General features: G+C 55.7%; 153 protein-coding genes and 1 tRNA gene (1 of these 154 running past the window's edge). 103 read left to right on the top strand and 51 right to left on the bottom strand.

Translation table 11 applies throughout. The annotated features are described in order from the left end of the window. Positions 1-695: 695 nt before the first annotated feature. Genes OSO_RS0120145 through OSO_RS0120135 form a run of 3 tightly spaced genes read left to right on the top strand, consistent with a single transcriptional unit; the run spans position 696 to position 6,277 of the window. Positions 696-1,286 (top strand): RNA polymerase sigma factor, encoded by a 591-nt coding sequence (locus OSO_RS0120145; RefSeq protein ID WP_010584968.1) that lies wholly within the window; start codon positions 696-698, stop codon positions 1,284-1,286. Positions 1,287-1,293: 7 nt separating this feature from the next. Then, complete coding sequence (locus OSO_RS44355; protein ID WP_010584967.1) at positions 1,294-2,712, top strand: serine/threonine-protein kinase; 1,419 nt, start codon at positions 1,294-1,296, stop codon at positions 2,710-2,712. 52 nt (positions 2,713-2,764) lie between these two features. Continuing rightward, the gene (locus OSO_RS0120135) at positions 2,765-6,277 is read left to right on the top strand and encodes a hypothetical protein (protein ID WP_010584966.1); all 3,513 of its coding nucleotides are present in this window, start codon (positions 2,765-2,767) and stop codon (positions 6,275-6,277) included. Positions 6,278-6,721: 444 nt separating this feature from the next. Here the strand turns inward: OSO_RS0120135 and scpB are convergent, their stop codons facing one another. The 3 genes from scpB to OSO_RS0120120 all read right to left on the bottom strand — a co-directional run bounded on the left by scpB (position 6,722) and on the right by OSO_RS0120120 (position 9,917). After that, the gene (gene scpB, locus OSO_RS48305; RefSeq protein WP_010584965.1) at positions 6,722-7,666 is read right to left on the bottom strand and encodes an SMC-Scp complex subunit ScpB; all 945 of its coding nucleotides are present in this window, start codon (positions 7,664-7,666) and stop codon (positions 6,722-6,724) included. A gap of 123 nt (positions 7,667-7,789) precedes the next feature. Further along, the gene (locus tag OSO_RS0120125; protein ID WP_010584964.1) at positions 7,790-9,403 is read right to left on the bottom strand and encodes a tetratricopeptide repeat protein; all 1,614 of its coding nucleotides are present in this window, start codon (positions 9,401-9,403) and stop codon (positions 7,790-7,792) included. Then, positions 9,393-9,917, bottom strand: coding sequence for an RNA polymerase sigma factor (locus OSO_RS0120120; protein ID WP_010584963.1), 525 nt, complete (start codon positions 9,915-9,917; stop codon positions 9,393-9,395). The genes OSO_RS0120125 and OSO_RS0120120 overlap by 11 nt, the downstream gene beginning before the upstream one ends. Positions 9,918-10,374: 457 nt before the next feature. Here OSO_RS0120120 and OSO_RS44345 point away from each other — a divergent pair, with 457 nt between their 5' ends. Further along, on the top strand, positions 10,375-11,571 hold the full coding sequence (locus OSO_RS44345) for an efflux RND transporter periplasmic adaptor subunit (RefSeq protein WP_010584962.1): 1,197 nt from the start codon (positions 10,375-10,377) through the stop codon (positions 11,569-11,571). Positions 11,572-11,673: 102 nt separating this feature from the next. After that, positions 11,674-15,042 carry an efflux RND transporter permease subunit gene (locus OSO_RS0120105; RefSeq protein WP_010584961.1) on the top strand — a complete coding sequence of 1,123 codons (3,369 nt, stop codon included), beginning with the start codon at positions 11,674-11,676 and terminating at the stop codon, positions 15,040-15,042. A 377-nt stretch (positions 15,043-15,419) separates the two neighbouring features. Here the strand turns inward: OSO_RS0120105 and OSO_RS0120100 are convergent, their stop codons facing one another. After that, positions 15,420-16,055 carry an MIP/aquaporin family protein gene (locus OSO_RS0120100; protein WP_010584960.1) on the bottom strand — a complete coding sequence of 212 codons (636 nt, stop codon included), beginning with the start codon at positions 16,053-16,055 and terminating at the stop codon, positions 15,420-15,422. A 158-nt stretch (positions 16,056-16,213) separates the two neighbouring features. Then, positions 16,214-17,110, bottom strand: a complete 897-nt coding sequence (locus OSO_RS0120095) for a DUF58 domain-containing protein (protein ID WP_029247248.1) — start codon at positions 17,108-17,110, stop codon at positions 16,214-16,216. Between the two features lie 375 nt (positions 17,111-17,485). Here OSO_RS0120095 and OSO_RS0120090 point away from each other — a divergent pair, with 375 nt between their 5' ends. The 18 genes from OSO_RS0120090 to pdxA all read left to right on the top strand — a co-directional run bounded on the left by OSO_RS0120090 (position 17,486) and on the right by pdxA (position 47,441). Next, a complete protein-coding gene (locus tag OSO_RS0120090) occupies positions 17,486-19,681 on the top strand; it encodes a BamB-related PQQ repeat family beta-propellar protein (protein WP_010584958.1) in 2,196 nt (731 codons plus the stop codon). 157 nt (positions 19,682-19,838) lie between these two features. Beyond that, positions 19,839-20,855: an SIMPL domain-containing protein gene (locus OSO_RS0120080; protein WP_010584957.1), complete on the top strand. Its 1,017-nt coding sequence runs from the start codon at positions 19,839-19,841 to the stop codon at positions 20,853-20,855. Beyond that, on the top strand, positions 20,852-21,928 hold the full coding sequence (locus tag OSO_RS0120075) for a prenyltransferase/squalene oxidase repeat-containing protein (protein ID WP_010584956.1): 1,077 nt from the start codon (positions 20,852-20,854) through the stop codon (positions 21,926-21,928). Before OSO_RS0120080 ends, OSO_RS0120075 begins: the two co-directional genes overlap by 4 nt. Positions 21,929-21,968: 40 nt before the next feature. Next, the gene (locus OSO_RS0120070) at positions 21,969-23,024 is read left to right on the top strand and encodes an AAA family ATPase (protein ID WP_010584955.1); all 1,056 of its coding nucleotides are present in this window, start codon (positions 21,969-21,971) and stop codon (positions 23,022-23,024) included. Further along, positions 22,993-23,910, top strand: a complete 918-nt coding sequence (locus OSO_RS0120065; protein ID WP_010584954.1) for a DUF58 domain-containing protein — start codon at positions 22,993-22,995, stop codon at positions 23,908-23,910. The genes OSO_RS0120070 and OSO_RS0120065 overlap by 32 nt, the downstream gene beginning before the upstream one ends. A gap of 11 nt (positions 23,911-23,921) precedes the next feature. Continuing rightward, positions 23,922-26,087, top strand: coding sequence for an N-terminal double-transmembrane domain-containing protein (locus tag OSO_RS0120060; protein ID WP_237729319.1), 2,166 nt, complete (start codon positions 23,922-23,924; stop codon positions 26,085-26,087). A 2-nt stretch (positions 26,088-26,089) separates the two neighbouring features. Continuing rightward, entirely contained in the window at positions 26,090-28,534 is a 2,445-nt protein-coding gene (locus OSO_RS0120055; protein ID WP_010584952.1) for a vWA domain-containing protein, read from the top strand. A 119-nt stretch (positions 28,535-28,653) separates the two neighbouring features. Next, the gene (locus OSO_RS0120050) at positions 28,654-30,873 is read left to right on the top strand and encodes a hypothetical protein (RefSeq protein WP_010584951.1); all 2,220 of its coding nucleotides are present in this window, start codon (positions 28,654-28,656) and stop codon (positions 30,871-30,873) included. 127 nt (positions 30,874-31,000) lie between these two features. Next, on the top strand, positions 31,001-33,253 hold the full coding sequence (locus tag OSO_RS0120045; protein WP_010584950.1) for a hypothetical protein: 2,253 nt from the start codon (positions 31,001-31,003) through the stop codon (positions 33,251-33,253). Positions 33,254-33,355: 102 nt separating this feature from the next. Then, positions 33,356-33,958 carry a hypothetical protein gene (locus OSO_RS48300; protein WP_010584949.1) on the top strand — a complete coding sequence of 201 codons (603 nt, stop codon included), beginning with the start codon at positions 33,356-33,358 and terminating at the stop codon, positions 33,956-33,958. Next, the gene (locus tag OSO_RS0120035) at positions 33,955-35,739 is read left to right on the top strand and encodes an NPCBM/NEW2 domain-containing protein (RefSeq protein WP_010584948.1); all 1,785 of its coding nucleotides are present in this window, start codon (positions 33,955-33,957) and stop codon (positions 35,737-35,739) included. Before OSO_RS48300 ends, OSO_RS0120035 begins: the two co-directional genes overlap by 4 nt. A gap of 143 nt (positions 35,740-35,882) precedes the next feature. Continuing rightward, complete coding sequence (locus tag OSO_RS0120030) at positions 35,883-36,830, top strand: beta-propeller domain-containing protein (protein WP_029247245.1); 948 nt, start codon at positions 35,883-35,885, stop codon at positions 36,828-36,830. Between the two features lie 47 nt (positions 36,831-36,877). After that, positions 36,878-38,284, top strand: a complete 1,407-nt coding sequence (locus tag OSO_RS0120025) for a hypothetical protein (protein ID WP_010584946.1) — start codon at positions 36,878-36,880, stop codon at positions 38,282-38,284. Between the two features lie 432 nt (positions 38,285-38,716). Continuing rightward, the gene (locus tag OSO_RS50870) at positions 38,717-40,933 is read left to right on the top strand and encodes a PKD domain-containing protein (RefSeq protein ID WP_010584945.1); all 2,217 of its coding nucleotides are present in this window, start codon (positions 38,717-38,719) and stop codon (positions 40,931-40,933) included. 216 nt (positions 40,934-41,149) lie between these two features. Further along, positions 41,150-44,101, top strand: a complete 2,952-nt coding sequence (locus OSO_RS44335) for a PQQ-dependent sugar dehydrogenase (protein ID WP_010584944.1) — start codon at positions 41,150-41,152, stop codon at positions 44,099-44,101. A 132-nt stretch (positions 44,102-44,233) separates the two neighbouring features. After that, positions 44,234-45,484: a hypothetical protein gene (locus tag OSO_RS0120005; protein ID WP_237729318.1), complete on the top strand. Its 1,251-nt coding sequence runs from the start codon at positions 44,234-44,236 to the stop codon at positions 45,482-45,484. Between the two features lie 289 nt (positions 45,485-45,773). After that, positions 45,774-46,196: a nuclear transport factor 2 family protein gene (locus tag OSO_RS0120000; protein WP_010584942.1), complete on the top strand. Its 423-nt coding sequence runs from the start codon at positions 45,774-45,776 to the stop codon at positions 46,194-46,196. 204 nt (positions 46,197-46,400) lie between these two features. Further along, positions 46,401-47,441 (top strand): 4-hydroxythreonine-4-phosphate dehydrogenase PdxA, encoded by a 1,041-nt coding sequence (gene pdxA / locus OSO_RS0119990; RefSeq protein ID WP_010584941.1) that lies wholly within the window; start codon positions 46,401-46,403, stop codon positions 47,439-47,441. A gap of 26 nt (positions 47,442-47,467) precedes the next feature. Here the strand turns inward: pdxA and tadA are convergent, their stop codons facing one another. The 7 genes from tadA to OSO_RS0119950 form a co-directional block, all read right to left on the bottom strand. Continuing rightward, a complete protein-coding gene (tadA, locus tag OSO_RS0119985) occupies positions 47,468-47,956 on the bottom strand; it encodes a tRNA adenosine(34) deaminase TadA (protein WP_010584940.1) in 489 nt (162 codons plus the stop codon). Positions 47,957-48,372: 416 nt separating this feature from the next. Beyond that, positions 48,373-48,858, bottom strand: coding sequence for an Hsp20/alpha crystallin family protein (locus OSO_RS0119975; RefSeq protein WP_010584939.1), 486 nt, complete (start codon positions 48,856-48,858; stop codon positions 48,373-48,375). A 25-nt stretch (positions 48,859-48,883) separates the two neighbouring features. Next, on the bottom strand, positions 48,884-50,149 hold the full coding sequence (locus OSO_RS0119970; protein WP_010584938.1) for a prenyltransferase/squalene oxidase repeat-containing protein: 1,266 nt from the start codon (positions 50,147-50,149) through the stop codon (positions 48,884-48,886). Next, complete coding sequence (locus tag OSO_RS0119965) at positions 50,146-51,987, bottom strand: sulfatase-like hydrolase/transferase (protein WP_010584937.1); 1,842 nt, start codon at positions 51,985-51,987, stop codon at positions 50,146-50,148. Before OSO_RS0119965 ends, OSO_RS0119970 begins: the two co-directional genes overlap by 4 nt. 19 nt (positions 51,988-52,006) lie before the next feature. After that, entirely contained in the window at positions 52,007-53,392 is a 1,386-nt protein-coding gene (locus OSO_RS0119960) for a sigma-54-dependent transcriptional regulator (protein ID WP_010584936.1), read from the bottom strand. Further along, positions 53,389-54,765, bottom strand: a complete 1,377-nt coding sequence (locus tag OSO_RS0119955) for an ATP-binding protein (protein ID WP_010584935.1) — start codon at positions 54,763-54,765, stop codon at positions 53,389-53,391. The genes OSO_RS0119960 and OSO_RS0119955 overlap by 4 nt, the downstream gene beginning before the upstream one ends. A 96-nt stretch (positions 54,766-54,861) precedes the next feature. After that, positions 54,862-56,073, bottom strand: coding sequence for a TolB family protein (locus OSO_RS0119950; RefSeq protein WP_010584934.1), 1,212 nt, complete (start codon positions 56,071-56,073; stop codon positions 54,862-54,864). 215 nt (positions 56,074-56,288) lie between these two features. Between OSO_RS0119950 and OSO_RS0119945 the strand changes: the two genes are divergently transcribed. Further along, entirely contained in the window at positions 56,289-57,566 is a 1,278-nt protein-coding gene (locus OSO_RS0119945) for a hypothetical protein (protein ID WP_157605355.1), read from the top strand. A gap of 201 nt (positions 57,567-57,767) precedes the next feature. On the opposite strand, the gene OSO_RS44330 is transcribed toward OSO_RS0119945, so the two are convergent. Then, positions 57,768-60,041, bottom strand: a complete 2,274-nt coding sequence (locus OSO_RS44330) for a SulP family inorganic anion transporter (RefSeq protein WP_010584932.1) — start codon at positions 60,039-60,041, stop codon at positions 57,768-57,770. A 566-nt stretch (positions 60,042-60,607) separates the two neighbouring features. Here OSO_RS44330 and OSO_RS0119935 point away from each other — a divergent pair. After that, positions 60,608-61,972, top strand: a complete 1,365-nt coding sequence (locus tag OSO_RS0119935) for a DUF1501 domain-containing protein (RefSeq protein WP_010584931.1) — start codon at positions 60,608-60,610, stop codon at positions 61,970-61,972. A gap of 206 nt (positions 61,973-62,178) precedes the next feature. Here OSO_RS0119935 and OSO_RS0119930 read toward each other — a convergent pair whose 3' ends face one another. Next, a complete protein-coding gene (locus OSO_RS0119930) occupies positions 62,179-62,577 on the bottom strand; it encodes a hypothetical protein (protein ID WP_010584930.1) in 399 nt (132 codons plus the stop codon). A 560-nt stretch (positions 62,578-63,137) separates the two neighbouring features. On the opposite strand from OSO_RS0119930, the gene OSO_RS44325 reads away from it, so the two are divergent. Continuing rightward, positions 63,138-63,947 (top strand): hypothetical protein, encoded by an 810-nt coding sequence (locus OSO_RS44325; RefSeq protein WP_040592571.1) that lies wholly within the window; start codon positions 63,138-63,140, stop codon positions 63,945-63,947. A 380-nt stretch (positions 63,948-64,327) separates the two neighbouring features. On the opposite strand, the gene polA is transcribed toward OSO_RS44325, so the two are convergent. From polA to OSO_RS0119890, 3 genes are all read right to left on the bottom strand, one after another. Beyond that, positions 64,328-67,207, bottom strand: coding sequence for a DNA polymerase I (gene polA / locus OSO_RS0119905; protein ID WP_010584927.1), 2,880 nt, complete (start codon positions 67,205-67,207; stop codon positions 64,328-64,330). Between the two features lie 200 nt (positions 67,208-67,407). Further along, positions 67,408-69,435 (bottom strand): YjhG/YagF family D-xylonate dehydratase, encoded by a 2,028-nt coding sequence (locus tag OSO_RS0119900; RefSeq protein WP_010584926.1) that lies wholly within the window; start codon positions 69,433-69,435, stop codon positions 67,408-67,410. Between the two features lie 472 nt (positions 69,436-69,907). After that, positions 69,908-71,323, bottom strand: coding sequence for a HAMP domain-containing sensor histidine kinase (locus OSO_RS0119890; RefSeq protein ID WP_010584924.1), 1,416 nt, complete (start codon positions 71,321-71,323; stop codon positions 69,908-69,910). A 206-nt stretch (positions 71,324-71,529) separates the two neighbouring features. On the opposite strand from OSO_RS0119890, the gene OSO_RS0119885 reads away from it, so the two are divergent. Further along, positions 71,530-72,132: a peroxiredoxin gene (locus OSO_RS0119885; RefSeq protein WP_010584923.1), complete on the top strand. Its 603-nt coding sequence runs from the start codon at positions 71,530-71,532 to the stop codon at positions 72,130-72,132. Positions 72,133-72,251: 119 nt separating this feature from the next. On the opposite strand, the gene OSO_RS44320 is transcribed toward OSO_RS0119885, so the two are convergent. Further along, positions 72,252-73,274, bottom strand: a complete 1,023-nt coding sequence (locus tag OSO_RS44320; protein ID WP_010584922.1) for a ligase-associated DNA damage response exonuclease — start codon at positions 73,272-73,274, stop codon at positions 72,252-72,254. 567 nt (positions 73,275-73,841) lie between these two features. Here OSO_RS44320 and OSO_RS44315 point away from each other — a divergent pair. From OSO_RS44315 to OSO_RS0119810, 13 genes are all read left to right on the top strand, one after another. After that, entirely contained in the window at positions 73,842-74,117 is a 276-nt protein-coding gene (locus OSO_RS44315) for a DUF485 domain-containing protein (protein WP_050986166.1), read from the top strand. A gap of 66 nt (positions 74,118-74,183) precedes the next feature. Continuing rightward, on the top strand, positions 74,184-75,938 hold the full coding sequence (locus OSO_RS0119865) for a sodium/solute symporter (protein WP_010584919.1): 1,755 nt from the start codon (positions 74,184-74,186) through the stop codon (positions 75,936-75,938). Positions 75,939-76,001: 63 nt separating this feature from the next. Further along, positions 76,002-77,564, top strand: coding sequence for a sulfatase family protein (locus OSO_RS0119860; RefSeq protein ID WP_010584918.1), 1,563 nt, complete (start codon positions 76,002-76,004; stop codon positions 77,562-77,564). A 34-nt stretch (positions 77,565-77,598) separates the two neighbouring features. Further along, positions 77,599-79,221: a sulfatase gene (locus OSO_RS0119855; protein ID WP_237729317.1), complete on the top strand. Its 1,623-nt coding sequence runs from the start codon at positions 77,599-77,601 to the stop codon at positions 79,219-79,221. Positions 79,222-79,506: 285 nt separating this feature from the next. After that, entirely contained in the window at positions 79,507-80,370 is an 864-nt protein-coding gene (locus OSO_RS0119850; RefSeq protein ID WP_010584916.1) for an HAD family hydrolase, read from the top strand. 101 nt (positions 80,371-80,471) lie between these two features. Further along, complete coding sequence (locus OSO_RS0119845; RefSeq protein WP_010584915.1) at positions 80,472-80,849, top strand: cupin domain-containing protein; 378 nt, start codon at positions 80,472-80,474, stop codon at positions 80,847-80,849. A 228-nt stretch (positions 80,850-81,077) separates the two neighbouring features. Beyond that, on the top strand, positions 81,078-84,104 hold the full coding sequence (locus OSO_RS0119840) for a DUF1553 domain-containing protein (RefSeq protein ID WP_010584914.1): 3,027 nt from the start codon (positions 81,078-81,080) through the stop codon (positions 84,102-84,104). 19 nt (positions 84,105-84,123) lie between these two features. Beyond that, on the top strand, positions 84,124-85,566 hold the full coding sequence (locus tag OSO_RS0119835; protein ID WP_010584913.1) for a DUF1501 domain-containing protein: 1,443 nt from the start codon (positions 84,124-84,126) through the stop codon (positions 85,564-85,566). Between the two features lie 61 nt (positions 85,567-85,627). Beyond that, the gene (locus tag OSO_RS0119830; RefSeq protein WP_010584912.1) at positions 85,628-88,459 is read left to right on the top strand and encodes a PSD1 and planctomycete cytochrome C domain-containing protein; all 2,832 of its coding nucleotides are present in this window, start codon (positions 85,628-85,630) and stop codon (positions 88,457-88,459) included. Next, positions 88,456-89,889, top strand: a complete 1,434-nt coding sequence (locus OSO_RS0119825) for a DUF1501 domain-containing protein (protein ID WP_010584911.1) — start codon at positions 88,456-88,458, stop codon at positions 89,887-89,889. Before OSO_RS0119830 ends, OSO_RS0119825 begins: the two co-directional genes overlap by 4 nt. 111 nt (positions 89,890-90,000) lie before the next feature. Next, on the top strand, positions 90,001-91,419 hold the full coding sequence (locus tag OSO_RS0119820) for a DUF1501 domain-containing protein (protein ID WP_010584910.1): 1,419 nt from the start codon (positions 90,001-90,003) through the stop codon (positions 91,417-91,419). A 19-nt stretch (positions 91,420-91,438) separates the two neighbouring features. Beyond that, on the top strand, positions 91,439-93,799 hold the full coding sequence (locus OSO_RS0119815; RefSeq protein ID WP_010584909.1) for a PSD1 and planctomycete cytochrome C domain-containing protein: 2,361 nt from the start codon (positions 91,439-91,441) through the stop codon (positions 93,797-93,799). A 4-nt stretch (positions 93,800-93,803) separates the two neighbouring features. Further along, the gene (locus OSO_RS0119810; protein WP_010584908.1) at positions 93,804-95,252 is read left to right on the top strand and encodes a DUF1501 domain-containing protein; all 1,449 of its coding nucleotides are present in this window, start codon (positions 93,804-93,806) and stop codon (positions 95,250-95,252) included. Between the two features lie 282 nt (positions 95,253-95,534). Here OSO_RS0119810 and OSO_RS0119800 read toward each other — a convergent pair whose 3' ends face one another. From OSO_RS0119800 to gcvT, 3 genes are all read right to left on the bottom strand, one after another. Beyond that, the gene (locus OSO_RS0119800; protein WP_010584907.1) at positions 95,535-96,869 is read right to left on the bottom strand and encodes a dihydroorotase; all 1,335 of its coding nucleotides are present in this window, start codon (positions 96,867-96,869) and stop codon (positions 95,535-95,537) included. 82 nt (positions 96,870-96,951) lie between these two features. Next, on the bottom strand, positions 96,952-98,223 hold the full coding sequence (locus OSO_RS0119795; protein ID WP_010584906.1) for a 3-keto-disaccharide hydrolase: 1,272 nt from the start codon (positions 98,221-98,223) through the stop codon (positions 96,952-96,954). Positions 98,224-98,289: 66 nt separating this feature from the next. After that, positions 98,290-99,405, bottom strand: coding sequence for a glycine cleavage system aminomethyltransferase GcvT (gcvT, locus tag OSO_RS0119790; RefSeq protein ID WP_010584905.1), 1,116 nt, complete (start codon positions 99,403-99,405; stop codon positions 98,290-98,292). A gap of 408 nt (positions 99,406-99,813) precedes the next feature. On the opposite strand from gcvT, the gene OSO_RS49475 reads away from it, so the two are divergent. Together OSO_RS49475 and OSO_RS0119770 are read left to right on the top strand one after the other, a co-directional pair. After that, complete coding sequence (locus OSO_RS49475; protein WP_237729316.1) at positions 99,814-102,735, top strand: sulfatase-like hydrolase/transferase; 2,922 nt, start codon at positions 99,814-99,816, stop codon at positions 102,733-102,735. 461 nt (positions 102,736-103,196) lie between these two features. Continuing rightward, complete coding sequence (locus tag OSO_RS0119770) at positions 103,197-104,858, top strand: serine/threonine protein kinase (RefSeq protein ID WP_010584902.1); 1,662 nt, start codon at positions 103,197-103,199, stop codon at positions 104,856-104,858. A gap of 111 nt (positions 104,859-104,969) precedes the next feature. On the opposite strand, the gene OSO_RS0119765 is transcribed toward OSO_RS0119770, so the two are convergent. From OSO_RS0119765 to OSO_RS48295, 3 genes are all read right to left on the bottom strand, one after another. After that, entirely contained in the window at positions 104,970-105,935 is a 966-nt protein-coding gene (locus OSO_RS0119765) for a DUF1571 domain-containing protein (RefSeq protein WP_157605353.1), read from the bottom strand. A 566-nt stretch (positions 105,936-106,501) separates the two neighbouring features. After that, positions 106,502-107,173, bottom strand: coding sequence for a rhodanese-like domain-containing protein (locus OSO_RS0119760; RefSeq protein WP_010584900.1), 672 nt, complete (start codon positions 107,171-107,173; stop codon positions 106,502-106,504). 442 nt (positions 107,174-107,615) lie between these two features. Continuing rightward, positions 107,616-110,372, bottom strand: coding sequence for a serine/threonine-protein kinase (locus OSO_RS48295; RefSeq protein WP_010584898.1), 2,757 nt, complete (start codon positions 110,370-110,372; stop codon positions 107,616-107,618). Positions 110,373-110,725: 353 nt separating this feature from the next. On the opposite strand from OSO_RS48295, the gene OSO_RS48290 reads away from it, so the two are divergent. The 10 genes from OSO_RS48290 (at position 110,726) to fdhD (ending at position 125,861) form a co-directional block, all read left to right on the top strand. After that, positions 110,726-113,644: a PVC-type heme-binding CxxCH protein gene (locus OSO_RS48290; RefSeq protein WP_010584897.1), complete on the top strand. Its 2,919-nt coding sequence runs from the start codon at positions 110,726-110,728 to the stop codon at positions 113,642-113,644. A gap of 170 nt (positions 113,645-113,814) precedes the next feature. Then, complete coding sequence (locus tag OSO_RS0119730; RefSeq protein WP_010584896.1) at positions 113,815-115,458, top strand: SLC5 family protein; 1,644 nt, start codon at positions 113,815-113,817, stop codon at positions 115,456-115,458. Further along, a complete protein-coding gene (locus OSO_RS0119725; protein ID WP_010584895.1) occupies positions 115,455-115,688 on the top strand; it encodes a hypothetical protein in 234 nt (77 codons plus the stop codon). Before OSO_RS0119730 ends, OSO_RS0119725 begins: the two co-directional genes overlap by 4 nt. Before the next feature lie 185 nt (positions 115,689-115,873). Beyond that, positions 115,874-116,977, top strand: coding sequence for a phospho-N-acetylmuramoyl-pentapeptide-transferase (gene mraY, locus OSO_RS0119720; protein WP_010584894.1), 1,104 nt, complete (start codon positions 115,874-115,876; stop codon positions 116,975-116,977). A 174-nt stretch (positions 116,978-117,151) separates the two neighbouring features. Further along, complete coding sequence (gene htpG / locus OSO_RS0119715) at positions 117,152-119,089, top strand: molecular chaperone HtpG (RefSeq protein ID WP_010584893.1); 1,938 nt, start codon at positions 117,152-117,154, stop codon at positions 119,087-119,089. Positions 119,090-119,416: 327 nt separating this feature from the next. Beyond that, entirely contained in the window at positions 119,417-119,875 is a 459-nt protein-coding gene (locus OSO_RS0119710) for a hypothetical protein (RefSeq protein ID WP_010584892.1), read from the top strand. 573 nt (positions 119,876-120,448) lie between these two features. Beyond that, the gene (locus tag OSO_RS0119695; protein ID WP_010584890.1) at positions 120,449-121,321 is read left to right on the top strand and encodes a transglutaminase-like domain-containing protein; all 873 of its coding nucleotides are present in this window, start codon (positions 120,449-120,451) and stop codon (positions 121,319-121,321) included. Continuing rightward, positions 121,302-122,159 carry a transglutaminase family protein gene (locus OSO_RS0119690; RefSeq protein WP_010584889.1) on the top strand — a complete coding sequence of 286 codons (858 nt, stop codon included), beginning with the start codon at positions 121,302-121,304 and terminating at the stop codon, positions 122,157-122,159. Before OSO_RS0119695 ends, OSO_RS0119690 begins: the two co-directional genes overlap by 20 nt. Before the next feature lie 352 nt (positions 122,160-122,511). Then, positions 122,512-125,001: an FdhF/YdeP family oxidoreductase gene (locus OSO_RS0119680; protein WP_010584888.1), complete on the top strand. Its 2,490-nt coding sequence runs from the start codon at positions 122,512-122,514 to the stop codon at positions 124,999-125,001. Then, entirely contained in the window at positions 124,998-125,861 is an 864-nt protein-coding gene (fdhD, locus tag OSO_RS0119675; protein WP_010584887.1) for a formate dehydrogenase accessory sulfurtransferase FdhD, read from the top strand. The genes OSO_RS0119680 and fdhD overlap by 4 nt, the downstream gene beginning before the upstream one ends. 58 nt (positions 125,862-125,919) lie before the next feature. On the opposite strand, the gene argJ is transcribed toward fdhD, so the two are convergent. Continuing rightward, complete coding sequence (argJ, locus tag OSO_RS0119670; protein ID WP_010584886.1) at positions 125,920-127,119, bottom strand: bifunctional glutamate N-acetyltransferase/amino-acid acetyltransferase ArgJ; 1,200 nt, start codon at positions 127,117-127,119, stop codon at positions 125,920-125,922. A 234-nt stretch (positions 127,120-127,353) separates the two neighbouring features. After that, a complete protein-coding gene (gene rfaP / locus OSO_RS48285) occupies positions 127,354-128,196 on the bottom strand; it encodes a lipopolysaccharide core heptose(I) kinase RfaP (RefSeq protein WP_157605352.1) in 843 nt (280 codons plus the stop codon). 217 nt (positions 128,197-128,413) lie between these two features. Between rfaP and OSO_RS0119655 the strand changes: the two genes are divergently transcribed. After that, entirely contained in the window at positions 128,414-128,839 is a 426-nt protein-coding gene (locus tag OSO_RS0119655; protein ID WP_010584883.1) for a hypothetical protein, read from the top strand. Positions 128,840-128,914: 75 nt separating this feature from the next. Here OSO_RS0119655 and OSO_RS44285 read toward each other — a convergent pair whose 3' ends face one another. Beyond that, entirely contained in the window at positions 128,915-129,457 is a 543-nt protein-coding gene (locus OSO_RS44285) for a CinA family protein (RefSeq protein ID WP_010584882.1), read from the bottom strand. 288 nt (positions 129,458-129,745) lie between these two features. Here OSO_RS44285 and OSO_RS52280 point away from each other — a divergent pair, with 288 nt between their 5' ends. The 3 genes from OSO_RS52280 (at position 129,746) to OSO_RS52655 (ending at position 132,286) form a co-directional block, all read left to right on the top strand. Continuing rightward, positions 129,746-129,871, top strand: coding sequence for a hypothetical protein (locus OSO_RS52280; RefSeq protein ID WP_261340387.1), 126 nt, complete (start codon positions 129,746-129,748; stop codon positions 129,869-129,871). 72 nt (positions 129,872-129,943) lie between these two features. Beyond that, positions 129,944-130,984, top strand: a complete 1,041-nt coding sequence (locus tag OSO_RS0119640; RefSeq protein ID WP_010584881.1) for a hypothetical protein — start codon at positions 129,944-129,946, stop codon at positions 130,982-130,984. A gap of 1,083 nt (positions 130,985-132,067) precedes the next feature. Continuing rightward, complete coding sequence (locus OSO_RS52655; RefSeq protein ID WP_157605351.1) at positions 132,068-132,286, top strand: integrase core domain-containing protein; 219 nt, start codon at positions 132,068-132,070, stop codon at positions 132,284-132,286. A 275-nt stretch (positions 132,287-132,561) separates the two neighbouring features. Here the strand turns inward: OSO_RS52655 and OSO_RS0119625 are convergent, their stop codons facing one another. From OSO_RS0119625 to OSO_RS0119605, 4 genes are all read right to left on the bottom strand, one after another. Beyond that, positions 132,562-132,834 (bottom strand): hypothetical protein, encoded by a 273-nt coding sequence (locus tag OSO_RS0119625; protein ID WP_010584879.1) that lies wholly within the window; start codon positions 132,832-132,834, stop codon positions 132,562-132,564. 404 nt (positions 132,835-133,238) lie between these two features. Beyond that, positions 133,239-133,766, bottom strand: a complete 528-nt coding sequence (locus OSO_RS0119615; protein WP_050986237.1) for a DUF6398 domain-containing protein — start codon at positions 133,764-133,766, stop codon at positions 133,239-133,241. Between the two features lie 389 nt (positions 133,767-134,155). After that, positions 134,156-136,507, bottom strand: coding sequence for an Eco57I restriction-modification methylase domain-containing protein (locus OSO_RS0119610; RefSeq protein WP_010584876.1), 2,352 nt, complete (start codon positions 136,505-136,507; stop codon positions 134,156-134,158). Positions 136,508-136,637: 130 nt separating this feature from the next. Beyond that, positions 136,638-137,876 carry a protein-L-isoaspartate(D-aspartate) O-methyltransferase gene (locus OSO_RS0119605; protein WP_010584875.1) on the bottom strand — a complete coding sequence of 413 codons (1,239 nt, stop codon included), beginning with the start codon at positions 137,874-137,876 and terminating at the stop codon, positions 136,638-136,640. Positions 137,877-138,306: 430 nt separating this feature from the next. Here OSO_RS0119605 and OSO_RS0119595 point away from each other — a divergent pair, with 430 nt between their 5' ends. The 4 genes from OSO_RS0119595 to OSO_RS0119580 all read left to right on the top strand — a co-directional run bounded on the left by OSO_RS0119595 (position 138,307) and on the right by OSO_RS0119580 (position 148,598). Continuing rightward, complete coding sequence (locus OSO_RS0119595; RefSeq protein WP_010584874.1) at positions 138,307-138,528, top strand: CDGSH iron-sulfur domain-containing protein; 222 nt, start codon at positions 138,307-138,309, stop codon at positions 138,526-138,528. A gap of 495 nt (positions 138,529-139,023) precedes the next feature. After that, positions 139,024-140,820: a c-type cytochrome gene (locus tag OSO_RS44280; RefSeq protein ID WP_157605350.1), complete on the top strand. Its 1,797-nt coding sequence runs from the start codon at positions 139,024-139,026 to the stop codon at positions 140,818-140,820. Positions 140,821-141,295: 475 nt separating this feature from the next. Beyond that, positions 141,296-144,052, top strand: a complete 2,757-nt coding sequence (locus tag OSO_RS0119585; RefSeq protein ID WP_050986236.1) for a M16 family metallopeptidase — start codon at positions 141,296-141,298, stop codon at positions 144,050-144,052. 226 nt (positions 144,053-144,278) lie between these two features. Beyond that, positions 144,279-148,598, top strand: a complete 4,320-nt coding sequence (locus tag OSO_RS0119580) for a BamB-related PQQ repeat family beta-propellar protein (protein WP_157605349.1) — start codon at positions 144,279-144,281, stop codon at positions 148,596-148,598. A 26-nt stretch (positions 148,599-148,624) separates the two neighbouring features. Here the strand turns inward: OSO_RS0119580 and OSO_RS50860 are convergent, their stop codons facing one another. Further along, positions 148,625-154,510, bottom strand: coding sequence for a DUF6797 domain-containing protein (locus OSO_RS50860; RefSeq protein ID WP_010584870.1), 5,886 nt, complete (start codon positions 154,508-154,510; stop codon positions 148,625-148,627). A 464-nt stretch (positions 154,511-154,974) separates the two neighbouring features. Between OSO_RS50860 and OSO_RS0119570 the strand changes: the two genes are divergently transcribed. From OSO_RS0119570 to OSO_RS0119555, 4 genes are read left to right on the top strand one after another with little or no spacing between them, the layout of a single operon-like run. Beyond that, positions 154,975-158,445 carry a response regulator gene (locus tag OSO_RS0119570; protein ID WP_010584869.1) on the top strand — a complete coding sequence of 1,157 codons (3,471 nt, stop codon included), beginning with the start codon at positions 154,975-154,977 and terminating at the stop codon, positions 158,443-158,445. 14 nt (positions 158,446-158,459) lie between these two features. Beyond that, positions 158,460-159,287 carry a CheR family methyltransferase gene (locus OSO_RS0119565; RefSeq protein ID WP_010584868.1) on the top strand — a complete coding sequence of 276 codons (828 nt, stop codon included), beginning with the start codon at positions 158,460-158,462 and terminating at the stop codon, positions 159,285-159,287. Next, the gene (locus OSO_RS0119560) at positions 159,284-159,895 is read left to right on the top strand and encodes a chemotaxis protein CheB (RefSeq protein ID WP_010584867.1); all 612 of its coding nucleotides are present in this window, start codon (positions 159,284-159,286) and stop codon (positions 159,893-159,895) included. Before OSO_RS0119565 ends, OSO_RS0119560 begins: the two co-directional genes overlap by 4 nt. Then, positions 159,892-161,526, top strand: coding sequence for an ATP-binding response regulator (locus OSO_RS0119555; RefSeq protein WP_010584866.1), 1,635 nt, complete (start codon positions 159,892-159,894; stop codon positions 161,524-161,526). Before OSO_RS0119560 ends, OSO_RS0119555 begins: the two co-directional genes overlap by 4 nt. A 58-nt stretch (positions 161,527-161,584) precedes the next feature. Here the strand turns inward: OSO_RS0119555 and OSO_RS0119550 are convergent, their stop codons facing one another. The 4 genes from OSO_RS0119550 to OSO_RS0119525 form a co-directional block, all read right to left on the bottom strand. After that, entirely contained in the window at positions 161,585-162,250 is a 666-nt protein-coding gene (locus OSO_RS0119550; RefSeq protein WP_010584865.1) for an HAD family hydrolase, read from the bottom strand. A gap of 140 nt (positions 162,251-162,390) precedes the next feature. Next, positions 162,391-164,892, bottom strand: a complete 2,502-nt coding sequence (locus tag OSO_RS0119545) for a heavy metal translocating P-type ATPase (protein WP_010584864.1) — start codon at positions 164,890-164,892, stop codon at positions 162,391-162,393. A 228-nt stretch (positions 164,893-165,120) separates the two neighbouring features. After that, positions 165,121-165,639: an MOSC domain-containing protein gene (locus OSO_RS0119535; protein ID WP_010584862.1), complete on the bottom strand. Its 519-nt coding sequence runs from the start codon at positions 165,637-165,639 to the stop codon at positions 165,121-165,123. A 180-nt stretch (positions 165,640-165,819) separates the two neighbouring features. Beyond that, positions 165,820-166,131, bottom strand: a complete 312-nt coding sequence (locus OSO_RS0119525) for a hypothetical protein (protein WP_010584861.1) — start codon at positions 166,129-166,131, stop codon at positions 165,820-165,822. Between the two features lie 410 nt (positions 166,132-166,541). On the opposite strand from OSO_RS0119525, the gene OSO_RS48280 reads away from it, so the two are divergent. From OSO_RS48280 to OSO_RS0119500, 3 genes are all read left to right on the top strand, one after another. Next, positions 166,542-167,042 carry an FHA domain-containing protein gene (locus OSO_RS48280; protein WP_010584860.1) on the top strand — a complete coding sequence of 167 codons (501 nt, stop codon included), beginning with the start codon at positions 166,542-166,544 and terminating at the stop codon, positions 167,040-167,042. A 109-nt stretch (positions 167,043-167,151) separates the two neighbouring features. Continuing rightward, on the top strand, positions 167,152-168,093 hold the full coding sequence (gene hemC / locus OSO_RS0119510) for a hydroxymethylbilane synthase (protein WP_010584859.1): 942 nt from the start codon (positions 167,152-167,154) through the stop codon (positions 168,091-168,093). 454 nt (positions 168,094-168,547) lie between these two features. Further along, positions 168,548-169,126 carry a hypothetical protein gene (locus OSO_RS0119500; RefSeq protein ID WP_010584858.1) on the top strand — a complete coding sequence of 193 codons (579 nt, stop codon included), beginning with the start codon at positions 168,548-168,550 and terminating at the stop codon, positions 169,124-169,126. 241 nt (positions 169,127-169,367) lie between these two features. Here OSO_RS0119500 and OSO_RS0119490 read toward each other — a convergent pair whose 3' ends face one another. Both OSO_RS0119490 and OSO_RS44265 read right to left on the bottom strand, forming a co-directional pair. Beyond that, a complete protein-coding gene (locus OSO_RS0119490) occupies positions 169,368-170,579 on the bottom strand; it encodes a TFIIB-type zinc ribbon-containing protein (RefSeq protein WP_010584857.1) in 1,212 nt (403 codons plus the stop codon). A gap of 195 nt (positions 170,580-170,774) precedes the next feature. Next, positions 170,775-171,623, bottom strand: coding sequence for an alpha/beta hydrolase family protein (locus tag OSO_RS44265; RefSeq protein ID WP_010584856.1), 849 nt, complete (start codon positions 171,621-171,623; stop codon positions 170,775-170,777). 454 nt (positions 171,624-172,077) lie between these two features. Between OSO_RS44265 and OSO_RS0119475 the strand changes: the two genes are divergently transcribed. The 3 genes from OSO_RS0119475 (at position 172,078) to OSO_RS0119460 (ending at position 174,566) form a co-directional block, all read left to right on the top strand. Beyond that, on the top strand, positions 172,078-172,797 hold the full coding sequence (locus OSO_RS0119475) for an RNA polymerase sigma factor (RefSeq protein ID WP_157605347.1): 720 nt from the start codon (positions 172,078-172,080) through the stop codon (positions 172,795-172,797). Then, a complete protein-coding gene (locus tag OSO_RS0119470; protein WP_010584854.1) occupies positions 172,797-173,300 on the top strand; it encodes an anti-sigma factor family protein in 504 nt (167 codons plus the stop codon). The genes OSO_RS0119475 and OSO_RS0119470 overlap by 1 nt, the downstream gene beginning before the upstream one ends. Positions 173,301-173,624: 324 nt before the next feature. Next, positions 173,625-174,566, top strand: a complete 942-nt coding sequence (locus tag OSO_RS0119460) for a polysaccharide deacetylase family protein (RefSeq protein WP_010584853.1) — start codon at positions 173,625-173,627, stop codon at positions 174,564-174,566. Positions 174,567-174,679: 113 nt separating this feature from the next. On the opposite strand, the gene OSO_RS0119455 is transcribed toward OSO_RS0119460, so the two are convergent. Beyond that, on the bottom strand, positions 174,680-175,591 hold the full coding sequence (locus OSO_RS0119455) for an alpha/beta hydrolase (protein WP_010584852.1): 912 nt from the start codon (positions 175,589-175,591) through the stop codon (positions 174,680-174,682). 348 nt (positions 175,592-175,939) lie between these two features. Here OSO_RS0119455 and OSO_RS0119445 point away from each other — a divergent pair, with 348 nt between their 5' ends. The 3 genes from OSO_RS0119445 to OSO_RS0119435 all read left to right on the top strand — a co-directional run bounded on the left by OSO_RS0119445 (position 175,940) and on the right by OSO_RS0119435 (position 178,797). Then, complete coding sequence (locus tag OSO_RS0119445; RefSeq protein ID WP_010584851.1) at positions 175,940-176,269, top strand: ArsR/SmtB family transcription factor; 330 nt, start codon at positions 175,940-175,942, stop codon at positions 176,267-176,269. A gap of 68 nt (positions 176,270-176,337) precedes the next feature. Then, on the top strand, positions 176,338-176,898 hold the full coding sequence (locus tag OSO_RS0119440; RefSeq protein WP_010584850.1) for a rhodanese-like domain-containing protein: 561 nt from the start codon (positions 176,338-176,340) through the stop codon (positions 176,896-176,898). A gap of 249 nt (positions 176,899-177,147) precedes the next feature. After that, positions 177,148-178,797 carry an FAD-dependent oxidoreductase gene (locus OSO_RS0119435; protein WP_010584849.1) on the top strand — a complete coding sequence of 550 codons (1,650 nt, stop codon included), beginning with the start codon at positions 177,148-177,150 and terminating at the stop codon, positions 178,795-178,797. A gap of 127 nt (positions 178,798-178,924) precedes the next feature. On the opposite strand, the gene OSO_RS0119430 is transcribed toward OSO_RS0119435, so the two are convergent. The 5 genes from OSO_RS0119430 to OSO_RS0119410 form a co-directional block, all read right to left on the bottom strand. Beyond that, positions 178,925-182,017, bottom strand: a complete 3,093-nt coding sequence (locus OSO_RS0119430; RefSeq protein WP_010584848.1) for a DUF1592 domain-containing protein — start codon at positions 182,015-182,017, stop codon at positions 178,925-178,927. Between the two features lie 42 nt (positions 182,018-182,059). Beyond that, positions 182,060-183,055: a sugar phosphate isomerase/epimerase family protein gene (locus OSO_RS0119425; RefSeq protein WP_010584847.1), complete on the bottom strand. Its 996-nt coding sequence runs from the start codon at positions 183,053-183,055 to the stop codon at positions 182,060-182,062. Positions 183,056-183,194: 139 nt separating this feature from the next. Next, positions 183,195-183,545: an aspartate 1-decarboxylase gene (panD, locus tag OSO_RS0119420; RefSeq protein WP_010584846.1), complete on the bottom strand. Its 351-nt coding sequence runs from the start codon at positions 183,543-183,545 to the stop codon at positions 183,195-183,197. Between the two features lie 237 nt (positions 183,546-183,782). Further along, entirely contained in the window at positions 183,783-185,021 is a 1,239-nt protein-coding gene (locus OSO_RS0119415) for a lactate racemase domain-containing protein (RefSeq protein WP_010584845.1), read from the bottom strand. 88 nt (positions 185,022-185,109) lie between these two features. Further along, positions 185,110-185,628: an FHA domain-containing protein gene (locus OSO_RS0119410; RefSeq protein ID WP_010584844.1), complete on the bottom strand. Its 519-nt coding sequence runs from the start codon at positions 185,626-185,628 to the stop codon at positions 185,110-185,112. Between the two features lie 440 nt (positions 185,629-186,068). On the opposite strand from OSO_RS0119410, the gene OSO_RS0119395 reads away from it, so the two are divergent. The 4 genes from OSO_RS0119395 to lnt all read left to right on the top strand — a co-directional run bounded on the left by OSO_RS0119395 (position 186,069) and on the right by lnt (position 192,013). Then, positions 186,069-187,184: an SPFH domain-containing protein gene (locus tag OSO_RS0119395; protein WP_010584843.1), complete on the top strand. Its 1,116-nt coding sequence runs from the start codon at positions 186,069-186,071 to the stop codon at positions 187,182-187,184. A gap of 13 nt (positions 187,185-187,197) precedes the next feature. Further along, positions 187,198-188,511, top strand: coding sequence for an NAD(P)/FAD-dependent oxidoreductase (locus OSO_RS0119390; RefSeq protein ID WP_010584842.1), 1,314 nt, complete (start codon positions 187,198-187,200; stop codon positions 188,509-188,511). 236 nt (positions 188,512-188,747) lie between these two features. Then, positions 188,748-189,947, top strand: coding sequence for an SMP-30/gluconolactonase/LRE family protein (locus tag OSO_RS0119380; protein ID WP_010584840.1), 1,200 nt, complete (start codon positions 188,748-188,750; stop codon positions 189,945-189,947). A gap of 227 nt (positions 189,948-190,174) precedes the next feature. Next, the gene (lnt, locus tag OSO_RS0119375) at positions 190,175-192,013 is read left to right on the top strand and encodes an apolipoprotein N-acyltransferase (protein WP_010584839.1); all 1,839 of its coding nucleotides are present in this window, start codon (positions 190,175-190,177) and stop codon (positions 192,011-192,013) included. 106 nt (positions 192,014-192,119) lie between these two features. On the opposite strand, the gene OSO_RS0119370 is transcribed toward lnt, so the two are convergent. Next, positions 192,120-192,734, bottom strand: a complete 615-nt coding sequence (locus tag OSO_RS0119370) for a superoxide dismutase (RefSeq protein ID WP_010584838.1) — start codon at positions 192,732-192,734, stop codon at positions 192,120-192,122. 387 nt (positions 192,735-193,121) lie between these two features. Between OSO_RS0119370 and OSO_RS0119365 the strand changes: the two genes are divergently transcribed. Then, the gene (locus OSO_RS0119365) at positions 193,122-194,618 is read left to right on the top strand and encodes a hypothetical protein (RefSeq protein ID WP_010584837.1); all 1,497 of its coding nucleotides are present in this window, start codon (positions 193,122-193,124) and stop codon (positions 194,616-194,618) included. A gap of 50 nt (positions 194,619-194,668) precedes the next feature. On the opposite strand, the gene OSO_RS0119360 is transcribed toward OSO_RS0119365, so the two are convergent. Further along, positions 194,669-194,733 (bottom strand) — tRNA-Gly (locus OSO_RS0119360). A 213-nt stretch (positions 194,734-194,946) separates the two neighbouring features. Between OSO_RS0119360 and OSO_RS0119355 the strand changes: the two genes are divergently transcribed. Beyond that, positions 194,947-196,056: a pyridoxal phosphate-dependent aminotransferase gene (locus OSO_RS0119355; protein ID WP_010584836.1), complete on the top strand. Its 1,110-nt coding sequence runs from the start codon at positions 194,947-194,949 to the stop codon at positions 196,054-196,056. 210 nt (positions 196,057-196,266) lie between these two features. Next, the gene (locus OSO_RS0119350) at positions 196,267-198,084 is read left to right on the top strand and encodes an ArnT family glycosyltransferase (protein ID WP_157605346.1); all 1,818 of its coding nucleotides are present in this window, start codon (positions 196,267-196,269) and stop codon (positions 198,082-198,084) included. Positions 198,085-198,189: 105 nt separating this feature from the next. Here OSO_RS0119350 and OSO_RS44255 read toward each other — a convergent pair whose 3' ends face one another. Further along, on the bottom strand, positions 198,190-199,560 hold the full coding sequence (locus OSO_RS44255) for a YTV domain-containing protein (RefSeq protein ID WP_010584834.1): 1,371 nt from the start codon (positions 199,558-199,560) through the stop codon (positions 198,190-198,192). Positions 199,561-200,340: 780 nt separating this feature from the next. Between OSO_RS44255 and OSO_RS0119330 the strand changes: the two genes are divergently transcribed. The 8 genes from OSO_RS0119330 (at position 200,341) to OSO_RS0119300 (ending at position 206,980) form a co-directional block, all read left to right on the top strand. After that, the gene (locus OSO_RS0119330; RefSeq protein ID WP_010584833.1) at positions 200,341-200,973 is read left to right on the top strand and encodes a hypothetical protein; all 633 of its coding nucleotides are present in this window, start codon (positions 200,341-200,343) and stop codon (positions 200,971-200,973) included. Positions 200,974-201,129: 156 nt separating this feature from the next. Next, positions 201,130-202,083: a tetratricopeptide repeat protein gene (locus tag OSO_RS0119325; protein WP_010584832.1), complete on the top strand. Its 954-nt coding sequence runs from the start codon at positions 201,130-201,132 to the stop codon at positions 202,081-202,083. A gap of 4 nt (positions 202,084-202,087) precedes the next feature. Further along, positions 202,088-202,615 carry a molybdopterin adenylyltransferase gene (gene mog, locus OSO_RS0119320; RefSeq protein ID WP_010584831.1) on the top strand — a complete coding sequence of 176 codons (528 nt, stop codon included), beginning with the start codon at positions 202,088-202,090 and terminating at the stop codon, positions 202,613-202,615. A gap of 15 nt (positions 202,616-202,630) precedes the next feature. Next, positions 202,631-202,912: a biotin/lipoyl-containing protein gene (locus OSO_RS0119315; RefSeq protein ID WP_010584830.1), complete on the top strand. Its 282-nt coding sequence runs from the start codon at positions 202,631-202,633 to the stop codon at positions 202,910-202,912. A gap of 174 nt (positions 202,913-203,086) precedes the next feature. Continuing rightward, a complete protein-coding gene (locus tag OSO_RS48275; protein ID WP_157605345.1) occupies positions 203,087-203,233 on the top strand; it encodes a hypothetical protein in 147 nt (48 codons plus the stop codon). A 3-nt stretch (positions 203,234-203,236) separates the two neighbouring features. Further along, complete coding sequence (locus tag OSO_RS44250) at positions 203,237-203,599, top strand: GNAT family N-acetyltransferase (RefSeq protein ID WP_083842926.1); 363 nt, start codon at positions 203,237-203,239, stop codon at positions 203,597-203,599. A gap of 137 nt (positions 203,600-203,736) precedes the next feature. Then, on the top strand, positions 203,737-205,086 hold the full coding sequence (locus tag OSO_RS0119305) for a DUF3386 family protein (RefSeq protein ID WP_010584827.1): 1,350 nt from the start codon (positions 203,737-203,739) through the stop codon (positions 205,084-205,086). Positions 205,087-205,495: 409 nt separating this feature from the next. Beyond that, complete coding sequence (locus tag OSO_RS0119300; protein WP_010584826.1) at positions 205,496-206,980, top strand: high affinity choline transporter 1; 1,485 nt, start codon at positions 205,496-205,498, stop codon at positions 206,978-206,980. Positions 206,981-207,288: 308 nt separating this feature from the next. On the opposite strand, the gene OSO_RS0119295 is transcribed toward OSO_RS0119300, so the two are convergent. Both OSO_RS0119295 and OSO_RS0119290 read right to left on the bottom strand, forming a co-directional pair. Beyond that, entirely contained in the window at positions 207,289-208,047 is a 759-nt protein-coding gene (locus OSO_RS0119295) for a 3-keto-disaccharide hydrolase (protein ID WP_010584825.1), read from the bottom strand. Positions 208,048-208,051: 4 nt separating this feature from the next. Continuing rightward, positions 208,052-209,482, bottom strand: coding sequence for an arylsulfatase (locus tag OSO_RS0119290; protein WP_010584824.1), 1,431 nt, complete (start codon positions 209,480-209,482; stop codon positions 208,052-208,054). Positions 209,483-209,842: 360 nt separating this feature from the next. Between OSO_RS0119290 and OSO_RS0119280 the strand changes: the two genes are divergently transcribed. The 11 genes from OSO_RS0119280 to OSO_RS0119220 all read left to right on the top strand — a co-directional run bounded on the left by OSO_RS0119280 (position 209,843) and on the right by OSO_RS0119220 (position 224,526). Next, on the top strand, positions 209,843-211,195 hold the full coding sequence (locus OSO_RS0119280) for a Gfo/Idh/MocA family protein (protein ID WP_010584823.1): 1,353 nt from the start codon (positions 209,843-209,845) through the stop codon (positions 211,193-211,195). A gap of 437 nt (positions 211,196-211,632) precedes the next feature. Then, positions 211,633-212,922, top strand: a complete 1,290-nt coding sequence (locus tag OSO_RS48270; protein ID WP_157605344.1) for a DUF2156 domain-containing protein — start codon at positions 211,633-211,635, stop codon at positions 212,920-212,922. A 376-nt stretch (positions 212,923-213,298) separates the two neighbouring features. After that, positions 213,299-213,964 (top strand): hypothetical protein, encoded by a 666-nt coding sequence (locus tag OSO_RS48265; RefSeq protein WP_010584821.1) that lies wholly within the window; start codon positions 213,299-213,301, stop codon positions 213,962-213,964. Beyond that, positions 213,949-216,264: an ATP-binding protein gene (locus OSO_RS48260; protein WP_010584820.1), complete on the top strand. Its 2,316-nt coding sequence runs from the start codon at positions 213,949-213,951 to the stop codon at positions 216,262-216,264. The genes OSO_RS48265 and OSO_RS48260 overlap by 16 nt, the downstream gene beginning before the upstream one ends. Continuing rightward, the gene (locus tag OSO_RS44230; protein WP_010584819.1) at positions 216,261-218,066 is read left to right on the top strand and encodes a putative bifunctional diguanylate cyclase/phosphodiesterase; all 1,806 of its coding nucleotides are present in this window, start codon (positions 216,261-216,263) and stop codon (positions 218,064-218,066) included. Before OSO_RS48260 ends, OSO_RS44230 begins: the two co-directional genes overlap by 4 nt. Positions 218,067-218,081: 15 nt before the next feature. Beyond that, on the top strand, positions 218,082-218,984 hold the full coding sequence (locus OSO_RS0119245) for an HDOD domain-containing protein (protein ID WP_010584818.1): 903 nt from the start codon (positions 218,082-218,084) through the stop codon (positions 218,982-218,984). A 191-nt stretch (positions 218,985-219,175) separates the two neighbouring features. Then, on the top strand, positions 219,176-220,570 hold the full coding sequence (locus OSO_RS0119240; RefSeq protein ID WP_010584817.1) for a right-handed parallel beta-helix repeat-containing protein: 1,395 nt from the start codon (positions 219,176-219,178) through the stop codon (positions 220,568-220,570). A 134-nt stretch (positions 220,571-220,704) separates the two neighbouring features. Next, on the top strand, positions 220,705-221,358 hold the full coding sequence (locus tag OSO_RS48255) for a TetR/AcrR family transcriptional regulator (protein WP_010584816.1): 654 nt from the start codon (positions 220,705-220,707) through the stop codon (positions 221,356-221,358). After that, positions 221,355-222,515 (top strand): efflux RND transporter periplasmic adaptor subunit, encoded by a 1,161-nt coding sequence (locus tag OSO_RS44215; protein ID WP_010584815.1) that lies wholly within the window; start codon positions 221,355-221,357, stop codon positions 222,513-222,515. Before OSO_RS48255 ends, OSO_RS44215 begins: the two co-directional genes overlap by 4 nt. Positions 222,516-222,596: 81 nt before the next feature. Then, the gene (devC, locus tag OSO_RS0119225; RefSeq protein WP_010584814.1) at positions 222,597-223,751 is read left to right on the top strand and encodes an ABC transporter permease DevC; all 1,155 of its coding nucleotides are present in this window, start codon (positions 222,597-222,599) and stop codon (positions 223,749-223,751) included. 55 nt (positions 223,752-223,806) lie between these two features. Further along, complete coding sequence (locus tag OSO_RS0119220; RefSeq protein ID WP_010584813.1) at positions 223,807-224,526, top strand: ATP-binding cassette domain-containing protein; 720 nt, start codon at positions 223,807-223,809, stop codon at positions 224,524-224,526. Between the two features lie 112 nt (positions 224,527-224,638). On the opposite strand, the gene clpX is transcribed toward OSO_RS0119220, so the two are convergent. After that, entirely contained in the window at positions 224,639-225,934 is a 1,296-nt protein-coding gene (gene clpX, locus OSO_RS0119215) for an ATP-dependent Clp protease ATP-binding subunit ClpX (protein WP_010584812.1), read from the bottom strand. Positions 225,935-226,034: 100 nt separating this feature from the next. Next, positions 226,035-226,457 (bottom strand): hypothetical protein, encoded by a 423-nt coding sequence (locus OSO_RS0119210; protein ID WP_010584811.1) that lies wholly within the window; start codon positions 226,455-226,457, stop codon positions 226,035-226,037. A gap of 546 nt (positions 226,458-227,003) precedes the next feature. On the opposite strand from OSO_RS0119210, the gene OSO_RS0119200 reads away from it, so the two are divergent. The 4 genes from OSO_RS0119200 to thrC form a co-directional block, all read left to right on the top strand. Further along, entirely contained in the window at positions 227,004-227,537 is a 534-nt protein-coding gene (locus OSO_RS0119200; protein WP_010584809.1) for a hypothetical protein, read from the top strand. Positions 227,538-227,660: 123 nt separating this feature from the next. Next, positions 227,661-228,305 (top strand): bifunctional 4-hydroxy-2-oxoglutarate aldolase/2-dehydro-3-deoxy-phosphogluconate aldolase, encoded by a 645-nt coding sequence (locus tag OSO_RS0119195; protein WP_010584808.1) that lies wholly within the window; start codon positions 227,661-227,663, stop codon positions 228,303-228,305. Positions 228,306-228,474: 169 nt separating this feature from the next. Next, positions 228,475-229,599: a citrate/2-methylcitrate synthase gene (locus OSO_RS0119190; RefSeq protein ID WP_010584807.1), complete on the top strand. Its 1,125-nt coding sequence runs from the start codon at positions 228,475-228,477 to the stop codon at positions 229,597-229,599. 131 nt (positions 229,600-229,730) lie between these two features. Further along, positions 229,731-230,686: the 5' portion of a threonine synthase gene (gene thrC, locus OSO_RS0119185; RefSeq protein ID WP_010584806.1), read on the top strand. Its footprint extends 427 nt past the window's final position; 956 of the gene's 1,383 nt are visible here — the first part of the coding sequence; its start codon is at positions 229,731-229,733; its stop codon lies off the right edge, out of view.

The following is a 230,686-nucleotide window of genomic DNA, read 5'->3' as shown; positions in this document are numbered from 1 at the left end:
GTGATTCGTCATCCGAACGGCGTTATCTGGCGATCAGTGGCCTTTTTGAAATTTCCGTCGCGTATCGCGAGAGCATCCGTCCCTCAAGCACTCGTCCCGTAAAGCGATGCGGCTTCCGTTTGGCCTATTTCGCCCAGCTTATTGTCGTGGGAGTTGCTCGGAAAGTCGAGAGGATCATAAAAACGGCGCTGCACCGGGGTTTGGGGCCACAATTCCGCTGAAATTGAAAACAATGCCGACTTTTCGCGCAAGGGTTCCATTCCGGGCGTTGTGATATTTGTAGACGAGTCGTTTGGCAGTCACGAAACCACGGTTCCTGGGTCTGTTTTTCGTTCCCCTGCTCCTGCTTGGGGACGCTCTGGCTCGACAGAAATCGCAACTTTTCCCCTCGTTGCCAAGCTCCCGCTTGGCAACGCTTCCTACACATCAGAAATGTGTACGTCGGTTCGAGTCTACTTTCCTGCTCGAAGGAAAATTAAATCGCAAGAGGCGTTACCAAGCGGGAGCTTGGTAACGAGGAAGAGAAGGCGTTATTAAGTTGGAGCTTGGGAACGAGGAAGAGAGAGGAAGAAATGGTGTCACCAAGCAAAAGCTAGGTGACGAGGAAAAATTGACGAGTCAGGCCGGCGCAGGCTCATTGAGAATCCGTCGACTGCACAGCGCGCCCTCAGTTCAAATCACATCGAGAAGCTGACATGACACCGGTTCCAGAAACTCAAGCCAGCCTGCTGCTGAAATTGCGTGACCCGCGCGATCAAGCGGCGTGGGCCGTGTTTCTGCAGATTTATCAACCGCTCATCATGCGTTTGGTCCGCCGCCGAGGACTACAGGAGGCAGATGCACGCGAGGTCACACAAGAGGTCCTCATTGCCATCGCCGGCGCGATCGATCGCTGGGAACCGGGTTCGGCTCGCGGATCATTTCGAGGCTGGATTTACACCATCACTCGCAATCTCGTCGTCAATTTTCTGATTCGGCAATCCCGTCATCCGCAGGCGACCGGGCACAGTGATTTGAAACGCTGGCTGGACGAATTGCCCGATCCTGCCAGTGAAGAATCGGCGCTGTTTGACCGCGAAGAAGAAAGGCAAACGTTTCTTTGGGCCGCCAGTGAGATTCGCCATGAATTTCACGAGCCGACCTGGCAGGCGTTTTGGAGAACGGCCGTCGATGGGATTGACGCTGCGAAAGTGGCGGATGAACTGGGTGTCAACGTCGGTATGGTCTACGTCTCACGCAGCCGAGTGATGAAACGGCTTCGTGAGTGCGTTCAGAGCGTGAGGTAAAACAATCATGGCTCGTACCGCAAATTGTGATCGCGACAGCTTGAGACGACTACTCGATGGCAAGCTGTCTTCCGCACTCGAAACCGAAGTCGCGCTGCACTTGGAGACCTGTCACTCGTGCCGGCAGCAACTCGAATCCTTCGCCGCCGACGAAAGCTGGTGGAATTCGACACGCAGCAATCTTGCCGGGGTGCAGGCCGGGATCGAGCGAGCGGCGTTGGATGACGTTGGCGAGCCATTCGAGTCGACTCAACATCCCCTGCCCCTCGATTTTCTGTCCCCGTCCGACAACCCCGCCATGTTGGGACGACTCGGCGAATTTGAGATTCTGGAACGCATCGGCAGTGGAGGCATGGGCATCGTCCTGAAGGGCTATGACCATGAGCTCAATCGCTATGTCGCGGTGAAAGTTCTGCACCCGCACTGCGCGACGAGTGCCGCGGCTCGTCGCCGGTTCGCTCGTGAGGCGCAAGCGGCGGCAGCGGTCGTTCATCAGCATGTCGTTCCGATCTATGCCGTCGATGGCCAGCATCATCCCCCATATCTGGTGATGCCGTTCGTCCCAGGTGAATCGCTCCAGCAGCGTCTCACTCGCCAAGGGCCGCTCGACGTCGTGGATGTGCTGCGGATCGGTCAGCAAGTCGCGGAAGGTCTCGCCGCCGCCCATGCCCAGGGGCTCGTGCATCGAGACATCAAGCCCGCCAATATTCTGCTCGAACGAAACGTCGAACGCGTGCTTCTGACAGATTTCGGTTTGGCCCGCGCCGCGGACGACGCCAGTCTGACGCAAAGCGGCGTGATTGCGGGAACACCGCAATTCATGTCGCCCGAACAGACGCGCGGCGAACAGGTGGATCATTTGACGGATCTGTTCAGTCTGGGGACGGTGATGTATACGCTGCTCGCGGGGCATTCTCCGTTCCGCGCGGAAACGGCCATGGGCGTGCTGCGGCGCGTCTGCGATGACACGCCGCGATCACTTTGTGAAATTAGCGCCGGCGTTCCCAACTGGCTTGATGCGTTCATTGCCAAGCTTCAAGCGAAGCAGCCTTCGCAACGATTTTCGTCAGCCGCCGAGGTGGCCGATCTGCTGAAACAGTGCGTCGCTCATGTTCAACAACCGACGCAAGGGCGACTTCCCATTCAGGTTGTCGCCCTCACGTCGGACCATTCAATTCGGAGATTCACTGTTCCGGTGCGGATGATCGGTTCCGCTCTGACAATGGTGATTCTCGTAACATTGTTGTTTCTGATGGCCCGTTTTCTCGAACGACCACAGCCGTTCGAGAAAACGTCCGAACAATCTGTCGCCGCGGAACCGAACGCGAACGGTGAGTCCGTCTGGACTGACGGCCATGAACAGGAAGCGGACGAAATCCGCGCGGTGCTGCAGCGTCTCGAATCATTGCCGCTCGACCACTTCTAAAACAATCGCCGCGCCATAGGGGGATGCGTCCCTCATCAACTGAAGGAAAAGCATGTTCTTTTCAAATCGCCTTCACCGACCATTGATCTGGACGTTGAGTGCCACACTTTTGATCTGTGGTGCGCTCGTCTTCCATTTCACCAAACGCAGGCCGCCCCCGGGCTACGCTAGTTATTATCCGGATCCCGCAGAATCGCTGCAGTCCAGAGCGACAAAGCCGGCTCGCACAAAAACAGAATCTGCATTCGCGCGAACCGCCCCAGCGGACGAGCGACGATTGCTGGATCAATCTGTTCTGCCCGCCATTGGCGCGCCGCCGCCGCTCACGTCCCCGCGTTCGGATCAGCCAGACGAACGAGACGCCCAACTGGACCGCGATGCCAAAACGCTCGCGGCGAAACTTCTCGTGGCCACTCCCGAGGGAGCCGTCGAACTTCGTAAACAGCTCGAATCTGTGATCGAGCGGCACTTCGAATACCGCCAACAGCAGCGCAAGCAAGAAATCGAACAACTGAGCCAACGCGTCGATGCGCTCCGTCTGTCACAAGTCCGCCGTCAAGAAAATAAGGCCGAAGTCGTAAAGCGACGTGTGAATGATTTGATCGACCCCACTGCGAATCTGGACTGGGAGACGTCTCGTTCTACTGACGAAGCCGTTAAAGAAAAATTCGGAGTTGCAAGTCAGGGATCGGTGCTGGTTCCGAATGCGCAACCACTTGCAGATGAATTCATGAATACTGATATCAGCGTTCCCGCCGCCGCTGGCGATCCAGGCCTGCCAGCTCCTTCTGTCTCAATTTCCCCGTCGGTATCAAATCCAACGTTTCAGGGTAAGCCACTCTCGGCATGGTTGCAGAAACTGGAAACGGAACGAGATCCATCGGCCTTATCGGAGGCGATCAACGCGTTGAAGCACTTGTCTGCAGACGCGGAACCGCGCGTGCTCATTCGTGCCATCATTTTAATGGCCCAATCGATAGGGCTGCGTGTTCCATTCGACGGGAATCTCCGTCGTGGGGTTGAGAGGGTTCCGGAAATCTACATCTATTCACTCGTCGATAAATCGATTGAACTGTTACGAAACTTGCCACCTTCCATTCTGGTTGAAGAACTGATTCAACAGCCCACCAAAAATCCCTCTCGACAAGTCACAAACACATATCAAGCGATTTTTAACGGTCTCCTTGTTGCGGCCGATCAAGCCGATCAAATCAATCTTGTTGTCGATGCGCGCCAATCCAAATCGACACGCGTCAACAAAGGGCTGGCGCGTGAATTCAGTGAGCACGCTCAGGAGTTGATCAACGCCCTGGTGATCTTGGCGAAGCGCGACGACACACTTGAGGATTGGGTGGTCGACAGCTCCATCAGGATTCTTTCACTGAACGACGAGTCGCTGGCAGAGTACCCTGATTTAGTTCCGATGGTTCAGCGATTCTTTTTCAATGAATCCAACTCGTTTGAAACGCGAGGTCAAGCGGCGGTGATTCTGGGGCGTTCGGGGCTGTTCTCGGGACAGGTTCTCGCATTTCTCCAGATGGCATTGGAGCCGCAATCGGCAGGAGACGCCCGGCAGATTCGTCAAAGAAATGATCGTCGGGTTCGCGCGTGGGTGAAACGTCTGGTACCAGACATGCCCGAAGTGGCGACGCTATTCAAGATTCAGATTGCAGACCAAACCGGAAAGCTGCAAGTCGGCCATTCAGATGACGATGTGATTGAATCGATTCGTCTCTTGAAATGCCTGGTTGATCTGCGTGAATTTGCTGAAAGCGACCTTCCGTTTTTACGTCAACTGGCCGAAAAGACAATCGCCGAGACACCAACTGAATACGAACAAATCGTTGACTACGATGGCAACGTGATTCGCCCACGCTTCTCGACACTACGAGAGTATATCAAAGATGCCATCCATCATATTGAAGTCGCCGTAAGTGAATCGAAATCCAAACGAGCCGTCATCCATGTCGACTCACCCGAGCGAATATCCTTACATGTGGGTCCTCGGGCCGTAATGTCCGAGCAATCCGCTGCCGCATCGCCGCGCGAACCGACATTCGATGGCCGAGCCTACAGTTCGTGGCTGGAAATTCTGGAAACCGAGCGCAAGCCCGAAATGTTGGAAGCGGCAATCGATGCTTGCAGTCGTCTGGCGCAACCGAAAGATCAGACGCGCATCGTACGTGGAATTCTTCAGGCCGCATCGTTGTTTCAAGGGGGAGACGTGGCCGAGGAAGGTCGCGTTTGGAACGCCGCATTGACCGGACTGAATCGGCTTTCTGGCGCGGTTATTCTTGACAACTTGATTGCCGCAGCGAAGGACAATGATTCCCCCATGATCCATCGGGCCGTGCAATTTCGAACTTGGGATCAACTTCAATCGGCGACTTTTCGTGAGGCTGTGAAATCCCGGTCCAACACCATCATGACGGAGTTTGACGGCAGCCCTGCAGGTGACCGGGATAAGCAAGACGATCTCGTTGCGCTCGCGAGTTGTGTCTGGCGTCTTTCGGACCGTCCGCTCGACGACTTTCCAGGTTTGAAAAAACGAATGATTGATCTGGTCGACAGCGGTCGAGGCCTCCCAGCGGATGCCTCCTATTTAGCATACGCTTCACCTTGGCATGTGACCGCCGCCAATCTGGTGTCACTCGCTCCTGACACACCCGGACTGGGCGTGATGATTGTCAAGCTGGCGAGATCCAGAGCTGATGTTGTTCAAATTCTGGGGCGACTAGGTCCTGCAGCAGAAGCGGCCGTACCCGCACTCGTTGACCTCTTTCTTGAGGAACAGAGTTCGTTTCTGCGGCAACGCGAACCTGGAGATTTTTTGATCTACGCCAATCACAATCAATATTTGATGTCAATCATTTTAACGCTTCAGAACATTGGAGGTGATCCCAAAGGATACGCACTGCTCAGGGAACTCAACCTCGCGGTTGTTTCGTATTATGGGACCACCGCGGGAAGTCAGATCTCTCGAAGCGTTGTCGATGCGTTCGCCCAGTACAAAGCACCGAATTCTCCGGAAATCGAAAAGCAGCTACTGGATGACCGCGTGTTGATTAATGGCCTCTGGACCCATCGAGCCACGAAACGTCATCCGGGACTGTCGGCGAAGGTGTTGATCCAGAATCAAAATTGGAAATTTACCGACACGGGTTCAATGCCGAACCCGATCCCCTATGCGTTCGCAGCAGGTCAATGGAACTGCCAGCAGTTCGAAAGGATCACGGTCTTGCTGCAGCAACCTGCTCCGATTGATTTATCGTCGCCTCTCAAGGAAAGACCTCATCCATTCGAATACCGACTGCTGAACAACTTCAGGCTGGATCTGACGTCGACCCCGAGGCAGATTCATTTCCATGGAACGAATGATGACGGAGTAGAGGTAAGTCAACTCGGGATCTATGAGCTCACCGAGACCACATTGAGAGTTCAACTCGCACCAATCGGCGAACCGCGTCCCACCGAATTCATCGCGGATGAGGTGTCTTTGCCTCAAGGGCACGTGCTGCTAGAGCTTGAACGGAAGTTGGACAACAAAATTCGTCCAATCAGGTAGGCGCGATGGCTGGTCGCGTTGCGATGTTTTTCGGCGTAACCGTTCACAGCCCGAGGAGAGGGGGGCGGGCACATTTTCCCGGTTCAATTAGAATCTACTGTTCATCGCACGAGGGAAAGCCTTCCCTTTGACGCGGGAAAATGAGCCAGTCCCCGGTCTGTGAACGGTTATTTTTTCCACAGCCCCGGTTGGGTCTGAGAATATGTCTGCGATTCCGTGAACGATGAGTTCGTTGTTTTTCTGTCTCACTGGCTGTGCCATTGCCCGTCGATACTGGAATGAGGAACACCGTTGGTTGGGAATCGAACGGCAAACGTCGTTCAGAACAGCCGCACGTTGAATGGTCTCTCAGCGACCTTCATTGCCCTGCTACGGATCAATGCCGATCGGGAACTAGCATCGCCAGCGGCGCACATAAAACCTGCGTAATAGCACCCTGCCCGGCTACTTGTACGACACCTGCTCATGCCGTGGTAGGTCATCCAGGTTGCGTATTCCGAAGAGCGATAAGAATCGCGGGGTCGTTTTATAACTGACCTCGCGCGGTGCGGCGGGGTCACGTTCGACCGCCAGCAATTCACGCCGCAAGAGTTGCCGCAGGACGGAACCGCAGCCCGGTTTTCCCAACGCTTCGACCTGTGCTTGTTTGATCGGCTGGTGATATGCGACGACAGCCAAGACTTCGAGCGCTTCTTGCGACAGTCGCACTTCTTTTGGGCCCAGCCCGTAGACCTTATGACGGATGCGTTCGAACTCGTCGCGCAGCGCCATCCGGTATCCCCCTTCTCCCAGCCGAATTTCGTAGGGACGACCTTCGGCTGCATACTGGCGATTCAGGGAATCGATTTCCCGATCGGCGAATTCGCTATCGAATTCCCCTCGGAGAATCCCGACCAGCTTCTTGGAATTGAGTGCCGGACCGCCGACGAACAGACACGCTTCGATGATCTGACGTGGGGTCAACCGAACCTCGGGAGTCGGTGTCTGTGCCTGGCTCGAATGTGCCGCTGGTGGAGGTGGGATAAACTCGGCAATCGGCTCGACGAGCGTTTCGATTGTTTGCGCAGTCGTCGAAGCAATGTCGGCCGATTCGTTCGTTGCCGTCTCGGAGTTCGCGTCGGCTGGAACTTCGGTGGCATTCGGAATGCCCGACTCGCTGTCGCGTCGGGGTTCGCGAGCCGCTTTGACCGGCATCATGGGAGGAAGTTCAAGGTCCGAGGCATCCAGCGCCGACATCGCCTTCAAATAGGCCGCTTCCAGGTCATCACTGCCCCAATCGACCATTTCTTCAGACGTATCGCCCGCATCAGGATTCAGGCCGTCGCCCAGATCCAGCATCTCTTCGTCTGGCTCATCCTGCGGATTCGAGATGTCTTCAGTTTCGGACACGAACGCGCACTCCTTCACGCGATGGCGATACGACGAGAATATCCTCCTACCAGCCAAACCGGTCAAGATCGATCGGTCTGAGCGCGATCGGGGCAATCCGCAAGCAGGCGAATTTGAATCCCGTTATTCCTTCGGTGAAGCCGGCTTCGCCGCCCGCAGCGACTCGGCGGCCGCCCTGTATCGTTTATAGAAGGGCTTGTCAGCAATTGTCGGATCGAGCCGAATCGCTTCATCGAAGTCGGCGATCGCTTTGTCGGATTCTCGTTTCTCCGTCCATGCGGCACCGCGACTACAGTACGCCATGGCATTCTTCGAATCGAGCCTGATGGCTTCATCGTATTCGGAAAGGGCCTTCTCGTTGTCTCGCTTGTTCAACGAGGCATCTCCGCGATATCGGTGAGCTTTGGAATGATTCGGATCAATCCGGATCGCATCGTCCCAGGCGACGATCGCTCCATCGTAATCCCTTTTTTGAAACGCCTTCGATCCCCGTTGGATCGCTTCCGTAAACTTCGGGTCTTGTGGCTTGCGACGCAGCGACTCGGCGGCCGCCAAATAGCGTTTGTAGGTCCGTCCATCGGCAATCCTCGGATTGAGTCGACACGCTTCTTCGAAGGCGGCAATCGCTTTGTCGGCTTCTCCTTTCTCCGTCCAGATCATTCCTTTAGATAAGTAGGGCGATCCGTTTTGGGGATCGAGCCGGATGGCTTCATCGTATTCGGACAGCGCCTTGTCGAACTCGTACTTATTCATCCAGGCATCTCCACGATATCGGTGAGCCTCGGAATGATTTGGATCAATCCGGATCGCTTCGTCCCAGGCCACAATTGCCCTATCGTAATCCTTTTTCTCGAACGCGTCAGAACCACGTTGGATGGCTTCGGCAAAAGTCGAGCTTGGTGAGATTGGCGGCGCGCCAGTGAAGCGGCCCCTGAACATGTAGAGGATGCCAATATTGGCCGCCAGAAACACCACTACCAGCGAGATGTCGATCAGTCTCTTGTTGTTCATTGGTCGAGTGCCTTGTAGGTGAGGGGGCGTGGATTGCCTGGCAGACATGGGGACAGGCTCCGCCAGAGCCGAACCGGTCCCCATGTCTGCCGAAAACGGATGTTGTCCGTCGTCATTCCTTGTTTCGTCGTCGAGGCTTGTGAGGAGCGTCAGCAGTTCCTGACGTCGCGGCTCAAGCCGAAAACGGACGCCGAATTGACTGATGGAATACATGAGCACCGGCAATGTGATCACAATGCCTCTCAGGTCGAAGAGCGACAGAGGCGTGCTTTTTCGGGGCGATTCCGATCCAAAGAAGACCATGAATGCCAGGAAGGAGATGGACGCCGGCAGGACAACCCACCAGAAAACGAGGCGCGCCCCCGAGATTTCTCGTTCCACCTGATACAAGGACTCTTTCACAAATTGAAGTAACGGTTCACCAGATTCTTTGGGCTTTTGCGAGTGATACGAGAACCGATTTCGGCACTCCCAGATGAATACAACTTCTAGTACCGTCACCCAAACAATCACCGGCACCGCCATGTACCAAGCGGCGCAAAAATAAAACCAAACAGGGAGTGAAAGAAGGACCATTCCGACGGCCAAGGATTTTGCCCGGAAGCTCTTGACTTGATAGTTTCGCTGATCGCGCTGTACTTCTTTCAACAGCAAGTCGGCATAGACCTTGACGCGTGTCCGTGACGCCTGCGCCTGCCATGCCTCCTGAAAATGGTCAGGCGCCATGTGACTCTCCTTTCATCAGTTCGCTCAGCACTTTTTTCGCTCGATTCAGCTTCACGCCGACGTTACTTTCAGAGATGCCCAACACTTCGGCCATCTCTCCATAACTCAGTTCATCGAGATACAGCAGCACCAGCGCGGCATCGGTTTGCGGTAGTTGCTGGATGGCTTTGTAGAGCTGCTCAACGGTATCTCGATGCTGACACTGTTCGGCGCTGTTCGCGTCTTCCGCCGCGAGCGCTTGCACTTCCAGCAGCGGTTGCTGCCGTAAGCGTCGGCGTCGGTCTTTTCGATGCCAGTTCATCGCAGTATGCAATGCCACTCGATAGAACCACGTCACGGCGTTTGCTTTACCTTCAAAATTCGGCAGGGAGCGCCAAGCCTGCAGCAGAATCTCTTGTGCAAGATCCTGGCACTCCTCGCTGGTGAGAGTGTATGCACGCGCCACTTTCATGACCGATGAGCCATGCTCACCCAGCCAGGTCATAAAAAGCGACTTTTGTTCTTCGTCCAGCAATGCAACGCTCCCTTTCAGTGGTATTGGTCACCCGAACACGCGTCGACTTACAAAAAACTGCACTTTCTGCAAAAAGCGTTGGGATTCTGTGCAATGTCAAAGAAACCGTTTTAACCCATTTCGAGTCCGTACGTCTTATTCCGTGAAGACACCGTTCATGGGCGGAAGGATTGACGCGATTCTCATCGAACACGACGTCGGATGCCGCGCGAAACTTTAAGTGCGGTGATGAAAGTGGCACAAAGTCTCGGCGTCTGTGTCGGGCTTGCGTGTGCGGTCATCGCGGAGGAACGAATTGTGAATGGTAAATATGCATGAGACATGAGTGATCTCAACTCGGACTGCATGCATTTTTCGCCCCACATGCATTTTTCGCGAGGTGAAGTTATGCTGGCCTCGTAACTCGCACTTTCGTGTTCTCAGATAGATCATTTCACACCTTGATTCCGGGTACGTCATGTTGATTCATCCGTCTCGACGATTCTGTGGCCACGTTGTGGGACTCAGTTTGTTGGGATTGTTCAGTACTGGCTGTGGCGGCCAGGCGGTGGGCAATCCCAAAGCGGGTGCCGGTCCAGCGTCCGTCGTGGTGGTGAATCCTGTCGAGAAGGATCTGGCCGATTTTGTCGAATTTACAGGTCGAACCGATGCGGTCGAGTCGGTCGAAATTCGGGCTCGTGTGAGCGGGTACCTGAAAGAGATTCGCTACAAGCCCGGCAAAGAAGTCGAGGCCGGTGCAGTCATGTTCGAAATCGACTCGCGTCCGTACGACGCCGAACTGCTGCGAGCCGAGGGGACGCTGGCCACTGCAGAAGCCAGTCTGAAACAGGCGTCGGCAGAACTGGCGCGTGCGGAAGACCTGCACAAGAAGCAAATCAGCACGCAATCGGATTACGACAAGGCTGTTGCCGACAAAGCGCATGCCGATGCGTCGGTTCAATCGGCACAGGCGACTGTCGTCAACGCAAAATTGAATCAGGATTTCACGAAGGTGATCGCGCCGATTGCGGGGCTCACGAATCGCGAACTGATCACCGTCGGAAATCTGGTCACTGCCGACACGACGTCCCTGACAACGATTGTGTCGCTCGATCCGATCTATGCCTACTTCGACGTCGATGAACGCACGTTGCTGGATATCCAACGACGAATTCGCGAGAAGAAAATGGACTCGGCCCGCGAGCGAGACAACGTCGAGGTTCGGATGGAACTCGCGAATGAGACGGGCTTCCCGCATGTGGGTGTCGTCGACCTGGTGGACAACCGGATCGATGCCGGTACGGGAACGATCCAGGTTCGAGGCCGGTTTCCCAATGAAGACCGATACCTGACACCGGGATTGTTCGTTCGAGTTCAGTTCCAGATGGGGCCGCCTCGCAAACGTGTGCTCATTCCCGAGAACGCGTTGATGCAGCAGCAGGGGCAGCGTTTTGTGTACGTCGTCACCACCGAGAACAAGATTGAACGCCGGAACGTGACCGCCGGACGTCACGACGAATTGCTGCGGGTCATCGAAACGGGACTGGAACCCGGCGACCAAGTTGTCGTGAAGGGTCAGCAGCGGGTCCGCCCAGGTTCGGACGTCAAGATCGCGAGCGATCCGCCGCCGAACTCCGCGGTACCGGCGGAAAAGCCGGCCGCGAAATCGCACTAAACGCACGCGGTTCTCGATGGCCCTGTTCTTGAAAATCCCGCGGAATCTCGTGTTCCGTCGGTTCTGAAATTCACCGTCGATCTCATCACCAAAGGTCCTTGAATGCTGGCCCGCTTCTTCATCGATCGACCTGTGTTCGCCATCGTGATCTCGCTCGTGATCGTCTTCGCCGGACTCGCAGCGGGCTTTACACTGCCGATTGCCCAGTATCCCGAGATCACACCTCCCACGGTCGAAGTCTCGTGCAGCTATCCCGGTGCGAACGCGCGAGTCGTGCAGGAGACGATCGCCGCGCCGATTGAACAAGAAGTCAACGGCGTCGAGAAGATGCTGTACATGTCGTCGCAATGTACCAATGATGGCGGCTACCGCCTGAGCGTTACGTTCAAGCTGGGGACGAACCTGGATATGGCCCAGGTGCTGGTCCAGAACCGCGTCGCACTGGCTCTGCCCAAGCTGCCGGACGTGGTCAAAACGACCGGTGTCAGCACAAAAAAGAAATCGCCCAGCATCTTGCTGGTGGTCAACTTGTTCTCCGAGACGGACGAATCAACGGGCCGTCCCATGTTTAACCAGTTGTTTCTGAGTAACTACGCCACGATTCAGATGCGCGACGAACTGTTGCGGATCGATGGCGTGGGCGATGTGAGTTTCCTCGGTCAGCAAGACTATAGCATGCGCGTCTGGCTGGACCCCGAAAAGATGGCGTCGCGAAATCTGACGGCAAACGACGTCGTCAACGCGCTGCGGGAGCAGAACGTCCAGGTCGCGGCCGGAACCGTAGGTCAACCGCCCGTCCCGAACGGCCTCGATTTTCAGTACACGCTGACAACCTTGGGACGGTTGACAGAGCCGACCGAGTTCGGGCAGATCATCGTGAAGACCGGCAGCACCGGGCAACCAACGCGCCTGGATGAAATCGGGCGCCTCGAACTGGGCGCCAAGAATCAAGACACCGCCTGTTCGCTCGATGGCCGCCCGTCGGTCGGGATGGCGATCTACCAATTGCCCGGCTCCAACGCGCTCGAAACTGCGAAAAAGATTCGTGCGAAGGTCGCAGATCTGGAAACGCGATTCGACAAGGGGATGCGCTCGGCCATCGTCTACGACACGACTCCCTTCATCGAAGAGTCCGTCAATGAAGTCTTCAAGGCACTGCGCGACGCTGTGATTCTGGTCGCGATCGTGGTCTTACTGTTTCTGCAGGACTGGAAGTCGATGACCCTGCCGATGATCGACGTTCCGGTCTCGTTGATCGGTACGCTCGCTGTGATGTGGCTGATGGGTTTCACGCTGAATAACTTAACGCTGTTTGGTCTGGTCCTGGCGATTGGAATTGTGGTCGACGATGCGATTGTGGTGCTGGAAGGAATCGAGCGTTGGCTGGAGCGGGGGCAAGATGCGCGTACCGCGACAATCAGTGCGATGAACGAATTGACCGGTCCGATCATTACCATCACGCTGGTTCTGAGTTCTGTCTTTCTGCCGAGTGCAATGCTGAGCGGGATCAGCGGCCAGTTCTATAGCCAGTTCGCGCTGACGATTTCGGCATCCATGATTATTTCTGCGGTGAACGCATTGACGATGACACCATCGCGGGCCGTGCAAATTTTCAAAAATCGCCGACATGGTCATGACGATCGCGAGGCGTTTCCCTGGTGGGGTTACATGACAATGCTGGGCTGGTGGGGAGCCAGTTTGCTCGAGCCTGTGATCGGCTTGAAAGGCGAAGGGGCCGCGGCGTGGGCACTGTGGCTGGCGCTCTTTGTTCCCGGTGCCATTTTGGGCTGGTTCATCACGAAACCGATGAACCGCTTTTTGGCTGGAGTCTTCAAGATCTTCAATCGCGGCTTCGATGCCATCACGCGCGTTTACGGCAGTATTGTGGCCAGCATGCTGCGTATCAGCAGTTTGGTGATGCTGGTGTATGTCGGTTTGCTGGGATTGACGTATTTCGGAATCACGCGCACACCCATCGGCTTTATCCCTTCGCAAGACAAGGGATATCTGGTGGTCAATATGCAGCTGCCCGATTCGGCATCGCTCGAACGCTCGGTCGCGGTGGTGAAGAAGGTCGAGAAGATCGCTCAGGAAACCGAGGGCGTCGCACACACCGTCGGTATCGCCGGACAGTCGATTGTCTTGAACGCGGTAGGATCGAACTTCTGCTCGATGTTCATCATTCTCGATGAGTTTCATCATCGTCGTGGTCACAGCCTCAGTGCGAATGCCATCGCCGGCCTGTTGCAAAAACGGTTCTTCACGGAAGTTCTTGATGCCCAGATTGCCGTGTTCGGTGCACCTCCGGTCGATGGACTCGGGTCCGCGGGGGGATTCAAATTGATGGTGCAAGATCGCAGCGACCAGGGGCTGGGGGCATTGCAAGAGCGAGCCGACGAGGTCGCTGCAGGGGCGACGAAACAACCTGGAATCGCCTACACGTTCAACAGCTTCCGCTCGGATACGCCTCAGCTATATATCGACATCGATCGTACGAAGTGCAAGGCGTTGGGGGTACCGCTCAGCGATGCCTTTCAAACGCTGCAGGTGTTTCTCGGGGGGTACTACGTCAACGACTTCAATCAGTTCGGAAGGACCTGGCAGGTCAACCTGCAGGCCGATTCCCCGTTCCGTTTGCGTGCCGACGATGTTCGCAACCTCAAAGTGCGAAACGTGCAAGGCAAGATGGTGCCACTGGGAACGATTTCGAGGATTGATGATGTTGGCGGTCCGATCATGATCACGCGTTACAACATGTTCCCCGCGGCACCGTTGAACGGCGCATCCCTGCCGGGTGTCAGTACGGGTGACATGATTGCCTCAATGAAACGAGTCACCGATGCCGAACTGACCGCCGGAATGACATCCGAATGGACCGAGTTGACGTACCTGCAACTGCAGGAAGGAAGTGCTGCTTTGTACGCCTTCATTGGCGCCATCATTCTCGTCTTCCTGGTCCTCGCGGCGCAGTATGAAAGCTGGTCGATGCCGATGTCGGTCTTGCTCGTGGTGCCGATGTGTTTGCTGAGCGCCGTGTTCGGTCTTTGGATGACGCACTTGGACATCAACATCTTCGTTCAGGTTGGATTCATCGTGCTCGTCGGACTGGCGGCCAAGAATGCGATCCTTATTGTCGAAACCGCGCGTGAGCGTCGGCATGCTGGAAAATCAGTTCATGAAGCGGCACTCGAAGCCGCCAAAGAACGTTTGCGACCGATCGTGATGACCTCGCTCGCGTTCATTCTCGGCGTGGCACCGCTTGTCTTTTCGCACGGAGCAGGTGCGGAAATGCGCCAGACACTCGGGATCGCCGTCTTTTCGGGTATGTGCGGCGTCACGATCTTCGGAATTCTTTTGACTCCCGTGTTCTACAAGATCATCGATCGATTTGGAAAACAACCGGCCGCGAAACAGGAGCCCTCGGTGAATGCCAGGCCAAATGCCGGAACAGAACCCGCTCCTTCGCATTGAGCGACGATAAAGGCGAGCCGGAAGCGGTCGCTTGTCGGCTCGCCGGAAATGCGTTTGCCCGGTTCCCAAGTGATCGCTTGGGAATGTTTTGTCGGCCTTCGTGTGTACGGGACGGGTTCAGGTCGCGTTCTCGCTCGACAGGAGCCCAAAATTGGAAGAGGTGTCACCAATCGGGAACTTGGTAACGAGTGGAACAAGGGAAATTCTCGACCTCACCACACACGCTCGGTGATGAAATCGACATGCCGCGATGCTTCTCGGGGCTGAGCAGGCGTGTCGTGACAAAAAAACATCCCGCGTGATCATGGTGATCGCGCGGGACGTCGTCAGTCGAATTCCATCAAGTTTGCAGCAACATACCTTCGCGGGTACGAGGATTACTTGTCGCTTGGGTTAATGATCTTGAACGCAATCGCGGCCAAAGCACCCCCAGCAAGATCACCGATCAGATAGATCCAGATGTTGCTCCAAGAGGTGAATCCCAGCATCGAGATTCCCACGGCGACGGCGGGGTTGAAGGCACCACCCGAAATGCCTCCCACGGCGAAGGCTCCCGTCAGAACGGTGAAGCCAATTGCCAAGCCATAGAACGAATTGTTCGCATTGGCTTTCGCTGTGGCCGTGTTCAAGACGACATAGGCCAGGGCGAAGGTAAACAGCCCTTCCGCGAGTAACGCCTGCGGAACGGTTTTTGAAAGGTCGATGGCGGTGATTGCCGAAAGTTTATCTGCGGGGATCAGGAAGCCTACGGTAATTGCCGCGGCAATCGCAGCGAGCACCTGAGCCACGACGTAGGGGATCGCATCGGCCAGGGAGCAGCGTCCGCGCATCGTCACCGCGAGAGTGACCGCTGGATTGAAATGCGCCCCGGAAACATGTCCTCCAGCATAGATCATGACCATCAGTGCGGAGCCAATCGCAAGCGGCGCCATCGGCTCTTTGCTGGCGACAGTGCAGCCAATTGTCAGCACCAGGAAAAACGTGCCAATGAATTCCGCGAGATACTTTCCCATTTGCGAGGTCTCCAGAAGTCGGGATGTGGGGTGGGATGTGGCACCTTCGAGTGAAAGGTGCGAATCACAGTAACCAAACCGATTTCAGAGAGAAACAGTCACTTCTTTAGATCAATCAGATTTTCACAATCAAGAGAATGCCTCTAACGGTAATTCCGTCAGAATCTGGCTTTTCGCTGAGAAAGATATTCGACGAGCGCGCGATCAAAGGGCATGCTGGTATCGAGAGCAACATAGTCGGCCCCGACACTAAGACATTCTCGTTTGTAGCGGTCTCGCAGTTCTTGGACTGCGCGGACGTAATCACCACGAATTCCCGCCGCGTCAACAATCAGACGTTCGCCTGATTCCGGATCTTCGAAATCTGATAATCCACTAAATGGAAAGTTGACTTCCGCCTCGTCCAACACGTGAAACACAATGACGTCATGACCTCGATGACGTAGTAGTCGTAATGAATCGATGACAGGTTCGGGGTCACAAAGCAAATCCGAAAACAACATAAACAATCCGCGGTGCCGAATCATGGCCGCAATGCGACGAAGGTTTCCCGCGACATCCGTCTGTCCTGCCGGCCGTGCCTTGGCCAGCAGGCCAAGCATATTGCCAAGTTGGCTGCGTTTACTACGAGCCGGTAAACAGGCTCGTAGCTTCTGATCAAATGTCATCAGCCCAACCGGGTCCTGCTGGTGGATCATCAGATAGCCCAGTGCGGCAGCCAGGCAGATGCAGTAATCGAACTTGGTCAGTTCCTGCCGGTAGGTATAGGCCATGCTCTCGGACAGATCCATCAAGAGATAGCCCGAGATATTCGTTTCCGCCTGGTATTTCTTGACGTAAAAGCGATCGGTTTTGGCGAACACCAGCCAGTCGATGTCTTTGGGGTCATCGCCCTGGGAATAGCGACGGTGTTCGCTGAATTCGACGCTGAATCCCTGAAACGGGCTGGCGTGAAGGCCCGTCAAAAAGCCTTCTACGATGAAGCGCGCACGCAGGTCCAGGCGTGCCACGTTTCGAATCACGGACGGCTTAAGATATTGCTCGGCACCCGTCATTCGAGATTCTCTTGAACGGAAAGCGTCATAAGGAATTGGATCAAACGCTGTAGGAACAAATCTGATGGAGGCGAAAAGGAGCCGATAAACTTCGGTCTTCTCTGACGTCTTCAAACGCATTCGTTGCTGGACGATAGCACTTTTTTCACTCGGCAAGAATAGAGTCCGTATCTTCCGCGACAATACGTCAGATTCGCGGTGACTCCTGATCTCCGGATGTGGCGAAAGCGACGGGATATTTTCGTGCAACTGGTTGCAAACGGCTTCACTGCCTCGATAGTATGACACGACGTCTGACGAATGACTTCCCGTCATCGTCTTCGAGGCGTCATTGTCTGCATCGGTCGCACCTCGTGAGATGGATTTCAGTTCGTGATGACACTCGAGCTCGACAGACGAATCTGCGGATGGCGGACACTTCTTCTGATTGGTTGCGTCGTGGTGATCGCGCCACTGTCGCAGAGCACCCCGGTGCAGGCGCAGGTCCTCGTTGCGGGGGAAGACGATACCCCTGGCGAGAATAAACCCGCACAGCCACCGTTTTTGTTGCCCGCACAGCCCACCGAAATTGGTGAGGCGATGGAAGATTTCCGTCGGTTTGCCGGGCGAAAGCAGTGGGAAAAAGCGTTCAAGCATTTGGAAAAAGTATTCGCCGCCACAGCCGAGGGGCTGGTCCTCACGGCGGATGGCATCATGTTGCCAAGTCGGATGATCGCCCGCGAAGCCCTGCTCGAACTGCCGACCGCAGGCCAAGACGCGTATCGGCTGTTCTTCGATGCCGAGGCGAAAAAATTGCTCGAGCAGGCGGTCGGGAAAGAAGAACTCACCAAGTTGTCGCAGATTTTCTCTCGATTTGTCGTGACGTCCGTCGGAGATTCTGCGGCTGACAAATTGGGTGACCTGCACTTCGAGGCTGGTAATCTGGAACAAGCCGTGAACGCCTGGCGGACGATCCTCGAACAACGCCCCGATTCACAGATCTCTAAAGTGCGACTCAGGACCAAAATCGGTATTGCGCTTGCCCGACAGAAGCACTGGACCGAATTTCACGAACTGCTGAAAGTCGTCGAACAACAGCATGCAACGGAAAAAGTCACCATCGGTGGCAAAGAGATTCCGGCCGTGAGCCATCTGCGTTCGCTGGCGGAACGCCGCGCCCCGCAGGGGGCCGTAGCGGCGACGAATCCATCGACGACTGAAGCGGCCCAGAATCGCTCCGCACAGAATGGAATTGCTGGTGATATCCCCCTTCCCACGGACACCGAACCGCTTTGGCAGTTCCGTTTCTTCCCGGTGTCAGATTCCAAATCCGGCGCTCCCGTAGGACTGCAGCTCCAGAATCGCTGGGGAGGACAGCAGAACGCGTCAGACTGGATTCCTCCCGTTGCCGCCGATGGATCTCGCATTTATGTGAATTTCGCAGGGTACGATCTGGGCATCGATTTGGAAAACGGCAAATTGCTCTGGCGAAGCGGTCGTATTTTCGACGTCGTCCAAAAGGCACAACAGGGAACCATCACGCCGCTTGAACAGCACGGGTTGGTGGTCGGTGGGGGACGAGTTTGGACGGTAGCACGTGAGGCCAGTCAGCAACAACAACATGGTGAGGCGGCCAAGTTCGGAATTGTCTCGCGTGAACTCGACACCGGGAAGAAAGTTTTCAACAGTCAACAATCGAATGAGTTGAAAAACTGGAGTATTCGCGGAACGCCACTGATCTCGGGCGAGCGACTCTATCTTGCCGCGAACAAGCCGAACCAAGGGCGTGATCTTGAAGTGCTTGCTTTGAACTCCAGCGACGGCAGGCTGCTGTGGTCGACTAAGATTGGTAGCTATACAAGTGAGTCCAATCCCTATTCGATGGAACGAACCTACCAGCCATCATTGCTGCTGCACGGCGGACACCTGTATGTCGATACCCATTCGGGAAGTCTCGTGCAGCTCGACGCGGTTTCTGGTCAAGTCGAATGGGGGCTGAACTACGCGTCGGAGGTGAGTCAATCGCATCGCTTCTGGTGGAATGGAAATCAGTCAGAGCCGTTTACCGTTGGACCGCCGCAAATTATCAACGGAATTCTGTACCTGAAAGGCATGCGATCGAAAAAGTTGTACGCTGTCGACCCGCAACGACCGCGCGTCCTCTGGCATCGGTCCGTGCCGCGGATTGCGGATCTCATTGGCATCGACGAAACCCGATTCTATCTTGGTGGCGAGGACATCTCGGCCTTTGATCTGACCACACGGAAAATCATCTGGTCAGTCAAAGTCAATGCGGGCAGCACTTGGGCACATCCCGTTTTGACTCAGAATCGAATCTACTTCTTTTCATCACGCGGGATCTACGAAATTAACAAGGCGGATGGCAAAGTGGTCCGGGTCTTTCGAGGGGCTGATCTCGAGTCACTGGGCGGCAATATCATTGTCACGCCGAAAGCGCTGCTGACCGTGTCGAACTTAGCCATCACCGCCTATCCCCTGAATTCTGAGTCGACAAAAGCCAAAACCGATGCGGCAAGTCATTCCACGCTTTCCCCCGCAAGTGTCGCGGTGAACAGTTTGGATCAAGACTGAGCCCCCATGGAACGGGATGCCGAGCACCTTCAATCGCGGACAATTCAATGGACTGAATACGAGTCGTCACATCTGAATCACATCGCTGTCAGCACTGTTCAGCGAGACGTCGAACTGGATTCAACCAGCAGCCGCACGATAGATGAAAGTCACTGAAATGAGAGAGATTCGCGACGTTTCCTGGCGGGAAATTTCAAACCGTTGTGTCGACTGTGGAGGCTCGCAGACCATTGCGACATCGTATGGGCTCGACACGGGGCCCATACTCGACATGTGTCCGACGCCGGTGATTCGACGTGGCGTCCTGTTTGTTGCGTCGTTCGTTGCTCTCCTGAGTGCCGCGACGCTCCCGCTTTTCGCGCAAAACGATCCGCAAGGGATCGTCGTCGAAGGGACCGGCGAAGTTCGCTCTGTTCCGAACATCGTCGAAATCAATCTTCGCCTGTCCGCCAAGGGGGAGTTGACCGACGACGCCGTGGTGAAGCATCGCGATTCGAAGAAACGCGCCATCGAGACGTTCAAAGCACTCAATCTCGAGAACCTCGAACTTGAGGAAAAGAACTTGGGTTTGAAGGCGGGCGGCAATATGCAGGAAATGATGCAGATGATGTGGAACGGGATGACCCCGGCCGCGAATAAACGCACGCAAGTCGAAGTGGGAAGCACCTTGCGAGCGCGGCTTGTTGGAGTTGACAAGATGCCGACCGAAGAACTGATGTCAACTGTCGGCAAATTGCTCGATGCGGCACAAGACTCGGGGGCCGGCCTCGGGATGTCGGATGCTGACATGATGATGATGCGGTACTACGGTTGGGGCCGCCAACAGCAGACGTCGCTGGTGAAATTTATTGTGACCAACATCAAAGAGACCCGAGAAAAAGCGTACGATTTGGCTGTGAAAGATGCCCGTAAGCGAGCCGAGCGGCTGGCGCGGCTGTCCAGTGTCAAGCTTGGGCAAGTCCTGGCGATTGACGAAATGGGTGGCAACTCGAACCGCAATCCTTATTACTACAATCCTTTCGAATCGAATGACGATAAGGACGACAAAGACGAGATCGTTGCCGAGACGATGTCGGGGGGAAATCTGAAGATCAGTCTGCGAGTTCGGTTCGCAATTCTTCCTGGCACTGGTGAACCGATGCAGGAAGCGGCTGCCGTGGAGGTGAAGAAATGATCTTCCACTCCGTGAAGCATTCTCGCTGTTCCATTTTTGTACCGGTTTTTGCCTTCGCCTTGCAGGCAATGGTGTCGTCGAACATTGTCTCGGCCGCAGATGAAGTGTTGCCCAAGCATGTGACGCCCGAGGCATTGAAGGCTGTTCGGGCGGGGTTGGACTATCTGGCCAGGACGCAAGCTGATGATGGTTCTTGGCGCGAAGGACAAGGCGGTCAAGCGTATCCTGTTGCGATGACATCGCTGGCCTGTACGTCCTTGCTGGCACATGGCGATTCCCCAACCCGTGGCCGGTATGCGCCACAGTTGGATAAGGGAACCGAGTTTTTGATCAAGTGCCGGACGAATTCGGGCCTGATTACGTCACCGTCGCAAGAATCCGGCATGCCGATGCACGGCCATGGATTTGCGCTGATGTATTTGGCATCGGTGTATGGTGTGCTCACGAAGGAGTCGATGCGAACGGCCACGCATGAGGCGGTCGTGGCGGGAATTCAATTGACTTCCGGCGGACAGAGTGGCGCCGGGGGGTGGACATACATTCCGGGAAGTGGTGATGAAGGTTCCGTGACCGTCACTCAAGTGCAGGCGTTACGTGCCGCCCATAATTCCGGATTTCTGGTGCCACGAGGAACGATTGACGAGGCGGTTCGGTACATCGAACGGTGCAGCACGCCAGAGGGCGGCATTATGTATTCGCTGGGGTCTGGTGGGGGCCCACAATTGGCGATCTCGGCAGCGGCGGTCGCCACGCTCTACAACGCGGGCGAGTACGACGCGCCAGTTGCAAAGCGATGCCTCGATTATGTCTGGGGGCAGTTCCAAGGGAACGACAAATGGAATAAAGGCGGTCACGCCTACTACTGTCAGCTCTATGCGGCCCAGGCGTTCTATCTGTCCGGTGACGAATACTGGGATAAGTATTATCCCCACGTTCGCGATCAATTGCTCGCGATGCAGAACAAAAGCGACGGATCATGGGACGGCGACGGGATCGGTAAGACCTACGGCACATCCATCGCGCTGATCATCCTGCAGCTGCCCTATCGATTCCTGCCAGTCTATCAACGTTGACTTCGATTCTTCCTGCGGATCAAGCAAAGGTATACAACGAATGAGTGATTCCGAAGATGCCGATTTGGCCGGATTGTCCCGGCTGAAAGAGGCCCATCAGAGACTGCGACAGGAGATCTCACGAATCGTCGTGGGACAAGATCAGGTCGTCGAACAATTGATGATCGCAATTTTCGCTCGCGGTCACTGCATTCTCGAAGGTGTTCCCGGACTTGCCAAGACCTTGATGGTGAGTACGCTCGCCGAAAGCCTGTCGCTGCAGTTCCATCGCATCCAGTTCACGCCCGATTTGATGCCCAGCGACATCACCGGGACGGAAGTGTTGCACGAGGATCGGGGGACGGGCGAGCGGCAATTGAAATATATGCCCGGTCCGATCTTCGCTAACATCGTGCTCGCCGACGAAATCAACCGGACGCCACCCAAAACACAGGCGGCACTTTTGGAGGCGATGCAGGAACGTCAGGTGACCTCCGGCGGAAATCGGCATGCCTTGCCTGATCCGTTTTTTGTGCTGGCGACACAGAATCCGATCGAGCAGGAAGGAACGTATTCGCTGCCCGAGGCTCAATTGGACCGCTTCCTGTTCAAGGTGTTCGTCGGATATCCGACGCGCGAGGAAGAACGACAGATCTATCGGCTGACGACTGGCGTCAATAACTACAAGCCGACGAAGGTGCTTGAAGGCAGTGAGATCCCTGGGTTGCAGGCGCTCGTTCGCCGGGTTCCCGTCTCGGATCATTGTATTGATTATGCGATGGCGCTGGTGCGTTCGACACGAACGGTTGACCAGGATGAGTGGCAGCCAGGTTACGTCAAAAAGTGGATTGCTTATGGGGCAGGTCCTCGTGCTGGTCAATCGCTGATCATGGCGGCCAAGGCCCGCGCGGCGCTCGATGGCCGAACCTCTGTCACGACGGAAGATATCCGAGCGATCGCCCTTCCGGTGTTACGACATCGTCTCGTCACAACCTATGCCGCACAGGCAGACGGTCAAACCCCCGACACGATCATCGAAGCGTTGTTGCGCGACGTTGCCGCCCGCCCTGGAGTGAACCATCTCGATGGCCAAGTCGCCCAAGTATTCCGATCCTAAGGTCCTCGCGGCGATCTCGGGACTGATGTTCCGGGCGCGCCATGTGGTCGAAGGCACGATCTCAGGTCTGCATAAAAGTCCGTTTCACGGTCACAACGTGGAATTTGCCCAGTACCGCGAGTACTCGCCCGGGGATGACCTGCGGCGACTGGACTGGCGCGTCGTCGGACGAACCGATCGCTTCTACATCAAGCAGTATGAAGAAGAGAGCAATCTTCAGGCGACCATCGTCATGGATGCGAGCGCCTCGATGAAGTACGGCTCGGGACCGCTGACGAAATTCGAGTATGCCGCGACGCTCGCGGCATCACTCGCCTCGCTCTTGATCGAACAGGGTGATCCGGTTGGACTGGCATTGTTTGACAACCAGCAACGGCGAGTCCTTCCGCCCGCTGCGACGCAGTCACAACTGGCGCTTATTATTGGGCATCTCGAAGAAGCGCAACCAGATCGTGAAACGGACCTGGGCACCGTTCTGCAGACGCTGGGCGATCAACTCAAACGCCGAGGTCTAGTCGTTGTGATTTCGGATCTGCTGACGGAGCTTCCTAGCCTGTTCGACGGTCTGGATCGATTGCGTCATCGCGGAAACGAGGTGCTGATGATCCATGTCCTCGACAGTGACGAACTGGAACTGCCATTCAACGACTATGTGTTGTTCCGTGATATTGAAGGCACTGAAGAATTCATGGCCGAACCGTGGGCGTTCCGTAAGGCCTACTGTGCCGCGATGCAAGACTTCATCGCCGAGATCAAAGAGGGGTGCGGTCGGCGTGGCATCGACAATTTGTTGCTGCGAACCGATCAGGAATTGGCCGAGGGGCTGAGCCACTATCTGCACGCACGGGAACGACTCCAGCACATTCATCGTAAAGGCCGCCGCTAATGAGCAGCCTGGTGTTTCTGAATTCGCCGCTGCTGTGGGGCTTGGGGCTGGTCTCCATCCCGCTCATCATCCACCTTTTGTTCCGGCGAAGTTTTCGACGGATCGAATGGGCGCCGATGAAGTATTTGAAGCTCACGATTCAGCGCAATCGCCGTCGAATCCAGATTGAGCAGTTTCTCTTGCTGCTCTTGCGGATGGCGCTGATCGCCCTGCTCGTCTGCATGGTGGCACGCCCGGTTCTCAACGCCTCTGGAATTGGCCGCTGGTTCGGTGGAGACAGTCGCACCAGTCATATCCTGGTGCTGGATGATTCGCTCAGTATGGGGCTGACGTCCAATGGTCGGACGGCATTTGATCGGGCGCTCGAACTTGCGAATCAAGCGATCGAAGATGTCGGCGGAAAAGACCGATTCACGCTGGTGCTCTCGTCGCGGCCCAAGACGCCACTACTTCGCGAGGTGGATCTTGCTGATCGCAACATCGCCACAAGTGCCCTCCAGAACCTGCATCCTTCGGAATCAATGACGTCGTGGGCGTCGGCATTGCGAACGATTGATGAATTGATCGAATCCAGCACCTATCCTACGCGGGCCGTGACGATCATTACCGATCTGCGACGCGTTGGCTGGGAAGATGAAGTCGCGGCACCGTCGACTTGGGGCGGCGATCGAGTTCGGGTTCGAATCATCGACATCGGTGCTGCGTCGACACGGCAAGTTTCACTCGAACGGTTGGTTCAGGCGGATCGCCTGGCACTGGTGGGTGCGCCCGTACGATTCGAAGCCACAATCCGCAATGGATCGGATTCCCCACTCGAGAGCTGGGTGGGAACCTGGTTGATCGACGGACGACCGAGTGAAATCGCCTTGCCTGCGCTGGCCGCGGGTGAGACGACCATCGTTGTCCTGACCGCAACATTCCAGGAAGCGGGCCTGCATCATGTTTCACTGAAACTGCCAGCAGACGACCTCGCTGGTGACAACCAACGCTGGGACGTGGTTGATGTGAAAGAGAATGCACGCATGCAACTCGTGGATGGTGAGCCCTCAACCGATCCGTTCCAAAGCGAAACCGATTTTCTGGCACTCGCGCTCTCATTGCCAATTGGCGAATCAAAAGCCTTTCAAGTCGAAGTGGTCACCGACACCGAATGGGCCACATCCGCGAAAATTGATCCCGACTTGATGGTGCTGGCGAACGTTGCCACTCTCAGTTCCACGCATGCGGATCTGCTGCGAAAGCAGGTTGAGGCCGGCATGGGACTGATGATCTTCCCCGGCGATCAGGTCGATCCTGACAGTTACAACCGTCAGCTGTTCCGCGACGGTGCCGGAATTCTTCCCGTGCAACTCGACGCACCTTCAGACGAACCGGTCGCGGGCTTGATCCTGGAAGAGAATTCTCCATCACCCGTGGATGCATTGCGACAACTCAGCACGGCGGTCCTTGAACGGATCAAGATCCATAAGCGGTATCAGATTCGCCTGCCGGTCGTTGATGATCCACAAGTCCGAGTGCTCGCTCGCTGGAATGATTCGCAGTCATCGCCGGCCTTGATTGAAAAACTCGTTGGGCGTGGACGAGTCCTGTTCTGGACGATGGCCGCAGACAAAAGTTGGAGCGATTGGCCAACCGAGCCGAGCTACGTGCTGGCAATGCGTGAAATTGCGAAAGCCATTGCGAAAACCAGTTCGGGCTCGCACGAGCTCACCGCAGGGGAAATGTTGCGCCGGCCGTTGTCCGGCGAACGTCGGATTCAATCTCCGACCGTTGAACTGCCCAGTGGTGAGGAACCCCGTCCGCTCACGGTTGACTCGGCGACAACGCCCAGTGCGACGGCTGACACGTCGGATGCAAAAGCACTGGAACTGACCTGGTCAGAAACGTATCGGGCAGGACTCTACCGTTTGAACTGGCAAGAGTCGCCTGGTGGTCCCGCGTCAGATTTGTTCGCAGTCAATCCCGATGGGCGCGAAAGTGATCTGATGCGAATCTCGACTGACGATCTGAAAACGCGTTGGCGCAGCGTCGAACCCGAAATTATTGCCGCCTTCATGACGACGGATTCGAGCGTCGGTGTTCGCGGACAAGAAATCTGGCGCACTCTCGCCTATTGGTTGGCGGCACTAATGGCTCTGGAATCCGGATTCGCAACCTTTGTGGGGAGGCAGCGATAGTCATGTTTCCCTTACTCAAATGGTTAATCGGACTGAAGCAACTTCCCCAAGAGGCGGGCGAAGGCGACTGGCACTTGGAGTTCCAGTCGGTTCCGCAAGGCTTCGCTGCAGTACTCTGCTTCGCAATCGTCATCGGTATTGTCGTGGGAGTCTGGTGGCTCTACCGCCATGAAGGACGCAATCTTGGTGGAGGCATTCGCTCGTTCATTGGTGGCTTGCGAATCTTAACGTTCGTCTGCCTTGCCTTAATGCTGCTGGACATCGTGCTCGTCATTGATCGCCGGGAAAAAACGCCATCACAACTGCTCGTCTTGTTCGATACGTCGGAAAGTATGGGACTGACAGATCCGTACGACGAATCGACGGCGCGTGAAATCGCAAGTACGCTCAACGGCGGTTCTGGGACAAGCGATACCGAACAGGCTGCCGTTCGGCAGCGGACGCGGCTTGACCTGGCGCGAGCGGCACTGGAACCGTTGCTGGCACCCCTTACCGATGGTCGCGATGTCACGCTGTACGGATTTGATGCGAACTCGACTCGATTGGAAGGTGACACACCTCTCGCAGATATCCAGCCGCGCGGAGCCGGCACGGCGATCGGCAGTGCGTTGGGACAGGCGCTGGCGGCCCATCGTGGCAAACCGCTCGCAGGCGTGCTGGTTGTGACCGACGGACAATCCAACGGTGGCGAAGATCCCCGCAAAATTGCCCAGCAAGCGGGCCGCGATGGAACCGCGATTCACTCGTTGATCGTGGGGTCGGAGAAAGGGCCGAGCAACGTGCGGCTGTCTGACATCGAAGTCAGCCCCGTGGTTTTTGTTCGCGATCCCACGCAATTGGTGGTCATGCTTGAATCGCAAGGGATGCAAGGCCGCTCGGCGGCCGTGAAACTCGAGCGTCGGCAGCGGGGTGAGGAGTGGGTTGAAGTGGGCCGGACGGAACTGACACTGGGCGAAGATGCCAGCATCCAACGCGTGCCGTTTTCGTATACCCCAGACGCCACTGGGCAGTTTGAGTTCCGAGGGAGTGTGATTGATGCCGGTCCTGAATTGACCGAAGACGACAATTCGTCGGTCAAGACGATCAAGGTCGTGCGTCAGCGGATTCGAGTCTTGATTGTTGCCGGGTCGCCTTCGCCTGAAGTTCAGTTTCTACGCAATTCGCTCTTACGCGATCCCGTCGTGGATCTGGCCTGCTGGTTGCAGTCGGCGAGCGAAAACTATGAACAAGTCGGTCATCGCCCCGTGCGTCGCTTGCCTTCGAACGCGCAAGAGTTGTCGTACTTTGATGTACTGGTTTTGATCGACCCCAATATGCAGAAGCTCGGAGCGGGCTGGGACGAGATGATGACAAAGTTCGTCGGCGACGCGGGCGGCGGGCTGATCTACGTCGCGGGTGAACTCTATACCAACAAGCTGATGGAAACCGCGCAAGGTGGTGACGCGGGAAGCGCGAGTGACGCCTGGCTGTCGACGCTGCCCGTCATGTGGGAATCCGGCCTTTACCAGTCCAGTGCGGATGTCCGGCTCAACACGCGAGATACCTGGAACTTCGAACTGACAACCGATGGGAAAGAAGATCCCATCTTTCACTTTTCGCAAGACAGCAAGAAGAACCAGGAGATTCTGGCAAGTCTGCCCGGAATGTATTGGCACTTTCCCGTCACACGTGCCAAGCCGGGAGCCACGGTTCTTGCGCAGCACGGTGACCAGCGCATGCATAATCAGTTTGGACGCCACGTACTGATGGCCATGCAGCGTTATGGACCTGGGCGGACCGTCTTCATCGGATTCGATGCCACCTATCGCTGGCGATACCTGCATGAGCAGTATTTCGACGGGTTCTGGTCACGCTTGATTGACCGCGTAGGACGTTCCAAGGTGCTCGGCGGACGATACCCGTTTACGCTCTCAACCGACAAGAACGTTTATCGCACCGGCGATCGCGTCACCCTGCGGGTCCAACTGACCGGCGCACCGGAAGAATCATCCTCGATCGGAACATTGCAGTGTGAAGTCGAAGTACCGGGCAGCGATCCGGTGTCGTACGAACTGGAACCGCATGCCGAGCAGCCGGGACTGCTCGAAACCTCGTTCACCGTCGACAAAGGCGGAGCGTACCTGATTCACGTGTCGTCTTCGTCGCAGGCGGAACGTGATCCAACGGTTCGCCCGGCGACACTGCCCTTTCGGGTTGAGCCGCCTCGACAGGAAACGGACAAACCGGGGACGAATCGACCATTGCTCGAGGATCTGGCAAAAGCCTCCGGTGGCCGCGTCTTCACCATCGGCCAATCGAAAGAAATTCCCACGGCGTTCACCGTAAAAGATGTCGAGAGACTGATTCAATATCGCGAAGAACTCTGGGACGCTCCGCTGGGAATGTTCTTGATTGTGTTGTTACTGACGCTGGAATGGGTACTCAGGAAGATTTACCGAATGGCCTGAGATGGCGAAGAACGGATGAATGGAGTCCGGCGACGGGCATTGGATGAGCGGCGAATGAAGTGACGTGCGATCGTCCCTCACGACGAAAACGTAATTAGTTGGGGCTGAAAGAAAACTCGATGAGCGTGATCCTCGATCAACCGGCCAAATCGATGTCTCTGAGCGACTGCCGTCATGTCGTGCAGAGGCGTTTGGCGGCGGTGCGCCGTCGCGTTCGCTCGCAGCTGTTCCTGGAAGGGATGTTTCTGCTCGTATGTTTGATCCTTGAGTTGGTCGTCGCCAGCTTCGTGATCGATCGGTGGTTTCGACCGGACCTCACCCTGCGGGTGACGATGCTGGTCGCCGCGTTGGCGGCAATTGGCTATGCCGTCTTGCAACGATTCCGCAATCCCTTGTTCTTAAAATTGGACGATCTGGATTTGGCAGAGATTCTGGAACGCCGACAAAAAGGCGTGGGCCAGCGACTGACAAACGTGTTGCAGCTGCCTCAGTTGTTGGAGCAAGATAAGTCTGCGTCTTCTTCGATGATTGAAGCCGCCGTTCGCGAGGACTTCGTCGCTCTTGAGAGCGTCGACTTGCAGGCGATGTTCGATTCAAAACGCCGACGCAGTTTCTGGCTGATGCTGGTCGGGTGTGTCACGGCGATGTTGATCCTTTCGGCGATCAGTCCTTCCGCAACATCGACATGGGCTCGCCGATGGTTTGGCGGTGCGAATATCCGTTGGCCACAGAAGACCTATTTGTCGGTGGTCGGCCTGGGTGAAGACGATCGTGTGCGTGTGCCGAGTGGTGAATCGGTGATGATCCAGGTGAACGTTGCCGACGACTTTTCCGCCTTCGATGGTGGGTGGCGTTTGAACGGACGCGGCGAGCCCCTCATCATCGAAGGCAAAGAGCGGCCGACGTCAGCGCACCCCGACAATGTTGCAATCAAGCTGGTCCTGGCAGATGGTTCACTGCGGATCGGAAATTTCTCGAAGTTCGCGCCCGGACAATATCGTTATGAACTTCCGCCGCTGTCGAAGCCGGCCCAGATGACGATTACCGGAGGTGATGATTGGTTCGGTCCTGTCGGAGTTGAACCGATCGATCGTCCATCGGTCGAACACCTGGAACTGATCGCGCATATCCCCGGCAAGTCCGAACCCGAAATTATCCGCGCGGATGACGCCGAACAACAACTGTTGTTCATACCCACCACAAAATTGGAACTGGAACTAACGAGTACCCAGCCGTTGTTCAACGCCAAAGTCATGGTGACCGGTGCAGAATCCGCGACCGATTTACAACGAGTGAGCGAACGCACGTATCGGATGGATTGGGAAGCGAAGGATCCGGTGACGTTCGAATTTCAACTGATTGCCGAATCGGGTGGCCTGAATTCGAAGCCGCACTTCTTAACGATCGGAATCTTGAACGATCGACCGCCTCGATTGACATTGCGTTCATCGGGCGTAGGCCGCCGTGTCACACCCGTCGCGCAAGTCCCGTTGCACTTACGTGTGATGGATGATTTCGGCGTCGCCAAGCTCTCGTTGGAACTGGAAGACACCCGGGTCGTGGAGCAAAAGCCGACGACCGTGAATCACAAACCGCTGGACGAGACGCTGTCCGAATCGGGACAGAAACTGCCGACTGATATCGAACGTGAACCGATTCTGCAGTTATCTCAATACAATCTGGTGCCTGGTGCGACCGTTCGAGTACGTGGTCTCGCCTCGGATGCGTGCGTTCTGGGAACACAATCGGCCGAATCGCGTTGGCTCTCGTTTCAAGTTGTCAGTGCTGAAGAATTGTTCTACGAGATCCTGACGCGGCAGCGTGAAGCCCGGGCGAAGCTAGCGAAAGCCATCGAAACGGGAAAAACGCAGCTTGACTCCCTTCGCAAGCTGACGGCCCCCTCGGAAGCCGGAGCCATTGTGCGAGTTCATCAGGGACTGGCGAGGCAAGTCTGGCAGATCGCAGGGCAACTCAATGGCACGCTTCAGGAAATGACTTTGAACGATCTGGGAAACGCGACCGCACGGCAACTTCTTGAAAATACGATCATCAAGCCGCTCTTCAGCCTGCATGCGACCCCGCTCACCGAACTTCGTGGCAAAATTGAAGCACTCACGTCGGGCGAATCGATTGACGAGGAACGGCTGGCGATTGCCATGACGGCACAGACCGAAACCGTTGAGCAGATGCAGAAGATCATGGATCAGATGTCGCAGTGGGAAAGTTTCATCGACGTCGTCAATCAGTTGCGACACGTCATCGCGTCGCAAGAAAAAATTCGCGAATCGACCGAGACGACGCAGAAGGATCAGATCAAGGGAGTGTTCGATGACGAGTAGTCGCTGCACACGCAAGAATGCTCTAGCGTCACAAACGCCGATTGACATGTTGCCAGAGTCGCTTATAACAAGACGAAATGACTTCAATGCGCCCGGGGTTCTTCCTTTTCAGTCGCGAGGATCCAACATGGCCAACGAGATGCAGGGCGATTTTGGAAAATTGGATTTGCGGACGAGGGGGCGATCGACTCACTTCGGAGTGTCGGTCTTTCTCATTCTGCTGACGATGGTGGCAGTCTCAAGCTCGACAACCGTTGTCGCGGACGAGGCGACTGCTGCGGCCAGTACGGACGTCGCGGATGCCCTTCAACCGGCTGCGGCCGAAACCGGCGACGATGTGGCCGACGCCGCGAAACCGGAGGGTGCCGCGAAGGACGAAACGCACGCGAAGGTGGCAGAGAAGACGGAGTCCGCGGCGACCGAAAAGAACGTGGCTGCTGAACCCGCCGCAGCAGCCGGTCTGCCGGGCGATGCGTCAAAGCCCGCGGCAGTCGAAAAGACGGCTGGAACCGACAAGCCTGCGACTCCTGATAAGCCTGCGGAACCGGCGTCCGCAGAACTCGACAAAGTTGGCGTCGCCGCTGCGATGCCTGCGAAAGCGGAAAAGGCGAAAGAAAATCTGGGACAGCGTCGCCAGGAAGAAATTGGCCGCAACGAAGAACTGAGTTTCCTACAGTCCAAAGTGACGGCGCAGATGCTGGAACTTGAAGAGCGAATGTATCGTCTGTCGGAAGCCCTCAAGAATCTGGAACCAGAGAACGCCTCGCGCTTGCTGATCGGCTTGAAGTATGCACGCGAGGAATTGATCCAACTGCAAATGAAAGAGATTCAGGCGTCGCTGACCGCACTGAACTTTCGCGATGCCGTTCTGGAGCAAAAGCAACTGCTTGCCAAACTGCAACGCCTCGAACAGTTGCTTCTGTCACCCGATCTTGATTTTCAATTGCAGCTCGAACGCTTGAGACTGATGCGCGAACTCATTCGCCGACTGGATGCCGCCATCAAGGAAGAAGAACGAGAAAAGGGCAGTACCGAACAAACGGTCGCGATCGAGAAACTGCTCGAGGAATTGCGCGTCAAAAAGGCCTCGCTTCGCGAACTGATCGCACGCCAGACGACGCACGTGAATGAAACGAAAAAGATTGTCGGTCCGGCATCAGACAAGCCTGCTGACGGTGAGATCAAAGGCACCGAAACCGCACCCATTGATGAAAAGACGCGTACCGTTGCCGTCGAGTCACTCGCTACAGACCAGCAGAAAACTCGAGAACAAACGGGTGAACTCGAAACAAAATTGGCGCCGATCACCGAAGCGGGAACCAAAATGGAGCAGGCTGTGACGCTGCTTCAAAAGAACGATCCCGTGAACGCGCTGGTTCCAGAATCCGAGGCGTTGACATCGCTGAAGTCGATTCTAAAAACGCTGGATGAAGAAGAAAAGAAACTGGAAGCCGAACTGGCCGAAGAAAAGTTCGCGATGATGCGCAAGGATCAGGCGAATAACCGCAAGACCACGGAAGGGATCAGTGAAGCTGCCGTTCAACTGGGCGAGGCCGGTGCCGCCGCCCGCGCGGAACTGATTCGTGCAGCAGGAAGCATGTCGAACGCCGAGACGGGATTTGGCGGCCGCAATGCGATGTCCGCAGACGGAGCTCAAGGCGAAGCGATCGCATCTCTGAAGTACGCGCGTGAGTTACTGAATGCCGAAGCGGAAAAGTTGCTCAATCGCCTGCGGAGCGAGATCAAGAAACGGACGCTCGAAGGTTTGGTGGAAATGCTTGATGGTCAGATTGCGGTGCGCCAAACCACCGAACGCCTGGGGCCAAAAGTGAAGGATGGTGCTCGGGCCGTGGTGACATCGGTTGCGGCGCTCGCCAATTCCGAAGCCAAACTCATCGCGATCGGCGAAGGACTGACCTCGCTCGTCGAAGAGACGGAGTTTGGAATCGCCTTACCGGCCGCTTTACGGAGCGTGACCGATGCGATGAATGACGTCAAAGAGCGCCTGGCCAAGGTGGACGCTTCGGAAGACGTCATCGCGGCCGAAAAATTGATTGAAGAAGATCTGGAAGCGTTGCTCGACGCGATGAAACAGTTGCCCTCCCAAAGCGATTCCGATGGGAAGAAGGGGGCGGGCGGTGCTGGACGTCGCGAACGCGAGCTGAATCGCATCATTGCCGAACTCAAGATGGTGCGGATGTTGCAGATTCGCGTGAACCGTGACACGAAGAATGTGGACCAGCTTCGTCCCGCCGATCTCAAAGACTTGACGGCATCGCTGAAGCGACGCGTGGAAGGCCTTTATGATCGGCAGTCCGACGTGCACGACGTCACGGAACAGATCGCGATCGAACGAGCAGACGAACTGCAGCAACAGTAGCGGCTTGTTCGCCAAGTGGTGATTCGAAGTCCTCGCGATCGAATCGAGCACACACACACATTTCAGATCCTCACTGTAGTCGGTGGTGAAATGGAGACATTCATGAAATCAGCAACGCACCTGACTTTGGCAATCGCCAGTTGCCTCGTGCTCAGTCTTCGCGTCCATGCCCAGGATGAGCCACCACCGAATCCCTTGGAAGAGGTGACGCGTGAAATGAAAACGGCATCCGATCATCTCGGTAAGAAGGCCACGGATAAGCCGACGCAAAAGGCTCAGGAAGACGCCGTCCTCAAGCTGGATACATTGATCACGGAGCTCGAAAAGCGAAAGTCCGGGTTGGGGAATGGCGCAAACCCGAATCCAACCCGTCCTGCAATGGACTCAACGGTGCGAAATGGCCCTGGCGGCATGGGCGATTTGCACGGCGCCCGAGTGGAAGGAGATCGCTGGGGGGAACTACCGGCACACGAACGTGATCGAATTCTGCAGTCACTAACGGAAGGATTTCCGCCCCACTATCAGGCGGTGCTCGAAGCCTACTACAAGCGGCTGGCGGTGGAAAAGAAGGCTGAAGAACCCGAAATGAATCTTCCAGCCAAGCCCGCTGCGGCGATGGCCGTTGCGCCGCAAGCACCGAGCAAGAAACCCGCGACCGCCATGTCGAGCAAGCCGAGCACACCAGCGAAGAAATCGGATAAATGATCGAACCTGAATACAAGTCCTACGCTCACGCGGGTGCAACTCGAATCCGCTGGCTGAGGTGCATCAGACCGCTTTCGCAATGGCGATTGCGGATTGCGGTTGCAATTGGCATGACCGCAGGCGGTCTCTCCAATCTTCCCTCAGAACTGAACGCACAGGTTGCGGTCCAGGCCGTCGTCGCGACGCAACAGCCTGGGCAAGGTACTCCCGCCCAAGGTGCTCCTGCGAATGCGGCGGCGGGAAACGCGGGCGCTAAGCCGTCACCGCCTGCATTCACCGCGACCACGATTGAGGACAAGCAGTATCAGGGCAAGGATGCCGAATTCAAAGACGGACAATTGACGATCAAGTCCGATCCGCCTCAGACCGTGGCAATGGAAGAACTGCAGCGACTGGTTCTGGCCCATGAATTCAAGCTGGCGATCGACTGGATCGGTCAAAAGGAAGTCGATTTAGTGCAGATTGGGGCGGCCGACGGAGGCAATGGTGTCCGCGACGTACAACTTCACGTCACGGGATTGGCCGCCAAAGGCCTGAAGCAAGTGGCAATTGTCTCGAAGCCACAATTTCGTGTTTGGCGGTCCGATGTGAAAAATTCCCCCTACTGGAAGATTGCGGTCGAACGGGTGGGACAGGCATCTGTTGCAGAACTCTACTTCGAGCCGCCGACGCGTGATCTTTTCGAAACGGAAATCGAAGTCACGTTCACGTACGATGACAACAGCAATTCCAAGGCAACGGTCAAAGCCACCAGTCATACGAACGACAAGACTGACCCTGAATATCCGGTCGAGAAACTGGCGACCAAGGTGAATCGTGTCGCCACGATCTATGCACAAGGTGGCGATCTATTGAATGGCCGCGTGCTGCGTGGGGATAGTGAGAATTTCACAATCGAGACCTCGTGGCTGCCGCAGCTTGAGGTTCCATTCGGGCAGATTCGCGGCATCTTTTTTGATGGCAGTAAGCCCGAGGTCAAGACGAAGTTTGATCAGCAACTGGCGAAGCCAGGTGAAGACGATTTTGTGCTGGTGCTCTCGAAGGATGGCGGAATCGCGGAAATCTCGGGGCGATTGCAGGGGCTCAGCGACGGCAGTCTGCGAATCACCTACGAGGGGCAACAACGGTCGATCAAACTGGAACGTGTCCAGGCGCTCGTCTTGGGGCACGAACCATCGGTTCGTAGCTGGAAAGGACCATTCCAGGTCTTCCGAATGTCCAGTGGTGACCTGTTCTCCGCCACATTGCAATCGCTGGACGAAAAGACACTCAAGTTGAAAGCGAGCTGGGGTGTGGACGTCGATGTTCCGCGCGAATCTGTCGTGGAGCTGACTGGACGCAATACGCGCATGGTCAACCTGTCGGAACTCACCCCACTGACGGTGGAGCAAGTTCCGTATTTCGACCGCAAGATGGCGTTCGTCAAAGACAAATCCTGGAACGATCGGCCGCTGAAGCTGGATGGGAAGACGTACTCCCGAGGTTTGGCCGTCCATTCACGGTGCATTCTGACCTACGATCTGGCAGGCGAATATGCCACGTTTCGCGCGATCGTCGGTTTCGAAGAAGAAGCCGGCGACCGTGGGCGCGTCGTTTGTCGCGTCATTGCCGACGATAAAGAGCTGTTCGCAAAACCGGATTTTCGGTCCGTGGACAAGCCGGTGGTTGTCCAGGTTTCGGTGAAAGGGATGAAACAGCTACGCCTTGAAGTCGACTTCGGCGAAGACGAAGACATCGGTGACCGTGTCATCTGGGCCAATGCCCGCCTGTTCCGTGAATAGCGAGCAATCGACATCCTGCGACAGAATACCATCAACGAAACCCACGGCACTAGCTCGCGAAGACAGACGCGATTGTGGATCGGAATAACTCAGATGAATTGCGTGATTGACGGGCTTGTGCGTCTGACTGCTGAGGTGACTCTGTGCTGATTTCCTTCAGACTTCCACTCTGCCTCGCGCGGCCGACAAGCCTCATATTGCTCGCCGCGCTGGTCGCGGGGTCGATGCATTTCTGTTTCGGTCTCGTGGAGGCCGCGGAGGCGCCTCAACTGGCGATCTACGCGATGAATGGCGACGGAGGCGAACTCCGTCAGGTCGCGCAAGCTCCCGGCAAGCGTTGGCACGCCGCTCCATCGTGGTCGCCCGATGGCAAGCTCGTCGTGTTTCACGCCTACACGGGCGACGCCGAAACAGCGGATAGTCACATTTTCACCGTGCATGATGACGGGGCAGAACTCAAAGATCTGGGGCAGGGACGTGACGCCGCCTGGTCGCCTGACGGTAAGCAATTGCTATTCTCGATCGCGGAGAAGAACCCGGAAAAGGAACAAGTCGGTGTCTGGGTGATGAATGCGGATGGCAAAGGCCGACAGTGGATGTTTGCGGGATACGCACCTGTGTTTGCGCCGGACGGCAGCCGGATTTTGTTCGTCAGCAGCCATGAAGGAAATCAGTCCATCTATGTCTACGACATGATCGAAGGCAGCCAGAAGAAAATTCTGCAAGAGGCCTATCAGAAAAAACCAGGCAGCGCTCGATGGTCAGCCGATGGAAAGAAAGTCGCATTTATTGATGAACGCGACGGAAAGTCGGTCCTGATTGTCATTGACGCCGCAGGCTCAGAGAAGGAGCAGGCCGTCCGACATCGTGGGTTGATCGGCGGGCCAATCGCCTGGGCACCGAATCCCAAAATGACACTCTGGTCGCGAGAGAAAGATCCCAATGATCCCCAGCAGTTGAGTGTCATCGCTGCCGACGGAGACGATCCCCCTGCCGGACTGCCCAATCAGGACAAGGGCACGTTGAACTTCGATCCGGCGTGGTCTCTGGACAATCAGCGCCTCGTTTTCGTCAGCGATCGCGGTAAATAAGTCATCGCATCATGCAGACACAACAAAGAACTCAGGACGCGTCCTTCATGCGTAAATTTGACTTCCGCTGCACCTGGTTGAAGATTCTCGCGGTGCCCAGCGTGCTTCTCATGCTGGCGGTCGCGGGCAGCATGGCTCTTGCCGCCGATGACGCCCCATTGCTGGAACTGCACGAATGGTCCGTCTGGATTGGTGAACCGCAGGCAAAGACAATCAATGGCGGTGGAGATTATCCCACAGCGATGCCCGGTTTGGTTGAAACGGAACGAAGCCGTAAACGTGATGAGAAGCCGAAGCCCGCTCCCATTGGAGTAATGACGGTCTATGGTGAACCGCCCGAGGTGGTCGATATTGACCTCAAAATTACGGCAGGGCGACCGATCTCGCAGTGGCCGCGTTCCGAGGGAAAATCGAATCGCCTGCGCTGGCTCGACCTGAAACTGACGAAAGAACTCTCGAGTCCCGAATTGCTCGCGTATATCCCCGATACGCATTGGTTTAACAAAGCTCGTGAGCTCAATGGTCTATACATGCAGCTCAAAAAGGGCGGTCGCGCAGAGCGATTTTTTGCCTACGACCTGGAGCTGCAGACGCCGCTGAATATTCGTCTCGATGGTGGTCCTGATGTTTACAAAGTGGTGAATCTTGGAAAGCATGTCTTTCATGACGTCCTGTTGATCGTTCCGGGACCGGACGGTCATCGAATCGGCTGGCTCAATACGATTGCGGCGGCACCGGGCGGAGGAGCCGCCGCGACGCCCGGTGGAAAGAACCCGGCGCAACCACAAGCTGGGGCAGCCGTGGGGCAACCGGTCCAAGGGGTGGTCCTTGCCAATAATGGTGCAGGTGTCATCAAGGTCGCCGCAGGTCAACCGGGCGCGCCGGCCGGTGCCGCGGCGCAACCGGGGGCAGCCGCGGCACCGACGGCCGACCCTTCGAAAGAAACGATTGTCGAAATCCCGCTCAGTGGTCCATTTGCCGTCGACAGTGACGAATTCAAAGATAAGACGGATGGGGAAATGCGCCGGCGGCTCGGTAAGACGGGCCTGACGGCTGCAGAAATCGATCTGATCATGTCACTGTATGCTCCGCACTTCTTCGCGACCGATGATATTCACTTCGTCTATCGCATCGCGCAAGACGGGCTCGACGAGATTACGCCTTTGGTCGTGGAGCCCGAGACGACAAAGATTAAACGCGTCGCGCTCGTGATCGCGAGACGTGTGGACCCACGATTGCGCGAGGACGTCCAGCAGTTGATCACCGATTTGGCAGATGCAAGTTATGCCAAACGGGAGAAGGCCGAGAAACGGCTGAAAGACCTAGGCAACCTGGCGATCCCCAGTCTCAAGGAAGCCATGAAGGGAAAGGACCTAGAAGTGGTCATGCGCGCCGAGCGGTTGTTGCTGAGCCAGAAGGAACAGCTTCCCCCCGAACAGAACCCCGCGCCGTAGGCTGCGGTTTCTGAAGAGCGTGTCGGCCGGAAGAAGGCGTGACGGCGACGCGACAAAGATGCTGTCGTCAAATCAGACGCACTCGAACGTGTCTCGGTTATCGATTCAGGCGCGTGAAGAAGCGTTACGTTGGTTTGTCGCCAAGCGTCGGTGGAGACGATGAGGTAACGCCTCTCGGATCGCGGACGCCTTCTTTTCCTGTGACATTAATTTCATCGCCAAAGTCTTCACTGCGTTGGCTGAACGGTCATTCACGTTTCAAACATCGGCAGTCCGAAGAACGTGTCCGCTTGCGTGCGCTATCGATCTGTCTTTTCCCCTTCGACGCGCGTTCCGACCCGTCCGATGAGAGAAAAAGCGCGCACGGTGAATTAGGATGGCCGCCGACAGTTTCCTTGCGTTCGCGTCCAGACTTCGGAAACAGAGAGTGCAATGATGCAACTTCGATCCTTTGTTCTGCTCCAGACAGTCTTCGTTCTGCTGTCGAGTGGTGCGGCGAATGTCATTGGTACTGAATCGACATCGAAAGAGATAAAGGCGTCCTCGCGGCCGCGACGTGTTCTCTACAACTTCGATGGCGATTCGTGCCTGTTCACGCGCGCCGGCCGTGAGGGGCCCGTGGCTCTCACGGTCGATGACTTGAAACGCGCCGTTGCGGAAGTGACGGAATCCGGCAGCAAAGTTGATACGATCCTGGTCTGCGTCAATGCGCAAGTCATGTACTATCCGACGAAGGTCGGAACGCAACGAGGCATGCAATCGACACCCGAAGAGCGTGCGAAGTGGCCGGCATCGCAGCAGCAGATGTTCGCGAATCTCGAGCGATTCTTTTCCCAGGGACTTGATCCTTATGCCATCATGCTGGACGAAGCGAAACGAGCTGGACGCGAGGCGCTGCTGACGTTTCGGATGAATGATGACCACGGCAACGATTTTCTGCGTACGAAGTTCTGGGTTGATCATCCCGAATGGCGGCTGAGCAAGGGGGCCCTGGATTTTGGACATGATGCCGTTCGTGATTACGTGGTGGCTTTGATCGATGAAGCCGTTCGGAGGTACGACTGTGACGGGATTGAACTCGACTTCAATCGGTTCCCGATTTTCTTCAAGGGTGAATCACGCGACGAGAACGTCGACAAGATGAACTCCCTCGTGCAGCGCGTCCGGTCCCTCTTGGATACCGTCGGGAAGGAACGGGGCCACCGATTGACGCTCGCCGTTCGCGTTCCCTCGAACTATGGAAGGACTCCACCGACACCCGAATCGAGTCGTCGGCTGGGGTGCGACGTCGTCGGCTGGACAAAGAGTGGCTGGATTGATTTTGTGACCGTGTCCGAATTCTTGTTCGAGCGATTCGATCTGCCGATCAAAGCTTGGAAGCAGGTGATAACGGATGTTCCTGTTTACGGTGGGATTGAATGTACCGAAGGGGGCAAGAAAGAACAGTATCTGAATGCAGATGGTTATCGACGTGCCGCACGGAACCTGTTTGCGGGCGGGGCAGATGGAATCTATCTCTTCAATTTCTTCACCACGCGCGAGTACGGCGCCGAGTCTTGGGAACCGCCATTTGAAGTTTTACGAGAGATGACTCCAACGGCGATTGGGGGGCCCGAAGGAAAGACGCTCGAACGTTCCGACGTCGAGTTCAAGATCTTCCAGTTCCCTGCCGACAAGATCCCGCGAATCGATGGCAACTCCGACGATTGGTCGATCGTTCCCAATTCCTATGCCATCGGTATGGATCAACTGCAGGAAACAGTTGTTGGGGTCGGTGATCGGCGAGACAAGTCCAATCTGGATGTCGTCGTGAAAGTCGGATGGGTCAAAGGGCAAAACCATCTCTACTTTTTGTACGAGGCGAACGATAACTACTGGGACTTTGCACGCGAAGACCTGCACAACGATATCTTCGAAGTCGTCGTCGACGGAGACTTGTCGGGTGGCGCCCTGATCCGTCAGATGCATCCGAACCTGAAGCTGCGAGACACGTTGGATACGCATTTCTTGTTTCACGGCGTCCATGCCCAGAACTACCACATCTTCACGCCCGCTGAAGGAAAAGATTGGGCAATGGTCTGGGGATCTCAACCTTGGATCAAAGATCTTCCCTTTGCGAATGCGGCGTACAAATACGACTTCCGGCCGCGTGAAGGTGGAAAACTGGTTCTTGAGTTCTTCATCACCCCATTCGACTACGCACCTCCCGATCGCGCTCGCGCAGTCCCGACGACGCTTGTGGAAAATAAGGTGATTGGAATGTCGTGGGCGGTGCTCGACTACGATGATGAGCAAGCGACACGGTATGCCGGATTTTGGAATCTATCGCATAAGACGACAATGTACGGGGACGCATCGGATCTGGCCGCGTTTCGACTCATGCCGATGGAGAACAGTTTGCGAAAAGCGATCGAGTGTGACTGGTCGTTTCAGGTCATCAGTACCAAAGACCGATCCGTTGCCTTCCGTGATGAGTCCTATGGGAAAATCACGTCATGGAACTGGAAATTCGGGGATGGAAAATCGTCGACAGAACGACATCCGACGCACCAATACGAGCAGCCGGGTGAGTTTATCGTCACGCTCGAGGTGGGTGGACCTGATGGGAAGGCCCGTCGATCCAAGGTGTGGGACGTGACTTTACCTTAAGAGCTGGCCAGAATCTGTTGCCGCGTTGGAGCGATGTGGTTCGAGAGCCTTGGGATCGATCGGATCACACTCGTCCGTTCAATCGAGATCGTTAACTGGCTCGACCCGATTCATTCGTTTTTCCGAACGGCTGGTGTTCGGTATTTTGTTTGGTCCATCCTGAAGACACTCGGTTCGATAGACTCAGTGTTTTGAAGACACAACGGCGAGTGATTTATGCTGAGCGACAGACTGCTTCGATGTTTTCCCCACGTTGTGGTCCTCTGGCAGATAGCCTGTCTGGCCCAATGTGGTTGGACCGAGGATCGTAAGAGCGAACTTCCCAAGCGAGCCCCATGGACGACGTCTCGCATTACGGGTTCACCCGACCCGCAGTACCCGTATGTCACGGAACAGGCGTTCCCGCGGCTCAAGATCGACTTCTGCCTTGATCTTGCGGCGATGCCAGGAAGCGACCGTCTGTTCGTGATGGATCAATTCGGGAAGATCGTCTCGTTTCCGAATCGTGACGATGTGGACAACGCGGATCTGGTTGTCGATTTGAAGAAAGACGTTCCAGGCTTGGAGTATGCCTATTCGATCGTCTTCCATCCTGATTTCGAGCGAAACCGCTACCTCTATGTCTGCTATATCCAGGCACCTGAACTTCCGGATGGCACACATATCGCCCGGTTTCAAGTGTCGGAGACCAACCCGCCCACGATCGATCCAAAGACCGAAACGACAATCATCACATGGCTGTCAGGAGGGCATAATGGTTGTCATTTGAAGTTCGGGCCGGAGGGATTTCTTTACATCTCGACGGGGGATGGTAGCGGGGCAAATCCGCCTGACAAACTTCGCACGGGACAAGATCTGAGTGATCTGCTGTCGTCCATCTTGCGAATTGATGTCGATCATCCTGAGCTGGGCCGCAACTATCGGATTCCCGCTGACAATCCTTTTGTCGAGACGCCAGGTGCGCGTGGAGAGATCTGGGCTTACGGGTTGCGCAATCCTTGGCGTATGAGTTTCGATCGCAAGACGGGTGACCTGTGGGTTGGCGATGTAGGCTGGGAACTGTGGGAAATGCTTGATCGAATCGAGCGCGGCGGCAACTATGGCTGGGCCGTGCTTGAAGGGCGAATGGCGACTCATCCCGAATGGCCTCGCGGCCCCACCCCGATTCTGCCTCCGACCATCGATCTGTCACATGACGAGTCGTCTTCGATCACCGATGGGCTGACGTACTATGGTACGCGATTGAAGGAACTGTACGGAACGCATATTTACAGCGACTACGACACGGGACGATTCTGGGGGTTTCGCTACGAAAACGGAAAAGTGGTTGACCATCGCGAGCTGGCCGATACGACACATCGCGTCGTCGGGATCGGCGAAGACCACAGCGGTGAGTTCTTTATTTTGGATCATACGGCAGGAACGATCCACCGGCTAATTCCGAATCCGCTTAAAGACCAACCGATCACGTTTCCCCGGAAGTTGAGTGAGAGCGGACTTTTCAGTTCATTGGAGCCGCTGACGCCCGCGACGGGAGTCGTCTCCTACTCCGTCAATGCCGAGCCATGGTCGGATTATGCGACCGCTGAACGGCACTTGGCGATTCCCGATTCAGGGACGATCACTCCCTCCGCACCCCACTGGAAATATCCCAAGGATTCGGTCTTCGTCAAAACGCTTTCGCTGCCAACTGCGGGAAATGGTTCCAAGGCATTGCAGCGGATCGAAACTCAGATCCTACATTTTGATGGGGCGGAATGGATGCCCTACACTTATCAGTGGAATGATGAGCAGACCGATGCCACGTTGTTGAATGCCGTTGGCTCGGAACGCAGGCTGAAAGTCGACGATCCATCAAGTCCTGGACAGCTGCGACAGCAAAGCTGGCGCTTCGCCAGCCGCGCGGAATGCCAGCGATGCCACAACAAATGGTCTGGCCCCGTTCTGGGATTCAGCCCTGTCCAACTTGAGCATTCAACGGATTATCGTGGCACCGGCCCATCACAGTTCGAGTCGTTGATTCAGTCAGGTTTCATCGTAAAGCCAGAAACGCCGTCCGCGTTCCCTGCACTGGTGAATCCTCGGGATGTTTCGGCGGATTTGATGGCTCGGGCGCGGGCCTATCTCCAAGTGAACTGCGCGCATTGTCACCGCCTGCATGCCGGGGGAGCCGTCTTATCCCACATGCATCACGACCTGCCGCTCGAAAAGACGAACATGATTGGTGTCCGGCCGACCCAGGGCACTTTCGGTATTCATGCCGCACAAGTGATCGCGCCCGGCGATCCGTTTCGATCTGTGCTCTATTATCGGATGTCAAAACAAGGCAACGGTCGCATGCCGCATCTCGGTTCGTCCGAGCTGGATCACGAGGGAATCGCGTTGATTCATGATTGGATTCATCAGTTGCCACGCGATCTGGCAAAACCGGCGATCGGGGACGACATCGCGGTTAACCTTCGACGTGAAGAGTCGTCGCAGTTGCAACGATTGTGTCAGGTTAGTGCGTCACATGATCCGATATCAGTGGCGAATCAATTACTGTCTTCGACCAGTGGTGCGCTGATGCTGCTTCGCGCGATCGACCAACGTCAGTTGCCATCTTCGCTGGTGGCCATCGTCGTTGACGCCGGGGCCAAGCATCCCGAATCGACGGTCCGAGATCTTTTCGAGCGGTTCCTGCCGCCGGAACAACGAATCAAACGCATTGGGACCGCTGCGAACCCGAAGCAGATTCTTGCTCTGACAGGTGACGCCGACAATGGAAAGCGTTTCTTTTTTGAAGCCACGGGCGTCTCGTGCAAGAACTGCCACCGTGTGCAGACTGAGGGAAAACAGGTTGGCCCCGATCTGACGACGATTGGAAAGAAGTTGTCGCGGCCAGAAATCCTGGAAAGCATTCTCGAGCCTTCGAAGCGAATTGATCCGAAGTTTGTCACGTATCTGGCAGAACTGGATGATGGTCGACTGCTGACGGGGTTGTTGGTTCATCAGGACGATCAGGAAGTCGTGCTGAAAGATGCACAGGACAAGGTTGTAAAAATCCCGGTGAAAACGATCGAGCAGTTGGTGCCGCAGGGACAGTCATTGATGCCCGATTCGCTGTTTCGCGACATGACTGCACAACAACTGGCGGACTTGGTCGAGTATCTTTCGCACTTGAAATAACAGGTTGTGCACGACGAGCGAAGGGTGTTGAGTTCGCGGTATCAGAATTTGGTGGCCGTCCCGACCATGAGGGTCGGTCTGATTTCGTAATGTGCCTTGATGAAGGTGGAGAGTCCATTGAACGAGAATTGCGTGCTATCCCGTCGAGCGTGGTTGAATAGTGCTGTGGCCGCGGCTGTCTGGAGTGGACTGCCGAAGACCAGTGCGATCGCCGCCGAACCGCCGAAGCCGAAATTGGTCGCGGCCGTGATTACGGCCTATGAGACGGGACTTCATGCGGACGTGCTGCTTGGCAAGATTATGGAAGGATGGAAGCAAGACGGCGGAAAGGGGCCGGCCCTGCGATTGGCCTCAATGTATGTCGACCAGTTCTCGCCACGTGACCTGGCCCGTCCGATGTCGAAGAAGCACAATGTGCCGATTTTTGATTCCATTGAAAGCGCGATCACGGTCGGCGGAAAGTCGATTCCTGTGGATGGGGTCATCAGCATCGGAGAGCACGGAGACTATCCGTGGAACGAGAAGGAACAGCATCTGTATCCCCGACGTCGATTCTTCGATGGAATCGCCGATACGTTTCAGAAGTACGGACGTGTCGTACCTGTGTTCAACGACAAACATCCGGGGCCCGTCTGGGCGGATGCCAAATGGATGTATGAGCGCGCCCGGGAGATGAAGATCCCATTCATGGCAGGCTCGTCGCTTGCCGTCACATTTCGAGATCCGGAAATCTCCATCCCTGTTGGTGGCGAGATTGAGTCCGCGGTCGGGATCGGGTACTCGGGGCTCGATATTTACGGATTCCATGCGCTCGAAGCCTATCAATGTCTGGTTGAACGCCGTCGCGGGGCAGAATCAGGAGTGAAATGGGTCCAGTATCGCGAGGGTGATGCGGTTTGGAAGGCCCTGGATGATGGCATCGTTTCCAAGGATGCGTTCGAGGCAGCGCTGAAACTGACGACCAGCGATCCCGGAAAAGTCCGCCAGTGCGAGAAGCCGTCACTGTTCTTGTTTGAATATCTCGATGGTCTGATTGGCAGTATCTTTATGCTGCCAGGAGTTGCCGGGGCGACCGCCGTTGGCATCAAACTGAAAGGACAGCCTCAAATCCTGGCGACTCGATTCGAAGAGCGAAAAGAGCCGCACTATCCGCACTTTGCCTATCTGCTGAAAGGAATTGAGCGAATGGTGCACACGGGAAAAGTCAGCTATCCGGTCGAACGCTCGCTGCTGACTGCTGGAATTCTGGATCGGGCCCTCACGTCACGCGTTCAGAACCAAGAAAAGCTGCTCACTCCGGAGCTTGCTATCGGCTATCGGCCCGTTGACTATCCTCATGCGCCCTACCCTGATCTTGAGTCCGATCCCACGATGCCACTGTAGCGGTGTCGAGGGGGCATTGGGGCGATCATTCCCTCATCCGAACCAAGAGACTGGTCCGATCTGACTTGGCGTTCGCTGCACGCCTTCATGCTGTGGCAAGGCCAAGGCCTGACGAAGATACGTTGGTGCGGCCCCTGTGCCGACGGAATGGCATCGGTCGAGGCACTTCAATTGTTACTGAATTTATGTTTAGTTTTTTTGCCTGTGTGAATATGCTTTCGCAATCATGAATCAGACGACGTGTCTGTGATTGGTGTTTCGTGGTCCGGTCTGATGCGAAGGGGCGGCAATGAGCGATGCAGAAGAGAACGTTCGGAAACTGCGAGTTGCCTACAAAATGTGGAATGACTCGCGCGGTGAATCGTCACAACACTGGCTCGATCTGATGGCGGATGATGTCAAGATGACGTCTCTGGCCAGTAGCCATCCGTCGATGGAGTTCACAAAGGCCGTTCACGGCAAGAGCCAGGCGGAGGATTACTTTGCGGGATTGAAGGCGAGTTGGGAGATGGTTCATTTCACCGCGGAAGAATTTGTCGCTCAGGGTGACCGCGTTGTGATGCTGGGACGCTGTGCGTTTCGTAGCCGCCTGACCGGAAAGACGGCGGAATCGGCCAAGGCGGATGTCTACCGTTTTCGGGATGGTTGTATTGTGGAATTCTTCGACTTCTACGATACCGCCGCAGCATATGTCGCGGGACAACTGGACTGATCGAATAGAAATTCGCGAGACAGTTCGTTAAGAAAAATCGTGAAACAGTGCATGCATCATAATGGCCGTTTCGTTTAACCTGGAGCGGCAGGCGACAGCGTTCGAGGGGGCTATGATGGCGACGGGTTTGAAGAACGCGTTCCTCGTCGAGTCGCGGTTAAACGAAGATTTCATGGAACGAAGCCAGAGTGCTGTCGAGGGAAAATGATGCCGCCGAGGAAGCCACGGATCGCACTGACAATCGGAGACGTGGCCGGGATTGGACCGGAAGTCGTTGCCAAGGCGTTGATGGACAAGCGGCTTCGCGCGGAATGTGCCCCACTGGTCGTCGGTCACCCGGCGGTGATGCGTCGGGCCTGCGCCTTGATCGGAAGCGAACTCGATCTGGTGGAAGTCGACGGTCTGAGCCGAGTCAATTGGGAGTCGTCTCAGGTCCCCTGCTGGAATCCCTCGAACGACGATGCGGCGAATGTACCTGTAGGGCAACTGGACGCCCGGGCAGGACGAGCTGCCTATGATTATCTCGTCGCAGCGACGCGTGCGGCGCTCAGGAACGAAATTGACGCCATTACGACCGCACCACTTAACAAGGCCGCACTGCATGCGGCGGGGCTCGAGTTTCCCGGTCATACCGAGATTCTGGCCTTGGAATGTGGTGTTCGCGAATTTGCGATGATGTTGTATCTGCCGCCAGGCGATTCCGTGCGGAGTCCGTACGGCCTGGGGGTGGCGCATGTGACCTTGCACACATCCATCCGCAGCGTGCCGGGATTACTCAGCACCGTCCATATTCGTGAAACGATTCAGTTGATTGCGAATTTTCTGAAACGGATTGGTTGTCCTTCACCGCGCGTTGGTGTCTGTGCCCTCAACCCGCATGCTGGTGAAAGCGGGCTGTTCGGGGACGAAGAGTTGACGTTGATTCAACCCGCAGTCGAGGCCGCCCGACAGCTCGGAATCGACGCAACGGGACCGATTCCGGCCGATGCGTTGCTTCGACGTGCGGTTCGAGGTGAATTTGATGGAGTGGCGGCGATGTACCATGATCAAGGTCACATCGCCCTCAAGCTGATTGGATTCGAGACGGCCGTCAACGTGACCTTGGGCTTGCCGATCGTTCGAACAAGTCCCAGCCATGGCACCGCGTTTGATATTGCCTGGAAGGGGCGAGCGCAGGCGGCGGGATTTCTCGAGGCGGTGCGGACTGCGGGATTGCTCGCGGATTCCCGCACTTCCCTTGGCTAATCGACCTATGAGACCCAGGCGTGAAATTACTTCTTTCCCAAAGCGCGCTGCTGGGCGAAGAATTCCTGCAGGATCTCACGGCAGTCGTCTTGCATCACGCCGCCCAGCACCGTGGCCCGGTGATTCAATCGTGGGTCGTTCGTAATCTGGAACAACGTATGACAGGCACCGGCCTTCGGATCGGTCGTGCCGTACACGACCGTGGGAATCCGCGCCTGAACGATAGCGCCGGCACACATCGGACATGGTTCCAGCGTGCAGTAAAGCGCGCAATCGAGCAGTCGCCACGATCCCATCGCTTCGGCGGCCTGTGTGATGGCGATCATTTCGGCATGAGCCGTCGGATCTTTCAGTTGCTCACGCTGATTCCCGGCGGCGGCGATGATCCGGTCCTGATGAACGATCACCGCTCCGATCGGTACTTCGCCCTCGTCGAATGCCTGACGAGCCATCTCCATCGCTTCGTGCATCCAGCGGGCATGCGGTTGAAGTGGATCAGAGGGATGCTCGAACATGTCGGAACACTTTGAATCTGAGAGGTCAGTTCATTCGGTTGTGGGGACCGTGTCCGCACGCAGGAGAATGTGACCCAGAACGAATGTGGAGTGCCCGAATCGGCCAGTTATTCCGATTGTGTTGCCGGGCTACCAAAGATAGCAGCGGTGGAACGCCACCCCTTCCGCACCCAAGAATCACACTTATGGCTGCTCCAGTTACGGCCTGACCCGGTTCATGGTCATCCCGCCGCAGAAGAGGTAGCGTCTCACCGCTGGAATGCTCAGTATCGACTTCCGCGCCGCGAAGTCAAGTCAGCCCGACAATCCGTTTTCGAGATCCTGAATGTTGCCATTCCGGCTTGTCGCGCGTTCCATCTGAGACATCTGTATCCACCGATGCATTGCGATTTTCGTTCAGGACAGCGCAAACGCGATTACATCGCGCCAGAAGCCCCATTTCCTGTTGAGACGGGAATCGATCGTCCTGGGGTCGGCATCGTTTTCTTCAGCGTCACGGTCAGCAAACCATTTCGCGTTTCGGCGCTAATGGCCTCTTCGTTGATCGTCGCGGGAATCGGAATGGAGCGTTGAAAGGTGCCGACAAAACGTTCTCGCAAGTGCACGCGCGCGTCAGATGCAAAATCCTGACGCGTACGATTGGCCGCGACGATCAGCATGTTTCCTGCGATGTTCAGCTCGACCATTTCTGCCGAGACCCCGGGCAAGTCGATCAATACGACGACCCTGTCGACGAACTCGATAATATCGACGGCGGGGACGGTTGGGCGATTCACGCCCGACAGCCCCAATGTTTCCATCGCACGCTCACCTGTCGTCCGCACGGCTTCAAGCCAGCGGTCGACTTCTTGTTTGACACGTTCAACGGGAGGAATATTCGCATCTGGATGTGATTCAGACATTGTTGTTGTCTCCGATTTGATTCGTCTATCGCTGGTAAATCGGCAGATAACCGTTATCGATCAGCAGGATGGTCGAGTTGATGGCCGTCACATAAACGGCGCCAACGTGACCTTCCTTCCATGATCCATTCGCGTTCTGCTGTGCCAGGATCTGTTTGCTGATTGTGTTAAAGTACTTGTTCCATTTGTCGTCGCCCAGTCGATACTGAACCTGAGAGTAGTAGAAATGAGTGTAGTGCCAGTGCCCACCCATTTGAGACTGACTCGAATTGCCCTCAATGTTCTTCTCGCAATATTTCAGTAACTTCTTCGCGAGATCATTCTCATACTCGCCCGAACTAAACAGGCAGGCGATTGCCGCGGCGGTAATGGGTGGACGCGAACCGCTGGCATTCCGCAAACTGTATTGAACACCGCCATCCGCGGATAGGCATTTGCGAATGTACTCGATCGCCTTGTCGACGACTTCCTTGGGTACGGGGATGCCCGCATTGCGGCACGCACGCAGACCTTGAACCTGAGTTACGCAGGTTGATCCCTCGTCGAAGTTGTTGCCATCCTTAGCAGAAACATAGCCCCAGCCCCCATCGGGTGTTTGAGCTTCCCCGCAAAACTGAACGGCCTTCGTCAAAACTTCTCGCAATTTCTCGCGCCGTTGACTGTTCTCTTCCTCACCGAATACCTGCGAGAGAAACAGCATCGAGAATCCATGACCGTAGGTGTAGTGGAAGTCGTGCTTGTATCCAATCAAACCGTTAGGCTGTGAGGCGTCGATCAGGTAGTCGACCGCGGCAGCAATCGATTTTGAATAACGTCCCCGAGTGGTCGTCGATCCTTCGCACAGCATCGCATTTCCGGCGAGAGCCGTCATCGCGACGCGGTACTGGCTTTGGTTGGCTTCCCAGTACCCACTGCGGTGCTGCTCGCCCACCAGCCAGTCGAGTCCTTTGCGCGCCGCCAATTTTAATTTGGGGTCCTTCCGGTCCGCATGCGCCGTGTCGATCGCAATCAGAACCGAACACAACGCGAGCACCAGTATCATCGCATGTCGCATGACGAAACCCTCAGACTTTCTCCGCGACTCAATTCTGATTTGACCGTATCGATTCATCTCGTGTTTGCGGTCGCTGCTGCAATCGATGACAATTCGACCAGCGACCGCCTTGTCATTCCGCATGGTCTGTGCCAATTGCGGAAACAACGCCACTTCAGGAACTCTACGCGAGACTTCCATGAAAGGGAAGAACTTCGTGGGATCGAACTTGCGTCGAACGAAGATTTTGCACGTCATGATCCATTCGCGGGCAGAAGCCGCAGGTTGACGCGACGTACGTCCATCACCGTTTTCCCGGGAATCTCGGTGGCGCGCAGGATCAGCGGTGCCTGTCCCTGGTCAAGGTGCAGAATCCCAACGCGCAGGGATCGAAAGTCCTTCATTTGTGATTCGCCTGTAGGCCGCGGCAATGTGTCCTGATTCGTATAGAGTGGCGGGTCCCAACCTGGGCTGACCTGACCAGAAAGTCGATTCGTGCCGCAGTTCAGTTCGATTTGGGAACCCACATCGGATTCGGGACAGGTATAGTCGATCGTCACCTCATATTTGCCGGTGGTGTTCACGTTCAGCATCCAGACCAGGCTGTCCGACGTGGAGGTCCAATTGATGAAGTACGAGCAATTGGGGGCCGAACTGCTGCGTTTCACTTGTCCGCGCGGTTCACCGTCCCGCGCGGGAAGCATCGTGAGCGGAAACTTGTGATAGCCCACTGGAATCGGCCGTGGATCAACCGAGTTGTTGCTGATCCCCTTTCGGCCGGCGGTGGAGTTGGCGATTGCACCGCCTGTCGAGTTCTCAAGCGGCTTTGTTTTGTTGAGCACCGTCCGCTTCCATTCTTCGACCGCCGTTGTCAACTTGGCCGTCGTCTCGTGATCTTGGATCGGTGTGCGTTGACCGGGATCAGCCAGCATGTCGAACAGCTGACCTTGATCGTCGAGACGAAAATGCTGTGTCCGTACGCTGACTTTTCCTGCCCATGTCGAAAAAATCGGGCGATCGGGCCAATCGACGGATTGGTTCAGCAGCAGCGGACTGAGGTCTCGGCCGTCGAGCGGCTTATCACCGACACGCGTCACGCCTGCGAGCGCCGTCAGCGTCGGCAAGAGATCAATGGCACCGGAAATCTGTGAGATCGTGAGTCCGGCTGGTAATCGTGCGGGCCATTTCAGGTAGCAGACGCTGCGGACACCTCCTTCGTCAGTACCTCCCTTCTTTCCCTTCATACCGCCATTCCAACGCATGGTATTGGGGCCGTTGTCGGAGAAGTAGATCACGATCGTATTGTCATCCAGTTTCAGTTCGTGCAGCCGCGTCAGAACGCGCCCGACGTTCCGATCCTGGTTCTCGATCATGGCCAATGCACAACGCGTGTGCTCTGGAACTTCTTGATCGGGCTCGGATGCCAATTGACTCAATGGCCGATCCCGAAATCGCATCCAATCGCTTTCTGGAGCTGCCCAGGGTGAGTGTGGTGTTGTAAACGGCACATAGCAGAGGAACGGCTTCTGCTGATGGGCATCAATGAACTGAAGGGCACGGTCGGTGCAGACATCGACGATATATCCTTTTGTGCGGACCATCTCCCCATGGTCTTCGAGCGGGGCATCGAAGTATTCGCCCCAGTGACCTGCGGTGTAGCCGAAATATTCATCGAATCCGCGTGCCGTTGGGTGGTAGGGCCACTGGCTGCCGTTGTGCCACTTTCCAAACGCTCCGGTCGCGTATCCGGCTGCTTGAAAGGCGTCAGCGAGCGTTTTTTCGTCGAGATCCAGGCGTTCAAGACCGGTGGAGACGCCGCGTACGCCGCCGCGCGGATGATAGCGTCCCGTCAGGAATTCGGCTCGTGTCGGGGCACACACCGGGCAGACGAAAAAGCGATCAAGCGAAACTCCGCCTTTGGCGATCGAATCGATGTTCGGTGTGGAAACCTGTTGATTGCCTGAGTGGCTGTAGTCTCCCCATCCGGCGTCATCCGCGAGGAAGATCACGAGATTTGGCGGGGGGGCGGCCAAACTCGTGACGGTCATGGCCAACCAGAATCCGATTGACATCGACAGAGATCCGAGGCGTTTCATCTGGTCTAGTCCTTGTCGGTTACGAGGCATTGGCACCCAGTTTGGTTCTCAACGTGGCGCGGTCGAGTCCCAGTAATTTCGCCGCAGCACTGCGGTTCTGCTGCGTTCGGGTCAGGATTTCACTAAACAGCGCCGATTCGGCAACATTCAAAAACCGCCGGTATAGATCGGTCGTGGATTGCTCGCTGGATTCGGACAACTGCTGCTGCACCCAGTCCGCAACCGCCACGCCCAATTGTTTGCCCGGATTGACCATGGTCGAGACAGGGCCGATGGCGGGCGGCAGATGTTCCGTCATCAGAGGGCCACCGCGCGACAAGACGACGGCATGATCAATTGCGTTGCGAAGCTCACGGACATTGCCGTTCCAGGGGCGCTGTTCGATCGCCTGCCAGAACTCGTCGGTCAGCGAGGCGATCGCCGAGGACCCATGTCTCGAGAGGAAGTATTCAACGAGTGGCTTCAGGTCTTCTCGTCGAGCGCGCAGCGGGGGAAGCTCAAATGCAAAAACTTTCAGTCGGTGATACAAGTCGTCTCGGAACAAGTCGTCTGCGATCATGGACGTCAGGTCTCGGTTGGTTGCCGCGACAAGCCGAGCGTTCGTGGTGCGCTCCTCTCCCGATCCGACACGGGTGAAGCAGCGTGATTCGAGGACGCGCAGCAGCTTGACCTGAATCGGCAAGGGTGTCTCGCCGATCTCGTCGAGAAAGATTGTCCCATTCTCGGCCAGATCGAACAGGCCCGGTCGGTTTTCAACGGCACCTGTGAAGGCCCCCTTCACGTGGCCAAACAGCTCGCTCTCGATCACGCTGGGGCTGAGGCTGGCGAGGCTCACACGTAAGAAAGGGCCTGTGCGACGTTGGCTGTGGCGGTGGATGGCTTCCGCGACAAGTTCTTTTCCGGTTCCGGTTTCACCAGTAATCAGCACCGGAAATTCTGTCGGAGCGACGAGCGCGATCTGTTTGAAGACGGCCTGCATTGCGGGACCGCGGCCGACCATCTGATCACCAGTGACAATGCTGACGGCTGGCTTGGCTCCGAGTGCCCGTGACTGGAGCGCACGAGAGACAACCGACAGAAACTCGGGCAGTTCAAATGGTTTGACAAGGTACTCGAACGCACCTCGGCTCATGGCATCGACCACGGTCTGTAGATCGCCGAATGCCGTCATGATGACAATCGGGGTCTCCGGCAGGCGCTCGCGAAACTCTGGGATCGCCGAAAGGCCATCCTGGCCCGGTAATCGGACATCCAACGTGATCACTTCGGGTGAGAAGTCGTTCAGAACCTGCTCGGCACGTTCGACAGACGCTGCAATTCGTACGTCATGCCCCTGGTCAGCAAGTCGCTCTTTCAAGCTCCAGCAAATGGCTGGTTCATCGTCGATAATTAAGATCCGGCTCATGTCAGTGCGCTTTCTCCAACGGGGGCCGCAATCGGCAGTATCAATTCAAATCGCGTACGTGCGCCCACGCGTTTCCAGTTGAGATTCCCGTGGTGGGCCTGAATCACGGTGGTGGCGACAGTGAGTCCCAGTCCGATTCCTTCAGGTTTCGAGGTCACGAACGAATCGAAGAGTGACGCGGCGATTTCGGGTGGCGGCCCTGCTCCATCATCTTCGATCCATAGCATGTTTTGCCCACCAATGGTCTTCAATGTCAACCAGACATGCCCACCTGGCCCCGCGGCGTCGATCGCATTCAAGGTCAGGTTCAGGATGGCGGCTCGCAATCCTTCCGAATGTCCCATGACTGGAGGCGCTTGATCTTCCGAGTCCATGGCCAAGGTCACGCCCTGGTGATCGCAGGTCAGCGATACCAGGCTGTGGACGACATCCAGCAGGTCGATTAAATCAACGGGCGACGGGGGGCGGATATCGCTTTTTCCCAACGAGAGCAGGCCACGGACTTCTTCCTCGACGAGCGCCAATTGATTTCGAGCCACTTTCAGACTCGTTTCATCGGCCAGTGAGCAGCGGCTTTCATGTAGTTGGATGGCTAGTTTTGCCCCTGCCAATCCATTTCGAAGCTGGTGTGCGAACCCTGCTGCCAATTGTGCAACGAGACGTGTTCGTTCGCCCTGAATGAGTTGCTCTCGCATGGCGCTCAACTGGCGGCTCATCGAATTGATGCTGGCGACCAATCGAGACACCTCGTCGTCGATTGGTCCCGCTTTCATCTGGAGCCCAAATTCTCCATCTGCGATCGAAACGACATGTTGCTCGATCGAATGAATTCGTCGGGCCCAACTCGATGCAAGCAGGATCGTCATTGGGATCGAAAGAACGATTGTCGCGAACCCGATTGCCAGTGGAACCCAGGCGGCTTCGCGAGCGGCGTCGCGCACACGATCGTCCGGTGTGAGAATCAGCAGACGTGTCAATGAGGCTCCTCGAAGGCGACTTGCACGGACGAGGTATGTTTTGTCCAAAATCGTGCGTCGTTGAGGTTCTCCTTCGGGAACGGAATCCAAACTCTCGATCAGGTTGCGGTCAGTGGCTTCCGGCAACTGCAGCGTTCCCACCATGACTTGCCGTTGAACCGTGTCCCAGATCAGGAACTCATCGCCGGTGAGTTGCCGCAGTTTGGCCATCACGTTCGTCGAGAGTGGAAAACTCGCGTCGTCCAGAACGCCGAAAATCTGACGTTGTCGTGCTTCGAGAGCCTGACGGTTCCGTGCGGAAATCCACCAGGCCGAAAACAAGGCGTTTGCCGCCACTGCAACGAGCAGCAGTCCCAGCAGTGGCCAAAGAATCTGGTCGCGAATCGGCAGTTTCACCAGGCGAATCTCGGTGTCTGAGTCAGACTATTAGGTTTATGGACGGCGCTCCGACGAGGCCGCCGATACGAATACGATCGACAGAGGTCTTGTGCATCAACGAACGGCGTCGTCGACACGCAGCCAGCGGAAATGGTCGGCGCCTTTATGATGATAGCCCTCAGTTAGAGGTTTGGGATTGGAGCCATCCGCATCCATAATCCAGAGAGTGCGAGGCCCCTTTTGGCGGACTCGCGCGAAGGCGATCTGATGCCCATCAGGATGCCACGTGGCACGATAGTCCCAAGTTCCCTCTTCCGCAGGGGTTAATTCCTTGATGTCTCCGGTCGATGGATTCAGCAGGCAGATTTGAGCGCCCCCTTGTGCCATGTCGCGCGTCGAATGGGATCGAAGCCGCGTGAACGTCACCGTTTTGCCATCGGGGGCCCATTCCGTCATGTTCGATCCAAACGGTGTTCCAAACCAGTGTGGCTGTCCCTGGGTGATGACGCGGTTGCCGGAACCGTCAGCCTGTCCGACACACAGGTCCGCACGAAAGTGTGCTGGATCTTTCACGGCCTGGCAATCCAGGTAAGCCAACTGGCGATCATCAGGTGACCACTGTGGCCCAAAGTAGAGATGCTCCGTCTGGCCCGCGACGAGGACTCGTTTCTTCGACTGCAGATCGAAGACGTTGATCGAGTAGAATCCTGGATTGTAGAAGCTTGGCAGTCCTCCGGTGACATGGCATGCCAGCCGGCGTGCATCATGACTAAGCGACAGCGCATAGTGAAATCCGCCACCCTCGGTTGTGAGCTCTTCGGAATTCCCGCCATCCAGATCCTTGATAAAGATTCGTTCTTCGTTGCCAATATAGGCGGTCTCAATGACGCGCTGGTCTCCAGGTAGCAAATGATAGGGACGCATTTGGTCGGCCGGGCGATGTTTCTCGAGCGCCGGAATCAATTGGCCTGTGATCAGGTCGTAGATCCAGTCATGTGTGACCACTTTTCCCGAGCGAACTTTCGTGCGATCGACATCTTCGTAACTGCACAGCACGATTCTGCGTCCGTCCGCGAACAGGGGACCAAATACCCAACTCTTTTGTTCGGGGTGCCCGAAGTCCGGGTATCTCTCGCCCGATCCATCAGGACAAATGAAGCCCAGGACATGTGCGACCTCGGTCCCATTGCCTCCGACACCCATGTAGCCGATCAGGTACTTCGGCGTTCTTGCTGTATCAGGCTCGGCTGCTGAGGATGTCGCAATGGCAGTACTGCAGATCGCCAAAGTCACAATTGGCAGCCATCGCCGAAGATTCCATTGCATCGACTGACCTCAACTGGAGAAGTGCTTGATTCCCTTGCCTCGTGATGAACCTTGAATGGATTGCTCGCGAAACAATGGCTGGAAATTGACATGAGGATTGATCGCCTTATGCTCAAGATTCTACGGAAGTGCCGGCGCTTTGCGGTAGACACCTTGTGACGCGGCATCCGAATGTTTTTTGAAATGTGCGTGGTCGCAGTATGGGAACAACCGACATGTTGCATCTGAATCGGCGCAAGGTATTGAAGTCGGCGGCCGCTGCGGGGCTTGGTGCGATGGTGCCGGGCGCGCTACTTTGGCCGATCCGTGCGATGGCGAAGGAAGCCGAACCGTTGCCCGTCGCGGGTGTGATCACGGAATACAGAACCGCAAGTCACGCCGATGTGATTCTGGGCAAGATTCTCGAGGGATACCGCCAAGATGGTGGGCCTGGCCCTGGTCTAAAGCTCGTTTCTGTCTTTACGGATCAGTTCGCAGCGAAAGATCTGTGCCGCCCGCTTGCTCAGAAATATGGTTTTCGATTGGCATCGTCGATCGACGATGCGGTGACCTTGGGGACCAATGAAGTTCAGGTCGCGGGAGTCTTGAGTGTCGGTGAGCATGGGATCTATCCCTACACACCAGACACCAAACAACACATGTATCCTCGAAAGCGTTTCTTCGACGAAATTGTGGCAACCTTCCGCCGCTGCGGAAAAGCTGTGCCCGTCTTTAACGACAAGCACCTGTCGTATCGATGGGATGAAGCTCTCGCGATGTACGAGACCGCGCGTGCGATGAATTTCCCATTTCTGGCGGGGTCGTCCGTTCCTTTGGCATGGAGACAACCGGTACTGGATTTACCTCTTGGATGTGAGATCGAGGCTGCGGTTGGGGTTGGTTACGGTGGCCTCGAGGCGTACGGGTACCACGCGCTCGAAGCGCTGCAAAGCTTAATCGAACGCCGCCGCGGCGGAGAAACCGGTGTTTCGTCGGTGCAGGCCGTTCAAGGTGACGGCATTCAACAGGCAGAGCACGATGGGCGTTGGTCGCGGGAACTGTTCGAAGCGGCATTGAAGGTTCTTCCGGGCGCTCCGAAAGACAATGACACGTGGAGGAACAATCCGAACTCCGCGGCATATCTTGTCGAACACCGCGACGGATTGAAGTCCGCGACCCTCATTGCCGAAGGGCTCGCTTCGCAGTTCGCGGCGGCGGTCAAGCTGAAAGGACGTCCGGAACCCCTCGCCACGCTGTTCGCGTTGCAGCCCGGTCCGCCTTACGGCCATTTTGCATACTTGGTCGATGCCTTCGAACAGACAATCCGAACGGGCCGGGCCGTCTCTCCAGTCGAGCGAACTCTGCTGACCACTGGCGTGCTGGATCGTGCCATGCATAGCCTTGCTGAGTCGCATCAACGATTCGAGACTCCGGAACTGAATGTCGCCTATCAACCAGGTGACTGGCCCTTTGCGAATCATCCCAAGTCACATCTGATCCTTCCCAATAATTGATGGCCGTGAACGATTTTGATGGCCAGGAACGATGAGGTACTGCGTGGGAACCTGTTGATCATGCGTCATGGGAACACGATGTTGTGACGTGCCGCGGCATTGACCTTCCGAGGAAACACAATACGACTGTCACGTCGAGCACGGCATCGCTGGAAGCCGTCACGCCGTGCTCAACGTGATTTCGCTTGCCACGATGAAGAACTACTCGGTCAATGCCGGTTCCGGCGTGGTGTGTTGCGATGTGGCGGCACTATTCAGGAAGTGAATCTTCCCCGTTCGGACGTCGAAGATTGCACCCACCACCGCGACGCGTCCTTCGTCGACCAACTTGCTGATCGTCTGGCTTTCCTGAAGGATCTTTTCGACGCTGCGTTCGACGTTGCGGATCGCCACTGTCTCGACCATGGTCGTTTTCTCGTCGGGTGTCGCCTGTTCGTAATGGATCGACATTGTTGGATCGATCGATTGCTGGATGTCTTGAATGATCGGTTGCAGGTGCTGACAACCCGTTGCCTGTTCGACGGTCTCCGTTGAACTCGACAGGTTGACTGCCGCTGTGACCGCCCCGCAGCGGGTGTGTCCCATGACGACAATCAGTTTTGAACCGACGACCCGGGAAGCATATTCCAGACTCCCAAGGACCTTTGGACTGATGACATTGCCTGCCACGCGGACGCTGAAGATGTCGCCAATACCCAAGTCAAAGACGATCTCTGCCGGAGTTCGCGAATCGATACAACTGAGCACGATCGCAATCGGGTTCTGTGCTTGGGATGTTGCGTGCAACTGACGACCATAGTCACGCGTCAATCGTTGTCCGGTCAGGAATCGCAGATTGCCCTCTTTCAGGATCTGCAGGACCTGCGTCGAAGTTAGTTGCTCCTGCAATTGCCGCGTTGAGTAATCCACGAACTGAATTTCGTCCTGCAGATGATACTTCTCCTGAAAACCCCGAACGCTCACTTGGATGCCGCGAATTGGAGCGGCATGGTCCTTGAATTCGCGGATTAACGCAGAAACATCGGGGTCGATGTAATCCGTCGTTTCCGCATCCAGTAAGACGTGCGTTCCAGCGGGCAGATCGTTCAGGATCTTTTCCAGCGCTGCGCGGTTGAGAAAGCTGACCTGGTTTCCCAGCACGATGCGAAGGACTTCCCCGCCGAGATGCTTTTCGACAATTCGACGGATGGGACGTCGCAGGTTACTGTTCAGAATGAAGGCGACGCTGACGGCCAATCCGATGAGGATTCCCGTGACCAGATTGGTCAGGATGATGGCCAGCATCGTCACGACGAATGGGACGAACTGATATCGTCCTTGTTTCCACATCTGCTTGATAATCTGCGGACTGACCAGCTTCGACCCCGTGATCAACAGGATCGCGGCGAGGCATGACAGTGGAATAAAGTTGAGATATCGTGGGAAAACGACCACGCAAACCAGCATGAGAATGCCGTGGAATATGGCCGAGAGTTTCGTCTTTCCTCCCGCATTGATATTCACGGAGCTGCGGACGATGACGGATGTGACTGGAATTCCTCCGATCAATCCAAGTGTCAGATTTCCGACTCCCTGTGCGAGAAGTTCACGGCTGGGAGGGGAATTTCGGTGAAGCGGATCCACCCGGTCGACGGCTTCCAGATTCAGGAGCGTTCCGAGCGAGGCCGCAATCGCAATGGTCAGGCCGGCTTGATAGACCGCGGGATTGGTCCACTGGGTGAAGTCGGGTGAACGCAGGAACTGGAAGAAGCCCGCGTAACTGGCCGCGACAGGAACCTGAACCATGTGGCTGTCGGCAATGGCCCAAAAATCGCCGAGTTGTCCGAACACCTGGCCCATCAGAATCCCAAGTATCACCACCACCAGAGGGCCCGGGATTCCCGTTCGTCTGAGCGGCTTTGATTGGTCCCAATATTTCAGGATGGCTAATGAGCACAGCCCAATGACGGCCGCACCGGGTTGAATGCCACCCAAGAGTTCGAGAATTTCGGAGAAGGTATTCTGATGGTCAGGTTGGAAGAAGGACATCTCACCTTCGGGGTCCGTGTCGCGACCCAAGACGTGAGGAATCTGCTTCAGAATCAGCAGCGCTCCAATGGCGGCGAGCAATCCCTGGACGACGCTCGAGGGGAAAAAAGCGGCGATAAACCCCGCTCGCAAAATCCCGAGCACAATTTGAATTGCACCAGCCACGACGACGGCGAGCAAGAATGCCTCGAATGAACCGAGGGCTGCGATCTGAGCGGCGACAATAACCGTCAAGCCTGCGTCTGGACCGCTGACGCTGGTCTGGGATCCACTGAGGAGTCCGACCAGAATTCCGCCAACGATCCCGGCGAGAATCCCCGCGATCAATGGAGCGTTGGATGCCATTGCTAAGCCCAGGCACAAGGGCAATGCAACAATAAAGACGACAAGTCCCGCCGTTAGATCGGCTCGGACCGACGATGTGTGAGCTCGGTTTGCCAATTCCATGCTTTTACTGTCTCCATTTCCTGCCATACGAGCGATTTCGGCAGGGTGTCTAACACCGAGTTTCCGTTCCCTAGCGTGGCTCGCACTACTTTAACCTTTCGGAATCTTAATGATTGCGGTGCACGAATTCATCCTTAATCTGTCGTTTTCTTAAGTATTGTGTTCGGAGGAACGTTTATGACGTTTCTTAAGTCAATAATTTGAAATGACATATGACGCTTTTCGCAATGGAAAGTAAATTTCGATCGTAAGCCCATCCGGTCACGTCCGAATCGAAGACAGTTGGGTGAAGTTGGGGGACTCCGTCGCAACCTATGTGATTGCAAATGGTTCCGTGATCCAATTGCGATTGCTGCGGCCAAGAATGGTATGCAGGGAGGAGAATCGTGATTGATGGGAGTGACGTAAGGTTTTAATGCGCCAGGTTTTGCCGAACGCGGCGTGGACGGCCGTGAGCCACCGTTGAATCGCCGTCTTCGTTCATCCGCATTGACCTTCATGCAGGGCGGTTGATACGTTGTTCGATCTGAGGCGTTTTGAGTTTGCCAGTAGGTGAAGGGTTGCGAATGCTTCGATTTGACCAGGGAGTTTCGCGGACGTTCTGCGACGGGATTTCTCGTCGGCGCTTCCTTGAAGTTGGTTCGCTTTCAGCGTTTGGGCTAAGTTTGGCGTCGCTGTTGCGATGTCAGAATGCTGTCGACGCCGCGGACGGATCTGGTCGAGGTGCCAAGCACGCTTCAAGTCGTTCGGTGATTTTGGTCTGGCAGCATGGCGGCCCGTCGCAGCTCGACACGTTCGATATGAAGCCATTGGCTCCTGCCGAAGTGCGTGGCCCCTATCGTCCGATTGCCTCTTCTCTTCCCGGCCTGGATGTCTGTGAACTTTGCCCTGAACAGGCCAAGGTCATGGATAAGTGCACCGTGATTCGCAGCTTCACGCACGGAAATGCGGATCACTGGGCCGCGGCACACTGGATGTTGACAGGACGGCTGGGGGCGAATGGGTCAGATCGCGTTCCCCGTCAACCGTCGATGGGCGCGGTCGCCTCGCACTTGTTGGGGCCCAGACAACCGGGCGTGCTCACCACGATCAACATGAATGACGGCGGGTTTGGATTCAACGGTGGCGCCTGGCTGGGGGTGGCGCACAATCCATTCAGATATGGTGAATTCAGCTATGGAGATGAAGCGGGGCGCCTGCCAAGTGGAGACCATAAGAGCTTTGGATTGGTCGATGGACTGACTTCGGGGACACTCAGTAACCGCGTGGAACTGCGGTCGCAGTTCGATACCTATCGGAAGCGACTGGATCAGAATGCGACCTTTCGTCAGATGGATCATGTCGATCAGCAGGCGCTCGACATTCTGATGTCGGGTCGCATGCGTGAGGCGTTCGACGTGTCGAAGGAAGACGCGAAAATTCGCGAGCGATACGGTGATGGTTGGGGCGAGCAAGCACTCGTTGCTCGACGACTGGTCGAGGCGGGTGCCCGGTTTGTCACTCTGAATACAGGATATTGGGATGATCACGGCAATCTGAAGGGGGGGCTCGATCACAAGATGCCACGGCATGATCGGGCGGTTGGTGTCCTCATTCAGGATCTTGCGGAACGAGGCATGCTGGATGACACGCTCGTCATCTCGGCAGGCGAGTTTGGGCGAACCCCGGTCATTAACAAGGACGCAGGCCGCGATCACTGGCCTCAGGCTCAAAGCGTGCTATTGGCCGGGGGCGGCTATCGCCACGGACAGATCATTGGCAGTACCGACGCCAAAGCGGCCTATCCAGAAACGCGCCCGGTTGGCGTCGAAGACTTCTGTGCGATCGTGTATCGCTCGCTGGGCCTGTCGCCAAGTGACGCTGTGATTGATCCATCAGGTCGTCCGGTTCATTTGCTGCCGGGTGGCGATGTACCCCGTGAATTGCTCTGACCGAATCAATCGTTCAGCAACAAAGACGGATTGTGTCCCACGCGTACTTGATGTGCACGCGGTGCGTATTTGATTCGCCGTATCCGCAATCGAATGCATTCGTTTCATCACGACTCGTAGAGGAACACGGTATTTTTCACGGCCACCGCGTCGCCAATTCCGGATTGAACGAAGGACACAGGATGAACAGTTTATACAATTTCGGATTATGAATCCGTCGCTGACGATGCTGGCGGAGTCTTGGGAGTCGTTCGTCGATAAGCTTCGACGAACAATGCCGCAAAAATCAGATCAATGATTGCGAACCCGAAGACGGTTCCCGAGACCCGACCCAATGCGAAGAGAATCGGCACGGCGATTCCAAAGCTGAATTTCTCGATCATCGCGGCGATCATCAACGGACGGTAACGGTCTGGTGACTGAGCGATGATGATGAAGGCCACTTGCCAGGCGATCCCGACACCCAGGAATCCGTAGAAGAACTCGGGGTGCGTGATGGCGGGTGGCTCCTGCACCCCAACCTGGTGTTCCAGGAAATACTGTGGCGTCATCACGATCAATCCGTAGATGCCAGCATAGCGAAAAACCTGGCGAGCGAAGTTCATTGCTGATCCGTTCAATTCGAATGGGGACTGAGCCGTACGGAGCGAATGTGAGCGACGTTCGAAGTGCCGTCGGCAAACTCGCCTTGGTTGGAATTGGCACCCCGATCGTTCGAAGCGGAGTATCAATGGGTCTGCTGAACAGGTCTGGCGCGGTACAGTTTCTGCCAACGACAGTACCGGATTGATCCCTCAAATCGAAGGATGGATTTTGCGATTGTCTTCAAGTCCTTCCCGCGTGTCGCACCACGAGTGGTAGAGTTCGTTGTCAGCATGAATGGACGCCAGCCAGTTTCGAGGTTGTGGTGATCAGCATCGCCTCATCTCGAATGTGACCTGTGATACGAATTGCGTTCGATGGTGGTGGTCCTCCAATGCGAGTTCGTGCAGGAAATGCCTGGCGGAGCTTCAATCCTGAATTGACACGTTGATGAACTCGCCGCGAGCAGACCTACGAGTCTGTTTGCGATGGGCGTGAACCTGTCAGGGACGAAGTGGTCATGCCACTGGTCCGTTCCCCCATACGTGCGACGATGCGTCGATTTTCCAAAACAGAGAGCAGCATGATGAAACTCAATGATCCACGACTCACACTAATCGCGGGGTTGGCACTCGTACTCCCTATAAGTGGGGCGTTAGGGGCTCAAGGAGTTCCGGTGAAGGCAGGTCGAACGCTGCTCTCGGCTCAAGCTCAGTCGACAGCCGCCCCCGTGGCGGCACCTGGAACACCCACACCAGGGGCTCCGACGCCGATTGATGCCGCTGCTCCCACGCCTTCATTGGCGCCGACACCGATTGTTCCGGTGCCGGCGACAACTCCCTCTCCTCCGGCAACCGGATCAGGTGTGACCACCGCTCCAATGCCCTTGGGGACGCAGCCGGAACTCGCCCCCACGAATCGTCCGCCAATGGGCCTGCACTACGGCGAACAGGAGTATCTCGATAACCTGTACAAGCAGGATACTCGCCCATTGTCACCGTATTCTGGGGGAGCCGCACCGGGAGTGAATGGAGTTCCGTTGCATGGCGACGGGACACCCATCACTTCGGTACCCGGGGTTGTAGATCGCTTTGGTATCGCACCGCCGCCGGGCACGTTGGGACAAACCTACAAGCGTCGGTCTCGTCTTCTGGAAGACACCAAACATCCTCGCGTCGGCGTGGTTGAGGTCTATCTTCCCGAGAACGTGGATGTGACGGCCAAGGGTTTGAAATCAAAATGGACGGGAAAGGTGTGGCGACTGGAGTCGGATTCACTGATCCCGGGGATTCCTCACATCTATGAGATTCGCGCCTCATGGGGTGAGGGAACGGAACCGCAAGTTCGTACGGTGCGACTGATCATGGGCCGCATTGTTGATCTTGAATTCTAGGTAGGATTGGTGTCGGTTGGTATTTGTTGTGGGGCAAAGATCGCGCTCCTCGACGAATCGAGGTTGAATGAATGCGGCGGATGCGGGTGTGGACGTGAAAATCACGTCGCTGAGCATGTGTCTTTCGTCTCACCCGAAGCCAACGGCGACGGTTATGTTCAATTGAAACCAAAACTGACACGGTTGATGTTCGGCGGAAGGGCTGGGGGAACAGTCGTGCCCGGGATAACGCGGGCAACTCAGGTCAAGTGGTCCCGGTTCCGGGCACTACGCCGCAAGGGGCGGAAATCTTCATCATGGATTTCCGCCCCATTTTTTTAAGACCTCTCTGCATTCACAGACGCGAACGTCGCGTCATCATTGATGGCGACCACTGATCGCTATTCGACGCCCAGCCAGTTGTCGCCCGTGGCGATGTCGACGACCAATGGCACGTCCAGTGTGATTGCGTGCTCCATCTCATATTTTACGAGTTCAATCAACGAAGGGACATCCGCGTCCGGTGCTTCAAAGACCAATTCGTCATGAATCTGCAGCAGCATCCGGGCGGGGTGCGATTCACGTTTCAACCGGGCGCTAATTTGGATCATCGCCTTTTTGATCAGATCGGCAGCCGATCCCTGGATGACCGAATTTACCGCGGTTCGTTCCGGCATACTCAGGTTCGGGCCGCGCTGCAGCCGAATTCCCTCAATAGCGCGGCGGCGACCCATAATGGTTTTTGCAAATCCCGTGTCATGACATGACTGCAGTGTTTCATCAATGAACCGTTTGACCCCGGCGTACTTGGTAAAGTAATCGTCAATGAATTTCGCCGCGACATCTTTCTCAATTCCCAGGACGGCCGCGAGACCGAAAGGGCTCTGGCCATAGATGACGCCGAAATTCACGGCTTTTGCGACCCGTCGTTGATTGGAATCCACGTCGGCAAGCGCCACGCCGTAGACCTCGGAGGCGACCGCCGAGTGAATATCGACACCTTGTTCAAAGGCCTGTTTCAGAGCGGGATCGCCGCAGAAGTGCGCCAGGACGCGCAGTTCAATCTGAGAATAATCGGCACAGACCAGCTTCCATCCTTGCTCCTTGGGGACGAAGGCTTTGCGGATCAGACGTCCTTCCATCGTGCGGATTGGGATGTTCTGCAAGTTCGGATCGCTGGAACTCAGGCGTCCGGTCGCGGCCACGACTTGGTTGAACGAACAATGAATGCGACCTGTCATCGGATGAATCAGGCCTGGCAATGCATCCAGATACGTTCCCTTCAACTTTGACAGATGCCGGTGGTCCATGATCTTCGCGGGCAGGGGATGGAGCAGTGCCAGTTCTTCGAGCACTTCCTGGTCGGTGCTGGGGCCCGTCTGCGTTTTTCGCCGCACCGGCAACTTCTGTTCGTCAAACAGCACTTTTCGCAACTGGATTGGCGAATCGATGTTGAATTCGTGGCCGGCCAGTTCATAAATCTCGCGGATTGTCTGGTCCAGTCGTTCCGTCAGGGCTTCGCTTTGGCGGCGCAGTTCGTCGGCGTCCACACGAATCCCTGTTTGCTCCATTTCAGCCAGGATGGGAATCAGCGGCCGTTCCAGTTGCCAATAGAGGTCGTAAAGTCCCTCGGTCTTCAACCTGTCGCTGATGATGTCGACAATCCGCAAGGTCAGGTCCGCGTCCTCTGTTGCGTACTCGGCCACTTTGTCGACGGCGATGTCGATCATGTTCTTCTGTTGCTTGCCGGTTCCGATCAATGCGGAAATCGGGATCGAGTCGAGTCCTAAATATTTCTTGATCAGAACTTCCAGATTATGTGATCGCGCGCCGGAATCGAGCAGATAGTCGCCTACCATCGGATCCACGCCGAGCTGGTCGAGCGGAATGGAGAGATTCACTCGACTGAGTACCGTCAGATCGTACTTGATGTTTTGGTTGGCGATCTCTGTCCCCGATTTCGAAAAGATCGGGCGCATCGCCTCGACGACGGTGTCTGGATCGAGCAATGCGCTTCCCGCGGGACCTCGTACTGGCAGGTAGTATCCAGAGCCGCCTTCCCAACTGAAGGCCCAGCCGACGATTTCGGCGCGCGTGGCATCGACATGTGTTGTTTCCAAGTCCACGCAGAACCGTGTCTGACGCTTCAGCAACTCAAGGAACTGCAGGAATTCGTCGAGCGTATCAACGGTCTTCCAGCTTCGTTCCGCGGCAGCCACGACTGGCGTCAAGGGCGAATCGGGGAGGTGCGATCCGTCCACAGCAAGTCGGTCGGTATCCGATTCGCCCGGTTCAAGCGGCGGTTCTTCGGTTGCATCTTCGTCGTCAAAAAGCGATCGCTGTCCTTTGAGTTTCGCCTTTGGTTTCTTCGGTGTCGTAGTGGAGGTTGCCGATGAGGTTGCGCGAGCGGGAACAATATTGGCCGGAGCGAATTGCTGAACATCCTCGATCAGACGCCGGAAACCATACTTGCGAAATAGATCCTGTAAGGCCGCGACATCGGGCTGCGGATTCTGAAGCGTTTCCCAGTCAAAGTCGATCGGCAATTCCTGATTCAGCCGTACCAGCTGGCGGCTGAGGTGCGCTTGATCCGCATAGGTTTTTAGGTTCTGTTTAAGCTTATCGCCTTTCACCTGTTCGGAATTGGCCAGCACGTTCTCGAGCGTGCCATAAGTTTGCAGCAGTGTCGCGGCCTTCTTAGGGCCGATCAGTGGAACTCCTGGCACGTTGTCGACGGCATCTCCAACCAGCGATTGAAAGTCCACGACCTGATCGGGGGTGACTCCCCAGTCGAGCAGCAATCCCGACTCGTCGAGATAAGTGTTTTTCCGCAAATTGTAAATCTGGACGAGCGGCCCCAGCAATTGGCGAGCGTCTTTGTCACTCGTGACGATGCGAACTGTGTCGCCGCGGGCAACCGCTTGTCGCGTCAGTGTTGCGATGACATCGTCTGCTTCCCAACCGGCATGTTCAATCAGCGGAATATTGAACGTCTGGATCACTTCCTTCAGCATTTCGATCTGAGGCCGGAGATCCTCGGGCATCTCGGTTCGATTCGCCTTGTAAGCGGCATAGATGGAATCACGAACACCCGGGCCGGGTGATTCCATCGCACAGATCAACCAGGTTGGCTTATGGTCCCGGAGGATCGTGATCAGATCGCGGCTGAAGCCGAAGACGGCGTTCGTCGGCAATCCGGCCGGACTGGTCATCGGCGGGATTCCATGGAACACCTGAAACATCAGCGAAAACGTGTCGATCAGATAGACTGTTCCGGCCATAACCGTCATTTCTACGAAGGGGCTTAGTACAATTGACCAGCGACCGCGCGATGTGATCGTTGATTCGTGTTCTCGAAACACGTTCGACGGAATGGACTGCGGTGTCTGACCTCGTTGGAAACGTAACGTGTTCGTGGCGCTACACGCGGACGATCCCCATCAGGTCAAACGAGTGCAAAACGATGTTCTTCGGCGAGCGATCATCCACCTGATCGCGGTGCCAGCCCCGCTTCGAGCGCGGCCGCGATCTTGTCGACGTCATACACGCATCCAGCCCATGTGCCGCCACCCGCGCGCTGCAGCAGAGCCCACAGCCGAGTCTCGGGGGGTAGGTTCGGATCACAATGCAGCGGTACTGCAGGTGTGCGTTCGGCAAGGATCTTCGCACCTTCTTCAGGTGTCACCCGCTGCTCGGGTGTCCCGACAAAATCGAGTGACCCCGTCAGGTTACGGGTATCGATCTCAATCTGGATCAGGTCGCCATCACGCAACTTGCCAATCGGCCCGCCGTCCAGGGCTTCCGGTCCGATATGGCCGATACAGGCCCCCGTGGAAACACCTGAAAACCGTGCGTCCGTAATTAGCGCGACATGCTTTCCGAATGGAAGATATCGCAGTGCAGACGTAATTTGATAGGTCTCTTCCATCCCGCAACCGAGCGGACCGCGGCACATCAACACGATGACATCGCCCTCTTTGATTGGTGAAAGATTTGGCGAGTATCCATCTGGTTCGGTTGGAGCGCCACGTAGCGGACGTCCTTTGACCGCCGCAATGGCTGCTCGTTCCGAGGTAAAGACACGGGCGGGCCCGGTCTTGCGGTAGACGCCGTCCGCATCGACGACGCTTTTGTCGATCGCCGTGCTCTTGATCACCGAACCTTCTGGAGCGATGTTGCCGATCGGGAACGTCACAGTACTTGTCAGTCCGCGATCACGTGCAGCCGTCGGCGACATGATGACCGTATCAGGATCGACGCCATCACGTTTGACCAGCACTTCTCGCAGACGCTGCCGACGTTCTGAACGTTCCCACCATTCGAGGACATCCCCGAGCGAGCGTCCCGCGACCGTGAGCGCATCCAGTTTCAACAGGCCGAGCGTTCTCAAGTGCAGCATGAGTTCCGGAACGCCACCCGCCAGGAAGAAGCGAACGGTTGGGTGTCCGACGGGGCCGTTCGGCAAGCAATCCACGAGTCGCGGTACTTGGCGATTGATTCGGCTCCAGTCGTCGACAGTCGGACGCGTCAGTCCCGCCTCAAAGGCGACGGCGGGAATATGTAGCAGCAGGTTCGTCGAACCGCCGCACGCGGCATGCACGACCATCGCATTGTGCAGTGCGTCGGGCGTCAGGATGTCGCGAATGGTCTGTTTACGCTGTTCCATTTCGAAGACGGCTCGCGCCGATCGACGTGCGATATCAAGCCAGATCGGTTGACCCGAAGGTGACAGTGCCGAATGCGGCAACGCCATCCCGAACGCTTCTGCAACGACCTGTGCGGTGGCCGCCGTTCCCAGAAACTGGCACCCCCCGCCGGGTGAACCACATGCGCGACAACCTGCCTCGGCTGCCTCTTCCAAAGTGATCTCACCGTGGGCGAACCGAGCACCGATTGTTTGAACCTTACCAGCGTCTTCACCCTGTGCCGGGGGCAACGTCACGCCGCCGGGAACGATGACGCAGGGAAGCGTCGATTGCGCGGCGAGCGCCAGCATCATCGCGGGCAGACCTTTGTCGCAGGTCGCGACACCGATCACTCCGCGGCGTGTGGGCAATGACCGAATCAACCTTTTCAGCACGACGGCCGCGTCGTTGCGGTACGCCAGACTGTCCATCATCCCGACGGTGCCTTGAGTGCGACCGTCACAAGGGTCACTGACATAGGCTGCAAACGGCAAGGCTTCGAGTCGATCCAGTTCCTCCGCCGCGGCGCGCATCAGCAGGCCGACTTCGTAGTGACCGGTATGGTAACCCAGGGCGATCGGTTTTCCGTCTTCGCCGCGAATTCCCCCCTGGGTACTGAGAATCAAGAATTGCTTGCGTAAAAGTTGCGTGGGGTTCCAACCCATTCCGGCATTCTGTGTCAATCCAAACAGATCGCCGCTGGGCGAGTTGAGCAATAAATCTTCAGTCAGCGGCAGTGATCCAACAGGGCCAGCGCCATTCGTGGCCACTTCCCACAACGTGGAATCTGAAGAATCGAGGAGCGAGTCGAGAGTCGATGACATGAAACAACAATCCTTGGCGGGCGCGTGTTTGGTGTGGTCGCGACCCAATGTTTGGTCTGTACTTTCCGGCAATCAAGCTGCATTTCATCAAACCGGCATCCCGTCGCCAAGTCGCTCAGACGGATTCCGCCAAAATCCGCGTCGACAAAGCGGTTACGATGTCCACACCGGCTGATTCTCGCTGGTCGTCGCATGGTGATCGAATGAGCACGAATCGCCGATTCCTCACTGGACAGGTGCAAATCGCGAAGTCCGCCCCTGGCAAATAATAACCTCGACCAAGCGGCCATTCGGAATTGAAGTGTGTGCCACTCGGTGGTGCGATGATTGCGGGCAGTCGCAGAAATGCGGAGTTCGAAGGGGCGAGAAGCAAGCGGCAACCATCGTTTTGAGCAACCTCTGACCGGGCGAGTTCCGAGCCGTGATACATACACGAAGATCTGGTCCGCACGATGGACAGGGACCTGCGTCCTCAGGCCGAAAGATTCGACGCTTCAAGATAGACGGTGAAGGTGCTGCCAACGCCGACTTGACTTCTGACTTTGATGTGTCCACCGAAGACCTGGCACAGATGTTTGACGATCGACAAGCCCAATCCCGTGCCGCCCACTTCACGGGATCGCGCCTGATCGACCCGGAAGAAACGCTCGAAGATTCGTCCTTGCAGCTCTTTGGGGATCCCGACGCCGTTGTCTTCGACTTCGAACGTCACCCATTTTCCCTCGTGGCCCGACCGGATATGGATGACGCCTCCGGGCCGCGTGTAGTTGATGGCATTGCCGATCAAATTATCGATTGTCGTTCTTAACCCTTCGGCGTCCGCCTGGCCCATCAGTGGCGAAGTCTTGGCGGTGAATGTCAGTGTCAGTTGTTTTGATTCTGCGATCGCTTGATGTGCGTCGATGCTGGCCGCAAGAACATCATTGACTTCGACTGACGAAACGTGAAACACATGCTCGCCTGATTCAATTCGTGCCAGTTCCAGCAAATCAAGAATCAGCGAGTTTAATCTGTCTCCCTGTTCGTCGATTCGTCCGACGAAGGTTCGAGCGACTTCTGGATCCTCGAGCGCGCCATTGAGCAGCGTTTCGGTATAGGCGGTGATCGCTGCCAGTGGTGTCTTCAGTTCGTGCGAGACGTTGGAGACGAATTCACGCCGCAGGTTTTCCAGCCGCCGCAATTCGGTAACATCGTGCAGCACGAGCACGACTCCAGGACATGGGGTCCCCGGTAGTCGCGATGCAACAACGGCGACCGTCGAGTAAGTCCAGGGGACGGCGACTTCAAGCCGCTTCTGCTGATGTTCGGTCAGTGTCAGTTGAATCAGCTCGTGAATTTGCGGAAGGCGGATTGCTTCCCAGATTCGACGCCCGACAACGTTGAATGATTTCAGGTCGAGGAGCTGAATCGCGGCCATATTGGCGAGCAGGATTTTCTGGTCATGATCGACGGCGATGACCCCTTCGACCATCGCTTCAAGGATCGTCGCCAGTTGCTCGTTGTCACTGGTCACCTGTTGGCGGCTGAGCTGCAATTCTTCGTGCCTTGTTTCCACATTTTGGACCATCTCGTTGAATGCATGGGTGAGTTGGCCCAGTTCATCTTCGTATTCCGCAGCCACGCGGTTAGGGTGTTTTCCCTCCGACAGAATCTGGGCCGCTCGTGTCAGGTCGATGACCGGCGCGACCCAGCGGTGCATCAATTGCGCGGCGAGGGGCAGCGCAATGGCAATCAGGAACAGTTGAGTGACCAGCAGTCTCCACCACAACACGGACACGGGATCTTGCAGCGGAACGGACAGGCCGACCAGTCCCAGGACAATCAGGCAGAACACACTAAATGCGGCTGACAGCCAAAGGACCCGGCGGACAAGAGGCGAAGACAGCATACGACGATCCGTTGGTTGACGCTCAATTTCCCGAAGCCTTATGCTACTCGCAATTCCCAGCTGACTTACAGTGACGTAGAACATTCTTCATCAAACCGTCATCAAAGCGCAGGTCGGGTGGTCCGTCGGCTCGTGTTATTTGCAAACAGATTGTTCTGTGAAATCCAGACAACGTGGGATTTCACGCTAATTGAGAGGAACTTGCCATGAATCGAAATCTTCATCAGATATTCACAGTGTCCGTCGTCGCCGTCGCGACGCTCTGCGCCCAAATGGTCACTTCGGCGCGCGCTGATGGGCCCGTTGACCTGAAAGTTGGCGATGCCGCCCCCGCGTTCGAAGTGAAAGATGACTCAGGTCAGGATTGGAAATCGAGCGATCATATTGGCAAGAAGGTTGTCGTGGTCTACTTCTATCCTGCCGACATGACCGGCGGTTGCACGAAACAGGCCTGTGGATTTCGGGATGATATGAAGACACTCACCGACAAGGGGGTTGAAGTCGTCGGTGTCAGTGGCGACTCGGTGCGAAATCACCAATTGTTCAAGAAGGAATACGGTCTCAACTTCCCGTTGCTTGCCGATACCGAAGGTAAAGTGGCGGAGAAATTTGGGGTGCCGATGTCGAAGGGCGAGAAGAAAGTCGAAACGAAGATTGATGGCAAGGACGAAACGTTCATTCGAAACGTCACGATTCAACGGTGGACGTTTGTGATCGACAAGTCCGGCAAGATCGCCGCGAAGAACTCGATGGTCAAAGCGGCCGAAGACAGTAAGGCGATCCTTGAACTGGTCGAAAAGTTGAAATAATTCGAATGAGCTTTGGGGGCCGGTTGCACATCAATCTTCTGGGTGCAATCGGCTTCGAACTTGGATGGACGCGCTTCGCCGCCATCCCTCAATTCCGCGAACATCGCCGAAAGAAAAACTCAAAGACTCGCGGGGCTTTGGACTTTGGGTGGACGGCGACAACGCGGTGTACGCTGAGCGACCGCGTCATACCCGAGAGTTCGCAATTCAGCGACGAATTCGTCGATATAGCCGTGTGTCACGAAGACTCGCTCGGCACCGGTGGCGGCGATCGCACCCAACAGTTCGCGATGGTCCGCATGATCCGACAACGCAAAACCGCTATGAACGCGGCGTTCGTGCAGCGAATCGGGAAGTGTCATCCAGCCTGACACGAAGGCGTTCTTGTAGTGCCCCAGATGAGGGAACCCTTGTTTCCATCTCGCGGATGGCGGCTGCAGAATCAGCGACCGATTCCATTCGGCGGTTGTCATGCCGGCGTTCGGAACCCGCGCCGCCGAGAGTGTGACACCGCTTTGACGGTAATGCGAATTAACCGTGTCGATGTCGCGGTGCACAAAAATCGGACCAATCGAAGAATCGAGGCCGGCAAGCAGACGCTGGGCTTTACCAAGTGCGTACGCGAACAGGAAACTCGCTTGCCCGTCGGCTTGATTGGCCTGCCACCAATCGTGAATTTCAGAAAAGATCACCTCTTGCGGTTGCCATTGAAAGATCGGCTGGGCGAACGTCGATTCGGTCACGAATGTATCGCATCGAATCGGCTCAAACGTCGCGCAGGTGGCGTCTGGAGCGACCTTGTAGTCTCCCGAAATGACCCAGACTTCACACTTGTATTCGGCTCGGACTTGGGCTGATCCCAGAATATGCCCAGCGGGATGCAGCGAGACATGGACGCCATTCAGATCAACCGACTCGCCGTATTTCAACGACTCGATTCGTGCATGCTGTCCCATGCGCGACCAAAGCACCCACTTTCCGGGTTCTGCTGTGATATAACGCCGTGATCCTTTCACGGCGTGGTCGGCATGCGCGTGAGTGATCACAGCGGTCGAAACCGGCGCCCAAGGATCGACATAAAACGCTCCGCGTGGGCAAAACAACCCCGCTTCGCTCATTTTGAACAACGGCTCGCGCGACATGAAGCTTCTAGTGGACCTTCAAACCTGAATTGACACGTCGATGAACTCGTCGCAAACCTGCTCGCGATTCTTACGAATCTGTCAGGGGCGAGTGGCTGCGCCGCGACCGACGAGACAAGAATGGAACGACCAAAGGATAGCGTGATTGACGCAAACTTACAGGTCTATCTGTGATCCGGTCTCCATCCATCAGGAACTCCGCGAAACGTTCCGTCGGATAACGGGGACTCGCCCTGGCCATTAGGAAAAACGCACTGCATTGCGTAAATCAAGGCACCTGCGCCTGATTCGAACTGGCGTGGAAGCCGTTCGGTCTCCTGACAGCGATGGGCGTACGGAGTCCTCGCGCGGATTCGGTGCCCTGGTCGTGTTCGCGATCGAAGTGTCGAATCTGGGACTTCGATGTGTCTCGGGACGCTCCGCAGTTGTTGCAGTTCGTCCATCCGAGTCAATCGGCCGTTACGGTTGCCGTCACTCGTGTGGCGTGATATTCCTGCTGACCCAATCGGAAGTAGTGAATTCACACCCGTTTTTTGCGCGTTTCGATGCGCATTGTGAGACGTATCCATGGCTGGTCTTGATCACGGAGCTGAGTATCCCAAAGAGGTGGAAGATCCTGTGATCGCGGCGCGTAATGCCCGCTATGGGATGGTGCTCTTTCTGTTTTATTGCATCATTTATGCGGGGTTCGTCGGGGTGAACGCCTTCCGACCAGATCTGATGGAACTGACACCAGCATGGGGCCTGAATGTGGCCGTGCTGTACGGATTCTTTTTGATCGGACTCGCGATGGCGCTGGCGCTGGTCTACTGCTGGCTCTGCCGTGGCCGGCGAACGTCATAAGACTCACGCTTCTCCCGTCAGATTCGCGTTCAATTCTCTCCTCCGGCTCCAGTTCGAAGACCCTTCATGCTCCACTCCCCGTCCGCGTTGTCGGTTATCGTGTTTGGCCTGTTTGTGGCTGTTACGCTGGGTTTGAGCTTTTATTTTGCGGCCAAGACCAAATCCGCGTCAGGGTACTTTGCCGCGGGAGGTCAGATCCACTGGCTGGTCAACGGAGTTGCATTCGCTGGGGATTATCTCTCCGCTGCGTCATTCCTGGGAATCTGTGGGACGATCGCCTTCTTCGGGTACGACGGATTTCTGTATTCGATTGGTTTTCTGGCCGGGTGGGTGGTGGCTCTCTTTGTTGTCGCCGAGCCGCTGAAACGATTGGGGAAATTTACATTTGCCGACGCACTCAACAGCCAGTTTCAATCCCGCGGCATCACTTTGGCGGCGGGAATCAGCACGCTGGTCGTCAGTATTTTCTATTTGATCCCTCAAATGGTGGGTGCAGGTTCGCTAATCAAACCGCTACTCGGCTTTCCCCACGAGGCGGGAGTGGTCATGGTCGGGATCGTCGTCGTGCTGATCGTTGCGACGGCCGGAATGGTAAGCACCACCTATGTCCAGTTTATCAAAGGATCGTTACTGGTCCTGTTCAGCGCGATCCTGACGGTGATGATTCTCAATCGCGGTTTGAAGGTCGACAACAGCGAGCTGGCAAACGCACCTCAGACGCTGGTCGTCAAAAAGGACGGAAGCAAGTTCATCAACGGAATCCCTCAGGGACGCAATGAAGGAGAAGCCGATCTGCGGCCCGTGGGGCATCTAAGTCGACTTCCGGATGGAAAAACCGAAACGGGACCCCTTGGTCCGTTCGAGTATCTGGCCGCATTACAGAACAGTGAAGTCGTGCTTTGGTCGAAGAAGGAATCAGTCGTCGATGGTGAGAAGACGACCACCTGGACTCCCCAACCCACGAGCGGCGCAAAAGTACTGCGCCCCGGCAACAGCCCTCTGTTCAAGGGATTGCAGAAAGATCAATTGGTCGCTCGACTGGATTTTGTGTCGCTCATGCTGGCGTTGTTCTGTGGAACCGCGTCATTGCCACATATTTTGATCCGTTACTACACCGTGAAGAATCAGGCGGCGGCGCGTCTTAGCACGGTTGTTGGGATCGGAACAATTGGTGCGTTCTACGTGCTCACGCTGTTTCTGGGACTGGGCGCGATGACCAGTGGAACACTCGATCTGACCGACTCGAACATGGCAGCACCTCTGCTGGCCAAAAGCTTTGGCGAAACACTGTTCGCCGTGATTTCGGCGATCGCCTTCACGACGGTACTTGGAACTGTCAGCGGGTTGATTGTGGCCGCCAGTGGCGCGGTTGTGCATGATCTTCTCAGCAGCGTATTGCAGTGGAAGATGAACGACCATGAAAAAGTTCGTCTGGGTAAGGCCGCGGCGGTCGTCGTCGGCATTGTGGCGATCGTACTCGGAATTCTCTTTAAAGATATGAATGCCGGTTTTCTGGTCGGCTGGGCGTTCAGTGTTGCTGCGTCCGCCAATCTGCCGTCACTCGTGATGCTGCTCTTCTGGGACCGTACCACCAAGCAAGGAATCACGGCCGCGATCTTCGTGGGGCTGTTCAGTTCACTTGGGTGGATTTTGTTGAGTGCGGATACGTTCCAGAAAGTCTATGGCTATACGGCGGATCAGTCTGCGGCGCTGGCCTGTGTGCCGTTTAGTCAGCCGGGAATCGTGACAATTCCGCTCGGATTTGTGACACTCATTTTGGTGTCGTTGCTGACTAATGGTCGGAAATCCGTAGTGGCCTGACCTGCGTTGTCGGCCAACGACGACGCGTGATGTGAGTCGAACGAACTTTCGAAGAGAGTTGCCATGTCGCATCGTTTGGTTGGCTGTCTCGCGTTCGTCGTGTTGCTGATTGTTTCGTCGCACCGGGCGGTGCATGCCATCGAACCGAAGCGGCCCAATATTCTGTTTATCTTCACGGATGACCTCACCTGTCAGGCCGTCAGTTCGTATGGCGAAAAGCGAAAGTTGTTGTCGACCCCTCACATTGATCGGATCGGCGCCGAGGGGATTCGTTTTGATCGCTGTCTTGTCACCAATTCGATCTGTGGTCCGAGCCGCGCAACGATTCTGACCGGAATGTATTCCCATCGGAATGGCTTCTACAACAATTCCAACAGCCGGTTTGACGGCAGTCAGCCCACTTTTCCGAAGGCGATGCAGGCGGCGGGCTACTCCACGGCAATCATCGGCAAATGGCATCTGATCAGCGATCCGACGGGGTTCGATCACTGGCATATCCTGCCCGGCCAGGGGCTGTACTACAATCCGCCCATGATTCGTAATGGTGAAGAAGTAAAGCACGAAGGCTATGCCACCGACATCATTACCGACCTTTCGATTGACTGGTTGAAGAATCGAGACAAATCAAAGCCATTTGTGTTGATGAGTCAGCACAAAGCGCCTCATCGTGAATGGGCCCCGGCGCTCCGTGATCTGGGCTGGGATCAAGATCGGCAGTATCCCGAACCAGAAACGCTGTTTGATGACTATGCCGGAAGAAGCAAGGCCGTCAGCGACCATGACATGGGGATTGACCGGACGTTCACCGATTTGGACGCGAAGCTGAAACCCCCGCCCAACATGACGGCCGAACAACTCCAGGTTTGGAACGCCTATTACGGCCCTCGAAATGATGCGTTTCGCAAGATGAACCCCCAGGGGAAAGACCTTGTGCGCTGGCGCTATAACCGATACATGCACGACTATCTTGGCTGTGTGAAGGCTGTGGACGACAACGTCGGGCGGTTGCTCAAGTTTCTCGATCAAGAGGGACTCTCACAGGATACGCTCATCGTGTTCACGTCGGATCAGGGATTCTATTTGGGCGAGCATGGCTGGTTCGACAAACGCTGGATCTTCGAAGAGTCACTTCGCAGTCCACTCGTCATGCGGATGCCTGGTTTGGTGAAACCTGGTCAGGTCCGCCATGAAATTGTGTCTTTGATGGACTTCGCGCCGACATTTCTGGAATTGTCGGGGACTGCCAATCTACCCGACGCGCAAGGACGCAGTCTCGTCCCGTTGATGAAAGGCGAAACCCCGGCGGATTGGCGAAAAAGCTTGTACTACCACTACTACGAGTTTCCGTTGCCGCATCGAGTTCGACCGCACTACGGCGTGATCACCGACCGTTACAAGCTGGTTCATTACTATCTGCCAGATGTCGACGATTGGGAACTGCTCGATCGAGAAAAAGATCCCAATGAAGTGAAGAGTTTTTACAACGATCCCGCGTATGCGGATGTCGTCAAAGAGTTGCGTGCGGAATTGGATCGGCTGCGGGTGGAAGTTAAAGAAACTGGCGCCCCACCACGCGCCGCGCACGGGAATCGTCCATTCGACAATGAGCCGAAATCGACGAAGTGATTGATGGACCAGGATGCCCGGGCCGGAGATGGGGATGTGGATGCTTCGCGATACGCGCCAACAAATCGTTCGATGGGCTCGAACTGATTTCCTGTATCGATTTCCGTTGGTCAGGACCTTCCGTTCCATCGGTTGGCTGATCGCTTTTGTGTTCGGGCTGAGCTTGCCCCCTTCGTCCATGGCGGATGAGCCCCGGCAGCCACGCATTCGGCAACGTGCACAGTCGGCCTCGGACGTTGCCGATCGACCGAACGTCCTCTTCATCGCCATTGATGACCAGAACGATTGGATTGGAGCCCTGGGGGGGCACCCGCTCGTAAAGACGCCGCGGATTGATGAGCTGGCGCAGCGAGGAACCGTCTTTCTGAATGCACATTGCCAGGCTCCGCTCTGCAATCCGTCTCGGACCAGTCTGATGCTGGGGCTGCGCCCCTCGACAACGGGCGTTTATGGGCTTTCGCCGTGGTTTCGAAGTGTCGACGAATGGAAAGATCGGGTGACGCTGTCACAGCATTTCCAGCACCACGGCTATCGCACGCTGAATACTGGAAAGATTCATCACGGAGATGCGGGCGGACCTGAAAAACGCGGACAGGAGTTCGACGTTTGGGGGCCTGGAAGCAGTATCGGGGCAAAACCTGCGCAGAAACTGATCGGCCCCACCCCGATGGGCAACAACCCGCTGATGGACTGGGGCGTGTTTCCACACAAGGATGAAGACAAAGGCGACTATCAAATTGCCAGTTGGGCCGTCGATCAAATTAGGACCTTGCCCAGGGACCGGCCTTTCTTTCTCGCCACAGGGTTCTTTTTACCGCATGTCCCATGCTATGCGACTCAAAAATGGTTTGATCTGTATCCAGATGACGATTCGGTTCTTCCAAGCGTGAAATCCGATGACCGCGATGATACGCCGCGATTTTCCTGGTATCTGCATTGGCACCTGCCCGAGCCACGTCTGAAGTGGTTGCAAGAGAATCATCAGTGGCGAAATCTGGTCAGGTCGTATCTCGCCAGTACCAGCTTCGTCGACGCGCAAGTCGGTCGGCTGGTGGATGCGCTTGAGGAAGCGGGGTTGGCGGACAAGACAGTGATCGTGCTCTGGGGCGACCACGGGTGGCATTTGGGTGAGAAAGGAATCACCGGGAAAAACTCGCTATGGGATCGCGGAACCCGTGTCCCATTGATCTTTGCCGGACCTGGCGTGACATCAGGTGGACGTTGCACACAGCCTGCAGAGTTGCTCGACATTTACCCGACGCTGATTGAGCTGTGCGGACTTGGGGGGCGTCCGGATCTCGAAGGTTTGTCCCTCGTTCCACAACTCAAAAATGCGGAGGCCAAGCGGCTGCGACCGGCCATCACGACGCACAATCGCGACAATCACGGCATTCGCAGTGAACGCTGGCGGTATATTCGATATGCGGACGGAAGCGAAGAGCTCTACGACATCCAAAACGATCCTCGCGAATGGGACAATCTCGCGTCAAAAGCCGAATATGTTACCGCGATTGCGGAACACCGAAAGTGGATTCCCGCTACGAATGTCGCGCCCGTAAAACACAGCGCCGTCCGGCTGCTGACTTACGATCCGGCAACGGACGAAGCCAATTGGGAAGGCAAAGTCGTGCGACGGACAGATCCGATTCCTGAGTGATCCCATCCGTGACGGCAGTGGAAACGACTTCAATTTCTCATTGCTTATTCTCACTCTGCGCCTCCGTGCCACTTTGCCTCCCCATCCTCCGCTGGGCCCGCTGAACGTTTTGCGCACTTCGGAAGCACATTGGTGCAAAGGGAGGCACAGAGACGCGGAGGCGCAGAGATAAAACGCCAGAATTCCAGCGTGAAGATCGAGGTGCGGGCCGCGTTGTCGTTGGTCGCGAGACCAATTAAGATCTAGCCGCACGTCATTGGTAATTTTTTATCGCTGGAGTTGAGAATGTCCGAGTCGACCGAAACTGCACCGCGTTCTGCAGCTGATCCACGCTGGCCAAGTGTTGAATTGCCCAAACCGTTGACCCCACGTCCCAAGCTAACGCATGCGGTGTTTGATTTCGACGGGACCATCTCGCTGATTCGTCAGGGATGGCCTGAGGTGATGGTTCCGATGTTCGTGGAAATGCTCGGACCAAAGCCCGGCGAGAATGAAACCGATCTTCGCCGGATGGCGTGGGACGACATCATGCGTCTCAACGGCAAGCAGACCATTTATCAAATGATTCAGTTGGCGGATCGTGTTCGCGAACGTGGCGGTGAACCACTCGAACCACTCTGGTACAAGCACGAATACCTGCGACGGCTCGAAATCCGCACGCACGAGCGAACGACGGGACTTAGAAACGGGACCGTGAAAACCGAGGAACTGCTGGTACATGGCGTGCGCGCATTGCTCGACCACCTGCAGCAAGAAGGGGTGACACTGTATCTCGCCAGTGGCACCGACGAATATGCGGTCAAAGACGAAGCCAATCTGCTCGACGTGACCCGCTATTTCGGGACTCATATCTACGGAGCACTCGATGATTACAAGCAGTTCTCGAAAAAGATGATCATCGATCGAATTCTGCGTGAGAACGAAATCGACGGCAGTCAGTTGATCGCCTTTGGCGATGGCTATGTCGAAATCGAGAATACCAAGGAAGTCGGTGGCCTGGCGATCGCCGTGGCCAGTGACGAAGCCAACAATGGATCAGGACGTGTTGACGAGTGGAAACGAAAGCGACTTTTGGGCGTTGGCGCCGATGTCGTCATTCCCGATTACCGCGACGCTGTCCCCTTGGTCAAGTTCGTGATGGGAAAATGACGGTCCAATCCTATCCTGGCATGGCGTTCAATGATCGAAGTGGATCGGGTTTGCCGTGACAATCGCCGCAGCGCACTTGTCACACAAGGGTGGAGAGCAACATGGGCTTCATCGATATTTCCGAGTATCAGCCGATCGAGCCAGTGCCAGGCTGCCGGATGCGGACACCATTCGGCAAGAACATGATGCTATCGTACCTGGAAATGGACCCCGGCTCCGAGGTTCCCATGCATTCCCACCCTCACGAGCAGGGTGGGATGCTGATCCAGGGGACGCTGCAATTGACGATTGGCGACGAAACCCGTTTATGCCAACCGGGGTCGATGTTCCTCATTCCGCCGAATGTGATGCATCGTGCGGTCGCGGTGGATGGAAAATGTGTCGTGCTTGACGTCTTCAGTCCTGTTCGCGAAGACTACGCGAAATTGACCAATACTTACATTCCACCCGTCGAAACTCCTTCCAGACCAATGGCTTAGCGGTACTGAGTGGCACCGGTAGTGTGACGTCTGGACGGACGGCCATGTTCTGCCAGGATCGTCATAAGCCAATTGATCCGCAGATTTTCTGTTGCGACATCTGCGGAATTGTCAAAGCGAGGCCCAAAAGGGGTACAAAAACGCAATTGAATCTTGGTAAACTTTGATGCGTGTCTGCCCACCACCGATCAGCCCATGATCGGCCTCGCCCGCGGATGAGACCTGCCGATGCTGTTGCGCCAACCTTGTACTCCGCTATTGATCATTCTTTCTCTGCTGATGGCCGGAAGTTCTGGCGATTCGGCTGACTTTCAACGTGATATTCAGCCGATCCTGGCGGAACATTGCACGCTGTGCCACGGTGTCGACGCCGCTGATCGGAAAAGTGGTCTCCGGCTTGATCAACGCGACGGAGCACTTAAAGGCGGTGAATCCGGAATCGCCGCGATCGTCCCCGGCTCGCCAGAGATGAGCGAACTAATGAAACGCGTCACCTCCGCCGACCCGGATGCGGTGATGCCACCTCCCAGCCACAACAAGCCGTTGTCCGCGAAAGAGATCTCGCAACTGAGCGAATGGATCAAAGATGGTGCGAAGTACGAATCGCACTGGGCGTTCGTTCCACCGCAGAAGACCGATCTGCCAAAAAACGACGCACAAAATCCCATCGATGCGTTCGTCGTCTCGCATCTCAAAGACCAGGGCATGTCGCTGACGGCCAAAGCGCCTTCTTCGATGCTCTGCCGCCGGATCTATCTCGATCTGATCGGATTGCCGCCATCCCCTCAGGAACTGAAGGACTTCGAACTGCACGGTGTCGCCGCGACCGTAGAGAAGTTGCTGAAAAGCGAACGATTCGGTGAAAAGTGGGCACGCCCGTGGCTTGATGCGGCGCGATACTCAGACACGAATGGCTACGAAAAGGACATGCCGCGCGAGCAGTGGGTTTGGCGTGATTGGGTGATTGACGCGGTCAATCGTGATATGCCTTACGACCAGTTCCTGATCGAGCAATTGGCAGGCGATCTGCTTCCCAACCCGACGCAGCAGCAGATCATCGCCACCGGCTTCCTTCGCAACAGCATGATCAATGAAGAAGGGGCGATTGTCGCCGAACAGTTTCGAATGGCCGAGATGTTCGACCGAATCGACTGTCTTGGAAAAGCCGTCTTGGGACTGACTGTGCAGTGCGCCCAATGCCATTCGCACAAATTTGATCCGTTCACACATGACGAGTATTATGGCCTGTTCGCGTTCCTGAATACCTCGTACGAAGCACAGTCGTGGGTCTACACGCCCGAGCAAGAGCAGCAGATTCGCGAGATTCACCGGCGCGTTCGTGAGGCGGAAGAACGCTTTCGATCGATGCGGCCACAGTGGGAAACGGAACTCGCGACTTGGTCGAAGGTCCTGGTTGAGCAGCAACCCGCATGGGAACCGCTGATCGCGACGGAACTCGGGACAATCAGTGGCCTGAACCATCCGACGCAGGAAGCGGACCATTCCCTGCTCATGAAAGGTCACCCCAGCGCCGACGTCTTTATGATCTCGGCACCCGTCCTGGAAGGGGCGACGGGATTGCGTTTGGAAGCACTTCCACACCGCGACTTGCCACACAATGGTCCCGGGCGAAGTAAGTTCGGGACCTGGGCGATCAATGAGTTCGAAGCGTTTGTCAAAAAGCCTGATGCCAAAGATTGGGAAAAGGTGAAGCTGGTCAATGCAACCAGCGACTTCTCGCAGCCTGAACAGAAACAGGCGGATGGAAAAAAGGTCACGGGGCCTGTTGCGCACCTAATCGATGGCACCGATGACACCAGCTGGAATGCCGATCGCGGAGTCGGACGCCGAAACCAAGCATCAGTGGCCGTCGTTCAGTTTGAACATCCACTTCATGTTCCCGAGGGAACCCAGTTGAAATTGGCATGGCGCATGGGTGACATGGTCGGCTGCTTGCGATTTAGCCTGACGAAGGGGCCCGCACCAGTCGCGCCTGCTGCGAATCATGCGGCGGTGCTCGCGCTGTCGGTTCCAGAAGCGGAACGAACTCCAGAACAGTCGGCCGCGATTTTTGCCGCCTGGCGATCCAGCATTGCGGACGCGAAACCGGTCACGGACGAGATCGAGGCTCTCTGGAATACATTCCCACAGGCGGCCACGTCGGTCCTACACCTTGCCGAACAATCGCCCGCGGTACGCCGGCAAACTCATCAACTGAGTCGAGGTGAATGGGATCAGCCGCAACAGGCGATCGAACCGCACACACCGGCAGTTTTCCATTCCTGGCCTCAGAATGCCGAACGCAACCGTTTGGAATTTGCGCGCTGGCTTGTCGATCCCCGTTCGCCATTGACCGCTCGCGTTGCCGTGAACCGCGTCTGGCAATCGATTTTCGGAACGGGACTCGTCGAAACGTCGGATGACTTTGGAACCCGAGCCCCTGTTCCCGAGTATCGTCACCTTTTGGATTGGCTGGCAGCTGATTTCGTGGAGCATGGCTGGAGTCACAAGCGGCTGATTCAAATGATCGTCAGTAGTGATGTTTACCAGCAATCGTCACAGGCGAGTCCCGCCTTGTTGGAGCGCGATCCGCGCAACATATTGCTCGCGCGTGGACCGCGTTTCCGTGCCGAGGCGGAAGTCGTGCGTGACATCGCACTGTCGGTATCGGGACTCATGACGCACAAGCGGGGCGGACCAAGCATCATTCCGCCGGTTCCTCAGAACGTGCTGGATATCAATTACGTCTATCCCGCGTATTGGAAGCCTGCTGAAGGAGCCGAACGCTACCGACGTACCGTGTATGGATTCCGCAAACGGTCAATGCCCGATCCCGTGATGTCGAACTTCGACGCGCCCAATGGGGATTTTGCCTGTGCGCGTCGCTCTCGCTCCAACACGCCGTTGGCGGCATTAACAAGTCTGAACGAAACCATCTTTGTCGAAGCGGCACGAGCATTCGCCCTGCGAGTCTTGCGCGAGGCTGGACCCAACGACGTTGATCGGGCCAGCTATGCCTTCTTCCTTTGTACCTCACGCCCGCCGAATGCGGATGAACAAGCCGCGATTCTGGATCTACTGCAGTCGCGGCGTCAGCGAATCGCCGAAGGGTGGCTCAACCCGCGAGAAATTACGACGGGCGATCCGGCGAAACTGCCAGAACTCCCCAGCGCCGCCACACCTCAAGACGCCGCCGCGTGGACGTTGACGGCACGCGTTCTGTTGAACCTCGACGAGACGATCACCAAGAAGTAAATGCCTCGATTTCAGTGAGATGTTTCCAATGAATTTGCTTCAAGAATTGAAACAGGCGTCAGCACAGTACCTGACACGACGCTGGTTCTTCCGCGATTGCGGGGTGGGACTGGCCGGGCTGGCTGCCGGCTCGCTTTTGTCGCGCGATCTCCACGCGAAAGAAACGTCGCTTGCCAATCCGCTGGCGCCACGGCGGCCCCATTACGCCGCAAAGGCCAAACGCGTCATCTACATTTTTCAGGCAGGTGCTCCCAGCCATTTGGAGCTGTTCGATCACAAGCCCGAATTGACGAAGCACAATGGTCAACTGCCGCCAGCCGACCTCTTGAAGGGGTATCGCGCCGCGTTCATCAATCCGAACTCAGCTCTTCTTGGTCCCAAGTTCAAATTTGAACGGCACGGACAGTGCGGAATGGAACTGAGCGAGGTGCTGCCGCACACCGCAAAAATCGCCGATGATATTTGCTTGATTCGAACGATGAACACCGAGGCTGTGAATCATGCTCCCGCGCAGATCATGATGAACTCGGGCTCTCAACAATTCGGCCGTCCCAGTTTTGGTTCCTGGACGCTATACGGATTGGGCAGTGAGTCCGAAGATCTTCCTGGTTTTGTGGTGCTGACCAGTGCCAAAGGAACCAGCGGCGGCGCCAGTAACTATGGTTGTGGCTTCATGCCGACGATGTATGCGGGCACACCGTTCCGCGGTGCCGGCGATCCGGTCCTCTATCTGTCGAATCCCGCCGGTGTCGACAATGAAACGCAACGCGCATCACTCGACACGCTCAATCGACTGAATGCGGAAGCGGTCAAGTCGGATCTGGACCAGGATCTGGCGGCGCGGATGCATAGCTACGAAATGGCGTACCGGTTGCAGACGAGTGCTCCTGAACTGATGGACCTCAGCAGCGAGTCGAAAGAAACGCTCGACAGCTATGGCATCAAATCACCGAAGGATTCGACATTCTCACGGAACTGCCTGTTGGCACGTCGGCTGATTGAACGCGGTGTTCGTTTCGTACAATTGTTCCACGAGGCTTGGGACCAGCACGGAAATCTGACGGCGGGCGTCAAGCAGAATGCCATTGATACGGATCAGGCCAGCGCGGCGCTTGTCATGGACTTAAAGCAGCGTGGACTGCTGAAAGACACGCTGGTGATCTGGGGTGGTGAATTCGGGCGTACGCCGATGGTGCAAGGCGGCAGCGATGGTCGTGACCATCACAATCGGTGCTTCAGTATGTGGCTTGCCGGCGGCGGGGTGAAACCGGGATACACGCATGGCAAGACCGACGATCTGGGTTTCAACGTCGCTGAAAATCCCGTTCACGTCCACGATTTGCATGCCACGTTGCAACATCTGCTTGGTTTCGATCACACGCGCCTGACCTATCGGTCCCAGGGACGCGATTTCCGGTTGACCGATGTGCATGGCCGCATCGTGAACGAAATCCTTGCATAGAATCATGGGACAATTTCTAGTGTCGTTCGATAGATGAGTACCGTTGATGGAAGTTGGTTGCATGGCGCAGCGAATCCGCTTGAAAACATTCGGCGTGGCGGTTTGGACGTTTGTCGGCCTGACGGCGGTCTGCTGTCAAACTCAACCCGCCCGGGCGGATGAACCGGATTCGGCGGCGATCGAGTTCTTCGAAAAGCACGTTCGGCCGCTGCTTATCAAGCATTGCTACGAGTGTCATACGACACGTGAGCCGAAAGGGGGATTGGCTCTGGATACACGGGCGGGCGTCTTAAAAGGCGGCGATTCCGGGCCGGCCATCGTCCCGAGTGAATCCGAAAAGAGTCGTCTGATCGACGCCGTGCGCTATCAGAACTCGGATTTGCAAATGCCGCCGAAAGGACGCATTCCCGCGACGGATATCGAAATTCTCGAAAAATGGGTCGCCATGGGTGCGCCCGATCCGCGTACCGAACTCGTCGAAGGTGGGGGCGCGCCGGGTCCGACGGGAATGAGCATCGAAGACGGCCGCCAGTTCTGGTCGTTCAGACCGGTCGTAAAGCCGATCGCGCCCGAGGTGCGTGATCATGCCTGGGTTAAGACGCCTGTCGATGCGTTCGTGCTCGCGCAGCTCGAAGCCAAGGGGTTAAAGCCCGCCCCCCCCGCCGACAAACGAACGCTCATTCGTCGTGTCACGTTTGACCTGATTGGCCTCCCGCCAACTCCAGAAGATGTCGACGCGTTTCTTGCGGACGAATCCTCAACCGCCTTCACCACCGTCGTTGAACGCTTGTTGAAGTCGCCAGGTTATGGTGTTCGCTGGGGGCGGCACTGGCTTGACGTCGCACGCTATGCAGATTCGAACGGACTCGATGAGAATCTTGCGTTCGGAAATGCCTGGCGCTATCGCGACTATGTCGTCAACGCATTCAACCAGAATAAACCTTTTGATCGCTTTCTGATCGAACAACTGGCGGGAGACTTGCTTTCCGACGCCAATCAGGAATCGCAAACCGCAACCGGCTTCTTGGTGTTGGGTGCGAAGGTTCTGGCCGAGCCTGATCGGAATAAGCTTGAGATGGATACCATCGACGAGCAACTGGATACGACCGGCAAAGCCTTTCTGGGGATGACGCTGGGATGTGTGCGCTGTCACGACCATAAGTTCGATCCGGTCAAGCAGTCGGAGTACTATGGGCTGGCCGCGATCTTCAAGAGCACCAGAACCTTTGCGGATTCGAATACGGGCGCAATCAAGCATTGGAATGAATACAGCTTTGCGACCGAAACAGAACTGGCCAGTTTGAAAGAGGTTGACAAGCAGATTGCCGACAAGAAGGCAGTGGCGTCGGCGTACAAGAACGCGGCCATGTCGCGCCTGCGTGATGAGATTCGTGCAAAGGCTACCGACTACCTCGTCGCGGCGGCAGGGTTTGAACCCAGCATGTCGTTGTCGCAAGTTGCGTCAATTGCCGCGCCGCGTGGCCTGCATCCAAGAACTTTGCATCATTGTCGACTGCACTTGTCGTATCGTCGCGATGATGATGTGTTAGGCAAGTGGCATGAATTTGTTGCCGAGGGCAATCTCGCTGGAATCGCTGAACACTTCCGTCCACTCTTTGCTGAAGCCGAAGCTGCGCTCGCCACAGCGCGTGAGGCAGATCCCAAGGCGGCAAAACTGAGCGACTCGCGACTCGAGCGTGTTCGTGAAGTTTTGTATGACCCCTCTGGATTCCTGGCCGTTCCGCCAAAACCCGAATTTGCGTTCGACGAGCAAACTCTGCGTGAGTATCACCGCCTGTCGGAAGAGGCTCGGATTGTCGAGAGTAACGCGCCAGATGCGGCGTCCGCGATGGGGGTCAGCGACGGGACGGTTGCCGTCAGCCTGCCAATCCATATCCGGGGCAGTCATCAGAACCTCGGCACATCAGTTCCTCGCGATGTGCCACATGTGATGCTGCCAGAAGGTCGCCCCTTCGTGGTGCCCACCGAGCGTAGCGGTCGCCTCGAACTGGCGCAGTGGATGGCGAGTGGACAGCATCCGTTGACGGCACGTGTCTACGTGAATCGAATCTGGCGTTGGCACTTTGGTGCGGGGCTTGTCGCATCGACCGAGAATTTCGGAAAACTTGGCGATCGCCCCACCCACCCTGAACTGCTGGATTGGCTGGCCAGTACGTTCGTCGAGGGTGGATGGTCGACGCAGGACATGCACCGGCTCATTCTGTCGTCAAATACCTATTTAATGTCATCGTCGCATCCCGATGAGGCGAACGCATCACAAGTTGATCCGGAAGATCACCTCTACTGGAAATTTCGCCTGCAACGGCTCGACGCCGAGCAGATTCGTGACGCTGTTCTGAAGGTCTCAGGGCGATTGGATGAATCGGTCGGAGGGAAGTCGGTTCCACTTCGCAATCGCCAGTTCGTCTTCGATCATACATCGATCGATCACACAAAATACGACAGCTTGCGAAGGGCGCTCTACTTGCCCGTCATTCGCAATAATCTCTATTCGTTGTTTGAGCAGTTTGACTTTCCTGACCCGACGATGCCAACCGGCAGCCGGAATTCCACGACCGTGGCGCCGCAGGCCCTGATCATGATGAACTCGGAGCTTGTGATGGATTCGGCTGCTGAATTTGCGCGGCAGTTGCTTGAGCAACCAATAGACGATGCGGCCCGCGTTCGTCGCGGCTATGAACGAGCCCTCAGTCGTGTGCCGACCGACACCGAAACCAATCGAGTTCTGGCATTCGTCACGAACCTGAGCAATCAACCTGTTTCTTCTGCGACCAGTGATAAGGACAGTCCTCCCGTAGACGCTCGACAGCGTGCGTGGACGCTGTTCTGTCAAAGTCTGTTTGCGAGCAATGAGTTTCTGTTTGTGAGATGAACATGCATGACGATTATTTGCGACCGTCGCGCCGTCAACTGTTGAAGACTTCCGCCGTGGGTTTCGGACATCTCGCGTTCACGGCGTTGTTGAGTCAGTCCGGCCAAGCGAATGAGGTTCGTGCCGCGCGTCCAGATCCGCTGGCGGCTAAGCCTGCTCATTTTGCGCCGCGAGCGAAGCGGATCGTCTTTCTCTTCATGAAGGGCGGACCATCGCATGTCGATACGTTCGATCCAAAGCCGCTGCTTGACCGGGATCATGGAAAAGAACCGCCATTCGCGCTGCCGAAGATTACATTCGCCAAGCAGGGAAATCTGCTGAAATCACCCTGGAAGTTTCGAAACTATGGACAAAGCGGACTTCCCGTCAGTGATTTGTTTCCAAACGTTGCCAGGCATGTGGATGATCTCTGCATCCTTCGATCGGTCCATGGGACGAATCCCGCACATGGCGGAGCGCTTTTGAAGCTTCACACTGGCAGCGATCAATTCGTTCGTCCCAGCCTGGGCTCTTGGGTGACGTATGGGCTCGGGACAGAGAATCAGAACTTGCCCGCGTTCGTCACGATCTGCCCGACCCTCGCTCACGGGGGCGTCAACAACTGGGGTGCCGCATTCCTGCCGGCGTATTGCCAGGGAACACCGATCGGCAATGCCGCCGTCAGTGCTCGACAGGCAACCGTCAAGCACATCCGAAACGCGCGCATCGATTCCGACGTGCAACGACGGCAACTCGATCTGATCAGCGCGATGAATCACAATCATCTCGACATGGCGGGGCATGATCAGGTGCTCGAAGGACGGCTCAATTCTTTTGAATTGGCCTATCGCATGCAATCGGCGATGCCAGAGATCCAGGATTTGGCGAGTGAGACGGATACGACAAAGACTCTGTATGGCATTGATGACCCATTGACCGAGAACTTCGGACGCCAGTGCCTGATGGCGCGACGATTTCTGGAACGAGGTGTTCGTTTTGTTCAGGTCACGCACAGCGACAGCGAGGTGCAGTGGGATCAACACGGCGACCTTTATCAGGGCCACACGAAGAATGCTGCTGAGGTCGACAAGCCGATTGCAGGTTTTCTACAGGATCTGAAGTCACGAGGCTTGCTGAAAGACACACTGGTTCTTTGGGGTGGAGAGTTTGGCCGGACGCCGACGGCACAGGGGACCGACGGCCGCGATCACAATCCTCACGGCTTCACGATGTGGATGGCGGGCGGAGGTGTGAAAGGTGGTCTTGCTTATGGAGCGACTGACGACTACGGCTACTACGCTGTCGAGAACAAGATGCACATTAATGATCTGCACGCGACGATCTTGCATCTTTTGGGCCTTAATCACGAGCAACTGACCTATCGCTATGCCGGACGAGATTTTCGCTTGACCGATGTGGCGGGGCATGTTGCGAACGACATCCTGGCATAAAAACCTCAGACGCCGTTTTAAGACCACGTCTTGGATGTGGGCGGCAAATGTGACAGACTGAGGACCGGCGGTGGCAGGTTTCTGACAGGCGATCAACGGGAGTTCACAGATATGCTGAGTGTTCTCGGACGCGGCGCGACTCTCTGTGATGGCGTCAGCCGTCGTGAAATCTTACGAGCAGGCGGATTGTCATTGCTAGGACTCGGCATGCCACGCTGGCTCGCGGCAAAAGACGGGGGTGGCGGCAATCGTTCGTCACGCGCCAAATCGGTGATCTTGTTCAATCTGCTGGGTGGACCCTCACACATTGACATGTTCGACTTGAAGCCGGATGCCCCAGTAGAGATTCGTGGGGAATTCACCGGAATCAACACCTCGGTTCCGGGACTCAGTATCTGTGAACTGATGCCGCGACTGTCGCAGTGGATGCACAAAGCGACTTTAATTCGCACGTTCAGTCATATGTTCAATTCGCACGATCCACTGCCGATCATGACGGGCTTCACGGACGACAAGCCGTCCGCCCAGGCCTTGCCCACCGATCCGCCGGACATCGGGGCGATCTGCCAGTATCTGGGAATGGGCCCCAATGATCTTCCAGGGGCGGTCTGCATGCCCTGTTTTCCTGGCTCCGGGCAGAAGGGACATCGTCGTCGTGGACCGTACGGAGGCTTCCTTGGAAAGCAATACGATCCCGTGTTCACGCTGTGCAAGCCCACGTTTGAGCGAGAGCCGAAGTTTGCCGACTATGATCCCGTGATGCCGATCGGGCAGCCCTTCCCTCCGACAGCGGATTCGCTGCCTGAAATGTCGATTCAAAGGTTGGATGGCCGGAAGTCACTCGTTGCGCAGATCGATCGCAATTTTGCTCTGGCTCAGTCGTCGCGCGCGATCGACACGATGAGCGACGCTCAGCGGCGTGCATTCCTCATGCTGACGTCCGACCGAGCCCGCGATGCCTTCGATCTGAATCTCGAGTCGAATGCGACGCGTCAGGCCTACGGTCAGAATCTGGTGGGGTCGAGCCTGCTCATTGCGCGGCGGCTAGTGGAGTCGGGTGTGCCCTACATCAGCGTGCATCAAGAGATTTTCGATCACTATGGTCATGCCTATGACATGCATTCGAATAATTTCGGGATGCTCAAGAATTTGAATCTGCCGCTGTTGGATCAGGTGATTCCCGCATTGCTGTCCGATCTTGACGCACGTGGGCTGCTCGATTCGACATTGGTTGTGGTCATGGGTGAGATGGGCCGTACACCAAAAGTGAACGGAACAGCGGGCCGAGACCACTGGCCTCAATGTGGATTCAGCCTGCTCATCGGCGGCGGAGTTCAACAAGGGCTTGTCTACGGAACCACGGACAAGATTGGCGCCTATCCGACGTCGAACGCGGTGTCTCCTGCCGATCTGGTCGCCACGATCTATGAACTGATGGGAATCAATCCGCATCTGACGGTCCCAGATCGTACCGGGCGACCGATTGAGATCGCCCACGGTGGCGAACCGATCCGGGCCATCATCAGTTGAGTCTGTCAGCGGAGGTCTCATGCTCAGCCGAACGACGATCTTGGGCACGATCTGCCTGCTGACGACGATCACGTCCGATGTCGTGGCACAGTCACGGACAATCGATTTTGATCGCGATGTCCGACCGATTCTGTCGGCGCATTGCGCGCACTGTCATGGTCCAGACCAGGGAACGCGCGAGGCGAATCTGCGACTCGACACCCGCGCCGGACTATTCGGACAGTCAGAAGGCGGTGGGCACGTCATTGTTCCCAAATCCCTTGATCAAAGTGAACTGTACCGCCGCATTTCGACGACCGACGCCACAACTCGCATGCCGCCCCTGGATGGGGGGAAGCCGCTTTCAGAAGAGCAGATCACGACGTTGCGCCTCTGGATCGAACAAGGTGCCGCTTGGCGCGGCCATTGGGCCAATGAACCAATCGCCCGCCCTGCCGTGCCATCGGTCGAACCGGCGTCGGTCGACAATCCGATCGACGCATTCCTGATCGCCCGATGGAATCGCACGGCGTTGTCCTCTGCTGTTGAAGCCGATCGAGTGACGCTTGCGCGGCGAATCAGTTTCGATCTGACTGGCTTACCGCCGCTGGAACTCGATCCGGTAGCGAGTGGCCCCGATTGGTATCAGCGCGAAGTGGACCGGTTGCTTTCGTCACCCCGATTTGGCGAACGGATGGCGGTCTATTGGCTCGATCTGGTGCGGTACGGTGATTCGTGTGGCTATCACAGCGACAATGATCAACAAATTTCACCTTATCGTGACTATGTGATCGGTGCGTTCAATCGAAACTTGGCGTTTGACCAATTCACGCGGGAACAGCTTGCGGGTGATCTTCTGCCCAACCCCACTCTGGATCAGCAGATTGCCACAGGATTTAATCGACTGAGCAAATCCACGGAAGAAGGTGGGGCGCAAGAGAAAGAGTATCTCGCCAAAGCGTTTGGCGACCGGGTGCGTACGGTCTCAGGAGTCTGGCTCGCCGCCACCTTAGGATGCGCTGAATGCCACGATCACAAGTACGATCCGCTTTCGGCACGCGATTTCTACAACCTGGGCGCCTTCTTTGCCGACATCCAGGAACGCGGAGTCTATTCCGGCGGCGGACGTCGCGACCCCGAATTGTCTCTGCCGACGAAAGAGCAGGCCGACGAGCTAAACCGACTGAAAGAGGAACTGGAAAACGCGAAAGAACGACGCCAAGCGACCACAACTTCGGGGCAGGTCGCTGATCCTGACCTCGAAACAGAGATCAAGCAACTGGAAAAAAAGCGGAAAGACCTTGAAGGACGAATTGCACGAACGCTCGTCACGGTGTCCGTTTCACCGCGTCAGATTCGCATCCTTCCTCGTGGGGATTGGCAGAGTGAGACGGGTGAGGTCGTTGAGCCATCGGTGCCTGCGGTATTTGCGGCGGCGAATGTCGCGGGCCGCCGACAGACTCGGCTCGACCTGGCCGAATGGCTGATGCAACGAGAGAATCCGCGAACGGCGCGCGTCTTCGTCAATCGGATTTGGAAACTCTATTTCGGTACAGGCCTGGCCAAGAACCTCGATGATCTCGGTGCTCAAGGCGAATCTCCGGTGCATCCGGAACTGCTCGATTGGCTGGCCAGTGAATTCATCGACAGTGGCTGGGATGTGAAACGACTGGTGCGGACGATGGTCACGAGCCACGCCTATCAATTGAGTTCCATCCCGACGCCTGAACAACTGCGGATCGATCCCAAAAACCGTTTGCACGCACGTCAGTCCCGGTGGCGGCTGGATGCTGAGTTTCTCCGTGACAACGCACTGTCGGTGAGCGGACTGTTGGTCGAGCGGTTAGGAGGCCCCAGCGTAAAGCCGTACCAACCTGACGGATATTGGGAGTTCTTGAACTTCCCCAAGAGGACCTGGCAGGCCTCATCGGGTTCGAATCAGTATCGTCGCGGGCTCTACACACACTGGCAGCGGACATTCCTTCATCCCGCCCTGCTCGCGTTCGATGCGCCCAGTCGTGAAGAATGCACAGCCGATCGAGTGCCGTCCAATACGCCCAAGTCAGCGTTGGCGCTTCTCAACGATCCCAGCATGGTCGAGGCCGCGCGCGAGTTCGCCGTCCGCATTATCAATGAGGGCGGAAGCGCCGATAATGATCGTATTCAATGGGCGTGGCGGATCGCGTTGTCGCGAAAACCTGACGCGTATGAGTCTGCGGCGATCGCAAATCTGCTCACGGCCAATCGATCACGGTATCAGGCAGATGATGCGGCGGCCATCGCGTTGCAGACCGTGGGACAGCCCTCCGTGCCTCCAGCGTCGTCGAGCGCGGAATGGGCCGCGTGGACGTCCGTTGCCCGCGCGATCTTCAACTTGCACGAATTCACCACCAGGAATTAACGGGATGTTGTCCATGGAAATGAACCACACCATGTGCCACCGCCGAACGTTCTTGGCCCGCGCGTCCCTGGGATTGGGGGCCGCCTCGCTGGCGACGTTGTCGAGTGCGTTCGCGGCAAATTCCGGGGCGAAGGTCAATGCGATTGCGCCGGGATTGAGTGGACTACCTCATTTCCCCGCGCGGGCCAAACGCGTCATTTTCCTCTGTATGGCCGGTGGTCCGTCGCACCTTGAAACGTTCGATCACAAGCCAAAGCTGGCGGAACTGCACGGACAGCCGATGCCGGAATCGGTAACCCAAGGACAACCAATCGCCCAGCTTCAAGGGCAAAAATTGCTTTGTCAGGCTCCCATGTTCAAGTTCAGTCGGCATGGCGAATCCGGACAAGAAATCAGCGAGATTCTGCCGCAAATCGGTTCGATTGCCGACGACATTTGTATCGTTCGCTCGTTACATACCGATCAGATCAATCACGATCCGGCACATACGGTGATGAATACCGGCACCTCCATCTCCGGGCGTCCCAGCATGGGGGCGTGGGCGACGTACGGGTTGGGCAGCGAATGCGCTGATCTTCCTGGGTTTGTCGTTCTCACCAGTACCAGCCAGGATGGTCGAAGTCCACAACCGATCGCAGCCAGGCAATGGCACAGCGGCTTTTTGCCGAGTCGGTTTCAGGGGGTGGCGTTTGCGTCACACGGAGACCCGGTGCACTATCTGGGAAATCCACCGGGCGTCACGCGGGCACAGCAGCAGCAGTTGGTCGAAACGGTTTCGGGACTCGATGCCTATCGCAATCGGGGACAAGTCGACCCCGAGGTCGATACGCGCATTGCGCAGTACGAAATGGCATTTCGAATGCAGATGAGTGTTCCGGAATTGCGTGACATTTCGCAAGAACCTCAGCACGTCCTCGATTTGTACGGTTTGAAGGAAGCGGACGGATCCTTTGCTTACAACTGTTTGTTGGCACGGCGGCTGGCCGAACGAGGGGTACGGTTTATTCAGCTCTATCATCGCGACTGGGATCATCACAATGATCTGGTCCGATACATGGGCGTCTCGGCTCGTGACTGCGACAGCGCGACAGCAGCCCTGGTCCGGGATCTCAAGCGATTGGGAATGCTCGACGAGACATTGATCGTCTGGGGCGGCGAATTCGGGCGTACGCCGATGGCGCAATCGAATAAGGGCAATGTCGGACGCGATCATCACATGCGGGCTTTCAGCATGTTCTTATGCGGGGGGGGGATTAAGCCCGGAATCACGCACGGCGCAACCGACGAATTCGGCTATCACGCCACGGAAGACATCGTCCATGTGCATGACTTGCACGCCACGATGCTGCACCTGTTGGGAATCGATCACAAGCGTTTGACCTATCCGTATCAAGGCCGCGATTTCCGCCTGACAGACGTCGAGGGGCATGTCGTCCACAAGATCCTGGCCTAGTGGCGTTCCAAATCAACTCACGTTCGATGAATTTGTTAGGCCCAAAGCGGATGGCGACGACAGCCATATTGCCTGGTATCTGCCAGTGAAAATTCTGACGGAAGCGTCCTGCGTTCATCGAGAACCTGGCAACAATAGCCCCGCTGGGCACGATTCAAGACCGCCTTCGACGTTGGCTCAGGACGAAACGGAAGCTGGCGGACAGTCGCATTGTTCCACCAACTAATTGATTGCTCATCCGCCTTTGTGAATCCCTTGATCGAATCGCGACTTTCGGCTGAGTCACTCCGGCTTGTAATTCCAGTACCCACCGCGGCTGTGATCGTATTCGATTTCTCGGCCGCGGATTGATTCGTCGAACTGGCCATCCAGGTAAACAGTGTGTCCATGTACCAGGGTCCGCACGGGCCAACCTTGTAACGCGACACCGTGCCAGGGGCTCCATCCGCATTTGGTCTGCTGATTCTCGTTGCGGATCGTCTGCTTCTTTCCCAGGTCCACCAGTACCAGATCCGCGTCGTAGCCTTCTGCGATCCGTCCCTTCCCGACCATGTCCCAAACTCGCGCAGGGGCGTCACACATCCAATGGACGACGCTTTCCAGCGAACAGATTCCCGCGTTGACGCAGTCCAGCATCAAGGCCAGCGAGTTCTCGACGGCGGGCAATCCCGATGGCGATTTCGGATAGGGTTGCTGCTTCTCTTCGAGAGTATGCGGAGCGTGGTCGGTCGCGACGACCTGAATTCGGCCGTCCTTCAGAGCACGCCACAGTCCTTCGTTGTCATCCGAGGTCTTGATCGACGGATTCATCTGGACGAGCGATCCCAACCGTTCGTAATCATCTACGTTGAAATAGAGATGATGTGGACACACTTCGGCCGTGATCAGTCCCTGCGGGGCCCGCAATAGCTCCGTTTCCGCAGCAGTTGAGACATGCAGCACATGGAATCGATGCTGGTGCCGAACCGCCAGATCGATGGCACGCTTCGTCGCAATGACGGCGGCGTTCACGTCACGGATCAGTGAATGATCTTCGTACTTCGTACCGCCCCCCAGCCGCTCGCTGTTGGCGCGGACCGTGGCTTCGTCTTCACAGTGCGCACAGATCGGCAGTGTGGTTTCGGCGAAAATCCGTTCGAGCGCCGCCTGTTGGTCGACCAGCAAGTCCCCGGTGCTCGACCCAATGAAAATCTTGATCCCGGGTGTCCGCGTCACCTGCTGCAGTTCTTCGACATTGTTCGGTGTTGCACCGATGTAGAAGCCATAATTCACCAGGCACTTGCTGCTGGCCAATTCCAACTTTTCGTGCAGACGTTCTCGCGTGATCGTGGCCGGTTTGGTATTGGGCATCTCCAGAAACGACGTCACGCCCCCTTTCGCGCACGCACGCGTGGCGGTGTAGAGGTCTTCCTTGTGCGTCAAACCTGGATCACGAAAGTGAACCTGGTCGTCGATGACCCCCGGAATCAGCATCAAGTCATCGGCGCGAATCGTTTCATCAGCATGCGCCGTCGTGGGCGGATCGATCCCGAGAATCTTGCCGTCTTCAAGCAGAAGGTCCACGCGCGACAGGCCAGTGGGAAGTACACACGTTGCGCCGGAGATTCGAGTTCGCACTGGGATGTTGCCTCGTGATTCAGGGATCGATGAGTGTTGGAACTTGTATTAACGATTTCAATCGAGCGAACTGTTGGCGTCGCTATTTCTGGTCTGGCGACTTTTCTGACGGCTTCTGCACGTCTGCTTTGTCTACGGCAGGTTTCGCGTCGACCGATTTTGCGTTGGGAACCTCGACAGCGCTGCCGACACGAATATTCTTGAACTGGACCACCGTACTATGGTTTTGCAGTCCAAGAAAGCCCTTAAGTGATCGCAGGCTGAGTTGAGGATTCTCGTCTGCGGTAACTTGCGCCACCTGGACGCCATTGTGCCAGGTGGTGATCTGCTGGCCACGGCAGTTGATTTCGAGAGAATTCCATTCGCCGAGCGGTCGAGCGTTATGCGGCGAGGCCCCTTTGAAGTCGTAGATCGAGGCGTTGTACTGAAAATCTTTCAGCACCGCATGTTCAGGGGCGGTGTCATCGAGAATCTGGATCTCAATTCCCGCGGGTGGTTGCGTGTCATCGTCTCGGTGATGATTGCCATTTTCCGGCACGCGAATATAGACCCCGCTATTGGTTCCGGCGGACGCCAAGTAGTCCAGTCGTAGGTTGAAGTCGTCGTACTCAGCCGCCGAACGCAACCACGGGCCCTTCTTCTTGCCCGTACACGAGAGCAATCCGTCTGTCACCGTCCATGATTCTTCGGCTGCGCCATTCACGCCGGTCCAGCCGGTCAAATCTTTTCCGTTGAACAGGGATTGATAACCCAGCTCCACAATCTCGATGTTGCGCAGCAGAAACTGTCCACCATTGGGCACTTCAACCTGGAATCCCAGGCATCCTTCGGGATCTTGCAATCCGGTGGCTTCCCAGGCGGGCCGACCGTTGATTTTGAGTGACACGTTTTCACCCACGACTCGCAGATCGAAAACGTTCCATTCCCCTGCCGGCTTGACCAGTCCACGACTTTTGGCAGAGGGAAGATTGGGGATATTGCCTTCGTGACCGTCCAGCAGATTGACCTGATAGCCCGTCCGCGGAAATGGTTTGCCGTCCTGCGAGGCACGTATATAAATCCCCGCGTCGTACTCCGCCGCTTTCAACGTTTTCCATTCGACATGCATTTCGAAATCGCGAAGCCGCGAATCATGACGCAGCCAACCGAGTCCCGATTTAAGGCGAATACATCCTTCGATGACATCGACTTCGCATCCGTTCTCGGACGTCCACCCGTTCAACGTCTTTCCGTCGAACAACGACCGTCGATAACCGACTGGTTCATCGCCGCGACTCTCGCCAATCAGGGTTACAATCGCGACAACGACGCAGTTGAGAAACTGCCGAATCAGTGTGGATCTCGATGAATTCATGGTCGAACGATTTCCTCTGACGGGTGAGTTCAAACACGGCTCTGCCGCGACGATTTGCCAGTGCGCTTATGGCTTTCGTTTATAGAACGGCAATGCAACCACCTCTGCGGGCTCTCGCTTGCCGCGTATGTCGATTTCGACGTGCGTTCCCACGCTCGCGTGAGCCGAGGCGAGATACGCCATGGCAATGGACTGTTCGAGCGTCGGCGAGAACGTTCCTGAGGTGACGACACCAATCTTTTCGGAATCGATGTAGACGTCACTGTGTTCCCGCGCGATCCGCCGTGATGACAGCTTCAACCCAACGCGTTTGGGACGATCTGGAATCGCATCGTATCGAATCAGTGAATCGCGACCGACGAAGTCATGCTTGTCAAGTTTGACCGCGAATCGCAGGCCGGCCGTCAACGGATTCACCTGCTCTGACAACTCATGTCCGTAGAGCGGCATCGCCGCTTCCAGCCGCAAGGTGTCGCGACAGCCAAGTCCGCACGGTTTGATTCCTGCCGCTGCACCTTCAGTCAGCAATTGGTCCCAAAGCGCAACCGCCTGAGCATTGTCGACGATGATCTCAAATCCGTCTTCGCCCGTGTATCCCGTACGGCTGACAAATGCCGGTTGACCTTGCACTGTCGCGGCGCGGCCGGTGTAGTACTTCATTGATGTCAGGTCGGTACCGAGAACCGTGTTCACCAGTGGTAACGCGTGCGGCCCTTGAACGGCTAGCATCGCGGTTCGTTCGGTGTCGTCAGCCACCACGACGTCGAGCGTGCCTGTGTTGGACGACAGATGACGTTGCTGTTCTTCGATCCAGGCAACAATCTTGTCGCGATTGCTGGCATTCACGACCAGGCCGAATGAATCATTGGTGATGCGATTGACGAGAATGTCGTCGAGAACCCCGCCTGCGGCGTTGCAGACCAGTCCATACCGAATCTGCCCGTCGATCAGATCGTCCACGCGGCATGTCAACAGATATCCCAGCAACTTTGCCGCATCTGGGCCGCTAAAATGCAGGCGACCCATGTGAGAAATATCAAAGAGCCCGACGGCGCTGCGCACGGTCTGATGCTCGTCCACGATGCTCGTGTACTGCACTGGCATTTCCCAGCCGCCAAATTCCACCATGCGTCCGCCATGACTGCGATGCCAGTCAAATAGCGGTGTGAGACGTAACGTCATCCTGTTGTCCTTTAAGGCGATTCATTCCACGTGTACGATCTTGGCCTCCGCATCCACCTTGCACGTTTGCCGATTCGTCATCCACCATTTCGGTGGTCGCCTAAAATGCGGACGTTGTGGTGGGAATGCGTGGGCAGGATTTAGAGAGATTCAACCGTCTTCAGGAGCATGACGTTGAAAACGGGATTCGGCAAGATTCGACAAGCGGTTTCGGCGCACTTTCAAGCCCTCGCAGGTCTCCGATGGTGGGACGGGTTTGCAAGCGAGTTGTCAGATGGACACGGCATAAGCAATTTGCCGCGTGACCTGAGTGCGCCGCCCCCGCGGATGTCGGGGAATCATCGGAGCCCCGATTCCCGCCCAGCAATCCTTGTACAAGAAAATCTCCTTGCCTTGAACACTTCATGCTTGCTCCGTTTGTTTGCAATCGCCTTTCTCGGTTTGCTGACGGCTGGCGTATCGCCCGCGACGGCTGAGGAATCCCGTCCCAATGTGATCGTGATCGTTGTCGACAACCTGGGCTGGGCCGATCTGGGTTGCTACGGCAGCAAGTTCCACAAGACCCCGAACATCGATCGCCTGGCTCAACGAGGCATTCGCTTTACGCAGGCCTATGCCGCCGCCCCGATTGGTCAGCCGACTCGCGCCGCGATCCTGACCGGTCGCTACCCCCAACGCATGAACCTGACGGCCTCGGTCGCGGCCGATCCGCACGATTCGAAACGACGACTCACGCCTCCCGATGTCGCAAAAGCGCTGCCGCTGGAGGAGGTCACGATTGCCGAAGCGTTGAAGGCTGCCGGATATGCAACCGGCTGTATCGGAAAATGGCATTTGGGCGGCGAAGGATTCGGACCGAAGGAACAGGGCTTTGATGTCAGCGTGGCCGCAGCGGCAACGGGGGCCATCTACAGCGACTTCGCTCCCTATGTGGACGTTGATGGCAAACCGATCCCCGGTCTTGAACAGGCCCCTGCAGGGGAATACCTGACGGACCGCTTGGCTCTGGAAGCCGCCAAGTTCGTCAAGTCGCATCAAGCCAAGCCGTTTTTTCTGTACCTGCCTCACTTTGCGGTCCACTTGCCTGCCGCGGTCAAGCCCGAGATCCAGGCTCGATATGGCGAGATGCCCAATTCGCCCAATGGAAAGCAGATCAATCCTCTTTACGCCGCGCTTCTCGAAAGTCTCGATCAGGCGGTCGGACACCTCGAGCGGACGCTCGACGAGCTGGATCTTAGCCGCAAAACGCTGATCATCCTGACCTCCGACAACGGCGGTGCTTGCAATCATCGCGGTCAGATCGTTCCCGCGACTTCGAATGCACCACTACGTGATGGCATGGGGCACCTGCATGAAGGTGGAATTCGTGTACCCTTGATCATCAAGGGCCCGGGACTCGCCAAGACTGGCGATGCCAACACGACCGTCGTGTCCTGTCTGGATCTCTTTCCCACGATTCTTGAAGCCTGTCTGGTTCCTCAATCACCGGCCGTTTCGAGTTCCAAAATCGACGGACAGAGTTTACTGCCTCTGCTCCGCGGAAGCGGCCCACTGACGCGAGACGCGATTTACTGGCACTACCCCCATTACAACGTCAATGATGGTGCCAAGCCCGGCGGTGCAGTTCGTCAGGGGGATTGGAAACTCATCGAGTTCTTCGAAACTGGCCGGCGCGAGCTGTTCAACGTCGCGGCGGAACCGGGCGAATCGGCGAACCTGATCGAGAAGCATGCAGACGTTGCCGATCGGTTATCCGCATCGCTGAAACGCTGGCGGGAGTCTGTCGGGGCACGACTTCCTGCGCCGAATCCCAACTATCAGCCAAACCTGCAACTGGACGATGGCACGGTCACACTACATTCGAGTACCGCGGATGTCGAAGGGGTGATGCTGCGGTACGAGCCGCTTCCGAACAAAGACACACTGGGATATTGGGTTCGACAAGAAGACTGGGCACGGTTCGAGTTCACGCTGAAGCGGCCTGGTCGCTTTCATGTGGTGGCGAATGTTGGTTGCGGTACCGCGGGCGGAAGTCTGGTCGACTTTGTCGTCGGCGAACATTCCCTGTCGTTGAAAGTTCCCGCAACGGGGCATTTCCAGAACTTCCTGCCACAGGATTTAGGGCTCGTCACGTTCGAGAAGGCCGGCCGCTTTACTCTTGACGTCAAGCCTCGCGTCAAAGACGGGGTTGCGGTCATGGATCTCCGGCAGATCGAATTGAGGCCCGTTTCAGTGGCCGAGATGCTACCCGATCTGCATCTGCTGCATCCGTTCTGGAAATCGTCCGTCGTCTATCGTGAGAGCGCCATTTGTGTTAACGACGGCGTGAATCAGCCGGCCACCGCGAAATTGCTTTTTCCCGCGACCAGGATTATCGCCGTGCAAGCGGCAAACGGATTGCGAGCCTTTCAGTCGGGAACTGACTTTCAGGTGGCCGAGAACAGACAGCAATTGGTGCGCGCCGAGACGTCGCCCATTCCCGTGTTGAAATCGACGGATCTTTTCATGCCCAAGGGCGCTCGTCCGGTTTGGACGGGGGGCCCAGATTCCGCTGTGCCGTGTGCGTTGCCGCATAAGGTCGGAGATCCGGAAACACATATCCTGTTCGACAATGGTCACTGGTTCCATGACCAGCAGATTGAAGTCACTTACGAGCGAGCGGGCGAAGCATGGCCCACAGTCGTTCCCAAGTTTGATCCAGAGCATTTGCCAAAGACCATCGCGCGACTGAAGGCAAAGCAGCCACTGAAAATTGCCGTCAGTGGCGACAGCATTTCGTTCGGATTGAATGCTTCGGGACTTGTCGGGGCTCCGCCGTTCATGCCGATGTATCCCGATCTTGTCGCCGCGCAGCTCCGCGCCAGTTACGGGGGCGACATCACTCTCGTGAATCGCGCGATCGGGGGCTGGGGCGTTCCCAACGGTATCGCTGACCTGGATGCGTTACTCGCCGTACAGCCGGATCTGGTGATCATCGCGTACGGCATGAACGATGTCGGACGACGAAATCCGGACGGATATCAGGCGGGCATCCGCGACATGCTGACCCGCATCAAGGCCGCCCGGCCCGATGCGGAAGTGATTTTGGTCGCGACAATGGTGGGCAACGATCAGTGGGTACACACCCCGCGTGAGATGTTTCCCGAATATCGCGATCGCTTGATACAACTTACGGGCGAGGGCATTGCGCTGGCGGATCTGACATCGATTTGGACCGAAATGCTGCGACGAAAACGCGACTGTGACCTGACCGGAAATGGCGTCAATCACCCCAGCGATTTCGGCCATCGCGTCTACGCTTCGGCAATTCTGTCGCTGCTCGTGGAATAGCGCAATCGCGGATGCAGTGCGCGGCACGTTTCCCCGGTCCGTTTGGAAAGCGCCGTAACTCAGGCGATGTACTGCAGCTTAGGATCGTTGTTCCGGGGTGTAATTGAATTCTCTTTCCCACGTAACGAATCACCGAAAATAACCTTTCTTATTAATCCTCATGAACTTGCACGCCAGTGCGTTTGGCACTGATTCGTACAGGAATTCGTTTACATCTTACTGCAAAACTGTCCATAATGCCGGACGCATCTTCTGTCGAGCGACCTGACTTCGTCCACGAAAAAGGGGCTCGACCGGTTTTCCGGCATCTCATTGAATATTCCTTCCGTCGTTTGATCCCTTGTCGGAAATCCGACTTCGTAAATTCGACCGCGAACCTTTCGACGTTTCAAATTCATCGATTCTCATTCATTGTCAGCCGACGGTGCTTCGTCATTTAACGTCATCTCCGGGGAACGATCATGTCCGACAGCAGCAATGGACGGGCGAGCGGCAACGATTCGTCGTCGCGCGACAAGACCTTTACTCCGGAGCGAACGGAATCACTTCAGGCAACGACTGCGGCATCCAGAGCGGCAAAAGAACCGTTGGATGCGACGTTTGTGCCGACCGCGACGGCCGCCGGGCCGTCCGAGCCTCGTGGCAGTTCAACGAAATCCGCCGACACGACAAGTACTGGGTCGCCCCCCAAGAAAACGACAACACTGGGCAAGTACAAGTTGTTGAAAGAGCTTGGCCAGGGAGGGATGGGCAAAGTCTTTCTCGGTGAAGATACGAAGCTGGGCCGGAAGGCAGCAATTAAGATTCTGTCTTCGGCGTTGGCCGGACAAGACGATTTCGTGACGCGGTTCTACAAAGAAGCGCGTGCGATGGCGCGTGTTCATCATGAATGCACGGTGAGCGTTTATGACGTTGACCAGGACCCGGATCGAGGCATCCACTATGTCGCGATGGAGTTCGTTGACGGCAAGAGCATGCAGAAGTGGATGGATGCGCTTAAAAAGCTCTCCGTGGGCGATGCCCTGCACGTGACGCTGCGTTGTGCAGAGGCGTTGCAATTCGCGCATGGCCAGAATCTGATTCATCGTGATATCAAGCCCGACAACATCATGCTGACGAGCAGCGGCAAGGTCAAAGTCGCCGATTTCGGCCTCGCCAAAGCGACTGACGAAGATCTCTCCATGACCGCGAGCGGGACTGGTCTTGGGACGCCCTATTACATGGCTCCCGAACAGGCACGAAATGCCAAGCATGTCGACGGTCGCGCCGACATCTATGCGCTGGGAGTCATGCTGTACTATTTCGTCACCGGCAAGCTGCCGTTTAGTGGCAATTCCGCCGTTGAAGTGATCACCGCGAAAGAAGCCGGTCGGTATGAATCGGCACGAAAACTGAATCCTCAGGTTCCCGATAAGCTCGATCTGATGATCGCCAAGATGATCGAAAAGGATGCCGATCGCCGCTTCAAGGATTGCCAAGAAGTGATTCAGATGCTGGCCGGACTGGGTTTGGAAAATCCTTCATTGAGCTTCATCGAAGGCAGCGTCCGTGTGAATCCCTCGTCAGGGGCTCCCGCCCCGTCACGTCTGGCTGCAACGACCGCCATGCCGGCGCGTCCGGCAGCCGCCGCAGTACCAAGAACCTCAAACGAGGATGCGGCCCGACAAGCGGCAACGGCCCCTGGGGCTCCGCAGTGGATCGTGCAGTACAAGACCCCCCAGGGTAAAGAGACCCTCGGCCGATTCACAACGCCTCAAGTGATCGCTGCGATGAAGGCCGGGGTGATCGACAACAAGGCGAAGCTGAAGAAAAACGCCGCCGATGCGTTCATGCCGCTGGCGTTCTATCCTGAATTCGAAAAAGCGGTCGAAGGTCGTCTCGTTCGTGAAAAAGCCGAACAAAAGTCTGCCGGATTGAAGTCCGAATTCGCGAAAATTGGCCGTCAATACGACCGCCGCGGTTGGGTCCGTTGGATCAAAGGATTCCTGTCCAACGCCGCAGGCCTAGTCTCGCTTGCGATTTGGTTGATTGTTGTTTTCGGCGGCCTTGGTGCCCTGATCTTCTTCCGCGAACCCATCTGGAACGCCTTCGCCAACTTCATGAACTCGTTCCAGAAGAGCTGAGTTCTTAATACCGCAAGGATGCACTAGTCGGACGAAATAAAGGCCACTTGAGGTTGTGGGACCTCAAGTGGCCTTTTGAATTCGCAGTCGTTGCTTCTGATGAGAGGCGAATTACTGGCGTTTGAAGCGATAGTCTTCGTTCGTGTGGTCGAAATCGAGGGCGACCAGGTTTGGACGGAACTTGATGCTGGAGTAACTGTAGAATTCCAGCAACGAGGCGGTGTCGAATTCTTCGGTCGTCGCAGGAATCTCTCCATTCAGCCAGCCGAAGTTTCGGGTGTACACCGGGATCGACCACTCTTTGTCGATCAGCGAAATCGACTTGCGATACTGTTCAGAAACTTGGCGATCCTTGTATTCGATCAGGTAGGCATGGCAGGGACGCCCGTCGAAGATCTGGTCTGCCAGCTTCTCGCAGCGGCCGATCCGTTTCTGGCTGAGGTCGTCCTTATGGATCTGCAGCATCATCTTGGCCAATTCGAACAGTCCTGCCTTATTGACCGGATACCGTGATTCCGCCATTGCCAGACTGCAGGTGGGTTCCAGCGCCACGGCGGGGAGGCGTGCCTTCCAACCGCCTGCATGCGCGGTCAATTTCCCATTGTTGGCACCGTCGACATACAGAACTTCCCGTCCCACTTCGCCCGTTGTCCATTTCAGATAGATACTGAATGGGGCGTGCCGAACCTTCATTTCCATTTCTTGCTCGTCAAGCAAGTCGCCGTTCACAAGTTCCTGCTTGACGAACAACGCGGTGTAGTCGGGAGTGCTCGTGAGGAACTCGACGCCCTTCTCCAGCAATTGAATCTTGGCGGTGAGTTCTTTTTCGGTGCGTTGTTCGGGGGTGAGGTCCGTTGCACCTGCGTCACTGGTCTGCGCTTGTTGCGGCTTTTCTGGAGCCGAGGCGATCACCAGGGCATATTTATTCGAGGGGCGTCGTGCCACATCGGCTCCTGCGGGAGTCGGGGCACTTTCGAGATGAAGGAAGAGAACGGCGAATGCCGCGATGAAGACGGACATTCCATTGGCGGTTTGCTGGCCGTTGAGACAACAGATCCGGCGAATAATTCGCTTCATGCAGAACTCCGGGGTAGGAATGATGTGAGCCGCATTGGCCAACGTGGTTGGCAAATCCATCCATCCCTGGAGAATTTCGGTGTGACATTGAGGGTTGTGGTGCAACGTGTGATGAACGCGTCGACTCAACTAGGGATCGGCAATAGATGCCGAAGTTTTTCAGGAGTTCCGGTCCACTCCGCGCAGGCGTTCCTGCGTGCTTTGCAGGAGAGGGCTTTGAAACCGCTAAGATCGACAGGGTTTCGCCAGACTGCATCGTTTGACAGATCGACGAGCGTGTGATGGCGAAGCACGAGAGGTGACCAGCCCTCAACTCTTCAGTTTTTGAAGACTCTTTGCTTCACAGGACGCAATCGAAGCGCGTCATCGTTTCGCCGCGACTCGAAGTGGAGCGGGGTATTGGTTTTCTGCCCTGTCCCACGCTCGCGGCGTTGCTGGTCAACATTAGAGGAAGGAGCCGGCGCGGTATTGGGTTCGGTTCTGGCCTGCCGTGGCGAAGGATGCAGCACCGTCACCGTCGTTGGCTTTACGTTAAACAAAGGCTCGCCACACGAAGGCGCCGCCCACTACTTGGCTTTGCCAAAGCGAGCCCTGCCGCGTGAGGCGCGGTAGCCATATTCCGTCGCAAACCAGATCGCGTATTGCTCGCGTTTCAATGTGTTCGTGTTGCGTGTGTCGTTGACATGCCCGACTTCGTGAATCAGGACGTTGTTGAGATAGAAGTCTCGAATCGTGTCCGGCGACCAGGTCAACTTCCATTCCGATCCCTGTTGTGACCAGACGCCGCCGAACATGCGGGCTTCGATCAATTGTTCCGGCTTGGGAGGGCGGACATAGGTTTCGGTCAAGCTGGCTTCGATGGGATACAAATAGACGTTAGGGCCCCATTGCATGCCGTACAGCGGGAACAGACGTCGCTTGCGAGTCATCGAACTGAGTTGCACGACTTCGACGCCGCGGGCCAAATCACCCGGAAGTTGCGCCAACCGTTCACGGATTTCTTCCACCGTCACCGGGTGGATGAATCCCTTGCCGGCTGGCTGTACGATGTATTCGGTCTCGGATCGTGCTTGTGGTTCATGCCAGACCTCGGGCGCGCTGAAGTGCGACGGATTTTCGTCTTGTCGCCGCCGCTGGCGGTAGGCGACAGCCGGTCGCGCCGAACTTCCAAAGGAATGCTGAAGCACACCACGCAAGGACCGTTGCTGATGATGCGACTTCGACATCTTGGAGGTCATGATCTATTCCTCTTTCCCGATGGCTCAGCGCACGCTGAGCGTGATGATCGATCCTGTTTGCTCCTTTGGACTCGCAGAGACTGCGACGAACGACCATCGATCGAAATCGGATCGAGCATCGCAGCGACGTCCTGTCATTCCCCGGCCACCATCGTAGGGAGTGGTGGAATCCAGAGGCAAGGGGATGCTGTAAGCGATTTTACAGTAATGTGTTGTGTTGATTTCGCCTTGTCTGGCGACTCTCTCGCTGCAGACTTGACAGCGAGCGCTGCGGTTTAACTCCCAAGTGGCTGTTGAGTTGCGGAGGCGGTCCGCGACAAGGCGAGAGCGGTTGCTCGACCACCACCGCAATTGCCTGTACAGATTTTCTCGAAAACAACGTCGAAAAAACGATCGTGGTGCGCAACAGGTTGAGTTTAACGATCAGAGACATTACGCCCGCTTATCGCGGTCCAATTGCTCCAACCCATTGCCTGTCATTGGGATGTGAACCGGATGTCTCTCGTTGCGGGCTCTTTGCAGTCGGCGCAAGGAATTCCGGATCTTTCGGATCGGTCGAGGCGAAAGCCAATCCCGTTACTCCGCGGCGCCCTCCGTTTTCGAAAAGTACGAGATTTTCACCTGCGACCGGAGGGGTCTCGACTCGGTCAGACCAGTTGTGCTCGATTCCGACGGGGGTTTGCGCCAGCATTTGGCGAAAAAGATTGGCATCAAGCGGTTCGGGGACCAGGGATTCGGCCTGATGCACGTTGGAGAACAGGTTTCTTCGAATCACCAGGTCGGATGACAATTCGTTTGGGAATACGGCGAAACGAATGCCGCACGAAACATCATGAAACGTGTTGTTCAGCACGATCAGAGATTTCATCATCGCCTGGTGCTCGACGCGAATGCCATCCGTGACACTATCGAACAGGGACAGGCTGATCTCGACGCCATGCAGCGACTTGCCATCAACAACGATTCCCGCTTGCAATGGTTTCAGGAACCGGCATCGGCGAATCGTGACATTCGAAATGTCGTTACTCGTTCCATCTGCTAGTCGGATTCCCACCGCGTTGCTTCCTGCAGGCTCGAACTCGATTTGTTCGAGCACCAATTGGTTGTTGCCGAACGACAACCCCTGTGCTCCCTGGCAATCGATGCCGACATCGGTAAATCCTTGGACCGTCACTTGCCGCAAGCTCGATTCGTGAAGTTCATCCGCCAGTTCAACGGCGGTGGGATTTTGCCTGGCCTCAATCTGCATGGATTCCACACAGAATCGCGAAACATTGGCAATTCGGATGACAGGTTGGGTGTCGATTGCTTCGATGATGGCCCCGGGTTCGCCGCGGATTACAATTCCTTCGGGCCACGGCTTTCCGCGGCCATCAATTCGAATTCGTTCGCGGTACGTACCCGGCTGAACGTGAATGATGAATTGGTCGCGATTGCCAGCGCGTGGTTCGTACCGTTCGCGAACGGCGATCAGCGCGTCGCGAATCCGGGTGAAGTCGCAATGTTTCGGTCCAACGGTGACTTCCTGCTTGCCATTCAGGAATGGGTGTGCAGACGCGTCTCGCCAGGGAAGTCTGCCCGAGGAACTTGCAAGATAGAGCCCCGCGACAATCGCGATGAATAGAATCGCCATTGCACCGACTACGGCTGGTGATTTCCGGTTGATTCTCAACCAGTTGGCTGACCGGGATAAATTCCGCAGGATTGGCGAAGGACGCGCGGTTCTAATCGACGCAGCGACTGACTTCGGTGCGTCCTCGGTTTCGAACACCAGGAAGCTAAGTGACGATTCAGGTGATCCAGCGGGAAAAGAGGCGTCGTACCGTTTTGCCGAATCGGGTTTGGTCCGTTCGCGTACCGGGATGGACACAGGGACGGCAGACGGACGCTCGCGGATTTGTTCGATTTCCGATTTTGTCGGTGTCAAAGGAACCGGATGAATTGCGGTTTCCTGCGAGTCGATCGCATGTTCCGAGGCACTTTCTGAAGGATTGAGGACCGAGGATGACGGATGGTCGCTCCAGGAATCCGCCGGTCTCTCTCGTTCGTGCTGTTGCCCCAATTGTGAAATCGGCAGCGCAATTTTGACGGATCCGGAATCATTCTTGCGGGGTTCGTAAACGCGCGAGTGGACTCGGCGCCAGTTCGAGTCCGCCGTCTGATCGATCCAGTGGAACAGAGCCGATTCGACGCTTGCGGCCGTCGGAAAGCGATTCTCGGGACGTTTTTCCATCATTCTGCGGACTGCGGCGGCCAGCAGCGGGGGAACATCCCTTCGGATCGACTCGACCGGGGGCGGCGTCTTGATTTGATGTGCCAGCAGACGCTGCGCCAAGGTTCCATCGGGGAACGGCGGCTGTCCGGTCAGCATAAAGTAGAACGTACACCCCAAGCTGTAGATGTCGGCACGCGCATCGACAGTATGACTGTCGATGGCCTGTTCTGGAGAAAGGTAGTCCGCAGTGCCGAGTACGCGTTCGTCGTGGCGAAGTGTTAACGCATCTTTTCCCTCGTCGGCGGTGAAGAACCGTGCCAGACCCAAGTCAAGGATTTTGACAAGGCCACTGTGGTCGACCAGCAGATTGCCCGGTTTAATGTCGCGGTGCACCATCCCTTGCTCGTGCGCATGTTGCAATCCCGCTGCGGCTTGGCGGACGTACTCGGCGGCGTCCAGAAAGGACTCCATTCCGGTTTCGCCAACCAGCTCGAGGATTGAGCGGCCTTCGACAAGTTCCATCACCAGAAAGTGGATCTGCTGGTTTCCATCCGCCTGATGATCCATATCGTAAGCGCGAACAATATTGGGATGATCGAGCAGCGCGATTGCTTGCGCTTCGCGGTGGAACCGTTCAAGATACGATGAGTCTGCCACACGCTTCGCCGGCAGGACTTTCAGAGCACATCGGCGACGCATCGTCAGATGTTCCGCCAGATAGACGGAACTCATACCGCCTTTACCGAGCAATGACAGCAGTTTGTACTTACCGAGAAAGAAGCCGCGATGTTTCCCTTGCAGCAGTTTTTCCGCTTGCCATTTGGTGAGAAAGCCGCGGGAAACCAGTAGCGCTGCCAAAGGGCTTGGATCGTCGTCGGCCGTACCTGAAAACTCGTTGACGATCTGCTCAAGCCGCTCTGAAGCGACAAGGCCGCTCTTTTTGACAATCGAGACAAACGATTCGACGTTGAGCTTCGTGGGCATTATACAGAGCTTGCTCAAAGGTCGACGAAGGATGTTCTGGCGGGGGGGGATGGAGCAGTTAACCGTCTACCGGCCGCTGTGGACCGACATTGAGTTTCTTAGACGCAATCAACTGGGGATCACCGCTCCTGGTTAGCCAGTTAAGAATATCAACCGTTTCCGATAGATTCCACTCTGGCTGTCTTTTGAGTGAGCATTTGCCCCCTGACAGTTTTGTTAGTGCGGACTGATTAGATACCCCAGTACTAACGGCCCCGAGACTTCCGTTTGTTCCCCGCGCGGCTTGCGATGCGAATTGATCACTCGCACAATGTCGCCGCCGGTTTCCATGCTTTACTGTCGGGAGACAATCGATGACCTGCCGTTTTCTGGCCGCCCTCTATCTGGTGTGGGGGCTGTCGCTCATGTTCTCGCAAATCGTCATTGCAGAAGAAGATCGACCGGTTTCTCTCGATCCGAGACTGGTCATCGAACTGGTTGCCGAATCTCCACAACTTGTGACACCGACGGGCATTGATGTTGATCAATTTGGTCGTGTCTGGGTCATTGAGAGTCATACGCACTTCCCTCCAGAAGGATACGGCGGCCATCCGACGGATCGAATTTTGGTCATGGATGATAGAGACCGCGACGGTCGAGCCGATGACATGACCGTCTTCAAAGATGGCCTGACGCATTCGATGAGCATCGCAGTCAAACCGGTCTGGCTCGATGCGGATGCGTCGTCAAACACGGTCGGAAAGGCGCTTCAAGTCTATATTGCGACGCGGCGTGAAATCTTCCTGTGTACGGATATCGATGGGGATCTGAAGTGTGATACGACGACGCAACTTGTCCACCTTGAGACGACAGGCAACTATCCACATAACGGACTGGCTGGATTCGGATTCGATGCGCTGGGGTACATGTATTTTGGCTTCGGCGAAAATCTGGGGGCAGACTACAAGATCATTGGCAGCGACCAGATCATACTGGCGGGAGGCGGCGAAGGAGGGAATCTTTATCGCTGCCGTCCCGATGGGACAAAGCTGGAACGATGGGCGACCGGGTTCTGGAATCCACACGCCAGTTGTTTCGATCAACTTGGCCGAATGTTTGCGGTCGATAATGATCCCGACAGTCGGCCTCCCTGTCGGCTGCTGCATGCCGTGCAGAACGGTGACTATGGCTATCGCTTCCGTAACGGTCGCAAAGGAACGCATCCGTTTACCAGTTGGAATGGTGAGATTCCCGGTACGCTACCGATGGTGTCGGGCACAGGTGAAGCCCCCTCGGGGATCATCTGCTATGAAGCCGATCAATTGCCTGCGGAGTTCCGAGGTACTTTGCTCGTGGGCAGTTGGGGCGATCACAGAATCGATCAGTTTGTGCTTCGCCCCCGTGGGATCTCGTTTGAGTCGATTCCTCAGCCGGTCATAAAAGGGGGCGAGAACTTCCGTCCTGTCGGGCTGGCGGTCTCGCCGGACGGCTCTATCTACGTCACCGACTGGGTTTCGAAGGAATACAAGCTGCACGGCCAGGGGCGGCTCTGGCGGATTTCTGCGAAAGAGCGGCCCGTATCCACCACGCCGTGGGCCGTTCCGCCCCAGATGCCACTACCGGATGTGGCCGCCCTGCTCGATTCGCCGATTCTCAATACACGGCGGAGCGCGGCCCGCCGATTGGCTTCGACGATCGAGGGGCGAAAAGTCCTTGAAAATGTGCCGCAGGCCGACGGGTCTTCACGCAAACGATTCGAAGTTAATGCCGCACTCGGCAAGGTACCGGAAGCCCCCGTTTATCTGGATCTCGCGAAACTCGACCTGTCTGACCCATTCGTCCTGAACGATGTCATCCACCACACGGCCGCGATGCTGATTCGCATCATCGACCATGTGGCACGTCCCGGGGTCTCGGATGATTCGCTCAAACAACTGATCGTTGAAGTCGAAAAGCTTGATCCCTCTGCTCCGGCGCGGCACCCTCGAGAAACCGAGTTTCGCGAGATTGCGATGCTGCTTGCGTTGCGACTGAAGTTTCCTAAGGAAGAATCTCTGCTTCATTTTGGCCTGCGAAGCACGTTTCCTTCGAGTCGCCGGCTGGCTGTCCAGTGGATTGGTGAAGAAAACCTGGGCCGACTTCGACCTGATGTCGAAAAGGTGTTGGCTTCTGAACCAATGACGACGGATTTGTTCCTGGCCTGTCTGGCATCGCTGTCGCTGCTGGACGGAGTTTCCGCGAAAGAGTTCGAGAAAACACCACCTGCAAAGTACATCCTGGAGATTTTGATCAATGCTGAACGTCCCGCGGCGCTCCGCGCGATGGCCCTGCGAATGTTGCCCTCCAGCCAGCCAGAACTCGATGCCGGACGAATTCGTGAGTTCCTGAACGCATCGAATGCGGAACTCCGGCGCGAAGCGGTGCGAACCCTGCAGCATTCTCCGATTCCTGAGCGAGTGGAGCTCCTTCGCGAGACTGCAAGCAATCACGAGCTGGATCACAACCTGCGTGCCGATGCGGTCGCCGGGCTGGCGCCGTCGGACCATCAGTCCACGTTTGACCCGGCCACACGGAATCTCTTGATGGGATTGGCGACATCTGATCCGTCGATTGTCGTCCAGAGCGAGGCCATTCGTTCACTTCGAGGAGCCCCCGGGAAGGCCGACACATCGCCGCGTGATCCGGCGATTGATGCCCTGTTTCAACGGCTGACGCAGATGTTGCCGAATGAATCGGCAGCGAGCCGAGCGAAACTGGCCGATGTCTTGGAGTTCACTGAGAGAGGCCATTCGCACTCCGTGGCCGAGTTGTCCGGACTAGTGCTTCCTACGGACCGGGCACCCAGCCTAATTTCGGACAATCTTGATCGCGATGCCGTCGAGATGGGACGCCGGACGTTCTTTCGAGCCAACGGGGCGGGATGTTATCGCTGTCATCAAATCAGCGGACGAGGCGGTCAGGTCGGCCCGGATTTGACGGTGATTGCTCGCACGATGGACCGAACAAAGCTTTTCGAATCGATTGTGAACCCCAGCAAAGAAATCTCGCCACAGTTCACCACATGGGCCATCGAGACCAAAAGTGGAAAAGTTGTGACAGGACTACTACTGGGTGAAGAGGTGAACGGAGATCTGCGTTTGGGGAACCAACTGGGTGAGGTCATCCCTGTTCCGTTCAGCGAGATTGAAACTCGAACGCCCATGAAGACTTCCGTCATGCCCGAAAAACTGCATGAAACAATGTCCGTCGGCGAGTTCCGTGACCTCCTGACGTTTCTCGAAACACTCAAATGAACGGGAAACAACGGTGGACGGTCGCTGCGGCTGCGTGTAAGCTCCCGAACAATCTGGGTTGAATGGGGTGACTTTGCTGCTCGAAGGACGCAAGCCCTTCGGCACGTTTTCATCACCGCGCTCAAGCGATTTGCGTTTCGGTTTGCGATTCCTCTCAGCGATTTGGCGTTATGACACAACTGAGTTCAATCGACTATCTTGTCATCCTGGCCTACCTGGCGGCGACGATGGCGATTGGATTGTGGGTGGGCAGCTACGTTCGCAGTGGCTCGGACTTCTTTTTAGCCGGACGCAGCTTGCCATGGTGGGCTGTGGGAATGTCGCTGGTCGCGACGGACATTGGTGGGACCGACCTGATCGGGGTTGGCGGCGATGCCTATCGCTACGGAATCGTGATGGGCAACTTTGAATGGATCGGCTGTGTTCCCGCAATGATTGTGGGCGGGTTCGTGTTCATTCCTCATTTGTGGCGCTGTCGTGTTACCACGATTCCAGAATATCTCGAAAAACGCTTCAACGTTCAGTTGCGATCGTCGGTGGGGGCTTGCTGGTTGTTTTTCATGGCGTGCAACCTGGGCGTCATGCTGCTGGCGGCGGCGCGCTTCATGGAAAGCCTGGCCGGTTGGAATCTGGCGACCTGTATCCTGGTGACGGCCTTGCTGGTCGGTGTCTACACCTGGTCTGGTGGGTTGGCCGCCGTGGTCTACACCGATGTCCTGCAGGGCATCGTGATGATCGGCGGCTGTCTGATGTTCGTCGCCATCGGGATCTATCAACAGGGCGGCGTTGAACCACTGGTCGAGAAGATTCATGTTGTGGCCCGCGATTTGGATCGCGAAGAGGTCCGTCAGCGTGAAGCAACGATGACGCCGCGCGAGTTTGCGACTTTCAAGGCCAGGCATCGCCAGGGGCGTCCTGACCATGAATCGGAGCATTTGTCACTGGTGCAGCCCGTCGATACGCAATCCCCTGCCCCGTGGCCCGCGGTGTTGTTTGGATTGTGCCTGATCGTTGGGCCAGGATACTGGCTGGGAAACCAGTGCATCGTCCAGCGGGCGCTGGGAGCCAAATCCGAATACGAAGCAAAGGCGTCGTATATCTACGGGGCGATGATCAAGAATCTGATTCCCTTTATCGTCGCAGTTCCGGGGCTGATCGCACTCGTGAAGTTCCCCGAGATGGGACATGGACACGCGGACGCCGCGTTGGGGCGACTGGTCGGAACCTTGTTGCCTTCAGGGTTCCGGGGGGCATTCGTCGCGGCCTTCCTGGCGGCGTTGATGTCGAGCGTCGATTCCTACCTGAATGCCTCGACGGCGTTGTACGTCAATGACTTTTACCGTCGGTTCTATCGTCCGAATGCGGATGAAGGACAAATCCTGGCGGTCGGACGCTGGACGACGATTGGCTTTGTGGGGTGGGGGATCTACTTCGCATTTCAATTGATGTCGTTTCCCGCGGGGATCTACACAATTTTCCAGACACTGGCCTCGTTCATCGTCGGCCCAACGCTGGCTGTACTCGTAGCGGGGATGCTGACTCGAAGTGCATCGGGTGATGGTGCCGTGGCGGGGTTTTATGCAGGGGTCCTGACGGCCGTGGGGCTGTTCACGTTGAACTTGCCGAGTGTTTGTCAGCAACTGGGCCTGCGGCCGCTGTTTCAGGTGGGGCAGCCGTATCTCTACTATTCACTGTGGTCATTCGTCATCGCGGCGCTGTTCATCGCCATTTTCAGTTACTTCCTGCGGTCTGATCCGCCCGAGAAGACGCGTTATGCCATCGGCGGAATCAATTCCGAAGGAGGTGCGGCGTGACATTCTTGCACTGGATTGGCGATACGCTTCGTCAGCTATTGGAGCAAGTGCCGCTCACCGTGGCACGCTGGCTGATGATCAGCGTGTTTCTGCTTTTGATGTTTTGGGTCGTGCAACTGCCCTCCAACGCTGCGACACCGCCGGAACGACAATCGAAGTGGCACGAAGATCTTCGAATCTGGGCTTGGTTGGCGCTGATGATCCAAGTCGTTATCTACGGGTTATTCTGACTGAACATCTTGAACCAACGGGGACCGGCACCTTGGTGTTCAGGACGTCGTGGCGATTTTGAATGTGGGCGAAACCCGTCCTCGCGATTTCAACAGGCGTTTGCGAGCGACGTTGCAAACCAGAGCTGATTAGCGAAGCCCTCCCTCCACACATATACCTGCCAACAATCGATGAATGAACTTTCATGCTCGTCTGGTTGCTGAACCACTATCCCAGTTTTTTCGAGCGTATCGCCGGGGTGTCGACAGGGGATTCACGCGTCTTTCTGACCGCCCGCATTGCATTGGCAACGATGATTTCGTTCATCACGGCCCTGATTTTTGGGCCACATGCCATTCGCTGGCTGAAACAGAATTTTCGCGAACGAATCGACAGCGCCTCGCAGAAATTGAACGAACTTCACGCTGCGAAAGGCAATACCCCGACGATGGGTGGCCTGTTTATTGTGTTGGCGATCGTCGTTGCGGCGATTCTTTGTGGAGACCTGACGAATCGCTACTTGTTGCAAGCGCTCGTCGTTGTGATTGGCTTTGGTGCCATCGGCGCGCAGGACGACTGGATTAAGGTCCGCTCAAAGCAGCGAGGGCTAACGGCTCGTGACAAATTTGCCTGGCAGTGGTTGCTGGCCTTATTTGTGGCCATCGCTCTGTATTTCGTTCAGGCCACGAAGCCACAGGGAGTCGAATTGATTTTCCCCTTCGGCAAGTTCAGTGTCGCATTGAACGTCTTCTTCATCATTTGGGCGGCCTTGGTGATCGTGGGCAGTTCGAATGGTGTGAATTTGACCGACGGCCTGGATGGGTTGGCGCCCGGTTGCCTGATTTTTGCCGGATCGGCGTTCGCGGTACTCACCTATTTGTCCGGCCATCGAATTATGGCCGAGTATCTGTCGATTCCCCATATGACCGGCGCAGGGGAATTGAGCGTCCTATTTGGGGCGCTCGTAGGAGCGATGCTGGGTTTCCTTTGGTTCAACTGTCATCCCGCCCAAGTCTTCATGGGCGACAGCGGCTCGCTGCCAACTGGGGCTCTGCTGGGATATGGGGCTCTTGTCACGCGGCAAGAAGTCTTGCTGCTGATTGTCGGGGGGATCTTTGTTGTTGAAACCCTGAGTGTGATTGCGCAGGTCGCTTCCTTCAAGTTGACGGGCAAGCGAGTCCTGGCGTGTAGTCCACTTCACAATCACTTCGTTTTCAAAGGGGACCACGAAACGAAGATCGTGATCCGATTTTGGATCTGTGCCGCGCTCCTGGCACTGGTTGCCGTCGCCAGCCTGAAAATTGGTTGACCAACGTCTGCCAAATTGGCGGTTTCTGGAGTCGTTCTCTCACTGTCAATTCGTGCAAATCCTCTGTTTTCAGGTGATTTGCGGGCTGGCGCGCGAGTTGCTTTTGCGTTGTGAGACAGGGCGTTGTCTGCCTTTCGAACCATTAACTGTTGTTGATTGAATTTGGAGTCCACCGTGTCTCAGCCTCAGGAATTCACGTTTCAGACCGAAATCAAACAACTTTTGCATATCCTCTCGCATTCGCTTTACCAGAACCGCGAGATTGCGCTGCGTGAGTTGATTTCCAACGCATCGGACTCGTTAAACAAGCTTCGGCACATTCAATTGTCTGAAGAGCAGTATCGCGATGGTGCGCCATTGGAGATTACGCTCGAACCGGACAAAGAAGCCAAGTTGCTCGTCATTCGCGACAATGGTGTCGGGCTGACGCACGACGAACTGGTGCAGAATCTTGGAACGATTGCCCACAGCGGTTCGAAAGAGTTTCTGCGCAGTCTGTCCGCCAAGGCCGAAGAAACCGGTGGTGAGACGCCTTCGGCCGACCTGTCATTGATCGGACAGTTCGGAGTTGGCTTCTATGCGGCGTTCATGCTGGCTGATCGCGTGGAGGTGGTGACGCGCAGCTACCGTGAGCAAAGTGGCTGGCGCTGGGAATCCGATGGGTCGGGCCGCTTCTCGATCACACCTGTGGAAGGCGATGTGCCACGTGGTGCGCAGATTCGTTTGCATCTAAAAGATGATATGGACGAATTCACCGATCCGCATCGGCTGAAATTCATCGTCCGCAAATATTCGACATTCGTACCTCATCCGATCAAGCTGGCTGAAGAGACCCTGAACGAGCAGAAGCCGATTTGGGTCGAACCGAAGAATCAGGTCACCGAGGAACAGCATACAGGGTTCTATCAGTGGTTGACGCATCACTCGGATGAGAGTCCGCTCTGGCACTTGCATCTCTCGAGCGATTCGCCGATTCAGTTCCACTCGATCCTGTACTGTCCCCCCACGAATTTCGAATTGATGGGTTTTGGGAATATTGAGCACGGAATTAACCTCTGTGCAAAACGGATCCTCGTGCAGGACGATTGTCGCGACCTGTTGCCCGAGTATTTGCGATTCTTGTACGGTGTCGTCGATTCCGCCGACCTGCCGCTGAACGTGTCCCGGGAAACATTGCAGGACCATAAGCTGCTGCCGAAGCTCAAACGGGTTTTGGTCAAGAAGGTGTTAGATCACCTGGCGAGCCTGGCGGAAGAACAACCTGAAACATTCAAGACCTTCTACCAGCAGTTTGGTCCAATTCTGCGAACCGGTATCGGTCAGGACTTCGAGAACCGCGAGAGGATCGCGAAGTTGATGCGATTCCATTCGACGCATTCGGTTGAACAGACGCCAATCGTTACGGGCGGTGAAGAGAAAGCGGCGCTCCCAGCCGTGTCACTCGATGCCTACCTGCAGCGGGCAGTTGAAGGTCAAAAGCAAATCTACTACCTGAGCGGACCTGATCTGAATGCGTTGTCGCGGCACCCTCACCTCGAGGCATTCCGTAAGCGTCATTTGGAAGTGCTATTCCTGGACGATCCCATCGACGAATTCGCGCTCACGCAAATGCGACAGTACGAGAAGAAAGACCTGATTTCGATCGACTCTTCCGAGGTGGAATTTCCGGAATCGACCAATCCCCCCGCCGACGAAGTGCTGAAACCGAAGCCGAAGAATTTCACTCGCGTCCTCGAACTGTTCCGCGGTGCGCTCGATAGCAAAGTCACCGATGTGCTGGAATCATCGCGATTGACTGAAAGTGCTTGCTGTTTAGTCAATCCGCAGGGGACGATGAGCAATCAGTTGCAGAAGGTCCTCAGTCATACGATGAAGGATTACGAGTCGCCGAAACGCTTGATGGAGGTCAATCCACACGCGGCTTTGGTGACGCGGCTCTGTGAACTAAGCAATAATTCGGATAACGACGAGTTCATTCGCGATTGCGGCCGGCAACTGTATGCGAACGCCTTGATTTTGGACGGCATGATTCCTGATGTGGAAGAAACGACGACTCGCGCGATGAAGTTCATGGAGGAACTGGCCCGCACGAAGACCGCGATTGTGATTTAGTTCAGACTTTGGAAGACAACATGACAGGCCACACCGTGAATCACGGTGTGGCCTGTCGCATTCATGGGTGCTTTGGCACCAGCGTCAGACCGATTTGTATTCACCACTGAATGAGGGCTGCTCAGTCATCATGGTGGGTGACGAGACACTGAAGTGGAGCTAGCGGAATGATCCAGCTCCCCCCTACTAGGACATTCTCGCGTGTAATCGGGGCTGACAACTCAATTCTGATTGCTTTTTCGATCGCTCCGAACTCTGGCATTTGAATTGCATATCTCCTGTCATTCAGTTGATGGTGCTTCCTCTGCCTGCAAGGAGTCGAAAGAAATGGTTGGCAAACGCAAGGAATCTGAGAATCCAATTCCCAAAACAGCAAAACCCCGCAGTTCGACTCGGAAGTCGAATCCGAAGCTTGAACCGAATCTACCGACCGTCTCGAAGCAGACGGCGGGAGGTATCGTCGGAGCGACGATTGGAGGAATGATTGCTGGTCCAATTGGCGCTGTCGCAGGGGGAGTGGCTGGCGCGATGATCGGTACTGCCTCGGCGGAAGGCCATCATCCCATTGAAGCTGCGGCAAATCAGGTTGCAGCGGCGACAAAAAAGCCGCTCGCGATGGTGACGAAGCGAGTGAGCTCTGCGGTGGAATCCGCGATCGGTACGGTGACCCCTCAATCCAGAACGACGCATAAGCAGAACAAAACGGCTAAAGCCATTGCGTCTTCCACCCAGAAAAATCCCAAAGCTCGCGGTGTCAAGAAAAGTTCTGCCAGCGCGACTCGTTAACAATAGATGTCCACTCTCGGGGGCTGCGCCCGGGCGAAGCATCGTCGAGCGATTATGAATCGCGTTCCCATCCAATCGTTCTCACGAAGGAGGATCTCATGTTTCGCAACCTGACTCTCGGAAGTGCCATTGCTTTGGTCGGAATGATCGCAATTGCGGATGACGGACCACACGCGACGCATATGGCTCAGTGCGCTAAAACTTGTGCCGACTGCCAGCTTCGTTGTGATAGCTGCTTCAACCACTGCGCGAAACTCGTTGATGAAGGCAAGAAAACTCATTCGCAATGTATGCGACTGTGCGTCGATTGCGCCGATGTTTGTAAATTATGCGCGACTCTCTGCAGCCGACAGAGCATGCTGGCAGCCCACACTGCTGACGCCTGTGCGAAATCGTGTGAGGATTGTGCTGCAGCCTGTGAAAAGTTCCCTGACGACTCGCACATGGCCGCATGCGCAAAATCCTGTCGACAATGCGCAAAAGAATGTCGTGAAATGGTGAAGATGATGAAGTGATCCTCTCACCTTATGATGGTCTGATGATTTGATTCTTAGCTTGGATCGGGCTGTTTTCATGCGATTCGATGTTTCGTCACGATTGGAATATGTCGTCAAATTTCCGTCGACATTAATTCTGAATATCCACGCTCAAAATAATGTGTCGCAGTTGATTCTGGATGAACGCCTAACGATTACGCCCGAAATCGCCACTGAGGAATTCTCTCTCGAAGAGGGGGGAAGTCGATTCGTACGACTCGAAACGGGAACTGCTCAAAATTTGACGGTCGAATACGCGGCGCGCGTGGACTGCGCAACCGAAGTCGTTCAGGCGAAGGGGTCAGATCCCACTTCGATTGCCGAGCTGGACCGTCGTGCCATCCCCTTTCTATTTCCAAGCCGTTACTGCCAATCGGATCGGCTTGGAAAGCTGGCCTGGGATCTTTTTGGACGCATCGCGGACCCGTACGAGAAAGTCGTAGCGATCGATAAGTGGATTCACGCAAATGTTGAATATGCTTTAGGAAGCACCGACTCAGAGACGTCCGCATACGACACCGTCGTACAGAGACGAGGTGTCTGTCGTGATTTTGCCCATCTCGGAATTGCGCTCTGTCGAGCTGTGAACATCCCTGCGAGGTATTTTTCCGGTTATGCCTACCAGCTGACGCCCCCTGATTTCCATGCCTGCTTCGAGTGTTATTTGGCAGGGCAATGGATGGTGTTCGATGCGACGCGACTTGTGCCGTTGAACGGATTGGTGCGCATTGGGACTGGGCGGGATGCTGCTGATGCTGCAGTCGCCAGCATTTTCGGCGGCGTTCAAGGAACGAAGATCACCGTGGATTGTCGGTTGAGTCCGGGGCAAAAATTTGTTGCCGTTCACGGCCACCAGCTTCAAGGGCGAGGAGTTTCTCTCGAATCCGGAAATGTCAAAACTTCGAATTGAACATCGTACGGTTTATATGTACCGGAATCCCGTCACGCTGGGACGACATCGACTCGTCGTTCGCCCACGTGAAGGGCACGACGTGCGGATTGAGGGGATGTCGATCGAGATCAAACCCACTCACCGACTCGTATGGGCTCGCGACGTCTACAGTAATTCGGTCGCGATTGTTGACTTTCTGGAGCCTGCGGCGCGTCTTGAAGTTTGCAGCACGGTGACGGTTGTCCGAACGATTCCGTTCCCTAAGCAAGAATCGCATCAGCCAATTCTGGTGGGATTTCCGGTGGAATATGACGCTCTGGAGGCTCCCATCGCAGGCGTCTACCAGTCCTTGTCGTATCCCGACGACCTCGTCGACGTACAACTCTGGCTTCAGCAGTTTCCAGAACTCACGTCTGCTGACGACGTCGAAAGTCGATTGCTGGCGTTGTGTTTCCTCATCTCGAAGCAAACTAAATACCAGCGCCGTTACAGCAAAGGCGTCCAAACCCCAGCTCAAACAATCAAGCTTCGGTCGGGGTCTTGTCGCGATGCGGCGACACTCATGATGGATGCAGTGCGTTCCCTGGGGCTCGCTGCACGGTTTGCGAGCGGCTATCTCGATTGTCCTGCGTCGGCGGCTGGCCGAGCCGCCATGCACGCATGGACCGAAGTTTACCTTCCGATCCTAGGCTGGCGGGGATTTGATCCGACATTGGGCGAGGCAACCTCTCTGAAGCACATTGTTGTCGGCGTTAGCCATCACCCGCGGGGTGTGATGCCGGTCTCTGGTACGTTCATCGGAGCTTCTTCGGACTTTATCGAGATGATTGCCGACGTCAAAATTGAGACGTTCTAGCGTTTCGCCGTCAAAAACGTCTCATGCCGACCAATCGTCACGCGACATGAAGCGGACGATTCGTTGACCGGGTTTGGCACTGAATGCAGGTCTTCGATCAATAAGGCTGACGAAGTTTTCACAGTCGTAATACTGGGCGATGCCAGTATGATATTTCTTGTAAAACATCCCCAACAGACTGCTGAAGTAAGGGAACAGGCACCTTGGCCGTCAGGATTTCTTGGCGGTTTTTCATCCGGGCGGAGCCAATCCCGATGACTTCAACACTCTGCTAAATCGTACTGGACGAATGATATTGGTCGCGCCTGAACATTCGCGTGCTGCGCGTGGCATCATGTGTTGGAGTAAATCGATGAATGGTGACACTCACCCGCAGAATGAAGATCAGCGCGACGAAAACAGTGCGCCCAATCAGCGAAATGTTCATTCTCCGAAGCCGATTGCGGCCGAGGAGCCGACTGCTACTCCCCAGGTGTCGCTGCGAACTGTGGACGCTCAATATCCACTGGGGCAGGACATTCCTCGCATCACTGCTCGTGATGAAACCGCCGCAGGATTTCATGGAGTATTTGAAAGCCTGAAATTCTCTGCTTTCCATGGGCCGATGCGGAGCACACGCAGCCTGTTATCAATGAATCAAAAGGGTGGATTTGATTGTCCGAGTTGTGCCTGGCCTGATCCTGATGGCAATCGGAATGTGGCCGAGTTCTGTGAGAACGGTGCCAAAGCAATCGCCTGGGAGTCGACGAGCCGGAGAGTGGACCCAGAGTTTTTCAGGGCTCACAGCATCGCCGATCTGGCGAGTCGCACTGAGCAATGGCTGGGCGACCAGGGGAGGATCACTCATCCATTGGTACTGCGTCGAGGCAGTCAGCACTATGAATCGATTGGCTGGAGCGACGCGTTCCAGATGATCGCGGATGAATTAAATAAACTGCCTTCTCCCGATGATGCGCTGTTCTATACGTCGGGGCGTGCAAGCAACGAGGCGGCATTTTGCTATCAACTTTTCATTCGTCAATTCGGAACCAACAATCTGCCCGATTGTTCGAATATGTGTCACGAATCCAGCGGCCTGGGGCTGAACGAATCGATTGGCATTGGCAAAGGGACTGTGAAGCTTTCCGATTTTGACCATGCCGACAGCATTTTCATCATTGGTCAGAATCCGGGAACAAATCATCCTCGGATGCTCTCGGAGTTGGAGAAAGCGGTTCGGAATGGCTGTCAGGTGGTCAGTATCAATCCCCTGAAGGAAACGGGAATGATCCGCTTCCAGCATCCGCAATCCCCGCGTGATATGCTCGGGGCTGGGACTACGATCGCCAGTTTGTTCCTTCCCGTCCGCATCAATGGCGATGTGGCGTGCCTGAAAGGGATCATGAAGGAAATGCTCGAAGCCGACGATCGGTCGGGCGGGCAAGTGTTTGATCGTCAGTTTATCGATGCGAAGACCACCGGTTTCGAAGCGTTCCTTGCGGATCTGCGTGCTACAACCTGGGACGAGATCCTCAATGCGTCTGGAGTCTCGCGCGAGCTCATTCGAAAAGCGGCTGACATTGCGTGCAACAGCAAGCGGATGATCAGTTGCTGGGCGATGGGGCTGACTCAGCATCGCAACGGCGTTGCCAACGTTCAGACTGTGACCAACTTTCATCTGCTGCGGGGGCAGATCGGACGCGAAGGTGCGGGAGTCTGTCCCGTTCGTGGACACAGCAATGTCCAAGGTGACCGGACGATGGGCATCTGGGAACAGATGAGCGATCGCTTCATGGAAGCACTTGGCAAAGAGTTTCAATTCAGTCCTCCACAAAAGCATGGCCTGGACGTGGTCTGTGGAATGCAGGCCATGCATGAAGGAAAGATTGGAGTCTTTGTTGGGCTTGGCGGGAATTTTTTGAGCGCGGGCCCCGATACCGAGTATGTTGCCGACGCGTTTCGCCGGCTAAAGCTTAGCGTATTCATCAGCACGAAGCTGAATCGCAATCATTTGATCACGGGCGAACAATCATTGATCCTGCCCTGCCTCGGGCGCAGCGAACAAGACAACCAGGCGAGCGGACCGCAAATCGTGAGTTGCGAAAATTCGATGGGGGTCGTGCAAGAGAGTCGCGGTCGATTGCGTCCGGCGAGCCCCACCCTGATGAGCGAGACGGCGATTGTTTGCCATCTTGCGAAGGCGACTCTCGGTACGAAAAGTACTGTCGACTGGATGGGGCTTTGTGGGAACTACGATCGCATCCGGGATCATATCGAGCGCGTCGTTCCTGGTTTTGATGACTATAATCGACGGGTGCGCGAGCCCGGTGGCTTCTATTTGCCGAACGTTCCACGCGATAAGCAGGAGTTCCCCACCAAGACTGGCAAGGCAAATTTCGTGGTCCATCCGATTCCGCAATGGACGCTGAAATCAAATGAACTTCTAATGATGTCGTTTCGCAGTCACGATCAGTTCAACACCACGATTTATGGGCAGAACGATCGTTATCGCGGAATCGCGGGCGGACGGCGCGTCATTTTTATGAATCAGCTCGATATCGATCGATTGCAGTTTCGATCAGGACAATGGGTTGATTTGAGCAGCGAGTACGAAGGGATTCGGCGGCACGCCAGCCAGTTCATGATTGTGCCGTACGAGATTCCAGCAGGATGTGCCGCGACCTATTATCCCGAATCGAATCCGCTGGTACCTTTGCGACAGGTTGCCGAAGGAAGTAACCAGCCCGCCAGTAAATCGATCGTCATAACCCTGGCCCCTGCGGCTAAGGTTCCCCAGGCAAATGGACAAGCCGATGGCCAATTGGCTTCGGTCACATCGACACATCACGGGGCGCACTCATGACGGCGATTCAGACCAGCGTCGCGCCCTCCAGCGTCCGCGTGACGATCGACCGATTCGACGAGGGAACGCGTTGCCACACCGACGACGTGTTGGCAATTGAAGAGCCGCTCGAGATTCGTCTTGTCTGGCAGGTCGATGGCAAGCGGCAGCAGCGTAGTCTATCGATTACGATGCGCACTCCTGGTTGCGATCAGGAACTGGCGGCGGGGTTCCTGTTCGGTGAAGGAATCGTCCAACATTCGTCGCAGGTTGTGCGGATTGCACACTGTGGACCGGCTGTTGGCGAGATGGGCCTGCGTAATGTGATCAAGGTGGAACTCGCGGAACGGATCGATCTGGATTGGTCACGATTCGAGCGAAATTTTCATGTGACGTCAAGTTGCGGCATCTGTGGCAAGACCTCGCTCGAAGCCGTCAATCGACTTGGTTGCACGCCCCCCCCGATGGAATTTCAGATCGATCCCGAAATTCTGTATGCGTTGCCCAAGCGACTGCGTTCGGAGCAAGCGATCTTTGACAGTACGGGGGGGCTGCACGCAGCCGCTTTGTTCGATCAGGCCGGGAATCTATTGGCCGTAAGAGAAGACGTTGGACGTCACAACGCACTCGATAAGCTGATTGGCGCAGAGTTCCTGGCGGATCGCCTGCCGCCAACCGAGCCCAGAATTCTGCTGCTGAGTGGTCGTGCCAGTTTTGAATTGTTGCAGAAGGCGACTGCGGCGGGGATCGGGATTGTCGCCGCGATCGGAGCGCCTTCAAGCCTGGCGGTCGACTTGGCTCGACAATCTCAGATTACGCTCGTTGGCTTTCTGCGGAATGGCCGATGCAATGTCTACTGCGGTCCCGACCGGATTCGTTGACGTCTCGTTGGCGAGTGTGACGATTGCACGCATCGGGCCCGCAGCTCGATTGCACTGCTCATGTGGTGTAGTCGGCGTTGAGTTCGACATATTCCTTGGTGAGGTCGCAGGTCCAGAAGCGAACCTGTGCATTACCGTGGGTCAGCTTTAGGTCGATCGTAACGTTCCGATTGTCGCGCAGGCTGCTCGAAACCTGCTTGGCATCGAAATCGACCGGGGCACCTGCCTGATAGAGCAAGAAGCCGTTTACGACCAGCGACATGTCGGATTCCTGCAGCGGCACGCCAGCGTAGCCTGCAGCCGAAACGATTCGGCCCCAATTGGGGTCCGCGCCGCAGATGGCCGTCTTGACCAGTGGACTTTCTGCGACCGCTTTTGCGATGGTGAACGCCTCGTCTCGGGTCCTGCATCCGGTGACGTTGAGTTCCACGAAGTGATGTGCTCCTTCCGCGTCCCGAATGATGTCCGTTGCCAGCTTCATCGCGACTCGATCGAGCGCCTGTTGGAATTCTCTTCCTTCGTCGGCGGACGAGATCGTAATTCCCGAGGCCCCATTCGCCAGCAGGATTACGGTGTCACTGGTGCTTTCGTGACCGTCGACGCTGATGCAGTTGAATGAGTCTTCAACACTTGCTCGCAGCCACTGCTTCGCTTCTTCAGGTGTGAGTCCCGCATCGGTCATGATCACGCACAGCATCGTTGCCATGTTCGGCGCAATCATCGCTGCGCCCTTGCATACGCCGCTGATGCGGACCGTATTACCGCCAATTCGAATGGTCTCGGTCGCCTGTTTCGGAAACGTGTCGGTTGTCATCATCGCTTTGGCAGCGAGCAGGAATGACTCGGAAGAATCGGAGAGTGCCTTTGCGGCAACGGGAATGCCCGCCTGTAAAACGTCCATCGGCAAAAAACGCCCGATGACCCCTGTTGATGCAACCAGGACGTCGTCCTGAGATGCTCCGATCTGGTCGGCAACAATCTGCGTCATTCGCTTCGCATCAGCAATTCCCCGATCCCCGGTCGCTGCGTTGGAATTGCCGGAATTGAGGACAACAGCTCGTGCGGTCGAACGTGGCAGGCGTTCGCGTGAGACTTTGACCGGCGCACCGCAGACCAGATTTGTGGTGAAGACGCCCGCTGCGGCACAAGGCCGGTCCGAAACGAGAAGTGCCAGATCCAGTTTTTGCGGGTCGCTCTTGATCCCGCATCGAATTCCGGCGCTAGAGAAACCGAGAGGCAGCGGAATGTGTTCGGACATGGTGGGAATCATTTCTGAAAAATGGCGTCTGCAAACCGTAACGTCTATCGAATCTGCAGGAATGTCGCTCGGTTGGAAACGGGTCGTCGGTCTGATTTACGAGGCATCAGGAGTCACTCAGCGACGAAAGGTTCGCGATTTTCTCGAAAAACGCACAGATTGCACCGTCAATTCGCGAGTGGTGTCGCATCGAACGTCAATTTGTATGAAGGCGATTTCGCTTCGGCCAGTCATTTAGAGGCGGTTTTTTCGGGAATGGCGGGCGATTCTGCCTGTTTTAGACTGAATACGCTGGATTAATCTTTTGTCCAATCGCGTCAACGGCCGTCCGAAATAGTCGCGAAGAAAACGAAGTTGCTCCGTCGCGGACGTCACTTGTGTTGCTGAAAAACTGAGCTGTGCGAGGTCCTTCACAATCCATCGCATCGACAACGGCGACTGCTTGCGGACGCGGCCCAAGTCAATGACGAAAAGGCTTTCGTCGGCCGGAGACAGTAGCAAATGCCCCAGGTAAAAATCCTGGTGGTGTAGCCCGGCATCATGCATTTTTCGAGCAATCTCCGCGACATGGCGAATGAGCCGACGCCGCGACTTCTCGTTCGCTTGCGATCCGTCGATCGGTACCGACTCGGCAATGCCAACAGCGGACTTCCCCAATTCCGAAAGTTTGATGCAGTTTTCGATGGCTTCGGTAATCAGGAACGAATTCGCACCCGATTCACCGAGCGCAACGGGCGTCATGGTTGGGATTCCCGCGTTCTGAAAATCGAGGATCGCTCGCCATTCGTTTCGAGCCCCCAAGATCGGCCAAGTCAGCCGAAGGAGAGGTTTGATGTACTCTTTCCAGGATGATCGGCCATGTCGCTTGATATAGAAGGCGCGTTCGGTTCCGGCATCGTTCAGGGTGAATCGCAGGGTAACGCGATCTGTACGGACGTTCTTCGCGACGGCAGCATCTGCCGTTTGAGTCCAGACCGAATCGAATGAAGTCCATCCGTGTTCACGAAGCAGTGTGGTGAAGTTCTGGCTCACCGTCAGGCGGCCATTATCCCACGTTTTCAGTTGAGAATCGGACAATCCAGCGTCCCAAGAGTGAGGCGAAATATGACCCATTGAACCTGACAAGGTTGGTACAGAGGCACGTCTGAACAGCTCCTGAATTCTAGCGACGACCGCGAGCCAGTGCGCGTCGTGCGAGCCAACTTGTACGTTAAGATCGGCAAATGCGTTCAAGCTGGTTTAATGCATTGGTCGATCTCCAGAAGAAGCCCCTTGGCGGAAAGTGAGATCAGGCATGCAGCGTCCATGGATTGCGATCGCGGGAATGGTGTTGGCACTGACAACAGGCTGCCAGTGTTGCCCTGTCTTTGATTCGTATGCCAATGTGGTTGATGACGTCAACGACACACATCTCTATTTCGATCGCTGGTACAATCCTCGCTGGGATATCACGCGAATGGGCAAGCCAGACTGGTGCAGCGCATTCAACCGACGGTTCTGCGAGCGGTGCTGCAACAATGGTTGCTATGACCGTTATGACGAATGCAATTTGTATCCGCCGTTGTATCCATACGAGTACCCCAGCAACATCATGCCGCCTCCGACTGTGCGGACCAAGCGGCATATCAGAGCTCTGGATGTCGACCCGTACGATCAGCCATTGCCAATGGGAACGTCGCCCGATGCGGCACCGGTTCCGGCTCATCCCAAAGAGCTATAGGTCAGGCGTGTTTCGCGAATGGGCCTGGTGTGAATGACTGAGCTTTGCTTCGTGCGCAGGCCTGCGATGGCTGACTCAGTGGTCGGCTGTTTCGACGTTCAGTTGGGCTGCAACCATTCTTAGAACCAGATCGACGGCGTGCCATTGCCGCTGCTCACGCTCTGAGTCGCCTGGGTACGCGGCTGGCTGGCTGGTGCCTGCGCTGTGCGGCAGTCGATGCTCCTGAACGGCACGGAGTCCGTTGCGGTCCACAATGCTCAAGAAGACGAGCCCGTCTTGTGCGGTCGGAGCGTTCGGTCCCAAGTGTCCGGTGACTGCCGCGGCGAGGTCCGCTTCTGGGGTGCGCGAGAGTACCCCCAGTGCCATCGCGAGCGCGACGGGTTCGCTCACCGGGCCCGGATTGAGGAGCATCGATTCAGGGACCCCGAGCCACTGAGTCTTTGTGTCGAGCCGGTACACAACCGCCGATCCGCAGAGGTACTCTGAGATTCCGGGGATCCGCCCCAGCGTCGCCGATACGAGTCCAGCGGTACAGCTCTCGGCGAAAACGATGCGCTTTTTCTGATGCGCGAGCGCGCGTGCAACTGATCCGGCGATGGAATTCAGGGGCTGAGTCATGATTTGTCGATGTAAAAGTGCACCGTCGATTCAGGTGTTCAGGATGGTATGGTGACAGTCCACATGTCGTCTATGTTCAGTCCGGAATCGAATTGACGCCAAGTGAGTTTGCGGCGAGGAGGTCTGGGTGGACCTTTCTGTGATTGTGCTTGGCTTTGCGAAAGAAACGCCATGATTTGTCTCGTTCTTCTCATGTTTTTAAGTGGCGTGATCATGGCCTGAATAGCGCGGAACCTACCGCCTTCGTGAGAAATTATTATGGCTCTCGGGGTCGTAGCGATTGTGCCGATGAATCCTCTCGCTCGCCTGGAAGACTTTCGATCGCGATCGGAACTCGGCCCGGAAGATCAGAACGGCGAGCATCATCAATTGTCGTCGCTGGACGTGTGCGGCATCGACGGGTTACGCAAGTGACTTCGTCAGGATCGGATTATGGGGGGACTACGGATGCGGCACGCGTACCTGCGAGGGAGATGGCTGCGCCGAGTGACGACTGGGACGGCGATCTGTTTATCGATCGCTACAGTCAACTCGGTCGCCATCTGCGACGGACCCAATTCCTCGGAGATTGCGCAACCGTATGGAAAGACAGTCGTACACGAAGGCGATTTCGAAGATCGCGGACAATACCCAGGTCTGACGTTCGTGAAACCAGGACTCTCGACCAAGGCCATGCGAAAGCAGGCCATCGCCGAGGTCCCTTTGAATCGGCTGAGTCCCGATGCCCAGAAGAAATCCCAGTCGGTTCTGAACAACCTGGGGATGTATCGCCGACTCCCGACGATTTCGTTCGAGTGCGATCCCGATGTGTATCACTACTTCTTGAAGAATCCGGATGTCGCCGTTTCGACCTGGCGAGCGATGGATATTTCTCAGTTTCAGTTACAGCAAACCGGCTTGAATCACTACCGGGCGGACGCAGGAGATGGTTCCGTCGGCGATGTGGAGTTGTTCCTGCAGACGCCCACAGAGATTGTGATTCATTGCGATGGTGCATTCAAAAGTCCGCTGTTGCCCAAGCCGATCGTGGCGCGATCATTGATGCGGCTGCAGACGACGTTCGTTAAAGACTCTGAAGGAAGGATGATTGGAACGCATTCGGGTGACGTGTTTGTGGAGTTTCCCTCCCATGCAGTCGAAGCCGTAGCCAAAGTCATTGCCCCCGTCAGTCACAATATCGCCGACCGAAATTTCAAGCAGATGACATTGTTCGTGCATCTGATGTCCCAGGCGATGGCCCGTCATCCCGGCTGGATCGAACAGATTGGAAACAAGCTGGACGGAGTCAGCCCGCAGAAGAAAGTGGAGTTCCTTGAAGTCTCCGCACGCAGCACCGCCGAATCGCGTCGCCGAATGGCGATCGCCGCAGGCTTTCCCCCGTTTTCCCCCGAAGAAGTTTTGACGCCCTTCCGACAGGCGGGCGGCCAAGGCAAGCAGGCTGGCTCAGTTCAACTCACAAACGGAAGCGGGACACCGCGTGCGACGCCCGCGACAGCCCAGGCAGGTGTCCCTCCGTCACCCAAATAACAAGCACAATTGACGAGATTGTTTCGCGGTGGAGCGACCCGGCCCACCGCCCTATTAGCAGCCCGGCCGCCATTGAGCGCCCGGGCTGCTTTCTTTTTTGAGTGACCATCTTTCGAACGCAGGTCGAGGTGGACGGCCTGTTGCATTCAGGGGTTAAGCTATCAGTCTCGCTGATTAACAGTCCGTTGAAGTCACGGGGACTGGCTCAGGCCAGCGTGAAATATGCCATGACGTCGTCAACGCCCAGGTGCCTGTTCCACTGACATCAACAGCCTGTTAAGGCCGTGAGCAAAGCGTCAGCGATTCGTCGCTGCCCGTAATCGATCGCAACAGGTCGAATCGTTTGCGGGTCGATACGGTTCAGTCAAATTGTGAAAGATCAATTCCGCCGTCGGAACGTCGTCGAAGCTTGGTTGCTGTTCGTGATTTCAAGGTAATCGTTCACAGCCCGACAGGCACAGTTTCCAGGTTCAATCGGAATCTACAGTTCATCGCGCGAGTGTAAGTCTTCCATGTGACGCGGGAAAATGAACCCGTCCTCAGTCTGTGAACGGTTCCGATATTAAGATCGTGAGCACAAGTGACATGTGGCTTTTGATGACAAGAGCCGGTTTTCTGAGTTGTGGTGACGAAAATGAGCAACTTGAATCTTCTCCCTGTTTCTCTGGGGGAAACCACGTGATCATGAAGTTGCTCATTGACGCTCAACCCGAGCTTGAACTGCAAATTTTGATGAAACACGAACAGACCGATAGTGGCACCATCATCGTAGGGCGATGAGATGTCATCGATCAGTCGTTCAGGCGGGAGAGGCCGCTCTTCCCGCATGTCATATCACCGCACATTCTCCGACTTGGGCGACCGAGCTGTCATTGGTCCCCCAAGTCGGAGAATGTGCTCCTGTCAGGCAGATCCAACACCGTCAGCGTGGAACGATAGCAAAACTCAACGACTGCGTGGCGAACAGTTCGGTTCATGTTTCCAAATGTTTGGAAGGCCGAAAGCCCCTTGCGATGATGTCAATTGTTGATGCTGGCGACTGAGAAACGCCCGTAGACGCTTTGGAAGTCATGTGGCGCTCTGGTGATTGTCCGGCGCCTAGTCTCGACTTTTCATTCGAAGGTGCGGGATGAATTTCTGAGCTGTGAAGTGTTCGACGCGTTGCATTCCGCAATGAGCCTGGGTTCGTCAAGGCGCCGTCAATATGACGGCGTGAGACTTCACAGTTCGCTGGGCTATGTCATCCCGGCGGAGTTCGCGCGAACGTGTGTTCCTTCCTCTACGGCTTCGGCTGCGTTCTAGGAACACACGTCCTCATTACAAACCTGACTCTCACTACAACTGGTTGCACACAGACTGGGGACACAGCATAACTTTTGAGGTGTCGACAGATCGTCGCTTCGAAATGGAAAAGGCAACGCGCGAATCCGCCTTGATTGAAGAACCTGCGGGGGAACTCGCAGGAATTCACTTTGCTCGTGAGCAGGACGTGACGCGACGCCAGAATTCGACGAGCGATTGCCTTTGGGTAGTCGTCCGATCTTTCGCCACTGAGCAAGCTCAGCCCCAACCTGAACTCATTTTGTCGCGACAAGGAGCGTGCGGGCGCGGCTGCGGAGGTGGTAGCGATGCTGGCCGACACGACTGAGCGTCGCGTCGATCGTCTGAGGGCGACCAGCCACATGAATAAACAGCTTGCCGAACTCGCTGACCAGATCGCACCACGAGCGGCGATCGAGATTTAGTCGTTTCAGCACGGACTCGCAACTTACGGGAATTCGACCTCGCTTGCCGCGATGCAGTTGCCGACCTGTCCAGTCAAGCAGCTTCAGGTAATCGCCCTGCGACATCGGAAGGATCCCTTGTCGCTGCAAACGCCGCATTATGCTGTGTCCGTATGATTCTCATGTTGCAGCAACTTATAAAGGCATTGGGATAAAACCGTTTCAGGTGAAAGGGAAACACGATGGAGGACTATCCAATTGATATTGGACGAGCGGACCAAGGAAGAATGTTTGTGCGTGTAATTCACAAATCAAGCGGAATGGAACGAATTGCCGTTGGATTGGGATCGTCCAGTGCAAACTCTGTGGCGAAACGACTCAAAAGTCTGAGAGAAGACGAGCAAGCATTGACCGCCAATGCTTGCGGCAGCTTAAACACTAAAAAGTCCAAATAATTGTTGAGAAGAGTTGACCGCTTGAATTGCGAGGGCACTGCATCTTTGATAAGTCCCCGGTCTGTGAACGGTTGCTCAGTTTCCTTGCGGGCGATCCGCTGGGATATATGGAATCAATCCCTTGTTGAATGCCAGTTCTTGGACTTCGCGGGTGCAACGACGAACGTCCATGAGGAAGCCATTGATTTCGAGCATCCACACCACATGGTTGTCCTCTAACTTGCTCGGCAATGTCCAATGATGATCGAACTGCCGAATTCTCAGCATGGTGCGAATCAATTTTGATTTGCCCTGTCCGGTACTTTCGCCAACACCGAATTGCTTGTCGATGGCAGTGAGCTTCATGTGCGGTGTCTGGCTGCGGTCGTCGAGGAAATTCATCCAACCAATCGTGCGGATGATCCCACAGGCCCAAGTGTTCGGCTTACCACTGACCAACGGAGACGGGCGTTTCCGGGCCAACTTCTCCGTCAGTTTTCGGCAGAGGACAGCGTATTCTTCGTTGAGATGTTCACGGCAAAAGTCATCGACCATCTTGGCAATGTGGTCAATGATCTGCGTTGATTCGTCCGTGCTTGTTCCGCGAGTTGCTTTCTTTGCCATTTTGTTCATCTCGAAGATAAGTAGTAGAAGGCATTTCATGCCCGCCTCATGGTAATAAGAGCACACGCAAGATAAATCCATCCCGCATATCGTGCCAAGGGACATTTCGTATCGAATGATGGTGCAGGCGACAGGCACGGTGGTCTTGGGGTGGCGGCTTCTTGCGATGTAACCGTTCGCAGCCCGAAGAGGGGGCGGCAGGCACATTTTCCCGGTTCAATTGGAATCCACAGTATATCGACGAGGGTAAGCCTTCCCTTTACCGCGGGAAAATGAGCCAGTCCCCGGGCTGTGAACGGTGACTGTTCCAACTGCCAGTGTTATCGCGAGAACGATTCAAGGCTGGCATCAATTGAGTTCCCTGACGGGTGAGGATCGCGTCAGCGGAATCAAGTGTGAATGAGTGGCGCGTTTGTCAGTTCGTTGACAAGTTCCAACTCTGATGGACCGAGTTGGAACAGTGACGCGACGAGTTGGTCGATTTGGGATTCGGTCCTCGCTGTCTCTGAGTTGTGTTCGGTTGCGTCGTTGGGGGGCGATACGCGCCGTGTTTGCTCCAGTTGCATTCGTCGAACGACGAGTTGGACCATGTCATCGTGTTGAGCGACGTTGGTGGGGTTCTGAAAATCGATTCTGGGAATTGGGGCCTGTTGTAAAGTGTGGCCATTCAGTTCAACACCAATGCCACGCTGCTTTGCGTGGTGCTGGAACCAAGACCAAAGTACGCGGGAGTTCAGCAGTCCACAGAGATATCTCAAGTCCTCGCGTGTGTCCTGTGCGGGGACAAACACGTTTGCACTGAACGAGACATAGGTGGGGTCTCGGGCGACCGAGAAGGATGGGCGAATCGCCATCTGCGGGACGACGAGTTTTGGAGCGTGCCAGATCTGTTCGTCGCGTGGCCAGTGCAAGTGCCACCAGCGATTTGCCCCCACGGATGTTTCTCGCCGGGATTCAAGGATCGCCCGAAATCGCTCGAGATGAGCTCGCACGGCATTGTGAGATGCGATGTCGGCACAGGTATCACGTGTGGAGTAAAGCAGTTTTCGAGATGGTTCAGTTGCCAGCCAATAGCGGCCCAGATCGGTGAGGGTGTGATACGGTCGAAGGAGCTCACATTCTGTCTGACTGAGATTCAGTTGATCCACTTCGTCAGGTTTTAATGCGAAGACGCCTTCCCCCAATCGCCAACGGTGGGTGTCTGCGGCGCTGGCAAACCGCTCGAGCGTACGGCGGTTGACCGAAGCGGGATTTTCCGCAATCCCTTGTCTGATGTTTCCCAAATCGCCGAGCCGTGAGAACGAGCGGAGTTTGTCGAGGAACTCGGTGGCGTCGGGACGGACGTCGAGCTGGTGCCCGTGAAAAAGAAGGTGCGACGGCTTTTTAAAGCTGCGGAATGAAGAGTTCTCAACAAAGAGGCTGTCGAGAGACTGTTTCCGTGCCGACGGAGCGACTTTGATCACGATGTCTGGTTTAGGGTCGGTCTTAATGCGGAGAGCTTTGGTGAGGCGGAAGATCAGGTGTTGCCCTGAAACGGAAGGAAAGACGGGCTGATTGTGCAGCAGCAGTATTTCGTCGACCTGCACGTCATCGCGCAGGGCGGCAATCAGTTTTTCAGCACCCGTTCCTTTGAGCCAATAGGCATTCGTGATGAACGACAAGGCTCCGTTTTCGCGCAGAAGTTCAATCCCCCGATGCACGAAATAGTACCAAAGGTCCATTCGAGCTGATCGGAAGCGCCCTAAAGGCGTGGTGGCGATCTCGTCGAGTTCCTGTTTGAACTGCCGCTCGCGTCGATAAGGAGGATTACCGACAATCAGGTCGAATCCGCCGCGCTGCGCGACCTGCGGAAATGCATCGTTCCAGTGAAAGGGTGTGGCTGTGTTCGTTGGAAATGGGGCGAATTGCGGTTCTCCGAACGGTCTGCCAACCAATGCGTGACCGGTGAGGACGTTCGTCGAGAACGCGTCGGTCGCGGGCAAGTGCGTCGTGGTCTTCTTGATTGGTTGTTCTGCACGGTCTGGAGCCGAGGCTTCAATCATCGTCAACCAAAGTGCGCGTCGTGTGACGAGAACTGCAGCAGGATCGAGGTCGATGCCAAAAATGTGCTGCCGAAGAATGGATCGGCATTTCGATCTCGTCAATCGCCATTGCTCGTTGATGCGAAGGATGTCCTCGTGGTGGCTTGCAGGATCATTCGCGATGAGCGTTTGAAGATGCCAATCAAGAAGCATCCGGTACGCGGAGACGAGAAATGCCCCACTTCCTGCAGAAGGGTCCAGCAGAGTGAGTCGTGCCGCCTGCTCAGCGGTTGTGTTATTCAGGCGTGAGCGAAGCGTATGCTGCAGGATGTAGTCCACAACGGGCTGAGGGGTGTAGAAAACTCCTCCCTTTTTGCGAGACGTTGAGACGCGCGAGTCCGTGGTGTGGCGCCGGCGACTCACGAGGTATTCGTGTAGCCATTGCAGAATGTTGATCGGAGCGTCGTGATCGATCGGACAGGACGCGATCAATTCCGAGAAATCGATCGGGAACCCGGCCTCGACTTCGACAAGTGGTGGCTCAATTTCGTGTTCAGGAATGCCACGGAATGCGGCGAGTCTTCGGAATACGGTTAGTTCAACAGCCTTTTCAGCGATGTCGTTCAGATGGTTCGTGGGGCTGTTTGGTACGTACTGGAGGGCTTGTCGATGTGTCGCGACAAAGGAATCCTGACACCATTTTTGGATCGGCGATCCCACCAGATAACATCCGAGGCAATACTGACTATCGGAATCGGCATTCACTGGCTGCGACCGGCAACTGGCGATAAGCCAATTGCGAGGTCTCAGCGTCGACGATTGTGCGATCGTCGATCCGCAGAAGCCAGTACTATCGAAGTTTGGGGACGATACTCAAGTCGTCAACCCACAACTTGCCGGTCGCCCCATTCAGGCCGATGCGCACAATCATCTCGCGGGCCTTTTGAGGAACGGTGATGGTTTTGGAGATGACGTCCCAGTCGCGGGTTCCTTCCCAAGGGCCAATGAACGCATTCTCAAATGCTTTGCGATTCTCGTCGTAGAAGTGGATCACGACCGCGGCGGCCTCGAATGGTTCTTGTCCGCGAACCACGTTCTCAAGCTTGTATTGAATTCGCACCTGCAGGGAGCTGATCTTCGTTCCGTCGATGGCCGTCGCTTGTAGCGCTTGAGAGATGCGTTGGTGATCATTTGATTCCAGCAAAAGACAACGCTTTCCCTGCGGCGCGTCTTGTTCGACCAGCTTTGTCAGGCGCTGGTAGTGCCAATGATCGGGATACCCATCGCCGTCATCGTCATCCTCAAAACCCGAGTTCAGAATCTTTGGATTCAAAGGGTCAGGTTTAACGCGGCGCTGTTCCTCAGATTGACCTGTCATCGGTACGAATAGCGTCGAGATTAGTGTTTTCTCCTCGAGCTTCCCGTCTTTTTTCTCGAACTGATGAAAGACTTGCTGGTAGCGCTCGCCGAGAGGAACCAGCAAGCGGCCGCCTTCTTTCAATTGATCGATCAGCGGCTGAGGGACATTTTCGGGTGAGCAGGTCACGATGATCTTGTCGAATGGTGCGTACTCTTCCCAACCCAGATAGCCATCCCCCACCTTCGTTTTGACGTTGGTGTATTTTAGCCGAGCTAAGCGTTCGGCCGCGGTTTTGCCAAGTTCCGGCACGATTTCAATCGAATACACTTCCTTCACAATATTCGCGAGGACCGCCGCCTGATAACCGCTGCCTGTCCCAATTTCGAGGACTCTGTCGGTTGGCTGTGGATCGATTGTCTGGGTCATATAGGCCACGACAAACGGAGGAGAAATCGTCTGCTTGTAGCCGATGGGCAGGGCCGCATCCAAGTAGGCATCTTTGCTTTTGCGGTACTGTGCCGTCACGAACTCATGCCGGTGCACCTGTCGCATACTGGCGAGCACCAAGGGATTGGTCACGCCCTCGCGCTCGATGTACTCGGACACCATTTTGTGGCGTGCGTCACGATATGGGTCGGGGCGTTGAGCATCCGCTGGGATCACAGCAAGAAAAACGAGCAAGCAGGCCATGGTTCTCAATGTGTACGTCTGACGCCAGCCGTGCGGCATATCGTGGTTCCTTCATCGGATCTCTGCGAGCTCTCATTCTCGATGAGTATACTTTAAGTGCGTTCAGTGACACAGGCTGAATCAGACACAAGAGCGTGTCCATTTGCGCCTGTGCAACAACTGACGCAATCGTTAGATACATCGAGCCTCCGTCCCTGGGGCGTTGATCCGGACGTGCCGATTTCGTCGCCGTTTCAATCCAGGTTCGATGTGTTACGAGTTGACGTTTCGGCACCTTCAGTTCTGTTGGCCCACCGTGAAGTCGGTCGCCGTCGGTACAGATCGTCGCGGGTTACCGGTAGAATCGGCGTTCACGCGGAATTGTCGTCGAATGGTCTCGGCGATGAGAGTGGGAATGATTGTCTGTTGCACAGAGCACAGAACAGTCCGGTCGTCACGAACTGAAGCAATAATTGTAAGGGAATTTGAAATGCCAGACGTCACAATTAAGACTCGCGAAAATGGCCCTTTTTTGGTGACAGGCCCGGTCACCCTGATTGATCATCTGGGAAATCAATACGACATTTCAGGAAAAGAGAATGTCGCTCTGTGCCGGTGCGGCGCGTCATCGCGTCGTCCATTCTGCGACGGAACTCACAAGTCCAACGGCTTTGCGGCGTGCGAACTGGCTCCTCAACCCCCTGCCCCTTAGCGGCAACGTGTCATGATCTTGTGACTCTAGAACGACAAAGGGGGGCGAATTCTTTCCCGCGTTCGAAAGCAGGCGTTTGAGGTGCGGCAAGATTGCCTGCTCGGTAGAAATCGAGAACGCAGGAAGCGTTACCAAGCGGGAGCTTGGTAACGAGGAGGATTCAAGAGGCGTTACCAGGTGGGAGCTTGGTAATGAGGAGGGCGAACGAGGACGAGGGGGATTGGTAACGAGGAGACGGAGTGCATCAATAAATTGCTTCCGGCGTTGCTCAATCGCGAGCGGCAGAGAAATGTAGACGAGAACTCTTAACATCTGAGTTCATGAGGGTTTGATCGCAATTGATCGTTGCATCGACTTTGCCTCGGGTTCGTGCGCTCTTGACGTCAGGCGTCAGGCGGCTAGAAGTTCTACTGTCTCAGTGCGATGAACGGATCGCGCTGGAATGCTCGGTGGCATCTGGCAGAACGTGGCACCGCACTCGAATGGAGATTCGGCGTGATTTGGACTCGATTGCTGATCGTGTTGCTTGTGGTGATCGTAGGCAACGTTCTGAGGGCCGACGAGCCACATCGAAGTCCAATCGCACTGTCCGTTGCGGAGGACAGGACGATCTGTTTGACCGCGAATTTCACCGCGGGAACCGTTGGATTGGTCAATCTGGTCGAAGGACGCGTTCTTTCTGAATTGTCCGTGGGGCGTGGTCCGAATGCGATCGTTTGGCTGGATGCAACGACGGCGCTTGTGACGTTGCTGCACGACGATGCTGTCGCGGTGATTTCCCGCGATGGTGAGACGCTCAAACTCGTCAATACGGTTGTCATCGGTGACGAGCCGCAAGGAATTGCCATTTCGAAGGATCGCCGCAGGGCGTTCATTGCGCTGGGGGGCGACGATGCGGTTGCTGTAGTGGATCTTGCCCGTCTTTTGGCGCGAACGGGGTCGCCGGCGATGCTGGTGGAGAAGCGATTGACCGTCGGTGGGATTCCACGCGCATTGGTTGTCTCTCCTGATGATCGATGGCTGGTAACGTGCTGCGCGGTCCCCTGTGAGGTCTTTGTGCACGACCTGGCCTCGCTTGAGCAGGTGAGTTCGAGGAAAATTTTTGACGGTGGCTTCAATCCCGGCAAGCCGGTTGTGACGGCGGATTCTCAAACGGTCGTCCTTCCCAGTGCCGTCAACCGGGCCTTCTCGGTCACGGCAAACATGATCGATATCGGTTGGGTCATCGACAATCGCCTGTCGCGATTGCCGCTTCCTGATGGTGAGCCCGGTGATCAGAAGCAACTCGGGCTTGATATTCGAGGAAAGGCGGTCGGTGATGCCAATGCCGTTGCATTGAGTGACGATGGCAAGCAGATTGTGGTGACCTGCGGCGGCACACATGAATTGCTGGTACTCGACTTCCCCACAATTCCCTGGCCTTCGGGCGATCCTGGTGATTTTTTGCCTGAAGTGCTTCGTCGCGATCGTACTCGCTTCCGTCGGATCAGGCTGGGCGGCCGGCCAGTCGACGTGCAATTTCTCAATCATCATCAAGTTGTCGTTGCAAACGCGCTGGACAATTCGCTGCAGGTTGTTGATTTGGACACCGACGGAATTGCATCGACGGTTTCATTGGGGGGACCGGCAGAGGCCGATCTTGTTCGTCGCGGCGAAGCAGTATTCTATGATGCCGATCGGTCCAAGCATTCCTGGTTCAGTTGTCACACGTGCCATACCGACGGACATACATCGGGACAAGTTTTTGATACTCGGAACGACCAAAGTTACGGGACCCCGAAGCTGATTCCCTCGCTGCGTGGAGTTGCGGTGACCGGGCCATGGACGTGGCATGGTTGGCAGACGGATCTCAAGGACGCGATGCGCCGCTCACTGCACGAGAGCATGAACACCGAGCAACCAATCTCTGATGACGATGTGGAATCCCTCGCGGCGTATTTGACAAGTCTAGATCACCCCGAGAAGTCACGATCCACACCCGACACGACGTCGCTTCGGCTCGGGAAGCAGCTCTTTGAAGGTCGGGCGGGTTGTGCGAAGTGTCATACAGGACCGACGTTTACGTCCGCTGACACCTTTGACGGGGCGGTGGAAGATCCGAAGGATCGAAACAAGCAGTATAATCCGCCATCACTGCGCGGCGTGTCGACACGTCGCAGGTTTTTGCATACTGGCAAGGCCAGAAGTCTTGAGCAGGTTTTAACGAAGTATCATCGTCCCGAGGATCTTGTCGGCGAATCGCTTAACGATCAGGACGTGGCCAATCTGGTGGCCTATTTGAAATCGCTTTGACGTCTTTGTGGCCGAAGCCTTTGTGCGACTGCCGATCTGAAAAGTTCCATGGGGGCCGGCTCGGCCTCGTTGGAACGGAAGCCCTGCGACGGAACGTGAGGACTTTTCCTGTCCGCAATTCAGTTTACGTATCAGTTTACGTACTTGAACGAATCGATTCGGGGCAAACCTGTTGGGACAATCGAAGGGACTCGTTTCCTTCAGTTCGACAGGTTGCTACGATTCTTATCGAGGCTGTGAAGACGTTCCGTCGTTGGCCAACCGTGACACGGTCTGCGGCAAAAGAATGTTGATTATGCTCGTGTGCGTGCGGGATGATGCTTCCCTGGGGGCATTTTCCAGAAGTGCCTCTCGATCGTCGTCAGCGAAGGGAACACGCAGTTTTGAGTCGACCCAATGGAATCTCGGCACGGCGACCTTGAATACAACTGGGTGTCTGGCATTTGTGAAACGGTTCCAGGAGGAGAACTTCTCGATGTTAATGCGTCTTGTCGCGGGAGCGTTGGCGATCTCGTCAGCAATCCTAGGTTTCACACTTCATGGAGCAGAAGCGCCAAAAGTTATGAAGATCACGACCATCGAAGGAATTAGTGAGCATCGCCTTGAAAACGGAATGAAGGTGTTGCTCTTCCCCGATCCGTCAAAACCAACCGTCACCGTCAATCTGACTGTCTTCGTAGGATCGCGACATGAGGGTTATGGTGAAGCGGGGATGGCACACCTGCTTGAGCATATGCTGTTCAAAGGAACGCCGGATCATCCGTCGGTGCCGAAGTTATTGCAGGCCCGGGGAGCCGAATTTAACGGAACGACGTGGCTGGATCGCACGAACTATTACGAGACGTTGCCTGCGAATGACGACAATCTGGAGTTCGCGATCCGTCTTGAAGCGGATCGGATGACGAACAGCTACGTCAAAGGTGAAGATCTCGCGTCGGAAATGACGGTTGTTCGGAACGAGTTCGAGCGTGGCGAGAACAATCCGCATTCGATTCTGAGCCAGCGGATCATGAGCGCCGCTTTCAATTGGCACAACTACGGACAGTCGACGATCGGAAATCGAGCCGACATCGAGAAGGTTCCCGTCGAAAATCTGAAAGCGTTCTACAAACGATACTATCAGCCCGACAATGCGATGGTGATTATCGCAGGGCGATTTGAAGAGCCGAAAGCGTTAGAACTGGTTGGGAAGTACTTCGGCGCGATTCCGAAGCCGGAGCGGATTCTGACCCCGACATACACGGAAGAGCCGGCTCAAGACGGCGAACGCACCGTCGCGCTGCGGCGTGTCGGTGAAGTGAGCGTGGTCGGGGCCCTGTATCACATTCCTTCAGGCGGTCATCCGGATTTTGCCCCGATCGATGTGCTTGAGTCCGTGCTGACCATGACCCCGTCCGGCCGGTTGTACAAGGCGCTGGTCGAACAGAAGAAGGCGTCGAGTGTTTCGGGGGCCGCCTATGCGTTGCATGACCCGGGTGTGCTGAGGTTCATGGCAGAAGTGGCGACGGGAAATTCACCCGAAGCGGTGCTCGACGGATTGCTGGATTCGTTGCAATCGGTCATCGATCAAGGCGTCAAAGACGAGGAAGTGGAACGAGCCAAGCAGCGACTGCTGAAGCAGCGTGAGCAAGAAGCGTCGAATTCCGCGCAGTTGGCCGTTCATCTCAGCGAATGGGCCGCCCAGGGGGATTGGCGCCTGTACTTCATCTATCGTGATCGGCTTGAGCAGGTCACTGCCAAGGATGTCAGCCGCGTCGCGCGGGCGTATTTGCAGCCCAGTAACCGTACGATCGGGATTTATTATCCCACGAAAGAAGCTCAGCGAACTCCAATTCCTGCCACGCCGAATCTGGACGAGATGATTGGCGACTACAAGGGGCGTAGTGATACGGCGGTCGGTGAAGCGTTTGATGTCGATCCTCGGAAGATCGAAGGACGTACCACCCGCAAGATGATTGAAGGGGTCAAAGTGGCCCTGCTTCCGAAGAAGACGCGCGGCAACACCGTCGTCTTGCGATTGAATCTGTGCTATGGCGACGAAAAGACCCTCTTCGGGATGTCAAAAGCGACATCCTTCCTTCCTTTCCTGATGACGAAGGGAACGAAACAGCTGACGCGGCAGCAGTTGCAGGATCAACTTGACAAGAATCTGGCGTCGCTTGGTACGACCAGTTCTGCAGGTGACGCCACCTTCGTGATCCAGACCAAACGCGATAACTTGGTCGCGGTCATCGACTTGTTGCGGCAAGTGTTGCGAGAACCTGTCTTTCCGGCCTCTGAACTGGAGATCCTGAAACGAGGTCATCGTTCCGACTTGGAACAGGGATCGACTGATCCACAGCAATTGGCGCTGAAAGCCGTTCGGCGTGCGCTGAACCCTTATCCCATCGGCGACGTGCGGTATTACCCGACCAGCGAAGAAGAAATCCGACAAACGGATGAAGTGGATATCGCGACGCTGAAGAAACTGTATTCAGATTTCGTCGGCGCTCAGGCTGGGCAATTGACGATCGTTGGTGACTTTGACGAGGAACCGACCGTTCAGGCTCTCACCAGCATGCTGCGTGGTTGGAAGGCGAAACAACCGTACGAGCGAATTCCCCGGAACGTCACTCCCGATATCAAAGCCGATCTGATTCAAATTGCCACTCCGGACAAGGCAAACGCCTTTTACTTTTCGGGTGGTGTGATTCCGATGCGCGATGATGATCCCGACTATCCGGCCTTGGTGATTGGGAACTACATCTTCGGTGCGGGGGCACTGTCGTCGCGATTGGGTGACCGAATTCGACAAAAGGAAGGCCTGTCGTATGGTGTCGGTTCGTCGATGGTCGCCAGTTCGCTCGACACCCGCGCGACGCTGACAATGTATGCAATTTATAATCCTGCCAACTTGGAAAAGATCGTCGATGGAATCAGCGAGGAACTTGACCGATTCCTGAATGGTGGCGTGACCCAGAAAGAATTGGATGATGCTCGCCGTGGCTTCCTGCAGGGGCAGGAAGTGATGCGAACGGAAGATTCCAAGCTGGCTCAGGTTCTCGAATCGACGCTCGTCGCGGATCGCACAATGGATTACTACGTGAAAATGGAACAGCGAATTGCGGAGTTGACTCCAGAGAAAATTCGAGACACGTTCCGAAAGCACATTGATCCGAAGAAGATTTTGACCGCAGTCGCTGGGGATTGGGCGGCTGCAAAGAAGGCCGCGGAATCGACGGAAAAAAAATGACCGGATGATTTGTTGAAAGCGAAGTCATTTGCCGCCGTTCGATGTGGGTGAGACCGTGTCGAACGGCGGCGGCATTTTCTTGTCCGTCGAAACACGGATGGGGGCACTTTGGCGGTATGATGTCGCGGTGCCGTCAAGCTGTCGTGGGGCCAGGTATCTCGATGGCGACAGACTGTTGTCCATCCGCCGAGGCCATCTCAGGCGAAACTCGCAAGTCGGACTCCGAATGACCGACCAAGACCTGCTTCGATTGTTGCAAGAAAAGTCCGCAACAGAGCTGACCCCAGACGAGGTCTCGAGCGTGAGATCGCGGTGGAGGGATTCGGCGGAGTTCCGTCTGGCGTGCGGCCGATTGCCTGATCTGGTTGCGAAATTGAACTTGGGCAACGTTCTCGGAGCGGACCACGAACTGCGCGGGTCGCCGATGGCGGTCGTGCCCTCGTCACATCAGGCTCGCGCTGGTGCAGTCCGATCTCGAATGTTCGTGTCCGTCATCGGTATCGTGGCCGGGATCGGCCTGACGATCTGGTTTTGGATGTTCGCACCTGCAATCGTTCGTGTTGGTCACGTGTTATCGACGAAATCTGTTCACGACGACGTCTCCGCTCCCCCCGAAACGGCGGATCGTCCGAACGCCGCGGATCGTGTCACTGGCGTGGAAGAAAACGAGGACACGCGATCTGCCTTGATGTTGCAATCCGATAGCGAAACGATGCCCGCCGATTCGACTCGTTTGCGATCAGGCACGGTGAGCGGCCCGTGGACGGCATCGTTGGCGGAGGATGCATCTGTTTGGAGTCCAGACAGCAGTCGATGGACTGCGGACTATCAGCGATCCGGTCACGACGAGCTTGCCGAATCGGTTGCCAAACTGTGGCTGGAATCGGTTGAGCCCGATTCATTTGGATTGTCGACGGAGCTGATTGGCAAGCCCGCTCATCGAATCACTCGATTTCAGGGGCTTGGCAAACTTCGAGCCCCTTGGCCGGGCGATGCCGTGTTGCGAATGACACCATTTGATGTGTCTGACCTGACCCTGTTGTTTTGGACTGGTAAGACCGGACTGGCATTTCGATTCTTCCCGCACTGCGAGCCGCCATTGTGGGCGGCGTATCAGATTGTGAGAAATGATGCATCGCCCCGTCCTTCGCGTTGGGCGTTGGTGACGACAGACAGCGGCGCGTACGCGCGTTCGACGCCAGGAACATTTGATATTCGACACCAGGATCAGAGCCTTGTGCTGGCGCGCGGAGGACTGATTTTGATGTCCGGCCCGCTCACGATTCCACCAATCGAGGTTTACGTTTCGGGGCAGTTTCGGTTACGTGGGCTCACAATGCATCGGAGCGATCCATTGCCGATGCACGATGACACGGATCAAAGACGAATCGTTGACGGAAACGCGGCGGGTCTTTCCTGGGCCAGCGTGCCGGTTGGATCCGGCCACCTCGTATCAGAGGACGATGGCTCGGTGTCATTAGTTGTCGAGCGTGGTCCCGTAGAGGCGATCACAAGCGTACCATTCAAGCACCTGCCTGGACTTGAAGACGCGGCGTTGTCCGGAAGGCTCAGTGAGATCAGTGCGCGAATGCTGTCTGCTGACGGGGGAACCGGCTTCTTTCTGGGGGATCGCGATGGGCGACCGATTTACCAATGGGAGTTCAGGAAGGGGCTTGCAAATGAAGGTCTCGTACTGAGCCCGCGCAGCGAGAGTCAGGACGCGCGTCAGACGGACCATGACTCTCGTCATGGTCCAAAATCAATGTTGGTACAGCCGATTTGGTTAAAGTGGATTCTCGGACTGGATCAGATCCACGTCTCGATCAGCGGTGATGGGCGACATTGGGGGGCCATTGCAGAGGAGTATTCCGACCGTCCGGCCGACGAGATCGCGACGTTCGGGCTGTTTGGCTCATCCAGCGATGACGCGGCCACGATTCGAGTCAACCATCTGTGCGGGCGCGAACTGTCGGGTTTAACAGAGCTGTTTCCACGCGAATTGCTGAACCGAGTGGTCGTCACTCCTGCAGACGGTCCGATCGACGTTTCCGTTTGGAAGCAACGTGTGCTTGATCAACAGCCGGACGATGTGGATTCGACGGAGTGGTTCATTGCCAACGCCGTCGCATTTGTGGCCCGGCGGCCCACCGATGAGGTCGGCAGGGAAGTCTTTGAGCAGTTGCTTAGTGTCGCGATCGATTCCAAATTGAGTTTCGTCCGAAAATACAAATTGCTGCATGAGGCCTCGATGCTGTGCGACGCAACCAACAATTCTACCGCCATGAGAATGGCGCAGAGGTATGCTGAACTTGGCCGACAAATTGTGGAAGCGGATGGATCTGCCGCAAGTTTTCAAATCCGCCAAGCCGTGTTGCGTGGCCCGGCCTGGACGAAGAACCCTTTTCAGCCTGTCTGCGATCAACTGCAGTCACATGAGATTCTTTGCGCGGTTTATGGGCAGGACTGGGATACTGCCTGGACGTCGGCACGCGCGGCTTCGTTCTGGAGCACGTTGCCCCAGCCGGATGTGCATTCGAGTGAACGCGGGGTGGAACTCAATCGCCACGCCCGATGGGCGGAATCGCTCGTGGCAGAGTACGCTCCGCAGCTCGACGATGGGGCTGCGAACATCCTGTCACCGAGCTTGCGGCACCCGTTGGTTTTGAGTGTCAACAAGGCCGCCTATAGCGCTCGGGCCGAGATCCAGGCGGCACTTTCCAGCTCGAACTTTGACGAGGCCTGTCGCATCGCCACCACGACAATGCCGGACGACGACCAGGTTCTATTGCCTGACGCCAGCGATTCGGCGTGGTTCGTGTCGTTTGGGGCGCTTCAGAAAATGCGGCTGGATGAACTTCCCGAATTCCGCACAGCGATGGCGGAACGCTATCAAGAGTTGGGATCGATTCGGTTGCGCGCGGCCACGAATCAGAACGACCTTGTCGCCGTTGCTCGAATTACACAGCAGTTCCTGGGAACCGATGCCGCACGTGACGCCAGCGTTTGGCTTGGTGATCGAGATCTGGCGAGCGGCCAGTGTGAATCGGCCATTCAACGTTATCTGGATGCACAACAGAGTCGCGAAGGGAATGGGCACGATGTCGTCGCACCTCGATTGATCCTTGCGCGAACGCTCGCTGGTCAATCGTCCGACACACAGGCGTCTGCGGCATTGGTGGAACTGAAAGATGCGTCTGTCGCATTGAATTCCGCGACGCTGCCCAAAACGGCATTTGAAGCATTGATTCGAGACCTTGGTGATCAGCGCGCGAGACGTCACCTTGTGGATCATGAAGAACGCTCGGATCAGTTGCCACTTGAAGTGCGTCCCTATGCATTGGTTTTTCGCGCCCGTATGGACGGTGACTTCGGAACTGATCCGGGACGCTGGGAGTTTCGAATCAACGATGCCATCGGAAGGCAACTCGCGGCAACCTCCGACGGTCGTCGTTTTTATGTGAGCAATCGATTTCAAATCACGTGCTATTCAAAAGATGACGCCGAGACAATCTGGTCGTGCGGTTTGGGTGGCGAACAGGCGGACAGTCATCTGCTGCCGTTCATTCCAATGAAACCGCTGGTGACCGAGCATCATCTGTTCGTTCGCCGATTGACCAAGGCGGGACCAGAGCTAGTTTGTATTGGGTTGGCGCAGGGGAATATTGTGTGGCGGCAACGACCGTCATTGGGTGTCCTTGCTGATCCCGTCATCTGGAATGGCAGATTGTTTACGGTCACTGCGACGAAAGGTGACGACGATTTGGTTCACGTCGCGGCAACGTGGTTTGACGATTCCACGGGAGCGGTCACTGAGAGACGCGAGTTGATGACCCTGCGCGAACCAGTAGAGCGATGGTACGCCGCACAATTGAAATTCAATGATCGGTTGGCCATTTGTACCGTGGCGGGAACGACCGCGTGCTTCGATTGGAAAGGCGAAATGAAATGGTTGCGACGTCATCTGACTTTGCGAAGGCCCGTCGATGAATTGGCGGATGATTTTCGTGTCCATGCACCGATCGTGAATGGACAGTGCGTGATCGTCGCGCTTCCTGGCGTTCGCGAGGTTTGCTGTTTCGATCTTCAAAATGGACGCACGGTTTGGAGTCGCCCCATCGCTGATGTTCGCGGAATCCTTGGCGCGAGTGACAGCCGGATTGTGGTCGACACGCCTCGAGGACTGTTGTCCCTCTCGCGGGAGTCCGGGGCGCCCGTCTGGTTTGTCCCGATCGCCCACCGCATGGAGATGTTCTGGTTGAATGGTACGACGTGCGCCGTGGCGCATCGCGTCGATGCCGGAGGATCGCGATCAATGCCAGTCATGACGTGGTTGAATGTGGAGACCGGGGCAAGGCTCGGACAATCCCCTATTCATGGAGATTTGTCCGAAGAACTTTTGTCAGGGCCACTGTTTGCGAGCAGTGGCAAGTTCTTTACCTTTGCCGGTCGTTCCTCGAAGGATGCCAAACGGGAACTTTACGAACTGCTGCCGATCCACGGCGATCCGTCTGTTCACACTCACCAGGGTTCAACGAAGCCCCAGTGACTGTGGCTGACGATCGTTTAAAGAAGTCAGTCTTCTGACTGAATTGACCAAAGGAACTGCTTGATCGCCTCGAACTGCTTCTTGGCGTCTCCTTGGTCGATATGCCGTGCGGCAGTGGTTTTTAGGTCCGGCGCGAACCTCGGCATTCTTGAACCAACGTCATAACGCGGTGGATCAAGTAACTGTCGCAGCACAAACTCGGGCCGCACGCGTTCATGCGTCATGGCAAAGTTGATGCCCAACGCGATCTGGGTCGCGACGTCTCCTTGAGGGCGTTCCTTACCGACGCCATGGCACTGACGGCAGTCGAGTCCCCCGTCACGAAGAGTCAATCGACGTCCTGTTTCGATTCGATCGGGATCAAGATTGGTCGGCACAGGTTCGGCGAAGTCGACTCCATGTTCACTTGCCATCGCATGGGCGATCAGATCGGCATAGACCGGGAAGCTCGGCATGCGCGCTTTGATCCATGGCCGCGTCTTTTGTCTCAGTTCACCCTTGATCTGAGCGGCAATCCAGGGCCCCTGCAATTTTTCGCCGACCCAGGTCAATTGAGGAACCGTTTCTGGCATTTTTCCGGAACCTTCTTCGGCGACAATTTCCGGCCAGGCGGCTGATGATTCATCGCGGGCATGACAGGCCACGCATCGCAATGATACGAACAAGTCACGTGTCGATAGCTCGCTTGATCGCGTGGCCGTTCCGGCTTTGTTGTCCGATTTCGATGCGTCACGTGGTGACTTCACATAGGCGAGGAGTGCGTCTCGCTCGGCATTGGTCAGTGAGTAGTGGGGGATCTTTCCCGATGACGTTGACGCTTCGGACAGACACCCCATGGAGCCAGCGCCTTTGAACGGTGAGCGTACGTCGGCGGTCGCAAGTTGTCCTGTCTCTGATGCCTGGTGGCATCGATCGCAACGAAGTTCGGCGAATCGCTTTTTACCTCGCTCCGCGTCACCTGGATTGGCCGGTTGAATTGTCTCGATGACGCCTTTTGCAGTCGCGGTGAGGTGTGCTGCGAGTGACTGAGACTCTTCCGAAGTGAGATGGAAGTTTGGCATGTGGCCTCCCACATGATGTTGCTGCGGCGCGCGCAGGAATTGTTCAAGCTGACCCGGCTGATACTTGTGATTGATGAATTGCAACGACATACGATGCCAGTCCGGATTGTCTTCGGCAGGTGTGAACGTGTGGCAGGCAATACAACCCAAGCGTTCGAAGCGTTGTTCACCCGTGAGAACCGCACTATTCGAGTCAGAGGGGGCGGCTGGCGATGATTCGTTCGAGCGTTCTGTGGTGCGCAACGAGCTGAGATACGCGACCAGATCGGCAACTGCCGCATCATCGTGTTCCGCGATCAACGCGGGCATCGTTGCCCCAGGGCGAACATGCCCTGGATTGCGTAACCAGGCCGCTAACCATTCCGGTGTGACTCTTGTCCCGATACCGATGAGTGATGGAGCTTGCCGCAGCCGCTCGACGTCCGCGGCCGTCTGCACGAACGCGGATGCGGATGCGGAATCGAGATGGCACTGAGCGCACTTGAGTCTTGCAAACAGCAACTCGCCAGAAGCTGCCGTCGCGATTACCCTCGGTGTTTCCTCAGTTGTTCGTTCGTGAAATAGAAGGGTGGCCGGAATCGATTCGCGCGGGAAGCGATCCGACTCCCACATCAGCCGAAAGTGAGGCTGTGATGTGGAGCACGAATGCTGGATCGCGATGGGGGTCATTCCCTTTCGCAGCCTCACGGTAACGGCTTGGTCGCCGAGCGGGTAAGTCTTTCCCAGCAGACGCAATTCTGCATGGCCCGCGACACTGGCAAGGAAGCGATAGTCGCCCGTCGCTGGAACTTTCAAATAGCCTTCTGCCTGGATGACCTGATTCGGCTGATTGGGAGTCAGGTCCGACCACGCGACCATACGGCGCTGGAGCGTTGACTTCAGAAATGGTGCCGTCACACGGATGCCTGGGGCGAGCCGTGACAAGAGTTCTGCTCGTTCAATGTCTTGTCGCGAACGATGCAGCTTTTCTTCAGGCATCGTCTCGTCCGACACTCCGTTTAATGTCAAGTAAGCCGTTTGCTCGAGCGGCGCGCCGTCTGCGGAATGAAACGAATAGGTGATGCCCATTTGATCCACCGGCTTCAGGTCCGGGAGCTCGAGGAATACGGTGCGATGATCATCCAGCAATGTGACTGATTTCGGCTCGACGGGATCGCGTCCCACTTGGCCGGGGGCCGACGGCTTGAGGTCGGGAGACCCATATTCCGCGGACCAGTGGATATTCCATGCTTCCAACTGGTAGTTGTCGATATCGGTCACGTCTTCGGCTTTCAGTGGCCGCGAGAACGTGAGCGCGATGCCATTTCGATACGTTTTCATTGCAATAAGTGCATCGACGGGCTGATTCTGGTAGCGAACGCGTTGGAAGCAGCCATCGTTGACGGCACTGGTCACCCAGCCTTTAAGTCCTGTCAAATAGAGGTGGCCATCGTGGTGATTAAAACGACCGCGATGAATGCCTGAGCCAAAGGACAGCGGCAAGTCGGTTGTCACCCCGTTCATGGTGATTTGCGGGGATCGATGGAGTGCGAGGCGCGACGTCACTGTTCCATCTGGTTCCAGGTCATAAGGCAGTGGCTCCCGAGCGAGGATCATGAGCTTACACTGTCCATAGGACAGGTGCAGAAGCTGGCCCCCCAAGGGGCCCCAATGATTCGCCGGGACCCAGACTTGTCCACCACCGCTATTGTCGGCCAGACGCGGAAACCAGCAGAATGGATGTTCGAAATCCGTTGGTGGCGTTGGCTTGTGATGCGACATCATCCCGCCGTAAAAGCCACCTTGCCGCACCGCGAACACCGCCGAGGCCGGCGTCCATTCGCCTTCTTGTGGCGCGACGGTGATCTCATCATTCGGACCGATCCCGATTCCGTTTGAGTTTCGAAATCCGGTCGCGTACACCGACAGCTTCGTTCCGTCTGGTGATACCTGCAACAGACTGCCATCGTGCGGAGTCGCGGAATTGCAGTTGCCCTTGATGTAGTAGAAGTTTCCTGCGCGATCTGTTTCGAGGCAGGTGACGTATTCGTGTCCGTTCAACGAGACGTAGGCGTCGTTATTAAAGTTTTCGTAGAAGTCGGCCTCACCGTCGCCATTAATGTCATGCAGCCGCGAAATCTGATCGCGTCCAACGACATAGAGATCGAATTGCTTGGAGGTTGAACGATCGCTGTTCTGACGTGGGACAAGCTTCACGCCGAGCGGCTGGAATAGGCCTGTGGCAAATCGGCGCCAGGTGATCTTCTGCAAAGTGTCATCGATCCCGTCAACCAGCCAGACATCGCCATGCAACGTACAAACAAAGGCGCGTCCATCGGGCAAGAAATCGTGCCCGCCGCAAAACATGAGTGCTTTAAATCGATTCTCAAATGGAAGTGTGATCGTATCGATGGTCAGAGCGGCCGGACTGCTGGAGACCTCCCCTTGCGTCACGAGCGGCTCACCCCAAATGGTGGAGCCAGGCTTCAGGAGTTGAGACAAATCTTCAGGCTTCGGAGATTCGCTTGCCAGCCTGTTAAATGCAGCGTCGTTTGCACCTGCGGCGGCGAAGAGCAATTTGAACGTGATTGGTTTCGCGTGTGCCGGTACGACAACAATCTGTGAATTAGCTGGCCCTGGACGAAGTGATGCAACCTCGTGGTCGGCAATGAGCCGGATGCGCGCGCCCGCTTCTGCGACGAGCAGCGACAATGGCGTTGAGGACGGCCCCACTTGAATGGTACGGCTGAGGGCCGATGCACCGTGATTTTCTTCCAGCCAAGGTGATTCCAGGATCTCGGTGGGTAATCCGGACGTTATCGATCCAATCGCGAACTTCAGCGTGACGCGATTGGCATGACGATAAAGCCCTTCGTAGTGCGCTTCTTCTTTGGGCAAACCCCCGTATTCGCTTGATTCTCGGAATTTCGAGAACTCGTCGGTTCGTGTCCATCCGCCGAGGCGCGGCGTCGTGAAGGCAACATCGCCGGCGACTTGCGGGGGGACAATAATCCCAAAGCGGGCGGGGTCAAACTTGAGAAATCCTGTCCAGCCTGCCGATGCCCGAATCAATTCGGTGTCGTAGCAGATGGACGCCGTTCGGTTCTCGCCAACACGGACAACGACGCCCTTGTAGACGGTTCCACCGGCACCCGTAATCGAGCCGCTAAAGAACGGCCCAGTATCCATCTGCCCAAGCCGATCATCGCGCGAGTCTGCTTCTGTCCAGCGAAAGCCTAACGCGTCTTCACCCCAGTGCCCTTCGATTTTCGGACGCCCCGCCGAAGCGTCAGCGGACGTCACGTTCATGCTAATCAACGCGGGGCTGAGCTTGAGCGCATCGTCGAATTGCTTCTGATTGACGAGTTCGTCGAGGTGCCAGAGTCCCAGCGTGGACTCGTCGACTGTATAGACCTTTTCCATGACAGCCGTCGGTGGACGAATACCGCGTGAGATTCGCACTTCATCGACGAGTCCTGTGCATCCGATCTGCTGATCCACCAGACTTGCAATGGCGAGATTGCCGTTGATTGTTTTCATTTCCGTCCGCTGGTGCTTCTGGTCTGCGACCAGATGTCCATCGGCATAGAGTCGAACACGATCGACTTCAAGGATCATCGCGACATGGTGCCACTTGCCATCGCAGATGGGCGTGGTGGTGTGACAATGCTCGGGAGCGAAGCCAGGTGTGTAGGACGTCAAGCGGCCTGATCCGGCCATTGAGAACAACTCCCAGTGCGTTCCCGACGATTTGAGTTCGTTGGAGACGAGGATGTTGTATGGGGCGGACTCCGTCAGCTTTGTCCAGCACTCGATCGTCAGGGGAAATTGATGAAAATCGTCGCGGCCAGCGATATACGCCCCGCCCGCTTTTCCATCCAGGGCTTTGCCAAACTTGCCATCAACGACATGGGTCAGATTTGCTCTTGGTTGAACAGCCGCCGCATTCTGTCCGGCGGGAACCGGAGTGCGCATTTTCGGCTTGGGGCCCGCTGCGACGCCCTGGAGTTGTGGCAGCAGCCAGTCAAGTCCATCGAGATTGTCGTGCAGCCGTTCCTCGGCGTCGTCGTCGGTATGGCCGAGAATGCCGATGGGGCCCTCAAAGCCGCTGCTCTTGATGGTCTTCAGCAGTGCAAGGTCAAAGTCGCCTTGTCCAAGTTGAAGAATCTTCTGGCCTTGTCGGTCGCCCGCCTTGACCATTCCATTCAAGTTGAGAGTGAGGAGGTACGGCTGCATTTTCTTGAGCAGTTCTGGAAATCGCTCAAGATGATCGTGTCCGTGGTGCAGATTGTAGACGATGCCGACGTTGGGCAGCTTCAGTTCCTGGATGATGGCAATCTGATTTTCGGGTTCTCCGAACCAGCCACCGTGGTTGTAAAGTGCCACCTTGCATCCGACGGCGGCCGCGGCTTCGGCAATCGGACGGATGCGAGCTGCTTCGGCCTTTACTCGCTGCTGTTGCTCTGGTTCTGACTTGGTGGGTTCACCGCCACCCGTAACCCAAAGCTGCGGGGTCACGTGATGCTTTTTGAAGACCGCCAGCGTCATCTTGGCTTCGTCATTGAAAACCGTCGGAAACCACCAGGCGGACAATTCGATATGATGACGTTTAAGAGCGTCGAGTTCGGCGTCGAAGGTCGGAATGTGCTCTGCCCGGTAGTCGTATGCAAACTGGGTGAAGCCGAGTTTTTCGAGCATCGCGGCGCGTTCTTCGGGACCGCGTTTCTTGGAATCAAAGGGAACGATGCACCAGGCAACGAGGTTCTTCCTGGCGAAGAGTCCGTTCGCATCAGCATCAGCGGCAAACAGTCGTGAATGCGAGTTCAAAACCAGACAGATGGCCAATAACCCAATCCAAGCGCGCTTCATCATTGTCGAAAGGCTCCCTGATACAAAATCTGTTTCCGGCGGAATCGTACCGTCCTGAATGCGATCCGCCAAAGCTGAAGCGATTGTTCCCTTTAAAGTCAGGCGTGATCACTTTTGCAGGTCCGTCGGGACGCCGACGATCTGAGTCTTGTTTTAACTCACCGGCGTTGCCGAATTGGGTTCGCAATTTTAGAATTCTGGCATTGAAAGTGCTTACTGCCCTGCGAGACTGTGTGATCTGATGTCGCACAGGGGCGATGGTCGCGATTTGATGGCGATTCTCTCTCGAAACGCATGTTCGGTCTTCCTACGACTCCCAAACCCAGTGAGCTTGGGGCGTGTATTGTGAGGGTGTTAAGGGTTTCGTCTCATCACACAATAATTGGGGGACGTGTTTCGTTCGCAATGCCGTTGGCTCCAGAGTTCCTGCCGCTGTTTCTCCCTCCCAAAATTGACACCATCACCGAATGTTGCAATCGATCTCGCCCACGACGCTGGATTTTCGAGCGACCTCTAAGCTGTTTCTCGGTCTTGCCGCGGCATTAATACTGTTTGCCGCGAGCGGCTTGATTGCCTACATCAATACTAACACGTTGAATCGCAACGCGGTCTTGATCGCCGAGACGCATGAGATTCTGCTCGCGATCAATGACTGTTTGTCGCTTGTCAAAGATACGGAAACAGGTCAGCGCGGTTACTTGTTGACGGGCGATGAACGGTACCTTGCCCCCTATACACTGGCGGTTGCGAACGTTCGTTCACGGATTGACGAGCTTGAGAGATTGGTTCGAGATAACTCTGAGCAGCACAGGCATCTTCTCGCATTGAAATCCAATCTTGAAGCAAAACTCGCTGAACTCGACGAGACGATTCAAATTCGGCGAACGCAGGGATTCGAAGCGGCACGTGACATTGTCATCACTGATCGCGGCAAAAGCGCGATGGATGCGATCCGTAGCGAAGTTCAGGAAATGCTCTTTGCCGAACGGCAGCGTCGAGGACAGCGAATCGTCGCGATGAACAATGCGTATCATGTCGCGGTGGTCAGTGGTGTCGTGACATGCATATTCGGGATCATTCTGTCTGGCATTGTTGCGCATCTCGTCCGTAAAACGATCCTGTCGCGTCAACTACAAGACTGGCTGCAAAATGGAGAAATCAATCTTAGTCGCGTGATGATGGGTGATCAGAGGCTGGAGCGATTGGGTGAGAATGTACTGCGATTCTTTGCCGAATACCTTGATGCGCATGCGGGCGTGTTTTACGCAAATGAATCAGGTGGTTTTCGCCGAGTCGCGACTTACGGAGTTCCAGCCACGGCGCGGATTCCCGATCGATTAGATACCCGTGACGGTCTGCTTGGCCAGGCGACTCGGGACAAACGGGCATTTCTGCTTCGTGACGTTCCTGCGGGCTATCTGACGGTGGGCTCGGCATTCGGCCAAAGTGTCCCACGGCAGCTGCTCATTGCACCGGTGATGTCCGACGAGGCAGTCAATGGCGTCATTGAACTCGGGTTCATGCATCCTGTTAATGAACCCCTGTTGCAATTATTTGACGCGGCGACTGGGGCAATCGGAATTGCGGTTCGCTCGGCGAATGATCGTGCTGTCTTGCAGAGTCTGCTGGAGGAGACGCAACGACAGGCGGAAGAACTGCAGTCACAAGGCGAAGAACTGCGTGTTTCCAATGAAGAGTTGGAAGAGCAGAGTCGTGCATTGAAGGAATCGCAGTCGCGGCTTGAGCTTCAGCAGGCCGAACTCGAACAGACGAATTCCCAGCTCGAAGAGCAGGCGCAGTTACTCGAGGCCCAGCGGGATGATGTCAATCGCACAAACGTCAAGCTCCAAGAACAAACGCAGGAACTCGAACAGGCCAGTCAGTACAAGTCCGATTTTCTGGCGAATATGTCGCACGAGTTGCGGACCCCGCTCAATTCATCGCTGATCCTGGCGAAGCTATTGGCGGACAATCCCAGCGGGAATCTGACGTCCGAGCAAATTCGCTATGCCGAAACGATTCAATCGGCGGGTAACGATTTGCTGACGTTGATCAACGATATTCTGGACTTATCGAAGATCGAAGCCGGTCACATGGAGATTCGACCGGAACCGGTCAGATTGACCCATTTGGTCGAGGATATGCGGCGAACGTTCCAGCCTGTTGCCGATCAGAAGCGACTGAGTTTTGTGCTTCGTATTCTGCCGGGGTGCGCGGAAACCCTTCACACTGATCGACAACGACTCGAACAAATTCTCAAGAATCTGCTTTCGAATGCGATGAAGTTCACCGAAAAGGGGGAAGTCACGTTCCAGGCAGGCCCGGCTTCAGGCAACCAGATCGCGTTTTCGATCATTGATACGGGAATCGGCATATCGACGCACCAACAAGAAATTGTATTTGAAGCGTTCCGCCAGGCCGACGGAAACTCAAATCGAAAATTTGGAGGAACGGGGCTTGGGCTGTCGATTTCACGGGAACTTGCCAGACGACTCGGCGGCGACATTTCGTTGGTCAGCCAGCCGAATCGGGGAAGCACATTTACCGTTACGATACCCGAAGTGTATGACCCACAATCGGTGCCGGTTCGGCAAGCTCCGGTTCGTTCGCGATCGACAGAATCGCAAGTGGCGGCGCCGATCGAATTGCCGAGCTCGCTTCCATCCACTCTCGCATTCCCGGTGAGTGAGGGTTTGGCATCAAATCGAGTTCATCACCTCGAAGACGATCGTGAGCGATTAACGGGGGATAGCCGAGTCATTCTGGTGGTCGAGGACGACGTCACCTTTGCCAGCATTCTGTATGATCTGGCTCATGAAGTTGACTTTCAGTGTCTGATCGCGTTGACGGCCGAAGAAGGGTTGGCAATTGCGGTTCAGTATCTGCCAAGTGCGGTCGTGCTGGATGTAGGGTTGCCGGATCATTCTGGCCTGTCCGTACTCGATCGATTGAAGCATGACGCACGGACGCGGCACATTCCGGTGCATGTGATCTCGGCAGGTGATTATGCGATGACGGCGATGGCGCTGGGGGCCGTCGGATATATGTTGAAGCCTGTGAAACGCGAGGAGTTGGCGAACGCGCTTCAGCAATTGGAAGTACGGTTGGCGCAACGCATGCGACGCGTGCTTGTCGTGGAAGATGATCCGGTGCAGCAGGAAAGCTTGCGGATGCTGTTGGGGTCGCACGATGTCGAGACAATTGGTGCATCGAGTGCCGCCGAGTGTCTAGAGCAATTGAAGATTGCGACGTTCGACTGCATGGTACTCGATCTGTCGCTACCCGATGCGTCAGGGTATTCCCTGCTGGAGACGCTGAGTCGTGAAGATGCGTATGCGTTTCCACCGGTGATTGTCTATACAGGGCGAGATCTCTCGACGGACGAAGAGCAAAAGTTACGGAAGTATTCGAAATCGATCATCATCAAGGGGGCGAAGTCGCCGGAGCGGCTTCTGGACGAAGTGACACTGTTCTTGCATCAGGTGGTTTCTGAGTTGCCACCTGAGCAGCAGCGAATGTTAGAAAAAGCGCGCAGTCGCGATGCGGCGATTGAAGGGCGTCGAATTTTGATTGTCGAGGACGACGTCCGAAATGTGTTTGCATTAACCAGCATTCTCGAGCCTCGCGGAGCGCAGCTTGAAATCGCGAGAAACGGATGCGAGGCCCTTGAGATACTGGCACGCTTTGGCGAGTCTGCCGAGCAATCGATTGATCTAGTACTGATGGATATCATGATGCCGGAAATGGATGGAATCACGGCGACGATGGAAATCCGTAAAAATCCCGCCTGGAAAAAGCTTCCGATCATCGTCTTAACGGCGAAAGCGATGAGCGACGACCAAGAGCGGTGCCTGGCAGCGGGGGCCAGTGACTATATGTCCAAACCACTGGATGTCGAAAAGCTGCTTTCGCTCGTTCGTGTCTGGATGCCCCGGTGAAAAGGTGTCGGCACGTGGCAGATAAAACGGACGATATTGAACTGCGGCTTCTGCTCGAGGCCATTTTCCGAAAGTACCACTATGACTTTCGGGGGTACTCGATGGCATCCGTAAAGCGTCGGCTGACTCAAGCCAGAGACCATTTCGGTTGTTCGACATTCTCACAATTGCAGGATCGCGTCTTGCACGATTCGTCGGTGCTTCCGGAATTGCTGTCGTATCTGACCGTACAGGTCAGCGAGCTGTTTCGTGATCCGGACTACTTTCGAGCGATTCGCGAACAAGTCGTGCCTCACCTGAGGACCTATCCTTCGCTTAAGGTGTGGGTCGCGGGTTGTAGCGCGGGCGAGGAACTCTATTCGATGGCGATCCTCTTTCGAGAAGAGGGTTTGGAAGAGAAAACTCTCTTTTATGGGACTGATATTAATCCCGATGCGCTGAAACGGGCTGAAGCGGGCGTCTATCCACTTGAACGCATTCCCTTGTTCACAGAGAATCACCGCAAATCAGGCGGAAAGTCATCGCTTTCCGACTACTATACCGCGGCGTATGGCGCCGCGGTCTTTGATAAGTCACTAAGACAACGTGCTGTCTTTTCGGATCATAGTTTGGTTTCGGATGCCGTATTCGCAGAGGTCCAGTTGATTTCATGCCGAAATGTGTTGATCTATTTCGATCTCGGGATTCAGGATCGGGCGGTCGGTCTCTTCTCTGATTCATTGGTTCGCAAGGGATTTCTGGGATTGGGAGCCAAAGAGAGCTTACGATTCTCACGACACTCTGAGTCCTTTGTGGAATTCTCGCGAGACGAAAAGATCTATCAAAAGCGAGGCACCGTATGAACGCGTTGAGTCGCGAGCGACAGCCTGCCCCCGTGGCGGTACCTCCGGAGGCCGTCGTCATTGGAGCGTCCGCTGGGGCGGTCGAAGCGCTCTCGGTCCTCTTGCCCGCGCTTCCTGGCGACTTCCCATTGCCAGTCTTGACTGTCGTGCATTTACCCTCGGATCGAAAGAGCCTCTTGGCGAGTGTCTTGAAATCAAAGTGCCAAATGGATGTGCGGGAGGTCGAAGACAAAGAGCCTATGGAATCGGGGACCGTGTATTTCGCTCCACCGGATTATCACTTGCTCGTGGAGGCCGACCTTCGTCTGTCGCTTTCCAGCGAAGCTCCAGTGCTTTTCTCGCGACCATCGATTGATGTCTTGTTTGAATCGGCTGCGGATATCTTTGGCCCGGCTTTGATCGGTGTCATTCTGACTGGGGCGAATTGTGACGGGTCGCGAGGTTTAAGAGCAGTGACGGATGCAGGCGGCGTCGCGCTCGTGCAACGACCGGATCAGGCCCAGGCGAAGACCATGCCTCAGGCGGCGCTGGAAGCGTGCCACACCGCTCGATCGCTCAGCATCCCCGAAATTGCGGTCTTTCTACAGGAGGCCGTAACTCGAAAATGACGACGCCTGCGACAGAACCCGTCTATTTCCTGCTCGTCGATGACCTCGAAGAGAATCTCTTGGCACTGGAGGGATTGCTGCGTCGAGATGGCCTGAAGCTCTTATTAGCACGTTCCGGCGTCGAAGCACTTGAGTTACTGCTCAGGCATGACATCGCGCTGGCGCTCATTGACATTCAAATGCCTGCAATGGATGGCTTTGAACTTGCCGAACTCATGCGAGGAACGGAGCGGACGCGTCGCGTGCCGATCATTTTTCTGACGGCGGGAAGTACGGACAGGAGCCGCCGATTTCGTGGATACGAGGCTGGCGCTGTCGATTTTTTGGAGAAGCCGCTGGAGACGCATATTCTTCGGAGTAAGGCGGAGGTTTTCTTCGAATTGTTTCGGCAGCGGCAGGAGGTCGCACAGCAACGAGACGAACTGAAATCGGCGACCGAAGAGATCACTCGATTGCTCAAAGAGAGCCGACAGTATTCGCAAGCACTTCAGGAAGCGGATCAGCGAAAGGATGAATTCCTGGCAATGCTGGCGCATGAACTGCGGAATCCATTGGCGCCAGTGCGAAATGCCGTCGAAATTCTGCGTCTGGAAGGGTTGGCAAAGTCGGACGTGGCCCAGGCACGTGAGATTATTTCACGGCAGGTGTCACATATGGCCAGGCTGGTAGACGATCTGCTTGATGTCGCTCGCATCGCTCGAGGGAAAGTTCGGTTACGATCGGAACGCTGCGATTTGGCCACGGTCGTGCGTCAGACGGCGGAAGACTATCGCGCCACAATTACCGAGGCGGGGGTCGAGCTGCAGGTGACCGTGCCAGATGATCGAATCGACGTCGAGGGTGATCCAATCCGGCTCGCTCAGGTCGTCGGAAATCTGCTTCACAACGCGCGCAAGTTCACGCCTGGTGGTGGACGGGTGCGCGTGCGAGCGGAGCGTGATGCGAGCACGTGGCAAGCCGTTGTTATCGTTGAGGATACAGGTTCTGGCCTGGACGAAACCGTGAAGAAGCGGTTGTTCGAACCGTTCTCGCAGGCGGATCAAACATTCGAACGTGACAAAGGGGGGCTTGGGTTGGGGCTTGCACTCGTCCGCGGACTGATCGAGTTGCATTCAGGGACTGTGACGGCTGAAAGTCCTGGCCCCGGTCGAGGTTCAACCTTCACGCTTCGCTTGCCACTGGCCGAGCCTCAAGCAGAAACGCCGGATTCACCAGACGTCGTGGTCGCGGAGACAACTCAATCCCGATTGCGAATTCTGCTTGTCGAGGATAATCGCGATGCCGCGCTCACGCTAAAACTCTTACTCACATTGATGGGCCATCAAGTTGCCGTTGCCTTTGATGGGCCCGATGGGCTCGCCCAAGCGCGTCTGTTCTTACCGGAAGTCGTCATTTCTGATCTCGGGCTGCCGGGAGGCCTCGATGGCTACGCTCTTGCCGAAGCGTTGCGGGCGGAAGCGGCGCTTTCGCCCGTCTACTTAGTCGCGCTCAGCGGCTACGGACAGGACGATGACCAACGTCGCGCGCTGTGTGCGGGATTTGATCGCCATCTCGTAAAGCCCGTTGAGCAGCACAAGCTCGCCGCAGCTCTTGATTCGGCGATGAAACGCCGCGCATCGATTGTCCATTGATGCCGGATGTTGTCTTAATGACGTGTTGACGCAACACATGTGACGTCGCGTTCCGCGATTAGGACACGAGACGAGGCAGCTCGCGCAGCGAATGGATTGTCTCAATGGATTGTGGATGCGAGTCTCGATTTGATCGATTGAGCCAGATGGCTCGCAGGCCTGCTTTTTGAGAGGCGACGGCATCGATTTCTGGGTGATCGCCAACGTAAATCGCATCTTCAACCCGGACGCGTGCCTTCTGGCAAGCGATTTGAAAGATTTCACGACGGGGTTTCGGAATTCGGCAATCTGCGGAAATCAAGATCATCGAAAAATGGGGTGCGATCTTCATGTCATGAAGTTTATTACGCTGCTCGTCCGCCGGACCGTTCGAAATAATTCCCAAGTGTCTACTTGACAGCTGTTGCAGGCAAAAACTGACGTCGTCGAACAACATCCAATTGGCACGATATGCCAAGAGGTACGTCTCGAACAAAGCGTCTGCTTGCTGATCATCCAGATCTGGGGCAACCGTTTCGCGCACGCGGATACGCCGTAACGCGTCGTAAGTGATCTCACCTCGCAAATAGCGAGGGTAGTGGCGAAAGTGAGCGAGTCTCCACGCTTCCTCAAATTGATTTCGTTGACTGCTAAGTTGATACTGTTGATGAATTTGTCTCACAGCGAATTGCATCGCACGACTATGGTCGATTAACGTATCGTCGATGTCGAAGAACACAATCATTTGTGTATCCATGTCCAAAAGTCGGGCCAGGCGTTCTCATTGCAAGGCCCCTGTCTGTTGACAAGCTCGCGAGGTGCAACTGGACCACGACCCTCATCCTCGCGAGTTCATCAAAAAGTGAATTCCGTTTGGATGCTCCATTAGAGTTTCGCGTTACGCAATCGCAAGGCGTTGCCGACCACGCACACGGAACTGAGACTCATTGCGGCTCCTGCAATCATTGGACTCATCAGCACGCCGAACATCGGATACAGGATTCCCGCTGCGACGGGGACACCGAGCACGTTGTAGATGAAGGCGAAGAATAGGTTCAGTCGGATGTTTGACATGGTCAGGCGGCTTAGGCGAACCGCCTTGACGATTCCGCGGAGATCCCCTTTGATCAGGGTGATTCCCGCGCTTTGGATCGCCACGTCGGTTCCTGTGCCCATCGCGATTCCAACATCGGCCGCACTTAGCGCCGGGGCGTCATTAATTCCGTCGCCGGCCATTGCGACCTTCTCGCCGCTCGAGTGCAACTCTGCAATGGCTTTCGCTTTCTCTGCTGGTTCGACCTCGGCTCGGACGTTCTCGATTCCCAGTGACTTGGCGACGGCATCGGCCGTTCGCTGGTTGTCCCCGGTCAGCATTACCAGATCCAGCCCGAGCGCCCGTAGTTGTTCGAGTGCCTGGCGGGTGGTCCCCTTCACGGGATCGCTGACAATCAGAATTCCCGCGGGTTGGCCGTCCACCGCCGCAAACATGCTTGTCTGGCCCTGCTCTTGAAATGGGGCTGCGATCGATTCAAGTCGATCCAGGCCGGGAATCGGTTGCGCATGCAGCAGATCTCGCTTTCCGACGATGACAGAGTGGCCATCAACGGTTCCCACAATCCCGGCGCCAGTTACAGAATGAAAATCAGAGGTGCTGACGAGTTCAAGTTGCTGAGATTTGGCGCCGCGGACAACGGCGGCGGCGATCGGATGTTCGCTGTGAATTTCGAGTGATGCCACAACCCGAAGGAGATCGTTCGCATCGAATCCGGGTTGGGGGAGGACTTCCGTCAGTGTGGGTTGACCTTCGGTCAGCGTCCCGGTCTTGTCGAATACAAGAGTCGTGACCTGTTCCAGTCGCTCGAGCGCTTCCGCATTCTTGACCAAGACTCCTTCTTGTGCGCCGCGACCGATACCAACCATGATTGACATCGGTGTTGCGAGACCCAGTGCGCAGGGGCAAGCAATGATCAGGACGGCGATCGCATTGACGATGGCATACGCGAGTTTCGGCTCTGGGCCAAGCCACAGCCATAACGCGAATGTGATGACCGAAATTGCGAGGACGGCAGGCACAAACACTCCTGCAACTTGATCGGCGACGCGTTGAATTGGTGCACGACTTCGCTGGGCCTGAGCGACCATCTCAACAATTTGTCCGAGCATCGTGTCGCGACCAACCCGATCCGCGCGCATGACGAAACTGCCGCGTCCGTTGACCGTTCCCCCGGTGACGTTGCCCCCCGCCTTCTTCTCGACCGGCAAGGGTTCGCCTGTCATCATCGACTCTTCGACGAACGAGCTTCCTTCGATGACTTCTCCGTCAACGGGAATTCGGTCACCGGGAACGACGCGAAGCAGGTCACCTACTTTGACTTGATCCAGAGGAACTTCTTGGTCGCCGTTGACACCAATACGACGTGCAATGGGTGGTGCCAGTCGCAAGAGTGCCTGAATTGCACTGCCCGTTTGGCTTCGGGCTCGCAGTTCCAGTACTTGTCCGAAGAGTACCAGCACAATGATGACGGCTGCGGCTTCGAAATAGATCGGGACGTGGCCCCCGTGCTGCATGGTGTGGGGAAACACCCCCGGAACCAACATTGCGATGACACTAAAGAAATATGCTGCACCGACGCCGAGGGAGATCAGGGTAAACATGTTCCAGTGGCCGGAGATCAACGATCTGCCGCCCCGGCGGAAGAATGGCCATCCCGCCCATCCCACCACGGGCGTTGTCAGCGCAAATTGAGTCCATCGCGCAATCGAACTATCCGCCCAGGCAACGTTGAATGGCAATAGATGTGTCATTGCCATCACGAAAACCGGCAGCGTGAGGAGTCCGCCGATCCACAGCCGGGTTGTCAGATCGCGCAGTTCTGTGTCTTCCTCGACGGCAGGGGCTGCTGTGATGGTTTGGCGCTCCAACGCCATTCCACAGATGGGGCAATCTCCGGGATGGTCCATCTGGATTTCGGGGTGCATCGGACAGGTATAGATTGGGGGCGTCGAATCCAAGGCAACCCAGGCGGGATTGCGCTCAAGCGCCATGCCGCATTTCGGACAGTCACCTGGAACGTCGGATTCAACTCCGTCGCACATTGGGCAGAAGTACTTCTTGGTACTGGATGACGTCACTGAAGGTGTGGCGTGTCCATGGCAGCAACTTCTTGTGTGAGGATGAGGTTCGCGCGGTGCGGCATCATTGACTTTCGACAGAAACGATTGGGGATTGGCCCGAAAACGCTGAAGGCATGACGTGCTGCAAAAATGGTACGTTGTCCCTTCGTGGGCAAATGAGCCGGCAGAGTGAGCTGGATCGACCGCCATCCCGCATACCGGATCGATGTTCGAATCCGACAAGATATTCAGTTGGGGAAGTGAATCAGACATGGCAAGCATCCGCGAAGAGTCCGTGTTGGAAATGCGCAAGCGTCAATTCAGCGGCAGTGACCTTGTCTCAAGATACACCGCGTTGCCAACGCTCGTCAGTGACTCCATGATACGGCCCGTACTTTACTACAGAGTCAAGGGTCTGGAGCACGGTGTTTTTGCGAGGCTGATTCAAGTTTGCGGCGAGAGGGGCCTGGTGAAGCAGAATCTGCTTCGAGTTTCCACTGGTCATCGAGGTGAGGATTGAGATTGTGGCGAGGGGATTGCCCTCATCGCGTCGCCGACGTGAATTGTGCCCCCGACAATGACCTTTGCGGTGATGCCACCGTGACCACGCATCGCATTGTAACCACCGGGACCCAGGACCGATTCCATGCGTGAACAAGGTTCGCAGGGGCCGCTATACTCGAGGCAGACCTCGCCAATGCGAAATTGCTTACCCTTAAGGGCCAATAAATTCAGGCCCGAGATCACCAGATTACGACGGGCAAGTTCTGGCGCGACATCGTCTCGATGCAAAAGCGATGCAACGGCTTGTAGATGCTCGTACTGAATGAGCGTGACCTGCCGTTTTGAGCCGATTCGGCCACCGAACCGATGATCACCTTCGATCCCGCGGCCAACGAAAAGTATGGCCTTTTCGACAGACTGTACCGGTGTCAATCGTGCGGGGCGCACTCCAATCCAGCGCAGTCGGCCCTGCTGTGGAAGTGTGTTGAGTAGGCTTGTCAACGTTTCCACAGGCATTCATCCCGATCGCAACTTGCAACGTAGGAACCGCTCCACGGCGGATGTCCGCCTGCTGGTCACGATAGCACGATTACGAGCAAATCGCTTCTGGCACGTGCGAGCATGCGACAGCGGACGTGGATTCGTTCACGTCTGCGCGGATGTTATTGAGCGAGTCGTCGAGAAATCGAATTGTTGTCAGACGGACCATTCCGTCTGGCAACCCTGGCAGCGAAAGCCGACGAGAGTTGCTGTACCTGGAATGGAAAGTCCACTCAGGTTCACAGCGGAGTCAGGCAGTTCGATCGGTTCAACAACCGGATATCCACAGTCCTGGCAGGATCTGTTTGCGTAGAGAACCCGTGCCCGCGTCACAACATCCATTTCCTGCGGTTGAAATCTCAGTCGAGATGCGATCCGCGACTTTGGAAATGGCAGAATCATGGAATCGTCCGTTGTGGCAAATAACGAGTTCGTCTCGTCCGGCCAGTAAACGCTGAGTCGGCTCATCCTTGAGCTCCTTGGCGGAAAGCACGTTGGTTCAAAGTTTTGACATCCGTTCAAAACGCATCTCATTCCGCGAAGCGTCATGCTCCCGCCAGTGAACTCGCACAAAAATGTGGAAAGTTGCCGGTTGCGGACAGTGAGTGAGATGGGAACGAGCGGAAATTACCGGTTGTAACGGTATTCGGCAAGTGAATTTGGATTGCGAGGCATCTAATTTCGGCGGAATTGGCCTGCCTGGCACAGATTTGCGTTCAAGCCTTTGCCTGGTGTCACTCGCCGTGTCGCCAAAGTGCTTTGTGACCGTCTGGCGCCGTGTGGCTCGAGATGAAACGGGCCGACGTGCTGGAAATCGGGTTTCCAATCGGGGTTAGTACGCTTATCATGACGATGATCCCACTGAGGAGAGTGTATTAATGCCGGCCTTCCTGGTTCCCGTCGACGCCAATCAAAGCCTGATTCCATTGGAAAAGGCCATTGTGTTGATTGGACGGCAATCCGATTGCGACGTATCACTGACGAACAGCCGAAAGATTTCACGCAAGCATTGTTGCATCGCGCAAGTCAACGAGACGTTGATCATCCGTGACCTGGGCAGTACGAACGGCGTGTTTCTGAACGGCAATCGGGTGGAAAAAGAAGCGATGATCACCGTGGGCGATGAGATCACCATTGGTGACATTCATTTCACGCTTCGAAGCGAGATCCCTGCGACTGCAAAAGCTGGTGGGGCCAAAAACGGCAAAGGGACGGAGAAGCCGAACGCAAGTCCACGCGGTGTGCCTCCGATTCCGCCGCCGGTGCCCGCGGCTTCTCGCAAGCCATTGTTGATCCCTTCGAGTGCCGAGTTGAATCTGAAATTCGACGAGGAATCGTCGGATGAACAACCGACTACGCCCCGTCCGCGACGTTCGTAATCAGGGCCGATTCAGGTCTGTCGTCCAGCATGGGAATGTGCTTCGATTTTCGCATGGAAGTGGTTCGACGGGCGTTTTCTTTTCATCAGCAGTTTGAGTCGAGACTACATTGCAACACTTTCCCCGCACGACGTTGAAGATCGCCACTCGTTCAAGTCTGCTCGCTTTGTGGCAGTCAAACTATATTGCCGATCTGATTCGCCAGGTGGCGCCACACGTCTCCGTTGAATTGGTGCATATTTCCACGACGGGTGATCGCGATCAGACGGAAACCTTGCGGGCACTCGGAAGTTTTGGAGTGTTCACGCGCGAAGTACAGGTGGCGATCCTGGACGGTCGTGCCGACCTCGCCGTCCATAGTTTGAAGGATTTGCCGACGGATGGTCCCGCAGAATTAACGCTCGCCGCGACGCCCGTTCGAGGACTGACGCACGACGCGTTGATTCTGCCCACTGGCTCAATGGGGCGAACGCTAGCTGATGTTCCGACGGGTGCTCGAATTGGAACGGGTAGTCCTCGCCGTCAGGCGCAGCTCCGTTTCTTGCGTCCCGATCTGAGTCTTTCCGAGATCCGTGGCAACCTGGATACGCGGCTGAAGAAGCTGGATTCAGGCGAATACGATGCAATTGTCCTTGCCGCCGCAGGGCTTACCCGACTCGGTTGGGAGAATCGCATCCAGTCTGAGATCGCGCCGCCCGACATGTATCCGGCAGTGGGACAGGGGGCAGTCGGGGTTGAGTGTCGGACGGATGATTCGGATCTTCGTTCGTTGCTGATGCGGGTCACTGATGGCCCCACCTGGTCCAGTGTCACCGCTGAGCGAAGCCTGCTTTCGACATTGCGAGCGGGTTGCCATGCGCCACTTGGTGTTCGAACCCAGGTGGTCGGGAATGCGTTACAGTTGGAGGCGGTCGTGTTGCCTTTGGACGGTCATCGCCGCTGGATGGCTCATGCGTCCGCGGATGTTTCGAAGGCGAAAGAACTCGGTCAAACCGTAGCCGGTTTACTGGTTTCACAAGGTGTCGAGCGAATTTTGCACGCGAGTCTGTAACGGGCATTTGCGACAACGGTCTGAGACGATGACGGTCATACGTGAGGAGCATCGTCCCGTACCTTCCCTGACCGCCCATGCACGATATTCCAGCGCCCATGGTGCGCGTCGCGAGTCGTCATCTGTTCGCTCGTCAAAAACGCCGCGAGCAACAGAAACTGTTCTGCTACCCGCGACGCTACCGTGACTGACCGGTGAGGAGAACACCCGGTCAGTCCAATAGTATGACCGCCGAGAATTCCAGATCGTTAAAATGTTGTAATCTCGACACCTGGTGTGCGTAACATTTCGGCGTGAACTTCGCTACGAGTGTCACGTGCGAGCGAGGAATGGAGGTTGAGCGAGACGTTGCAGTTCGACTCGGCCTTTATCGATGGCTCGTCTTTGTTGGCGATCGAAAATCGAAACGATATCGGGGTGCATAACTGTGTGGCCCCGTCCGAAGGGTTATGGAATGTCGACACCGTGGTTAAAGCGCATCAAACGAACGGGACAATTAACGGTTCACAACAAAGCCACCGCATGGTCTGCGGCCGTGACGAAGGGGATGACCACCTTCAATGGATTGGGATTTGGAGTAAAAATGGTGCCAGCGGAGGATGAAAAGTCGGCCAATGTGGTCATCCTTGCCGCGAATGGACCGCAGCAGTACCCCTACTACGGTCAGACACTCAAAACAAAGCCAGAGTTCAAGCCGGATGAACTTGACGGACAGACATCTGTGGTGACGGACGACCGTCTGAAAGAGACGTTTTTCGCGTGTATTTTCCTGCCTGGACGCGTGAAAAGTCCCACGAAAGATCAGCAGGAGATGGTCGTTGTCCATGAATTGATTCATGCTGCTGGCATGGACGAGCACGACTCGTCTGGAATCATGTTCAGCCACATGCAGGCGTCTGGGACCGGATTGCTTGAGTATCTTCATGACGCCAGCGCGAAGCCGATGCCGCCCGTTCGGTTAGGAGGAATGACAAAGTGCAAAGTTCAGATGCTTTGGACGGACTCGCCCGATGACGACTGCAAGAAGGATTGAGGGAAATGAATCCGTTCTCGATTCCTGATTTCCAAACAGAGGCGTTCAAGTCATCTGCGATGCCTTTCAACGCCGGGATCAAACGTGTGGGCTGGTTGCGCGGGCGCTGATTGTCGAAGTTGCATGAGGAAGGAGCCGAGATCTCTCGGGGGCGAATTTCGCGGCTCATCGTGTGATGTGGATAGACTCGCCTTGGGATTCGAAGTTGATTCCAGTATCCCCGGTTCGTCGCAACGGGGTTTTACCTGCCGAAGTGGATTTCTTGTCCAAACTGCAGATCATTTGCTGAGAAGTGAATGCCGTCTGATGATCCTGAAAGTCCCCAGAAGAATAGTGCCACGATCACGGCCAGCGTGATTGCAAACGCGATCTTTACGGCACTGTAGGGTCTTTGCCCCGACACGACGCCAGTCGTGGCGTTGATCATGACTTGGTAGGTCTCGTTTCGATATCGATATGCCAAGAGCCAGACGGGCAGCAACAGGTGCTTGTAAGTGATCCGGGAATAGTTTGCGTTAAGGGACGTGATCTGCTGTTCGTCACCGCCGATCCGCTGACGTGCGGATTGGGCCAGTGCGGCCTCGATCAGTTGCCGCGCGTAGCTGAAGCTGTCTTCCAGGGGGATGTCATAGGTCCGTGAGAAGAATCCGGCGAGAACTTCTGGAGTAAACGAGATTAAGGAATCCAGTGGCCACGGTTCGAGGCTTCGCACCAGGTCGGCGTGTTGACCGTTGGCGGCAATGATCAGGACGTCGTCAAAGAACTGCTCGAATTCGCCACCGGCACTCGACCAGTTCACGCGCCGTTCCGTCCGGCGATTGTTACCCTCACCGACCGTGATGAAATACGCATCGCCGCGGCGTCCCGTGTACGTGGTATATGCCAAAGTGTCGAACGTGAAGAATGGTAGATAAACACCATTGAATTTGCCGCTCGCACCTTGTTTTAAGAACTCGTTCGGGGCCCACCAGAGCGACTTGACCCACGCGCGTAAATTCTCGGCGGCCGTTTCAGCGGGCACAAGAAATGGCAACATTCCATCGACAGGAATGCGCGACACGGAATCGTGAACCTTGTCACGCTGAAGCGGGCAGGCGCAATAGGGACAGGATGAACTGGTCAAAGTCCCTTGAAACACGACTTCCGCACCGCAGGAATCGCATCGTACCGCGTGCTGCGTTGTGGCCTGATCGTCCTCTTCGAGGGATTTGGATTCGCGCTGTCGCTGCAGCTTGGCAAGCATTTTGAGATAGTCGCGTTCGACGATTGGCACACGATTCTGATGTTCAATCCGTTGGATCTGGCCGCAATAGGGACACTGCAAACTTTGCTGGCCAATTGAAAAAACCAGATCCGCTCCACAGCGATCGCACGGAAAGATGCGCCCTTTGCCGGCGTCGATCGATCGACCAGGCTTGCCGTCGGGGGCTGAACTCGGGGGCGGCAATGGCATAGACAAGTTGGCCGGTCCTTAGGGGTGGCGTCGAAGTTCCCAACCGATTCGAAACGATGGACTCCGTCGAATGATCCTTCCAGACAACTTCGTCACCTCACGCGGTGATGTCGGCCGCGTGACCGCTCCAATGAAGAAGGGGATCGGATGGCGGTCCTCGACGAGTTCATAAAGTCTGCTGACGCCGCGGTGTGATCAAGGCGAGACCAGGCCGAAGGCGGCACTGCACTGGGGGTGATTGAACATTTTCGTATGGTCGTGTTCGACATCGTTCGCGATGACAAGCGTCCAGTTGAAGGGCCAATTTCGTTCTGTCGCCAGTGCTTTCGCAGCGGCGAAGACATTCTTGCCCCGTTCAAATCGGCATTGCCCTTGGGCGTCCGCAGGCGGCGACACGTCAAGATATTCATCTCGTTCGATGTCGAGGCTTCCCAAGTAGATTGTCAGTGGCTGGGCGAGGTAGGCCTTGAAATGATCGTCCGATTGCAATTCATCGGGAAGTCCCCTGAAGCCAAATGGAAATTCCGCAGCGCGTGTTGGAAACAGGTGCGTTCCGGGGTTTGCCGCGACAATTCGTATGGCGTCGGTCGCGACGAATCCGGCTGTTCTGACGAGGAACTGCCCTCCCCCGGAATGGCCGATCAAATACAGCGGAAGATTGGGGCGTCCTTCGCGCTGGCGGATCTCTTTGGAGATTCGGTTGATGTATTGCCCCGTCCATTCGTCTTTCGGGGCGGCCTTGCCGTCTAAAACGACTCCGCCGAACTGGTATTTGCGTTTGGGGAAGAGCTGGTCGTCGAACAACGGGGCGACGACCAACGCCCGAAAACGTTCTGCCATCTCGATCGAATCATCACGATATTCCTCGGCATTCCGAAGGACGCCATGAAAAACCATGATGATCGGGCCCTCGGAATAATCCTTTGGTTTGTACGTAAAAAGTTTTAGCGGGACGTCACCAAACTGAACCTCAATTGCGGACTTTCCCGCAGGTAACGGCTCGGCGGCGGCCAAAAGCAGGCTGACGACCAAAAACGTCTGCACGATGTGCGTTTCCTGATGAGTTTTAGGGGAGATCCGATGCGACGAGAAAGTGGGCTGTTCCTTCTCGCGTTCGATGAGGCCTGATCGAACACGCCATCACGATTTGGTAGCGGGACCACCACGAGCCGTGCCCGCAGTCAATCCCGCGTCTCGTTACGTCGCCATTGTTCGTCGTCGCGAAATCGAATGCAAGTCCCGTATGGTCTAGGGCTAAGCCGAATCTCTGCAAGAGCTTCTGAGCGGCTGCGGTTACGATTGCGTACTGGCCGCGTGTTCATTCCCGTCTGCCGTCGCGGAAGGGCGCGACGTCCGGCAGAATTGCGGTTTCGGGCGTCAAATTTCTGGGTTTCCGTGACGCGTGGGGCAGGGGCGGCGTTAGAATCGAGCGGACATTTTTTCAATTCCTCTCCAACATCTTCCAGACGGGCGACGTAACTGTTTTACGGGTGCCCCAATGCAGAACATTATGACACAACCGCAGGGCGGAATATCAGGCGTGGACGAAGCGACCGCCGCGACGCATGAGTCGCGGCTGGTTGAAGATGCGCGCCGCGGCAGCCAATCGGCCTTCGGTGAATTGGTGACGCGCTACGAGCGTCGACTGATTCGAGTCATTCTTCAGTTTGTGAAGAGTCAGGAACTGGCCGAGGATCTGACGCAAGAGGCATTCTTGAAGGCGTACCAGAGACTTGGGCAGTTCGATGCGTCTCGAAGGTTCGGTCCGTGGCTATTTCGAATTGGCGTCAATCAGACTCTAGATTACTTGCGTCGGCGTAAGCGTCGCGGTTGGTGGTTGTTATTTTCCGAGCGGGGAACGGAACGCGATCCAGATCCGGCAATTGCTGATCCACGTCAGCAACTGGATCTCGAGCAAGAGGTCGCTGCCGTTCTGGAGCAGATTCCCGAGAACTATCGCGTGGTTTTGATTTTGCGTGAGTTGCAGAACTTTTCGACATGCGACATCGCCGCCATCCTGGGGCGAAAAGAAGCGACCGTTCGTTGGAGGCTCGCTGAGGCTCGTTCGATGTTTCACGATTTGTGGGTGAAACGACGTGATGGCGCAACGGGCGTGGCGTGTCCGATTTCGATGGATGAAGTTCCAGCTGTTGAGCGAGATTCATCGCAGCCAAGCGGTCGCAAGGTGACGACTCGAAAGGGTAAAGAGGTCGAATAATGATGGATTGTCGGCAGGTGAAATCGTTGCTTTCTCTCTGGATCGGACAGGATCTTCCAGATGCGGCCACGACGAACGGTGTCGCCAAGCATTTGGAGGAGTGTCTGGAATGTGCGCAGCGACGAAACGAGTTGCAACATAGCCTGGAAGTTCTGCAAGGATGCGCAGCCGAACCGTTCGTTGTGACATCGTCGCGCCGAAGTGTCTGGCCTCAATTGACAACTCGCATCCGCGAATGGGAAACGCGTCGGCAGCGCGAACGATTTAATGGCTGGATTCCAGCGACGGTGATGGCGCTCGCCGTCGCGTTAATGGTTGGCGTGTCGCTCCCTTCGATTCACGAGGCGTTCTTGGGAAGTGATTCCACTGCTTCGACATCGGTGGATCTGTTCGAGACGACAGCCCGGTTTCGTTTCTCGGATGATCGAAAGCCGAGTATTCCAGGTACGGCCGTGAATGCTCCGCGTAACACTCCGGTGAACTACACACCGGACCAGTGGTGATCTCACCCAGGACAGTTGTCAGCGTCGATTTCCGTCGATGTTGATTTGGTGCTAGATGACTTGAGACGGCGAGCGATTCTTGCAATCGTTCGCCGTCTCAAGTCATTTGATCCCCTTCCAAAAATTGTCGCGGGGATCACGAGGTCGTAGCGCGTTGAACTTTATGTGAATCAATTGACACGTGGCCGGTCGCGTGTGGGTATGAACCCATTGTTTCCCGTTCATCTGCCCCGGCCGCCGTGGCCGACTGGATTGCCGACCGAAGTCCAGTTCTCGCGGCATGTTTGAATGACGCCTCTTTTTTACATTCGAAGGATTCGTTGGATGTCGTTGCGTGTTGTTTTGGTGATGGTGTTTGCGCTTTTGCCTGGACTTTTACTGGCCGAAGACGGGCGAAAGTACGTCATTATCCATGCGGATGATGCGGGTATGTCGCACTCGGTGAATTTGGCGACGATCGAATCGATGGAAGTCGGATTTGTGTCGTCAGCCAGTATTATGGTGCCCTGCCCTTGGTTTCCTGAAATCGCAGCCTACGCAAAGGCGCATCCTGAAAAGGATTTTGGGCTGCATTTGGCACTCAATTCTGAGTGGAAATTCTATCGATGGGGCCCCGTCGCGCCGCGCGAGAAGGTGACAAGCTTGCTCGATAAGGATGGGTATCTACACCAAAGCGTTCCGGCGGTCGCAGCAAGCGCCCGAGCGAGCGAGGTTGAACTGGAGTTGCGGGCGCAGATCGAGCGAGCGTTTCAGTTCGGAATTCCCGTGACGCACCTTGATACCCATATGGGGGCTCTTGTCAGTCGGGCCGACATTCTAGAGGTCTACGTTAATTTGGGGATCGAATACAATTTGCCCGTTCTATTTATCCGCAACGCGGACAAGGACCGCGACACGGCAAAAGAGTACCCCGCGCTGGCAGAGAAAGCGCAAGAATTGGGACGGGCTCTCGATGCCAAACATTTGCCGATTCTGGATAGCCTGGCACAGTTTTACAGTGGTCCTAGCCATGAAGAACGCCGGAAGAGCTATCTGAAGACCTTGCGTGAGCTTAAGCCCGGTGTAACGCAAATCATCATCCACTGCGGCTTTGACAATACCGAACTACAAGGGATCACGAACAGTTCGGCCAATCGCGATGGCGATCGTAGAATTTTCGAGGAACCAGAAGTCCTCGCTGAAATCAAGAAGTTGGGAATCGAGATCATTACATGGAAACAATTCCATGAAATGACGCTCGAAAAGGCGAAGTCGTCGGCAAAGTGAGCGGTGGGCGACCTGGTGAGGACCCAGCCAGTGAGGTCTCGCTCCCGGCAATCGGGAGCGAGATCCTCACCTCAGGCGTTGGCGTCGCCTCAATTTCGTCATTTGTGATATCATCAATTGGCCAGTTGTTTGTCGAACCAATTTGCGATGACCTGCACTTCTTCATGAATCGTGAACCAAGGATGGGCCCCGCCCTTTTTCACGATCAACTCTGCAGGGACTCCTGCTTTCTTGAGTTCCGATACCATCGTCTCTGACTGCTGCAGCGGAACGAGCGGGTCAGCATCTCCGTGAATTAACAGAAACGGTGGCGCTTTAGAGGTGACCAGGCGTGCAGGCGAGATCTTCGCCAGCATCTGCGACATCTCTTCCGCCGAAGGATTTTCCTCGGAATCGATGTTCGCGAGTCGGCGCGTGATTTTCCCCAATTGATCATCGGCTGACGGGTCAATCACTTTGTCACCGTATTGTAAGAAGTCCGTTGGCGGAAAGAAGACGGCGACCGCCTTCACACGCGTATCGCCTGTCGACGGCTTCTTCCCATCAATGGGTGATCCGTCTTCGGCGGTGACGGCAGTCAAGCAGGCCAGATGACCACCCGCCGATGCGCCCATCATTCCGATACGTTCGGGATCGATGCCGTATTCGGTTGCGTGGCTTTTGACCCAATGGATTCCTTGATTCACATTTTGACGCATCTCGATCGCACTGAATTTCGAAATTGATCCGGGACGGATTCCGAAGACGGTGTACCCTTTTTTACAGAGGATGTGAAACGTTTGCGTCAGCATGTGATCGCGGATTTTGCTGCGGTCGGAATGCCATGCCCCGCTCACAACGTCGATGATTGCGAGTCCATTCTTGTCGCCCGTGGGGACAAACACATCCATGACGAGTGCTATTCCATGAACTTCCGCATACACGACATTCTGATGTTGAATGAACGGCAGATCTTGGGCGGCAAGATTCGTCCCCACGCAGGCCAATAACGCGATCAATGGCAATCCAACTCGAATTCCTTGCATCCTAACTCTTTCCGTTTTTGGTTCAGTGATCTGCGTTGTACCTGCCCTATTGTTTTACCTTCGAGCGCCTAACAGAGTTTCGCATGAAGGCTTGGGAAGTTGGCATCGCCATTCTGTGGCATCGTTGCCATTGCGATCAGTCCAAGAGCAAAATTGTCTGGTCAATTGGCGTAAGTCTTTGCCAGAACAGTCTGCAACGTTTGAAGTGACGTCATCGAGCTTGCCATCCCGGAATGTCCATCAATTTTTTCGGCAATCGCGAGATCGTCACGCGATTGTCGCCGACCACGGAATAATTCATTGACATGTCGTGACATCCCGATATATTGGAGTGTGGAGGTGTCGGAGATGAGTGTCGAAGCGAAAACCGCCGAAGCATGGCGACTCACGCCGTTAGAAGCCCTTGAGCAAGCCGCCGAGTGTCTCAAGATCCTGGCGCATCCACATCGCTTGCGTATGGTGCAAATGTTACTGCGAGGGCGATTCACAGTGGGTGAACTCGCTGACGCGTGTGAGATCCCTAGCCATATGGCATCCGAACATTTGCGGCTGATGCAGCGCTGCGGCTTTCTTGCGAGTGCGAAAGAAGGTCGCAAAGCCTACTACAAGATCGTCGAATCTCATCTTGCCCAATTGATGGCATGTATTGAGGCTCGATTTGATACCGCGAAAGTCTAATCGGTCGGCGAGTTCACACGCCGCGTACTCAGAAATTTGGATTTCGACTCATACTTAAGGAGAATGCCATGAGCGTCAATACGATTTCGCCAGCCCAGTTCAAGGAGCTTCGGCAGCGTGGTGGGACGGTCGAATTGATCGATGTCCGTACCCCGGTCGAGTTTCGAGAAATTCATGTCGACATCGCTCGCAATGTGCCGCTCGATCAACTTGATCCACAGGCATTGATGACGGCACGGAATGGTGCCGATCAAGAGCCACTCTACATTATCTGCAAATCAGGTGGCCGTGGTCGTCAGGCCTGTGAGAAGTTTGTTAAAGCGGGCTATGTGAATGTCATCAATGTCGAAGGCGGGACATCGGCCTGTGCCGAGGCGGGGGTTCCCGTGGTACGAGGAAAGAAGGCGATTTCTCTCGAACGTCAGGTTCGAATCGCCGCCGGATCACTGGTCTTGATTGGGGTCATTCTGGGCTGGACCGTTCATCCCTACTTCATTGGGGTGTCAGGGTTTGTCGGAGCTGGCTTGGTATTCGCCGGAATCACCGATACCTGTGGGATGGGGATGTTGCTGGCCCGCATGCCTTGGAATCAGTGCAAATCTGAGGGAACTGCCTGCGCCGCACAATAGGTCGAGTCGGGCTCATCGCGGTTTGGCGTCTCCTGAAACTCCTGGTATTGCGTCTTGAGCGTGTGTCGCCTGGGTTGGCGTCTGTGCCAACCCATTGTCGCTGATTCGAAGCGAGATGGGGGGATTTCGTTCGAGGTCAAATCCTCTGTCCCTCATCGCCGCTAAGTCATTGATTTCAAACCTCAACGACCGCGACTTCGCATCCGATCAAATCAGCCAATCAATGTCATTGAGCACAAGGACCGAGTTATGAAACTTCTGATTGTTGGCGGTGTTGCAGGAGGGGCATCGGCAGCCGCTCGCGCCCGTCGCCTACGTGAAGACGCCGAGATCATCGTGTTTGAACGAGGGCCGGATGTCTCTTTCGCGAACTGTGGCCTTCCCTACTATGTCGGTGGCGTCATTGCCGAACGTGAGAAGCTGCTCGTCACCACGGCCGAACGTCTGCGGATCCGATTCAATCTGGATGTACGTACTGGGTCGTCCGTTGAATCGATCGATCGCGTCGCTAAGACCGTTCGAGTGCGAGACCTCGCGACGGGGCGAGAATACAACGAGAGCTATGACAAACTGATTCTCTCTCCAGGTGCCGCTCCGGTGAGACCCAAGCTTCCAGGTGTTGAACTACCCGGCATCCTGACGCTGCGAAATCTCGAAGATGTTGATCGAATCAAACGCCGCGTCGACGAGGGGATTCAACGCGTCGTTCTGGTCGGAGGGGGATTTATTGGTCTGGAACTCGCCGAGAACTTTGTCAAACGCGGTGTGGCAACAACGCTGATTGAACACAACAAGCAACTGTTGCCACCTTTCGACCCGGAGATGACGACACCCATCGTTCAGACGCTTCTCGCACAGGGCGTGGATTTGCAGTTGGGGGAATCGGTGACCGGGTTCACTCGGGCTGGAAACGACCTGATCGTTGAATTGAAATCAGGGACGCGGATTCACACTCAACTTGTCGTGCTTGGAATCGGCGTCAGTCCTGAGAATAAGCTCGCGCTCGAAAGTGGCCTTGAGACGGGAGTCCGCGGTGGGATTCGAGTCGATGCACATCAACGGACTAGCGATTCCGATATCTTCGCTGCGGGAGACGCCGTTGAAATCCGCGACGCGATCTCGGGGAACCCCTTTCAAGTGCCACTTGCTGGTCCCGCAAATCGACAGGGGCGAATTGCGGCTGACAATGCTTGCGGGCGCGATTCGCGCTATCGAGGGACGCAAGGGACCGCCATTCTTGGTGTCTTTGATCAGACGGCAGCGATGACGGGGGCCTCGGAAAAGGCTTTGAAAAAGGCGGGGCGACCGTTCCGAAAGATCTATGTCCATCCCGCACAGCACGCAGGTTACTATCCAGGTGCCAAACCGATGGCCCTCAAGGTCCTGTTCGATCCCGAGAATGGACGGATTTTGGGAGCACAGGCTGTAGGCTCGGATGGCGTCGATAAGCGGATCGACGTCATCGCAGTCGCGATCCAGGCAGGAATGACCGTCTTTGACATGGAAGAAATGGAGCTTGCGTACGCGCCGCAGTATGGCTCCGCCAAAGATCCGATCAACATGGCTGGCTTTGTGGCGAGTGGCATACTGCGAGGTGATCATCCTCAGATCGATTTGGAATCGGTCATGCACGTCGCCGCTGAGCCGCGTCCATATCTTATCGATGTTCGCACGCCGCAAGAGTTTTCCGCAGGAGCAATTCCGGGCGCAATGAATTTGCCGGTCGATGAACTTCGCAAAAGGTTGCACGAAATTCCTCGCGATCGCCACCTTGCCGTGTACTGCCAGGTTGGTCAACGAGGGTACCTTGCCACGCGAATCTTGATTCAAAACGGGTTCTCGGTCGCCAACATCGGCGGCGGCTACAAGACTTACAAACTTTTTTATCCCAATGAGTAGTTTGTTTGCGTCATCTTGTCTCTCAAACGATCACTGGTTCCCGTTGAGTGGAACGCCGTGACTGCTGACGTACTTTGCGGTAGGAGAGGCGCAGCGGGACTGAGAAATCTGAAGAGATGATCATGTGTCAGTTTTGTCCACGCTTGTTCAGGAACTGGGGGCTGGTCAGGATCGATTCGACGAGGGTTTGCGTACGATCGTCGTGCGACCTGAGCTTCCGTCGCATTTCCTCAATGGTTGCTCGATCCGATGGCAGCAGGCTGCGGCCAATCGCGTACGAAAAAAGCTTGCGGCAGAAGTTCGTCACGAACTCATCACGGCGCGTTTCCGACAGGTATTTCTTGAGGTTTTCCACACCTGTGGCTTGAGTGCCATCGGGAAAGACGGCAGTCGTCACAACCGGGCGACCGCCCAAATCGCGCGTGCGGTATTCCCCGATGGGGCCGAACGCTTCGAACACAAGGCCAATCGAATCAAAACGCTGATGACACGACGCACAGGTCCGATGGTCCCGGTGTCGCGCCAAGAGTTGCGGGAGGGATAGTTCACCAACACCCGCTTCGTCCTTGGGTAACTCCGGGACGTCAGGCGGCGGTGCTGGAATTCTTTCACCGAGTAGACGACGAACAACCCAGTATCCACGTTTCACGGGGCTCGTTCGTAGCCCGGGGGAATTCTTCGTCAAGAATATAGACATCGTCAACAGGCCCCCACGTCCATGACGATTCAGTCTGTCGACGCGATGCCAGTCATTGCTGCTCGACGGATCGAGGTCGCCCGTCGCGGCGATTTGGAGGGGACTGGTTTCGAGATTCAGGCCGTAATGATTCGCGAGCACTGGATTCACGAACGTGTAATCGGCGGTAATCAGTTCCGTGACGGGGCGGTTCTCTCGGATGACGTCTATGAACAGACGAAGTGGTTCCTCGTACATCGCGGATCGCAGTTCATTTGTGAACGAAGGAAACCGTTCGCGATCAACACTGTTGTGCTCTTCGAAGCGGCGGATGTCGAGCCAGTTAGCGGCGAACTCACTGGCCAGTCCGCAGACTCGAGCATCTCGCAGCATTCGCTTCGCCTGTGAAAGTAGCACCTTGGAATCGTGTAGGGTCCCGCGTTCGGCACAGGCGAGAAGCTCTGCGTCAGGCAAGCTTGCCCAGAGGAAGTCACTCAGGCGACTTGCCAATTCGTAGTCGTCAAGTGGTTGGCGATCCGTACCGACTGCCGCCGTGCTGAAGCGATAACAAAAGTGGGGCGACATCAGAATGCCGGTCAAGACATCCCGGATCGCCTCATCGTGACTCAGGCCTTCGTTCTCGCGAAGTGCTCGATAGAACTCGTCCAGGTCCTGTTGATCCGGATGCGTTAGAGGTCTTCTGAAACAGCGTGCGGCGAGTTGCTTGAGGGCTTCAAGATGCGTCGACTCGACCAGGGTTGCGGTCCGATCCAGCTCTCGTACCTCGGCGGACATTCCGGAAAAATACGATTCGATGGCCTCGATCGCAGCGGGGCTTGCTTCCAGCCGCCTGGCTTTGGCGAGGTAGAGATCCCGTACACGATTGAGGGACACTTCTGTCGTGACATCTTTGTTTTCGGGCCTCGCGAAATCGAAGTCAGGCCCTTCCGCAAATCCAGGTGGCTCGGCACGTTCGAAGAACAAAAAGTCTTTGTATTGTCGGATCGGCGATTGAGTCACGAAGTTCAGTGTCTGCCACAGCGAATCAAGTTCGCTCTGTTCGATGTCGCTCAGCACCAACTCGTAAAGTGGTCCATCATCGCGGAAGTACCCCTGCATCAAATGAAAGCCAGCCGTTAAAAAACGGACTCCGACTCCCAGTTTGGGATCGGCGTAATGTCCTCGACTTGAGATTGCAAACGCACTGGGAAAGATGCGACAGAATCGATCGATCGCCGCATCGAGTTCTTTGTCGTCGCTTTGACGGAGGAAGGACATCCTGGTAGCAGCTTGTTTTCGATTCCACCAGATGACCAGGGGTTGGCTGCCATCTGACATTCCTTTGAGGTGCAGTTTCGGAACAGGTGGTTCGAACGACGTTCGCTTTGCCACGACAAAGTCTCGTAGCGTTTCGCATTCCTGTCGCAATGCACGGTTCCAGGCCGCGGTTTGAGTGCTTGTCGAGGTCGGCGACGGATCATCTGAGCGAGGCGCGTTTTTTATTAAATCCTCGTTCGAGATGAGCTGGTGCCATTTGGTCTGCAACTCAGCGAGTGGCCCTACCGACTCTTCATGTGTTAAAGCCGACCAGATTGTCTCAAGATACCGCTCACTCAAGTTTGACGCCTGTGGTGTTGCTCGCCGCGCGCCACGGGCAGGAATCGCTTGATTCTCGTGCGTCTGTGGATTCGACTTTGAATGGGTTGCCTTGGTCTCTCGAGCCAACTCTTTCAGCGTCGCGTCTGATCTTCCGAGTTGAGACCGATGATGGAACCGCCAGGCGGCGGCGAAGTAATCGGCGTAATCAATCTCGTGCTGCTGATAGAACTCGAGGATTTGATGCACGCAGAACTGGTCAAGATCGGTTTCCGTGACGACGGGATAAGGGGCGAAGACAATTCCTCGCGGCGTCAGCACGGCATGATTGGCGACAAAGCGCGCGGCATCCAGATACTTCTTAATGAGTGCCGGCGAAACCGAGAGTGATTCGCCCGTGTTATCGAAGCCGGCTTCATTCGCAGGATCGACGGGGAATTCGCGTGTCGGTCTGAGATCGAAGCCAGTCAGATCGCGAATGGAGTTGTCGTATTCGGCATTGCTCAATCGATGCGCCAGGACGACGCCAGGATCGCCTGCGTTGCGGGCGGCCTCATATTCGCCGACGGCGTTGCACCATGTCACAACGGCCCTTCGCGCTTCGGCCGTGGGCTGGTGATCAGAGGATTCAGGCGGCATATCACCCGCGAGAAGCCGTTCCGCGACAGTCTCCCAAATTGGCAGATTCTGTGTGACGGAGGTCAGAGCCTGCTCACGACTGAGATCCAGTTTGGCTTCTTGCTTCTCTGCGCCATGGCAATCAAGGCAATACGATTTCAAGAATGGGCGTACCGTCTGCTGAAACTCGATGTCCAGCGTCCTGGCAGTTGGGTCATCCCCCCAACTGCGGAGGTCCGAAACACCAAACATGAGAAGCGTCGCAAAGAACAAAAATCGCATCGAGGACGGCGCGAACAGATTCGCAGATGTCCTCGATGCGTTATTCACTGAAGTACTCCTCAGCGGAAACGATTCGCAGTCGACGGCTTGCTACTCGGAGAACGCGGAATCAAATGCACGGCCCGATGGGGCGAAATCGATGTTTTTAACGAACTGGCACGATTCGCGGGCACCGTGTTCACGGTCCATTCCGCTGTCTTCCCACTCAACCGACAGTGGGCCTGCGTATTTTGCGGCGTTCAGGGCGCGGATCACTTCTTCGAAGTTCACGCCACCACGTCCCATGCTGCGGAAATCCCAACCTCGTCGTGGATCGCCAAATGAAAGGTGGCTGGACAGGATGCCCGAGCGACCGTTCAGCGTTACTTTGGCGTCTTTCATGTGCACGTGGTAGATGCGATTGGGGAAGTATCGAATGAATTCGGCCGGATCGACGCCTTGCCAGATCAAGTGGCTAGGATCGAAATTGAAGCCAAATTCTTCCCGTCCACCCAGTGCGGCAACAGCCCGTTCGGCGGAATAGAGATCGAATGCGATCTCGGTCGGATGTACTTCGAGCGCGAACTTGATTCCACATTCCTGGAACACGTCGAGGATGGGGTTCCAGCGATCGGCGAGCAGCTTGAATCCATCGTCATACATCGACTTTGGTGTCGGAGGGAAATCGTAGATCAAGTGCCAGACGCTCGAACCGGTAAAGCCATTGACGATGCTGACGCCCAGTTTTTGAGCGGCGCGAGCGGTGTTCTTCATTTCTTCGATGGCGCGTTGCGTTACGCCTTCAGGCTTGCCGTCGCCCCACACGTATGGCGGCAGAATACTTTTGTGGCGTGCGTCGATATTGTCGAGTACCGCCTGGCCGACCAGGTGATTCGAGATCGCGAAGACCTGCAGGTCATATTTTTCGAGGAGTTCCCGCTTGCGGGCACAGTAAGTATCGTCAGACAGGGCCTTGTCGACCTCGAAGTGATCGCCCCAGCAAGCGAGTTCAAGGCCGTCGTAACCGAAATCCTTGGCCTTCTTGCAAAGGTCTTCGAGTTTCAAGTCTGCCCACTGGCCTGTGAACAACGTAACGGGACGGCCCATCTGGAATGCCTTTCGAGAATGTATGCGGGCGAAAACGACGTTATTTGTTGCACGAAACTAGATCGCAATCAAGCGAATGTCAACCAAGTTGGTTGTCTCTTGATTGGAGCGCCATAGAGCTTGCGCAATCGTCATCCATTCAGGAATTCTGTCGATTTTTTTCGTCAACATGGATGACGAGCGGTCGGTGCTCTGCGAGTTCAGGCTCGTTGAATTGGGCGTAAGCACAGATGATGACGAGATCACCAATTGAAACCAAATGGGCCCCTGCACCATTGATACAGATGGTGCCGCTACCGGCCGGACCGCGAATGGCGTAGGTAATTAATCGGTTACCGTTGTTGACGTCGTAAATGTGGACCTGCTCGAACTCAACAATGTTCGCGGCGACCATCAGGTCGTAGTCAATTGTGACGCTGCCTTCGTAGTGCAGTTGGGCGTCGGTCACCGTCGCACGGTGGATCTTGGATTTGAGCAGAATTCGCTGCATGGATAGAACGCAATCTTTGACGATCGTCTGAGATAGGACATTGAACGTCCCGTCAGGCCGTCATGAACAAGTGGAATAAACGCTGTCTTAATGTAACGAAGTGCGGCAGGCCGCATTCTGGCGGAATCTCGTGTCGACTCCAAGTCGATCCCCAGGATTCAGCTCGATTTTTGCTGATCGCTGCGTGTCAGTCACCTTTTTCGTCGACTCGACTTCAAGGCTGAGAGAAAAAGAGTTCTACGGCTCGAGGCGGAATAAGTATTCACCTGACTTGCGTACAAGCAAGACCCCCTCCTCTTCGCGATTGGCAAATGATTCGACGTCGATCGTTGCCGGGTCGCGGTAACCCAGATTGATTCGCGCGCAAGTTTCGGGCGAGATCCCGCTGGCGAGTGTGACGCGGACGCGAGGATTCTCAATTCCGTTTTCGAATGTTCCTCCTCCGCGGACATGCGTCGAATGGGCGAGCACGCCCCAGGGAATGTCTTTAAATCGATCCCACTGCTTCGTGAAGTAGTCGCGAACGTGATATCCCACTTGCTCGATCAGCTTTCCATGTGTGATCGAGATTTCGTTCATGTGCGGGGCATAGATGATCAGTTCGCCCCCATCCGCGACCACAGGTTCCATTTTGTACATGCACTTTCCGGCCACCCAAAGCTCGTCGTACATCGGCGGCGCGCAGGACAGAACTTGTTTGAACGGCCGCGGACAGCGCTTGATATGCACTTGCCCCGAGAGGTCGGACGCTTCGTTCCAGGCCGATTCCGGCGTTCCGTAGAACAGGCCGTGCAGGCTGCAGTCGGAGGAGACGACGAACGTGATGGCACGGCGAGTCTTCGGAATCAGGGCCGCAGCCGCATCGACCACACGACGCACCGGCGTGTCTTTCACCCCGATGATCTCGTAGTTCGTGATAAGAGCCCCCAACCAGTGGAAGAAGTTCAAGATTTCCGGGCCACCGATCCCTGGGAAGAAGTATTTGTTCCCACCCGAGAATCCGACGACTTCATGCGGAAACACCGGCCCAAGGACGAGCAAGAGGTCGTAGTCCTGGATGCGTGAATTGATCTGGACAGGCACTTCCAGCGACAACAGGCCATTGGAGAGTTCCGCCGTTTCAGCTTTTGTCAGCGTTCCCAGGGTGACCAGCCGATCAGGTCGGTCCCACTCATGGTTGAACGTCCGCATCTGGTAAAAGAGCCGGCCTCGCTCGGTCTCGTCGATGCCAAGCAATTTCGCAATCTGGGCATCGGACATGGGGGGGTGCGTGCCCAACGCCACCATGACGTCCAGCGACATGCAGTGTGGACGAATCTCGTGAAAGAGCGCATCGAAAAGGAGCGGCAATGGCGCCGTCCTTGTCGCATCGGGAACGATCAACAGGATCTTCTGGTCGACGAAATCCTGTTTTGGCAGCTTCGCGAACCACTCCCGGATTTGGGCGTGCGAGAACGTGGGGATTGGATCGGGCATGCAATTCCGTTTCACCGAATTGAGTGAACAATAATTCGGTCGAATTGTAGCCGGAATTCTTACAGATGAAACATCACGCCGCGAAACGTCAGTCCTTCAGCCATTCGAGTGCCTGATCGTCGTCATTCTTGGGACTGTCAGGCGACTTGGGGTTCGGCTTCGTCGGCTGGTGTCCGCGGGATGGTGGTGGACTCGGCCGAGCCGGCGGTGATGGTCGGCCGCGACTCGGTTGGCGATCACGTCGATCTTCCTGGCTCAAGCCCGCCTTCTCCAGCAGGCTCATTGCGAAGGGATCAACTTCCTCTGAGGGGGGGACGGCTTCGGGGTCGGGGGTGTATTGAATCTCGAATGCGTGTCGGGCGAATGAAACGGTGTCGCCGGGTTGCAGGAACTTTTCGTCGATTCGCTCGCCGTTGACTTTTGTGCCGTTGCGGCTGACGTCCGAAGCACGCCAGTAGCCATTGATGTACTCAAGCCGACAATGATTCGAGGACACATTCGCGTAATCCAGGCGAATGTCGCAACTGGGGCGACGTCCTACAATCAAGGTTGGCTTGAGGAGTGGAATCGGGTCTCCGCCACCCACTGGTATCAATTGTCCCAACATCGAAATCCCGCCTCCAGATCCTGCTCGCACATCCACGCGAGGCAGCTTACTCGTATCCTATCACTCTTTTCACTTCTGAAATTGCAGAATCTACGGCCCAGCCGGCAATTTCTTGTGGCAGCCACATCAGAACTGACCGAAAACGCATCAACCGGCGCACAAATCCGAAGCATTCTGTCGGCACAAACCGCAAGGTCAGATCGAAGGATTCGTGCTGTGGCCTTCAAGCCGGAATATCAATACACTTCGATGTTTTAGACACGCGCCGTACAACCTTGATCGCGAACCTCGATTGCGTGCAAGGCCTCATTGAATTTCAGAACACAAGAATGATCAATCATGATTGATCTCTCTGATCCTCTCTTTGAGGCAAATGATGCGCCGTGTAGAATCTCATTCGCTGCCGTTGACCGACTTCCTTCACGAGCGGAAAGCACACTATGGGACTGTTCGACAAACTGCGCAATGAACTGATCGACATCATTGAATGGCTCGACGATTCGCGAAATACGCTCGTATGGCGATTTCCGCGATATCAAAACGAGATCAAGCAAGGGGCTCAATTGATTGTGCGCCCCGGCCAGCTCGCAGTGTTCGTTCTGCAGGGAAAAGTCGCCGATGTGTTCGAGCCTGGTACGCATACACTGAACACTCAGAATCTGCCAATTCTCAGTACGATTGCCGGTTGGAAGTTTGGATTCAACAGCCCGTTTAAGTCGGAGGTGTACTTCATCAGTACACGCCAGATCACCGATTTGAAGTGGGGGACGCCGAACCCGGTGATGTTGCGAGATCCAGAATTCGGTCCGATCCGTCTGCGAGCTTTCGGAACGTATGCGCTCAAAGCGGTTGAACCCAAGGCACTGCTGACCGAGCTTGTCGGAACGGATGGTGTTGTTGAGGCCGACGAAGTCACGGAACTAATGCGTTCTATCATTACCTCGGCGCTGTCTGACATGCTGGCAGAAAAGCAGGTGGCCGCGCTCGATTTGGCCTCGAAATACCGTGAGTTTTCCGAAGAACTTCGTAAGTACGTAGAGGAGCGAATTGACGATGAATATGGGTTGGCCATACCACAACTCATCATCGTGAATATTTCGTTTCCCGAGGCCGTCGAGAAGGCGCTCGACACGCGGACGAGTATGGGTGTGCTCGGAGATATGAACAAGTTCCAGCAGTACTCTCTCGGGGAAGCGATGCGAGAATCCGCCCAGCACGGAGGGGGTGGTGAAGGTCTGGGGTTGGGGATGGGAGTGGCCATGGCTGGTCGGATGATGACCTCGCCAGGGATCGGTTTTGGAACGCCGGCGGGCGGTCCAGCATCGCCACCTCCACCGCCTGCCTGGCACGTCGCGGTGAATGGGCAGCCACAGGGGCCTTATGCTCCTGAGCAGATTCAACAGGCGATTTCGGCGGGGCGGATCAGCGGTCAAACGCTGCTTTGGTCTCCGCAGTTGTCGGGTTGGACCGCCGCGTCGCAGATTCCCGATTGGTCAGCCTATTTTCAGCGTCCCGGTGTGAATCCGCCACCACCGGTACCGCCGACAGTTCCTTGAGGATAAGTGCGAGATGCCGCGAGTATTGATCGTTGGAGGTGGTTTTGCCGGGTTGAACCTTGCCAAGGGGCTTGGGGACGTTCCCGGTGTCGAGGTGTTGGTCGTCGATCGAACGAACCATCATTTGTTCCAACCGCTGCTGTATCAGGTCGCAATGGCGGGGCTGAGCCCCGCCGATATCGCAGCACCGATCCGGAGTTTACTCGCCCGCTTTAACAACATTCGCGTCCTGCAGGGCGAAGTCCGTTCTGTCGACACCGATCGAAATCTTGTTGTCACGGATTTTGGCGAATTGCCGTTCGACTATCTGGTGCTCGCCTGTGGTGCGCGGCATAGCTATTTCGGGCACGACGAATGGGAGGAATTTGCACCAGGGCTTAAGACGCTCGAGCAGGCGACCGAAATTCGTCGACGCGTGCTTTCTGCCTACGAATCTGCAGAGCGAACCACGTCGCTCGAAGAGCGGAAGCGGTTGCTGACGTTTGTTGTCGTGGGTGGCGGGCCGACGGGCGTCGAGCTGGCTGGTGCCATTGGCGAGATGAGTCGATTTACGCTGGCCAAAGACTTCCGAAACATTGACGCCACGCTGGCTCGCGTCATTCTCCTCGAGGCGGGGCCAAGAATTCTGGGGATGTTCAGTGAGCAATTGTCCGCGCGAGCCGCTCGCGATCTGGAACAGCTTGGAGTCCAAATCTGGACTGGCAGTGCTGTAACCAAGATCGATGCGAATGGCGTCGATATCGGCAATGAACGTATCATCTCGGCCACCGTTCTGTGGGCGGCCGGTGTCAAAGCCTCGTCGTTGGGGAAGGATTCCGGCTTTGAAGTTGATCGATCGGGCCGCGTCATTGTCGAGAATGATTTGAGCGTCAAGGGGCACCCGAACATCTTTGTGGCGGGGGATCAGTCTTGTTACACGCATCAGACTGGTCGGCCGCTACCAGGAACCGCGCCGGTGGCAATGCAGCAAGGTTGCTATCTCGCAAACTTGATTCGAATCGATGTCCAGGGCGGGAAGCGGACGCCGTTTCGATTTGCGGACAAAGGGCAGATGGCAACGATCGGCCGGAGCCGCGCGGTGGTCGAAGTCGGTAAATTCAAAATGACCGGCTTCATCGCCTGGATGGCTTGGTTGCTTGTTCACATCTACTATCTGACGGGTTTCCCCAATCGCTTGCGCGTCGTGCTGAATTGGGGCTGGTCGTACATCACATTCCGTCGAGGTGCCCGACTGATCGTTCCCAAAGAATGGCGATTCGGGCAGGCCGCAGAAGAGAGGCCGAAGGTGGCAACTGTGCCCGAGGCGCCGGTGAAAGTGAGCGCCTGACGTTTCGGCGTTGGTGTTGATTGCTCGATCCGGCAGGTGATCTGGGTGGTGACGGCAAACAGTTGTCACCACGGAATGGCGTGGCATCTGCGAAGGCAGACGTTATCGACTGTCACGATTTCGATTGGCGGAGACGTTTCGGCCGGATTGTGGGTTTGTTACCGTGGCGCATCGGCACGACATTCGATCGAAATGTCGAGGCCCTCGTTTCCCATTATGCGCTATGAGGAGCTCCCATGACTGACCAGGATTCCGGTTCCGCTGTGTCTGATCTGAATTCCACAGCAATTGCTCGTCGCTCATTTCTCGCGGCATCGCTTGGGGCGATAGGGGCCGCAACCTCTGTGATCGCGCGTGATTTCGGGCCGTCGGCTCAACCGGTTCGCTATCCCGATCCCGACATTGTCACGCTCGATCCGCGGTTCAAGAAGTACGCCATCGGCAACACGCCCATTCAGCGAATTTATCACAGTCCAGAAATGCTGTGGGCTGAAGGGCCTGCCTGGAACGGAGTCGGTCGATACCTGCTGTGGAGTGATATCCCGAACAACGTTCAGAAACGCTGGCTCGAGGAAGATGGCCATGTGACAACCTTCCGACATCCCGCGGGCAACAGCAACGGAAATACATTCGACTACCAGGGGCGTCAGGTCTCGTTTGAACACGGGAATCGCCGAGTCGTGCGATATGAGCACGATGGCAGCGTCACCGTGCTGGCCGACAAGTACGATGGCAAGTCGCTGAATGCCCCCAATGATGGGGTCGTTCATCCGAATGGGGATGTCTGGTTTACTGATCCGGGCTATGGAAGTTTGATGAATTATGAAGGCGAGAAGGCCGCCAACGATTCAAAGCAGCCGTACCAGAAAGAGGCCGTCTATCGAATCGATGGAAAGACGGGCAAAATTGAGAAGGTGACCGACGACGTCTTCAAGCCGAATGGGATCTGTTTCTCGCCAGACTATAAGAAGGTCTACGTCGCAGATACCGGTGCGTCGCACTACAGTGACGCGCCGAAACAGATCAAGGTCTGGGACGTTGTTGATGAGAAGGGCGTGGCAAACGGCAAGGAGTTTGCTTCAATGAAATTGAAGGTAAAAGGGGCCGCGGCCGGAGTTCCGGTTGTGAACAAAGTTCCCGGCCAGGCGAGAAACTTTGCAAATGTCTCGCAAGAGGAAGAGCTTTCAGGCCTCGCCGATGGAATCCGTTGTGATACGGACGGCAACATCTGGGCGAGCGCGGGCTGGGTTGGTGACGGATACGACGGGGTACACATTTTCGAACCACAAGAAGGCGTGCGAATCGGTCAAATTCGACTGCCCGAAATCTGCAGTAACGTCTGTTTTGGCGGAACCAAACGAAATCGCCTGTTTATGACCGCCAGCACATCGATTTACGCAGTCTATGTCGAAGCTCGCGGCGCACACATTACGTGATCGACTGTCGTGGGAAAAACTGGTGGCATTTAGCGAGGCGGGGCACCGATTCGGGGTGCTCCGCCTTTTATAATTCTGACAGACACGCGTCCAACTGACACTGCGTCGTTTCGTGCTCATGAATCCTCAATGCCGCGTATTTACAGGCCTTCGTCAAGATCGACTTCCCAAAATGGCCATTCTTCACTAACGTTCGCCAATTCAGCAATCCAGGGAGGGAGGCGGGAATGTCTGCAAGTGTCATGAAAGAAAAGCGACAAAACTCGGATCGATCTGTTCGCGAGATCATTGCTTCGGCAAGATCGATGCACAAGCAGAAGACGGCGCGCGTCGGAGTACTCGGTGCATTCGCGATGTCATTCTTGTCCGGGCTTTTTTTGTGGCTCTGTTTCACGCCCGTCAATGCGAGCCCCTTGGCGTGGCTCGCCCCGGTCCCGCTCTTGCTGCTCGTTCGGATCAAAGAACGCACGAGCTGGATGTATGCCGCCATTTATGCGGGAAGTGCGACGAGTCAGTTGGCCATGCTGCAGTGGATGCGGCTGGGTGATCCTACGATGTATATTGCCTGGATGGCTCTCGCTGCCTACCTGGGACTTTACCAAGTCGCATTCGTCAGCATTTCTCGAATTGCCGTACAGAAATGGTCGGTTCCGCTACTTGCGGCCGCACCTGCGGTTTGGATTGGTCTTGAGTATCTCCGTGCCCATCTGATGACCGGTTTCGCATGGTATTTCCTGGGGCATTCGCAGTATCGCTGGCTGGAACTGATTCAGGTCAGCGATCTGGTTGGTGCCTATGGGGTGAGTTTTATCGTTGTGGCGTGTGCGACGGCACTCGCTCTGCTGGTACCGCATTCGTGGTTGATTCGCTGCCGCCTGGTCCTTCCGTCGACAGGGCCTGTGACACCTGCCGGTCTAACGTTGTCGCAACTGGTTCAAGTCTCTGTTTCGTTGATGATGTTTGTGAGCGTTCTGGGTTATGGCTATGTGCGACGATCCCAGGCGGATTTCAAGCCAGGTCCGCGCGTGGCATTGATTCAAGGAAATTTCCTGGCGTCGCTGCGAGAAGAGCCTGTCGATCCCGGTGATCGCTTTCTGACGCATTTGAGTTTGAATGCACACGCGGTCAAAGAGCAGCATCCACATCTGATTGTCTGGCCTGAGGGAATGTTTCCTTGGCCACTGATGTCGGCCGCGAAAGACATGAGTGACGATGAGCTCCGGAAGTTGGTCCCCTCTGTCAGCCCTGCGGCGTGGCATAATCCCATGGTTGCCGGGATCCTGCGCGAAGAAAGCGAGCGGGCCGGTGCGGCGCTCATTTTGGGAATCAATGCCGCTGTCGCCGAACCGAATGTCGTAACACAACACAATTCGGCTGTCTTTGTCCGGCCGGATACTGGCATTGCGGGGCGTTACGACAAGATGCACCTTGTGCCATTCGGCGAGTACATCCCACTGCGTGACGTGTTTCCGATCTTGAAAGCCCTGACTCCTTACAGCGATGCTGGGGGGCTGACGCCCGGTTTGCAGCCCGCGATCTTTGAATATCAGGGCTGGAAGTTTGCCCCGGTCATCTGTTTTGAAGACACTGTGCCCCATCTCGTGCGTAACATCGTTGCGTCTGGAACGGGGACCGACGGTGCGAAGTCCGTCGACGTGCTCGTGAATCTCTCGAATGATGGTTGGTTTCATGGTTCAAGTGAACTCGATCAGCACTTAATTACAGCCGCATTTCGAGCCGTCGAATGCCGTACGCCGCTCGTTCGTGCCGTCAATACGGGCGTTTCAGCTTTTATTGATGGGGATGGTGCCATTCGTGAGCCAGATCACTTCTTTGACGGTGATGCACGTAAGAATGGCAACAACGCACCGCGAACCTCGATGCGCGACCCCAAGACGGGGGCTTGGCACAAGCAGCTCAACGCGGCTCTCATTCACACTGTTCCGCTGGATTCGAGACAAAGCCCCTATGTTCGATATGGCGATTGGTTCGCAATGCTGTGCGCTGCGGCAACGCTCTTCTGTGCAGTCTCGATTCTGATTCCCAAGCAGGCGAACGCCGTTTAGTCTTTGGCATTTCAATTTGCTTGAGTGGCTTCGATGGATAGGAAAAAGGGTCGGTCTTCGTGATGAAGGCCGACCCTTTTGTAATAATTCGCTTGTCAGTGACGGCTCATGCCTTCTTTGCGGCGGCATAGCGACGTGCGACTTCCGGCCAGTTGACAACGTTAAAGAACGCGGCGATGTAGTCAGGGCGGCGATTCTGATAGTTCAAGTAGTACGCGTGCTCCCAGACGTCCAGACCCAGCAATGGGGTTCGGCCTTCCATCAGCGGGCTGTCTTGATTCGGCGTGCTTTCTACGACAAGCTTGCCCTTGTCGTAGGACAGCCACGCCCAACCGCTACCAAAACGGGTCGTTGCGGCGGCACTCAGTTTTTCTTTGAACGCGGTGAACGAACCGAACGTGCTGGTGATGGCTTCAGCCAGTTCGCCAGTTGGCTCGGCCCCGGTGTGCGGCGCAAGGATCGTCCAGAACAGCGAGTGATTGGCATGCCCCCCCGCGTTGTTGCGGATGACGGTGCGGATGTCTTCAGGGACCGCCGAGAGGTTACTGATGATCTCTTCGGCAGTCTTGGAGGCCAGTGCAGGATGGCCTTCCAGCTTGGCATTGGCGTTGTTGATGTACGCCTGATGATGCTTGCCGTGATGGATTTCCATCGTGCGGGCATCGATATGTGGTTCCAGCGCGTTTGGAGCATACGGCAACGGCGGAAGTGTGAAAGCCATGTGAATCTCCTCTTGGGTCGTAATTTTTCAATCAAATCAGATCACGTGCGGGCATGGCCGCACTAATCGGAAACAGCACGACGGTTATTCTAGAACGTCGGATGCGTGAAGCAAAGTTACCGCGAGGACTTACGTGGCGTTGAGCGCTGATCCAGGGGCCGTCGGACATCTCAAGATCTTCATGATTGATTTCCCTGCGAGGGAATCTAAGCGGACTGGGTGGACGACGGGTTCGGTCGCACGTAGAGTCTTACGCAAAGTGGTGAGGTCTTTCGTTGGTGGCGAAAGGCCAAGCCCTTACGAACGACAGAATCGAATCAGTTTCCTTTTTTTCCCGACCCGTCCCGCGCGACAGTTGGACCGATCGGGCTTGTCACGGAACAATTGATGAAAGTTCAGCAATTTCTCGAACACCACGGGCTCAATCAGAACCCGTTTAGTCAAGAAGACGCCCAGACCGATCCTCTGTTCCAAAAACTGTGTGCTGATGGCACCTTCCATCCCGCATGGGACAAGATTTACGGCGATCCATCGCATCCCTCAACGGCGGTTGTCTTCGGTGAAAAGGGCAGCGGAAAGACGGCACTTCGCCTGCAAATCGTCGACCACACCGCGAAGTACAATACTGAACATCCGGATGACCGCGTTTTCATCGTCGATTACGACGATTTCAACCCATTTCTTGACTCGTTCAATGAAAAGGTCGGCTGGGCCGGGGCTCGGCCGGAAAAGACACTCTCGAAATGGCGTCTGTGGGACCATATCGACTGCATCCTCTCGTTGGCGACAACGCATATCGTTGACGACCTTTTGAAGGATAAATCGGCTGGTGCCTCCGGGCCGTTTCAGGTCTCCACGGATCGGATTTCGAATCTGACGCGTGTTCAGAAGCGCGACCTTCTGCTGCTCGCGGCGTTCTATGACCGCAGCACCGATATCGCACAACTGCATCGCTGGTCCAGCCTGCGTCGAAAACTTGGCATTCCCAACTGGCGAAGCTATTGCGATTTTTCGATTGGCATGGCGGTGACGCTGGCCATCTTCGGGATTTTGGCTCAACAAGGGACATTAAGCCAGTTTGGTGGCTGGTGGCCGTGGGTTGTGATTCTGGCAGGCTGGGCACCCTGGTTGTGGCATCAGTCACAACTTTTCATGCTCGCCTGGAAGTCATCGCGACAAATTCGCGTCCTTGATCGACAGGTCAATCAACTGCGATCGATCTTGTCGAACTTTGATCCGAAAGATCTCGTGGGACAGCCCATTCCGGCTCGTGATCGCAGCGATGATCGGTACGAATTACTCACCAAACTTCAGAATATTCTGGAATCGCTGGGTTTCGAATCGATTACGGTCCTGGTCGATCGCGTCGACGAACCGCACCTGATCAATGGCTCGCCCGAGCGTATGAAGGCGCTGATTTGGTCAATGTTTGATAACAAATTCCTGAAGCACGCGGGAATTGGCTTCAAACTGTTGTTGCCGATCGAGATTAGCTTCTATTTGACGCGGGAAGATAAAGAGTTCTACGAACGGTCACGGCTCGATAAGCAGAATCTGATCCGGACGCTGGAATGGACCGGCGAGTCGCTCTTCGATCTGGCAAACGATCGAGCTCGCGCGTGTGCCATTAATCCTGATCCATCGATTTCCATCAAGAAATGGTTCGACGATGCGATCAGCGAAGGTGAACTTGTCGGGACCCTGGCACGTTTGCGCGTTCCGCGGCATCTTTTCAAATTCCTGCACCGACTGCTCGTCGAGCACTGCCATCGTTACACCGACGAATCACCTCGTTGGGTCATCGACCGCGAGACATTGCAATCGTCTCTGGCGATCTACTTGCGAGACCTGGAAGCCTACGATCGCGGTTTGGGAACGGGTTGAGTTGTGTCGAATGTGATACCTCTGGTGCTGGGAGGCATTTTCTCTTGTGCTGGTGAAGGGAATCGAACCCTGGCCTAAAGCTTGGGAAGCTTTCATTCTACCGTTGAATGACATCCCAAATTCAGAGCATGGATCGGATTTGAATCGCCTCAGAGCCTGTCTTCCGTACGGATTTTCACTCCGAATTTTAGATTCACATTGGATGTGACGCTGGCTTTTTCAGTGTTCTTCCGTCTCGCGTATCCGTTATCCTCTAAACATAGCTTCGGTTAGCCGCAAGCAGCGTGTGAACAGTCGATGTGATCCATCCTCCTTTGATTTGAAAACGATGAGCCAATCTTGGATTGCCAACCGGATGCATCAGATCGATGCCTCTGGGATCCGCAAGGTGTTCGACCTGGCGGCAAAAATGAAGAATCCGGTGAACCTGAGTATCGGGCAACCGCACTTCGATACCCCGACTCCTGTCAAACAAGCACTGATCGGTGCCGTTGAGTCTGGCAAGAATGTCTACTCGGTTACGCAGGGGATCGCTCCGCTGTGCGAAGCGCTTCAATCGCGAGTGAAGGCTGAGTTTGGTCATGCCGATCGTCAGGCATTCGTGACCAGCGGAACCAGCGGCGGGCTGATGCTCGCCTTGTCGACCCTGGTGAATGAGGGCGACGAAGTCATCGTTTTCGACCCCTATTTTGTGATGTACAAGCATTTGGTGACGTTGGCAGGCGGAGTTTGCCGCCTGATTGATACATATCCTGACTTTCGGATCGATCTCGATCGCGTGCGAGAAGCGATAACGCCGCGAACCAAAGTGATCTTGTGCAACAGCCCCTGCAATCCTACGGGATATGTCGCGACGGAGGCTGAGCTGAAAGGGCTGGCAGAACTCGCGGCGGAAAAGAATGTGTGCTTGATCAGTGACGAGATCTATCGTGTCTTCTCGTACGATCGTCCTTTTGTGTCACCCGCGAAATGGAATGATCAGACGCTCGTGATCGACGGGTTCAGCAAATCGCATTCGATGACTGGACTTCGACTGGGTTTTGCGCATGGCCCAACGCACTTGATCCAACAGATGATCAAGCTTCAGCAGTTCACGTTCGTTTGCGCCCCACAACCCGTTCAATGGGCGGGCCTTGCCGCGATGGAGTGTGATGTCTCGGATCGAGTCGCCGACTATGCCAAGAAGCGGCGGTACATGATCGACGAGCTTCAAGGGGCCTACGACATTCGAGGGGCGGAAGGGGCGTTTTATCTGTTCATTAAGACGCCGTGGGGAACAGGCACCGAATTCGTCGCGAAAGCGATTGAAAACGAGCTTCTAATCATCCCCGGTAATGTTTTTAGCCAGAAAGATACGCATTTCCGGCTGAGTTTTGCCACGACGGACGAGACGCTGCAACGCGGAGTTGAAATCCTCAAACGTCTGGCGAGGGGATAACTCTGCCGTGGGCTGCTGTTCTTGTGCGGATGAATCCAACGCCAACCGTCATTGACGTCGTACAGAGGGCAACGAACAGAAATGCGTCCATGTGGACGCGCTTCTGTTATCTCAGAGAACAACCGACTTGCGAGAATCAAACGCAAAGGCCAGACTCGATCTCGTCGTTTCTTCTCGGGTTCAATTTTCTCTCAGGGCCACGATCGCGCGATGAGTCATCCCACGGCGGGCTACCGCTCCTTCATCGTCCCTCTTTGGATTCAGGTTCTGGGGTGGTGCTTGGGAATCCTTGCATGCATCGCGGGGATGCTCGACCTGATTGCCCAGTGGGATAAAGACCTGGCGACGCTTCAATTTCTCGTTCTCGTGATCGCCCCCATTCTTTGGATGATCACTTCACGAGATTCATTCGGGGGGGCGACGGATTCCATTGCCCGTCTGTCCAATCGCCGGCTCTGGATTTTTGCTGTTGTCGTTGGGGTGACTTCATGGATGACATGTTGGTTTGTTGGTCGCAACATGGTCGATCTGCCACCAGCGTACCACGACGAATATAGCTATCTCTTTCAGGCAAGGACGCTTCTTGCTGGAGTCCTGTCGACACCCAGTCATCCGACTCACCCCGAACTCTTCGATCAGATGCATGTCTTGAATGAAGGACGAATGGCAAGTCGCTATTACCCGGGAACGGGATTGTGGCTGGCGCCATTTGTCGCATTAGGGCATCCCTATTGGGGACAGTGGCTGGCCAGTGCACTCGCTTCGATGTTCGTATTTTGGGTTGGAAATGAACTGGGTGGAGCCCGTGTGGCAATCGTCGGCGGGATGGCGAGCGCCTTGTCGCCCGGAATCGCACTTTTTGGAAACCTGCTGCTTGCGCATCAACCGACTTTGCTAGGTCTCAGCATCTTTCTCTGGGCATTTGTCAAATGGCAACGTACGCATGCCGCGCGGGATGCACTCATTGCGGGATGCGGCTTGAGTCTGGCGATGATTTGTCGGCCAATGACGGCGGCGGGGTTCGGCTTACCCTTCGGTGTCGCATTCCTGGTCGAGATTCTGGTGCCCGGTCGCGCCGAGCCTCTCTTTAGCCGAAACCTAAGAATTCGATCCGTCTTCGCGATGGGGCTTCCCCTGATCGTGGGCTGGGCCGTCATGCTGGCATATCATCGTGATGTCACAGGGACCTGGACGACATCTCCCTATCAACTCTACACCGATCTCTACACGCCGCGACATGTCTATGGATTCAACAACGCCATCCGAGGGGCCGAGAAAATCGGTCCTAAAGTCATCGAAGCCTACGACCGCTGGGCGGTGAACCTCACGCCGGAACTGGCGGCGACCAATGTACTGCATCGCGGCCTTGCCAGTTTGATGTGGTCGTTCGACCTGTTGCCCCTTTTGTTGGCGTCCGCTGTCGCGCTGGGGATGACACTCTGGATCGATCGTCGCTGGTTGGCGATTGGATTTGCGATCGTCTCACTGCATGCCGTGCATGTGCCCTACTGGTATGCGGGCATCATGGGCTGGCACTATGTCTTCGAGTCCGTTCTTTCGTGGGCTTTGGTTCTTGGTCTGGGAACGGACCTGCTGGTTCAAGATTGGCGTCTGCGCGGTCGCGCGTTGATGCCAGTGTGCTGGTTTTTTCTGTTGGCGGTGTCGCTGATCGGACTCTACGTGCCGACTCAAACCGTCTTTGGTCCTAAGGCGGGAGGGCCTCGGATTGCGGCGGGCATCGGAACGATTCAGTATCCCAGACGTCAGTATGCCGCATTCGATCAGTGGCTGAACGCCAATGTGACGGATCGCCCTGCCCTCGTCTTGATAGAAGCCGATCCCGATGACCAGCATGTTGACTATGTTGTGAATGCTCCGGGGCTGAAAGCCGCTCTCTTGCGGGCTCGGCTTTCCAACGGAACGACGGAATTTGATGCGATCGCGAGGGCTTTTCCTGATCGTGCAGTCTATCTATGTCAGCCGGGCCGGAAAACGATTCGGAAGATCTCCATCCCGAAGCCTCGGTAGCAGGCGGCCGACAGACATATCATGGCAGGAAAACGAACAAGGGGCCGCATCACGCTTCGGCGATGCGGCCCCTTGTCGAGATTCAGGCTTGATCGACGCTCAAGCTCAGGTGCTCAAACGATTCCGTGAGGCTGGCGCCATCGGAACTGGGCTGTTGGAGGTTGATTGAGGCTGCGGAGCGGGAATGGGCTGCAGATTGTTCAGGTCTGCAGGCTGCTGCGGGACACCGCAGTTGCCCGAAGCACATCCACCGTCTGTGCCACATGTGCTGCACATGGCGGGGCAGACAGTTTGGGGAACCAACCGACAGACTTCGTATGATTCCACGCGAGGTACACACTTTGCCACCATCCGCGTACACGTTTCTTGCACTTCACGCGGCACACAGCGGGCCACGCGCTTGGTGACAGTCACGGGTTCTTGACGGCAGACCGTGTACGGGACGCGGCACGTCCGCGTTTCCATGACGGTTTTACAGGTCTGGAACGGAACGCGTCGGCTGCATTCTTCCGCCACCATCTTACAAACCTGGTACGGAACCTTTTGAACGTGCGTTTCGCACACGGTTCGACAGGTACGGACCGGGATCTGTTCAACGACTTCTTCCGTCACCATGCGGCACACTGTATACGGAACTTTGGTCACGATCGTTTCAGGAACCATGCGGCATACCGTGACGGGGCACAACTGACGCACAACTTGAGGTTGATACGTCGTGCAGGCGACTTGTCGTTCGACAATGTTCGGGCAGTAGACGTACTTAGTCGTGCAAAATCCGCGAGTTGGAACCATGGCAAATTGGGGACCGCATGGACCGCAAACCAGTCGCGGACAGCACAGTCCTGGGTGATACACCTTCTGCGCCGTCCACTGCCCACAGTCCTGCCGAACGGTGCGACAGGTCGTCACCGGTTGCATGACGGTATAGCAGCGTTCTTGCTGGATGACTTCTGTCTGCTGTCGCATGACGCACTGTCGCACTTCACGCTCACAGGTCTGAGTAACCGGCCGCTGAACGCAGCGACGCACTTCGCGAGTCGACTGATCCCACACTTGTCGTTGCGTGGTGTAGGTCTGGTCGCGGTAGAGTGTCTCGGTAACCGGACGCATGACGGTGTAGCGTTCTTCACGCTCGGCGGTTTCAACCACTTGTCGTGCGACTTGGTACTGCTCTTCGCGGTACGCGGTCTCATTCACCATTCGCTGGAACGTTTCCTGGACATCTTCGTAGGCCGTTTCATAGACCATACGGCTGACCGTGTACTGCTGCGGCTCTTGCACGGTGTCGTAAACGGTGCGCTGGCACGTCTGCCGTTCGACTCGACATGTTGTGTAACAGCCCGTCGGTTGGCATGCTGCCGTGGGACATCCTCGATAGCTCGCTGCTCCGCAATAACAGCCAGCGGACGCACTGTCCGGTGACGTGGCGGCAGCGAATATCAGAGCCGCCAAGGCACTGACCATCGCCTTCTTCATAACAATTCCCCCCCTAATAATCTGACCCCCGCCCACCAAGGCGGCGTTCTATCATTCAGGTGACCACGGTCCAGCACATCTGGGTTGCCGTGTTCACGCTGCTTCACTTCTGTCACGGGATTGGTTCTCGGCCTTACGTCGTCGATATCAGGTGACATCGACGAGCGATGACTGGAACCCGTCAAGGCGCCGCCGATCAAAACCAGCGCCAAGCATCTGTTCGAAATGATAAAGCGCGGGACAAGCGCACGCTTGAGACAAATCTTTGAAATCCGAGAAACCGAGACAAACCGCAGACTTCACCAACTACAGGCCGCAAAGTCCGCAGACCACCATTGGCCCGCAAACCCTTCGAAACTGGACAAGTTTCACTAGCTTACCGAGTCGATGTTGTCGCCGAGCAACATCCGTGATTCTCGAATGCAACATCGCGGAATGACCGTCGAGTTTGCGAAACGTGTGCCATCGCGCTGTTGAGAAAATGAAACACGAATCAGGCCGGTGCAAGCATCGCCTGACGCTCAATCAACGGACGATGCATCCATGTCGGCGACAGTGCTTTAGCGTAACGACCGTTTGAATTGCCGCACGAGGGGCGATCTGAACAGCATCGCGTCGAAGCGATCCTGATCAGTCACGAATTGAAGTTCCATTTGAAGTGCCACGACAGACCGGCGTCAAGAGAAAACAACGTTGCGATTCTGAACGTGTCCCGGATGAATCTCGAAGGTTTGCCCAATCTCTCTCGCTCTGGGGTTCAGCTTCCTACGGACGGTGTTTATGATTCTCACTGTCACCGATTCGGATCGAGCAGCGACTTGGAAGATCGCATCTCAGCTTGGTTGTTCGGCCGCCTTTGAAAGACCGATCATGCATCCGCCAAGTCATTCACACGCCCATCACGATCATGACCATGATCACGATGGAAATTGCCAGCCACGAAATCCGCAGGAATCGCTACGTCACTATTCCAAGCATGGGGTTCGCTTCAACTTTCCTGCCGATTGGACGATCAGCGAGGAATCCGACGAACACGAGACGACGATCTCGTTACAGAGCGATGGGACGTCGTTCTGGACGCTGATGCTTCTCAAGTCGCGGCCCGATCCTGATGCGGTACTCGACACGGTTGTGTCCGCCTTTGAGCAGGACTACGAAGAAGTCGACGTCATTTCGACGATTGATAACCTTGGTGGGTTGCCTACCCTGGGACGTGACCTCGACTTTGTGTGCTACGATCTTGTGAACTCGGCGATCGCTCGCGCATTTCAGACGAGCCTTCAAACGGTGTTAGTCCTCTCTCAGGGGACCGATCATGAATTGCAAGTGACTCGCGCCCAGATGAAGTCGATTACGGAGAGCTTGCAGTTGGACGACGAAGAACTGTTGGACGGCGACCTCGAGGACGAATGAGGTGGTTCTTACTTCAGGGAATCGAGAATCCCGTTTTGACGTAAGCCCGCAATTGCCTCTATACTAAAGACTCTGCCAGGAAAGCCGTCTGAATCGACTTTATTGGCATTTGGACGGATCCTTTCCCCCGGGCCTGGGCAAACGAGGTGCGTCAAGATGAGCAAAGCCGAAGTCGATGCGCTCTGTAAGCTGGCGAATGACTGTCTGCAGCTTCAGCAGATGAAGCAGGCGAAAGAGCTGTTTGATAAGGCGGTCGCCGCGGACATCGATTCTCCCGATGCTCACGAAGGACTGGCGTCCATAGCCTTTCTGAGCGGCGATTTTCCTAACGCTGTGGCGCACTACATCAAACTGACTTTGCTGAAGCCGATGGAAGCCCGGCACTACACGAATCTGGGCGCCGTTTTCAACCGCACGGGTGAGTTTGAAAAAGCGGTCGATGCTCTGCGGAAGGCCATTCAACGTGACAAGCGCAGTGCCGAGGCCTATTACAATTTGGGAATTGCGCAACGGAAATTGAAACGTTGGCAGATGGCAATCTCGGCATACCGGGAAGCGGCACGCTTGAATCCCAAGATGGCCGAGGCGTTCCAGAACCTGGGCAACGTTTATATTGATACGGCCAATCTGCCGATGGCCATCATGAATTTCAAAAAGGCTCTTGAGATCCGACCCGATTTCGAGAAAGCGAGGATCGGGCTTGAGAAAGCCGAGGCCGCCTCCAACTCGGCGAAAGAAGCCGTTAATCCATTTGGCCGACTCGTCAAAGCGGAATCCTATCAGGTCAGCAACAAGACGGTCGACTGCCGCGAATTGACCGATGCCGAACGCTATGAAGATCGCCACACCGTAAAACATATCGCCGACGAAATTGAACGTCTGTCCAAAGGTTGCCTTGAATTTTTAAAACTCAGGCTGGAACCTGCGCTCATCGAATTGCAGCGAACCATGGCAGAAGGCTCAAACTCACAATCGGCTTTGGTCGACGTCGCGGAAGAATACTACTCCGCGTCAAATCAGTGGACGGAATTGCGGAAGGCCGTGAAGCGGAAAGTCCTCGAACTTCGCGCCCACGAAGAACTCATTAATGCCCCGGAAGTGAAACTCTGAAGTTATGGCTACGCGAATTGGAATCGTCACCGTCTCGGATCGCGCCAGTCGCGGAGAGTATGAGGATCGAGGTGGTCCGGCCATTCAGGACTATCTTGGCGAGGTTTTGACCTGCCCCTTTGAATCGATTTGTCGTGTGATTTCAGACGACCAGTCACTGATCGAACAGACATTGCGCGATCTATCCGGCCCCGAGGGGTGCTGTCTGGTGGTCACGACGGGAGGGACCGGCCCTGCACCGCGTGATGTGACACCGGAGGCCACAGAGGCGGTGTGTCAGAAACTGCTGCCCGGATTTGGGGAATTGATGCGAAAGGTGTCGCTTGAGAAAGTTCCCACGGCAATCCTATCTCGGCAGACGGCAGGTATCTGCGGTCGATCGCTCATCATCAATCTGCCGGGACAGCCGCGTGCGATTCGAGAATGTTTGGACGCGGTGTTCGCCGCTGTTCCCTACTGCATTGATCTAATCGAGGGGCCGTACCTGACGACGGACGAATCAAAAGTGAAGGCCTTTCGTCCCAAGAAATGAATCGAGGTCGATTCGATGCGAATCGCGCTAGTGGTTCCCGATCTGGGAACAGGTCAAGAGCCGATCCGACTCAGTGGGTGGTTGGTCGATGAGGGTGATCTCGTCCTGGCAGGCGAACGTGTCGTCGAACTGTTGCTGCCGGGAATCACATTCGAAGTCGCCGCAGAAGGCTCAGGCACGCTTGTCGAACTCACGAAAGCGATCGATTCTGAACTGGTCACCGGCGATCTGCTGGGATGGCTCGACGACGGAGTTGAAGGGGCGTCCTGCGAACCAGAATCTGATTTGGAATCCTAAGCGTTCTTTAACTCGTGAGCAAAATCAAGAGGAATCTCAGCGCAATTGTGAGCATCTGGTCGTATCGCCATAGTCACGGTTGTCTCGTGGAATTCGATTCAAGAGCCATGTTGCTCGGTATCAGCGATTCTCTGTGTGACGCACTACTTCACTCAATTCATTGAAGCGATCCGAATGAACGTCCGACGGGCGACCGCTGCCGATGCGGAGTCGATCGCACTGGTCCACGTTTTGTCGTGGCAGCACGCTTATCGCGGAATTGTGCCCGATTCCGTCTTGAATCATCTCTCCGTTGAGGCGCGTCGTACGACCTGGATCTAGACAATCGCTAAAGGCGATCCGCATTTGCTGGTCGCCGAAGAGGCTGGCCAGATCGTTGGTTTCTGCTCATTTGGTGACTGCAGGGACGCGGATCGCCGTTCTGGTGATTTTGAAGTCTGGTCAATTTACCTGGCCTCGTCACATTGGTCGAAGGGCGTCGGTCGGGCGATGTGGCTCGCTGCACGCGACGAATTGATCGGTCTTGGAGCCAAGGTCATTCGCGTCTGGGTATTGTCCGAGAATCATCGGGCCATTCGCTTCTATCTGTCCGCAGGATTTCATCCAGACCAAGATTGCACAAACGTCCTGAAGTTCGACGGAATCGACGTCGTCGAAACTCGCTATTCCCTGACGCTGGGGGGCTGAGTCACAGTTGGCTCAATCAGGGATCGTGGTCCTGCTTGGATCTTCTGCGGTTGATATAATCTCGCGCAACGCCGATGCTCGACAGGGAGCTGTGTCATTTCTTTCTAACCACGGACACTATCGAAAGTCACGCTGCGATGCAGAAACCAGTTCTCTTCCGACAATCGCTTGTCATGCTCGTCAGCCTGACCTGTTTCCTGCAGCAGTCGGAACTGATGGCGCACTTTCTGTTTATTCGCGTTGGTGAGCACGCCGAAGCGGGACGGGCTGCGGAGGTGTTCTTCAGTGAGCGGGCTGCGGCAGGGGATCCCCGCTTCGTTGAAAAGGTGGCCGGAACAAAACTTCTGATGCAACAGAAGCCGGGTGAGTTTGTGTCGCTTAGTACGCAACGTGGGGCTGATCGCCTTCGGGCCGTGTTGCCTTCGACGGGGGCCGTTTCGATCACCGGCCTTTGTGAGTACGGCGTGCTCAAGCGAGAAGTGCCTTTTCTGATTCGGTACTATCCCAAGGCGATCTCCGGCTCCATTTCGGAACTGAATGAATTCAAGCCGAATCCTGATTCGGACTTAGAAATCATGGCGACAGCGGGACCACAATCAATCACGCTGGTATTGCTCGATCGCGGCAAGCCTGTTCCTGACGCCGTGTTTACCACCGTTGATGACGATCTCGTCAATGAGGAATTGAAAGCGGATGGCGATGGAAAGGTCACTTGGGCGCCATCCAAGCCAGGAAGCTACTGCGTCTATACGAAAGTCGTCAGGAAAGAGGCGGGTGAGCGAAACGGACAGACGTTTTCCGAGATTCGCGAATTCCCGACACTGTACTTTGCGTGGCCGTTGGAGCGGCCGACGGGGGACCGTGAGGCTGGCGAGCTATTTTCTCAGGCGATCGCGAAACGTGCACGCTGGCGTGATTTCCCCGGATTCACCGCGACAATAGCAGGTCACTACGATGATCGCCCCTTCTCTGGGACAGTCGAAATTGAGAAATCAGGTGCCGTCAAATTGAAGATCGATCAGGAAGTTGCCGCAACTTGGGTCGAAGAGCAACTTCATTCGATCGTCATCCATCGAATGGACTCCCCCAGCAGCGCAGCACCGATTCTGCGTTTTGCGGATCAGGATACCGAAAATCCTCTCGGAAGACTGCTTACATTCGTTGGTGGTCAGTCTGCGTCGAGCTATCGCGTCAAGGACGGTCAATTGAAAGTCGTCAATCGACGCCAAGGCACAGAGAACATGACGATCACCGTTCTGGAGAATGCCGAAACACCCGAGGGCAAATTTTTGCCGCGGCTTTACAACGTCCAGTATTGGGATGCGTCGTCTGGAGCCCTGCTCCGTACCGAGTCCTTTGAGAACCGCTGGAAACGCATTGGGGCGTTTGATCTGCCGGTTCTCAACAGTGTCCTCATTTCGTCCGCTGCGGGACTGGCTGTTCGCCGTTTTGAGCTCACGAACTTGTCGCATTCCGAAGCCAAATGAGCGGCGTATGTCTTGTGGCATTCGACGGATCGACGTCGAGTACGAGGGCGCCAAATCGGGATTCTCGGTCGCTGGCTGTCAGGAAACTTCCGGACAGGTGTCGTGTACGAGCCCCATGAATTGATCGTGCGTTACTCTGGTTGTCCTGACAGAACCCATCTCACGGTCAAATCGAGTCAGGGAGACTTAAAACCTGATTTGATTTATCGTTGAGCTCTTTGCGATCCGATCAACGTGCCTCCGGCTGATGTTCATGAACCAGTCGGGATAGAGTGGCCATACGACGCTCAGAATTGTTCCGTTTTCTGGCAGTCGTGAGGGTTGCTGGAAATGTTGATTTTGAGGTCAGATTGCTAGCATATCCGCCGAAAATTGCTCGCGGTTTTTTGCAATTGATTGGGACCAGACGATGCTGATTGCCTGTGTGTTAGTTTACATGGCGGCTACGGTCGCAGTGGGAATCTACGCGTCCAGTCGCGTCAAGGACTCCAAAGACTTCATGGTGGCGGGCCGGTCTCTTCCGCTCTACATGAATTTCGCCTGTGTATTTGCCACCTGGTTTGGTGCTGAGACGGTGTTGTCGGTCTCTGCAAATTTTGCACATAAGGGAATGGGATTTGTCTCAGGTGATCCCTTTGGGGCATCGTTTTGCCTGGTGCTGGTTGCGTTCTTTTTCGCTCGAACTTTTTATCGCCTGGAGCTGTTGACGATCGGTGACTACTACCACCTGCGTTATGGAAAGTTTGTCGAGGTGGTGACGTCTATTGCGATTGCCAGTTCCTATCTGGGCTGGACCAGTGCTCAACTTTCGGCTCTTGGTTTGGTCATTGACGTGTTGTTCCCGCAGCTCTCGCTGGACCAGTCGATTATGATCGGGGCCGTCATTGTGACGATCTATACGATCTTCGGCGGGATGTGGTCTGTGGCGTTAACGGACGTTATTCAGACGGCAGCGATCGTGATCGGGCTGATTGTCGTGGCCCTACTGCTGGGGAACAAAGCTGGCGGAATTGGCGTCGTGCTAGAGGCGGCACGCAACGAAGGGAAACTCAATCTGTTTCCGCATGTGACCGCGGCCGCTTGGATGGCGTTCATCGGTGAATTCATCACGATGTCGCTGGGGTCGATCCCTCAGCAGGACGTGTTTCAGCGTGTCACGAGCGCGAAGAATGAAAAGACCGCGTTCATCGGAACGCTGATGGGGGGGATTTTTTACTTTGGCTTCGCATTTGTACCAATGTTCATTGCGTTCAGCTCGACGGTGATCGACCCTGTCTATATTGAGCATTTCAAGGCGGTCGATGTTCGTAAGGTGCAGCAGATCCTGCCGATGCTGATTCTCAAAGAGACGCCCACGTGGTGCCAGATCTTGTTCTTTGGCGCGGTCCTGTCTGCGATTCTTTCGACGGCAAGCGGAACTTTGCTTGCGCCGTCGAGCATCATCACCGAAAATGTCTTGCAGCCGTTTACAAAGCATTTCAGCGACCGGCAGACGCTCATCTTGTTGAGATGCATTTTGGTTGGGGTATCGGTTGTCGCGACGACGATTTCCGTGAACAACAAGATGACCATGTATCAGATGGTTGAGAGTGGCTATAACGTCACGCTAGTGGTCGCGTTCGTCCCACTCGTGTGTGGGATTTATTGGCGACGCGCAACTACGCAAGGTGCCATCTTTTCCATTCTTCTTGCAGTGCCCGTCTGGATTGGAGCCGAGTACCTTTGCAACGACGAGAGTGAGAACCTATGGCTCTGTGTGCCACCTCAGATCTATGGTCTGGCAGCATCGTTCTTGGGGATGTTTATTGGTTCATGCATCCCAAATTTGATCAAGCACGCACCAGCCGATGCGGCTGAGCTGGCAAAACGACGCGGCCCCGCCATGGGGCACTAAGAGTACGGCCAGCCATTCTGCCTTGGCAGGTTCGCGACGTCACTGACCTGCGATCAGCTGGTTTATCCACATGCTCAATCGGGGCTGGCGTTCCGCGAGAACTGCCTTCCAGATTGCCTTTGTTGTCCGCATCCGTGTCAGGGGCAGTCATTCAAGTCCGCTTGTTTTGCAGAGAGGTCCCGTCAGGCACACGACATTCGATCCAGCCAAAAAAATGATCTCCAGCGACTCGATGTTGAGTTGCTGGAGATCATTGGTTTGCGACTGCGGTTCGGATTGCCCGACAGTCGATCTGTCTCGCTCATGTACTACTTTGCGGGCTTATCTTCCAATGGCAGGACTTCTGCCTTGCGGATGGCGACTTTGCTGCCGGGGTCATGCTGCTGGAATGCGAAGTAGCCTTCCTTCCAGCTCTGAGCAAAGTCATGGTACTCGTAGAGTTCATCGCCGTTGACCGTGATTTTGATCTTGGTCACGGGTTTGCCGCGCCAGACGTCGTCGCGAACGACAAGATCGTACGTGAACCAATCATCTGGCTCGACCAGCTTCTTGTAGACATGGCAGAAGTTGTAGAGTGATCCGGTGCGAATCGGATCGCTGTGCGAGCTATTAATCTGAGCTTCATAGCCGTCGCTGAATGTCGACTTCAGCTTCGTGCGGAAATACAGGCCAGAATTACCCTTGTCATTGATCTTAACTTCCGCTCGGTACTTGAAGTTCTTGTACGGGCCCTTGCTGCAAACCAGCATTGATGCCTGGCCCGAACCGCAAATGCAGCCGTCCTTGACTTCCCAGACGCTGTCTTCTTTGCCGACTTTTTCCCAGCCGTCCAACGACTTGCCATCGAACAAGGGGATGTACACGTCGTTGGCCGGCTCTGCCGCGTTCAGACTGAACAGGCTGAACGCGCATGCCACCAGAAAACCACAGACACTGAGCTTCATCTTTGGACCTTCGTCTTCAGGAACGAAATGAACGTGAACTCGTCGAGTTCCAAGAAAAGGCATTTTGCAGTCTTTTCCGTGCAACCGCAATTCGATGAAGAATCGGAGTTCCGGATTCTTCATCGAATTATTGGCCCGGTGGATTCCAATCGGGCGTCCAATCGTCAGATGCGAGCCTCGCCGACGCGAGATAGCTTCCAATTTTCGCCGCGATCTCAGGATGCTCTGAAGTTACATTGCGTTTCTCACCAAGATCATTCTGCAGATCGTAAAGTGTCACAGGTGCGTCAGGGCTGCCGGCGCGAATTCCTTTCCACCGTTCCTGGTAGAGCGCCGCCTGTTTGAAGCCCCGCTCGTGAAACTCCCAATAGAGGAACTCATGTTTCGGTTGCTTGTCCACGTTGCCGAACAATGTTGGAGCAAGGCTGAGCGAATCACAGTCTGCAGTCGGAGCCGTGCCCGCCAGTTCCGCAGCGGTTGCCATCCAGTCTCCGAAATACCCAACATGGTTCGAGACTGATCCGGCCGAGATTCGACCTGGCCACCAGGCGATGAATGGAACCCGAATGCCGCCTTCGGTCAGGCTGCGTTTCATGCCTCGCAGCGGCCCCGATGGCGAGAATCTCGCAGTGTCGTGATTGCTTTCTTGGTGCGGACCGTTGTCGCTGGTGAAGATCACCAGTGTGTTTTCCGCCAGCCCGTTCGCCCGAAGCACATCCAGCATGCGACCGACATATTCATCCAAACGCGAAATCATGGCCGCCTGACCTTTGTCAGGATCAGGCCAGGCTTTGTCCGCATAAGGACCAAAGTTGGGGACGTGCGCTCCGTTTTTCAGTTCGCGAGTCCGTTCATTATTTGCGTGCGGGATCACCATGCTCCAATAGAGGAAGAACGGTTCCGATCGCCGGGTTTCGACGAACTTAACGGCCTCGTCTGCGAACAAATCATCGGCAAACGCAACAGCCTTGGTGGCGTAACCTGCGCCCGACTCTCCGATGGGGGTGACTTCGTTGGGTAACGAAACTCGGTCTTCGTTCCTCCACAGGAATGCCGGAAAGTGATTGTGTGCATGCTGCTGATTCAGGTAGCCAAAGAAATTGTCGAAACCATGGCGGCGCGGCAGGCCGCATTCGGCGGCACCGACATCGCCCAATCCCCATTTTCCAACGAGGGCCGTTTTGTAGCCAGCTTGCTGAAGGATCGATGCAACCGTTCGATCGGTGGGACGCAGTGCTTGTGCGATGGGATTGCGTTGACCGGCATTGCCTCGCACCCGCGTGTGCCCATGGTGCTGTCCCGTCATCAACACGCTACGAGACGGCGCGCAAACAGTTGCACCCGCATAGAACTGTGTGAATCGCATTCCGTCTTTGGCCATCTGATCCAAGTGTGGCGTCAAAATCACTTGCTGTCCGTAGCAACCAAGATCTCCGTATCCGAGATCGTCGGCCATGATCCAGATCAGGTTCGGCCGATCTGCTGTGAGGCCGACGTTGACGAACGCGAATGTGACAACCGCCATCAGAAGGGATTGACTGATTCTGAAAATCATCATGACTTATTGGTCTCGTCGCTCGAGTCGTTTCGGTGGTGCGGAGTGCCGTCAGTATATCGAACGCTTCGTGAGTTGCCTTTCAGCGAGCGAGAGAATCACTTTGCTGTCGAGGGCGTATGAGTGTCTGTGAAAGTGCACCAATGATCAGCGAAGCTGATTTGGGCTATGACGCAACCTTGAAGTTTGAATTTGGTCGTTCCAGAATCGGTGTTGGGCCACTTTGAATCGACGCAGTGAACTGTTTCAGTAGAGACGTCTTCCATGGTGCGCCGGGATTGCGAGTGCCGCCAAGTGATCGCTTCTGCCTGAATCCCTCCTGCTCTATTCCCACCTTGAGCAAGACCTACCAGGAGATCAGACATGTCGTCAATCACACGGCGAGATTTTACGAAAGCGACTCTCACTGTGGCGGCCACTGTCGCGACGGCCGCGAGCGCCGACCGCGTGGCGGGTGCGAATGAGCGTGTTCGACTTGGCGTGATCGGAATTGGCAATCGTGGCGATCAGGTCCTGAGCGCCTTTCTTGAGCAAAAGGATTGTCAGGTCGTCGCGGTTTGTGACATCTATCAACCCTATCGACAGTACGCGGCGTCTCGAATCGAAGGAACGCCAGAGCAATTCACCGACTACCGCAAATTGCTCGATCGCAAAGATCTCGATGCGGTGATGATCGCGACGCCAGATCACTGGCACGCCTTGCAAATGATTCATGCCTGTCAGGCAGGAAAAGATGTCTACGTCGAAAAGCCTGCCTGCGTCTATGTCAACGAAGGACGAGCGATGGTCAAGGCGGCGAATGACCATCAGCGCATCGTTCAGGTCGGCATTCAGCGAATGTCGTCAGACTTTTGCCGCGAGGCTGCCGAGTTGATTCGCGGCGGTGCGATTGGCAAGGTGACGGTCGTCAGATCGTTTCATGTTCAGAACGAATGGCCCAAAGGAATTGGCAATCCACCTGACGAAGAGGCTCCCGCAGATTTTGATTGGAATGCGTGGACTGGCCCGGCCAAAATGCGAAAGTACAACAAGAATCGCACCTTCTATCGCTTCCGCTGGTTCTACGATTTTTCAGGCGGCCAGTTGACCAATTTTGGCGTCCACCATCTAGCTCAGATCCACCGCTCACTGGGAGTCGACGCTCCACTCGCAGTGATGGCGATGGGGGGAAAATTTTCCAATTACGACAATCGAGAAGTCCCCGACACGATGGAGGTGGTCTGGCACTATCCGGGTGACACACTTGTCGTGTTTTCGCAGTACAACGCGAACGGGGCGGCACCGTCTGGTCGGCCGTGCGAGATTGAATTTCGAGGCACAAAGGGAACTCTGTATTTCGGTACGTGGGGGTACGAAATCGTGCCAGAGACAATCAAGCTAGGCGAGTTCATGGCTCGGTCGCCAATTGACCGCGAACGTGAGCGGCATTGGAACACCGGCGCCTCGCCCCAGATCGAAGGCAAGAAAGTCGCCGGGCGGGTTCTCGACACCGAACACGCCCGCGTGTTTCTCGATTGCGTGAAATCTCGCAAGCAGCCCACGTGCGACATGGAGTACGGTCACCGGTGTACAACGGGTGCCTTAATTGCAAACATTGCGCACCGTACGCGATCGTTCCTTGAATGGGATGCAAAAGCAGAGATGTTCACGAATAATCCCGCCGCGAATGCAATGCTACGCAGCGACTATCGCAAACCCTATGAACTTCCTGAATGAGAACCTGGCCGCCTCTGATATCTTTGCAATGGGTGTTTGAAGCCGGTTGTCGACCCACTGAATGTGTGTCGACAACCGGCTTGTTCGTTCTGCGGGAGGCAGATCTGCTGGGATAATCGATGCCGAATTACGTGCGAAACGTAATCGATATGGACCTCGGCCGCCTTCGTGTGATCGCGAACACTGAGTGTCCAGAGGTGGTTGCTGAGCATTCAGTCTGAACGGCATTATGACAAGTGACATCAAGTCTGAAATGTTTCATTGATGAATCACCGTCCGCCTGGACTGGGAATTCTAATATCACGTAATTGTCGTACATCCTTGCTGACGTGACAGTTCGCCCGATTTTTTCGCCTCGTCTGTGCAGTGTGCCCAAGTTGAATGGCATGACGCTTGCAAAACGGCAAGGCGCGGGCCAGGACATTGACGAGGCAACTATGAATCACCACGACTTCGAACGGGCGCAATCGGAGCGTACAGTGCTCATTGAGCAGGGCGAATGGGCAGTCCCAGCAGATCGATCGTTGACGCAGTCTCTCCAACATTCCACTGAAGCGTTCTCATTCACGTTGGTGAAGACGGGGGTGGGCGCGGGCTCTGTCAAAGATCTTCAGGGATATCTTCCCTGGGAATTCGCTCCTCAAGAAGTGGACCTACGTGAGGGGAACGAAAAATTCCAGGATGATCGACAAGGATGGTCATCCCGGGGGAAGTTCCTTCAGAAGCCTAAATCGACGCTGGATTGGATCAATGGCCAGCGCGATTTGAGATCACGTTGCCTTGACTGGTTTCTGCAGCATGGCACATTTACGATGGCCTACTCGACACTGCAGCCAGGGATTGAGTACTTCGAAACGCGTTGGGGATATTTGGCATACAATCGATGCCTCGGTGCCACGTTCGTGTTAGGCGATCCCATCGGTGAGCCCGGGCAGCATGGCGCAATCATTCGGGAATTTCTGCAAGCTCATCGAAATGTCTGCTTTTGCCAGGTCTCTCGCGGCACCGCGGCGATTCTCTCGAGTCTTGGATGGCGAGTCAACGAATTTGGCGCGGACATGGAGATCGATCTCCCGACGTATAGTTTCGAGGGACCGAAGAAGACGAAGCTGAGGCAAGCGGCACGAAAGATCGAGCGTGAAGGCTTCACGATTGAAGAGCGTCCGGAATCTGACGAGGACCAGCATGCCGTCGAACGGCTGAGTGCCAGTTGGCTGAAGACAAAATCCGTCAATCGCGAAGCGCGGTTTCTTGTAAGGCCATTGCGATTTGGGCCGGAGCCCGGGGTTCGAAAGTTCTTCCTGTGGGACGAACACCGCGAGCTTGTTGCATTCATCGCGTTCGACCCGATTTGTGAGGATGGGAAGGTGGTGGGTTACTCACCAGCCATCAAGCGCCGCTCGCCGAATTCTCCCGTCGGAGCCGAAGAGGCGCTCACGAAATTTGCGATTGAACGCTTCCAGGAAGAAGGTCTCAGGTGCCTTCGGCTGGGTTTGATGCCTCTTTTTGACATTCAACAGTCCGAGTTTCCGGACGCCTGGCCCATGCGAACGATCTTTCAACAATTGTATCGTTATGGGAATTCAAGGGTGTACAACTTTCAAGGGCACGCCGATTTCAAACGACGATACCGTGGGGCCTTGAGCAAGGTCTATCTGGCGAGCGCCCATCAATGGGGCAATGTCTATTACTTGATTGCGCTGATGCGTCTGTGCCGCATCTTCTGACGGCGGCTGCAGAGACGATCGATCCCAGCACGCTCAATCTTTGGCGCTGGCGTGCGAAAGCCACTCGCACATGCAGTGATTGGCGGCTCGGCGGCATTCGCGCGTGGCCTGAAGAAATTCTTCTCCATCATTACGAATTATCGTCACGATCATTTCAGAGGTCGTTTGATAAATAACGTTCAAGTGAGACATTGGCGAAAATCCTCGAAAACATGGCCGAGGTCTTCGCATTTCACAACTTCAGGTCTGCTTGCTCAGCAAGTTATTGCCAAGTTCACTCGACTGATTATTTGGCGCATGGAACGTCTTTGTGATTTTCGAGCGACGTAACGCTCGGGTCTCCATCGGCCCAGTCCGAATCTGAACGGTCGTATCGATGAACCTCATTGGCCGGTTGGTTGAATCGCAACGACGGTCGCTGCCGCACCCGTTTCGGCTGACAATCCTGGCAATCGTGGCATGGGGGTTCACCGTCGGGAATGGCATGTACCTAATGTCCCGCTTCGAGAATACGCCGGGCAGAAGCGTGGTGGCACCACGTCATTGGCCTTCCGACTCAGTGTTGCTTCATACAATTAAAGAGTCCACGTTGGTCTTTTTTGCCCATCCGCGGTGTCCATGTACGTTCGCCAGCCTTGAGCAACTGGAGCGAATCCTGTCGAAGGCCAAAGTTCCCGTTCAGTGCAACATTGTCTTTCTGACGCCGCCCGAGAATGACCTCAATTGGACCGATTGTGCCAATGTCGATACGGCAAAATCACTCCAGTCGTCCGGCATCGTTTTCGACGAAGGTGACGAGATCCGTCGATTTGGTGTCACCACGTCTGGCCATGTCTTGCTTTATGACGCGACCGATCGGCTGGTCTTCAGCGGTGGTATCACCATTTCCCGAGGCCAGCGAGGTGACAACATTGCAGTTCAATCTCTCATCCGACTCTTAAATCGCCAGATTCCGACGATGAACGCAGCACCCGTTTTCGGCTGCCCGCTGATTCCAGAGAATTCTTCCAATGGGGATACCGCATCGTGCCCGAGATCGTGATCGACGAAACCGAGATCGCCGTGAGTAAAGATAGGACGGATACGCTCTATTTCGCCCAGCGGGACGAGACGATGCGTTGGACGGATCGTTTGTTTGCAGCGTTGATCCTTTTTCAATGGGTCGCCTGCGTTCTGACTGCGATTTTCATTTCGCCTAAGACGTGGATCGGATTGCAATCACAAGTTCATCCGCATGTCTGGGCGGCCGTTTTCATTGGGGGGGCTCTGGCTTCATTGCCGATTTGCCTGGCCTGGTTTCACCCTGGAAAGGTGCTGACGAGACATGTGATTGCGGTGTCGCAAATGCTGTTCGGTTCGTTAATGATTCATTTGACGGGCGGACGTATTGAAACACATTTTCATGTGTTTGGTTCGTTGGCGTTTCTCGCATTCTACCGTGACTGGCGCGTGCTAATCACCGCGACTCTCGTGGTTGCCATGGATCACTTCTTTCGCGGGATCTGGTGGCCGTTGTCGGTGTTTGGGGATTCTCATGCCAGTCAGTGGCGCTGGCTTGAACATGCCGGTTGGGTTGTCTTTATGGACATCTTTCTCATTACCGTGGCGCTGCGCAGCAATCGAGAATTGCGGATGCTCGCGGGACGCCAGGCAGAAGCCGACGCGATCCGCATGGCGATTGAAGCCACGGTCGTGGAACGAACGCGCGAGCTGGCCGAGGCCAAGGCAGTTGCCGACTCTGCCTGTCAGGCCAAGAGCGAATTTCTGGCCAACATGAGCCACGAGATTCGCACGCCATTGACCGCCGTGCTCGGGTACTGCGATATCCTGCGCGATGACGGAATCATTGAACGTGCTCCCCCGCGCCGCATTCAGACGATCGCCACGATTCGCCGGGCTGGCGAGCATTTGATGACCGTGATCAATGACATTCTGGATTTGTCGAAGATCGAAGCCGGCAAGCTTCAGACGGAAATGATCGAAACAAATCTACCACGAGTGCTGCTTGAGGTCGACAGCCTGGTGCGCCCACGTGTTGCGGGCAAACGAGTTGATCTACGTCTAAGGCTCGAGTCATCGATTCCTGAAAGAATCATCAGTGACCCAACGCGGCTACGGCAGATTCTTTTGAACCTGGTTGGCAATGCCGTCAAGTTCACTGAACAAGGTTTTATTGAGGTCCGGATCAGAACTCGTCAGCAGAACGGCCAGAATTCATTGGCGATCGAAGTCCAGGATACCGGGGCCGGGATGACTCCGGAAAAGGCACAGATGTTGTTCAATCCGTTTACTCAGGCCGATGCGTCTGTGACCCGCAGCCATGGCGGGACTGGATTGGGGCTCACGATCAGTCGCCGATTGGCGCGAATGATGGGTGGAGATGTCTGGCTCGATTTCTCGGCACCAGGGCAAGGCACAAGGTTCGCGTTCGAAATGCCATTGCAACTAGCGCCCGAGAGTTTGCAGGTCACTGACCTGTCGTCGTGTACGCTTGAACGAAATGATTCGGGTGCGTCAACGTCAATCACCCTTTCGGGGCGAATTCTGCTTGCAGAAGACGGTGAAGACAATCAGTACCTGATTTCGCTGTATCTGAAAAAAGCGGGAGCTGACGTTGATGTCGCCGACAATGGCCGCATCGCCCTTGAAATGATGCAGTCGGCGGCCAAGCAGAATCGTCCCTACCATCTTTTGGTCACGGACATGCAAATGCCCGAGATGGATGGGTATACGCTGGCCAAGACGTTGCGCGCGGATGGTGATCTGATTCCAATCATCGCGCTGACGGCCCACGCCATGGCGGAAGATCGGATACGGTGCCTGAATGCCGGTTGTGATGACTATGCAACCAAGCCAATCAATAAGAACGAGTTGATCGCGAGTTGCTCGAAATGGATGCGGAAGCTGTCGGGCGTGGATGAAAGCCCGCATGCGCTGCTTGAATCGCATTCAAAGTCAGAATTGGAATCGAAGCCAGAGGTCGTCGGCCTGATCAGCGAACTTGCGGATGATCCTGATATGAGGCCGCTTGTCACGAAGTTTCTAACAAACCTCCCGCCCAAAGTGATGCGGATGTCTGAGTGCTTGGTGGAAAGTCGATTGAAGGACCTGGAAACGCTCGCACATCAGCTTGGTGGTGCTGGAGGTGGATATGGCTATCCCGCGATCAGTGACGCCGCACGGCGAGTTGAGCGTGCGGCGAAAATTGACCCCGAACCTGACCTCGACCAAGTTCGGGGTGCGTTGAATCAGCTCAGTCTGCTGTGTCAACAAGCCGTCAAAAGCGGATTGCAACAGGGCTCGTTTGCAGATTCGGTGGGAAGCAAGGGGGCGCAGACATGACGTTCGTTCCCAGAGCCGTCTTGAGCCACCGCGTGTTGCTGATCGACGATGATCCAGACATTCACGAACTTGTGGCGGTTGTCTTGGCATCGCAGAATGTCGAACTGCTCTCGGCAATGGATGGAAGCTCAGCCATTCAAATGGCGTTAAATGAATCCCTTGACCTGATCCTGTTGGACTTTGTGCTAAAGGGCGAGAACGGGCTTGAGGTTCTCAAGCAGATGCGTGCCGCCGGGGTGTCGTCGTCCATTCCGGTTGTTTTTATCACCGGCAACGAGAATCACAGAATCCTGTCGGAATGCTTTCAGGCGGGAGCCGCGGACTATGTCCGCAAGCCTTTCTGCGCGGCGGAACTTCGTGCGCGCGTTCGTTCCGTTCTTGATCGAGTCAGCATGATGCATCAGCTTGAGCTGCAGGCGTTGTGCGATCCACTGACTCGGCTCTGCAATCGTGCGTCGATTCGTCTGAAAATTCAAGCCGCGATCAGCGCGTCGTCCCGCCGTAACTTCGCCCTGCTGTTTCTCGACTTCGATCGATTCAAGCTGGTTAATGACAGTCTGGGGCACGATGTCGGAGACAAGCTTTTGCAGCAGATTGCCGAGAGATTAAGTGGGGCGCTGCGCAGCAAGGACAGCGTAGGTCACTTCTCTGAATTGTCCACCGCAGCGCGACTGGGGGGGGATGAATTCGTTGTGCTTCTGGAGGATCTACGCCATCCCGACGACGCAATCATCGTCGCAGAGAGGTTACTGTCTGTCTTGGAGACACCCTATGTATTGTCAGGGCAGCGGGTCTGTTGCACGGCAAGTATTGGAATCGTCAACGATGTGAAGTCGTATGCCACTTCGGATCAGGTGCTTCGCGATGCTGATACCGCGATGTACGAAGCTAAGGCGGCGGGTAAAGCCCGGTATGTCTTGTTTGATCGCGAGATGCACTTCCATGCGGAAAGACGACTTCGAATCGATACGGACTTAAGATGTGCTATTGAGAGCGAAGAGTTCCACCTTGTCTATCAGCCGATCGTGTCGCTTGAGACGGGAACCTGTCGCAGCGTCGAGGCGCTGATCCGGTGGACGCATCCCCAACACGGATTGTTTCTACCCGCAGAATTCTTGCCCTACGCGGAAGAATCCGGTCTGATCGTGATGATCGGAGCCTGGATGATTGACCGAACTTGTGAAGAATTCGCACATTGGCAACGAACGCTTGGTACGTCCGCACCGACATCCGTTCATATCAATATCTCGCGGAAACAATTGTTGCGCGATCTGGTTCGGACGATCCAAGCATCGCTCGTTAAACATGCTCTTCCCGCAGAATGCCTGCATCTTGAGATTACCGAAAGCGGGATCATGGAGTTCCCTGAAGTGGCAATCTCCGTCCTTGGCGAACTGCGGCAACTCGGCGTCAAGATCGAAGTCGATGATTTTGGAACGGGTTATTCCTCACTGGCGTGCTTGCTCGAGTTGCCGATTGATGTGTTGAAGATTGACAAGTCGTTTATCTCGAAGATGGAACGAAATCGAAGTTTTGCGGCAATGGTTCATGCGATCATTACGCTGGGGCAGAACCTCGGGTTTACAATCGTCGCCGAAGGAATCGAGTCCGCAGATCAGTTGGCCATGCTGCAAGTGATGGACTGTGACTTTGGTCAGGGGTTCTTTCTTGGAAAACCGATGCGTGGTCACGAAGTCGAAGATTTCTTGCGCCACGAGGGACCCGTCGTCAATTTACTTGCCCCTACGTCGATTTTGAGCACGGCGCCTTCGAAACCCGCGCCGCAACTCGTCTGTCAGTAATTGAAGGTCTGCAACATGGCTTCAATGCCTTCCGAATTGATTGTTGACGCTGGGGATTCAATTGCCGCTTCGTCGGTCCAGGTCACGATGGAGAAGGCCAGTCGAATTGCCACGCTGCCAGCGATCGCGGTGCGAATCATTCAGCTTTGCAATGATCCAGAAACAACCATTGAGGATCTGCTTCGGATTATTGACCCGGTGCTGGGGACGAAGATTCTTCGCCTCGTGAACTCGGCGTACTACGGCGTCTCGGGGCAGATCAAATCAATCAAACATGCCATTTTGATGCTGGGGTTGAATGCGGTCAAAAACATCGCCATTGCTGCGAGTCTGGTCAAGTTGGCGCGTGGAGGCCGCCTGACAGCGAACTTTCAGGCAAGCGATCTGTGGGAGCATTGCATTGCGGTGGCAACCGCATCGCGATTGCTGGCGCAGAAGACTCAAGGAATCCCCGCCGATGAAGCGTTTCTGGCGGGACTGATTCATGATATTGGAATTATCGTCGAGTTTCAGGCCTGCCGCATCGAGTTCATTCAGCTACTTGAACAGCTTGCGGCCGACAGTCAATTGACGTTCCGTGCAGCGGAAGTGCAGACCCTTGGTGCCAGTCACGAGGACCTTGGTGCGAAGCTGTGTGCGGCGTGGAACTTCCCAGAGAGCCTGCAACGTGCCGTTGGATACCACCATCGTCCCTGGGACTTACCCGTGTCCCAGCAACGGCTACCCGCACTCATCCATATTGCCGACGTGCTTGCGGTACGAGCGGGAATCGGATACGTGCGGACGCTGGAAACTGATGTGATTGCATCAGGATTGCGAGACCAATTCGAGCTGGATGACGTTGATTTTGACGAGATCGTAGAACAGCTGCCCGAGGCCGTGCTGGAAGCGGGCCCCCTATTGTCTGTCGATCACTAGTGGTGATGTGCGTCAGGTGCGGTCGACGTCGTGGTGTCTGTTCTTGATGATGTCCTGTACGTGCCGTGCTCGTCATCAAGAGCATACGGTGCATTTTAGGCCCGTGATCCTTTCGCTGATGGAGGCGCACACCTATCTTTTCCAATCGGTAAGGACCTGGTGTGACGCTTCAGTCTGCGAGTGGAAGGATCATGATCGTGCAGAGATCTTCTCGAATCCGTTGTTCCGTCGTCGTTGTGGCGTGTTTGGTGTTCGTCAGAGGGGCGATTTCAGAAGTTTACGCTGTTGATGCTTCAAGTCGGGATTATCCGAGCATTCAAGCTGCGATCGACGCAAATCCGGGGCGTGAGATCGATGTCCCTGCTGGCGATCATGTGATTGACGCCACTCTCAGAATCAGCGGCGTAAGAACGTCACTCGTCGGGCGTGGCCGGATTGTCATGTCCAATCCCGCAAGGCACATTCTTGAGATTGAACATGCGAGCGGTATTCGAATCGAGGGGCTGACGCTCACACGCACCGAAGGAAAGATGGACACCGAGAGTCCGGGAATCCTGATCTCGGATGTGCGGGGCGTGACGCTGGAACGTGTCAATGTGATTGACAACCGAACTCGTTCAAGCAGCATCCAACTACAGGACGTTCACGACGCGCGCATTCTGAATTGCGAAGTGCGAAACTACATGACGATTGCGGTGGATGATCGCACTCAGAATGCAAAGTTACTTGGATATGCGTTCCGCTGTATTGACGGCACTGGCATTGCGCTCAATCGTTGCCGTGGGGCGTTGATTCAAGGAAATACGATCGTCGAAAATCATTTGCGACCGACTCCCGAATTGAAGAAGGAACATCAACTGGGCTCCTTCGTCAAGAAAAATCCGACGAAGGGGTTGCTGATTTCGCAAGAGGTCTGGGATGCTGAATACGTCAATAACTGGCACCAAGGCTCGGCATTGATTGTGACGGGGCCCACTGTCAGTGAGAGAACGCGAATCATCGGGAACCTGATTGAAAACGCCGCTCAAGGAATCGATCTTCACTCGGATCATGTCATCGTGAGTGGAAATATCGTGCACAACTGCTTCATTGGAATGAAGGCCATGCACGGGTCAAGAAATGTCCTGATCACCGGAAATCAGTTCTCTCGTAGCGTGCTTTGGGCAATTGGACTAATGTCCGGTTCAGGGGCAGAACCCGCGACTCCCGCAACAAATGAACGCGCCGCTGTCCCAGCGAATGTGGATGGTGGCTCATTGATTGCAAACAACATCATTTCACAATTCGGGTATGGCGATTCCTATTGGATGTGGACGGACGCCAGCCGCGCCGTGTTCCGCTTTGATCGCGGGCAGGAACCCAACGATCCGCCCCTTCGCGATGTCCTCGTCACCGGAAACGTTGTTTCCAATCCAGACCCCGATGAGTTGCCGGAATCGGCAGGAGGGTCGGACGAGTCGCCGCGATACCACTATGCCGTACGTATCGAGCAAGGAGGTGACAATGCCCCGCGTGGTCTTCACTTTGCCACAAATCTCTTCCCGGCTGGCTCAAAAGGGATTTCGAACATTGAACTGCCCCAGTAGTGCTGCGGAATTGCCGACGGTTTTGGGGGAGAATTCGCCCGCAGTGAACTCTGCTCTGTCCACCACGCAGGGATTGACACAAACCGACCAGTCGGTACAGTAAATCCGTCTGGTTGGTTTTCGGAGCACAATCGATGACAAATGGTAATACCGTGGAGCGAATCTGCCAGGCAGCAATCCGGACCGGCACTCGAGACGGGCTGCTGGCGATGACGATTGACAACGTGGCAAAAGAAGCAGGAGTGAGCAAGGGAGGTGTGATGTACCACTTCCCCACGAAAGAATCGCTCATGACGGCAACATTGACCTACTATAGCGACCTCGCAGAACAGATGTTGATGCGACGGATCTCCTGTGATCCCCAACCTCGAATGCGGTGGGCGCGTGCGATGCTCGAATGTGTGTTTCCCGACCCAAACGCACCGGAACGTGCATTTGAGGGCGACGAGGAAATGCATCCGGAAATTATCCCACGGTTCATGCTCGCGGTTTTAGCGGCGGCGGTGAATAATCCTGGTTTGATCGAGCCCCTGCGCAAGCTGGGAACGCGTCTGCGGGAGCGGCTCATGAATGATCCCGAAGACGGCTTGGATCAGTTAATGGTCTGGCTGGCGGTTGATGGCCTGTTCCTTTGGCAGTTCGTGGGAATGATTGACCAGTCCGATCCTGTCTATCGTCAGATTGGAGAATCGCTTCGCGCTCGTGTTGCCGTGGGGATGATGACATCTCCTTCGTCTGACAAGAGTGCGAGTACGATTGCTCGCGGCAGAAAGAAGGCTCCACTATGACTTCTCATACCGACTCCATCGCGCCGTGGCGATGGTTGAGGCCGGTCGGTATTTCGATTGCGCTGATTCTCGTTGCGATTATCGGAATTGGGGTTTGGGTGTACGCACGCGATGCCGTGGCTCGAGACAAAGCGGCGACGCGCGTGCCGGTTGTCGAACGAGTGTCTGCGCTGGGGAGGCTTGAGCCTCGCGGAACGGTTCTTAACGTTTCCGTTCCCTCCGGAAATGAAGGGGCTACCGTCCAACGCCTGCTGGTGGAAGAAAGTCAAGATGTCGATGTCGGTGATCTGATCGCGGTGCTGGATATCGCGGACCGCCGTCAGTCTGCCGTTGATGAGGCCGAAGCCCGTTGGCGTGTCGCTCAATCCAAGTTGGCTCAGATCCTGGCGGGAGCAAAGCCCGGTGATATTAACGCACAGGAAGTAATGGTGCGACAGATGGAAACGCAGGTCGCCGCCATGTTGAGGGAACTCGATCGCGCCAAGCAACTGGCGGCACGGAAAGCGATTCCGGAGGAGTCGCTCGAACAAAAACAACTCGCCTATGATCGAGAACTTCTGCAATGCGAACGGGCGCGTGCACAGCTTGAAAGCCTTCGCGAAGTCCGAAACGTGGACGTTCAATTGCAGGAAATGGAGGTTGCGGTCGCTGCGGCATCGTTGAATCGGGCGAGAGCGGAATTGGCCGCCGCGCAGGTTCGCAGTCCTATCGCGGGCAGGATACTGAAGATCCACACACGTCCTGGTGAGCGGGTCAATGATCGAGGCATCTTGCAGATTGGCGATGTCGCACACATGCAGGCGGTTGCAGAGATCTTTGAGGGAGACCTTCGTTCCGTTCAAGTCGGGCAGAACGCCTCAATTCATCTGACCAGTACGGGCGAGCGAATTGCGGGGAAAGTCGAACAAATCGGACTTCTGGTGGCTCGCAAAGATGTCCTGTCGAACGATCCTGTCAGTGATACCGACGCGCGCGTGCTCGAAGTCCGAATCACGCTTGACGCTGCCGACCTGCCGAAGGTCGAGCGGATGTCGAATGCCCGTGTGGAAGTCGCCATCGATATCTCGGCTCCCTCGAACATGGAACCGAAACCGTCACTGCCAGCAAACCCACCTAAGTGCGACCAGCCCCGCATCATTTCCGCCGCTCAAAATTAGAGATCTCAACGAAACATCCGCATCGGAAATGTGCCTGGTAGTCATTATTCTGCGTGAAATTGGGAGTTCAGGTTTTCCACGATGCGATCGAGTTTTGCGTTGGCCTGGCGTCAGTTGACTCACCACCGGACGAAACTGGTGGTGGCTTCAGCAGGCGTTGTCGTTGCCGTGATGCTGATGCTCGTGCAGTTGGGGATTCGCCAGGGCGCCATGGATAACAGCGTCGCTTTGACCCGACGCATTACGGCGGGGTTGGTCGTCATCAGTCCGCGTACGAAGACCATCTTTCAGGCTGCGTCGTTTCCACGCCGTTTGCTCTTTCGCCTGCCCGCTCATCCGCAAGTGGCTCGTGTGCAGGAGATGTATCTTTCACAGGCGCGCTGGCGGAATCCCTGGACATTTCGCGAACATCCCATCTCGGTGTACGGAATATCTGCCGAACAGCCACTCCTCAGTCTTCCTGGCTACTCATCTCGAGCCGCGGAACTCCGGCTGCGCGATCATGTCATCTTTGATGGACGAAGCCGTACGACCTATGGGCCGGTCATGGAAACATTGCGACGCGATGGTTCCATGGAAACGGAAGTCAATCGACGTCGTGTTCGCGTGATCGGAGCGATTGACGTGGGCATTTCGATCATCGCCGACGGAAACCTGTACATGACGCCCGAGAATTTCCTGCGGCTCTTTCCTGGGCGGTCACCAGGGGCCGTCGATCTGGGGTTGATTGAACTTCATGAGGGGGCCGATCCGCAGGCGATGCGCCGCGAGTTGCAGCCGTACCTGGGCAGCGAGGCGGTGATTCTGACTCAAAGCGAACTGGTGACTGCGGAAGAGAACTTCCTGCGTGAGAATGCCCCCATCGATTTCATTTTTGGAATGGGTGCCGCCGTCGGGTTCTTTATTGGATTCGTCGTCGTCTATCAGATCTTGTATACGGAAGTCACGAATCACTTGCCGCAGTTTGCGACGATGAAGGCGATGGGCTTTACTGATGGATATCTCTTGCAGGTGGTCTTGAGCCAGGCGTTCATCTTGTCGGTTTTGGGCTACGTGCCCGGATTCTTCCTTGCCCTTTGGCTCTATCAAGTCGCGACGAAGGCGATTCAAATGCAGTTTACGATGACACTGGGACGTGCCTTCATGGTGTGGAGTTTTACGCTGATTATGTGTGGTCTCTCGGCGGCAATTGCGGTCCGAAAAGCACAATCGGCCGACCCGGCGGATGTGTTTTAGTTCGATGGTTTTCCGATTGGCCCCGCAGCACCCGCTTGGTGAGTAAGTTCGAATTATGATTCCGGCTACCACATTTCAAGCCGCTTCGACGGAGGCGAAATCCACGCCCGTCATCTGTGCGCGAAATATCAATTTCGCATTTGGCGAAGGCGAGCTTCGTAAGCAAATTCTCTTCGACGTCTCGCTTGACGTTGCGGCTGGAGAAATCGTGTTGTTGACTGGCCCAAGCGGCAGCGGGAAGACGACACTTCTGACGCTGATCGGTGCGTTGCGGCAATTCCGAGAAGGCGAGCTAACCGTTCTCAACCGGCGACTACATGGTGCGTCACCCGCCGATTTGATTGCGACGCGTCGTGATATCGGATTCATCTTTCAGCAGCACAATCTGCTCGAGTTTTTGACGGCGAAGCAGAATGTCGAGTTGATCTTCGAGCTGCATCCGCACGTCACCGCAGCACAGGTTCATCAAAAAAGTCTTCAGATTCTTAAAGACGTTGGTCTCGATGAACGCGTCGACTACTACCCTGCTCGCTTATCCGGCGGTCAGAAACAACGTGTCGCCGTCGCCAGAGCTTTGGCAGCCGGTCCACGACTGATCCTGGCGGATGAGCCAACGGCGGCCCTCGACAGTCAGTCCGGGCGCGACGTCGTCAATTTGCTGCAACGACTTGCACGGACTGGTGGCTGTCCGGTCTTGATGGTGACGCACGACAGCCGCATTCTTGACGTCGCCGACCGGATTATTCACATGGAAGACGGCAGAATCATGAGTTGAGTGATCGCCGTCATCATGAACCTCAATTCAGTATCGGCATGTCAAGAAAACAGAGCGAGCCCGACCGATTGACGGCCGAGCTCGCTCTGAATTTTCTTTCGGCACCTGCGGTTTACGCAGCCGAAGCCGAATCATCAAGTGGTCGCAATGACGATTCCCCGCGGATCACTTCTGGGGTCAGGACATACTTCTTGCCAGGCGCCTGATCCGGCAAGGTGTACATGACTTCGAACATTGACTCTTCAACAACCGATCGAAGTCCGCGGGCGCCCGTATCTTTCTCTTTGGCGATGCGAGCGATTTCTCGCAACGCTTCCGGAGTGAACTCGAGTTCCGCATTCTCCATTTGGAAGAACTTCTGATACTGCTTCACCAGCGAGTTCTTGGGTTCGACCAGGATCTTGACGAGATCTTCTTCCTGGAGCGGCAGCAGGGCACTGACGACCGGCAGACGGCCCACCAATTCCGGAATCATGCCGTATTCGATGATGTCATCGGTGCAGGCCTGGGCGAGCAACTTACCTGATCGCGACTTCGTGTCCTGGTGTTCCACGGCAGCAGATGCACCAAAACCGATCGTTCGCTTGCCCATACGCTTCGCAATGATGTCTTCCAAGCCGACGAATGTTCCGCCGCAGATGAACAGGATGTTGGTCGTGTCGATCTGAATGTATTGCTGTTCTGGGTGCTTACGGCCACCTTGGGGAGGAACGTTTGCGACCGTCCCTTCCAGCATCTTCAGCAGCGCCTGCTGCACACCTTCGCCCGAAACATCTCGCGTAATTGATACGTTCTGTGAAGTCTTGCCGATCTTATCGATTTCATCGATGAAGACGATGCCTCGTTGTGCCGCTTCGATATCGAAATCGGCTGCGTGCAGCAACTTTAGCAGCAGGTTTTCGACGTCTTCGCCGACGTAGCCGGCTTCGGTCAGTGTCGTCGCATCGCCGATTGCAAACGGAACCTGAAGCAGGCGGGCAAGTGTGCGAGCCATCAATGTTTTGCCCGAACCGGTTGGTCCGATCAACATGATGTTCGACTTTTCGATTTCGACTTCGTTGTCGAGATCTGCCGTGGCCATCAATCGCTTATAGTGATTGTGTACCGCGACCGACAGGATCTTTTTCGTACGATCCTGGCCGATCACGTATTGATTCAAGTGTTCGGTAATTTCTCGCGGGCTGGGAACCCGGTTAAACAGCTTCGCCGCGCCGCCGCGTCGCCGCTTTTCCTGGTCCAGAATGTTCTGGCACAGTTCAATGCATTCGCCGCAGATATACACCTCGTCCGGCCCTTCGACAAGCGGCCCGACTTCGCGGTAGCTCTTGCGACAGAACGAACAATTGGCGTTCTTTTTGCCGGTCGACCCACGTTTCCCGGCGGACATGAAATCGCGTCCTGAGGCCATCAGCTTTCCTTACAACGCTGCCGATTGAAAATCTTCGGTGAGTGACACAGTTGTGAAAGCAAGCGGCGCGTCCCTGGCTTTTGATTCGCAAATCAACGGTTCACGTTGATTCCGTTTCTTCGTCCGTAATCCGTACGGACTCTCCATTTCTTTCCGCAATTGCGTGCTGTGCTGGCGATTGAACAGAGGCTTTATTCCGTTGATCCGCTAAAACCGCAGAAGCGGCATCGGCAGACCTCTCTTTCGTTTCGGTTCGTCCCGCCAGGTTTGCCTCCTGAGCGATATGTGTCAGGCGGCTCCTGATTAATCGGAACTCGTCGTCCGAGAGGCCACCCTCCTGGTGCAAATCGCGGAACTGTGTCAGCATTTCCAAGGCGTCATCCGCATCGTCGGCATCTTCGCGAAAGAATGTCCTCAACCAAATAATCAGCCAGATTGCCAATCCAATGACGGTGAGAGCGAAAGCCCACTGCCACACCGACATGGCTCGCTGGTATTGATACAGTTGATTCCAGACGCTCATGATCGTCCCTTATTGCCGATCTTGATTGCCGACCATCTGATTTTCTCCTCGGAAATCGTTCCCCCTTCTTACCTTGTTGATCTTCGTCGCCATAACTGACACGCAATCAGGCTGTCTTTCACGATCATTCGAACAAAGCAAGAACCGTGCCCATTTGAACGATGCCGATTGATCTCCTCGAAATGATCCTGATGCGGCGGAAGTTGCCGCTGCAAATTGTACGACTTACATCTCGCACCATGTTCAGTTGTAGATTTGTATTCGGGGAACTTCCAGAGGGGAGCCGAGAATCTGAGATCAGTTTCTGGGGATTTTTGCAGGCGAAGATTCTGAACGCTGGATCGCAATGGTGCAGATGATCCCAGTCATTCTTGCCGGAAGGGATCGAATAACGTTCGGAGTCGTGATCCCGGCGTTTTCGGCAGGTCGAATCGCCACTGAGTGAGTCCTTGTCCGCGGCAGAAAATTCGGCAATTCTCACCTGCGGATAAGAATCTGACCGCTGGAGTGGTTCAAAGTTGTTGGCCGCTGGAATAGAATCACCAGATGTTGCTCGATCGGCAATTCTTTACGACAGCGGACAGATCAATGAACTTCGACCAGCGGCTCGAAAGAGCAATCGAACGTGGCCAACGACAGCGTGATGCGGAAAGTCGTGAGCGTGCCCTGCGTGCCATGACTGAAGAAGAATGCAAGAATGTCCATTCGAAGGCTCGTCTCGAATTGTCGGAACACGTTGAAGCCTGCCTCCGAAAACTTGCCGACTACTTTCCCGGTTTTGACTATGAGACCCTGATGTCGGCGGATGGCTGGGGGGCTCGCATTCGACGGGATGACCTTGCGCCGGGGACGGCCGGATCGAAGGGGCTGATTCACTACTATAGTCACGTCGAAATGCTGGTCCGTCCCTATTCCCCGACACGGATTGTGGAACTCGTGGCTCGGGGGGCGATCCGTAATAAAGAGGTCCTCAGCCGTTCGCATTTTCAACAACTGACACAAGTTGATATCGACGTCTTCCGAGAAGTCATCGATCAGTGGGTGCTGGAATACGCGGAACGCTTCTCAGCGCGAGCGTAAACTGAGACAATCCATTCAGGTCGATTCCGCGTTGTTTTTCCGCCGGACCTTCGTTTTTATTTCCTGTCAGCCGGACATCCTGACGCGCCAGCGTCCGTTTCGGCCATTCAAAGCGACAAATCTATGAGTCGACATGATGATCTGCAGCGAGTTCTGGATAGCGGCATTGTGGCGATCATTCGCGCGTCGTCGGGCGAGCAGTTGGTCAACGTGGCGCAGGCGCTCTACGAAGGCGGAATCAATGTCATTGAAGTGACATTCACGACTCCAGGTGTTATTGACGTCATTTCTGCCGTACGAAAGGAACTCGGAAATAAGGTCCTACTAGGCGCGGGAACGGTGCTTGATCCCGAAACGGCGCGTGCGGCATTGCTTGCCGGGGCCGAGTTTATCGTCTCTCCGTGCGTCAACGTCGAAGTTATCAAACTTGCGCATCGCTACGACAAACTTGTAATGCCTGGTGCGTATACACCTACGGAAATTGTGACTGCCTGGGAAGCCGGGGCCGACGTCGTCAAGTTATTTCCGGCCGATATTGGGGGGGCCGCTTACTTGAAGGCGCTGAAAGGTCCGCTGCCTCAAGTTCGCATCATGCCGACAGGCGGAGTCAACCAGCAGACTTTGCGCGATTTCGTCAAAGCGGGGGCTTGTTCGGTCGGGCTTGGCAGCCAGCTTGTTGAAAAAGACGCCTTGGAACGCGGTGACTTTGGCCGCATTCGACAACTGGCGACCGAGTATACACAACTCCTGAAACAGGCTCGGTCATAACAACTGGCCTTTCGCGCAATTCGTTCGACTCGCTGATCCCGTCCAGTCCGATTCGCAACCTGCCGTCGTTCAGCAGCAATCAATTCGCACACCACGGTACCTGCTGTGGTGTCTTTCGCCCTTCAGAACGACTCGATGTTCGATTTCTCTCTTTGTTTTGGGATCGTGAATGACCGACATCGATGCCCCTGATTCGATTCAGGAAGGTTTCTTTCCGCCCGCGACCGCGATTTCCTCAATCGGGGGCGAGCTCTTCTACCGCGGGTATGCGGTCGAAGAGTTGGTCGAGCAGTCCAGCTTTCTCGAAACCGCTTACGTGATCGTAAAAGGCGATCTTCCATCGCAAGAACAGCTTGCGGATGTTCAAGCCGTCATGCATGAGGCGGCGGTTTTGGACGAAGACGTGCGAAGGTGGATTGAGCGACTACCGTTGAATGTCCCGGCGATCGACGTCCTACGAACCGGTGTTAGCCTGCTGGCCCTCTCCGATGCTTATGAAGAAGAGTTATCCGCAAATGATGTCTGGGAAACGCTCCAGCGGATGCTGGCTCAATTGCCGCTGATTATTGCCGCGCGGCACCGGATGTCCGCTGGCTGGGAGAGCGTCGATTTCCGAGATGATCTCAGTTATGTCGGAAATCTACTCTTCAGCCTGACAAATCGGGAGCCCACTCCCTTAGCGGAACGGGCGCTGGATGCTTTTTTAGTCTTGAGTGCCGAGCATGAACTGACCCCTTCGACATTCGTGGCCCGTGTGGTGGCTTCGACACGCTCGGATTTCTTGTCAGCGACGATTGCCGGAATCTGCGCTATCAAAGGCGTTTGGCATGGCGGCCCAGGGCGACAGGCGATCGACATTCTCGAAGCGGTCGAGATTCCCGGAGCGGCCCAATCGATCGTGTCCGCGGTGCTGAAGCAATATGAACGAATGCCGGGCTTCTGGCATCGCGTCTATCGGACCAGTGACCCGCGATCCGAGATCCTTCGAACCTACTGCCGAGATGTGGCGACGGAGCTCGATAAGCTGCCGATGGAGGAGGTTGCCGCTGCCATTGAGTCGGCAGTTTGGGACGAGCAGCGAATTCTGCCGAGTTTCGACTGGCCTGCTGCACGGTTGTTGCACTACCTTGGATTTGATTCGGACCTGTTCGTACCCCTGTTTGTTGTCAGTCGATCTGTGGGATGGGCGGCGCATTTCATTGAGCAGCAACGCACACCACAGCCGATTCGGCCACGGACAACTTATTGCGGCCCGGAGAAGCGGCCGTTTTTGCCCTTGTCAGAGCGCGGTTGACATGGCCGACTGCTCTCGCCTGTGGCTGGCAAACTTAGCTAGACTGTGATTTGTAATTGAACCTGTAGCTCGGTCAGATGTCTTACGTTACAAGTTCAGAATTTCATTGACGCGAATTTGAACAGACGATCATGCACTCATTCCAACGCTGTATTGCCCCCCTGTGTCGTGCCACATTCGATATCTCTGAAGTCTTGACCGGCTGCCCTGATTGCGGGAATTTGCTGGATATCGACTACGAATGGGATAAATTGCCCGTTCCCAGGTCTCTGCGTGAATATGAGCTTCGCTGGGCAAGCCGTCGCAACCCGCTCGATTTCAGCGGAGTCTGGCGATTTCGCGATCTGCTGCCGTTTGCGCCGGACAAAGAGATTGTCACGATTGGTGAAGGCCAGACCATCCTTCAATCCAGTCCGAAGGTCGGCAAGTATGTTGGCATGAATCCCGGCGGACTGTTTTTGCAGTACGAAGGATTGAATCCGTCGGGAAGCTTCAAAGATAACGGCATGGCCGCCGCCTCGACGCACGCGAGGATGACCGGGGCGAAAGTCGCGGCCTGTGCCTCCACGGGAAACACCAGCGCCTCCTTGGCAATCTACGCCAGCACGGCGCAACTGTTCCGCGTCGTGGTTTTCGTTGGAAGCGGAAAAATCGCGTACGGCAAACTTTCCCAGGCCCTCGACTACGATGCACAGACACTGCAGATCCTGGGAGATTTCGACGACGCACTTGAGCGTGTTCGCGAAGTGGCGGGCGAGCGTGGGATTTACCTTTGCAACAGTGTGAACCCGTTCCGTCTCGAGGGTCAGAAGACGATCATGTATCGCGTTCTCGAAAGCCTGAACTGGCAGGTCCCTGACTGGATCGTCGTGCCAGGCGGAAACTTGGGGAACTCATCGGCATTCGGAAAAGCCTTTGCGGAATTGAAGCAGCTCGGTCTGATTGATCGAATTCCCCGTCTGGCGGTGATCAATGCCGCGGGCGCAAATACGCTCTATCAGCTCTATGAGCAGCAAGGGATTCGCTGGGATGGCGGTATGTCTGATGATGGAGCCATCGAGTCCTTCTTTGCGGCGATGGACCGTGA

Source organism: Schlesneria paludicola DSM 18645 (assembly GCF_000255655.1).
In the GTDB taxonomy this organism is placed as follows: Bacteria; Planctomycetota; Planctomycetia; order Planctomycetales; family Planctomycetaceae; genus Schlesneria; species Schlesneria paludicola.
Note: the sequence above shows the minus strand (reverse complement) of the source record. Positions and strands in the feature narration are given on the sequence as shown.

Bases quoted from the DNA above. Each gene is read 5' to 3' on its own strand.
- OSO_RS0119820 (WP_010584910.1), top strand. From the start codon at position 90,001: ATGCTGAGTGTTCTCGGACGCGGCGCGACTCTCTGTGATGGCGTCAGC.
- OSO_RS0119240 (WP_010584817.1), top strand. From the start codon at position 219,176: ATGATCGTGCAGAGATCTTCTCGAATCCGTTGTTCCGTCGTCGTTGTG.
- OSO_RS0120050 (WP_010584951.1), top strand. From the start codon at position 28,654: ATGAGCGTGATCCTCGATCAACCGGCCAAATCGATGTCTCTGAGCGAC.
- OSO_RS44345 (WP_010584962.1), top strand. From the start codon at position 10,375: ATGTTGATTCATCCGTCTCGACGATTCTGTGGCCACGTTGTGGGACTC.
- OSO_RS44230 (WP_010584819.1), top strand. From the start codon at position 216,261: ATGACGTTCGTTCCCAGAGCCGTCTTGAGCCACCGCGTGTTGCTGATC.
- OSO_RS0119615 (WP_050986237.1), bottom strand. From the start codon at position 133,766: ATGGCAAAGAAAGCAACTCGCGGAACAAGCACGGACGAATCAACGCAG.
- OSO_RS44255 (WP_010584834.1), bottom strand. From the start codon at position 199,560: ATGAAGAAGGCGATGGTCAGTGCCTTGGCGGCTCTGATATTCGCTGCC.
- OSO_RS52280 (WP_261340387.1), top strand. From the start codon at position 129,746: ATGAATCCTCTCGCTCGCCTGGAAGACTTTCGATCGCGATCGGAACTC.
- OSO_RS0120075 (WP_010584956.1), top strand. From the start codon at position 20,852: ATGATCTTCCACTCCGTGAAGCATTCTCGCTGTTCCATTTTTGTACCG.
- OSO_RS0119765 (WP_157605353.1), bottom strand. From the start codon at position 105,935: ATGAAGCGAATTATTCGCCGGATCTGTTGTCTCAACGGCCAGCAAACC.
- OSO_RS0119975 (WP_010584939.1), bottom strand. From the start codon at position 48,858: ATGTCTGAATCACATCCAGATGCGAATATTCCTCCCGTTGAACGTGTC.
- OSO_RS0119380 (WP_010584840.1), top strand. From the start codon at position 188,748: ATGACTGACCAGGATTCCGGTTCCGCTGTGTCTGATCTGAATTCCACA.
- OSO_RS50860 (WP_010584870.1), bottom strand. From the start codon at position 154,510: ATGATGAAGCGCGCTTGGATTGGGTTATTGGCCATCTGTCTGGTTTTG.
- OSO_RS0119935 (WP_010584931.1), top strand. From the start codon at position 60,608: ATGCTTCGATTTGACCAGGGAGTTTCGCGGACGTTCTGCGACGGGATT.
- OSO_RS0119355 (WP_010584836.1), top strand. From the start codon at position 194,947: ATGAGCCAATCTTGGATTGCCAACCGGATGCATCAGATCGATGCCTCT.
- OSO_RS0119825 (WP_010584911.1), top strand. From the start codon at position 88,456: ATGAACATGCATGACGATTATTTGCGACCGTCGCGCCGTCAACTGTTG.
- OSO_RS44355 (WP_010584967.1), top strand. From the start codon at position 1,294: ATGGCTCGTACCGCAAATTGTGATCGCGACAGCTTGAGACGACTACTC.
- OSO_RS0119795 (WP_010584906.1), bottom strand. From the start codon at position 98,223: ATGAATTCATCGAGATCCACACTGATTCGGCAGTTTCTCAACTGCGTC.
- panD (WP_010584846.1), bottom strand. From the start codon at position 183,545: ATGCAGCGAATTCTGCTCAAATCCAAGATCCACCGTGCGACGGTGACC.
- OSO_RS0119810 (WP_010584908.1), top strand. From the start codon at position 93,804: ATGTTGTCCATGGAAATGAACCACACCATGTGCCACCGCCGAACGTTC.
- OSO_RS0119440 (WP_010584850.1), top strand. From the start codon at position 176,338: ATGAGCGTCAATACGATTTCGCCAGCCCAGTTCAAGGAGCTTCGGCAG.
- tadA (WP_010584940.1), bottom strand. From the start codon at position 47,956: ATGTTCGAGCATCCCTCTGATCCACTTCAACCGCATGCCCGCTGGATG.
- OSO_RS0119970 (WP_010584938.1), bottom strand. From the start codon at position 50,149: ATGACGTGCAAAATCTTCGTTCGACGCAAGTTCGATCCCACGAAGTTC.
- OSO_RS0119580 (WP_157605349.1), top strand. From the start codon at position 144,279: ATGACCGACCAAGACCTGCTTCGATTGTTGCAAGAAAAGTCCGCAACA.
- OSO_RS0119550 (WP_010584865.1), bottom strand. From the start codon at position 162,250: ATGATTGTGTTCTTCGACATCGACGATACGTTAATCGACCATAGTCGT.
- OSO_RS44285 (WP_010584882.1), bottom strand. From the start codon at position 129,457: ATGACTCAGCCCCTGAATTCCATCGCCGGATCAGTTGCACGCGCGCTC.
- OSO_RS48300 (WP_010584949.1), top strand. From the start codon at position 33,356: ATGAAATCAGCAACGCACCTGACTTTGGCAATCGCCAGTTGCCTCGTG.
- OSO_RS0119625 (WP_010584879.1), bottom strand. From the start codon at position 132,834: ATGTCGCAGGGCGATTACCTGAAGCTGCTTGACTGGACAGGTCGGCAA.
- OSO_RS0119965 (WP_010584937.1), bottom strand. From the start codon at position 51,987: ATGAAACGCCTCGGATCTCTGTCGATGTCAATCGGATTCTGGTTGGCC.
- OSO_RS0119305 (WP_010584827.1), top strand. From the start codon at position 203,737: ATGCAGAAACCAGTTCTCTTCCGACAATCGCTTGTCATGCTCGTCAGC.
- OSO_RS44325 (WP_040592571.1), top strand. From the start codon at position 63,138: ATGATGAAACTCAATGATCCACGACTCACACTAATCGCGGGGTTGGCA.
- OSO_RS0119585 (WP_050986236.1), top strand. From the start codon at position 141,296: ATGTTAATGCGTCTTGTCGCGGGAGCGTTGGCGATCTCGTCAGCAATC.
- OSO_RS0119525 (WP_010584861.1), bottom strand. From the start codon at position 166,131: ATGAGCCGACTCAGCGTTTACTGGCCGGACGAGACGAACTCGTTATTT.
- OSO_RS0119840 (WP_010584914.1), top strand. From the start codon at position 81,078: ATGCTGTTGCGCCAACCTTGTACTCCGCTATTGATCATTCTTTCTCTG.
- OSO_RS0119395 (WP_010584843.1), top strand. From the start codon at position 186,069: ATGGGACTGTTCGACAAACTGCGCAATGAACTGATCGACATCATTGAA.
- OSO_RS0119860 (WP_010584918.1), top strand. From the start codon at position 76,002: ATGTCGCATCGTTTGGTTGGCTGTCTCGCGTTCGTCGTGTTGCTGATT.
- OSO_RS0119835 (WP_010584913.1), top strand. From the start codon at position 84,124: ATGTTTCCAATGAATTTGCTTCAAGAATTGAAACAGGCGTCAGCACAG.
- OSO_RS0119815 (WP_010584909.1), top strand. From the start codon at position 91,439: ATGCTCAGCCGAACGACGATCTTGGGCACGATCTGCCTGCTGACGACG.
- OSO_RS0119210 (WP_010584811.1), bottom strand. From the start codon at position 226,457: ATGAGCGTCTGGAATCAACTGTATCAATACCAGCGAGCCATGTCGGTG.
- OSO_RS0120145 (WP_010584968.1), top strand. From the start codon at position 696: ATGACACCGGTTCCAGAAACTCAAGCCAGCCTGCTGCTGAAATTGCGT.
- OSO_RS0120025 (WP_010584946.1), top strand. From the start codon at position 36,878: ATGCGTAAATTTGACTTCCGCTGCACCTGGTTGAAGATTCTCGCGGTG.
- OSO_RS0119900 (WP_010584926.1), bottom strand. From the start codon at position 69,435: ATGTCATCGACTCTCGACTCGCTCCTCGATTCTTCAGATTCCACGTTG.
- OSO_RS0119760 (WP_010584900.1), bottom strand. From the start codon at position 107,173: ATGACCTCCAAGATGTCGAAGTCGCATCATCAGCAACGGTCCTTGCGT.
- OSO_RS0119415 (WP_010584845.1), bottom strand. From the start codon at position 185,021: ATGCCCGATCCAATCCCCACGTTCTCGCACGCCCAAATCCGGGAGTGG.
- pdxA (WP_010584941.1), top strand. From the start codon at position 46,401: ATGATGCCGCCGAGGAAGCCACGGATCGCACTGACAATCGGAGACGTG.
- OSO_RS0119885 (WP_010584923.1), top strand. From the start codon at position 71,530: ATGAATCGAAATCTTCATCAGATATTCACAGTGTCCGTCGTCGCCGTC.
- OSO_RS0119245 (WP_010584818.1), top strand. From the start codon at position 218,082: ATGGCTTCAATGCCTTCCGAATTGATTGTTGACGCTGGGGATTCAATT.
- polA (WP_010584927.1), bottom strand. From the start codon at position 67,207: ATGGCCGGAACAGTCTATCTGATCGACACGTTTTCGCTGATGTTTCAG.
- OSO_RS0120080 (WP_010584957.1), top strand. From the start codon at position 19,839: ATGAGAGAGATTCGCGACGTTTCCTGGCGGGAAATTTCAAACCGTTGT.
- OSO_RS0119315 (WP_010584830.1), top strand. From the start codon at position 202,631: ATGCGAATCGCGCTAGTGGTTCCCGATCTGGGAACAGGTCAAGAGCCG.
- OSO_RS0119295 (WP_010584825.1), bottom strand. From the start codon at position 208,047: ATGAAGAATCCGGAACTCCGATTCTTCATCGAATTGCGGTTGCACGGA.
- OSO_RS0119365 (WP_010584837.1), top strand. From the start codon at position 193,122: ATGAAAGTTCAGCAATTTCTCGAACACCACGGGCTCAATCAGAACCCG.
- OSO_RS0119655 (WP_010584883.1), top strand. From the start codon at position 128,414: ATGCAGCGTCCATGGATTGCGATCGCGGGAATGGTGTTGGCACTGACA.
- OSO_RS0119890 (WP_010584924.1), bottom strand. From the start codon at position 71,323: ATGCTGTCTTCGCCTCTTGTCCGCCGGGTCCTTTGGCTGTCAGCCGCA.
- OSO_RS0119560 (WP_010584867.1), top strand. From the start codon at position 159,284: ATGAACGCGTTGAGTCGCGAGCGACAGCCTGCCCCCGTGGCGGTACCT.
- OSO_RS0119535 (WP_010584862.1), bottom strand. From the start codon at position 165,639: ATGCCTGTGGAAACGTTGACAAGCCTACTCAACACACTTCCACAGCAG.
- OSO_RS0119830 (WP_010584912.1), top strand. From the start codon at position 85,628: ATGGCGCAGCGAATCCGCTTGAAAACATTCGGCGTGGCGGTTTGGACG.
- OSO_RS44215 (WP_010584815.1), top strand. From the start codon at position 221,355: ATGACTTCTCATACCGACTCCATCGCGCCGTGGCGATGGTTGAGGCCG.
- OSO_RS0119190 (WP_010584807.1), top strand. From the start codon at position 228,475: ATGACCGACATCGATGCCCCTGATTCGATTCAGGAAGGTTTCTTTCCG.
- OSO_RS0120035 (WP_010584948.1), top strand. From the start codon at position 33,955: ATGATCGAACCTGAATACAAGTCCTACGCTCACGCGGGTGCAACTCGA.
- OSO_RS0119195 (WP_010584808.1), top strand. From the start codon at position 227,661: ATGAGTCGACATGATGATCTGCAGCGAGTTCTGGATAGCGGCATTGTG.
- OSO_RS0119370 (WP_010584838.1), bottom strand. From the start codon at position 192,734: ATGGCTTTCACACTTCCGCCGTTGCCGTATGCTCCAAACGCGCTGGAA.
- argJ (WP_010584886.1), bottom strand. From the start codon at position 127,119: ATGTCCGAACACATTCCGCTGCCTCTCGGTTTCTCTAGCGCCGGAATT.
- OSO_RS0119950 (WP_010584934.1), bottom strand. From the start codon at position 56,073: ATGCAATGGAATCTTCGGCGATGGCTGCCAATTGTGACTTTGGCGATC.
- OSO_RS0119930 (WP_010584930.1), bottom strand. From the start codon at position 62,577: ATGAACTTCGCTCGCCAGGTTTTTCGCTATGCTGGCATCTACGGATTG.
- OSO_RS0119730 (WP_010584896.1), top strand. From the start codon at position 113,815: ATGACACAACTGAGTTCAATCGACTATCTTGTCATCCTGGCCTACCTG.
- devC (WP_010584814.1), top strand. From the start codon at position 222,597: ATGCGATCGAGTTTTGCGTTGGCCTGGCGTCAGTTGACTCACCACCGG.
- OSO_RS0120100 (WP_010584960.1), bottom strand. From the start codon at position 16,055: ATGGGAAAGTATCTCGCGGAATTCATTGGCACGTTTTTCCTGGTGCTG.
- OSO_RS0119390 (WP_010584842.1), top strand. From the start codon at position 187,198: ATGCCGCGAGTATTGATCGTTGGAGGTGGTTTTGCCGGGTTGAACCTT.
- OSO_RS0119960 (WP_010584936.1), bottom strand. From the start codon at position 53,392: ATGAGCCGGATCTTAATTATCGACGATGAACCAGCCATTTGCTGGAGC.
- OSO_RS44320 (WP_010584922.1), bottom strand. From the start codon at position 73,274: ATGTCGCGCGAGCCGTTGTTCAAAATGAGCGAAGCGGGGTTGTTTTGC.
- OSO_RS0120090 (WP_010584958.1), top strand. From the start codon at position 17,486: ATGACACTCGAGCTCGACAGACGAATCTGCGGATGGCGGACACTTCTT.
- OSO_RS0119770 (WP_010584902.1), top strand. From the start codon at position 103,197: ATGTCCGACAGCAGCAATGGACGGGCGAGCGGCAACGATTCGTCGTCG.
- OSO_RS44335 (WP_010584944.1), top strand. From the start codon at position 41,150: ATGCTGAGCGACAGACTGCTTCGATGTTTTCCCCACGTTGTGGTCCTC.
- OSO_RS0119555 (WP_010584866.1), top strand. From the start codon at position 159,892: ATGACGACGCCTGCGACAGAACCCGTCTATTTCCTGCTCGTCGATGAC.
- mraY (WP_010584894.1), top strand. From the start codon at position 115,874: ATGCTCGTCTGGTTGCTGAACCACTATCCCAGTTTTTTCGAGCGTATC.
- OSO_RS0119200 (WP_010584809.1), top strand. From the start codon at position 227,004: ATGTTGCTCGATCGGCAATTCTTTACGACAGCGGACAGATCAATGAAC.
- OSO_RS0119455 (WP_010584852.1), bottom strand. From the start codon at position 175,591: ATGCAAGGAATTCGAGTTGGATTGCCATTGATCGCGTTATTGGCCTGC.
- OSO_RS0119475 (WP_157605347.1), top strand. From the start codon at position 172,078: ATGCAGAACATTATGACACAACCGCAGGGCGGAATATCAGGCGTGGAC.
- OSO_RS0120000 (WP_010584942.1), top strand. From the start codon at position 45,774: ATGAGCGATGCAGAAGAGAACGTTCGGAAACTGCGAGTTGCCTACAAA.
- OSO_RS0119330 (WP_010584833.1), top strand. From the start codon at position 200,341: ATGATTCTCACTGTCACCGATTCGGATCGAGCAGCGACTTGGAAGATC.
- OSO_RS0119865 (WP_010584919.1), top strand. From the start codon at position 74,184: ATGCTCCACTCCCCGTCCGCGTTGTCGGTTATCGTGTTTGGCCTGTTT.
- OSO_RS0120055 (WP_010584952.1), top strand. From the start codon at position 26,090: ATGTTTCCCTTACTCAAATGGTTAATCGGACTGAAGCAACTTCCCCAA.
- clpX (WP_010584812.1), bottom strand. From the start codon at position 225,934: ATGGCCTCAGGACGCGATTTCATGTCCGCCGGGAAACGTGGGTCGACC.
- lnt (WP_010584839.1), top strand. From the start codon at position 190,175: ATGTCTGCAAGTGTCATGAAAGAAAAGCGACAAAACTCGGATCGATCT.
- OSO_RS0119470 (WP_010584854.1), top strand. From the start codon at position 172,797: ATGATGGATTGTCGGCAGGTGAAATCGTTGCTTTCTCTCTGGATCGGA.
- OSO_RS0119570 (WP_010584869.1), top strand. From the start codon at position 154,975: ATGTTGCAATCGATCTCGCCCACGACGCTGGATTTTCGAGCGACCTCT.
- OSO_RS0119710 (WP_010584892.1), top strand. From the start codon at position 119,417: ATGGTTGGCAAACGCAAGGAATCTGAGAATCCAATTCCCAAAACAGCA.
- OSO_RS0119690 (WP_010584889.1), top strand. From the start codon at position 121,302: ATGTCAAAACTTCGAATTGAACATCGTACGGTTTATATGTACCGGAAT.
- OSO_RS44315 (WP_050986166.1), top strand. From the start codon at position 73,842: ATGGCTGGTCTTGATCACGGAGCTGAGTATCCCAAAGAGGTGGAAGAT.
- OSO_RS0120070 (WP_010584955.1), top strand. From the start codon at position 21,969: ATGAGTGATTCCGAAGATGCCGATTTGGCCGGATTGTCCCGGCTGAAA.
- OSO_RS0119300 (WP_010584826.1), top strand. From the start codon at position 205,496: ATGCTGATTGCCTGTGTGTTAGTTTACATGGCGGCTACGGTCGCAGTG.
- OSO_RS0119945 (WP_157605355.1), top strand. From the start codon at position 56,289: ATGTTGCATCTGAATCGGCGCAAGGTATTGAAGTCGGCGGCCGCTGCG.
- OSO_RS0119605 (WP_010584875.1), bottom strand. From the start codon at position 137,876: ATGCCGCACGGCTGGCGTCAGACGTACACATTGAGAACCATGGCCTGC.
- OSO_RS0119280 (WP_010584823.1), top strand. From the start codon at position 209,843: ATGTCGTCAATCACACGGCGAGATTTTACGAAAGCGACTCTCACTGTG.
- OSO_RS0120125 (WP_010584964.1), bottom strand. From the start codon at position 9,403: ATGGCGCCTGACCATTTTCAGGAGGCATGGCAGGCGCAGGCGTCACGG.
- OSO_RS0119290 (WP_010584824.1), bottom strand. From the start codon at position 209,482: ATGATGATTTTCAGAATCAGTCAATCCCTTCTGATGGCGGTTGTCACA.
- fdhD (WP_010584887.1), top strand. From the start codon at position 124,998: ATGACGGCGATTCAGACCAGCGTCGCGCCCTCCAGCGTCCGCGTGACG.
- OSO_RS0119220 (WP_010584813.1), top strand. From the start codon at position 223,807: ATGATTCCGGCTACCACATTTCAAGCCGCTTCGACGGAGGCGAAATCC.
- OSO_RS0120045 (WP_010584950.1), top strand. From the start codon at position 31,001: ATGGCCAACGAGATGCAGGGCGATTTTGGAAAATTGGATTTGCGGACG.
- OSO_RS48280 (WP_010584860.1), top strand. From the start codon at position 166,542: ATGCCGGCCTTCCTGGTTCCCGTCGACGCCAATCAAAGCCTGATTCCA.
- OSO_RS44330 (WP_010584932.1), bottom strand. From the start codon at position 60,041: ATGGAATTGGCAAACCGAGCTCACACATCGTCGGTCCGAGCCGATCTA.
- OSO_RS0119845 (WP_010584915.1), top strand. From the start codon at position 80,472: ATGGGCTTCATCGATATTTCCGAGTATCAGCCGATCGAGCCAGTGCCA.
- OSO_RS0120135 (WP_010584966.1), top strand. From the start codon at position 2,765: ATGTTCTTTTCAAATCGCCTTCACCGACCATTGATCTGGACGTTGAGT.
- OSO_RS48295 (WP_010584898.1), bottom strand. From the start codon at position 110,372: ATGCCCACGAAGCTCAACGTCGAATCGTTTGTCTCGATTGTCAAAAAG.
- mog (WP_010584831.1), top strand. From the start codon at position 202,088: ATGGCTACGCGAATTGGAATCGTCACCGTCTCGGATCGCGCCAGTCGC.
- OSO_RS48275 (WP_157605345.1), top strand. From the start codon at position 203,087: ATGAACGTCCGACGGGCGACCGCTGCCGATGCGGAGTCGATCGCACTG.
- OSO_RS0119410 (WP_010584844.1), bottom strand. From the start codon at position 185,628: ATGTTGGGACAATTGATACCAGTGGGTGGCGGAGACCCGATTCCACTC.
- OSO_RS50870 (WP_010584945.1), top strand. From the start codon at position 38,717: ATGATGCAACTTCGATCCTTTGTTCTGCTCCAGACAGTCTTCGTTCTG.
- OSO_RS48255 (WP_010584816.1), top strand. From the start codon at position 220,705: ATGACAAATGGTAATACCGTGGAGCGAATCTGCCAGGCAGCAATCCGG.
- OSO_RS0119435 (WP_010584849.1), top strand. From the start codon at position 177,148: ATGAAACTTCTGATTGTTGGCGGTGTTGCAGGAGGGGCATCGGCAGCC.
- OSO_RS0120105 (WP_010584961.1), top strand. From the start codon at position 11,674: ATGCTGGCCCGCTTCTTCATCGATCGACCTGTGTTCGCCATCGTGATC.
- OSO_RS0119545 (WP_010584864.1), bottom strand. From the start codon at position 164,892: ATGTCTGATTCACTTCCCCAACTGAATATCTTGTCGGATTCGAACATC.
- OSO_RS0119595 (WP_010584874.1), top strand. From the start codon at position 138,307: ATGCCAGACGTCACAATTAAGACTCGCGAAAATGGCCCTTTTTTGGTG.
- OSO_RS0119500 (WP_010584858.1), top strand. From the start codon at position 168,548: ATGTCGACACCGTGGTTAAAGCGCATCAAACGAACGGGACAATTAACG.
- OSO_RS0119850 (WP_010584916.1), top strand. From the start codon at position 79,507: ATGTCCGAGTCGACCGAAACTGCACCGCGTTCTGCAGCTGATCCACGC.
- OSO_RS0119490 (WP_010584857.1), bottom strand. From the start codon at position 170,579: ATGCCATTGCCGCCCCCGAGTTCAGCCCCCGACGGCAAGCCTGGTCGA.
- OSO_RS0120095 (WP_029247248.1), bottom strand. From the start codon at position 17,110: ATGACGGGTGCCGAGCAATATCTTAAGCCGTCCGTGATTCGAAACGTG.
- OSO_RS0119460 (WP_010584853.1), top strand. From the start codon at position 173,625: ATGTCGTTGCGTGTTGTTTTGGTGATGGTGTTTGCGCTTTTGCCTGGA.
- OSO_RS48265 (WP_010584821.1), top strand. From the start codon at position 213,299: ATGAACCTCATTGGCCGGTTGGTTGAATCGCAACGACGGTCGCTGCCG.
- OSO_RS0119425 (WP_010584847.1), bottom strand. From the start codon at position 183,055: ATGGGCCGTCCCGTTACGTTGTTCACAGGCCAGTGGGCAGACTTGAAA.
- OSO_RS0120065 (WP_010584954.1), top strand. From the start codon at position 22,993: ATGGCCAAGTCGCCCAAGTATTCCGATCCTAAGGTCCTCGCGGCGATC.
- OSO_RS0119855 (WP_237729317.1), top strand. From the start codon at position 77,599: ATGTGGATGCTTCGCGATACGCGCCAACAAATCGTTCGATGGGCTCGA.
- OSO_RS48270 (WP_157605344.1), top strand. From the start codon at position 211,633: ATGAATCACCACGACTTCGAACGGGCGCAATCGGAGCGTACAGTGCTC.
- OSO_RS0119695 (WP_010584890.1), top strand. From the start codon at position 120,449: ATGCGATTCGATGTTTCGTCACGATTGGAATATGTCGTCAAATTTCCG.
- gcvT (WP_010584905.1), bottom strand. From the start codon at position 99,405: ATGACGTTACGTCTCACACCGCTATTTGACTGGCATCGCAGTCATGGC.
- OSO_RS0119325 (WP_010584832.1), top strand. From the start codon at position 201,130: ATGAGCAAAGCCGAAGTCGATGCGCTCTGTAAGCTGGCGAATGACTGT.
- OSO_RS48290 (WP_010584897.1), top strand. From the start codon at position 110,726: ATGACCTGCCGTTTTCTGGCCGCCCTCTATCTGGTGTGGGGGCTGTCG.
- OSO_RS0119445 (WP_010584851.1), top strand. From the start codon at position 175,940: ATGAGTGTCGAAGCGAAAACCGCCGAAGCATGGCGACTCACGCCGTTA.
- OSO_RS0119680 (WP_010584888.1), top strand. From the start codon at position 122,512: ATGAATGGTGACACTCACCCGCAGAATGAAGATCAGCGCGACGAAAAC.
- OSO_RS0119350 (WP_157605346.1), top strand. From the start codon at position 196,267: ATGAGTCATCCCACGGCGGGCTACCGCTCCTTCATCGTCCCTCTTTGG.